The 224859-nt window shown below is 64.9% G+C and carries 204 protein-coding genes, 8 tRNA genes and 1 pseudogene (2 of these 213 only partly in view); 100 read left to right on the top strand and 113 right to left on the bottom strand.

The window, feature by feature from the left end:
• The 6 genes from ACZ1J6_RS11575 to ACZ1J6_RS11550 all read left to right on the top strand — a co-directional run.
• Window positions 1-273, top strand: partial view of an ABC transporter permease gene (locus ACZ1J6_RS11575; protein WP_431568562.1) — the 3' end only. Its footprint begins 873 nt before the window's first position; the window shows 273 of its 1146 coding nt (coding positions 874-1146); the start codon falls outside the window, past its left edge; its stop codon occupies window positions 271-273.
• Entirely contained in the window at window positions 270-1403 is a 1134-nt protein-coding gene (locus ACZ1J6_RS11570; protein WP_431568563.1) for an ABC transporter permease, read from the top strand. The genes ACZ1J6_RS11575 and ACZ1J6_RS11570 overlap by 4 nt, the downstream gene beginning before the upstream one ends.
• 116 nt (window positions 1404-1519) lie before the next feature.
• Entirely contained in the window at window positions 1520-3808 is a 2289-nt protein-coding gene (locus ACZ1J6_RS11565) for a TonB-dependent receptor (protein WP_431568564.1), read from the top strand.
• A 41-nt stretch (window positions 3809-3849) separates the two neighbouring features.
• Window positions 3850-5484, top strand: a complete 1635-nt coding sequence (locus tag ACZ1J6_RS11560; RefSeq protein ID WP_465128095.1) for an alkaline phosphatase D family protein — start codon at window positions 3850-3852, stop codon at window positions 5482-5484.
• Between the two features lie 212 nt (window positions 5485-5696).
• The gene (acpA, locus tag ACZ1J6_RS11555; protein ID WP_132262864.1) at window positions 5697-7379 is read left to right on the top strand and encodes an acid phosphatase; all 1683 of its coding nucleotides are present in this window, start codon (window positions 5697-5699) and stop codon (window positions 7377-7379) included.
• A 235-nt stretch (window positions 7380-7614) separates the two neighbouring features.
• Window positions 7615-9024, top strand: coding sequence for a M20/M25/M40 family metallo-hydrolase (locus ACZ1J6_RS11550; RefSeq protein ID WP_314465357.1), 1410 nt, complete (start codon window positions 7615-7617; stop codon window positions 9022-9024).
• 36 nt (window positions 9025-9060) lie between these two features.
• Here the strand turns inward: ACZ1J6_RS11550 and ACZ1J6_RS11545 are convergent, their stop codons facing one another.
• From ACZ1J6_RS11545 to ACZ1J6_RS11535, 3 genes are all read right to left on the bottom strand, one after another.
• Window positions 9061-10158 carry an acyltransferase family protein gene (locus tag ACZ1J6_RS11545; RefSeq protein WP_132262861.1) on the bottom strand — a complete coding sequence of 366 codons (1098 nt, stop codon included), beginning with the start codon at window positions 10156-10158 and terminating at the stop codon, window positions 9061-9063.
• Between the two features lie 175 nt (window positions 10159-10333).
• Window positions 10334-11965 carry a phytoene desaturase family protein gene (locus ACZ1J6_RS11540; RefSeq protein ID WP_431568566.1) on the bottom strand — a complete coding sequence of 544 codons (1632 nt, stop codon included), beginning with the start codon at window positions 11963-11965 and terminating at the stop codon, window positions 10334-10336.
• Window positions 11962-13128: an aromatic ring-hydroxylating oxygenase subunit alpha gene (locus ACZ1J6_RS11535; RefSeq protein WP_431568567.1), complete on the bottom strand. Its 1167-nt coding sequence runs from the start codon at window positions 13126-13128 to the stop codon at window positions 11962-11964. The genes ACZ1J6_RS11540 and ACZ1J6_RS11535 overlap by 4 nt, the downstream gene beginning before the upstream one ends.
• Before the next feature lie 36 nt (window positions 13129-13164).
• On the opposite strand from ACZ1J6_RS11535, the gene ACZ1J6_RS11530 reads away from it, so the two are divergent.
• Entirely contained in the window at window positions 13165-13761 is a 597-nt protein-coding gene (locus tag ACZ1J6_RS11530; RefSeq protein ID WP_314465349.1) for a TetR family transcriptional regulator C-terminal domain-containing protein, read from the top strand.
• Here the strand turns inward: ACZ1J6_RS11530 and ACZ1J6_RS11525 are convergent.
• Both ACZ1J6_RS11525 and ggt read right to left on the bottom strand, forming a co-directional pair.
• Window positions 13758-15068, bottom strand: coding sequence for an amino acid permease (locus ACZ1J6_RS11525; RefSeq protein WP_431568568.1), 1311 nt, complete (start codon window positions 15066-15068; stop codon window positions 13758-13760). The genes ACZ1J6_RS11530 and ACZ1J6_RS11525 overlap by 4 nt on opposite strands.
• 89 nt (window positions 15069-15157) lie before the next feature.
• On the bottom strand, window positions 15158-16906 hold the full coding sequence (ggt, locus tag ACZ1J6_RS11520; protein ID WP_431568569.1) for a gamma-glutamyltransferase: 1749 nt from the start codon (window positions 16904-16906) through the stop codon (window positions 15158-15160).
• 314 nt (window positions 16907-17220) lie between these two features.
• Here ggt and ACZ1J6_RS11515 point away from each other — a divergent pair, with 314 nt between their 5' ends.
• From ACZ1J6_RS11515 to ACZ1J6_RS11495, 5 genes are read left to right on the top strand one after another with little or no spacing between them, the layout of a single operon-like run.
• Entirely contained in the window at window positions 17221-17673 is a 453-nt protein-coding gene (locus ACZ1J6_RS11515; protein ID WP_132262851.1) for a MarR family winged helix-turn-helix transcriptional regulator, read from the top strand.
• Window positions 17670-19733: an FUSC family protein gene (locus tag ACZ1J6_RS11510; RefSeq protein ID WP_431568571.1), complete on the top strand. Its 2064-nt coding sequence runs from the start codon at window positions 17670-17672 to the stop codon at window positions 19731-19733. Before ACZ1J6_RS11515 ends, ACZ1J6_RS11510 begins: the two co-directional genes overlap by 4 nt.
• Window positions 19730-19945 carry a DUF1656 domain-containing protein gene (locus ACZ1J6_RS11505; protein WP_132262848.1) on the top strand — a complete coding sequence of 72 codons (216 nt, stop codon included), beginning with the start codon at window positions 19730-19732 and terminating at the stop codon, window positions 19943-19945. The genes ACZ1J6_RS11510 and ACZ1J6_RS11505 overlap by 4 nt, the downstream gene beginning before the upstream one ends.
• Window positions 19942-20898 (top strand): efflux RND transporter periplasmic adaptor subunit, encoded by a 957-nt coding sequence (locus ACZ1J6_RS11500; protein ID WP_465128094.1) that lies wholly within the window; start codon window positions 19942-19944, stop codon window positions 20896-20898. Before ACZ1J6_RS11505 ends, ACZ1J6_RS11500 begins: the two co-directional genes overlap by 4 nt.
• Window positions 20898-22349 (top strand): efflux transporter outer membrane subunit, encoded by a 1452-nt coding sequence (locus ACZ1J6_RS11495; protein ID WP_431568626.1) that lies wholly within the window; start codon window positions 20898-20900, stop codon window positions 22347-22349. The genes ACZ1J6_RS11500 and ACZ1J6_RS11495 overlap by 1 nt, the downstream gene beginning before the upstream one ends.
• Before the next feature lie 39 nt (window positions 22350-22388).
• On the opposite strand, the gene ACZ1J6_RS11490 is transcribed toward ACZ1J6_RS11495, so the two are convergent.
• The 5 genes from ACZ1J6_RS11490 to ACZ1J6_RS11470 form a co-directional block, all read right to left on the bottom strand.
• Window positions 22389-23540 carry a glycosyltransferase gene (locus ACZ1J6_RS11490; protein ID WP_431568573.1) on the bottom strand — a complete coding sequence of 384 codons (1152 nt, stop codon included), beginning with the start codon at window positions 23538-23540 and terminating at the stop codon, window positions 22389-22391.
• A 4-nt stretch (window positions 23541-23544) separates the two neighbouring features.
• Window positions 23545-24060 (bottom strand): DUF2141 domain-containing protein, encoded by a 516-nt coding sequence (locus ACZ1J6_RS11485; protein ID WP_431568574.1) that lies wholly within the window; start codon window positions 24058-24060, stop codon window positions 23545-23547.
• A complete protein-coding gene (locus ACZ1J6_RS11480) occupies window positions 24057-24983 on the bottom strand; it encodes a hypothetical protein (protein ID WP_132262841.1) in 927 nt (308 codons plus the stop codon). The genes ACZ1J6_RS11485 and ACZ1J6_RS11480 overlap by 4 nt, the downstream gene beginning before the upstream one ends.
• A 25-nt stretch (window positions 24984-25008) precedes the next feature.
• A complete protein-coding gene (locus ACZ1J6_RS11475; protein ID WP_431568575.1) occupies window positions 25009-26199 on the bottom strand; it encodes a glycosyltransferase in 1191 nt (396 codons plus the stop codon).
• 168 nt (window positions 26200-26367) lie between these two features.
• Window positions 26368-27135, bottom strand: a complete 768-nt coding sequence (locus tag ACZ1J6_RS11470; protein WP_431568576.1) for a DUF2334 domain-containing protein — start codon at window positions 27133-27135, stop codon at window positions 26368-26370.
• 253 nt (window positions 27136-27388) lie between these two features.
• Here ACZ1J6_RS11470 and ACZ1J6_RS11465 point away from each other — a divergent pair, with 253 nt between their 5' ends.
• Window positions 27389-29185 (top strand): DEAD/DEAH box helicase, encoded by a 1797-nt coding sequence (locus ACZ1J6_RS11465; protein WP_134092922.1) that lies wholly within the window; start codon window positions 27389-27391, stop codon window positions 29183-29185.
• Window positions 29186-29309: 124 nt separating this feature from the next.
• Here the strand turns inward: ACZ1J6_RS11465 and ACZ1J6_RS11460 are convergent, their stop codons facing one another.
• Both ACZ1J6_RS11460 and ACZ1J6_RS11455 read right to left on the bottom strand, forming a co-directional pair.
• A complete protein-coding gene (locus ACZ1J6_RS11460) occupies window positions 29310-29768 on the bottom strand; it encodes a GreA/GreB family elongation factor (protein WP_431568577.1) in 459 nt (152 codons plus the stop codon).
• A complete protein-coding gene (locus ACZ1J6_RS11455; RefSeq protein ID WP_314465325.1) occupies window positions 29765-31636 on the bottom strand; it encodes an ATP-binding cassette domain-containing protein in 1872 nt (623 codons plus the stop codon). Before ACZ1J6_RS11455 ends, ACZ1J6_RS11460 begins: the two co-directional genes overlap by 4 nt.
• Before the next feature lie 253 nt (window positions 31637-31889).
• On the opposite strand from ACZ1J6_RS11455, the gene ACZ1J6_RS11450 reads away from it, so the two are divergent.
• The 5 genes from ACZ1J6_RS11450 (at window position 31890) to ACZ1J6_RS11430 (ending at window position 36295) form a co-directional block, all read left to right on the top strand.
• On the top strand, window positions 31890-32216 hold the full coding sequence (locus tag ACZ1J6_RS11450) for an FtsB family cell division protein (RefSeq protein WP_132262830.1): 327 nt from the start codon (window positions 31890-31892) through the stop codon (window positions 32214-32216).
• 195 nt (window positions 32217-32411) lie between these two features.
• Window positions 32412-33497 carry a pyruvate dehydrogenase (acetyl-transferring) E1 component subunit alpha gene (gene pdhA / locus ACZ1J6_RS11445; protein WP_431568578.1) on the top strand — a complete coding sequence of 362 codons (1086 nt, stop codon included), beginning with the start codon at window positions 32412-32414 and terminating at the stop codon, window positions 33495-33497.
• Window positions 33497-34873: a pyruvate dehydrogenase complex E1 component subunit beta gene (locus ACZ1J6_RS11440; RefSeq protein ID WP_132262826.1), complete on the top strand. Its 1377-nt coding sequence runs from the start codon at window positions 33497-33499 to the stop codon at window positions 34871-34873. The genes pdhA and ACZ1J6_RS11440 overlap by 1 nt, the downstream gene beginning before the upstream one ends.
• 156 nt (window positions 34874-35029) lie before the next feature.
• Window positions 35030-35722 (top strand): hypothetical protein, encoded by a 693-nt coding sequence (locus tag ACZ1J6_RS11435; RefSeq protein WP_465128093.1) that lies wholly within the window; start codon window positions 35030-35032, stop codon window positions 35720-35722.
• Window positions 35723-35818: 96 nt separating this feature from the next.
• Complete coding sequence (locus tag ACZ1J6_RS11430) at window positions 35819-36295, top strand: EF-hand domain-containing protein (protein ID WP_314465320.1); 477 nt, start codon at window positions 35819-35821, stop codon at window positions 36293-36295.
• Between the two features lie 45 nt (window positions 36296-36340).
• On the opposite strand, the gene trmFO is transcribed toward ACZ1J6_RS11430, so the two are convergent.
• From trmFO to gyrA, 3 genes are all read right to left on the bottom strand, one after another.
• The gene (gene trmFO / locus ACZ1J6_RS11425) at window positions 36341-37687 is read right to left on the bottom strand and encodes a methylenetetrahydrofolate--tRNA-(uracil(54)-C(5))-methyltransferase (FADH(2)-oxidizing) TrmFO (protein WP_431568579.1); all 1347 of its coding nucleotides are present in this window, start codon (window positions 37685-37687) and stop codon (window positions 36341-36343) included.
• Window positions 37688-37796: 109 nt separating this feature from the next.
• Window positions 37797-38141: a DUF952 domain-containing protein gene (locus tag ACZ1J6_RS11420; protein ID WP_431568580.1), complete on the bottom strand. Its 345-nt coding sequence runs from the start codon at window positions 38139-38141 to the stop codon at window positions 37797-37799.
• The gene (gene gyrA / locus ACZ1J6_RS11415) at window positions 38138-40945 is read right to left on the bottom strand and encodes a DNA gyrase subunit A (protein WP_431568581.1); all 2808 of its coding nucleotides are present in this window, start codon (window positions 40943-40945) and stop codon (window positions 38138-38140) included. Before gyrA ends, ACZ1J6_RS11420 begins: the two co-directional genes overlap by 4 nt.
• A gap of 330 nt (window positions 40946-41275) precedes the next feature.
• Between gyrA and ACZ1J6_RS11410 the strand changes: the two genes are divergently transcribed.
• A complete protein-coding gene (locus tag ACZ1J6_RS11410) occupies window positions 41276-42631 on the top strand; it encodes a hypothetical protein (RefSeq protein ID WP_431568582.1) in 1356 nt (451 codons plus the stop codon).
• An 80-nt stretch (window positions 42632-42711) separates the two neighbouring features.
• On the opposite strand, the gene ACZ1J6_RS11405 is transcribed toward ACZ1J6_RS11410, so the two are convergent.
• Window positions 42712-43380, bottom strand: a complete 669-nt coding sequence (locus ACZ1J6_RS11405; RefSeq protein ID WP_132262812.1) for a carbonic anhydrase — start codon at window positions 43378-43380, stop codon at window positions 42712-42714.
• An 84-nt stretch (window positions 43381-43464) separates the two neighbouring features.
• Here ACZ1J6_RS11405 and lipA point away from each other — a divergent pair, with 84 nt between their 5' ends.
• Complete coding sequence (gene lipA, locus ACZ1J6_RS11400) at window positions 43465-44418, top strand: lipoyl synthase (protein ID WP_132262810.1); 954 nt, start codon at window positions 43465-43467, stop codon at window positions 44416-44418.
• A 16-nt stretch (window positions 44419-44434) separates the two neighbouring features.
• The gene (locus ACZ1J6_RS11395) at window positions 44435-44875 is read left to right on the top strand and encodes a type II toxin-antitoxin system RatA family toxin (RefSeq protein ID WP_132262808.1); all 441 of its coding nucleotides are present in this window, start codon (window positions 44435-44437) and stop codon (window positions 44873-44875) included.
• A gap of 45 nt (window positions 44876-44920) precedes the next feature.
• On the opposite strand, the gene ACZ1J6_RS11390 is transcribed toward ACZ1J6_RS11395, so the two are convergent.
• Genes ACZ1J6_RS11390 through ACZ1J6_RS11380 form a run of 3 tightly spaced genes read right to left on the bottom strand, consistent with a single transcriptional unit; the run spans window position 44921 to window position 47226 of the window.
• A complete protein-coding gene (locus ACZ1J6_RS11390) occupies window positions 44921-45448 on the bottom strand; it encodes a CinA family protein (RefSeq protein ID WP_132262806.1) in 528 nt (175 codons plus the stop codon).
• Between the two features lies 1 nt (window position 45449).
• The gene (locus ACZ1J6_RS11385; protein ID WP_165921326.1) at window positions 45450-46004 is read right to left on the bottom strand and encodes a hypothetical protein; all 555 of its coding nucleotides are present in this window, start codon (window positions 46002-46004) and stop codon (window positions 45450-45452) included.
• Between the two features lie 10 nt (window positions 46005-46014).
• Entirely contained in the window at window positions 46015-47226 is a 1212-nt protein-coding gene (locus tag ACZ1J6_RS11380) for a bifunctional 2-C-methyl-D-erythritol 4-phosphate cytidylyltransferase/2-C-methyl-D-erythritol 2,4-cyclodiphosphate synthase (protein ID WP_431568583.1), read from the bottom strand.
• A gap of 100 nt (window positions 47227-47326) precedes the next feature.
• Between ACZ1J6_RS11380 and dusB the strand changes: the two genes are divergently transcribed.
• The 7 genes from dusB to hflX all read left to right on the top strand — a co-directional run bounded on the left by dusB (window position 47327) and on the right by hflX (window position 56867).
• Window positions 47327-48400 (top strand): tRNA dihydrouridine synthase DusB, encoded by a 1074-nt coding sequence (dusB, locus tag ACZ1J6_RS11375; protein ID WP_431568584.1) that lies wholly within the window; start codon window positions 47327-47329, stop codon window positions 48398-48400.
• Entirely contained in the window at window positions 48397-49536 is a 1140-nt protein-coding gene (locus tag ACZ1J6_RS11370) for a two-component system sensor histidine kinase NtrB (RefSeq protein ID WP_132262800.1), read from the top strand. The genes dusB and ACZ1J6_RS11370 overlap by 4 nt, the downstream gene beginning before the upstream one ends.
• On the top strand, window positions 49533-50942 hold the full coding sequence (locus tag ACZ1J6_RS11365) for a sigma-54-dependent transcriptional regulator (RefSeq protein ID WP_431568585.1): 1410 nt from the start codon (window positions 49533-49535) through the stop codon (window positions 50940-50942). Before ACZ1J6_RS11370 ends, ACZ1J6_RS11365 begins: the two co-directional genes overlap by 4 nt.
• Before the next feature lie 111 nt (window positions 50943-51053).
• Window positions 51054-53243, top strand: a complete 2190-nt coding sequence (locus ACZ1J6_RS11360; protein ID WP_132264107.1) for a sensor histidine kinase — start codon at window positions 51054-51056, stop codon at window positions 53241-53243.
• Window positions 53244-53301: 58 nt separating this feature from the next.
• Complete coding sequence (ntrX, locus tag ACZ1J6_RS11355) at window positions 53302-54696, top strand: nitrogen assimilation response regulator NtrX (protein ID WP_132262796.1); 1395 nt, start codon at window positions 53302-53304, stop codon at window positions 54694-54696.
• A gap of 211 nt (window positions 54697-54907) precedes the next feature.
• Window positions 54908-55504, top strand: a complete 597-nt coding sequence (gene hfq, locus ACZ1J6_RS11350) for an RNA chaperone Hfq (RefSeq protein WP_134092910.1) — start codon at window positions 54908-54910, stop codon at window positions 55502-55504.
• 22 nt (window positions 55505-55526) lie between these two features.
• The gene (gene hflX, locus ACZ1J6_RS11345; RefSeq protein ID WP_431568586.1) at window positions 55527-56867 is read left to right on the top strand and encodes a GTPase HflX; all 1341 of its coding nucleotides are present in this window, start codon (window positions 55527-55529) and stop codon (window positions 56865-56867) included.
• Here hflX and mazG read toward each other — a convergent pair.
• The 10 genes from mazG to ACZ1J6_RS11295 form a co-directional block, all read right to left on the bottom strand.
• Window positions 56844-57632 (bottom strand): nucleoside triphosphate pyrophosphohydrolase, encoded by a 789-nt coding sequence (gene mazG, locus ACZ1J6_RS11340; protein ID WP_431568627.1) that lies wholly within the window; start codon window positions 57630-57632, stop codon window positions 56844-56846. The two genes, hflX and mazG, sit on opposite strands and share 24 nt — an antisense overlap.
• Window positions 57633-57709: 77 nt before the next feature.
• Window positions 57710-57895 (bottom strand): hypothetical protein, encoded by a 186-nt coding sequence (locus tag ACZ1J6_RS11335; RefSeq protein WP_132262790.1) that lies wholly within the window; start codon window positions 57893-57895, stop codon window positions 57710-57712.
• Entirely contained in the window at window positions 57892-58671 is a 780-nt protein-coding gene (locus ACZ1J6_RS11330; RefSeq protein WP_132262788.1) for an MBL fold metallo-hydrolase, read from the bottom strand. Before ACZ1J6_RS11330 ends, ACZ1J6_RS11335 begins: the two co-directional genes overlap by 4 nt.
• Window positions 58668-59444: a TatD family hydrolase gene (locus ACZ1J6_RS11325; RefSeq protein WP_431568587.1), complete on the bottom strand. Its 777-nt coding sequence runs from the start codon at window positions 59442-59444 to the stop codon at window positions 58668-58670. The genes ACZ1J6_RS11330 and ACZ1J6_RS11325 overlap by 4 nt, the downstream gene beginning before the upstream one ends.
• Entirely contained in the window at window positions 59444-61018 is a 1575-nt protein-coding gene (metG, locus tag ACZ1J6_RS11320) for a methionine--tRNA ligase (protein WP_431568588.1), read from the bottom strand. The genes ACZ1J6_RS11325 and metG overlap by 1 nt, the downstream gene beginning before the upstream one ends.
• 31 nt (window positions 61019-61049) lie before the next feature.
• Window positions 61050-62024, bottom strand: coding sequence for a DNA polymerase III subunit delta' (locus tag ACZ1J6_RS11315; protein ID WP_431568589.1), 975 nt, complete (start codon window positions 62022-62024; stop codon window positions 61050-61052).
• Entirely contained in the window at window positions 62021-62668 is a 648-nt protein-coding gene (tmk, locus tag ACZ1J6_RS11310) for a dTMP kinase (protein WP_431568590.1), read from the bottom strand. Before tmk ends, ACZ1J6_RS11315 begins: the two co-directional genes overlap by 4 nt.
• Window positions 62665-63837 carry a D-alanyl-D-alanine carboxypeptidase family protein gene (locus ACZ1J6_RS11305; RefSeq protein ID WP_132262780.1) on the bottom strand — a complete coding sequence of 391 codons (1173 nt, stop codon included), beginning with the start codon at window positions 63835-63837 and terminating at the stop codon, window positions 62665-62667. Before ACZ1J6_RS11305 ends, tmk begins: the two co-directional genes overlap by 4 nt.
• Before the next feature lie 61 nt (window positions 63838-63898).
• A complete protein-coding gene (locus ACZ1J6_RS11300) occupies window positions 63899-64927 on the bottom strand; it encodes an SPOR domain-containing protein (protein ID WP_431568591.1) in 1029 nt (342 codons plus the stop codon).
• Window positions 64911-65999 (bottom strand): lytic murein transglycosylase, encoded by a 1089-nt coding sequence (locus ACZ1J6_RS11295; protein WP_132262777.1) that lies wholly within the window; start codon window positions 65997-65999, stop codon window positions 64911-64913. Before ACZ1J6_RS11295 ends, ACZ1J6_RS11300 begins: the two co-directional genes overlap by 17 nt.
• Window positions 66000-66185: 186 nt before the next feature.
• On the opposite strand from ACZ1J6_RS11295, the gene ACZ1J6_RS11290 reads away from it, so the two are divergent.
• The 6 genes from ACZ1J6_RS11290 (at window position 66186) to ACZ1J6_RS11265 (ending at window position 71917) form a co-directional block, all read left to right on the top strand.
• Window positions 66186-66275, top strand: a tRNA-Ser gene (locus ACZ1J6_RS11290).
• 182 nt (window positions 66276-66457) lie between these two features.
• Complete coding sequence (locus ACZ1J6_RS11285; protein ID WP_465128092.1) at window positions 66458-67306, top strand: TIGR03620 family F420-dependent LLM class oxidoreductase; 849 nt, start codon at window positions 66458-66460, stop codon at window positions 67304-67306.
• Between the two features lie 101 nt (window positions 67307-67407).
• Window positions 67408-68334 carry a patatin-like phospholipase family protein gene (locus tag ACZ1J6_RS11280; RefSeq protein WP_165921325.1) on the top strand — a complete coding sequence of 309 codons (927 nt, stop codon included), beginning with the start codon at window positions 67408-67410 and terminating at the stop codon, window positions 68332-68334.
• 140 nt (window positions 68335-68474) lie between these two features.
• Complete coding sequence (locus tag ACZ1J6_RS11275; RefSeq protein ID WP_132264101.1) at window positions 68475-68603, top strand: entericidin A/B family lipoprotein; 129 nt, start codon at window positions 68475-68477, stop codon at window positions 68601-68603.
• A gap of 530 nt (window positions 68604-69133) precedes the next feature.
• Window positions 69134-70510 carry a metallophosphoesterase gene (locus ACZ1J6_RS11270; protein WP_465128243.1) on the top strand — a complete coding sequence of 459 codons (1377 nt, stop codon included), beginning with the start codon at window positions 69134-69136 and terminating at the stop codon, window positions 70508-70510.
• Window positions 70511-70765: 255 nt separating this feature from the next.
• Complete coding sequence (locus ACZ1J6_RS11265) at window positions 70766-71917, top strand: sulfotransferase family protein (RefSeq protein ID WP_431568595.1); 1152 nt, start codon at window positions 70766-70768, stop codon at window positions 71915-71917.
• 61 nt (window positions 71918-71978) lie between these two features.
• On the opposite strand, the gene ACZ1J6_RS11260 is transcribed toward ACZ1J6_RS11265, so the two are convergent.
• The 5 genes from ACZ1J6_RS11260 to acs all read right to left on the bottom strand — a co-directional run bounded on the left by ACZ1J6_RS11260 (window position 71979) and on the right by acs (window position 78417).
• Window positions 71979-73022: an AI-2E family transporter gene (locus tag ACZ1J6_RS11260; RefSeq protein ID WP_431568596.1), complete on the bottom strand. Its 1044-nt coding sequence runs from the start codon at window positions 73020-73022 to the stop codon at window positions 71979-71981.
• Window positions 73023-73223: 201 nt separating this feature from the next.
• Window positions 73224-73502, bottom strand: a complete 279-nt coding sequence (locus tag ACZ1J6_RS11255; RefSeq protein ID WP_431568597.1) for a hypothetical protein — start codon at window positions 73500-73502, stop codon at window positions 73224-73226.
• Window positions 73503-73634: 132 nt separating this feature from the next.
• Window positions 73635-74645 (bottom strand): transporter, encoded by a 1011-nt coding sequence (locus ACZ1J6_RS11250; RefSeq protein WP_243840832.1) that lies wholly within the window; start codon window positions 74643-74645, stop codon window positions 73635-73637.
• A gap of 33 nt (window positions 74646-74678) precedes the next feature.
• The gene (locus ACZ1J6_RS11245; RefSeq protein ID WP_431568598.1) at window positions 74679-76298 is read right to left on the bottom strand and encodes an inorganic phosphate transporter; all 1620 of its coding nucleotides are present in this window, start codon (window positions 76296-76298) and stop codon (window positions 74679-74681) included.
• A gap of 169 nt (window positions 76299-76467) precedes the next feature.
• On the bottom strand, window positions 76468-78417 hold the full coding sequence (acs, locus tag ACZ1J6_RS11240) for an acetate--CoA ligase (RefSeq protein WP_431568599.1): 1950 nt from the start codon (window positions 78415-78417) through the stop codon (window positions 76468-76470).
• A 270-nt stretch (window positions 78418-78687) separates the two neighbouring features.
• Between acs and ACZ1J6_RS11235 the strand changes: the two genes are divergently transcribed.
• Window positions 78688-79200, top strand: a complete 513-nt coding sequence (locus tag ACZ1J6_RS11235) for a GNAT family N-acetyltransferase (protein ID WP_132262763.1) — start codon at window positions 78688-78690, stop codon at window positions 79198-79200.
• Between the two features lie 343 nt (window positions 79201-79543).
• On the opposite strand, the gene lpdA is transcribed toward ACZ1J6_RS11235, so the two are convergent.
• From lpdA to ACZ1J6_RS11220, 3 genes are read right to left on the bottom strand one after another with little or no spacing between them, the layout of a single operon-like run.
• Window positions 79544-80959: a dihydrolipoyl dehydrogenase gene (gene lpdA, locus ACZ1J6_RS11230; RefSeq protein WP_431568600.1), complete on the bottom strand. Its 1416-nt coding sequence runs from the start codon at window positions 80957-80959 to the stop codon at window positions 79544-79546.
• Between the two features lie 4 nt (window positions 80960-80963).
• Complete coding sequence (locus tag ACZ1J6_RS11225; RefSeq protein ID WP_132264097.1) at window positions 80964-81302, bottom strand: acyl-CoA thioesterase; 339 nt, start codon at window positions 81300-81302, stop codon at window positions 80964-80966.
• A 42-nt stretch (window positions 81303-81344) separates the two neighbouring features.
• The gene (locus tag ACZ1J6_RS11220; RefSeq protein WP_431568601.1) at window positions 81345-82658 is read right to left on the bottom strand and encodes a pyruvate dehydrogenase complex dihydrolipoamide acetyltransferase; all 1314 of its coding nucleotides are present in this window, start codon (window positions 82656-82658) and stop codon (window positions 81345-81347) included.
• A 166-nt stretch (window positions 82659-82824) separates the two neighbouring features.
• On the opposite strand from ACZ1J6_RS11220, the gene ACZ1J6_RS11215 reads away from it, so the two are divergent.
• Window positions 82825-83280, top strand: a complete 456-nt coding sequence (locus ACZ1J6_RS11215) for a universal stress protein (protein ID WP_086490535.1) — start codon at window positions 82825-82827, stop codon at window positions 83278-83280.
• Window positions 83281-83354: 74 nt separating this feature from the next.
• On the opposite strand, the gene rnr is transcribed toward ACZ1J6_RS11215, so the two are convergent.
• The 10 genes from rnr to radA form a co-directional block, all read right to left on the bottom strand.
• Window positions 83355-85607 carry a ribonuclease R gene (gene rnr / locus ACZ1J6_RS11210; protein ID WP_431568602.1) on the bottom strand — a complete coding sequence of 751 codons (2253 nt, stop codon included), beginning with the start codon at window positions 85605-85607 and terminating at the stop codon, window positions 83355-83357.
• 88 nt (window positions 85608-85695) lie between these two features.
• The gene (locus ACZ1J6_RS11205; RefSeq protein WP_465128091.1) at window positions 85696-86571 is read right to left on the bottom strand and encodes a sulfite exporter TauE/SafE family protein; all 876 of its coding nucleotides are present in this window, start codon (window positions 86569-86571) and stop codon (window positions 85696-85698) included.
• 232 nt (window positions 86572-86803) lie between these two features.
• Entirely contained in the window at window positions 86804-88156 is a 1353-nt protein-coding gene (locus ACZ1J6_RS11200; protein WP_431568604.1) for a M20/M25/M40 family metallo-hydrolase, read from the bottom strand.
• A 41-nt stretch (window positions 88157-88197) separates the two neighbouring features.
• Entirely contained in the window at window positions 88198-88782 is a 585-nt protein-coding gene (locus ACZ1J6_RS11195; RefSeq protein WP_132262755.1) for a DUF805 domain-containing protein, read from the bottom strand.
• An 18-nt stretch (window positions 88783-88800) separates the two neighbouring features.
• On the bottom strand, window positions 88801-90339 hold the full coding sequence (gene proS, locus ACZ1J6_RS11190; protein ID WP_431568605.1) for a proline--tRNA ligase: 1539 nt from the start codon (window positions 90337-90339) through the stop codon (window positions 88801-88803).
• 101 nt (window positions 90340-90440) lie between these two features.
• Entirely contained in the window at window positions 90441-90998 is a 558-nt protein-coding gene (gene phaR / locus ACZ1J6_RS11185; RefSeq protein WP_132264093.1) for a polyhydroxyalkanoate synthesis repressor PhaR, read from the bottom strand.
• Window positions 90999-91173: 175 nt separating this feature from the next.
• Window positions 91174-92217, bottom strand: coding sequence for an alanine racemase (gene alr, locus ACZ1J6_RS11180; RefSeq protein ID WP_431568628.1), 1044 nt, complete (start codon window positions 92215-92217; stop codon window positions 91174-91176).
• 157 nt (window positions 92218-92374) lie between these two features.
• Complete coding sequence (locus ACZ1J6_RS11175) at window positions 92375-92797, bottom strand: iron-sulfur cluster assembly scaffold protein (protein ID WP_431568606.1); 423 nt, start codon at window positions 92795-92797, stop codon at window positions 92375-92377.
• Window positions 92797-93318 (bottom strand): CvpA family protein, encoded by a 522-nt coding sequence (locus ACZ1J6_RS11170; RefSeq protein ID WP_132262749.1) that lies wholly within the window; start codon window positions 93316-93318, stop codon window positions 92797-92799. Before ACZ1J6_RS11170 ends, ACZ1J6_RS11175 begins: the two co-directional genes overlap by 1 nt.
• An 11-nt stretch (window positions 93319-93329) precedes the next feature.
• Entirely contained in the window at window positions 93330-94706 is a 1377-nt protein-coding gene (gene radA, locus ACZ1J6_RS11165; protein ID WP_132262747.1) for a DNA repair protein RadA, read from the bottom strand.
• Window positions 94707-94776: 70 nt separating this feature from the next.
• On the opposite strand from radA, the gene ACZ1J6_RS11160 reads away from it, so the two are divergent.
• The gene (locus tag ACZ1J6_RS11160) at window positions 94777-97083 is read left to right on the top strand and encodes a patatin-like protein (protein ID WP_431568607.1); all 2307 of its coding nucleotides are present in this window, start codon (window positions 94777-94779) and stop codon (window positions 97081-97083) included.
• Window positions 97084-97188: 105 nt separating this feature from the next.
• On the opposite strand, the gene dnaJ is transcribed toward ACZ1J6_RS11160, so the two are convergent.
• Both dnaJ and dnaK read right to left on the bottom strand, forming a co-directional pair.
• Window positions 97189-98319, bottom strand: coding sequence for a molecular chaperone DnaJ (dnaJ, locus tag ACZ1J6_RS11155; protein ID WP_431568608.1), 1131 nt, complete (start codon window positions 98317-98319; stop codon window positions 97189-97191).
• An 81-nt stretch (window positions 98320-98400) separates the two neighbouring features.
• Window positions 98401-100314, bottom strand: coding sequence for a molecular chaperone DnaK (gene dnaK / locus ACZ1J6_RS11150; RefSeq protein WP_132262741.1), 1914 nt, complete (start codon window positions 100312-100314; stop codon window positions 98401-98403).
• 219 nt (window positions 100315-100533) lie between these two features.
• Here dnaK and ACZ1J6_RS11145 point away from each other — a divergent pair, with 219 nt between their 5' ends.
• Both ACZ1J6_RS11145 and ACZ1J6_RS11140 read left to right on the top strand, forming a co-directional pair.
• Window positions 100534-101058, top strand: a complete 525-nt coding sequence (locus ACZ1J6_RS11145) for a copper chaperone PCu(A)C (RefSeq protein WP_243840831.1) — start codon at window positions 100534-100536, stop codon at window positions 101056-101058.
• Window positions 101059-101081: 23 nt separating this feature from the next.
• A complete protein-coding gene (locus ACZ1J6_RS11140; protein WP_431568609.1) occupies window positions 101082-101588 on the top strand; it encodes a vgr related protein in 507 nt (168 codons plus the stop codon).
• Between the two features lie 81 nt (window positions 101589-101669).
• Here ACZ1J6_RS11140 and ACZ1J6_RS11135 read toward each other — a convergent pair whose 3' ends face one another.
• The 3 genes from ACZ1J6_RS11135 to hrcA form a co-directional block, all read right to left on the bottom strand.
• On the bottom strand, window positions 101670-101918 hold the full coding sequence (locus ACZ1J6_RS11135; RefSeq protein WP_243654057.1) for a YgdI/YgdR family lipoprotein: 249 nt from the start codon (window positions 101916-101918) through the stop codon (window positions 101670-101672).
• A 179-nt stretch (window positions 101919-102097) separates the two neighbouring features.
• On the bottom strand, window positions 102098-102673 hold the full coding sequence (gene grpE / locus ACZ1J6_RS11130) for a nucleotide exchange factor GrpE (protein WP_431568610.1): 576 nt from the start codon (window positions 102671-102673) through the stop codon (window positions 102098-102100).
• Window positions 102674-102689: 16 nt separating this feature from the next.
• Window positions 102690-103733, bottom strand: a complete 1044-nt coding sequence (gene hrcA, locus ACZ1J6_RS11125; protein WP_132262733.1) for a heat-inducible transcriptional repressor HrcA — start codon at window positions 103731-103733, stop codon at window positions 102690-102692.
• 180 nt (window positions 103734-103913) lie between these two features.
• On the opposite strand from hrcA, the gene rph reads away from it, so the two are divergent.
• Genes rph through ACZ1J6_RS11105 form a run of 4 tightly spaced genes read left to right on the top strand, consistent with a single transcriptional unit; the run spans window position 103914 to window position 107346 of the window.
• The gene (rph, locus tag ACZ1J6_RS11120; protein WP_132262731.1) at window positions 103914-104630 is read left to right on the top strand and encodes a ribonuclease PH; all 717 of its coding nucleotides are present in this window, start codon (window positions 103914-103916) and stop codon (window positions 104628-104630) included.
• Window positions 104627-105274 (top strand): RdgB/HAM1 family non-canonical purine NTP pyrophosphatase, encoded by a 648-nt coding sequence (gene rdgB, locus ACZ1J6_RS11115; protein WP_132262729.1) that lies wholly within the window; start codon window positions 104627-104629, stop codon window positions 105272-105274. The genes rph and rdgB overlap by 4 nt, the downstream gene beginning before the upstream one ends.
• 9 nt (window positions 105275-105283) lie before the next feature.
• On the top strand, window positions 105284-106435 hold the full coding sequence (gene hemW, locus ACZ1J6_RS11110) for a radical SAM family heme chaperone HemW (protein WP_465128090.1): 1152 nt from the start codon (window positions 105284-105286) through the stop codon (window positions 106433-106435).
• On the top strand, window positions 106432-107346 hold the full coding sequence (locus ACZ1J6_RS11105; RefSeq protein ID WP_431568612.1) for a tyrosine recombinase XerC: 915 nt from the start codon (window positions 106432-106434) through the stop codon (window positions 107344-107346). Before hemW ends, ACZ1J6_RS11105 begins: the two co-directional genes overlap by 4 nt.
• Window positions 107347-107420: 74 nt before the next feature.
• Here ACZ1J6_RS11105 and aqpZ read toward each other — a convergent pair whose 3' ends face one another.
• The 5 genes from aqpZ to rsmI form a co-directional block, all read right to left on the bottom strand.
• Window positions 107421-108119 (bottom strand): aquaporin Z, encoded by a 699-nt coding sequence (gene aqpZ, locus ACZ1J6_RS11100; protein ID WP_132262723.1) that lies wholly within the window; start codon window positions 108117-108119, stop codon window positions 107421-107423.
• 99 nt (window positions 108120-108218) lie between these two features.
• On the bottom strand, window positions 108219-108833 hold the full coding sequence (locus ACZ1J6_RS11095) for a DedA family protein (protein ID WP_431568613.1): 615 nt from the start codon (window positions 108831-108833) through the stop codon (window positions 108219-108221).
• 43 nt (window positions 108834-108876) lie between these two features.
• Entirely contained in the window at window positions 108877-109863 is a 987-nt protein-coding gene (gene gshB, locus ACZ1J6_RS11090) for a glutathione synthase (RefSeq protein WP_431568614.1), read from the bottom strand.
• Between the two features lie 136 nt (window positions 109864-109999).
• A complete protein-coding gene (locus tag ACZ1J6_RS11085) occupies window positions 110000-110374 on the bottom strand; it encodes a YraN family protein (RefSeq protein WP_431568615.1) in 375 nt (124 codons plus the stop codon).
• Entirely contained in the window at window positions 110371-111198 is an 828-nt protein-coding gene (rsmI, locus tag ACZ1J6_RS11080; protein WP_134092881.1) for a 16S rRNA (cytidine(1402)-2'-O)-methyltransferase, read from the bottom strand. Before rsmI ends, ACZ1J6_RS11085 begins: the two co-directional genes overlap by 4 nt.
• 41 nt (window positions 111199-111239) lie before the next feature.
• Here rsmI and ACZ1J6_RS11075 point away from each other — a divergent pair, with 41 nt between their 5' ends.
• Together ACZ1J6_RS11075 and parE are read left to right on the top strand one after the other, a co-directional pair.
• Window positions 111240-112397 (top strand): penicillin-binding protein activator, encoded by a 1158-nt coding sequence (locus tag ACZ1J6_RS11075; RefSeq protein ID WP_431568616.1) that lies wholly within the window; start codon window positions 111240-111242, stop codon window positions 112395-112397.
• Window positions 112398-112500: 103 nt separating this feature from the next.
• A complete protein-coding gene (gene parE, locus ACZ1J6_RS11070) occupies window positions 112501-114498 on the top strand; it encodes a DNA topoisomerase IV subunit B (protein ID WP_431568617.1) in 1998 nt (665 codons plus the stop codon).
• A 28-nt stretch (window positions 114499-114526) separates the two neighbouring features.
• On the opposite strand, the gene ACZ1J6_RS11065 is transcribed toward parE, so the two are convergent.
• The 3 genes from ACZ1J6_RS11065 to ACZ1J6_RS11055 all read right to left on the bottom strand — a co-directional run bounded on the left by ACZ1J6_RS11065 (window position 114527) and on the right by ACZ1J6_RS11055 (window position 117183).
• Window positions 114527-115063, bottom strand: coding sequence for a hypothetical protein (locus tag ACZ1J6_RS11065; RefSeq protein WP_465128089.1), 537 nt, complete (start codon window positions 115061-115063; stop codon window positions 114527-114529).
• A gap of 203 nt (window positions 115064-115266) precedes the next feature.
• Window positions 115267-115983 carry an NYN domain-containing protein gene (locus ACZ1J6_RS11060; protein ID WP_132262707.1) on the bottom strand — a complete coding sequence of 239 codons (717 nt, stop codon included), beginning with the start codon at window positions 115981-115983 and terminating at the stop codon, window positions 115267-115269.
• Window positions 115984-115998: 15 nt separating this feature from the next.
• Window positions 115999-117183: a glycosyltransferase family 87 protein gene (locus ACZ1J6_RS11055; protein WP_431568619.1), complete on the bottom strand. Its 1185-nt coding sequence runs from the start codon at window positions 117181-117183 to the stop codon at window positions 115999-116001.
• A gap of 168 nt (window positions 117184-117351) precedes the next feature.
• On the opposite strand from ACZ1J6_RS11055, the gene ACZ1J6_RS11050 reads away from it, so the two are divergent.
• The 4 genes from ACZ1J6_RS11050 to ACZ1J6_RS11035 are packed head-to-tail and all read left to right on the top strand — an operon-like array spanning window position 117352 to window position 120289.
• On the top strand, window positions 117352-118197 hold the full coding sequence (locus ACZ1J6_RS11050) for an AAA family ATPase (protein ID WP_314465214.1): 846 nt from the start codon (window positions 117352-117354) through the stop codon (window positions 118195-118197).
• A 6-nt stretch (window positions 118198-118203) separates the two neighbouring features.
• Entirely contained in the window at window positions 118204-118635 is a 432-nt protein-coding gene (locus ACZ1J6_RS11045; RefSeq protein WP_431568620.1) for a GFA family protein, read from the top strand.
• A gap of 58 nt (window positions 118636-118693) precedes the next feature.
• Window positions 118694-119875, top strand: coding sequence for a vWA domain-containing protein (locus ACZ1J6_RS11040; protein WP_314465210.1), 1182 nt, complete (start codon window positions 118694-118696; stop codon window positions 119873-119875).
• A gap of 6 nt (window positions 119876-119881) precedes the next feature.
• A complete protein-coding gene (locus ACZ1J6_RS11035) occupies window positions 119882-120289 on the top strand; it encodes a hypothetical protein (RefSeq protein WP_431568621.1) in 408 nt (135 codons plus the stop codon).
• On the opposite strand, the gene ACZ1J6_RS11030 is transcribed toward ACZ1J6_RS11035, so the two are convergent.
• Together ACZ1J6_RS11030 and ACZ1J6_RS11025 are read right to left on the bottom strand one after the other, a co-directional pair.
• Window positions 120283-121479, bottom strand: coding sequence for an exo-beta-N-acetylmuramidase NamZ family protein (locus tag ACZ1J6_RS11030; RefSeq protein ID WP_431568622.1), 1197 nt, complete (start codon window positions 121477-121479; stop codon window positions 120283-120285). The genes ACZ1J6_RS11035 and ACZ1J6_RS11030 overlap by 7 nt on opposite strands.
• Window positions 121476-122012, bottom strand: a complete 537-nt coding sequence (locus ACZ1J6_RS11025; RefSeq protein ID WP_132262693.1) for a DOMON-like domain-containing protein — start codon at window positions 122010-122012, stop codon at window positions 121476-121478. Before ACZ1J6_RS11025 ends, ACZ1J6_RS11030 begins: the two co-directional genes overlap by 4 nt.
• Window positions 122013-122160: 148 nt before the next feature.
• Between ACZ1J6_RS11025 and tyrS the strand changes: the two genes are divergently transcribed.
• From tyrS to ACZ1J6_RS10995, 6 genes are all read left to right on the top strand, one after another.
• Window positions 122161-123390 (top strand): tyrosine--tRNA ligase, encoded by a 1230-nt coding sequence (tyrS, locus tag ACZ1J6_RS11020; RefSeq protein ID WP_431568623.1) that lies wholly within the window; start codon window positions 122161-122163, stop codon window positions 123388-123390.
• A 179-nt stretch (window positions 123391-123569) separates the two neighbouring features.
• Window positions 123570-123908, top strand: a complete 339-nt coding sequence (locus ACZ1J6_RS11015) for a PilZ domain-containing protein (protein ID WP_132264087.1) — start codon at window positions 123570-123572, stop codon at window positions 123906-123908.
• Between the two features lie 190 nt (window positions 123909-124098).
• Complete coding sequence (locus tag ACZ1J6_RS11010) at window positions 124099-126144, top strand: TonB-dependent receptor (protein WP_465128088.1); 2046 nt, start codon at window positions 124099-124101, stop codon at window positions 126142-126144.
• A gap of 63 nt (window positions 126145-126207) precedes the next feature.
• Window positions 126208-127515, top strand: a complete 1308-nt coding sequence (locus ACZ1J6_RS11005; protein ID WP_132262687.1) for an MFS transporter — start codon at window positions 126208-126210, stop codon at window positions 127513-127515.
• A complete protein-coding gene (gene cysK / locus ACZ1J6_RS11000) occupies window positions 127512-128429 on the top strand; it encodes a cysteine synthase A (RefSeq protein ID WP_132262685.1) in 918 nt (305 codons plus the stop codon). Before ACZ1J6_RS11005 ends, cysK begins: the two co-directional genes overlap by 4 nt.
• A gap of 2 nt (window positions 128430-128431) precedes the next feature.
• Window positions 128432-129133 (top strand): dienelactone hydrolase family protein, encoded by a 702-nt coding sequence (locus ACZ1J6_RS10995; RefSeq protein WP_431568625.1) that lies wholly within the window; start codon window positions 128432-128434, stop codon window positions 129131-129133.
• 55 nt (window positions 129134-129188) lie between these two features.
• Here ACZ1J6_RS10995 and ACZ1J6_RS10990 read toward each other — a convergent pair whose 3' ends face one another.
• From ACZ1J6_RS10990 to ACZ1J6_RS10980, 3 genes are all read right to left on the bottom strand, one after another.
• Window positions 129189-129521, bottom strand: a complete 333-nt coding sequence (locus ACZ1J6_RS10990; protein ID WP_166675157.1) for a hypothetical protein — start codon at window positions 129519-129521, stop codon at window positions 129189-129191.
• Between the two features lie 457 nt (window positions 129522-129978).
• Window positions 129979-130356 (bottom strand): phosphoribosyl-AMP cyclohydrolase, encoded by a 378-nt coding sequence (gene hisI / locus ACZ1J6_RS10985; protein ID WP_132262681.1) that lies wholly within the window; start codon window positions 130354-130356, stop codon window positions 129979-129981.
• Window positions 130357-130729: 373 nt separating this feature from the next.
• Window positions 130730-131497, bottom strand: a complete 768-nt coding sequence (locus ACZ1J6_RS10980; RefSeq protein WP_431567977.1) for a ComF family protein — start codon at window positions 131495-131497, stop codon at window positions 130730-130732.
• A 122-nt stretch (window positions 131498-131619) separates the two neighbouring features.
• On the opposite strand from ACZ1J6_RS10980, the gene ACZ1J6_RS10975 reads away from it, so the two are divergent.
• The gene (locus ACZ1J6_RS10975; protein WP_431567976.1) at window positions 131620-132378 is read left to right on the top strand and encodes a methyltransferase domain-containing protein; all 759 of its coding nucleotides are present in this window, start codon (window positions 131620-131622) and stop codon (window positions 132376-132378) included.
• Window positions 132379-132452: 74 nt separating this feature from the next.
• Here ACZ1J6_RS10975 and glyS read toward each other — a convergent pair whose 3' ends face one another.
• Together glyS and ACZ1J6_RS10965 are read right to left on the bottom strand one after the other, a co-directional pair.
• Window positions 132453-134570: a glycine--tRNA ligase subunit beta gene (glyS, locus tag ACZ1J6_RS10970; protein ID WP_431567975.1), complete on the bottom strand. Its 2118-nt coding sequence runs from the start codon at window positions 134568-134570 to the stop codon at window positions 132453-132455.
• On the bottom strand, window positions 134567-135472 hold the full coding sequence (locus tag ACZ1J6_RS10965) for a glycine--tRNA ligase subunit alpha (protein ID WP_314465183.1): 906 nt from the start codon (window positions 135470-135472) through the stop codon (window positions 134567-134569). Before ACZ1J6_RS10965 ends, glyS begins: the two co-directional genes overlap by 4 nt.
• A 181-nt stretch (window positions 135473-135653) precedes the next feature.
• On the opposite strand from ACZ1J6_RS10965, the gene ACZ1J6_RS10960 reads away from it, so the two are divergent.
• The 5 genes from ACZ1J6_RS10960 to ACZ1J6_RS10940 all read left to right on the top strand — a co-directional run bounded on the left by ACZ1J6_RS10960 (window position 135654) and on the right by ACZ1J6_RS10940 (window position 139522).
• Window positions 135654-136583 carry a TraB/GumN family protein gene (locus tag ACZ1J6_RS10960; protein ID WP_431567974.1) on the top strand — a complete coding sequence of 310 codons (930 nt, stop codon included), beginning with the start codon at window positions 135654-135656 and terminating at the stop codon, window positions 136581-136583.
• Between the two features lie 3 nt (window positions 136584-136586).
• A complete protein-coding gene (locus ACZ1J6_RS10955) occupies window positions 136587-137438 on the top strand; it encodes a TraB/GumN family protein (RefSeq protein WP_431567973.1) in 852 nt (283 codons plus the stop codon).
• Between the two features lie 191 nt (window positions 137439-137629).
• Complete coding sequence (locus ACZ1J6_RS10950) at window positions 137630-138247, top strand: 50S ribosomal protein L25/general stress protein Ctc (RefSeq protein WP_132262667.1); 618 nt, start codon at window positions 137630-137632, stop codon at window positions 138245-138247.
• 131 nt (window positions 138248-138378) lie between these two features.
• Complete coding sequence (pth, locus tag ACZ1J6_RS10945) at window positions 138379-138948, top strand: aminoacyl-tRNA hydrolase (RefSeq protein ID WP_132262665.1); 570 nt, start codon at window positions 138379-138381, stop codon at window positions 138946-138948.
• A 160-nt stretch (window positions 138949-139108) separates the two neighbouring features.
• A complete protein-coding gene (locus tag ACZ1J6_RS10940) occupies window positions 139109-139522 on the top strand; it encodes a PEP-CTERM sorting domain-containing protein (protein ID WP_314465176.1) in 414 nt (137 codons plus the stop codon).
• A gap of 98 nt (window positions 139523-139620) precedes the next feature.
• Here the strand turns inward: ACZ1J6_RS10940 and ACZ1J6_RS10935 are convergent, their stop codons facing one another.
• Window positions 139621-141156: a tetratricopeptide repeat protein gene (locus tag ACZ1J6_RS10935; RefSeq protein WP_431566631.1), complete on the bottom strand. Its 1536-nt coding sequence runs from the start codon at window positions 141154-141156 to the stop codon at window positions 139621-139623.
• A gap of 142 nt (window positions 141157-141298) precedes the next feature.
• Between ACZ1J6_RS10935 and ychF the strand changes: the two genes are divergently transcribed.
• Complete coding sequence (gene ychF, locus ACZ1J6_RS10930) at window positions 141299-142399, top strand: redox-regulated ATPase YchF (RefSeq protein ID WP_132262659.1); 1101 nt, start codon at window positions 141299-141301, stop codon at window positions 142397-142399.
• A 62-nt stretch (window positions 142400-142461) separates the two neighbouring features.
• On the opposite strand, the gene ACZ1J6_RS10925 is transcribed toward ychF, so the two are convergent.
• Window positions 142462-142878, bottom strand: coding sequence for a MerR family transcriptional regulator (locus ACZ1J6_RS10925; protein WP_431566630.1), 417 nt, complete (start codon window positions 142876-142878; stop codon window positions 142462-142464).
• 41 nt (window positions 142879-142919) lie between these two features.
• Between ACZ1J6_RS10925 and ACZ1J6_RS10920 the strand changes: the two genes are divergently transcribed.
• Complete coding sequence (locus tag ACZ1J6_RS10920; protein WP_243840827.1) at window positions 142920-143699, top strand: glutaredoxin family protein; 780 nt, start codon at window positions 142920-142922, stop codon at window positions 143697-143699.
• 43 nt (window positions 143700-143742) lie between these two features.
• The gene (locus tag ACZ1J6_RS10915) at window positions 143743-145080 is read left to right on the top strand and encodes an alkaline phosphatase family protein (RefSeq protein WP_431566629.1); all 1338 of its coding nucleotides are present in this window, start codon (window positions 143743-143745) and stop codon (window positions 145078-145080) included.
• Here the strand turns inward: ACZ1J6_RS10915 and ACZ1J6_RS10910 are convergent.
• On the bottom strand, window positions 145064-145555 hold the full coding sequence (locus tag ACZ1J6_RS10910) for a hypothetical protein (RefSeq protein WP_243840826.1): 492 nt from the start codon (window positions 145553-145555) through the stop codon (window positions 145064-145066). The two genes, ACZ1J6_RS10915 and ACZ1J6_RS10910, sit on opposite strands and share 17 nt — an antisense overlap.
• A complete protein-coding gene (mutL, locus tag ACZ1J6_RS10905) occupies window positions 145555-147390 on the bottom strand; it encodes a DNA mismatch repair endonuclease MutL (protein WP_431566628.1) in 1836 nt (611 codons plus the stop codon). Before mutL ends, ACZ1J6_RS10910 begins: the two co-directional genes overlap by 1 nt.
• Window positions 147391-147697: 307 nt before the next feature.
• Between mutL and ACZ1J6_RS10900 the strand changes: the two genes are divergently transcribed.
• From ACZ1J6_RS10900 to ACZ1J6_RS10865, 8 genes are all read left to right on the top strand, one after another.
• Entirely contained in the window at window positions 147698-148744 is a 1047-nt protein-coding gene (locus tag ACZ1J6_RS10900) for a rod shape-determining protein (protein WP_132262650.1), read from the top strand.
• A 132-nt stretch (window positions 148745-148876) separates the two neighbouring features.
• Window positions 148877-149764, top strand: coding sequence for a rod shape-determining protein MreC (locus tag ACZ1J6_RS10895; RefSeq protein WP_431566627.1), 888 nt, complete (start codon window positions 148877-148879; stop codon window positions 149762-149764).
• Window positions 149764-150312 carry a rod shape-determining protein MreD gene (locus ACZ1J6_RS10890; protein WP_132262646.1) on the top strand — a complete coding sequence of 183 codons (549 nt, stop codon included), beginning with the start codon at window positions 149764-149766 and terminating at the stop codon, window positions 150310-150312. The genes ACZ1J6_RS10895 and ACZ1J6_RS10890 overlap by 1 nt, the downstream gene beginning before the upstream one ends.
• Window positions 150309-152417 (top strand): penicillin-binding protein 2, encoded by a 2109-nt coding sequence (gene mrdA, locus ACZ1J6_RS10885; RefSeq protein ID WP_431566626.1) that lies wholly within the window; start codon window positions 150309-150311, stop codon window positions 152415-152417. Before ACZ1J6_RS10890 ends, mrdA begins: the two co-directional genes overlap by 4 nt.
• Window positions 152417-153529: a rod shape-determining protein RodA gene (gene rodA, locus ACZ1J6_RS10880; RefSeq protein ID WP_132264083.1), complete on the top strand. Its 1113-nt coding sequence runs from the start codon at window positions 152417-152419 to the stop codon at window positions 153527-153529. The genes mrdA and rodA overlap by 1 nt, the downstream gene beginning before the upstream one ends.
• Window positions 153530-153642: 113 nt before the next feature.
• Window positions 153643-153718, top strand: a tRNA-Lys gene (locus tag ACZ1J6_RS10875).
• Between the two features lie 25 nt (window positions 153719-153743).
• A tRNA-Lys gene (locus ACZ1J6_RS10870) sits at window positions 153744-153819 on the top strand.
• Window positions 153820-153847: 28 nt separating this feature from the next.
• A tRNA-Lys gene (locus tag ACZ1J6_RS10865) sits at window positions 153848-153923 on the top strand.
• Window positions 153924-154005: 82 nt separating this feature from the next.
• Here the strand turns inward: ACZ1J6_RS10865 and ACZ1J6_RS10860 are convergent.
• The 4 genes from ACZ1J6_RS10860 to ACZ1J6_RS10845 form a co-directional block, all read right to left on the bottom strand.
• A complete protein-coding gene (locus ACZ1J6_RS10860) occupies window positions 154006-154347 on the bottom strand; it encodes a PilZ domain-containing protein (RefSeq protein ID WP_431566625.1) in 342 nt (113 codons plus the stop codon).
• Between the two features lie 75 nt (window positions 154348-154422).
• A complete protein-coding gene (locus ACZ1J6_RS10855; protein WP_314468913.1) occupies window positions 154423-154632 on the bottom strand; it encodes a hypothetical protein in 210 nt (69 codons plus the stop codon).
• The gene (locus tag ACZ1J6_RS10850; RefSeq protein WP_465128087.1) at window positions 154632-158900 is read right to left on the bottom strand and encodes a translocation/assembly module TamB domain-containing protein; all 4269 of its coding nucleotides are present in this window, start codon (window positions 158898-158900) and stop codon (window positions 154632-154634) included. Before ACZ1J6_RS10850 ends, ACZ1J6_RS10855 begins: the two co-directional genes overlap by 1 nt.
• Complete coding sequence (locus ACZ1J6_RS10845; protein WP_431566623.1) at window positions 158900-161251, bottom strand: autotransporter assembly complex protein TamA; 2352 nt, start codon at window positions 161249-161251, stop codon at window positions 158900-158902. Before ACZ1J6_RS10845 ends, ACZ1J6_RS10850 begins: the two co-directional genes overlap by 1 nt.
• A gap of 107 nt (window positions 161252-161358) precedes the next feature.
• Here ACZ1J6_RS10845 and ACZ1J6_RS10840 point away from each other — a divergent pair, with 107 nt between their 5' ends.
• From ACZ1J6_RS10840 to ribH, 5 genes are all read left to right on the top strand, one after another.
• Window positions 161359-162438 carry a YihY/virulence factor BrkB family protein gene (locus ACZ1J6_RS10840; protein ID WP_431566622.1) on the top strand — a complete coding sequence of 360 codons (1080 nt, stop codon included), beginning with the start codon at window positions 161359-161361 and terminating at the stop codon, window positions 162436-162438.
• A gap of 199 nt (window positions 162439-162637) precedes the next feature.
• A complete protein-coding gene (locus ACZ1J6_RS10835; RefSeq protein ID WP_132262634.1) occupies window positions 162638-163480 on the top strand; it encodes a coniferyl-alcohol dehydrogenase in 843 nt (280 codons plus the stop codon).
• Window positions 163481-163592: 112 nt separating this feature from the next.
• The gene (locus ACZ1J6_RS10830; RefSeq protein WP_132262632.1) at window positions 163593-164396 is read left to right on the top strand and encodes a crotonase/enoyl-CoA hydratase family protein; all 804 of its coding nucleotides are present in this window, start codon (window positions 163593-163595) and stop codon (window positions 164394-164396) included.
• A 57-nt stretch (window positions 164397-164453) separates the two neighbouring features.
• On the top strand, window positions 164454-165761 hold the full coding sequence (gene ribB / locus ACZ1J6_RS10825) for a 3,4-dihydroxy-2-butanone-4-phosphate synthase (RefSeq protein ID WP_132262630.1): 1308 nt from the start codon (window positions 164454-164456) through the stop codon (window positions 165759-165761).
• Window position 165762: 1 nt separating this feature from the next.
• Entirely contained in the window at window positions 165763-166182 is a 420-nt protein-coding gene (gene ribH / locus ACZ1J6_RS10820; RefSeq protein ID WP_132262629.1) for a 6,7-dimethyl-8-ribityllumazine synthase, read from the top strand.
• A 66-nt stretch (window positions 166183-166248) separates the two neighbouring features.
• Here ribH and ACZ1J6_RS10815 read toward each other — a convergent pair.
• From ACZ1J6_RS10815 to grxC, 4 genes are all read right to left on the bottom strand, one after another.
• Window positions 166249-166325, bottom strand: a tRNA-Arg gene (locus ACZ1J6_RS10815).
• Window positions 166326-166382: 57 nt separating this feature from the next.
• On the bottom strand, window positions 166383-166892 hold the full coding sequence (locus ACZ1J6_RS10810) for a DUF1178 family protein (protein WP_431566621.1): 510 nt from the start codon (window positions 166890-166892) through the stop codon (window positions 166383-166385).
• Between the two features lie 5 nt (window positions 166893-166897).
• Entirely contained in the window at window positions 166898-167725 is an 828-nt protein-coding gene (locus tag ACZ1J6_RS10805) for a carbon-nitrogen hydrolase family protein (RefSeq protein WP_431566620.1), read from the bottom strand.
• 5 nt (window positions 167726-167730) lie between these two features.
• Complete coding sequence (gene grxC, locus ACZ1J6_RS10800) at window positions 167731-167997, bottom strand: glutaredoxin 3 (RefSeq protein ID WP_431566619.1); 267 nt, start codon at window positions 167995-167997, stop codon at window positions 167731-167733.
• A gap of 210 nt (window positions 167998-168207) precedes the next feature.
• Here grxC and ACZ1J6_RS10795 point away from each other — a divergent pair, with 210 nt between their 5' ends.
• Both ACZ1J6_RS10795 and ACZ1J6_RS10790 read left to right on the top strand, forming a co-directional pair.
• The gene (locus ACZ1J6_RS10795; protein ID WP_132262622.1) at window positions 168208-168678 is read left to right on the top strand and encodes an Hsp20 family protein; all 471 of its coding nucleotides are present in this window, start codon (window positions 168208-168210) and stop codon (window positions 168676-168678) included.
• 162 nt (window positions 168679-168840) lie between these two features.
• Window positions 168841-169776 (top strand): AEC family transporter, encoded by a 936-nt coding sequence (locus tag ACZ1J6_RS10790; protein WP_431566618.1) that lies wholly within the window; start codon window positions 168841-168843, stop codon window positions 169774-169776.
• A 112-nt stretch (window positions 169777-169888) separates the two neighbouring features.
• Here the strand turns inward: ACZ1J6_RS10790 and ACZ1J6_RS10785 are convergent, their stop codons facing one another.
• From ACZ1J6_RS10785 to tpiA, 3 genes are all read right to left on the bottom strand, one after another.
• On the bottom strand, window positions 169889-171517 hold the full coding sequence (locus ACZ1J6_RS10785) for a CTP synthase (RefSeq protein WP_132262618.1): 1629 nt from the start codon (window positions 171515-171517) through the stop codon (window positions 169889-169891).
• Between the two features lie 151 nt (window positions 171518-171668).
• A complete protein-coding gene (secG, locus tag ACZ1J6_RS10780) occupies window positions 171669-172091 on the bottom strand; it encodes a preprotein translocase subunit SecG (RefSeq protein ID WP_132264079.1) in 423 nt (140 codons plus the stop codon).
• A 152-nt stretch (window positions 172092-172243) separates the two neighbouring features.
• A complete protein-coding gene (gene tpiA, locus ACZ1J6_RS10775) occupies window positions 172244-173002 on the bottom strand; it encodes a triose-phosphate isomerase (protein ID WP_132262616.1) in 759 nt (252 codons plus the stop codon).
• 303 nt (window positions 173003-173305) lie between these two features.
• Between tpiA and ACZ1J6_RS10770 the strand changes: the two genes are divergently transcribed.
• From ACZ1J6_RS10770 to lexA, 9 genes are all read left to right on the top strand, one after another.
• The gene (locus tag ACZ1J6_RS10770) at window positions 173306-175273 is read left to right on the top strand and encodes a peptidylprolyl isomerase (RefSeq protein ID WP_431566617.1); all 1968 of its coding nucleotides are present in this window, start codon (window positions 173306-173308) and stop codon (window positions 175271-175273) included.
• Between the two features lie 25 nt (window positions 175274-175298).
• On the top strand, window positions 175299-176810 hold the full coding sequence (gene trpE / locus ACZ1J6_RS10765; protein WP_431566633.1) for an anthranilate synthase component I: 1512 nt from the start codon (window positions 175299-175301) through the stop codon (window positions 176808-176810).
• 85 nt (window positions 176811-176895) lie between these two features.
• Window positions 176896-177684 (top strand): phosphodiester glycosidase family protein, encoded by a 789-nt coding sequence (locus tag ACZ1J6_RS10760; protein WP_132262612.1) that lies wholly within the window; start codon window positions 176896-176898, stop codon window positions 177682-177684.
• Entirely contained in the window at window positions 177681-178277 is a 597-nt protein-coding gene (locus tag ACZ1J6_RS10755) for an anthranilate synthase component II (RefSeq protein WP_431566616.1), read from the top strand. The genes ACZ1J6_RS10760 and ACZ1J6_RS10755 overlap by 4 nt, the downstream gene beginning before the upstream one ends.
• Window positions 178278-178285: 8 nt before the next feature.
• Entirely contained in the window at window positions 178286-179278 is a 993-nt protein-coding gene (gene trpD / locus ACZ1J6_RS10750; RefSeq protein WP_314468921.1) for an anthranilate phosphoribosyltransferase, read from the top strand.
• A gap of 27 nt (window positions 179279-179305) precedes the next feature.
• Window positions 179306-180097, top strand: coding sequence for an indole-3-glycerol phosphate synthase TrpC (gene trpC, locus ACZ1J6_RS10745; RefSeq protein WP_431566615.1), 792 nt, complete (start codon window positions 179306-179308; stop codon window positions 180095-180097).
• Between the two features lie 13 nt (window positions 180098-180110).
• Complete coding sequence (gene moaC / locus ACZ1J6_RS10740; protein ID WP_431566614.1) at window positions 180111-180596, top strand: cyclic pyranopterin monophosphate synthase MoaC; 486 nt, start codon at window positions 180111-180113, stop codon at window positions 180594-180596.
• Entirely contained in the window at window positions 180593-181807 is a 1215-nt protein-coding gene (locus ACZ1J6_RS10735; protein ID WP_431566613.1) for a molybdopterin molybdotransferase MoeA, read from the top strand. The genes moaC and ACZ1J6_RS10735 overlap by 4 nt, the downstream gene beginning before the upstream one ends.
• 133 nt (window positions 181808-181940) lie before the next feature.
• A complete protein-coding gene (gene lexA, locus ACZ1J6_RS10730; RefSeq protein WP_132262606.1) occupies window positions 181941-182639 on the top strand; it encodes a transcriptional repressor LexA in 699 nt (232 codons plus the stop codon).
• 47 nt (window positions 182640-182686) lie between these two features.
• On the opposite strand, the gene ACZ1J6_RS10725 is transcribed toward lexA, so the two are convergent.
• On the bottom strand, window positions 182687-184909 hold the full coding sequence (locus ACZ1J6_RS10725; protein ID WP_465128086.1) for a ComEC/Rec2 family competence protein: 2223 nt from the start codon (window positions 184907-184909) through the stop codon (window positions 182687-182689).
• A 20-nt stretch (window positions 184910-184929) separates the two neighbouring features.
• Here ACZ1J6_RS10725 and gltX point away from each other — a divergent pair, with 20 nt between their 5' ends.
• From gltX to ACZ1J6_RS10710, 3 genes are all read left to right on the top strand, one after another.
• The gene (gene gltX / locus ACZ1J6_RS10720; protein WP_132262603.1) at window positions 184930-186384 is read left to right on the top strand and encodes a glutamate--tRNA ligase; all 1455 of its coding nucleotides are present in this window, start codon (window positions 184930-184932) and stop codon (window positions 186382-186384) included.
• Window positions 186385-186397: 13 nt separating this feature from the next.
• A complete protein-coding gene (locus tag ACZ1J6_RS10715; protein ID WP_134092841.1) occupies window positions 186398-187681 on the top strand; it encodes a citrate synthase in 1284 nt (427 codons plus the stop codon).
• Between the two features lie 480 nt (window positions 187682-188161).
• A complete protein-coding gene (locus ACZ1J6_RS10710; protein WP_132262599.1) occupies window positions 188162-188383 on the top strand; it encodes a hypothetical protein in 222 nt (73 codons plus the stop codon).
• Window positions 188384-188427: 44 nt separating this feature from the next.
• Here the strand turns inward: ACZ1J6_RS10710 and ACZ1J6_RS10705 are convergent, their stop codons facing one another.
• The 4 genes from ACZ1J6_RS10705 to ACZ1J6_RS10690 all read right to left on the bottom strand — a co-directional run bounded on the left by ACZ1J6_RS10705 (window position 188428) and on the right by ACZ1J6_RS10690 (window position 192367).
• A complete protein-coding gene (locus ACZ1J6_RS10705; protein WP_431566611.1) occupies window positions 188428-189804 on the bottom strand; it encodes a sensor histidine kinase in 1377 nt (458 codons plus the stop codon).
• Window positions 189804-190757 carry a hypothetical protein gene (locus ACZ1J6_RS10700; protein ID WP_431566610.1) on the bottom strand — a complete coding sequence of 318 codons (954 nt, stop codon included), beginning with the start codon at window positions 190755-190757 and terminating at the stop codon, window positions 189804-189806. Before ACZ1J6_RS10700 ends, ACZ1J6_RS10705 begins: the two co-directional genes overlap by 1 nt.
• A gap of 35 nt (window positions 190758-190792) precedes the next feature.
• Window positions 190793-191959 carry a hypothetical protein gene (locus ACZ1J6_RS10695; protein ID WP_465128085.1) on the bottom strand — a complete coding sequence of 389 codons (1167 nt, stop codon included), beginning with the start codon at window positions 191957-191959 and terminating at the stop codon, window positions 190793-190795.
• Window positions 191960-192064: 105 nt separating this feature from the next.
• On the bottom strand, window positions 192065-192367 hold the full coding sequence (locus tag ACZ1J6_RS10690; RefSeq protein WP_134092837.1) for an Hpt domain-containing protein: 303 nt from the start codon (window positions 192365-192367) through the stop codon (window positions 192065-192067).
• Window positions 192368-192436: 69 nt separating this feature from the next.
• Between ACZ1J6_RS10690 and ACZ1J6_RS10685 the strand changes: the two genes are divergently transcribed.
• Complete coding sequence (locus ACZ1J6_RS10685) at window positions 192437-195109, top strand: coiled-coil domain-containing protein (protein WP_431566608.1); 2673 nt, start codon at window positions 192437-192439, stop codon at window positions 195107-195109.
• Window positions 195110-195168: 59 nt separating this feature from the next.
• Here ACZ1J6_RS10685 and ACZ1J6_RS10680 read toward each other — a convergent pair whose 3' ends face one another.
• Genes ACZ1J6_RS10680 through ACZ1J6_RS10585 form a run of 20 tightly spaced genes read right to left on the bottom strand, consistent with a single transcriptional unit; the run spans window position 195169 to window position 213635 of the window.
• Window positions 195169-195459 (bottom strand): DUF1467 family protein, encoded by a 291-nt coding sequence (locus ACZ1J6_RS10680; protein ID WP_431566607.1) that lies wholly within the window; start codon window positions 195457-195459, stop codon window positions 195169-195171.
• Between the two features lie 10 nt (window positions 195460-195469).
• Entirely contained in the window at window positions 195470-197095 is a 1626-nt protein-coding gene (locus ACZ1J6_RS10675) for a ribonuclease J (RefSeq protein WP_134092835.1), read from the bottom strand.
• Window positions 197092-197871: a type III pantothenate kinase gene (locus ACZ1J6_RS10670; protein WP_132262586.1), complete on the bottom strand. Its 780-nt coding sequence runs from the start codon at window positions 197869-197871 to the stop codon at window positions 197092-197094. Before ACZ1J6_RS10670 ends, ACZ1J6_RS10675 begins: the two co-directional genes overlap by 4 nt.
• 10 nt (window positions 197872-197881) lie before the next feature.
• Window positions 197882-198598, bottom strand: a complete 717-nt coding sequence (locus ACZ1J6_RS10665) for a biotin--[acetyl-CoA-carboxylase] ligase (RefSeq protein WP_431566606.1) — start codon at window positions 198596-198598, stop codon at window positions 197882-197884.
• Entirely contained in the window at window positions 198595-200058 is a 1464-nt protein-coding gene (gene nuoN, locus ACZ1J6_RS10660; protein ID WP_134092833.1) for an NADH-quinone oxidoreductase subunit NuoN, read from the bottom strand. Before nuoN ends, ACZ1J6_RS10665 begins: the two co-directional genes overlap by 4 nt.
• Entirely contained in the window at window positions 200058-201590 is a 1533-nt protein-coding gene (locus ACZ1J6_RS10655; RefSeq protein ID WP_132262580.1) for an NADH-quinone oxidoreductase subunit M, read from the bottom strand. Before ACZ1J6_RS10655 ends, nuoN begins: the two co-directional genes overlap by 1 nt.
• Before the next feature lie 4 nt (window positions 201591-201594).
• Window positions 201595-203727, bottom strand: coding sequence for an NADH-quinone oxidoreductase subunit L (gene nuoL, locus ACZ1J6_RS10650; RefSeq protein ID WP_431566605.1), 2133 nt, complete (start codon window positions 203725-203727; stop codon window positions 201595-201597).
• Between the two features lie 4 nt (window positions 203728-203731).
• Window positions 203732-204037, bottom strand: coding sequence for an NADH-quinone oxidoreductase subunit NuoK (gene nuoK / locus ACZ1J6_RS10645; protein WP_132262577.1), 306 nt, complete (start codon window positions 204035-204037; stop codon window positions 203732-203734).
• Window positions 204034-204651 carry an NADH-quinone oxidoreductase subunit J gene (locus ACZ1J6_RS10640; RefSeq protein ID WP_132262575.1) on the bottom strand — a complete coding sequence of 206 codons (618 nt, stop codon included), beginning with the start codon at window positions 204649-204651 and terminating at the stop codon, window positions 204034-204036. Before ACZ1J6_RS10640 ends, nuoK begins: the two co-directional genes overlap by 4 nt.
• A gap of 12 nt (window positions 204652-204663) precedes the next feature.
• Window positions 204664-205149, bottom strand: a complete 486-nt coding sequence (gene nuoI / locus ACZ1J6_RS10635) for an NADH-quinone oxidoreductase subunit NuoI (RefSeq protein ID WP_132262574.1) — start codon at window positions 205147-205149, stop codon at window positions 204664-204666.
• Entirely contained in the window at window positions 205146-206192 is a 1047-nt protein-coding gene (gene nuoH, locus ACZ1J6_RS10630; RefSeq protein WP_132262572.1) for an NADH-quinone oxidoreductase subunit NuoH, read from the bottom strand. Before nuoH ends, nuoI begins: the two co-directional genes overlap by 4 nt.
• Window positions 206189-208207: an NADH-quinone oxidoreductase subunit NuoG gene (nuoG, locus tag ACZ1J6_RS10625; protein WP_134092829.1), complete on the bottom strand. Its 2019-nt coding sequence runs from the start codon at window positions 208205-208207 to the stop codon at window positions 206189-206191. Before nuoG ends, nuoH begins: the two co-directional genes overlap by 4 nt.
• Complete coding sequence (gene nuoF, locus ACZ1J6_RS10620) at window positions 208207-209508, bottom strand: NADH-quinone oxidoreductase subunit NuoF (RefSeq protein WP_134092828.1); 1302 nt, start codon at window positions 209506-209508, stop codon at window positions 208207-208209. The genes nuoG and nuoF overlap by 1 nt, the downstream gene beginning before the upstream one ends.
• On the bottom strand, window positions 209508-210176 hold the full coding sequence (locus ACZ1J6_RS10615; protein WP_431566604.1) for a complex I 24 kDa subunit family protein: 669 nt from the start codon (window positions 210174-210176) through the stop codon (window positions 209508-209510). Before ACZ1J6_RS10615 ends, nuoF begins: the two co-directional genes overlap by 1 nt.
• Window positions 210169-210369, bottom strand: a complete 201-nt coding sequence (locus tag ACZ1J6_RS10610; RefSeq protein WP_132262565.1) for a hypothetical protein — start codon at window positions 210367-210369, stop codon at window positions 210169-210171. The genes ACZ1J6_RS10615 and ACZ1J6_RS10610 overlap by 8 nt, the downstream gene beginning before the upstream one ends.
• A 13-nt stretch (window positions 210370-210382) precedes the next feature.
• Entirely contained in the window at window positions 210383-210733 is a 351-nt protein-coding gene (locus tag ACZ1J6_RS10605) for a nuclear transport factor 2 family protein (protein ID WP_431566603.1), read from the bottom strand.
• Window positions 210730-211941, bottom strand: coding sequence for an NADH-quinone oxidoreductase subunit D (locus ACZ1J6_RS10600; RefSeq protein WP_132262562.1), 1212 nt, complete (start codon window positions 211939-211941; stop codon window positions 210730-210732). The genes ACZ1J6_RS10605 and ACZ1J6_RS10600 overlap by 4 nt, the downstream gene beginning before the upstream one ends.
• Window positions 211938-212687 carry an NADH-quinone oxidoreductase subunit C gene (locus ACZ1J6_RS10595; protein ID WP_431566602.1) on the bottom strand — a complete coding sequence of 250 codons (750 nt, stop codon included), beginning with the start codon at window positions 212685-212687 and terminating at the stop codon, window positions 211938-211940. The genes ACZ1J6_RS10600 and ACZ1J6_RS10595 overlap by 4 nt, the downstream gene beginning before the upstream one ends.
• 7 nt (window positions 212688-212694) lie before the next feature.
• A complete protein-coding gene (locus ACZ1J6_RS10590; RefSeq protein WP_132262559.1) occupies window positions 212695-213264 on the bottom strand; it encodes a NuoB/complex I 20 kDa subunit family protein in 570 nt (189 codons plus the stop codon).
• On the bottom strand, window positions 213261-213635 hold the full coding sequence (locus ACZ1J6_RS10585; RefSeq protein ID WP_132262557.1) for an NADH-quinone oxidoreductase subunit A: 375 nt from the start codon (window positions 213633-213635) through the stop codon (window positions 213261-213263). The genes ACZ1J6_RS10590 and ACZ1J6_RS10585 overlap by 4 nt, the downstream gene beginning before the upstream one ends.
• Window positions 213636-214071: 436 nt before the next feature.
• Between ACZ1J6_RS10585 and ACZ1J6_RS10580 the strand changes: the two genes are divergently transcribed.
• Window positions 214072-215265 (top strand): acetyl-CoA C-acyltransferase, encoded by a 1194-nt coding sequence (locus tag ACZ1J6_RS10580; protein ID WP_134092823.1) that lies wholly within the window; start codon window positions 214072-214074, stop codon window positions 215263-215265.
• Window positions 215266-215344: 79 nt separating this feature from the next.
• Here ACZ1J6_RS10580 and ACZ1J6_RS10575 read toward each other — a convergent pair whose 3' ends face one another.
• Complete coding sequence (locus ACZ1J6_RS10575) at window positions 215345-215848, bottom strand: SH3 domain-containing protein (protein ID WP_465128084.1); 504 nt, start codon at window positions 215846-215848, stop codon at window positions 215345-215347.
• Window positions 215849-216278: 430 nt separating this feature from the next.
• On the opposite strand from ACZ1J6_RS10575, the gene ACZ1J6_RS10570 reads away from it, so the two are divergent.
• Window positions 216279-217580: an ammonium transporter gene (locus ACZ1J6_RS10570; protein ID WP_431566600.1), complete on the top strand. Its 1302-nt coding sequence runs from the start codon at window positions 216279-216281 to the stop codon at window positions 217578-217580.
• A 95-nt stretch (window positions 217581-217675) separates the two neighbouring features.
• Window positions 217676-218047 carry a DUF805 domain-containing protein gene (locus ACZ1J6_RS10565; RefSeq protein ID WP_465128083.1) on the top strand — a complete coding sequence of 124 codons (372 nt, stop codon included), beginning with the start codon at window positions 217676-217678 and terminating at the stop codon, window positions 218045-218047.
• 16 nt (window positions 218048-218063) lie between these two features.
• Here ACZ1J6_RS10565 and ACZ1J6_RS10560 read toward each other — a convergent pair whose 3' ends face one another.
• Entirely contained in the window at window positions 218064-219263 is a 1200-nt protein-coding gene (locus tag ACZ1J6_RS10560; protein WP_431566598.1) for an FAS1-like dehydratase domain-containing protein, read from the bottom strand.
• A gap of 192 nt (window positions 219264-219455) precedes the next feature.
• On the opposite strand from ACZ1J6_RS10560, the gene ACZ1J6_RS10555 reads away from it, so the two are divergent.
• Window positions 219456-220406, top strand: a complete 951-nt coding sequence (locus ACZ1J6_RS10555) for an NAD(P)H-dependent flavin oxidoreductase (protein ID WP_431566597.1) — start codon at window positions 219456-219458, stop codon at window positions 220404-220406.
• A gap of 248 nt (window positions 220407-220654) precedes the next feature.
• On the opposite strand, the pseudogene ACZ1J6_RS10550 reads toward ACZ1J6_RS10555, so the two are convergent.
• The 3 genes and pseudogenes from ACZ1J6_RS10550 to ACZ1J6_RS10540 form a co-directional block, all read right to left on the bottom strand.
• Window positions 220655-220876: pseudogene (locus ACZ1J6_RS10550) on the bottom strand (AHH domain-containing protein); the annotation flags it as partial.
• Window positions 220877-220954: 78 nt separating this feature from the next.
• Window positions 220955-221788, bottom strand: a complete 834-nt coding sequence (locus ACZ1J6_RS10545; RefSeq protein WP_465128082.1) for a hypothetical protein — start codon at window positions 221786-221788, stop codon at window positions 220955-220957.
• Between the two features lie 100 nt (window positions 221789-221888).
• Window positions 221889-222362 (bottom strand): flavodoxin family protein, encoded by a 474-nt coding sequence (locus tag ACZ1J6_RS10540; protein ID WP_431566595.1) that lies wholly within the window; start codon window positions 222360-222362, stop codon window positions 221889-221891.
• A gap of 70 nt (window positions 222363-222432) precedes the next feature.
• Here ACZ1J6_RS10540 and recJ point away from each other — a divergent pair, with 70 nt between their 5' ends.
• From recJ to ACZ1J6_RS10520, 4 genes are all read left to right on the top strand, one after another.
• Window positions 222433-224238, top strand: coding sequence for a single-stranded-DNA-specific exonuclease RecJ (gene recJ, locus ACZ1J6_RS10535; protein ID WP_134092817.1), 1806 nt, complete (start codon window positions 222433-222435; stop codon window positions 224236-224238).
• A 139-nt stretch (window positions 224239-224377) separates the two neighbouring features.
• Window positions 224378-224452, top strand: a tRNA-Glu gene (locus ACZ1J6_RS10530).
• A gap of 37 nt (window positions 224453-224489) precedes the next feature.
• Window positions 224490-224564: transfer RNA gene (locus ACZ1J6_RS10525), tRNA-Glu, on the top strand.
• Between the two features lie 37 nt (window positions 224565-224601).
• A tRNA-Glu gene (locus ACZ1J6_RS10520) sits at window positions 224602-224676 on the top strand.
• 54 nt (window positions 224677-224730) lie between these two features.
• Here ACZ1J6_RS10520 and ACZ1J6_RS10515 read toward each other — a convergent pair.
• On the bottom strand, window positions 224731-224859 hold the end of the coding sequence (locus tag ACZ1J6_RS10515) for an extensin-like domain-containing protein (protein ID WP_431566594.1). The gene runs 591 nt beyond the window's last position; only the last 129 of its 720 coding nucleotides appear in the window; its start codon lies beyond the right edge, outside the window — the gene reads right to left on this strand; its stop codon occupies window positions 224731-224733.

Below are 224859 nucleotides of genomic sequence, written 5' to 3'. Positions count from 1 at the left end.
AAGCCCAGCTTCGCCTTTTCCGCGACGGCGCTCTATGCCGGATCGGCGCTGGCCTATTCGGGCGGGACGCTGCCGCTGGGCGGGGGATCCGTCTTCGCGCGGGGCTGGAGCCAGGCGCTGCCTTTCACCCATTACTTGCGCCTGCAGATGGACCAGTTCCTGGGCGCGCCGGTTTTGCTGGCGCTTCCGCAGATCGGCGTGCTGTCGCTCTATCTCGTCGTGCCGCTGGGCCTTTGCCTGCTGCTGCTGCGCAAGCCGGAGCAGGCGGCGTGACATTCGCGCAGGGCTTCGTCTCCGTCTTCCGCGCGGTGCTCTCGACGTTCGCTCTGGCCTCGATCGTGGTTCTCGCGGTGGTTCTATACGGTTTCTACTACCCCGCGCCTTACGCCCACCAGACCGCGCGCCAGCTTCCGGTGGTGGTCGTGGACGAGGAGCGCAGCACGCTGACCCGCGCCTTGGTGCGCAAGCTGTCCGACATGCGGGAAGTCCGCGTGGCGGGAGAGGCGCTTTCGATTCACGAGGCCGAGCAGCGCGTGCGCCGCCGCGAGGCGGACGGGATACTCCTGCTGCCGCGCGGCCTTACCCGCAGCCTGCTGACCGGCGCACCGGGCAGCGCCGGGGGCGGCGGCATCGGCATATGGGTCAACGGCACGTACCTGATCCGCGCGAAGGACATAGGCGGGGCTATCCAGGCCGCGGCGCTGGCCGTGGCTGCCGAGCGCCTTGGACCTCTGGCGCAAGGGCTGCACTTGCGCGCGCCGGTCGCCGTGGTCGAGCGGCCGCTGTTCAACACCCGCGAAGGCTATGCGGACTACGTCTTCCCGGCCGTGGCCGCGATCATCCTCCAGCAGACCCTGCTGTTCGGCACGGCCATGCTTGCAGCGGGCATGGCTGCCGAAATGCGCGAAGGCCGGGTGCCCCCGCTTTCGCCGCAAGGCTTTCTCGGCACCTGGTGCGCGCTGAGCCTGATCGGCTGCCTGGCGGCGCTGTTCTATTTCGGCTGGATATTCTGGTACCAGGACGTTCCGAGAGCGGGCAATCCGGCCGCTCTGCTCATGGCCGTACCGCTCTTCGCCGCGGCCGTTTCTGCCCTGGGCCTGCTGCTCGGCAGCCTGTTCGACAGCGCCGACCGCGCCTTGCAAGTGTTGATCCCCAGCTCGATCATCCTGTTCTTCCTGGCCGGCGCGGCCTGGCCGCTTTCCGCCATGCCCCGCTGGGTGGCGGGGCTGGCCCACCTCTCGCCCGCGACATCCGGTGCGCAAGCCTTCCTGCGCCTCAACGAGATGGGCGCCAGCCTTGGGCAGGTTCTGCCGCAGCTTGCGGGCCTCGTGGTGCTGAGCCTTGTCTACGGCGCCATGGCCGCCTGGCGGCTGACCGGCGCGGCCTGTCGCCGCCGTTCCTGACCGCAGGGACCGACCCGGCCGGACGGCATCAAACCGTCATCAGACCGCCATCCAACCTTCATCTGCCGCGCGTACCCCGCCGAGCCGTAAGGCAATTGATCTCAGGGGAAACGGCAATGAAATTCGGCACTTGCGTGGCAACTCTTCTCGCGGGCACGGCCCTGGCCGGCGTTCCTGCAACCGTTTACGCAGCCGAGGCCGACGTGGCCGCGGGCGAAGACCCCAATGCCATCATCGTCACTTCCCAGAAGATCGAGCAGCGCGCCGTCGATGTTCCCATCACGCTTTCCGTCCAGACCGGAGAGCGCATGCGCGAACTGGGCGTCACGGACATCGGCGAACTGTCGAACTACGTTCCCGGCCTCAATGTGCAGGTGCAGAGCGCCAACAACCCCGGCTTCGTGATCCGCGGCATCACCTCCGACAGCGGCTCGGCCCAGCAGGGGCCGCGCGTCACCCTGTACTACAACGGCATCGACATCTCGCGTTCGCGCGGCGCCTACCAGGGCATCTACGATCTCGACCGCGTCGAAGTCGTGAAGGGTCCGCAGGCGACCCTGTTCGGCACGGCCGCGACCATCGGCGCGATCAGCTTCGTTTCGGCCCAGCCGCAAGCTGGAACCTCGGCATCCCTGACGGGCGCCTACGGCAACCTGAATGCCTACCGCGTCGAAGGCTTCGTCAATGCCGGCAACGACGTCATCGCGGCGCGCATCGCCGGCCAGTGGAAGAAGCGCGACGGCTATATCGAGAACCTCGCGCCCGGCCAGGACGATCTCTATGCGCAGGACCAGCTCGGCCTGCGCGGTTCGCTTCGCTACACGCCCACCACCGACTTTACCGCGGACCTGACGTTCACTTACGACCGCCAGCGCAATTCGGGCACGCCGTTCCTGTCGAAGAACCTCGGCTCGACTTCGGTGAACGGCCTTTACGACGCGGCCTATCTCGGCGGCTCGCCGCTCTCCGGCGAAGTGCTGGGTGCCGACAAGCTCGGGCTGAACCGCGACGTCTATGACGGCAACCTCACCCTGAGCTGGGATTTCTCGGACGGCTGGAACTTCACCACGGTCAACGGCTACCGCCATTTCGATGCGCTGGAAGTCTTCGATGCCGACGGTTCGGCCGCCTGGTATCTCGAATTCGCGGAGCGCGCCAAGGGCTGGCAGGCGAGCCACGAGGGCCGCTTCACGTATAGCGACGACCAGTGGCGCGCCTCGTTCGGCTGGAACTACTTCATCGAGGACAGCTCGCAGTACGTCCCGCTGTCTTCGGAGCTGGGCACCTACCTTCAGTGCAGCGCCAACCTGATCCCGGGCCTGGGCTGCGTCGCTGCCGACAACACCGTCAATGCCGGGCGCGCCACTTCGTTGCTCACCGGCGGCGCCTTCACCGCCGTGCCCTATTCCAGCTGGTACAAGAACGAGGGCCGCAACCAGTCCTGGTCGATGTTCGGCGATGTCACCTGGAAGCCAGCGCCCGCACTGGAACTGACCGCCGGCGCGCGCGTGTTGATCGAGAAGCGCCGTTCGGGCTATTCCGCCAATCAGCCCGACGCCCCGGTCTATGGTCAGCCGCTGCTGCCGCTGGTGGATACCGACGGGCAGACCTTCTACGCCCGCAAGTCCTACGCCGCGATCCTTCCGCGCTTCAACGCGCTCTATCACCTGACCCCCGGCCTCAATCTCTACGCGACCATTTCGGAGGGACGCCGCTCGCCGGTGGTCCAGCTCTCGGCTGCGGCAGGTCCGGTGGCCGACCTGGACCTCATCAAGTCCGAGACGGTCTGGAACTACGAGGCGGGCATCAAGGGCACCGTGGGCATGTTCTCCGGCTCGCTGGGCGTCTATTACGACAAGTACAGCAATTTCCAGGTCTCGGTGCTCGACGCGACGACCGGCGTTGCCCGTACCGAGAGCGCGGGCTCCGCGTCCAACCTGGGCGTCGAGGCTGAACTCGAAGCGCGCTTCACCGACTGGCTGAGCGCCTTCGGCAATGTCGGCTTCATCAGCGGCGGCATCGACGACAAGGCAGCCAACGGCGTCTATGCCGGCGACCAGTTCCGTCTTCAGCCGAAGTGGCAGTGGGCTGCCGGGTTCAATCTCAACCTGCCGGTGACGCAGAGCGTGAACGTGTTCCTGATGCCGAGCGTGACCTACCGCAGCAAGATCTACTTCGAGATCCCCAACAGGGAAGCGATCAGCCAGGGGCCGGTCACGCTGGTGAATCTGCGCGGCGGCGTTTCGTTCATGGACGGCAAGTTCCAGGTCGCCGGCTATGCCCGCAACCTCACGGACAAGAAGTACCTGCTCGATGCGGGCAACACCGGCGGGTCGTTCGGCTACCCGACCTTCATCCCGGCCGAGCCGCGCACGTACGGCATCGAAATCACGGCGCGGTACTGACCGCTTTCCGCGCCGCTGCCTCGATAACCAAGGACAAGACCATGACACTTCAACTCGATCGGCGCCTGCTGCTTCAGGCAGGCGCCTTCGGGCTCGCCGCGCTCTCGACGCCCGGCGTCGCCCAGATCCTCACCGCGCGCGGGTTCACGCACGGCGTGGCGAGCGGCGAGCCGGCGGCCGGTTCGGTGCTGCTCTGGACCCGCTACGTCGGCAGCGGCGACACGAAGCTGCGCTGCGAACTTTCGGCGGACCAGAGCTTCCGCAAGGTGGCAGGCGGCGGCGAGACGATCGCCTCGCCCGCACATGACAACTGCGCCAAGCTGGTGGTGTCCGGCCTCGCGCCCGGCAAGTGGTACTACTACCGCTTCATCGCGCCGGACGGCACGAAGAGCGAAACCGGCCGCACGCGCACGCTGCCGGTGGGCGACGTCGACCGCTTCGGCATCGGCCTGTTCTCGTGCTCGAACATGCCGTTCGGCTGGTTCAACGCTTATGCCCATGCCGCCACGCGCGACGATCTCGACCTGGTCGTCCATGTCGGCGACTATTTCTACGAATACGAATATGGCCATTATCCCGAACAGCCGATGGCTGGCCGCCCGATCGAGCCGCAGAACGAGACGGTCTCGCTGGCCGACTACCGCCTTCGTTTCGCGAGCTACCGCCTCGACCCGGACTTGCGCCGCCTCCACCAGCGCTTCCCGATGATCGCGCAGTGGGACGATCACGAATTCGCCAACGATACCTGGAAGGGCGGGGCGGAGAACCACCAGCCCGACAAGGAAGGCGAATGGGCGGTCCGCCGCGCCGCGGCCGAGAAGGCTTACCGCGAGTGGATGCCGGTTTCCGACGCCCTCTACGACAGCTTCCAGATCGGCTCGCTGGCTACGCTGTTCCGCCCCGAAACCCGCGTGAGCGAGCGCATGCAGCAGCTCGACTTCGGCGCCGTGATCGCGGGCGCGGCCAAGGGCGGTCCAGCGGAGATCGGCCGGGCCCTGGCCCAGTTCCGCGACGGCCCGTGGATGTCCAAGGACCGCACGCTGATGGGCGCGCAGCAGGAGAGCTGGCTCTACAAGGGCCTGATCGATTCCGCGAAGTCCGGCACGCGCTGGCAGATCCTGGCGCAGCAGGTCGTCATGGGCTCGCTGAAGGCGCCGCCGCAGATGGCAGACCTCGTGCCCTCGGGCGGAGACCCCAAGGTCCGCCAGGCGCTCATGGCCATCGCCGCGGCCTCGCAGGCGGGCCTGCCGTTCAACATGGACTCTTGGGACGGCTATCCGGCTGCCCGCGACCGTCTGCTGCGCACGGCGCGCCAGGCCGATTGCAACCTCGTGGTTCTGGCGGGCGACAGCCACAATGCCTGGGGCAGCGAACTCTCGGTGGACGGATCGGCAGCGGGCGTCGAATATGCCGGCCACTCCGTCACCTCGCCGGGCTTCGAGGCTTACCTGCCGTCGGTGCCCGCGGCCGACCTCTCCAAGGCGCTGCGCGCGGCGAACCCGGGGCTGGCTTTCGCTGATACCAGCCGCCGCGGCTACGTCTCGCTCCAGATGACGCCGGAGCAGGTTCGCGGCGAATGGCACTTCATGGGCACGATCGCCCAGCACACCACCGCCGGCACGACCAGCGAAGGTCTGACGGTGAACTGGAACGAACGCCGCTTCGCCAAGGCCTGACGCGATCGGGCGGTTCGTCAGCCATGCCGAACCGCCCATCACGGCGCGAGGGGGCGCTCGTTCAATGCACCGACCCGCCCGCTGGCCGATCGAGCTCGCCCTGGTTTCAAGGTCGAGTTCAAAATCAGGTATGATACAAAATATCATATTGGTTGACGCGCCTTGATCGGGGTCGCAAACAGCCGGGAATTCCTCTCCCCCAAGGACTTTCCATGACCGATTCCGATCTTCCCGAACCGCAGGCCGATGCCTCCGTGGTGCGTCCGGACCGCCGCGACTTCCTGGGCGGACTGGCAGCAGCGCTGGGCGCCGCCGCCGTCGCCGGATCTCCGGGAGAAGCGGCCGCCGCAACGAAGCAGGCGCGCAAGAACAGCGCCGCTCCGGTCAGCGACGCCCGGCTGCGCGAAGCGATCGATACCGTCGTCGTGATCTATGCGGAGAACCGCAGCTTCAACAATCTCTTCGCCGATTTTCCCGGTCTCGAACAGCCGCTGGCCTCCGTCCCGGCCGAGCGCACGGCTCAGCGCGACCGTGACGGCAAGGTCATGGAAAAGCTGCCGAAGATTTGGGAAGGCCTCGTTCCCAGCAAGCAGGTGGTCGAGCATACCGAGTATCTGATCGGCCCGGATGACCTCGGCCCGATCGCCAACGGTCCCTTTGCGCTGAAGACGCCCGAGGGCGACCCCTTGCCGCATGGCCTGGTCACGCGTGACCTCGTTCACGCCTTCTACCAGAACCAGTGGCAGATCAACGGCGGCCGTAACGACGGTTTCGCGGCCTGGGGAGACAGCGGCGCGCTGGTCATGGGCCATTACGGCGACATGCGCGCGCAATTGCGTCTCTGGCAGATCGCGCGCGAATTCACGCTCTGCGATAATTTCTTCATGGGTGCGTTCGGGGGTTCTTTCCTCAACCACCAGTACCTGATCAGCGCCCAGCCGCCGTTCTATCCCGACGCTGACAAGAGCCCCGCGGCCAAGCGCATCGCGCAAGTCGAAGGCAGCGATCCCAAGGGCATCAAGCTCAAGCTCGATCCCAAGACCCCGGCCAGCGCCATGGACGGCCCGGCCATGTTCTCCGCCAGCACGCTCTCGCCCGACTTCTGGGCCGTGAACACGATGCTGCCGCCCTATGCGCCGACTTATGAACTCGATCCCGAGAAGCCGGGTTACGCCAATGCCGCCAGCGGACACACGCTCGTGCCCCAGCATCACAAGACCATCGGCGACATGCTCTCCGCGCGGAATGTGGACTGGGCCTGGTATGCGGGCGGGTGGAATGCCGCGCTCGAAGGCAAGATGAACGACGCCGCGTTCCCCTCGCGGCCGAACTTCCAGCCGCATCATCAGCCATTGAACTATTACGAGCGCTTCGCGCCCGGCTCGCCGGACCGCGCCAAGCACTTGCGCGACGGCGGAGAGGGCAGCACCGCGCGCACCAACCGCCTCCTGGCCGATGCCGAGGCCGGCAAGCTTCCCGCGGTCAGCTTCTACAAGCCGCAGGGCAACCTCAACATGCATGCCGGCTATTCCGACATCGACGCCGGCGATCGCCACATCGCGGCGGTTATCGATGGTCTGCGCGAGAGCCCGCAATGGGAACGCATGCTGGTGGTCATTACGTTCGACGAGAACGGTGGTTGGTGGGATCACGTCGCGCCGCCGAAGGGCGATCGCTGGGGGCCTGGCACGCGCATTCCGGCCGTCGTCGTCTCCCCTCATGCGAAGAAGGGCGCCGTGGACCATACGATCTACGATACGGGCTCGATCGCCCGCTTCCTGACACGCCGCTTCGGCCTGGAGAAACTGCCGGGCCTGACCATGCGTGAAGACGCCATGATCGCCGCGGGCGGCGTGGCGCCGGGAGACCTTACCGGCGCGCTCGATCTGGCCTGAGCACCTGACGATCAGCGGGCGGCGGCCGTGCCGAAGCCCGCAGCCATTCCTGAAAGCCGCGAAGGGGGGGCGGAAGCGGGAGGACGCGCAAAAGAGGTGCGTCCTCTCCTGGAATGCGACAGAGTATTGACGTTCGGCCCGATTCTCCATCGGGCATGCTCAATCACTTCGGATCGCAACGTCACTTCCGATCGCAATGCCACTTGCGATCGCAGTACCAGGGGGCAAAATATCCATGCGGGCTATCGCATCCACCGTCTTCACGCTCGGTGCCGTTCTGGCGGGCGCCACTGTCGCCCAGGCCGCACCCAAGGCCTATCCCGAGGCCGAGAAGCAGGTTCTCGAAATATCGAAGCAGGCCATCGCCCTGCGCTCCGTCGAAGGCGAGGGTAACAAGACCCGCGAAGTCGCCGAACTGTTCCGCAAGGAACTGCTCGCGAACGGCTGGACCGCCAAGGACATCGAGATCGTCCCTCACAAGGACACCGCCTACCTGATCGCAACCTGGCCCGGCAGCGATCCTTCGCTGCGGCCCCTGGTCGTCTCCGCGCACATGGACGTGGTGGAAGCCAAGCCCGCCGATTGGGAGCGCGATCCCTTCACCCCCGTGGTCGAGAACGGCTACCTCTACGGACGCGGTGCCAGCGACACCAAGTTCGAAGCGGTGCTGGCGATGGAATCGATGATCGCCTTGCGCCAGCAGGGCTTCAAGCCCAGGCGCACTCTCGTCATCGCCTACTCGGGCGACGAGGAAACCTCGATGGCGACATCGAAGCTGATCGCGGAGCGGCTGAAGAACGCCGAACTCGTGCTCAACGTCGACGGCGCCTCGGGCACGCTTTCGGAGAAGACCGGCAAGCCCTCGTTCTGGTCATGGCAGGGTGCCGAGAAGACTTACGTCGACTACCAGATCGAGGTTACCAACCCCGGCGGGCACAGTTCGGCGCCCCGCACGGAGAACGCGATCGTCCAGCTGTCGCAGGCACTGGAACGGATCGGCAGCTATCACTTCAAGCCCGAGCTGAACGACATCACCCGCGCTTACTGGGTCGAGGCTGCCAAGCTGGAGCCCGATGCCACCCTGGCCGGCGCCATGCGCGCCTTTGCCGCCAATCCCGGCGATGAAGCCGCGCTCAAGGTGCTGCGCGCCAATCCCTCCATGGTCGGCCGCACGGGCACGACTTGCGTTGCGACGATGATCTCGGGCGGCCATGCCCAGAACGCCTTGCCCCAGCGCGCCACGGCCAACATCAACTGCCGCATCTTCCCCGGGCACACGCGCGAGGAGATCATGACGGAACTGGAAAAGGTGGCGAACATGCCCGCGGCCAAGTTCTCCGACGCGACCGGGGATGCCTCGACAATGTCGCCGGCCTCGCCGATGCGGCCGGACTTCGTGGCCGCGACGCGCAAGGCGGTGACTGCGGCCTGGGGACCGATCCCGATCATCCCCTCGCAGGCTTCGGGCGCCTCGGATTCGATGTGGTATCGTGCGCTGGGCGTGCCAAGCTACGGCGCCAGCGCTTCGATGATGAAGGACTCCGATGAGTTCGCCCACGGCCTCAACGAGCGCCTGCCGCTGCTCAATGTGCGGCCCGGCATCACGTACTACATCAGCCTCTACACCGATCTCGCGGGAAAGTGAGCGCGGCCTGAAACGGGGGAAGCAGGGACTGGCGGCTCAGGTGGCCGCCAGCTTCCTCCTGCTCAGCCTGCCGCCGCTGAGGATGCGGGCAGGCCCCGGAGCAGCGCGGCTGAGCAGGGTGCCCAGAAGCACCACCGCCAGCAGGACGATCAGCGGCTGGGCCACCAGGTAGACCGGGTATAGCGGCGAGCCGAGCGTGCCGAACAGGCGGCCCAGAAGCGGCCCGCCCAGCCAGATCAGGATGAGGTGCGAGCAGAACAGGAAGAACGCGAAAGGCTCGATCTTCAGCAGCGGCGTTCGCACCACGGTTCCCGCCAGACCCCAGGATATGCGCCAGTAGGCAAGGGCGGCCGAGATCCGCACCGCAAGGTCCAGCGTGGCGGCGGGCAGGCTGATCGGGGACCAGTCTACGACGAGCGTGAAATAGAGCTGCACCGCAGTCAGCACGGCGAAAGGCGTGAGGGCAGCGGAGAGCGGCCAGGCCGCGATCCGGTCGGCCAGGTTCTCGCGCCGGGCGATGATGCCCAGGGTGAAGAAGAACGGGATCGAAGCGCGCATGAACACCGGCGGACCGTAGCCGCCGATCTGGCACAGCGCTGCCACCAGCGCGATGGCGAAGAGCGTACGCTTGCCGCAGCGAACCAGCAGCGGCGCCAGCAGCATGCAGAGGAACAGGTCGCGCAGGAACGGCATCTGGACATTGATGTCCGGGTTGCGGCTGGCGATGAAGATTTCCTGGAAGATCCAGTCCATCGATTGCGGCGTAGGCGCCGCCAGCTTGGTCGCCACCGCCGCTCCGGACACGAGGAGGATCGCGAGCGCGTTCCAGAGCACCATCGGCAGGAGAATGGTCTTGGCCTTGCGGCCGACATGGCTGGCCCAGTCGAAGGTCCGGCTCGATCCCGCGACCAGCCAGCCGGAAATGAGGCCGAGCAGAGGCACGGCGCTGCGTCCGAACACGTCCATCAGCACCCACCGCAGATTTTCCTGCGGCGTGCCATGGGCAAGCTGGAGGTCATATCCGGTCAGCCCGGTCCAGGCGTGGACATAGACGACCCCGAGTATACAGATCACGCGTGCAACGGATATTGCATCGGACCTGCGCCGTACGTCGGTATTGAGTATTCCGGACAAATGATTTTCCTGGCTTTTTGGCAACCCGCCGAACTGCTTTCACATGCCCGCCAGGAAGCGGGCGAGTAAAAACGGTTCGTCTACTTGCCTCAAACCAATTACGGCCATTCGGGTCTGTCTCTATTCGGCCAGATGACCGAGAGAAGGGATGAAGCGGCGCCGACTTGCAAATAAGTCATGAAACGAAGCGCGCGAAGCCATTCCCGAAGCGTCTGGTGTCCGCAATCACCTCATGGGCGCAGTTGTGGCCGGGCGCACCCGTCACTCCGCCGCCGGGGTGGCTGCCCGATCCGCACATGTAGAGGCCCTTGATCGGCCCTCGATAGGCGCCGTGGCCCAGCACCGGCCGCGCCGACCACATCTGGTCGAGCGTCAGGTTGCCGTGCATGATGTCGCCGCCGACAAGCCCGAACTCGCGCTCCAGACCCTTGGGGCTGAGCACCTGGCGGCCGAGGATCGAGGCACGGAAGCCCGGCGCATATTGCTCCACCGTATCGATGATGGTGTCGGCCGCCTTGTCTTCCTCGGCGTCCCAGTCGCGGGGCGTTCCATCGTCACTGGCCGGCAGTTCCGGTGCGAACTGCTGGCAGAACAGGCTGGCGACATGCCGGCCTTCGGGCGCGAGGCTGTCGTCCACGGTGGAGGGGATCAGCATCTCCACGATCGGCTTCTTCGACCAGCCATGCGTCTTGGCGTCAAGGAACGCGCGGTCCATGTAGTCCAGCGTCGGCGCGATGATGATGCCCGACCGATGATGCTCTCCCGGTTCGGGCAGGCAGGTGAACCTCGGCAATTCGGACAGCGCCACGTTCATGCGGAACGTGCCGCTGCCTGTCTTGAAGCCCTTCATCCGGCGCTGGAAGTCGGGGGTGAGGTCGCTCCCGGCGATCATCGTGCCATAAAGCAGCTTGGGCCCGACATTGGCGATCACGCGGGTTGCCGCGATCTCCTCGCCGCTTTCCAGCCGCACGCCGGCGACCTTGCCGCCGTCGATGAGCACTTGCTCCACGGGGCTCTCCAGGCTGATCTCCACGCCCAGCTTGCGGCAGACTTCGCCCATGATACGGGTGATCTGGCCCATGCCGCCGACCGAGTGGCCCCAGGCGCCCTTCTTGCCGTTCACTTCGCCGAAGACGTGGTGCAGCAGGACATAGGCGCTGCCCGGCGTATCGGGTGAGGCATAGTTGCCGACCACCGCGTCGAAACCGAAGGCGGCCTTCACCGCCTCGCTCTCGAACCAGCCGTCCAGCAGGGAGCGGGCGGACTTGGTGAACAGGTCCAGCACGTCGCGCTGCGCTTCGATGGAGAGGCCCGCCAGCTTGCGACCCTGCAAGGCCGCATCGATCAGCCCCCGCCAACCGTCGCCAGCATTGGGCGGCGATTTCAGGGCAAGATCGCGCAGCACTTCGGCCACGACTTCCAGCGCATCGTAATAGGCCGGCAGCACTTCGGCATCGTGCGCGGAGAACCGGCGGAACTCCGCCTGCGTGCGCGCCAGCCCGCCGCCGAGCTTCAGGTAGCCGCCGTCTTCCTGCGGCAACAGGTTCGAGATCGGGCGCTCGATCACGCGGTAGCCGTGCTCGGCCAGGCGCATGTCGGCGATGACCTTGGGCTGGAGCAGGCTGACCGTGTAGCTGGCGACGGAATTGCGGAAGCCGGGATGGAATTCCTCCGTCACCGCCGCTCCGCCGACCACGTCGCGGCGCTCCAGAATGCGAACCTTCAGTCCCGCGCGGGCAAGGTAGAACGCGCAGACAAGGCCGTTGTGGCCGCCGCCGATGATGACGGCATCGTACTTCCGGGTCATGCCTGGCTCCAGCCGGATGAAGGCCGCTCGTTGTGGCGGGCTTCGGGAATCAGTTCGCGGATGCGCCTGCAGAAGCGGCGCAGGCAGACTTCCTTGTCGGAAAGCGGCCCGACCGAAAAGCTGCGCGAGGCCATGCCTGCCTGCACGCGGGTGATGAGGGCGGTATCCTCGGCATTGACCTGCCGGTTGATGCGCCAGTTGAGATAGCGCGCGGCGCGCATCTCCCGCCGGTCATCGTCCAGGACGTAGCTGATCTCGCGGATCGTGCAGGTTTCCGGACCGGTCGGCAGCCACTGCATGAAATCGACCTGATCGGGATAGATATCGAAGGCGACGTTCGGCCAGAGCTTGAAATAGAGCCAGTGGCGCTGGCGATCCTCCGGCAAGTGCGGAACCGGCGGCAGCAGGCGCTGGTACATGCGTTCGGACCAGTTGGCCGAGGGCCGGTCCATCAGATCGCCCCACATGCGATCGACATGCGGCTCCGCCTCGACCCCGTAGCTGCGGCCGAACAGGCGCGTCAGGCCGGGATGGGCGACGGGGATATGCAGTCCGTCCGAATAGTTGTCGCCCACGTTCTTCCAGTTCACCCCGCGCGGGCGCGTGGTGACACGGCCGAGGGTCTTCAGTTCCTCGAAACGGTAGGGAGCGACCATGGCTTCGTAAGGAGCCATCATCTGGCCGACCGTGGGGCCGCCGTCATCGACCAGCCGCACGAAGATGAACCCGCGCCAGACTTCGATGCCCACGGGAGAAAGGCCGTGCCGGGCCTTGTCGAACTCGGGATAGCTCTGGCTGTCGGGCACACCGGTCAGGCGGCCGTCGAGGTCGTAGACCCAGGCGTGATAGGGGCAGACCAGCTTCCTGGCGCAGCCGCTCGGTCCATCGACCAAGCGCGATCCGCGATGACGGCAGACATTGGTGAAGGCGCGCAGTCGCCGGTCATGGCCGCGCACGACGATCACGCTTTCGCCGATATATTCCAGCGTGTGCCAATCGCCCGCTTCGGCCAAGTCGCTCTCATGGCAGACCACTTGCCAGCTTGGCGCGAAGACGCGTTCTCTTTCGGCGGCGAAGAATTCGGGATCTGAATACGTCCAGGCCGGCAGGCTCCAGCCATCGAGCGGGTCGGTCTCCGCGATGTCGCGGGGCTGCGTTGCCATGGGTCTCTCCTTATTGTACGATCGTATAACAAGGTGATGGGCAAGCAGCAATCCTACACGCGGGAACATCCCGACGAGCGGCGGCAAAGCCTGGTAGAGGCAACCGCGCGCTGCCTGGCCGCGCAAGGCGCCGGCGGCACTTCGGTGCGATCGATCTGCGCGGCGGCCGGCGTTTCGCCGGGGCTGCTCCGCCACTATTTTTCAGGCGTCGGGGAAGCGATTGCCGAAGCCTATCGCTGGACGGGCAACCGCGTGGCGCTGGCGCTGGAAGAGGCCGTGGCGGAAGCAGGCGCCGATCCGAGAGCGCGGCTTCTCGCCTATCTCTCCGCCAGCTTCCGGGCGCCGATCGCCGACCCCGAACTGCTCGCGACATGGCTGGCGTTCTGGAGCATGACGCCGACCGACCCTGCGATCGCCCGGCTTCACGAGGAGATCTACGGGGAGTTTCGCAGCGGGATGGACGACCTGATCCGCGCGCTGCGACCGGACCTTGCCGATACGCGCCTGCCCGCGGTGGCGCTGACGGCGCTGATCGACGGGCTCTGGCTGGAACTGAGCCTTGGCAAGCCGCCCTTCACGCCGGTCGAGGCCGAAGGGCTCGTCGAAAAGTGGCTCGACTGCCTGCTGGCCTAGTCGATTTCGTTGCGCTTCAACCAGAGCCAGATCGGCAGGCCCAGGACCATCAGCACGAAGCTCAACCCGCTGGCGCCGATACCCGCACCCCATAACGTCCAGAGCGCATAGAGCGCGCCGATCAGCGCCGGTATGCGGGCAATGCCCAGCTTGAGCGCAGCAAGCGCGCAAGCGAGGTAAAGCCACAGCGTGGCGGAAGTGGAGAGCAGCAGCAGATACTCGAACAGGGCCTGCATCGTCCGGCTGGCGTTCATCGCGGCGAAGAAGCTGGCGATCACGGCCGAGATCAGCAGGGCCCGGCGCGCAGTGCCGCGCGCGTCGGTCTCTGCGAACCAGCGCGGGAGCAGGCGGCGGGCGGCCATGTCGCGCACCATTTCGGCTTCGAGCAGGGTCCAGCCGTTAAGCGCGCCGATGCAGCTGATGACCGCGAATACGGCAACCAGCGTGGCGACGTCTCCATCGAGGAAGCGGGCGACGAAAGTGGCAAAGGGGGCTGCGGAATGGGCCGCGACATCGCTCGGCAGCAAAAGGGCGATGGCGGAACAGACCATGAGATAGAGCACCCCCGTCAGCGCCGTGCCCCAGAGCGTCGCGCGCGCGACGTTCACTTCGGGATTGCGGACCCGCGCGGCGGCGACGCTGGCAGATTCGAAGCCGAGCAGCGCCCAGAGCGTCAGGGTGGCGGCGCCGTTGATGGCGCCGAGATGGACCTGCCCGGCATCGAAGGCCGGAAGCTGCGCCTTGCCGCTCGACAGGATGTAGATCGCCAGCAGGATCACGACCAGCAGCGGAATGACCTTGAGCGCGAGCGTGACGATCTGGAAATTCCCGGCGGCCCGTGTTCCGCGCAGGTTCACCAGCGTCATCAGCCAGAGCAGGGCGATAGCGGCCAGGGCAGGGACGTGCTCTCCATAGCCCAGGAAGGGCACCATGCTCGACAGGTAGCTGACGGCGGCCACGGCAATAGTCACGACCGAGGTCCAGAGCGAGACGAGATAGATCCAGCTGATGAAGAACCCCGCCGGACGCCCGAAAGCGTCAGTGACGAAGCCGGCCGGGCCGCCCGCAGCCGGACGCGCGCGGGTGAGCCGGCTGAGCACATAGGCCAGGATCAGCGCGCCGCTGATGGTGGTCGCCCAGCCGATCACGCCGTTCCATCCGAAAGGCGCCAGGCTGGCCGGCAGCAGGAATACGCCCGAGCCGATCATGTTGCCCATGACCAGCGCGATGGCGGCGGTCAGCCCGAGGCTTCCTGCGGAGGACCTGATGCCGGGACCTTCGCTCTGTCCGTCCTGATCGCCTGCCATGTCGTCTCCCTTGGGGGCGGTGGGATTGAAGGCAGCGGCCCCTAGGCGAACATTATGCTATTTTCAACGCGATGGAAGGCGAACTGCGTTCAGAACCCGCGCGCCACGCCTTCGCGCCGGGGATCGGCGCCGCCGACATAGCCCTTCGGCGTCGCGACGATAGCCTGGAGCCCGGACTCTTCCCCGCGCGAGGTGGACAGGGTCATGCCCCGCGCGGCCAGGCCCTGCATGATCGGCTGGGGGAACATGTCGGCGCTGTAGCTGTCTCCCTTGGCGACGAGATTGGGCAGCGAGACGGCGTCCTGCGGCGTCATCTTCCAGTCGAGCAGGGCCACCAGCACTTTCAGGTTGTAGGCCTGGATTGCGGAACCGCCCGGCGATCCCGCGGCGGCCACGAACTTCTTCTGCGGCGTCAGCACGATGGCGGGCGCCATGCTGGAGCGCGGACGCTTGCCGGGCCCGGGGGCGTTGGCCGCTTTCGCGCCGTCGTCAACGGTGGGGCTGAACGAGAAGTCGGTGAGCTGGTTGTTGAGGAAGAAGCCGCCCACCATGCGGCCGGAGCCGAAGATGCTCTCGACCGTGGTGGTCATGGACACGACGTTGCCTTGTGCGTCGATCACGACGATGTGGCTGGTTCCGCCCGGCTCGTCGGTGGCGTCGATCCCGACTTTGGGGGCGCCCCGGGGCATGCCGAACGTCACCGGCCCGGCCCGGTCGCCGATCTCGGCCGCGCGGCCCTTGAGATAGTGCGGATCGAGCAGGCCATCGAGCGGCACCTGCACGAAGGCCGGGTCGCCGACGTAGCGGTCGCGGTCGGCGTAAGCCAGGCGGCTGGCCTGGGCGAATTCGAACCAGGCTTTCTCGTCAGTGGCACCGCGCTTGTCGATGTCGGTGTGTTCGAGCACGCCGAGCGCGATCTGCAATCCGGGGCCGCCCGAGGGCGCCTGGGGCGTGCAGACGAGGTAGATGCGGTAAGGATTGCAGAGCGCGGGGCCGGAGTGCGGGCGATAGCTCGCCAGGTCCGACAGGGTGAGCGTGCTCGGGTACGGCCCCTGGTGCACGCGCTCGACGATCTGCTGCGCAATCGGCCCGGTCAGCAGGCCGGAAGCACCGTACCGTGCAATGCGTTCCAGCGAGCGAGCATAGTCGGGATTCTTCAGCCGGTCGCCGGCCAGATAGGGCGTGCCGTCGGCCTTGGTGAAGTAGCGCCTGGCGTCGGGCGCGGAAGCCTGGGGTGCCTTGCTTGCGATCATGCGGGCCAGGCGCGGGCTGACGGCGAAGCCGTCCTGCGCGAGGACATGGGCTTGATCGAAGAGCTTGCCCCAGGCGAGCTTGCCGTGATCGCGGTGGGCCATGTCGAGCATGGCGATGGCGCCGGGCACGCCGGTCGAGATGCCGCCCAGCACGGCGGTGACGAAAGGCAGCCGCTTGCCGTTCTCGTCGAAGAACAGATGATCGCCGGCACCGGCGGGTGCGACTTCGCGGCCGTCATAGGCTGTCGCCTGCCGGGTCTTCGCATCGTAGTAGACCATGAAGGCGCCGCCCCCCAGGCCCGAACTCTGCGGCTCGACAAGGCCGAGCACGGCCTGGATGGCCACGGCTGCGTCGATCGCCGAGCCGCCGGCCTTGAGAACGTCCACCCCCGCTTTCACCGCCAGCGGATTGGCAGCGGCGACCATGGCGTGGGGGGCGGTGGCGGACTGCTCCTCCCGGGCCGGAGCAGTAACCGGCGCGGCCTCTGCCACCTTTTCCGCAGCCTCGGTCTGGCGGGCGAGGGCGGGCTGCGTGGCAGCCAGCACAAGGGCAGACAGGCCGAGGGCGAGGATCGATCGGCGCAAAGTTATTCTCCGGGCGGTAATGGGCATTTGCAGCGACTTAGCGCCCTCGTTTCACAGGCGCCACCCCTGCGAGCTTTTGCAAAGTCGCTCTGGCCGGTCAGCAATAGCAAGACGGGCGCCCGGATTGCGGCAGGAAAATTCGGCGCGGCGCCAGCATATCGGCCCGAAACCTGAGCCTGCGGATCGGATGGAATTGCATCCCGGCCATGCCGCCGAGGCCGACGGGCTCATTTGCAATAAACTCAACTCCGATGCCGCAATATCGACGCCAAAATATCTTGCGAAGATTAGTTAGCACTCTAATTACCCAGGCCATGCAGGATCGACAATCGAGCGAGAAGGCTCTGGCCGCAAGGTTGGGGCCGGTTTCGCGTTCATGGCAGCAACTGGCCGATTCGGCGCTGTCCTCGCTGGGAGTTTCCAACTCCTCGGGGTGGGCGCTGGTCCACCTGCTGCGCCTCGGCAACGAGGTGCGGCAGGGCGACCTTGCGCGCGCCATCAACGTGACGGAACCTTCGCTCGTGCGAACCCTGCACTTGCTGGAAGATGCCGGTCTCGTCGAGCGCATCGCCGACGACAGCGACCGCCGTGCCAAGCACTTGCGCCTCACCGACGAGGGCGCCGCCGCTGCCCGCCGCATCGACAAGCGATTGATCGAGTTGCGCGCGACGCTTCTGGATGGCATTCCAGGCGAAGACGTCGAGACTGTCGTGCGGGTGCTTGACCGCATCGCTGCGCGCATAGCGGAAAGCGCCGCCCGGCAATGACGAAGCGTTTCGGACTGGACGCCGCGCTGTTCTCCGTGAAGGCCTACCTGGCCTCGATGCTGGCTATCTATGTCGCGCTTTCGATCGGGCTGGAGCGACCCTACTGGGCGTTCCTGACATCCTACATCGTGGCGCAGCCCCTGGCCGGCGCCGTCGTGTCCAAGGCGATGTTCCGCGTGATCGGCACTTTCGTCGGCGCGGGAATGGCCGTCATCATCGTGCCGAACCTCGTCAACTCCCCCGAACTGCTGACCATCGGCATCGGCGGCTGGCTGGCGCTGTGCGTCTTCGTCTCGCTTTTGGACCGCACGCCGCGGTCCTATGCTTTCGTGCTGGCGGGCTATACCGCCGTGCTCATCGTGCTGCCCAGTGTCGACGTGCCGGACACGATCTTCACCGTGGCGACCCTGCGCGTGCAGGAGATCACCATCGGTATCCTCTGCGGCAGCTTCGTCCATGCGCTGGTCCTGCCGCAATCGGTTTCGGCCTTCATGCTGCAGCGCGTGTCCAACATTCTGGCCGACGCCGAGCGCTGGTCGCGCGATTCGCTCCAGCTTGAAACCGATCCGGCGATCGACAAGGAACGCCAGCGGCTCGCGCTGGACGTCACCGAGTTGCACCAGCTCTCGATCCACCTGCCTTACGAAAGCACGCGCATCGCGCCGCGCATCCGCACCGTGCGTGCGCTTCAGGATCAACTCTCGCTGATCATGCCGCTGGGCGCCGCCGTGTCCGACCGGATCGCGCAGCTTCACGCGGTGGACGCGGTTCCTGCCGCAGTTCAGGCCCTGCTGACGGATGCGCGTGACTGGTTCGGCGGCCTTGGCGCCATGTCGCTGCCGGAACGCGAGGAGGCGGCCATAGCGCTGCAGCAGCGGAGCCGTGCGCTGGAGCCTCGGATCGGCCCCGATGCCTCGTGGAATGCGCTGATCCTGCTCAGCCTGCTCTCGCGCCTTTCCTCGCTGATCGGGGCGCACCGCGATTGCCGCATCCTGGCCGAGCAGCTTGGCACCAACACCACCCGGCCGGTCAGCCCGCGCGCTGCCGAACTCGTGGAAGGCCGCCGCGGACGCGAGCTGCATGTCGATGTCGGCGGCGCCACGCGCGGTGCCATCGGGGCATTCCTGACGATCGCCATCGGCTGTGCGCTGTGGATCGGCAGCGGCTGGCACGAAGGCGCGACGGCGGTCATGCTGGCAGGCGTGTTCACCGCGCTGTTCGCGGCCGCACCGGACCCGCTCGCGCCCTTGCGCACGTTCTTTGCCGGAACCCTCATCGCGACGCTGATCGGGCTGCTCTATGGCTTCGTCCTCATGCCGCGGCTCGATGGTTTCCTGGAATATGCCGCAGCCATGGCGCCGATGCTGCTGATGCTGGGCGCGCTGATGCAGTCTCCGCGCTGGAGCGGCATCGCGCTGCCGATGCTGCTGGGCCTGGGGTCGCCGGTGCTCGTTTCCGACCGCTATGTGGGCGGCTTCGCGGGCTTCGTGAACGGAGCGCTCGCGCAGCTGGTGGGCATCATCTTCGCCATCATCGTCATCCGCCTGCTCAGCTCCACCGGCACTCATGCCGCGATCCGTCGCACCGTTCGGGCGGGCTGGGCCGACATCGCCGAGCGCGCCAACATGATGAGCCCGCCGGACGTGCGCGCCTGGATCAACCGCATGCTCGACCGGATCGCCCTTCTGGCGCCGCGTCTGGCCATGTCCGGCCGCTCGCCCGGCGCGCCGCTCTACGACGCCTTGCGCGATCTGCGGACCGGCGTGGCCATCGGCGAACTGCGCGAACTGCGCCTGGCCATGCCCACGTCCCGCCGTGGTCCGCTCACCGAAGTGCTTCGGAAAGTGGGCGAATATTACCGGGGTCTCGATCCCGACCGCCCCGCGCCCGCCGACCCCATCCTGCTTGAGGATATCGACATTGCCATGACCGCCGTGCTGAACGACGAAGACCCGCAGCTCAGCCGTGCGGGGGCGCTGGGGCTGGTCAGCCTGCGCCGCAATCTGTTCCCCTCCGCCGGTCCTTCGCCGGCGGCGCCGCTCTCGGAGATGCCGGCATGAGGGGCGAAGTCTCCATCGACGGGGTGTTCCTACCCACGCTTCTGGTTCTTGCGGTCATCGCCTCGATCATCACCCTGGTGCTGATGCGCATTGCCAATCTTATCGGTTTCTACCGCCTCTTCGCTTATCGTGCAGCGGTGGACCTGTGCCTCTACATCCTCGTGCTCGGGCTTCTCGTCTGGGCCTCTCCCTTGATCGGTTTCCGCCAATGAAGCGCTTTCTTGCCCGGCTCGCTCCCAGCCTCGCCACCACCATCCTCGTGATCCTGGCCGCAGTGATCGCGGTCTCGCTCTGGCGCCATTACGAGGACAGCCCCTGGACACGCGACGGCCGCGTTCGTGCGGACGTCGTGCGCGTCACCCCCGATATCGGCGGGCTGGTCACATCGGTGGAAGTCAGGGACAACCAGGAGGTCAAGGCCGGCGATCTGCTCTTCGTGATCGACCGACCGCGCTATTCGCTGGCGGTGGAGCAGGCGCAGGCTGCCGTGGCGAGCGCGCAGGCCAGGCTGGGCCAGGCCCAGCGTGAAGCCAAGCGCGACCTTGCGCTCGGCGATCTCGTGGCCACCGAGACTCACGAACAGAACGTCGCCGCCGTCGCCACCGCGCGCGCGGCCCTGGACCAGGCGCTGAGCGCGCTCGACAAGGCCAAGCTCGACCTGGCGCGCACCAATGTGAAGGCTTCGGTGAATGGCACCGTCACTAACCTCGACCTGCATCCGGGCGACTACGTGGCGCCGGGCAACCAGGCGATGGCGCTGATCGACCGCGATTCCATCCGCATCGAGGGTTATTTCGAGGAAACCAAGCTCGCCAATATCCATGTCGGTTCGCCGGTCACGGTCGTGCTCATGGGTGAGGCGCGTCCGCTGAAGGGCGTGGTCGAGAGCATCGCCGCGGGCATCAACGACACGACCCGCAGCGACTCCCGCAATCTTCTTCCGAGCGTCGATCCGACGTTCACCTGGGTCCGTCTCGCCCAGCGCATTCCGGTGCGCGTGCGGCTGACCGAGGTGCCCAGGGACGTGAGCCTGATCGCCGGACGCACGGCCACGGTGACGATCGAGCAACCGGGCGATGCCGGCCGCAGGAATGCCAGGCCGGTCCAGCCCGCCCAGAAGGCACAGCCGGTTCAGCCAGCGCCCTCCGGGGAGCCCACGACGTGATCCGCAGCGGCGTTTCGCTTCTGGCGCTCGCACTTCTGGCCGGCTGCGCCACGGCCGGACCGGACTACGCGCCGCCCGCCGATTCCGCGGCGACGACGCCGGCCGCGAACGGTCCCTTCGTCTCGGGGCAGGGGCCGCAGTTCTCGCAGGCCGAACTGCCTGATCGCTGGTGGAAGCTCTACGACGATCCGCAGCTGGACGGCCTCGTCGAGCAGGCGCTTGAGGCCAATGCGAACATTCGCGTGGCCGATGCGAACTTGCGCAAGGCCGATGCCGTGCTTCGGGAAACTGCGGGCCAGAAGACCCTTGCCACCACCATCGGCGCCGACGCCGACCTGGAGCGTGACTACTCGACCGCTTCGGCCGGTACCAATCTGCCGGGCGTGCTGACGTACGATCTCGGCCTGACCCTGTCCTACCCGCTAGACCTCAATGGCAAGATCAAGCGCGCCATCGAGAGCAGCCTGGCCGACCGCGAGGCGGTGGAGGCCGCGCGCGATGCCGTGCGGATCAGCGTTGCGGCCGCCACTACCAAGGCTTATGCCGACGTCTGCGCCGCGAACTACCAGATCGCCACGGTCCAGAAAGTGATCACGCTGCAGCAGCAGACGCTGAACGCCACCGGAAGGCTCCAGCGCGGTGGGCGCGGAACGGCTTTCGATGTCAGCCGCGCGCGCACGGCCGTGGAAAGCAGCAAGGCCAACCTGCCTTCGTTCTATGCCAAGCGGCAGTCCTCGCTCTATCTGCTGGCAACCCTGCTCGGCAAGGCGCCGGCGGAGTATCCCCGGGAAGTGGAGAGCTGCGCGACCCTGCCGCGCCTGTCGCAGCCGATGCCAGTCGGCGACGGCGCCGCGCTGATCCGCCGCCGCCCGGACATTCGCCAGGCCGAGCGCACCATTGCCGGCGATACCGCCCGCATCGGCGTCGCCACGGCAGACCTCTACCCCACGGTCAGCATCGGCGGGGGCATCATCAACGACGGCAAGCTGGAGAACTTCGGCAAGACCCATAGCTTCGGCTTCAGCCTGGGGCCGCTGCTCAGTTGGTCCTTCCCCAATCGCCCGATCATCCGCGCCCGCATCGAAGCGGCGAATGCCCAGGTAGAGGCGGACATCGCCAGGTTCGACCAGACCGTACTCGAGGCCCTGCGCGGCACCGAGACGGCGCTGGAATCCTATGCACGCGATACCGACCGTGCCGCGGCCCTCGGCCGTGCCAGCGACAGCGCGGGCCTTTCCGCGCAGCAGGCCGGCAAGCTGTTCCGGTTCGGGCGCAGCGATTTCCTGAATCTGCTCAGCGCCCAGGGTGCCTTGGCGACGGCCCAGGTCAATCATGCCGCGGCGGAAACCGCGCTTGTCGACGATCAGATCGCGGTCTTCCTCGCGCTTGGCGGAGGTTGGCAAAGGACTGAAGCGCAGGCGGGGCAGCCGGCAGGACAACAGGCCCGGTAGGAAACGGAAGGGCAGGTTGCCCGGCGAAGGCCAGGCTTCTCAGGCAGCCCTGCGCTGCCGGACGAGGCACTGGGCGTAAGCGGCGAAGAGTTCGCGGAAGTGCTCTTCCATGGTCCGCGCCGTCACGGCGGGGCGGGGGCGTGTACGCACCACGTCCAGGATCGCCGCCGCCGCCGCATTGCAATCGGCCGCCGCGTAAGTCCGTCCGGCGCCGCCTGCCGCATGGTCGGCCGCCCCGCCGGCATCGGGCACGATGACGGGGATGCCGCTGGCCCGCGCTTCGGCAGCCGTCATGCAGAACGTCTCCGCCTCGCAGCCATGGACCAGAGCATCCGCGCTCGCCATGATTCGCGCGAAGGCGGCCCGGTTGCGTTCCGGCGCGAAGAGGCGGACATGGGGATTTCCGGCGATGTGCCTCAGGATCGCGCGCTGTTCGCGGCCTTCGCCCAGCATGACGAGACCGATGGGGCTCTGCTGGCTGGCCATGCTCACCGCGTCGATCACCAGCGGCCAGCGCTTCTCCGGCGCCAGGCGTCCCACTGCCAGCAGCAGCGCGGCGCTTTCGGGCAGGCCGCAGTCTGCCAGCAGGTGTGCCCGCAAGGCCGGGTCGCGATGAGCGGGCGAGAAGCAGTCCGCTTCCACGCCCATCGGGATGGTGACGGTGTGAGAGACCCCGCCTTCGTCGAGCCGGCGCGAAAGATCGCTGTTGGCGCAGACCACATGATCGAACTTGCGGCTGTGGCGGCGCAAGTGCTCCCAGAATACGGAGAACTGCCGGTCGATCGTCTGGCGCGAGAAGATGTTGCCAAGCCAGCGATAGGCATAGGCGGAAAGCGGGTCGGCATGCATGACAAGGCTGCGCGGAGCCGCGCCCGGCCAGTCCGCCACCAGCCCGGCACTCCGCCAGGGTGAGGTCGCCTCCACGAAATCCGGGGCCAGTGCATCCAGCGCCGCGTGGAGCCGTTCGGCCTCGGCGAAGTAGCCATATTTCCGGTCGAGCGGGAAGCGCGGGCTTTTCACGGTCACGATGCGCGCACCGGCTCCGCGTTCGATCACGGCGTCCTCGTCTCCGGGGGCGAGGATGACGATCTCGTGGCCCAGCATCGGGCCGATCCGCAGTTTCTGCTCCACATAGGTGCGTACACCGCCGCCCTGGGGCGAATAGAACGCGCAGACATCGACGATCTTCATGCCGTCAGGTTCCTTGCCTGAGCGGGGCGACTCCCAGCCCGCTGCGATAATTGAGGACGATGCGGAGCGCGGTGAGCCCGCTTCCCGCCGTGGCGCTCGCCTTGCGGACGCTTGGTTTGCCCCAGCCCAGCTTCGGATTTCCGGCGAAACCGATGCCGTCGATCTTCCAGTTGAACTTGCGGTCGTTGTCGCGGTCGTGAAGCAGGCTGACGGCATAAGTGCCGGGGCCGGGCAGGCGGATGCAGAGGCTCGGCGTGCCGCTGACAGGCAGGGGTACCTCCACCCGGCGGAAGACCTTGCCCGTGCTTACCAGCAGGTTGTCGTCGGCCAGGAAGTCCTTCTCGTTCGCGGGATAGACCTCCAGCTTCAGCTTGCCCGTGCGATCCTTGAGGCCCACCGGCTCGACGACGAAGGCCGGCCCGCTCTCGTTCGCGCGGCAGAGACCTTCGGCCTTGCCGAGGTCCGGCGTGGAAGGAACCAGCGCGGCAGCGAGGAGAGGGGTGATCGCCAGCGGGCTCATGCCGGCTGTTCCGGCGCTGTCAGGTCCTTGATCGCCAGCATGCCGCCCAGCAGCAGGTGCGCGGCCAGGATCAGTCCGGCCATCAGCGTCATCAGCGCGCCGATGTCCTGCTCGCGGCCGAGAGCGAGGACGGCGACCCCCGCGAAAAGCAGGTCCTTGTTCGGGATCAGCGGCAGGCGCGATACCAGCAGGCGCAGCGTTGCCAGGAACAGCCACCAGGACAGTTGCACCTCGGGCAGGACGAGATGCCAGAGCATGGCGTTGAACAGGGTGGTCAGGGCGATGCGGCCGAGGTGGATCTGGGTGATCATGGCCAGTTCGGCGCGGGGCAGGGTGAACACTCGCCGGCGGAAGACCATGGCGATGGCGGAGACCACCACCAGCACGCCGAGCGAGAGGGTAACCATACTGGCGTCGAGACCGAGGCGGGTGGTGCCCACGATCGGCACCATCACGGCCAGCAAGGCGATCGTCACGCCGTTTCCGGCCATGGCCGAGAGAATCGCCACGTCCTTCACCGCGCCGAAGGGCGCCGCGTCCAGCGATACCCGCCGCCGTGCCCAGGTGTAGAAATAGGCTTCGCCGAGATAGCCCAGCAGCAGCTCGTTGTAGACCTTCTTGCGCAGCAGCGCGAGCATCCCGGCGCCGGGAATGCCCCAGAGCCGGCGGAAGATCAGCCACTCGCTGGCAGGCGTCACGAGGTAGCTCGCCGCGAAGACGGCCCAGAACACCGGGCTTTCGGGCACCATGGCCAGGAGGCGGCGCATGTCGAGCCCGCCCATCTCGTGGAATACCGCCGCGATCACGGCAAGGGACAGGGCGATCGAGAACAGGGCATTGCGCCCGAGGCGCGGGTTGCGATCCTGCGGGGTGAGCTGGATGGCGGGCGTATCGGGCGCCAGGACGGCTGCGGTTTCTGTCACGAAGTTCTCCGCGAAGGGTTCTGGGTCAAAGCGACCGCTGCCAGGGTGAGTGCGTCGCCCAGGCACTCAGCCCCAGCCGGTGTCGCCGCTGGTTTTCGCGTTCGCGGCGCACTTGCGCCATCATGTCGAGATAGCGGCGCGCCGCCTCCTCGACTTCGTATCGCGCGGCGATGTCGCGTGCCCGCTGGGGGTCTCCTGCAAAGTCGCGGATGCGGGCGAGGCCATCGGCAAAGGCTTGTTCGTCGCCGCGCGGCACCAGCAAGCCGGTGCGGCCGCCTTCGACCAGGCAATCCATGCTGACGCAGCAGTCGGTCGACAGCACCGGCAGTCCGGCGGCAAGCGCCTCGACGATGACGCCGGGAAGCCCTTCGTAATCGGAACTGAGAACGAAGGCGTCGGCCTCGGCCATCAGCGGGTCGATGCTGGCAAGGTGACCGGCCAGGCGCACCCGGTCGGCAATGCCCAGTTCCGCGGCGAGCCGCTCGATGGCGCCGCGCTCGGGGCCTTCACCGGCGATCGTCAGGCTGTCCGAAGGCCGCGCGGCATGGGCGAAGGCGCGCAGCAGCATGGCGTGGTTCTTCTGCGGCACGAGGCGGCCAGCCGTCAGGTAGCGCGTGCCCCAGACCGAACCGGGACGCCTTTCGCTGCGCGCCAGCGCACGCAGGCGGGCGCGGGTCAGGATGGGATTGGCGATGACATCGACCCGCGCGGCCTCGGCGCCCGTCGTCTCGCGAATTTCCCGCGCCATCGGTTCCGACAGTCCGACCAGGCGATCGAACAGGCGGCCCTGGGCGCGCAGCCAGATCCCGTAGCCTCGCCGCACGAAAGCGGGCATGTCGGGACGATGCAGCGCATTGCTGACCTTGAGCGTCATGGGCGGCGCGTGATCGCCCAGCAGCAGCTTCATCGCCGCGCCGACCACGGCATATGTATTGCCCGGTAGGAAGACGACGTCTGCGCGGTGCGCGATCAGGTAGCTGTAAAGGCAGTGGACCATCCAGGGCGTTTCCCAGGAGGCCGTGGGAACCCGCGAGGGGATCTGCCAGTAATCGAGGGCCGGTGCGCTTGCGAGGTGGCTACAGCCGGAGCGTCCGAGGACGATCGTCACCGCGTGCCCGGCCTGCTGCCACTGCGCTGCGAGCCCCAGGGCCACGCGCTCGACTCCACCGGGATCGAGGCTGTGGATGGGCACGACAATCCTGAGCGCGTCCTTCATGCGAATCCCTAAGCGACCTTGATGCCTGGCGTGTGTGCCTTTGGGCAGCAACCGGCGGTGACCCCGCCGAACTTATCCTTGCGGGGAGGCTCCTATGGGGACCAGATGTCGGGTTTGTGACGCGGGGAAGCATGGTCATAGGCGAGACGTGAAACTGCTTTGAAAGCGTCACTGCGGTGCCATGAATCTGCCTAAATCCCGGTACCTTGAGGGAGTATGCGTAGCCGTGAAGCGCCGCAGCGTGGCGTCGATGCTGGCCAGGAGTGCGGGCTTGGTGACGTCTCCGGGATGGGCGGCGATCCGCACGGTTCGCGTCAGCGGCAAGGCGGTCCGCGCGAGGGCGGCAAAGGCCAGGGACGAGGCCGTGCGTGCCGCCGATCGGCTGGCCCAGGTTACCACGGGACCGCGCGCCAGCACGTTGCCGTCGCCCGCGGCCCAGACCCGCCAGTGATCCTCGACGATGGGCAGGCCTGCCTGGCGCAGCGCGGCCCGGGCGCCCTCGCCATAGAGCCAGGCCGGGGCGATGAAGCCCGCCGTCGGGCGGCCGATCACGTCCTCGATCAGCGCCTTGCCATCGAGCATGCGGGAGAGGGCCGTGGCTTCGTCGAGGCCGAGGAATTCGCCTTCCCCGGCGGTCATGTGGCGGGCCTTGAACTGCGCGGCGCCGCGATGGCGCGCCTCGTCCTTGTGATACCAGCCGTGGACGAACATCTCGATCCCGGCTTCCGCCCAGCCGCGCAGCCTGCGTTGAAAGGCCCGGTCTTCCGACAGCGGGTGGCGGCCCCAATGGTTGGGCACCACCAGCATCGCGAAGCTGGGTCCGCCCAGGCGGCGCTGGAACAAGTCGGCAAGCTGGAGGACGGCCCGTTCCGATGCCGGCCCGACATCATGAATCGAAGCCAGGAGGCGCTTCTGGCGGGTATTTTCGGTCATCATCGGCTCCGTTCACCCCGCGCGGCGCCTAGACCCGCTCCGTGAAAATCCCGTGACGCTCGGGGGTTTTCCGGGGGGCTGCGATCGATTATTCTGCGCTAGCGCAAGGCCATTGTTGCCTTTTGTGAAATTGGTGCGCGCCAAACCCGACTTTTTTGTCTATGGAGCGCCTCAACCAGGGCCCGTTGGGTCGCACACTCCACACCAGGCTCACTCATACAGACCGCGCCGGCGGCACAGGACAGATTCAAAACGCATGACATTTTCCCAGCTCCCCCAGCCTCTTGCCGACGCGCTTACCGCGCATGGCTACGAGAACCTGACCCCGGTCCAGGCCGCCGTCGCCGAAGCCGAGGCGCGTGGGCGCGACCTGGTGGTGTCGGCGCAGACCGGCTCGGGCAAGACCGTCGCCTTCGGCATCGCCATGAGCGACGAACTGCTGGCGGACGGCTCGATTCCTTATGCGGAGGCCCCGCTGGCGCTCGCCATCGCGCCGACGCGCGAACTGGCCCAGCAGGTCAGCCGCGAGCTTGAGTGGCTCTATGCCTCGACCGGCGCCCGCATCGTTACGTGCGTCGGCGGCATGGACCCCGTGCGCGAACGCAAGCAGCTCGAACGCGGCGCCACCATCGTCGTCGGCACCCCGGGCCGTCTGCGCGATCACCTGGAACGCGGCAAGCTCGACCTCTCGGCTCTGCGCGTCGTCGTGCTCGACGAAGCGGACGAAATGCTCGACATGGGCTTCCGCGAAGACCTCGAGGAACTGCTCGACGCCGCGCCGGCCAGCCGCCGCACGCTGCTGTTCTCGGCCACCATGCCGCGTCCGATCGAAGCCCTGGCCCGCCGTTACCAGACCGACGCGCTGCGCATCTCCACCGTGACGGAGAACCGCGGCCATGGCGACATCGCCTATCAGGCCGTCACCGTTGCCCCGGCCGACGTCGAGAACGTGGTGGTCAACCTGCTGCGTCTTCACGATGCCGAAACCGCGATCCTGTTCTGCGCCACGCGCGACAACGTGAAGCACCTGCACTCGACCCTGACCGAGCGCGGCTTCTCGGCCGTGGCGCTTTCGGGCGAGCACTCGCAGAACGAGCGCAACAATGCGCTTCAGGCCCTGCGCGACAAGCGTGCCCGCGTCTGCGTCGCGACTGACGTTGCCGCGCGTGGTATCGATCTGCCCTCGCTGACGCTGGTGATCCACGTCGAGATTCCGCGCGACGCCGAAACGCTGCAGCACCGTTCGGGCCGTACCGGCCGTGCGGGCAAGAAGGGCACCGCAGTCATCGTCGTGCCGTTCCCGCGCCGCCGCCGCGTTGAAGGCATGCTGCGCGGTGCGCGCATCGAGGCGGAGTGGATTGCCGCGCCGACCCCCGAAGTCATCCGCGCTTCCGATCGCGGCCGTCTGATGGAAAAGCTGCTCGCCCCGGTCGAGGCTGACGAGGAAGATCGCGAGATCGCCCGCGAAGTCCTGGAGAAGGTGAGCGCCGAGGATCTGGCCGCCGCACTGGTTCGCGCGCACCGCGCCGCCATGCCGCAGCCCGAGGAACTCATCGGCAACAGCCCCGAAGCGCGCGAGGCGCGTCAGCGTCCGGGCTTCGACGACGTGGTGTGGTTCACCATGGACGTGGGCCGTCAGCAGAATGCCGATCCGCGCTGGATCCTGCCGCTGCTCTGCCGCCGTGGTCACGTTACCCGCAATGCCGTCGGCCAGATCCGCATCGGCGCGGACCAGACGCACTTCCAAATCCCGAAGGCGATGGCGGACCAGTTCATCCGTTCGGTCGAACGCACCTCGCATGACGAGAGCGGCGACGTGGAGAACACCATTCGCATCGAAGTGGCCACGGACACGCCGCGCGACGTCGCGCGCGACCGTCGCCGCGAAGGTCCGCAGGGACGCGCTCGCAAGCCCTATGCGCGTGACGAAGGACGCGGCGGTTTCGATGGTCCCCGGCACAAGCCCCGTCCGACCGGCGGCCCGCGCAACGATCGCGGTGGCCCGGGCGGCGGCGGCAAGCCGTTCCACAAGAAGCCGAAGAAGTCCTACTGAGGACGCCTTCAGCCTGCTGAACAACGAACACGGGGCCCGCAAAGGCCCCGTGTTTCGTTTCAGGTTCCGTGGTTCGTGCCGGCGCTGTCCTGCCGGTCCCGCGCCGCCGGGCGCGATAAGCGGGTCAGGCCATGAGTTCGAGAATCTCGATCGCTTCTTCCCGCCCGTTGAAGTCGACGAATTCTCCCGCCTCGGCACCCAGCAGGGCGCGGGCGAGCGGCGCCGTGAAAGCGAGGTCGCCCTTGGCGGGCTCGGCTTCGTCATGCCCGACGATGCGGACCTCGCGCGGCTTGCCGTTCAGCGCGAAGCGCACGCGATGGCCGAACATCGCCCTTTCTCCGCTGGGCGCAGGCTGGACTGCCGCTGTCGACAGCCGCTTCTTCCAATAGCGCAGATCGCGTTTCGCGGTGTTGAGGGCGGTTTCCTCCGCCAGCGTCGGGATCTGCGCCTCGAGCCCGGCGATCCGGGCATGGATCAGGTCCATGCCCTCACGCGTCACGAGATTGGGGCCGGGCGGGATCGGCACCTCGAACTTGGGCTCCAGGTGCTCCTCGTCGCCGTCGCGCCGGAAAGCGACGCTCACGCGTTGCCGCCCATGTATTCGTCCATGGCCTCGCTGGCTTCGAACCATCCGGCCTCCGCCACTTCCAGATCCTCTGCCGCCTGGGTGCGGCGCTTGCCGAGTTCGCCGATGTTGAACTTGGCCAGGTCGCCCTTGATCGAGGACGGATCGGCCAGGGCGGAGTCGAGCGCTTCAAGCTGCTGCTGGATGCGCTTCATGCGGGTTTCGGTCTCGGAGACCTTCTTGCGCAGCGCCTTCAGTTCCTCGCGGGCGATGGCCCCCGATTTGCGGGCGGGCTTGCCGTCGCCGCCATTCGACTTGGGCTGGTTACGGCCCAGCACGAAGTCGATGTAGTCCTCCATCGACCCGTCGTAGTTCTCCGCCGTGCCCTGGTCGACCAGCACCAGCCGGTCCGCCGCGAGTTCGACCATGTGACGGTCGTGGCTGACCAGGATGACCGCGCCTTCGAAGGCGTTCAGCGCCTGGACCAGCGCCTCGCGCGCGTCGACGTCGAGGTGGTTCGTCGGTTCGTCGAGGATGAGCATATGCGGCGCCTCGCGGGTGACCAGCGCCAGCGCGAGGCGGGCACGCTCGCCGCCCGACAGCGTGGCGATCTCGGCCGTCGCGCGGTTGCCCGAGAAGCCGAACCGGCCAAGCTGGCCGCGCACCGCTACCGGCGGCTTGTCCACCATGGCGCGGGTCATCAGTTCGAGCGGTGTCGAGCCGGAGGGCAGCTCTTCCACCTGATACTGCGTGAAATAGCCGATGCGGATCTTGGGCGAGAAACTGAGCGAGCCTTCCATCGGCTCCAGCTGACGGGCGAGCAGGCGCGCCAGCGTGGTCTTGCCGTTGCCGTTGCGGCCGAGCAGGGCGATGCGGTCCTCGGGATCGATGCGTAAGTTCAGGCGGCGCAAGATCGGCTTGTCCGCCTCGTAGCCTACGGATGCGAGATCGAGCGTCACCAGCGGCGGGCGCAGTTCGTCCGGGCTGGGGAAGTCGAAGCTGAGCGACGAATCCTCGGCCATGGCCGCGATCGGCTGCATGCGCGCCAGCATCTTGGCGCGGGACTGCGCCTGCTTCGCCGTGGAGGCGCGAGCGGAATTGCGCGCGACGTAATCGGCCAGCTTCTTGCGCTGGGCGTCCTGGTTGGCGCGGGCGGCGGCGGCCTGTGCGGCCCGCTCGGCGCGAATGCGCTCGAAGCTGTCGTACGTGCCCGGATAGAGCGTCAGCTTGCCCTGCTGCAGGTGCAGGATGTGATCGACCACGTTGTTGAGCAGGTCGCGCTCGTGGCTGATGACGATCAGGGTGCGCGGATAAGTCTGGAGGAAGTTCTCCAGCCAGAGCGTGGCTTCGAGGTCGAGGTGGTTGGACGGTTCGTCGAGCAGCAGCACGTCGGGCTGCGAGAACAGCAGCCCGGCAAGGGCGACGCGCATCTTCCAGCCGCCCGAGAAGCTGTCGAGCGGGCGGCCCTGCATTTCCTCGTCGAAGCCGAGGCCGACCAGGATGCGCGCGGCGCGGGCTTCCGCGGTATAGGCGTCGATCGCGATCAGGCGGTCGTGGAGGTCGCCAAGGCGGTTCGGGTCGGCGCAGGTTTCGGCTTCGGCCAGCAGGTCGGTACGCTCGACATCGGCGTCGAGCACGGCCTGAAGCGCGGTCCGGTTACCGGCAGGGGCTTCCTGGGCGATGTAGCCGAGGCGTGCCCGGCGCGGCATCTCCACGGCGCCGCCATCGGGCTCCAGTTCGCCGATGATGGCCTTTACCAGCGTGGACTTGCCCGCGCCGTTGCGGCCGATGAGGCCCACCTTGCCATCCTTGGGGATGGTGGCAGCGGCCTGGTCGAGGATGGTGCGCCCGCCAAGGCGGACGGTAATGTCGCGGATCGTCAGCATGGGGCAGCGCCTAGAGGATTTTGAGCGCGGTTGGAAACATCTTCCGGACTCGCGCTATTAGCTCGCGTTCGAAGCGCGTTTTCGAGGGGGCTGTGTTCACCCGTGAACGCGCCGAAAGCCTGTCCCAGAGTTATCAACACCAATATGCCCAGTATTGCGACAGCCGGCGATGAAGCGGCCTGTTCGAAAACCGGGCGAATCGGTTATCAATTTAACTTGCAACGCGGAATCACTTATGATTCTATCGCTTTTCATGAGGTCCAGCTCTCCCATCATGCGTCAGGACGCCAGCCTTGCCAAGGAACGCCTGGTCCAGGGCATTGCGCTTGCGCTGCTCCTGCTGATGGGGGCTTTCGTGATCGCGGGTCCCAGCGGCCTGATCGCCTGGACAGAGAATCAGCATCTGCTGGAAGAGCGCAACGCCAAGCTGGCCGATTTGCGCCTCACGCGCGATCACCTCAAGAACCGTGTGGGACTGCTCGACCAGAACCATGTCGACCCCGATCTTGCCGGTGAGTTGCTGCGCAGCAATCTGAACGTTGCCCGGCCCGACGAAATGGTCATGCTCATCAACAAGTGATTCCGTTCCGCGCCGGGCCAAGACCCGGTTCGCGGTGATGGAAAGCGGACGGAACCGTCCAATTGTGGCCGTTCTGTTGCGGATGGCCATAATTTTTGTGCCACTTACGGCAAATTTCCTTCATCGCGCTTTCGATTTCCGCAGGGGGTCCTATAAGCGGCCCGAAATCAATCGCACCAACGATGGGGAGCCCCGTTGCCCAAAGCCAAGACTGACGCCGGGTCCGGCGCCGAGCCAGCCGTAGTATCGGCACAGGACGAAGACTTCGCGCTGCACAGCCTCCAGGAGGCACTCGCGGCCGATCGGCGCTACACGCCGAACAAAGAAGAGCTTCTCAACCTCTACGAGCAGATGGTACTCATCCGCCGCTTCGAGGAACGCGCAGGCCAGCTTTACGGCCTGGGCCTCATCGGCGGTTTCTGTCACCTTTATATCGGCCAGGAAGCCGTAGCCGTGGGCCTTCAGTCCGCGCTCGATTCCAACCGCGACTCGGTCATCACCGGCTATCGCGATCATGGCCACATGCTTGCCTACGGTATCGACCCGAAGGTGATCATGGCCGAACTGACCGGCCGTGCTGCGGGCATTTCCCGCGGCAAGGGCGGCTCGATGCACATGTTCAGCGTGGAGCATAAGTTCTACGGCGGACACGGCATCGTCGGCGCCCAGGTCTCGCTGGGTGCAGGTCTCGCCTTCGCGCACAAGTACCGCGAAGACGGCGGCGTCGCGATGGCCTACTTCGGCGACGGCGCGGCCAACCAGGGCCAGGTCTACGAGAGCTTCAACATGGCGGCTCTCTGGAAACTGCCGATCATCTTCGTGATCGAGAACAACGGCTATGCCATGGGCACCGCCGTGAAGCGCGGCTCGGCCGAGACGCATTTCCACCGCCGCGGCACCGCGTTCCGGATTCCGGGCATGCAGGTGGACGGCATGGACGTTCTCGAAGTTCGCAAGGCTGCGGAAGTGGCGCTCGAATACGTGCGTGCCGGCAATGGTCCGGTGCTCATGGAGCTGAACACCTACCGCTATCGCGGCCACTCGATGTCCGACCCTGCCAAGTATCGTAGCCGCGAGGAAGTGCAGGACGTGCGCGAGAAGCGCGATCCGATCGAGCATGTGAAGCAGGATCTCACCGCGCTTGGCGTGGACGAAGCCGCGCTCAAGGAAATCGACAAGCGCGTCCGCGCGCAAGTCGCCGAGTCGGCGGACTTCGCGGAGAATTCTCCCGAGCCCGAACTCTCTGAACTCTATACTGACGTCCTGGTGGAGCGCTACTGATGGCGATCGAACTGAAGATGCCGGCGCTCTCTCCGACGATGGAAGAGGGCAAGCTTGCCCGCTGGCTGGTGAAGGAAGGCGACGAAGTCAAATCGGGTGACATCCTCGCCGAAATCGAGACCGACAAGGCGACGATGGAATTCGAAGCCGTCGACGAAGGTACCGTTGGCAAGATCCTCGTGGCCGAAGGCACCGAGGGCGTGAAGGTCGGCACGGTCATCGCCGTGCTGGCCGGTGAAGGCGAAGACGCATCGAGCGTCCAGGCTTCGGCTCCGCAAGCAGAAGCGGCTCCCGCCGCCGAAGCCGCTCCGGCTGCCGAATCCGGCGCGGCCAAGGCCGAGGCGCCGGCCCGTGCACCGGCCAAGCGGGATCCCGAGATCCCCCACGGCACCAACATGAAGACCTCGACCGTTCGCGAAGCGCTCCGCGACGCGATGGCTGAGGAAATGCGCCGCGATCCGCGCGTCTTCGTGATGGGCGAGGAAGTGGCCGAATACCAGGGCGCCTACAAGGTGACCCAGGGCCTGCTCGAGGAATTCGGTCCGCAGCGCGTGATCGACACCCCGATCACCGAATATGGTTTCGCCGGCATCGGTACGGGCGCCGCCATGGGCGGCCTGCGTCCGGTCATCGAGTTCATGACGTTCAACTTCGCCATGCAGGCGATCGACCACATCATCAACTCGGCCGCCAAGACCAACTACATGTCCGGTGGCCAGATGCGCTGCCCGATCGTGTTCCGTGGCCCGAACGGCGCCGCGGCCCGCGTCGGCGCGCAGCACTCGCAGAACTACGGTCCGTGGTACGCCAACGTGCCGGGTCTCGTCGTGATCGCGCCTTATGACGCCTACGACGCCAAGGGTCTGCTCAAGGCAGCGATCCGCAGCGACGATCCGGTGGTGTTCCTCGAAAACGAGCTGATCTACGGCCGCACTTTCGAGCTTCCCGAGCTTGACGAGCATGTCCTGCCGATCGGCAAGGCCCGCATCATGCGCGAAGGCAAGGACGTGACGATCGTGTCCTACTCGATCGGCGTCGGGCTCGCGCTCGAAGCTGCCGAGCAGCTGGCCGGCGAAGGCATCGATGCGGAAGTCATCGACTTGCGCACGCTGCGTCCGCTGGACAAGGAAACCGTGCTGGAAAGTCTCGCCAAGACGAACCGTATCGTCGTGGCCGAAGAAGGCTTCCCGGTCTGCTCGATCGCTTCGGAAATCTCCGCGATCTGCATGGAAGAAGGCTTCGATGACCTGGACGCCCCGGTGGTCCGCGTCTGCAACGAAGACGTTCCGCTGCCTTATGCGGCCAACCTCGAGAAGGCGGCGTTGATCGACACGCCGCGTATCGTCGAGGCGGTCCGCAAGGTCTGCTACCGCTGACAAAGATGAGGCGGCGGAGGAAACTCCGCCGCCTTTTTCCTGGATCGGTTCCTGGGCGAACCTCTTTACAAGAAATGCGCGCAGCACGCGCGCAGGCATGCAGGCTCTGCACGAAGCGGGACTTGCACCTGCCGACTGGCCGACTAGAGAGGCTCCGTGCCTGACAATTCCGCCTCACCGGCTTCCGCCAGCCAGGGTCCCGAAGACCTTCTTCTCCCCACCATCACGCAAAGCGCCCGGCTTGCGCTGTCCTACGCGACGGCGTCCTCGCGCTTGCCGACACTCGCGCTGTTCGCGCTCGACCAGCGACTGGCCGGCCTGCTGCGCCATTCGCGCGAGCCGATGCTGGCGCTCATTCGTCTGGCATGGTGGCGGGAGACCCTGGGTCGCGACGCTTCCGAGTGGCCGGAGGGCGAACCGCTGCTCAATGCCTTGAGGAGCTGGAACGGCGCGCACAAGCCGCTTGTAGCCCTTGTCGATGGCTGGGAGGCGCTGACCGGCCCGGCGCCCCTGCCGCCGGAATCGCTGCAAGCCATGGCCGAAGGGCGCGGCGCGGCGTTCGCGGCGCTGGCCGAAGCGCTCGGACGGCCCGAAGAGGCCGAGGCGGCCGGTCGGATCGGACGGCGCTGGGCGCTCGCCGATCTGGCATCGCACTTGCGCAATCCCGAAGAAAGCGTCGTGGCGCAGACCCTCGCGCGGGAAACCTCGCCCGGATCGCCGCGCCTGTCGCGCAGCCTGCGTCCGCTGCTGGTCCTGCAAGGACTGGCGCAGCATCGTCTGGCCACGGGCAGCGAGACATCGCCGGGCGCGGTCGTCAAGGCCATGCGTCTGGGCTTGTTGGGTTTCTAGGACCGCAGACCGGTCTGCTCAGGTGCCGGTGAAGATTATGTAATTTCGCGCGGCCCGGGTGCCGCGGCTAAGTGGCCGCCTCGCAAGGGGGCCGAGATGAACCGTTTTGTTCTGGGTGCTTTGGCGGCGCTGGTCATGGTGTCGGTGGGGCTGTTCTGGTGGCAGGGCCGTGCCGCCGTGGAAAGAGGCGCGCCATTGCCGCAGGCGCCTGTCAGTTCGATCGCTCCGCAGGAAATGCCGAGCGCGGACTTGTCCGAAATCGACGGGCCGGAATTGCCCGAGGCGACGGAGCAAACGCGCGAACAGCGCCGTTTCGGCCGTTACGACCGGAACCGCGACGGCAGGATCACCCGCAACGAGATGCTGTCGACACGGGTGGACGGGTTTCGCAAGCTCGACCAGGACGGCAACAACCTGCTGACGTTCGAGGAATGGGCCGTGGCGACGGTCACCAAGTTCGATGGCGCCGATGCGAATCAGGATCAGGCGCTGACACCGGAGGAATTCCGCAAGACGGCGCCGCCTCCGGCCAAGGCGAAGCCCGGGCCGAAGTGCAGCTGCAAGCCGAAATGACGCCGTAGAGAGGGATCTGCGACGAGTAGGCTGGACCCGCGAGGATCAGGCGGGGGCCAGCGCGTCCAGCCAGGGGGCGATTTCCAGCTTTGCGCGCTCGGTATAGGCTTCCTTGCGCTGCTTTTTCTTCACGTCGTGAAGCGGCGGGAACAGCCCGAAATTGACGTTCATCGGCTGATAGCTCTCCGCTTCGGCGTCGCCGGTGATGTGCGAGAGCAATGCACCCAGCGCGGTGGTGCGCGGCGGGGCCTGCCACTCGCGACCGGCGAGCTGCGTCGCCGTCATGAGGCCAGCCATCAGGCCAACGGCCGCACTTTCGACATAGCCCTCGCAACCGGTGATCTGCCCGGCAAAGCGGACATGCGGCGCGGTCTTGAGCCGAAGCTGGCGGTCAAGAAGGATCGGCGAATTGATGAAAGTGTTGCGGTGCAAGCCGCCCAGACGCGCGAACTCTGCGTTTTCGAGGCCGGGAATGGTGCGGAACAGGCGCACCTGCTCGGCGTGCTTGAGCTTGGTCTGGAAGCCGACCATGTTCCAGATCGTACCCAGCTTGTTGTCCTGGCGAAGCTGGACGACGGCATAGGGCCAGCGGCCGTTGGGGTACTCAGGCGTCGCCCAGTGCGGGTTGTCGAGACCGACCGGCTTCATCGGCCCGAAGCGCAGCGTCTCCACACCGCGTTCGGCCATGACCTCGATCGGCATGCAGCCGTCGAAATAGGGCGTGTCCGCTTCCCATTCCTTGAAAGCGGTCTTTTCGCCTTCGACCAGTCCCCGGTGGAAAGCCAGGTACTGGTCCTTGTCCATCGGGCAGTTGATGTAGTCCTTGGTCTCACCCTTGTCCCAGCGCGAGGCCATCCAGCACACGTCCATGTCGATGCTTTCGCGGTAGACGATGGGGGCGATGGCGTCGAAAAACGCGAGACTGTCGGCACCGGTCGCGCGGCCGATGCTGCCTGCGAGCGATTCGGCCGTCAACGGGCCGGTGGCGACGATGGTCGTGCCGGTATCGGGCAGGGTATCGACGCGCTCGCGGACGATCTCGACATTGGGCAGCGCCGCAAGACGCGCCTCCACTTCGGCCGAGAACAAGTCGCGGTCCACCGCGAGCGCGGTGCCGGCGGGAACTTGCGCCTTGGCCGCTGCCGACATGATCAGCGAATCGCAGCGGCGCATTTCGTGGTGCAGCAGGCCGACCGCGTTCTTTTCGTCGTCGTCCGAGCGGAAGGAGTTGGAGCAGACCAGTTCGGCAAGACCGTCGCCCTGGTGGGCCGGGCTGCGCTCGCCGGTGCCGCGCATTTCGGAAAGGCGCACGCGAAAACCGCGGCGCCCGAGCTGCCAGGCGGCTTCGCTTCCGGCGAGGCCGCCGCCGATGATGTGGACGTCTTGTGTCATGGCGCCAGCGCCTAGACCTTTGCGCGGCATCAGGGAAGGGCGCAAGGACAGGGTATGGCAATCAACCGGCGTGCCGGTGCAGCCCCGCTGGTTCAGCGGTGCCGAAAGCTCAGCCGCCCGGAAGGATCAGCTTGCCGGCGGCATCCCGTTCGGCGGGACCATGGGCGATCACGGCGGAAAGCGGCAGGTCGGCGTAGATGTGCGGGAACAGCGCGCCGCCGCGCGAAACTTCCCACTTCACCGCATCGCCCAAGACGGTGAGATCAACCGCGGCGATGCCGAGTCCGGACTGTCCGGCGAAGTGCTTGTCCAGCGTTTCTTGCGCCTGCTCGGCCGTGGACATGTGGATATAGCCGTCGGCAAGATCGATCGGGGCGCCGGTGAAGGTGCCGTCGGAGAGCAGCCGATCGAGCTGCTCTCCGGTCAGGATCTTGTAGGCGACCGTCTCCGTCACGCTTCCGTGTCCGGGGTGTCGGTATCGGGCAGGTCGCCTTCCGGCGATCCGGTTTCAGGCGCCTGGCCCGTGACGGGTGCATCACCCTCGATGGCCGCATCGACAGTGCTTTCGACGATGTCTTCCTCGGCCGGTTCGTCAAGGCGCACGGCGCTGACGACGTGCTCGTTGTTCGACACGTTGAACAGGCGCACGCCTGCCGAACCGCGGCCAATCACTCGCAGCGATTCGAGCGGCAGGCGGATCAGCTTGGCCTGGTCAGTGACGAGCATGAGCTGGTCGGCGCGGCTAGCCGGGAAGCTGGCGACGACCGGGCCGTTGCGCTCGATATTGTCGATATTGGTGATGCCCTGGCCGCCGCGGCCGGTGCGGCGATACTCGTAGGCCGAAGACATCTTGCCGTAACCGTTGGCGCAGACGGTCAGGATGAACTGCTCCTTTTCGACCAGATAGGCCAGGCGTTCGCCGTCGAGCGTGCTCTCACCGTCGCGCTCGCCCTTCCAGGGCGCGAAGCGGAGATAGGCCTCGCGCTCGTCCTGGTCCTGCACGCCGACGCGGTGCAGGATCGACAGCGAGATGACTTCGTCGCCTTCCTTCAGCGTCATGGCCTTGACGCCGGTGGAGGTGCGGCTCGCGAATTCGCGGACCAGATCGCCGGCGAAGCGGATGGCCTTGCCCTGGCGGCTCGCCAGCAGGACGTCGTCCGAATGGTTGAGCAGAGCCACGCCGATCAGGCGATCGTCGCTGTCGTCGTCGAACTTCATCGCGAACTTGCCGTTCGACGGGATGTTCGCGAAAGAGTCCATGGCGTTGCGGCGCACGTTGCCCTTGGCGGTCGCGAAGACCACCGAGAGCTTGCTCCACTCCTTCTCGTCCTCCGGCAGGGGGAGCACGGTCTGGATCGTCTCGTCCTTGTCCAGCGAGGGCAGGAGGTTGACGATGGGGCGGCCGCGCGTGGTCGGGCCGCCTTCCGGCAGCTTGTAGACCTTGAGGCGATAGACCTTGCCGGCGGTGGAGAAGAACAGCACCGGGTTGTGCGTGGACGTGACGAACATCGTGGTCACGACGTCCTCGTCCTTCGTCGCCATGCCGGCGCGGCCCTTGCCGCCGCGCGCCTGGGCGCGGAAGGTCGAGAGCGGGGTACGCTTGATGTAACCGTCCATGGTGACGGTCACGACCATTTCCTCGCGCTCGATCAGGTCCTCGTCCTCGATGCCGTCAGCGGCACCGGTGATCTGGGATACGCGCGGGGTGGCGTAAAGCTCGCGCACGGCGACCAGCTCTTCGCGCATGACGGCGTAGAGCTTGACCCGGTCGGCCAGGATCGAGAGATATTCCTCGATCGCGGCGGCCAGTTCCTTCAGTTCGTCGCCGATCTCGTCGCGGCCCAGCGCCGTCAGGCGGTGCAGGCGCAGATCGAGGATCGCTTTCACCTGAACCTCGGAGAGGCGATACGATCCGCCGTCCTGCTCGGCATTCGGCTCGATAGCCTCGACCAGACGGATATACGGCGCAATGTCCCCGATCGGCCATTCCTTGGCCATCAGGCGCGCGCGTGCCGTTGCCGGGTTCGGGGCGCTGCGGATCATGACCACGACTTCGTCGAGGTTGGACACCGCAACGACCAGGCCGAGCAAGATGTGCGCCCGGTCGCGCGCCTTGTTCAGTTCGAACTTGGTGCGGCGGGTGATGACTTCTTCGCGGAACTGGATGAAGGCCTGGAGGAAGCCGCGAAGGTTGAAGACTTCGGGGCGGCCGCCGTGGATCGCCAGCATGTTGGCGGCGAAGTTCGACTGGGCCGGGGTATTGCGCCAGATCTGGTTGAGCACGACCTCAGGCGTGGCATCGCGCTTCAAATCGACGACGACGCGCACGCCTTCGCGGTTGGATTCGTCGCGGATGTCCGAGATGCCCTCGATCCGCTTTTCCTTGGCGGCTTCGGCGATCTTCTCGACGAGGTTCGACTTGCCGACCTGGTAGGGGATCGAGGTGAGGACGATCGAACGGCGGTCGCCGCGGCCTTCCTCGATCTCGTGGCGGCAGCGCATGATGATCGAGCCGCGGCCCGTCAGATAGGCGTTGCGCGCGCCGCCCTGGCCAAGGATCAGCGGGCCGGTGGGGAAGTCGGGCGCCGGGATGATCTGGATCAGGTCCTCGACCGTGATCGCCGGATTTTCGATCATCGCCAGGCAGCCGTCGATCACTTCGCCCAGATTATGCGGCGGAATGTTCGTGGCCATGCCGACGGCGATACCGCCGGCGCCATTGACGAGGAGGTTCGGGAAGCGCGCCGGAAGCACGGTCGGCTCGCTTTCGGAGCCGTCATAGTTGTCGGCGAAATCGACGGTGTTCTTGTCGATGTCCGACAGAAGCTCGTTCGCCACTTTGTCCAGGCGCGCTTCGGTGTAACGCATGGCGGCCGGCGGATCGGGATCCATCGAGCCGAAGTTGCCCTGGCCGTCGATCAGCGGCAGGCGCATCGACCACGGCTGCGTCAGACGGGCCAGTGCATCGTAGATCGCGCTGTCGCCATGGGGGTGATACTTACCCATGACGTCGCCGACGATACGACTGGACTTGCGGTAGGGACGACCGGCAACGTAGCCCGCTTCCTGGCAGGCATAGAGAATACGGCGGTGAACCGGCTTCAGGCCGTCGCGCACGTCGGGCAGGGCGCGGCTCACGATCACGCTCATCGCGTAATCGAGATAGCTCGTCTTCATCTCATCGACGATGTCGATGCGGGTATATTCGCCTTCGGGACCGAGGTGTTCGGGGCCGTTGATGTCGGTGTCGTCGCTCACGCGCTGGATCGTTCGTTGCTGCGGGACAAAGGGTGATGGATCGCCCTAGGGCATGCGCTGGGCGAAAGCCACATGAACAGGAGGGGGCGTTCCATCCTCCGTGCTTTTTTCCACACTTATGGGCCGAAGGGAGTGGCGAGCCCGGACCGACGTCCGGCGGGAACCCCCGAGGCTGCGGCGAATTGCATTCAAACAGCGTTAAGTGGCGGCGTTCTAATTGCGCCTCTAGGTTGCCAAGCGGTCAATTCGCCGCCACACCGGCACCACCGATTTCAGGAGATTTCGCCGTCCGGCGTGTCTTCGATTTGTCTTGATGAGGAGTTGGCCTGAATGGCTCGCAAGTTCCTGATTTCCCGTATTGCCCTGGCCGTAGCCATGACCGGCGGAATGGCCATCGCGGCAGCACCGACAACGGTTGCCGCCAAGGAGAAGGAGAAGGCGCCCGCCAAGGCTACTTTCTCCAAGGAATATGCGGCGGTTGCCGCACCGGTCGACAAGGCGATCGCGGATTCCAAGGCGAATGCCGCGGTGACGGCCGCCTCGCAGAAGGCCCAGGCCGCCAAGACCGATGCTGAAAAGGCTGCGGCCCGCGCCGAAGTCGACGCCGCCATGGGCGGCGTTCTGGCCCAGCTCCAGACGGCCGAGGCACAGGCCACGCAGCCGTTCGACAAGCTGAAGCAGGGCGAAATGACCCGCAACGTCGGCGTTCTGATGAACGACCCGGCGATGCAGAACAAGGGCCTCGTCATGATGCTCGACAGCGGCCAGACCAGCCCTGAATCGCTGGGTCAGGTCCAGTATCTGGCCGGCGTCACCGCTTATCAGAGCGGTCAGTACGATGTGGCTGCACGTTATCTGCAGCAGTCGTTCGACGGCGGCTACCGCGATACGCAGAACATGATCCAGCCGCTGCTGGCGGACTCCTACAAGCGTTCGAACAACCCGCAGGCGGCGCTGGCGATGGTCCAGAAGGAGCTGGAAGCGGCCAAGGCGAACGGCACCAAGCCGAGCGAAACCTCGATCCGCAGCGCGCTTCAGGCCTCCTACGATGCCAAGCAGCTTGCACCGTCGACCGAATATGCGGCGATGCTGGCACAGTATTACCCGAGCCCGGCTTCGTGGAACATCGCGATTTCGATCGTGCGCCAGCTGGCCTCGCTCCAGAACGCCGAGAACCTCGATCTCATGCGCCTGATGAACGTCACCGGCGCGATGAAGGACAAGCGCGACTATCTGGAATATCTCCAGAATGTCGATCCGCGCGCCTTCCCGGGTGAAGCCGTCAAGATCATGGATCAGGGTCTGGCCAAGAGCCTGCTGACCCAGGCCGAAGTCGGCCAGGACCGCGCCAACAGCGCTGGCCGTGTCGCTGCGGACAAGGCCTCGCTGCCTGCCACCGAGCGTGACGCCATGAAGCCGGGCGCAACCGCAGCCCAAGTGACGGGCGCTGCCGACGTGTTCCTCAGCTATGACGAATACGCGAAGGCCGAGACGCTCTACAAGGCGGCCCTGGGCAAGTCCGGCGTCGATGCCAACAAGGCCAATCTGCGCCTTGGCATGGCGCAGGCCATGCAGGGCAAGGCGGCCGACGCGCAGGCTACCCTGGCCAAGGTCAGCGGCACGCGCGGCCCAGTGGCCAAGCTGTGGTCGGCCTACGCCGCTTCGAAGGGCACGCCGGCTTCGTAAGCCGCTGCCTCAGGCACAAAAAAGGAAAGGGCGGCGGGGAAACCCGTCGCCCTTTCCTTTTTGGCTTTGCGATTTCGCGTTTACGTGACCGGCGCGAAGTCTCCGCTCGCGTCGTCCATCATGTGCAGCTCTCCGTCCGAAATCGCGAAGAAAGCGCCGCGCAGCTTGAGTTCCCCGGCCTTCACCTTGTGGCGGACGCAAGGGAAGGTCATCAGGTTTTCGAGGCTGACCCGGACGGCCGCCTGCTCCATCTGACGCTCCGCGGGACGGCCGCTGGTGCCGAATTCGGCTGCGACCGGGCCGCGCGCCTCGTCCAGCATCGAGATCCAGTCGGCGATGAAGCCGCCCTGGCCGGGCTCGGTGCCGTGAAGTTCCTGAGTCAGCGCCGCCTTGCAGCCGCCGCACATGCCGTGGCCCATGACCACGATTTCCTTCACCTTCAGGACCTGTACCGCGAATTCCAGCGCGGCAGAAACGCCGTGGTGACCGGGCGTGGTCTCGAAGGGCGGAACGAGCGCGGCGACATTGCGGACGACGAAGATCTCGCCGGGATCGACGTCGAAGATCTGCGAGGGATCGACGCGGCTGTCCGAGCAGGCGACGATCATGACTTCGGGCTGTTGCCCTTCGCTCAGGCGTGCCCATCGCTCGCGATTGGGGCTCCACCCGCTACTGCGAAAGCGGTGGTACCCTTCTAGCAGGGTATCGAGGACGCGTTGTTGGTCGTTCGGGGCGCTGGAATCGGTCATGGGATGCCTCCATTGAAACGCACGCAATCCATAGAGCGGATATTCGCACTGGCAAGCTGGCAAGCTTGCGACTATCTGGACGGCATGAACGATCTTTCCTCCGTGCCAAGCCCTGAGCAGAAGCCCGAACGTCAACGCAAGCCCGACTGGATCCGCGTGAAAGCGCCGACCAGCAAGGGATATGGCGAGACGCGCCAGTTGATGCGGGATCTCAAGCTCAATACGGTCTGCGAGGAAGCGGCCTGCCCGAACATTGGCGAATGCTGGACCAAGAAGCACGCCACGGTGATGATTCTGGGCGACACCTGCACGCGCGCCTGTGCCTTCTGCAACGTGAAGACCGGCATGCCCGGCCGCGTCGATCCTTCCGAGCCCGAGCATGTCGCCGAACTGGCGCTGAAGACGGGCCTCGAACACATCGTCATCACCTCGGTTGACCGCGACGACCTGCCGGACGGCGGCGCGAACCAGTTCGTCAAGGTGATCCAGGCGCTGCGCGCTGCAACGCCTTCCACCACGATCGAGATCCTGACCCCGGACTTCCGCGGCAAGATGCGCCGCGCGATCGAGGCGATCGTCGCCGCCGGTCCCGACGTCTACAATCACAACCTCGAAACGGTGCCCCGGCTCTATCCGACGATCCGTCCCGGCGCGCGCTACTACGCTTCGCTGCGCCTGCTGGAGGAAGTGAAGGCCCACGATCCGAAGATCTTCACCAAGTCCGGCGTCATGCTCGGCCTGGGTGAGGAACGCCTGGAAGTGCACCAGGTCATGGACGACATGCGCTGCGCCGATATCGACTTCCTGACGATGGGCCAGTACCTGCGGCCGACGCCGAAGCATGCCGAAGTGAAGGAATTCGTCACGCCCAAGGCCTTCGACGCCTATGGCGCCATCGCCCGTGCGAAGGGCTTCCTGCAAGTGGCGTCCTCGCCGCTGACGCGATCGAGCTACCATGCCGGCAAGGACTTCGCCGAGATGCGTGCTACCCGCGAGGCGCAGCTTGCCAAGGCCGCGCTGGCAAAGACCCCGCGCTGAGCCGGAAGACGTAGCAGTGCCCGGAATTCACGAGACGCAGCGCCTTCCCTATAGCGCAGAGCAGATGTTCGACCTTGTGGCCGATGTCGGTCGCTATCAGGAGTTCCTTCCCTGGGTGGTCGCCACCCGGGTGAAGTCCGACGATGGCACGGAAATGGTCGCAGACATGCTCGTCGGCTTCAAGGCCCTGCGCGAGAAGTTCACCTCGCGCGTCGAGAAAGTCCATCCGCGCGAGATCAAGGTCCATTACGTCGACGGTCCGATGAAGGACCTTCACAACCACTGGATCTTCCATCCGGTGGATTCGCATAGCTGCGACATCGAATTCGACGTGCGCTTCAGCTTCCGCAACGCCCTGTTCGAAAAGCTGGCCGGCCAGTATTTCGACAAGGCCTTCCGCAAGATGGTGGCCGCCTTCGAAACCCGCGCGCACGAGCTATACGGCGAGCCGGTCTGACTTGAAAACGCCGTCCCGGATCCAGTCCGGGACGATGTGCCTGGCTCAGTCCGCGTAAGCCGGCAGCTCGGTACCCGGCAGCAGCAATTCCAGCGCGACTACCGCCGCGTGATGGCGGATTTCCGCGCGGTTGGCGCCTTCGATCAGCTTCTGCTCGGCATGAACTTCCTCTTCGCCGCGATGGGCGCGGGCGAAGACCACGGTGCCGACCGGCTTGAGTTCGCTGCCGCCATCCGGACCGGCAATGCCGCTGATCGCCACGGCCACATCGGCATGGCTATGCGTAATCGCGCCTTGCGCCATCGCCCATGCCGTCGCCGGCGATACGGCGCCGAGCGTATCGATGATGTCCGAGGGAACCCCCAGCATCTCCTGCTTCGATTCGTTCGAATATGTCACGAAGCCGCGATCGAGCACGGCCGAAGAGCCGGCCACTTCGGTCAGGGCGGCGCAAACGAGGCCGCCGGTGCAGCTCTCGGCCACGGACACCTTGCGTCCGATCGCCTTGTTTTCGGCAATGACGCGCTCCGCCAGGTCGTAAAGATCCTGCGGGAATAGGATGTTGCGAGACATGTCAGTCCTTGCAGAGAGTGAAGCCGCCGAGCTTCGCCTTCCCGGGCGCGACTTCATCGGCCTTGGAAGTGACTTCGATCAGCAGGGCGATCAGGCTGGCGGTATTCTCGGGCGGGAGAGGGGAAAGCAGGTCCAGCGCAAGGTCGACCTTGTCACAGGATTTCAGCGGAAGTTCCTGGGAAACAAGGCCTTCCACCGTGATGTCGACAAGCGGCCGCAGCGATTCGTCGGGCAGATTGCGCGCGAACTGGCCGACTTGCGCGTCCTTGCCTTCGCCCAGCTTGAGGAAGGCCGCCTTGGCTTCCGGCCAGTAGCGGGCCTTCTGCGCCGCGTAACGGGTGACGAGTTCGGCGCCGTGGCTGCGCAGGAAGGAATCGCTCGGAAGCACCTGGGCGCAACGCTTGCTGGTGCCGGAAATGACCTGGGGCAGGGCATAGCCGAACAGCGAGCGCGCCTCGGCCTTGGTCAGGCACGACTGCTGAGCGCTGGCCACACCGGGCGCGATCGCCAGCGCGGAGAGCAAGGCGAGCGTGCAGGTCTTGCGAAGAGTGGACATCGTCGGCTCCTTAAATCCGTACCAGGCTGACGACGGCCTGGCAGGCGATTCCTTCTGCCCTACCCGTAAAACCCAGCTTTTCGGTGGTTGTTGCCTTCACGCTGATCAACCCGGGGTGAACGACGAGAATTTCCGCGAGCCGCGCGCGCATGGCTTCGCGGTGAGGGCCTATCTTCGGCGCCTCGCAGATGATGGTGACGTCGGCATTGCCCAGCGCATAACCGGCTTCGGCGATGAGCTTTCCAGCGTGGGCAAGGAAGCGATCCGAAGCCGCGCCTTTCCACTGCGGATCGCTGGGCGGGAAGTGCTGGCCGATGTCGCCCTTGCCCACGGCGCCGAGCATGGCGTCGACCAGGGCATGGATGGCCACGTCGGCGTCGGAATGACCGGACAGGCCATGGGTATGAGCGATCTTCACGCCGCAGAGCCAGAGTTCCTCACCTTCCTCCAGGCGGTGAACGTCATAACCCGTGCCCACGCGGATAGGCGGGGCGGCTGCGGCGAAGTCCGAGGAATAAGTCAGCTTGTGCAAGGCTTCGTCTCCTTCGACGAGCGCGATTTCCATGCCGGAAGCCTGGGCGACCTGGGCATCGTCTCCGGCATTGGTAGGGCCGTCCCAGGCGCGGTGCGCACCGAGAATTCGGTCGAAACGGAAGGCCTGCGGGGTCTGGACCCGGCGCAAGTCTTCCCGCCGCGCCGGAGCGCCCATGACTTCGCCGTCTCCGGACGTTTCGGCATGGGCGAGGCTGTCGGCCACCGGCAGCACCGGAATAGCGCCCTCGTGATCGTCCAGGGCAGCCAGCAACCGGCCGATCACGGCGGCGGGAAGCAGGGGCCTTGCGGCATCATGTATGAGGACGAAATCGGGATCGCCGCCCACGAGCACTTCGAGCCCCAGCCTCACTGACTCCTGGCGTGTTTCGCCGCCGTTGGTGAACAGTATGCCCTCGATCCCCGAGAGCGCTTCCGCCGCCAGGGTTTCCGCGCCTTGCGGGATCACCACGAGAATCGGTTTCACGCCGGCGCTGGCGAGGGCTTCCACCGAATGACGGATCACCGGCTTGCCGCGCCAGGGCGCGAATTGCTTGGGGAGCGGCTGCCCGGCGCGCAGTCCCTGGCCCGCCGCCACGACGACGGCGGCAACGGTCGAGACAGGCACCGGCGTGGCGGTGCTGGGATGTTCGGCGGGACGCTGGGGCGTTTCTGACAGGTCTTGCGACATTGTCGTTGCCGGTAATCGCTTGCCGAGGCGAGGGCAATCCACTATGCGCTGCCTGTTTTTTAGGCACATCTCGTTTTTCAGGCAATTACCGGTTCACGCAATGAAGACTCTGCCCACTCCTCCGGCTGTCACGCCGATCCAGGTCGGTCCCGTCACGGTCGACTGCCCGGTCGTGCTCGCGCCGATGACCGGCGTGTCCGACCTGCCGTTCCGCAAGATGGTGCGCAAGTTCGGCTCGGGCCTGAACGTCACGGAGATGATCGCCAGCCCCGCCGCCATCCGCGAGACCCGCGTTTCGCTGCAGAAGGCGATGTGGGACCAGATCGAGGATCCGGTGTCCATGCAGCTCGTCGGCTGCGAACCGGAGCAGATGGCGGAGGCGGCCAAGCTGGTCGAGGATCGCGGCGCCGCGATCATCGACATCAACATGGGCTGTCCGGTCCGCAAGGTCGTCAACGGTGACGCCGGTTCGGCGCTGATGCGCGACGTTCCCTTGGCGACGCGCCTGATCGAAGCGACCGTCAAGGCCGTGAAGGTGCCCGTCACCGTGAAGATGCGCATGGGCTGGTGCCATGACAGTCTCAACGCGCCGGAACTCGCCCGAATCGCCGAGGACCTCGGCGCGAAGATGATCACCGTCCACGGCCGCACCCGGAACCAGATGTACAAGGGCTCGGCCGACTGGCGCTTCGTGCGCGGCGTGAAGGAGGCTGTCTCCATTCCCGTGATCGTCAACGGCGACATCTGCGGCATCGACGATGCCGCCGCTGCGCTGGAGCAGTCCGGTGCCGATGGCCTGATGATCGGCCGCGGCGCTTACGGAAAGCCCTGGATCCTCGCGCAGGTCATGCAGTGGTGGCGCGGCAACGGCCTGATGCAGGAACCCGATTTCGGCCAGCAGTACGAGATCATCCGCGAACACTATGAGGACATGCTCTCGCACTACGGCCGCGAAACCGGCGTGAAGATGGCGCGCAAGCATCTGGGCTGGTACGTCAAGGGCATCAAGGGTTCGGCCGAGTTCCGCAATCGCGTCAACTTCGTCGATGATCCTGACGAAGTCCTGCGTTCGCTCGCCGAGTTCTACGCGCCGTTCCGCGGGATGTCGGGCTGTGAAGCAGCCAGCCCTGATGGCGAGACCGGCACCGCATCGGCAGACCGTCAGGCTGCATGAACTTTACGCCGCACACGGCCCTGCATACGACTTTGCCCGCGGCGTCCCGGCTCGTTGCCAGCCTGCCGCAAGCGGTTGTCCTGCTGGAGCCGGGGCTGCGGATCGCGTCCCTCAATCCGGCTGCTGAGCAGTTCTTCGGCCAGTCCCTGCGGCTGCTGGTGGGTACGCCGCTGCAGGAAATGCTGACGTTTTCCGACCAGCTTCTGCTGGAGCGCCTGGACGATTACGAAACCCCGGTTTCGGCGCGCGAAGTGGTGGTCACGCTCAAGGGCAAGGGCGCGCGCCGCATCGACGTGAACGTCGCGCCGATCGCGGACACGCCGGGCTGGCAGGTGCTGACCATCCACGACAACACGGCAACCGAGGCGCTGGGAGACGATTCCGGCGGCCCCGACAATGCGGTGCTGCGCGGGCCGGAGATCATGGCCCACGAGATCAAGAACCCGCTGGCCGGCATTCGCGGCGCCGCGCAGCTTCTCGCCCGCAAGGTCGAGGACAAGGACCGCGCGCTGACCGATCTCATCACTCTTGAGGTCGACCGGATCGCCAACCTGATCGACCGGATGCAGAAGCTCAGCCGCCGCACCGCGCCGCCGGTAGAGCCGTGCAACCTGCACGAATCGGCGCGCCGCGCGCTCGACGTGCTGTCCGCGGCCAATGGTGCGGCGCCCGAGCGGGTCAAGCTGGTGGAAGAGTTCGATCCTTCGCTGCCCGCCGTGCTCGGCAGCCCGGACGCCCTGGTGCAGGTGATCATCAACTTGCTCGCCAATGCTTCGGAAGCCTGCGGGAACGAGGAAAACCCCCGCGTCACGATCCGCACCCGCTTCGCCAGCGGTCTCCAGCTCCATACCAGCGACTCTGGGGAGCCCGTGCGCCTTCCGGTGGAACTGCGTGTCACGGACAATGGCCCGGGTGTCGATCCGGCCATGCGCGATCATATTTTCGAGCCGTTCGTCACCACCAAGAAGTCCGGGCAGGGCCTTGGCCTGCCGCTCGTGCGCAAGCTGGTGCGCGACATGAACGGCCGCATCACGCACGAGCGCGACGAGGAGGGCGGCCTCACGCACTTCCGCGTGCATCTGCCGCTGGCGCGCGAAACTCGCAGCCGATCAAACAGAAGGAGACCGGCAGCGTGAGCGTGCTGCTCGTCGAGGACGACCTTTCGATCGCCATCGTCATCACCGCAGCGCTGGAGGCGGAAGGCTTCTGCGTGGTCCATTGCCAGTCGATCGCCGAGCGTGACCGGCTGCTGGAGGAGGGGCCTTATCAGGCGCTCGTCACGGACGTGATGCTGCCCGACGGCGACGGCATCGAGACGATCGACCGGGTTCGCGCCCTGCATCCGGCGCTGCCGATCGTCATCGTCTCGGCGCAGAACACCCTCGATACGGCCGTGCGCGCCACCGATACCGGGGCCTTCGAGTACTTCCCCAAGCCTTTCGACATCGACGAACTCGCCCGCACCGTCCGCCAGGCGGCGGGAGCGGGGCAGGGAACCGCGGTGGAAGGCGAGGAACCGCTGGGCGACGGCCTGCCGCTGGTGGGCCGCAGCACGGCGATGCAGACGGTCTTCCGCATGATTACGCGCGTGCTGCGCAACGATCTGACCGTGCTGATCCTCGGCGAATCCGGGACCGGCAAGGAGCTTGTCGCCGAAGCGGTGCACAACCTCGGGCATCGCCAGGCCGGCCCCTTCATTGCCGTGAACACAGCCGCGATTCCCGCCGAACTCATCGAGAGCGAACTGTTCGGCCACGAGAAGGGCGCCTTCACCGGCGCCGTCGCCCGGCACGTCGGCAAGTTCGAGCAGGCCGCCGGGGGCACGCTGTTCCTTGACGAAATCGGCGACATGCCGATGCAGGCCCAGACGCGGCTGTTGCGGGCGCTCCAGTCCGGCACGGTGCGCCGGGTGGGCGGACGGGAAGAAATCCGGCTCGATGTCCGCATTATCGCCGCGACCAACAAGGACCTCGAACCGGAGATCGCGGCAGGGCGATTCCGCGAGGATCTCTATTACCGCCTCAACGTGGTCCCCATCCTCATGCCGCCGCTGCGCGACCGCCGCGACGACATCGACGTTCTGGCTCGCCATTTCCTCCAGCATGCCGCGAACGAGGGACTGCCTCGCCGCCAGTTGACGAGCGAGGCGGCGGAATTGCTCAGCCGTCAGCCCTGGCGGGGCAACGTGCGTGAGCTGAAGAACTTCATCTACCGCCTGGCCCTGCTGGCGCGCGAGGATGCCATCGATCCGGAAAGCATCCAGTCCCTGCTGGCCGCGGAGACTCCGGCCGTGCCCGAGGAGGACAGCGGCGACATCGCGCAGGCCGTCACCCGCTGGCTGGCTCTGGAGAAACCCGCCAACGGCACGATCTACCAGGCCGCCGCCGCAGCCTTCGAAAGGCCTCTGTTTGCCGAAGTGCTCAAGGAAACCGGGGGAAACCAGCTGCGCGCGGCGCAGGCCCTCGGGATCAATCGCAACACTTTGCGTAAGCGCCTCAGTGAGTTGGCTCTCGATCCCGAGGAATTCGTTCGTCGCTCATGATACGACCTTGATGGATTTGCCCTTGCAAAGCAGCAACACCGGCGTTGTAACGGTGCAACGATGAACGAGACCCTGGTCCACAAACGCGCCTGGCCGCGCTGGTGGCGGCGCATGCAGGTTGCTGCCCGCCGCGCGAATTTCTTCGCGATCATGGAAGTGCTCTCGATCGCCTCCTTCCTGATCATGACCGCGACAACCTGGATCGCGCTCAATTTTCGGGACAAGGGGCAACTGCTGCCCTCCAACCTCACGGCCACTCTGCTGGTGGGGACGCTCGTCCCGGCCATGGCGATCCTCGTGCTGCTGGGGCGCCGCATTGCGCTGCGCCGCGCTGCCGAGAGCATCGGCGGAACCGGGCAGATGCACGTCCGCCTGGTGTTCATCTTCTCGCTGATCGCCGCCGTACCCACGCTGCTGGTCGTGATCTTCGCCTCCTGGCAGTTCCAGTCCGGCGTCGAGTTCTGGTTTTCCGATTCCTCGCGCGGCTTGCTGGAGAACGCCAACAAGCTGGCGCGCGGCTATTACGAGCAGACCCAGCGCGACGTCGGGAACGAGACGGCGGCGATGGCCTACGATTCCCGGAAGGTCCTGAGCGAATACCCGGTCGTCAGCGACTTTTTCCAGCGCTTCTTCGCTGGTCAGGTTTACAAGCGCAATCTCTCGGTTGCCGCGATCATCCAGGTTGCCGAAGACGGCAGCCAGCGCACCCCGATCATCGTCGATCCCGAAGGAAAGACCGAGGACAAACGGATCACGCCGGAAACGCAGGAACGGTTGAGCCGCGGCGAGCAACTCGTCGTCGCCTCGAACAACGACCGCGTCGTGGCGGTGGTGCCGATCGACAGGGAAGCGGGGGTCTATCTCTACGCGGCGCGAAGCTCGGAACTGCTGGCGCTCAGCCAGGGGCAGCGGGCCGAGAATGCCGAGAACATCGTGCGCGCCTACGAAGTTCTGACCAACCGTGCGCGGGTGCTGCAGCTGCGCTTCAACGTCGCCCTTTTCGTGGTGTCACTGGCGCTTGTCGGCCTGGCGGTCTGGTTCGCGCTGCGTTTCGCGGATCGGCAGGTCAAGCCGCTCTACGAGCTGGTCGATGCGGCGAGACGGGTGGGCAGCGGCAACTTCGCGCTCCGCATCGAGGGACGCACCGGCGCCGATGAGATCGGCCTGCTCAACCGCGCCTTCAATCGGATGACGGCGCAGATCGAAAAGCAGACCCAGGCGCTGCTTGGCGCCAACCGCCAGCTTCACGAGCGCCGCGTCTTCATCGAGGCCGTGCTGGAATCGGTGACCTCCGGCATCATCTCGCTCGATCCCGATGGACGGATCCTGCTGATGAACAGCACGGCCCAGAAGCTGCTGACCGCAAGGGCGGAACTGCCCGAGGACATGCCGCTGGCCGAACTGGCGCCGCAGATAGCAGCCCTGATCGAGCAGGGCAGCTCCGGCGGGATCGTCCAGTACAACCGCAACGGCGACCTACTGACGTTCGCCGTGAAGGTCAGTCGCGACGCCACCGGCTATGTCATCACGTTCGAGGACATTACCCGCCAGCTCTTGGACCAGCGCACGGCGGCCTGGTCCGACGTCGCCCGTCGCATCGCGCACGAGATCAAGAACCCGCTCACTCCGATCCAGCTCGCCACCGAACGCCTGAGCCGTCGCTATCGCAAGCAGATCGTCGACAATCCGGAACTGTTCGAGGACCTGACCCGCACGATCATTCGCCAGGTCGGCGAACTGCGCAAGATGGTGGACGAGTTCTCCTCCTTCGCGCGGCTGCCCAAGCCCGTGTTCCGCTCGGAAGATCCGGTGGCACTGACCCGGCAGGCCCTGTTCCTTCAGGAAGTGGCCCGGCCGGACATCGATTTCAGCTTCACCAGCGATCCCGGCGTCGGGGCCATCGATTGCGACCGGCACCAGTTCGGCCAGGCCATGACCAATGTCTTGAAGAACGCGGTCGAGGCGATCGAGGCCAAGGCCAAGGAGGCTGACGGCGACTACCGCGGTGCGATCGGCGTGGCCGTGGAAGCCCTGCCGGAGGCCATCATGGTGCGCATTGCCGACAACGGCATCGGCCTTTCGCAGGACCGCGAACGCATCATCGAACCTTACGTGACCACGCGCGAGAAGGGCACTGGCCTCGGCCTCGCCATCGTCAACAAGATCATCGAGGAACACGGCGGCGAAATGCTGTTCCTGCCCACACCGGGCGGCGGCACCACCGTCACCATGCGCTTCGCCGTCGATCCTATCGCCACAGATCCGCTCCCGGGGCACCGCAAGCAGGAGGCCGCCGAATGATGCCGGCCTGTCGCAACCTGCTTTCCCCCATCATCCCCCTCACCAAGAAGACAATGCCATGGCTCTCGAAATCCTGATCGTCGACGACGAACGCGACATCCGTGAACTGGTCGCAGGCGTCCTGAGCGACGAAGGCTACGAATGCCGCACTGCTGGAGACAGCGAGGCGGCGCTTGCCGCCATCGATGCGCGGCGCCCTTCGCTGGTGCTGCTTGACGTGTGGCTCCACGGCAGTCCGATGGACGGTCTGGAAGTGCTGGACGCCATCAAGGCGCGCGAGCCGGAACTGCCGGTGATCATCTTCTCCGGCCATGGCAATATCGATACCGCGGTTGCCGCGATCAGCCGCGGCGCGGTGGACTTCATCGAAAAGCCCTTCGAAGCGGAGAAGCTGCTCCATCTGGTCGGCCGCGCGACGGAAACCGAGCGTCTGCGCCGCGAGAATGCCCAGCTTCGCCACGACTTTTCGATCGGAGAGGAATTCACCGGTTCCAGCGGCGCGATCAATCAGGTCCGCGCGACGCTCAAGCGTGTTGCCAACACCGGAAGCCGCCTGCTCATCACCGGCGCCGCCGGATCGGGCAAGGAAGTCGCAGCGCGGCTTCTCCACGCCTGGAGCCCGCGCGCCGGCAATGCCTTCGTCAGCGTCAATTCCGCCAGGATCACCCCCGAACGCTTCGAGCAGGAACTGTTCGGCGAGGAAGCCGACGGCGCCCTGATCCGTCCGGGCCTGCTGGAGACGGCCGACAGCGGCACGCTCTATTTCGACGAAGTGGCCGATATGCCGCTTTCGACCCAGGCCCGGATCCTGCGCGTCTTGACCGACCAGGCTTTCGTGCGCGTCGGCGGAACCCGGCAGATCCGCGTCGATGTGCGCGTGGTTTCCTCCACGTCGCGCGATCTCGAAAAGGAAATTGCCGAGCGGCGTTTCCGGGAAGACCTGTTCTACCGGCTCAACGTCGTCCCGGTGTCGATTCCGGCCCTGCGCGAACGGCGGGACGATATCCCGGCGCTGGTGGACCATTTCTTCGCACGCTACGCCAACGAGCAGGGCGTCTCGCCGCCCCAGGTCAGTGCCGAGGCCATGACCGCGCTCCAGGCCTACGAGTGGCCGGGCAATGTGCGCCAGCTTCGCAACGTCGTGGAGCGCACGGTGATCATGGCACCGCGTGAGAAGCTCGCCCGGATCGAGGCGGATATGCTGCCGCCGGAAATCTTCAACAGCCGCGGAAATGGCGATGCCGGCGTCTCGGTGATGATGAGCGCGCCCTTGCGCGAAGCGCGCGAGAGCTTCGAGCGGGAGTATCTGCGCGTCCAGATCCGCCGTTTCTCGGGCAACATCTCCAAGACGGCCTCCTTCATCGGCATGGAGCGCTCGGCCCTTCACCGAAAGCTCAAGCTGCTGGGCATGGCGGACCGGCGCGAAGGCGAGCATGATGGCGACGAGCTTTAGGAACGGCGGTTATCCGGGGTTTTCGCGAGGATAGCCTCGGGATTTTCCCGGATGCCTCAAGCCCTTTTTGCGAACCTGTCACAAGAGTGCTACATTTTCGGCGTTTACTGCACTGCAGCAACTGAGTAGATTCCGATTCGAGAACGGCTTCGGGAGTTCCGAAGCCAGATCGCGGACCGCAAAGCGGCCGCCAAAAAAAAGGAGAAATGATATGGCCGGCCGTACGCTGACCGCTCGTCCGCGACCCACGCCGCCCCCCGCGGCCGAAACCGAAGCCGACCCCGCCACGGAAACCGTGGCACCGCCTCCCGTTTCCGCTGGGACTTCGGCAGGGAAGGGGCAGAACCTTCAGGACCAGTTCCTCAACCTCCTGCGCAAGAACAAGACCCCCGTGACCATGTTCCTGGTCAAGGGCGTGAAGCTGCAGGGCATTGTTACCTGGTTCGACAATTTCTCCATTCTTCTGCGCCGCGACGGCCAGTCGCAGCTCGTCTACAAGCACGCGATCTCGACGATCATGCCGTCGACCCCGGTCGATGCGCGCCAGTTCTCCAGCGGCGCGGACAATGGCAAGAAGACGCGTGTCCTTCAGGACGTGTTTCTTTCCAGCATCCGCAACGCCGGCGTTCAGGTCACGATGTTCCTGATCAACGGCGTCATGCTGCAGGGCCGCGTGGCTGCCTATGACCTGTTCTGCATGCTGCTGGAGCGTGAAGGTTACGTCCAGCTTGCGTACAAGCATGCCGTTTCGACGATTCAGCCCGTGACTCCGGTCGACCTTCAGGCGCATGAAGAAGCCGAAGACTGACAACACCGGAAGCTGAACTGATTTGAACGACGAACTCAAGGGCGAGGTCACGCGCGGCGCGCGTGCCCTCGTCGTTTATCCGCAGATGCGTGGACGAGGGGATCTCGATCCCGAAGCGCGTCTCGAAGAGGCCAGGGGCCTTGCTGCAGCGATCGGCCTTGTCGTGGCGGAAGCCATGGCCATCCCGATCCGCGAACCGCGCGCCGGAACGCTTTTCGGCGAAGGGCAGATCCAGAACATCTCCGTCGCCTGCGAGCTGAACGAGGCTGAGCTGATCATCGTCGACGGTTCGCTGTCGGCCATCCAGCAGCGCAATCTCGAAGAAAAGCTCAAGCGCAAGGTCATCGACCGCACCGGCCTGATCCTCGAAATCTTCGGCGAGCGCGCGGCAACGGCTGAGGGACGGCTTCAGGTCGAGCTCGCGCACCTGGACTACCAGGCCGGCCGCCTCGTACGCAGCTGGACTCACCTGGAACGCCAGCGCGGTGGCTTCGGCTTCCTCGGCGGTCCCGGCGAAACGCAGATCGAGGCGGATCGCCGCATGATCCGCGATCGCATGGCCAAGATCCGGCGTGAGCTGGAGCAGGTTCGCCGCACCCGAGGGTTGCACCGCGATCGCCGCGAAAAGGCCCCTTGGCCCATCGTCGCGCTCGTGGGTTATACCAATGCCGGGAAGTCTACGCTTTTCAACTACCTGACCGGCGCCGACGTGATGGCCGAAGACCTCCTCTTCGCCACGCTCGATCCCACCATGCGGGCCATCCGTTTACCGGCCGTGGAAAAGGCGATCCTGTCCGACACGGTGGGCTTCATCTCCGACCTTCCGACGCAGCTGGTCGCGGCTTTTCGCGCGACACTTGAGGAAGTGAACGCCGCAGACATCATTCTGCACGTCCGCGATATCGCCAACCCCGATACGGATTCGCAGAAAAGGCAGGTCCTCGAAGTTCTCGCCGATCTCGGCGTGATCGGCGGGGAAGGGGAGCCCGATGACGAGGAGGCCCTTGCCAGTTCCATCCCGATCATCGAGGTCTGGAACAAGTGGGACCTGCTCACCGCGACGCAGGCAGGCGAAATGCGCGAAGCCATGGCGCAGCGGCCGGAAGAGATCATCGTTCCGACTTCCGCGCGCACTGGAATGGGCTGCGACTTCCTGCTGGAAACCGTCGGTGCGGCGCTGACGGCTGACGCGAAAGTCTATTCTTTCGTCATTCCGGCGGCCGATGGCCAGCGTCTGGCTTTCCTTCACGCACGCGGCGAAGTGTTGGCGGAAGAGGATGCGGGCGAGGGGCCGGATGGTCCCCAGCTTCGCCTGCAAGTCCGCCTTGCGGAACGCGAACTAGGTCGTTTCAGCGCGCTCTGAGGCTTTCACGGCCTGCCAATAGGCCTCCTGCTCATCGAGCGGGAGGCCTTCGAAGGCCTGGCCGTCGCGCTGGGCGAAGGCTTCCATGGCGCGGAAGCGGCGCTCGAACTTGGCATTGGCAGCGCGCAGTGCGTCCTCGGGAGCGATCCCGTGGAGGCGAACCAGGTTGACGGCGGCGAACAGCAGATCGCCGGCTTCTTCCAGTTTCTCGGCGTCGCTGGCTTGCTCCAGCTCTTCCATCTCCTCATGGACCTTCGCGGCTGCGCCGCTGGGATCGGGCCAGTCGAAGCCCACGCGTGCGGCACGCTTTTGGAGCTTCTCGGCGCGCATCAGCGCTGGCAGGGAAATCGCGACGCCGTCGACGGCGCTGGTTTCACCTTTGGCGCTGCGCTCACTGGCTTTGACCTTTTCCCATCGCTCGGTCTGGGCGTCTCCGGTGCGATCGTCACCGAAGATGTGGGGGTGCCGGGCTTCCAGTTTGTTCGATATGGCGTCCGCCACGTCGCCGAAGACGAAATGTCCGTCTTCTTCGGCCATGCGCGCGTGGAATACGACCTGGAGCAGAAGGTCACCGAGTTCGTCGCGCAAAGCGGGAATATCCTGGCGCTCGATGGCATCGGCAACTTCGTAGGCTTCCTCGATCGTATAAGGCGCGATTGTAGCGAAGGTCTGCGCGAGATCCCATTCGCAACCGGAAACGGGATCGCGGAGACGCGCCATGATCGAAAGAAGACGGTCAAGCTGCTGGTGACGCTGCGGCGTCATCGAGGGGGTCATCGAAGCGTCGGTCATAGAGATCGATAATACATCTTATGTTAAATCATGGGACAAGGCAGGACGGATCATTGCCGGATCTGGAACCCGCTGACCTGGATGATTGCCACCAGACCGATGATGATCGCGGCCCAGATCAGAGCCATCTTGAGCATGGTTCCCATCGGCATTGCACGAAACCGGGAATTGCTGGTGACGAGAATGAGCGCACCGATCACGGAGATGACGGCTACGATCAATCCGGTCTGGCTCATGGTTCGATCACCATTCCATCAAATGCGACCCGGACGTTCTCGGGCACTTCGCCGCTGAGTGTCGCATAATCCATGCTCTTGTCGAGGTGTGTCAGCACGGCCTGGCCAACGCGGCAGACTTCGGTGATTTCCAGCGCCATGCCCAGATGCGCATGGGTCGGATGCGGTTCGCGGCGAAGGCAGTCCACCACGAGCAGATCGGCGCCGTAGCACAAGTCGACCATCCCGCGCGTGATCTCACTGAAGTCAGTTAGGTAACATACTGATTTTCCGTCACAATCGAATCGGAATCCGGTGGATTCCGTCGGACCATGCGGCATCTGGGTGTGATCCACCCGGTATCCTTCGCAAAGTCGCACCGTATCGAGATTATCCAACGAAATCAGTGTGGGATAACCATACTGGCCGGCGAAGACATAACCGAAGCGCTGGCGCAGTCGGCGGACGGTTTCCGAGTGAGCGAAACCGGGGATCGGTCCCGCGCGGCCGTAGCGCAAGGGGCGCAAGTCGTCGATGCCGTGGCAATGATCGGCGTGATCATGGGTCCAGAAAACGGCGTCGATCCGGTGAACTTCGTTAGCGAGTAGCTGTGCCCGCAAGTCGGTGGGCGTATCGACCAGGATGCGACTTCCGGCGTCGCTCTCCAGGATGATCGATACTCGCGTGCGCCGGTTCTTCGGCTCCTCCGGATCGCAGAGGCCCCAGTCTGCTCCGAATTCGCCGCCAAGGCGGGGAACCCCGGTGGAGGTGCCGCAGCCAAGGATCGTCACTTTCACGCAGCAGCTTTCTTGAACAGATTGAAGAAGTTGCGGGTCGTTGCTGAGCCTAGTTCTTCTATCGAAATACCGCGAAGGTCGGCAACGAACCGCGCCGTGTCGGCCGTATAGGCCGGCTCGCAGCGCTTCCCGCGATGGGGGACGGGCGCAAGAAACGGAGAATCCGTTTCGACCAGAAGCCGATCTTCCGGAATGGTCGCGACGACGCCCTGCAAGTCCTGCGCGTTCTTGAACGTGACGATCCCGGATATCGAGATCGAGAGGCCGAGGTCGAGCACTTTGCTTCCGAAATCGGCGCTTGCGGTGAAGCAGTGGATCAGGGCGGGAAAGGCGCCCTTCCCCATCTCGTCTTCGAGTATCCGGAAAGTATCGTCCTCAGCGTCGCGGGTGTGAATGATCAGCGGCAGGCCGGTCTTGCGCGAAACGGTGATGTGCGTGCGAAACAGGGCCTGCTGAACCTCGCGATCCGACTTGTCGTAATAGTAATCGAGACCGGTTTCCCCGATACCGACGACCTTGGCGTGCTGCGTCGCTTCGAGCAAGGCTGCCTCGCCGAGGTCGGCATGCTGGTCCGCCTCATGCGGGTGGATGCCCACCGATGCCCAGACATCCGGATAGCGCGCTGCGGTGCCGACCACCCTCTCCCACTCGCTGCAGCGCGTGGAAATGTTCAGGAATCCGCGAATGCCGGCCGATCGAGCCCGGTCGAGCACACCGTCCTGGTCTTCGACGAGGCCTTCGTATTCGAGGTGGCAGTGCGAATCGATCAGCATCACGCCTCCGCATCCTCCGGAAGTTCCAGACGCGGGAAGACGCCCACCGGCTTCTCGACCTTGAAGCCGCTGGCGGCCAAGGTCTCGAACCATTGCTGATCGGTCAGCGCCGCGAAATCTCGTGCGCCGGCGTTCTGGCCCATCTGGTCGAGCAGCTTGTCGATGGAGCCCGGAACGACCGGGCGAACGGCAATGGCGAGGTCACGGACGACGCGGAAGAGCATCATCAGCACCGCTTCCATACGCTCGGGGTCGGATTTGCGCAGAGCCCAGGGCGCCTGATCGTCGACATACTGGTTGCAGGCGAATACCGCCCGCATCCAGGCTTCGAGGCCTTCGCTGAACGAGAGTTCGTCGAAGCTCTTGCGCAGGCCCGCCACGCCTTCCGCGACGGCTGCGAGCAGTTGCGCATCGGCATCGGTTTGCGAATGTCCAGTCTTAAGTTCGCCATCCATGTTCTTGAATATCATGGAAAGACTGCGCTGTGCCAGGTTGCCGAAGCTGTTGGCCAGTTCGGCATTGGTACGCGTGACGATGGCTTCCGGAGACCAGGAACCGTCCTGTCCGAATGCCACTTCGCGCATCAGGAAGTAGCGGACCATGTCCACGCCGAAGGTTTCGGCCAGACCGATCGGATCGGTCACATTGCCGAGGGACTTCGATTCCTTCTGCCCGCGGTTGAGCAAAAAGCCATGGCCGAACACCTGTTTGGGCAGTTCGAGGCCGGCGCTCATCAGGAAGGCGGGCCAGTAGACCGTGTGGAAGCGGACGATGTCCTTGCCGATCAGGTGCAGGTCGGCGGGCCAGAACTTCGCGAACTCCGCGGTCTCGTCCGGGAAACCGAGGCCGGTGATGTAGTTCGTGAGGGCATCGACCCAGACGTACATCACGTGCTGCGCGCCGTCCGAACCCTCGGCGGTGGGCACCTTGATGCCCCAGTCGAAGCTGGTGCGGGAGACCGAAAGGTCCCGCAGACCGCCTTCCACGAAGCGCAGGATTTCGTTCTTGCGCGTTTCGGGGCGGATGAAATCGGTCGAATTATAAAGCTCGATCAGCTTGTCCTGATAGCGGGACAGGCGGAAGAACCACGATTCCTCGACCGTCCACTCTACAGGCGTGCCTTGCGGAGAAAGCTTCTCACCGCCCTCGCCCGCGATCAGTTCGCCTTCGTCATAATAGGCTTCGTCGCGGATCGAGTACCAGCCCTCGTAGCGGTCGAGATAGAGATCGCCATTGGCTTCCATCCGGCGCCACAATTCCTGCGTCGCGGCGTGATGGCGCGGTTCGGTGGTGCGGATGAAGACATCGTAATCGATATCAAGACCGTCACACATCTCCTTGAAGTAAGAAGACATTTCCGTCGCAAGCTCTGCCGGCGTCGTGCCAAGGTCGCGGGCTTTCTGGGCCATTTTCAGGCCGTGCTCGTCGGTTCCGGTCTGGAACCGGACATCGAAGCCCTCCGCCTTCTTGAAGCGCGCGATGACGTCGGCGGCGATCGCTTCGTAGGCGTGGCCGATGTGCGGCTTGCCGTTGGGATAGCTGATCGCGGTGGTGATGTAATAGGGCTCGCCCATGCGGCGTCGGGCTTTCTTTTGCAGGAGTTTCTTAGCGAGCCGTCTCTCTAGGCATCGCCGTCGATGCCAGCAACCCGCCAATTTCCATTATCAGGAGACCGGCATCGAAATTGTAGGTCGGGGCCTGGTTCGACAGGACGGTCAAGACACTGTGGGCTTCGATCAGGCGGCGCTGCCTGGCCGTAGAGGCTTGCGGCAACTCGTGAGCGAGCACCGTGCGGGCAAGCTCCAGCGTGGCCAGTTGCCGGTCGCGCGCGGGCCTGCCGCCCATTTCCTCGGCCAGACTGCCGCGCAGATCGTATTCGGCGTCGCCTTCGCGCAGGATCTGCATCATCAGACGGTGAATGCTTCCAAGATCGTGCTCGACGAAGCTCAGGGCGATCCCCGGCGAACCCTGTGCGGCATCGATGGCGGCGCGGCGTGTGTCCGCATCCGCTTCAGGGATGTCGCGCCGGATCACTGCATCGAGTTCGTGCTCGTCCAGGGCCGCAAAGCGCAGGATGCGGCAGCGTGAACGAATGGTTGGAAGCAAGCGCCCAGGCTGGTGGGCCAGGAGCAGGAAATACGTACCGGCGGGCGGCTCTTCCAGGGCCTTGAGCAGCGCATTGACCGCGCCCTTTTCCATGTCATCCGCCGGATCGATGATGATCGCGCGGCGGTCGCCCATGGTCGGCTTGGTGGCGAGACGACGGATCATCTCGCGCACCTGATCGACGGAGATGTTGCGCTTGGTCTGGTAGGGCTTGCCCTCGGCCTTCTTCTTGGCCTCGTCATCGTTGGCGGGAAGATGCTCGAGGATGTAGATGTCCGGGTGCATCCTCGGGTCTGGCCGAGGCTCGCCGGGAGCACGCACGAGTTCTGCTGCCGCGGTGCGCGCGAAGGCGGCTTTGCCGAGCCCCTTCCCGCCGGCCAGCAGCCAGGCGTGATGCATCCGCTCGGACCCGATTGCGGCGAGCCACTCCTCCCATGCCGCCTTCTGCCCGATGAACGGCAGGTCTTCGTTCATCGCAGGTCGCCGAGTGCGGCAATTATGGCGGCGCAGGTCTGCTCGGGCGTGCCGTCGCCGTCGATGCGGACGAAACGCTTCGGCTCGGCATCGGCGAAGCTGGCAAAGGCCTGGGCGACACGGGCATGGTAAGCCGCGTCGCGGCCGCCGATGCGGTCCGTGCCGTCAATGTCGCGCAAGGCCAGTCGCCCTGCGGCGACTTCGGGCGAGACTTCGATCAGCACGGTGACGTCCGGCAGCATGTCCTCGCTGCCAATGGCGTGGAGCGTACGCAAGTCGTTATCGGACAAGCCGCCACCGCCGCCTTGATAGGCCCGGCTCGAGTCCAGGAAACGGTCGCAGATCACCCAGGCGCCGCGCTCCAATGCCGGGCGGATCAGCTTCTCGACATGGTCCGATCGTGCGGCCGCGAACAGCAGGGCTTCGGCGCGGGGACCCCAGCCACCTGCGTCACTGCCATTCTCGTCTCCGACGCCATGGAGCAGGAGCGCGCGGATCGCTTCGGCCCCGACCGTGCCGCCAGGCTCGCGGGTGGTCACGACGTCAATGCCGCGGCTGCGCAGGTCTTCTGCCAGAAGGCGCGACTGGGTGGACTTTCCTGCCCCCTCGCCGCCTTCCAGCGCAATGAATCGTCCTCGGGTCATGAGAAGAAGCTGATAAGCCCGTTCATCAGTCTGTCCAGCGGTCCAGCGACGCCAACGTCTTTACCCGCGTAAAGCGGGACGTGCCCCGGGGCGAGACCTTCGACCCTGATTTCCAGTTCTCCCACCTGATCGCCCTTGCGGATCGGCGCGACCAGCGGTCCCTTGTAATGGACCGCGAGCGAAACCTTCTCGTGCCCGCCCTTGGGCAGCGTGGCATGAACTTCCCGATTGGCCACCAGCGGAACCGAGCGGGCGTCTCCGCCCTGCACCCGGGCCTGACTTACGGGCTGACCCTGGTCAAAGAGATGCCGTGCATCCCAGGCGGAGAAGCCCCATTCCAGCAGGGCCTTGGCAGCGTCATCGCGGACCTTGGGCTTGGGCGATGCCGCAAGCATCATCACGAGCCGGCGCCCGCCGCGTTCGGCCGTGCCGAGGAAGTTATAGCCCGCCTCGCGGGTGTAGCCGGTCTTGATGCCGTCGGCGCCGGGGACCACGCCCACCGTCGGATCGTGGCTGCGCATGGCGACATCGCGCCACATGTAATGCTTCACGCCCGAGAACTCGTGGTAGAGCTGCGGGTGGCGGGTGATCATGGCGTCGGCCAGCTTCACCATGTCGCTGGCGGTGATGTAGGTATGGCCGTCGTCCATCCAGCCGTTGGGCGTGTTGTAATGGCTGCCGGTCATGCCGATGCGGCGCGCTGCTGCGTTCATCATCGCCGCCCAGGCGGGAACGCTGCCGGCGTAGCCCTGTGCAAGCACGATGGCGCCGTCGTTCGACGATGCCGTCATGACGCCATGAAGCAAGTCGCGAACGGTGGGATGATCCTTTTCCGTCAGGTACATGGACGTACCTTTGGCGAACCATTCCTTGGCCGTTTCGGGGCGCACCGACATCTGCCGGTCCAGGCTGAGACGGCCGGCATCGATCTCTTCGAAGGCGACGAAGGCGGTCATGACCTTGGTGACCGATGCCGGCAGGAACGGCACGTCCGGACGGCGCTGGACGAGCACCTGGCCCGAACCGATATCGACCAGGATGCTGACCGGGATCGGCGCCAGCTCGGCCGGCGGCGTGGGGATCGCGGCATTCGCTGCCGTAGCGACGGGACCGGAAACAAGGCTCGCCGAAGTGGCAAGCAGGAGGGCAGACTTCAGGAAGGATTTCAAGGCGCGACTTCTCCCCGCGCGCCCAGGACGGGCGCGGTGGCGTGCGCGAAACGACCCTTTATCAATCCGCGCGCTGGATTCGTGCGTCGCTATACCCTGCTGCCTTGGCCTTCTCCAGCGCTGCGGCAGCTTGTGCACGGTTTGCGAAGGGCCCCATCTGGACGCGCCAGAACTTGCCGCCCTTGGTCACGCTGGCGCCAAGTTGGCTGGCGGACTTGCGGGCATTCGCCTCGACGGAGAAAGCCCCCACCTGGACCACTTCGCTGCCCTTTCGAGCCGGCTTGTCGGTTGTGGTCACGGCTTTTGCAGGAGGTGCGGAAACGGCAGGTGTTGGGCGCGAAGCTGGTGCGCTTGGCCGGGGCTTCGGGGCAGGCACGGGGGCCACAAAAGGCGCAGGAAACGCCGGAGCGGCTTTGCGCGGCGGCAGCTTCGATTCCGCGCCAGCCACCTGCGGGGCGGCGGGAGCAGCCTGCTCCGCTGGGGTCAGCGCTTTTGGATTTGGTGCTTTCGGCATCGTCGGCGGCGATGAAGGCGGCGGCAGCAGCGGCGATTGCTCCGCCAGCTTGCGGCGGAGAACCTTGAGCAGGCCTTCCGGGGTCTCCATGCGTGCGGGAACCGGGGTACCGCTACGCAGGGCGGCCCGCTCGACTTCCGGCGGATTGACCCTGCGGACGCGGACGGCAGAACGCGCGCCGGACGCCAGCCCGAGTTGCGCGGCCGCCTCGGGCGCCAGTTCCAGCAGCGCGTCGTTGGTCATGGGACCGCGGCGTTCGAGCCGGACGAGGATGGTCCGGCCGCTGCCCAGCGCGGTCACTTCCACATAGCTGGGCAGAGGCAGCGTCTTGTGCGCCGCGGTAACCCCCGTGCCGTCGCCGGCTTGTGCATAGCCTACCGCGTCGTAATTCAGCTGGTCGACGGGCGTCCAGGTGACGGCGCCGATGGTGAACGGCTCGCCCACGACGACGGGGTAATCCGCAGCGGGTCCGGTTATCCCCGCCGGTGCGCTGCCACTGCCCTGCGCCGGTGCGGCCAGGGAAGCGGTCAGAAACAGCGCGGCGAGCGGCAGGGCATGGTTAACGGGCAATCTCATCTGCAAGCAACCCCACGGACAGTGCGTAGTAGTTCGAGCAGTTGTACTGGAGGATCACCCGATAATTACCGGTTAACAGATAGGCCGGCGTACCGGGACCGTCGGGCTGGAACAGCGAGGTCAGCACCGAATCTCCGATCGGTCGCTGCGCAGTTACGCCCAGGGCGCGCCATTCGGAAACGGTCTTCCATTGGCCGTGACGGGCATGGACCCGGTCGCACGTCGGCGCGGCGAGCTTGCTGGCGTAGGCGTTGGCGTTGAAGCCCGAAGGCAGGGAGGCCGGAACGCCCCAAGGCTGCCCGGGACGCCAGCCGGAATCGCGGAAATAGTTGGCAATCGAGGCGATCGTATCGGCCGGGCTGGTGAAGATGTCGCGCGTGCCGTTGCCGTCACCGTCCACGGCCAGGCGCAAGTAGACGCTTGGGAGGAACTGGGGATAGCCGAAGGCCCCTGCCCAGCTTCCCTTGAGGCGATACGGGGGCACGCCCTGGTCCACCATCTTCAGCAGCGCGACCAGTTCGCCTTCGAACAGCCCGCGGCGGCGGCCTTCCCAGGCAAGTGTCGCCAGCGATCTTGCCAGGTCGAAGTCACCGACATAGCTGCCGTAATTGGTTTCATGCCCCCAGATCGCGAAGAGCACCGGTGCCGGTACGCCGTAACGCCGCTCTATGCTGGGGAGGATGCCGGAAAGCTCCGCATAGCGGGAACGCCCGCGGGCAATGATGCTGGAGCCGACATGTTGCGCGATATAGGGCGCGACAGGAGGCGGCGTGGTGGAGCGGCTCGGCTGCGCCGAATCGAGTTCGATAACCCGTTGATTCGGAACCAGTCCGGTAAGAACCCTCGAAATCGTCGCATCGCTGACACCCTCGCGGCGAGCCCGCGCGCCAACCGTTTGCAGGTAGGCCTGGAAGGTCTGGCCCGCCACGGTCTGCGGCGCGGCGCTTTGATAGGCGCTTTGGCCGATGTCCTGCACGACGGGCTGCGCATCCACCGAAGCGGTCGGCAACATGGCCAGAGCGACGACAAGAAGAGGATGGCGCAAGGGACGTAGCTTCAGGGAGACAGTCATCCCCGCAAATCTTGCACAATGCGGCGGCGTTGCAAATGGCTGGCGTGCATCCCCCGTGGACAGTCACCGCAAGCGAGCAGCCTTCCGTCTTGATCGCGTGCCTTGTCGCACCGGAAACGGATTGGCCGGACCGCTGCAGTCGACACTTGCAAGCCGCTCCGATTGCTCTATGCGCTCTCGCGGTAAGGACAGGTGGCCGAGTGGTTTAAGGCAGCGGTCTTGAAAACCGCCGTGGGTGCAAGCTCACCGTGGGTTCGAATCCCACCCTGTCCGCCATCACCCCCCAAGACTGCCGCCCACCAGGCGCCGCGCCAGCGTGACGCGGGTATCCCTCGTTCCCGAACGACGCTGATACCGCTCGGGCGTTGAAGACCCTCCTCGAACCTGGCGCGATCTCCCTTATGAGGAAGGCAAAGGCGCAATGCAGTGTTCCGCGCCGGCAGCTTGGGAGAACGCCAATGCCTTCGCTTGGACGGATCGGCGTATGGTCCATGGAATTGCGGTTCGGCGACGCTGGCCAGGCCGCCCACGCGGCGGCGGAACTCGACGAAATGGGCTATGGAACCTTGTGGATCCCGGGCGGCATCGGCGGGGATGTCACGGGCGATATCGAACGGCTGCTCGATGCCACGCGGCATGCGACGATAGCCACCGGCATTCTCAATATCTGGAAGCACGATCCCGAGGAGATCGCTGCCTGGTGGAACGGGCTGGCGGATGGGCGGAAAGAGCGGGTGTTTCTCGGGCTCGGCGTAAGCCATTCGCATATCGTGGGCGAGGCCTACGCACGGCCGCTGACGGTGATGTCCTCCTATCTAGACCGTCTGGATGACGCGGGCCTGCCTGAAGAAGTGCGCTGTCTGGCAGCGCTGGGTCCGAAGATGCAGGCCCTGGCACGCGATCGATCCGCGGGCAGCCACCCTTACCTCGTCTCGCCAGAGCATACCCGTTCGGCCCGGGAAGCGCTCGGTCCGGGGCGCATTCTGGCGCCTGAACAAGGTGTGGTTCTGGACGAGGATCCGGCAAGCGCCCGCGAAAAGGCGCGTGGCGCGCTTTCGCAATATGTGCAGTACCCCAATTATCGCAACAGCTGGCAGAGGCTCGGGTTCAGCGTGGCGGAGATCGATGCGCTGGACGATCGTCTGGTGGACAGTCTGTTCGCATGGGGCGACGTGGCCACGATCAAGGCGCGGCTCGATGACCATTGGGCCGCGGGTGCGGACCATGTCTGCATTCAGGCCGTGACTGGAAAAGGTCTCGATATCGAAGCGTCGATGGAAGTCTGGAGGGCTGTCGCAGCCGGGTGACGTGCCATCTTTCCTGATGCGCCCCGCGGCCAGTCATAATATCATGGCAGCCTTCCTCGCGGATCAGGAGAGACGCGGTGCCATCCAGACTTGCGATAGTATTGAGCGGCGGCGGCGCGAAGGGAGCGTTTCAGGTCGGCGTTCTCGATGCCTTGATGACGAAGCATGGCGTTAAACCTGCCATCGTGGTGGGCACCTCCACCGGCGCAATTCAGGCCCTTGCCGCTGCGCAGGACGATATTCCGGGGCTGCTCGACGTATGGCTCGGGCTGCGCGGCGATCAGGATATCTTCAGGAAGCGCGGCGGCGTGGCGGGCGCGGTCCTGTTCGGAGAGAAGGCAATCTACGACGCGGCGCCTCTCCGGCGCCTTCTCAAGCAGTTCGCCGATCCTGCGAAGCTTGCCGCGTCCGGTGTCGACCTGCGGCTCGGGGTGGTGAACCTTCAGAGCGGGGAGTTCAGGACGATCGACAAGACCGTCCCGAACATCGAAAACTGGGTCTATGCCAGTTGCGCGATGCCGGTGTTTTTCGATCCGCTCCAGACCAGCGACAAACAACAATGGGTCGACGGGGGCGTAAGAGACGTCACCCCGCTGGGAGCGGCGCTCGAACTCAACCCCACGGGCGTCATCGTCATTCGGGCCTCGCCTGCCAGCGGCTCCCCTTCGACAAGGAAATACGGCGGCCTGATCGACATCGGGCTGCGCGCCGTGAACCTCTTGCAGTCCGAGGTCTCCCGGAACGACCTCATGAACACGTCGCTGATCAACGATATCCTCGCGGCGCGTGACCAGATGTTCACCGCGCTGGAGGCCAGCGGAACGCCTGCCAACGAAGCGGCCCGGTTGCTGCTTCCGTTGGACAACCAGATATCCCGATACCGCTTCGCACAAGTGCGGGTGATCGAGCCCCGCGAAGAGTTCTCCGACACGCTGGAGTTCGATCCCGCCAAGATCCGCCGCGCGATCGAGGCGGGCCGTGCCGCCGTCGAGGAGCAATGGCCGGCCATTCAGGCTCTGGTCAGTTGAAGTTGCCCTGTTTCAAGCCGGCGGAAGGTACTGTCCGATCAAAATTTCACATTCGATCGAAAGTGCCGGAACCCGGGGGATTTTAGAGGTTTGATCCTTCTCGCAGTCACGAAGGCTGCCTGAGAACCGGAAACACGAAGATGAAGAAAATAATCATTGCCATTATCGCGGGAAGCGTCGTGATGTCTGTGGCTGCCTGCAATACCGTCAAAGGCGCTGGCCGCGATGTGCAGTCCGTGGGTCAGGCTGGTGAAGACGCTATCAAGTAAAAATTGGGATGAAATAAGGATGGGCATGACAATGCGCCGATGTCCTGATTTCATCTCGAATTACAAGTCTGATTCATGCGTCGTGAACGATCAGGGGCAACAACGCTCCTGATCGTTAACCGCGGAATAGACTGGCCTCTTGAAGTAAAGACCGTGCCGCGTTGTTTCCAGGAACGTTCAGCCTGTAGACTGGTCCGAGGCCTGCGCTGCGTATCTCCGGCCACCGGTTTCGCGCGCGCGTTCGCCCGGTTATCCGAGAAGGATGGCAGGAAACTGGCGCAAGTGTCATGCAACCGTCATTTCCTTGGCCAACTAGCCCCGTGAGAGCCGGCGTCGTCGGCAAACAGCCTCATGAGCGGACCGTGATCCTCTGGAGATGGGCCGAGGTCGGCCCTGCTGCCGCCCTGCCCCATGCCTGACGTCACACGGCCGGGCCGCTGCGCCGCTATTTCCGGAGCCATCGAACCATGCCATCCATGCCCCGCCCCTGCCTTGCTACCGCACTGGCGCTTTGTATCGCACAGCCCGTCATGGGCCAATCTCCGGCGGTACAGTCTGGATCTCCATCCGCGCAGCAGGCGGTTCCGCGCTCGGCAGGCACGCCCTATGCCTCGCGCAATCTGCCCGATCGGATCATGTTGACCCCCGCAGCCGACCCCAGCACCGGCATGGCCGTGGCCTGGCGCACTGACGTCGCGCAGACCGCCAGCGAGGCGCAGATCGCTATCGCCGTGGACGGGCCGACGCTGGGAGAGAAAGCGGTTCTTGTGATCGGCACGCCGGGTGTGGCCAAGGACAGCGCTAATGGTCCGGCGCTCTACCACCAACTCCGCTTCGAGAAACTGACGCCCGACACCGTCTATGCCTACCGCCTCAAAGGCAGCGCCGGCTGGACGGAATGGATGCAGTTCCGCACCGCCTCCGCAGAGGCGAAGCCGTTCCGGTTCCTCTATCTCGGCGATATCCAGAACGGCATCCTGACGTACGCCAGCCGGGTGATCCGCCAGGCGTTCCATGCCAATGGCGGGATCGAACTGGTGCTCCACGCAGGAGACCTCGCCGCCCAACGCGACGATCTCGATCATGACGATGAGTGGGGCGAATTCAATCAGGCCGGCGGCTACAACTGGAGCATCGTTCCCCAGTTGCCCGCCACCGGCAACCACGAATATGTCGACGTGGCACTGCCCAACGGGGCGGAGAGCCGCAAGCTCGGCCCTTATTGGCCGCTGCAGTTCGCGCTGCCTGCGAATGGCGCGCCTGGCGTGAAGGCCACGACCTACTTCGTCGATTATCAGGGTGTGCGCTTCATCGTGCTGGACGGCACGTCCGCGATCGATCTGGGCACCATGGCGCAGCAGACCCGCTGGCTGGACGAGACCCTCGCCTCCAGCAAGGCGAAGTGGAATGTCGTACTGTTTCACCAGCCGGTCTTCACTTGCGCTCGCCCGCAGGACACCTCGGAGATCAAGCAGGCCTGGAAGCCGGTATTCGACAGCCGCAAGGTCGACCTCGTCCTGCAGGGCCACGACCATTGCTACAGCCGCCTGACCTCAGCAGCAGGGCGAGAGGCGTCCGCAGCCATGCGCAAGGACGGCAAAGTCCAGGGGCCGGTCTATCTGGTGTCGGTAACGGGCGCCAAGATGCACGGCCTGAACGATCGCGCCCGCACGCAGCCCGACAAGACGGCCGAAGCGACCGAACTCTATCAGGTCGTGGATGTTTCAGGCGACACCTTGAAGTTCCGCACCTTCACGGCTTCGGGCAAGCTCTATGACGGATTCGACCTTCAACGCCGGACGGACGGCAATCACCTGATCGACATCGCAGAGCCCACGATCGCCGTGCGGACTTGCCTGGGCAACGTCGGCCCCGACGGCGGCAAGTGCGTGGCACGCGGCAAGTAAGTGCCAGTGAAGCCGGGACATCGGTTCACTTCGATGTTCCGGCTGACCGAGCCACCCTCTCGACGCACAGGCATCCCGCAAGAGCGGCGCAATATGGCCTGATCTCCATAACGCGGCCAGATCGCGATGTAGCGGCCGATTGCCGTCGGCGCCGCGCCGCAACAGACTTCCCGGCAAGAGAAGTGGCGCAAAACGCCATGGTCCGGTCGATGCGACTATCCGGCGACCGGTGCCCGAAGCAATGGGAGAGCTTGGATGACACTGGCCGAAACGATCGTCTCCGGCGCGCGCGAGCGCTCGGGGAACACCACTTGGGACGACGCCGAAATCCGCGAGGCGCTGCGGATCCTGACCGAAGCGATCGAGGGCGAGGCGAACCTGACGGACATGGGCCTTGCCGTGTTCACCCGCAATGCCACCGAATACCTCGCCAATCGCATGCGGGTGGAGGACTGGCTGGCCCGCCATCCCGAGATCCTGGACGCCCCGGTTGAAAAGCCCACGTTCGTATTCGGCCTGCCCCGCACCGGGACGACCCTGACGATCAACCTGCTCAACGAAGACTCGGCGCGCCGCTGTTTCCTGCGGTGGGAGGCCTTCGCCTCGACCCCGCCGCCAAGGCCGGAGGAGTTCCACGCTGGGCCGCGCTATGAGGCGGCGCAGGCGCAGATCGACCATTCGCTGAAAGTCATGCCGCACATTTCGGCGATTCATCACGAGGATGGCGACAGTCCGTGCGAGTGCCAGTTCTCAATGGCGCCGAGCTTCGTCTCGCAAGTCTTTGATTCCCAGTATAACATTCCCAGCTATCATCGTTGGTTTCTGGATGAGGCGGACTACCTGCCCGCCTTCCGCCACCAGAAGCGCCTGCTGCAACTTCTCCAATCCCAGGCGCCCGGCCGCTGGACACTGAAGAACCCGTGGCATCCGCTCTATCTGGACGCGCTGACCGAAGTCTATCCAGACGCCCGTCTGGTGATGACGCACCGGGACCCGGTGGAAGTGGTGGGCTCCGCCTGCAGCCTGGTGTGGAACGTGCGGCGCATGTTCAGCGAGAGCGTGGACCGCGCGGCGATCGGCCGCGACATGGTGGAGACGTTCGTGGTCATGATCGCCCGGCAGAACGATTTCCGCAGGCGCCATGGCCGCAACGCGATCCATGACGTGCTCTACACCGAACAGCTTCGCGACCCGCTGGGCACGATGCGCCGCCTCTACGCGCATTTCGGCGAGGAACTGAGCGGCGAAGCGGCCGCAAACATGCAGCGCTACCTGGACGACAAGCCCAAGGACCGCTTCGGCAAGCACAGTTACGATCTGGCCGACTACGGCCTCACCGCTGGAGAAATCCGGGAGCGCTTCGCCGACTACTGCGCCGATTTCGACGTGGCGATGAGCCCCGCCTGAAAGGCAGCCCTGCGCCTCCGGCCTGGCTTCGCCGGCGGCGCAGGGCGGCCTTCAGCGGCGCCTAGCCCGGTTGCGGCTCGACCCACTGCCGCCAGACGAGCAGCAGCGCGGCCATGATGACGGGGCCGATGAAGAGCCCGACCAGCCCAAGTTCGGCCAGTCCACCGAAAGCGCCGATCATGGCGAGCAGGAAAGGCAGCTTTACCGCGCTGCCGATCACGGCCGGTTGCACGACGTTGTCGCCAACGGTCATCACCGTCACTCCGAAGCCGAACAGCAGGCACCCGGCCAGAACATGGCTGGTGCCGATCAATATGAGACTGGCCAGACCGAAAGCGGCCCAGGCGCCGAAAGGCACCAGCGCCAGCGCAATCGTGAAAGTCCCGAACAGCAGCGGCTGCGGCACGCCGGCCACGGCGTAGGCGATCCCCAGGATGCCGCCTTCCAGCACCGAGACGAGGACCGTGCCGTTCACGGTCGCCCGAACGGCTCCGACCATCCGCTCCAGGAAGTCGCCCCCGAAAACGCCGAACATCCGTATCGACACCTCGCGGGCCTGTCGGCCGATCAGCATGCCGCGGGAAAGCAGGGAGACCAGGGCGAACAAGGTGACCAGGAACAACGCGGATTCCCGGGCCACTTCGCTGCCGATCGACCGCGTCCAGGTGAGGATCGAGCTTGCGCTGAAAGAGCCGAGCAAGGCGTTTGCAGCCTGGGGATTGCCGATATGCTGCTGCCAGTAGAGCGCGGCACGGTTTCCGATCAACGGCAACGATGGCAGCCACGCCGGCATCGGAATGCCGGTTTGCTGGACCTCTTGGAGCCAGTGCATCGCCGCCTGGCTTTCCTGCATCAGCGTGACCGCAGCCAGCGAAAGCGGCCCTATGACGACCAGTGCGGTTACGACCGCAAAGCCTGTCGCAAGCCACCCAGGGTGATTCGGGAACCGCTGAAGCGCGCGCCGGTAAAGTGGCCATTCGGCCATGGCGATAACCGCCGCCCAGGCAAGAGGCGTCAGGAATTCACGCGCCATCCAGATCGCCAGCACGGCGATCAGGGCCGTCAGGCAAAGCTGCCGCGTCCTGACGCCGGCAGGTTCTGTCATGGAAGCGGGCGCGTCCTGAGCAGGCGGATGTTCGGATAGTGCCTCGCTCATGACATCGCCTTATCCTCGCAGGCACCCCGGACCATTGTCTCTCCCGGCGCAGCGACAGCCGAACCGTGAGGCCTGCCGGTCGATCTGGACAATCAGGCCAGATACGACCCGGCCCTTCCGATATCCGCCATCGGCGGCCTGGCGAGAGGCCTAGCCGTTTTCAGCGGGCTTCATGCTGCCGATAGCGGCATCGATCATGACCTGCCACGCGTCATGCGCGTCGCTGTTCCCTACCGAGTGCCCGCGCTCGTGTTCCAGCAGCTTGTGGCCAGCCTCGCACATCACGGGGGTGGGGACGCGAAGCGCCCGAATGACGGTGCGGACGTTCTCTCTCAATTGTTCCTGTGCATCCGGCGTGAGACGGTGGAATTCGTCACCGTCATGCTGCGCCTTGGCCAGCGCTTGTGCGGCTCGTTCGATCAGCGGCATCCAGCTCTCCCTTTCTTGCAATTTCGAGACAGGCTATCACGGCCCGCGGTTCGCACAACAGGGTTTGCGACGGGCGCCACGATGAAATTTCGCGCAAGGGAAAGCCTGGCAAGCAAGGCGGGGGCGCCCTGCTCAGCGGCGCATGAAACCCATCCAGCGCAGCAGCAGATAAGTGGCGATGGCCGCTCCGCCGGCGATGAGCGTGGCGTGGATGGTGCCATAAGGGCCGTTCGCGAAGGGAAGGCCGCCGGTGTTCATGCCGAAGATCCCGGTCACAAGCGTCGCCGGAAGCATCAGCGCGGTGATGATCGAGAGAATATAAAGGTTCTGGTTGGTCCGCTGCGATTCCTGGATGTCGAGTTCCTCGCGCAGCAGGCGCAGCTGCGACTGGACGCCGAGCACATCCCCGTCGAGCGACTGGATGCGCTGGGCGATCTTCTCGACGGTCGGTAGCAGCACCTCGGGAAGGTCTTCGTCCTTTTCGAGACGCTGGAACACGCCGCGCATGCCCGAGATGATCCGCTGGATCTGTGCCAGGCGGCGGCGGATGCCGATGAGGTCGCGCGCCTTGGGCGGATCGCGGGCGTCGAGAAACATATCCTCGACATGCTGCACTTCGGCGCTGAGCGCGCGGCAGATGTCGGCGATGTTCTCGCTGATGGCGCCCACCAGCATTTCCAGCGCCTGGGATTCTCCGAAGCCCCCCACCCAGCGCGACAGGCGATTGCGCACGATGTCTGCCGAGCGGATTGGATGGAGCCGGGCCGTAATCATCAGCCCGGGCATCAGCGCCATGCGCAGCCCGCCGACGCGCGCCGTGTCTGCCACGTCGAAGTCCCGCTCGAAATCATGCAGTACGCAGGCCACGGTTTCGCCCTCGACTAGGGCGCGCTGGTGCGTGTCAGCGGAAAGGAGCAGCTCCCGGGCGGCCGGCGCCAGGGTGTCGAACTGCTCGATCCAACGCCGCGTGCGCTGATGCGCGAGATTGAGGTGAAGCCAGCGAAACCGCCCCTCTGGCGGGACCTCGCAGTCGGTAATGGCAAAAGCGCCGTCGGGGGTGGCATCCATGCCCCAGATCAGGCCGGGCCCCATGCCACCATGCGCCGGTTCCACCGGGATCAGTCCCGGCGCCTCTTTCGCCATGCAGTCTCTCCGTCTTTACGGATCGGAAGACTATCAGAATATCTGCGCAAAGATCATGTAGAGAACGCCGGCCATCACGATCGAGACCGGAAGCGTGAGAACCCAGGCCATGAGCAGGTTGCGGATCGTGCTCATCTGCAAGCCCGAGCGGTTCGCCGCCATCGTGCCCGCGACGCCCGATGACAGGACGTGCGTGGTGGAGACCGGCAGGCCGAGGTGGTCCGCGCCGAGAATGGTGCCCATGGCGACCAGTTCGGCGGCCGCGCCCTGCGCGTAAGTCAGGTGCGTCTTGCCGATCTTCTCGCCCACGGTGACGACGATGCGGCGCCAGCCCACCATCGTTCCCAGGCCCAGCGCAAAGGCGACGGCAATCTTCACCCAGGTCGGGATGAAGCGGGTGCCCGCGTCCAGCGAGGTCTTGTAGGTGGCGAGCGTCTTCTGCGCGCCTTCCGAAAGCGCCTCGGGCTTCTGCTTGCCCAGCCCCTTGATGGCTTCGGAAGCGAGATACATGTCATTGCGGATGTTGCTGACCGCGGCCGCCGGAACCTTGGCCAGCGAGCCGTACTGGCCGACTTGCGCATCCACGTCGTGGACCAGGACCGAAAGTGCGGGAAGCGTGGCCGGCGTGAACGTCTTTTCGGCGATGTAAGTCGTCACCTGACGGCGCGCCTCGGCCGGATTGACGCCCTGCGCCTCGACGCTGCCGTTGCTGCTGCCGACCAGGGCGGTTTCGGCGGCGATCGACTGGGAGTGGAACTCCGCCATGTAGCGTTCCGGCACCGCGCGGTTCAGGGCATAGGCAGTGGGAACCGTGCCGATCAGGATCAGCATGATCAGGCCCATGCCCTTCTGGCCGTCGTTCGAGCCATGCGCGAAGCTGACGCCCGTGCAGGTGAAGATCAGCAATGCCCGGATCCAGAGCGGCGGCGGCAGGCCGTCCTTGGGTTCTTCATAGAGTTCGCGCTTGCGGATGAGCACGCGCATGGCGAGGAACAGCAGCGCTGCCACGCCGAAGCCGATCAGCGGCGAGAACAGCAGCGCCTGGCCGATTTCGGCCGCCTTGCTCCAGTCCACGCCGGCCGTTCCGCTCTTGCCGTGCATCATGGCATTGGCCACACCGACACCGATGATCGAGCCGATCAGCGTGTGCGAACTGGACGAAGGAATGCCGAGCCACCAAGTCGCGAGGTTCCACAGGATCGCCGCCAGCAGCAGCGCGAAGACCATGGCGAAACCCGCGCTGGAGCCCACTTGCAGGATCAGTTCGACCGGCAGCAGCGATACGATGCCGAAGGCGACGGCGCCCGTGGAAACGAGCACGCCCAGGAAGTTGAAGAAGCCCGACCATACCACCGCGACATTGGCAGGCATGGCATTGGTGTAGATCACCGTGGCCACGGCATTGGCGGTATCGTGGAAGCCGTTCACGAACTCGAAGCCGAGGGCGATCAGCAGGGCGATGAACAGCAGCACGAACGGCAGATAAGTGGTCGGCTCCACGCCGACGGCCGCCGCATCCGTGTAGACGCTGTAGGCGACATAGCCGATGGCGGCGACGATGGCGGCACCGAAGCCGATCTTTCCTGCGGCGCCCAGTCCTTTCTCGAGATCGGGTCGGGTACTGGCCGGGGTTGCCGCTAGGGTCGCGTTCATGGATTCGCCTCAGTTACGTGAGGAAACCTTACGTACCTTCCATGACACAAATGCTGCGCGCCGCTTCGACGCGGCCAGGATTTCCCCGCGTGCCTGCCGATTGTCCAGTTGCGGCGCTGTCAGGGCCGCATGTTGGGTCCTGACAGCGCCTAGGAGCAGCACTTGCCCGTCAGGCCGTCGCGGGTTGCGGGCGGTTGGCGATCAGATTGTCGACGACGGAGGGATCCGCCAGGGTCGAGGTATCGCCCAGGTTCGAGAAATCGTTCTCGCCGATCTTGCGCAGGATACGGCGCATGATCTTGCCGGAACGGGTCTTGGGCAATCCGGGCGCGAACTGGATCACGTCGGGCGTGGCGATCGGACCGATCTCGTGGCGAACCCATTTGATCAGTTCGCGGCGGAGATCCTCGTCGGGCTCGATTTCGGCATTGCACGTGACGAACGCGTAGATGCCCTGCCCCTTGATCTCATGGGGCATGCCGACGACCGCGGCTTCGGCCACGGCCGGATGGGCGACGAGCGCGGATTCGACTTCCGCCGTGCCCATGCGGTGCCCCGATACGTTGATGACGTCATCGATCCGGCCGGTGATCCAGTAGTAGCCGTCCTCGTCCCGGCGGCAGCCGTCGCCGGTGAAATAAGTGCCGGGGAACGTAGAGAAATAAGTCTGGAAGAAGCGTTCATGATCGCCCCAGACGGTGCGCATCTGGCCGGGCCAGCTATCGGCGATGACGAGGCAGCCATCAGCCGCCCCTTCCAGAACGCCGCCCTCGTTGTCGAGCAGGACCGGCTTGACCCCGAACAGCGGCTTGCTGGCCGAACCCGGCTTGAGCGCGGTTGCGCCCGGCAGCGGGGTGATCATGGCGCCGCCGGTTTCCGTCTGCCACCAGGTGTCGACGATGGGGCAGCGCCCCTCACCCACGACGTCGTGATACCAGGACCAGGCCTCGGGATTGATCGGTTCGCCGACGGAGCCGAGCAGTCTCAGGCTCTGGCGCGAGGTTTGCTTCACCCAGTCGTCACCCTCGCGCATCAGAGCCCGCAGTGCGGTGGGCGCGCCGTAGAATATCTCGACCTGGAACTTGTCGACCACCTGCCAGAAGCGGCTCGGATCGGGGAAGTTGGGCACGCCCTCGAACATCACCGTGGTCGCGCCGTTCATCAGCGGCCCATAGACGACGTAGGAGTGGCCGGTGACCCAGCCGATGTCCGCCGCGCACCAGTAGATCTGGCCGGGTCGATAGTCGAAGACGTATTCGTGCGTCATCGAAGCCCAGACCGAATAGCCACCGGTCGTGTGCAGCACGCCCTTGGGCTTGCCGGTGGAACCGGACGTGTAGAGGATGAACAGCGGATCCTCGGCATTCATCTCTTCAGGCGGGCAATCGGCCGACTGCTCCGCCACGGCCGAGGCCCAGTCGATGTCGCGTCCCTCGACCATCGGCACGTCGGCGCCGGTGTGGCTGAGGACGATGACCGTCTCCACGCCCGGGCAGGCCTTGAGCGCCTCGTCGACATTGGCCTTGAGTGCGATCTTCTTGCCGCCGCGCAGCCCCTCGTCGGATGTGAGGACGATGCGGCTGTCGCAGTCCTGGATACGGCCGCCCAGCGCGTCGGGCGAGAAGCCGGCGAAGACGATGGAATGGATCGCGCCGATCCGCGCACAGGCCAGCATGGCGACCGCGGCCTCGGGCACCATCGGCAGGTAGATGGTCACGCGGTCTCCGCGCTCGACTCCGCGGGCCTTCAGCAGGTTGGCGAAGCGGCAGACGGACTCGTGAAGTTCACGGTAGGTGATGCGGCGTTCCGGGTTCTTCGGATCGTCCGGTTCCCAGAGGATAGCCACGGCGTCGCCGCGCTCGGCAAGGTGACGGTCTAGGCAGTTCGCGGAGAGATTGAGCGTACCGTCGGTGAACCACGAGATGCCGAAGTCCGCTTCGTGGAAGCTGGTCTGCTTGACCACGCTGAACGGCTTGATCCAGTCGATCCGCTGCGCTTCCTCCCGCCAGAAGCCTTCGGGATCTTCCAGCGAACGGGCGTACATGTCCTGGTAGCGCGCCTCGTCGATCAGGGCGTTCTTGGCCCACTCGGTGGGCACGGGATAGATGGCCTCGGCCATGATGTCCTTCTCCTCTTGCCGGTATCCTCTCCGGCAGACTTCGTTCCCGGCGGGCCTGGAAGCCGCCGTTTCCCCGCCACATTAACCGATGTTCGCCGGAGCGCCACTGTCTTCCGGCCACTTGTCTCGGCAGCGGGACATAAGGGGCACGCTGTGTTAGCCTTGGCGCGTCTACCGGGCGGCGCGATGATCTCGATCAAGGCCGTGCGTGCTAGAAAGACTTAGAAATCCGACACGAACCACCCCCGATGCAGCCGGAGTTCTCGATCCATGTCCCTCAATGACGCCATCACCCTGCCCACCCGATCCGGGATCGCCCTCGACGTTCGCCCGGCGCGGGAAAGCGATGCCGAGGCACTGGCACAGTTCTTCGAGCAGGTGACCGAAGACGATCGCCGCTTCCGGTTCTTCGCGGCCGCGGACCGGGTGAGCCCGCAGCAGATCGCGCCGATCGTCAAGGCGGATCACTACCAGACCGAATCGTGGCTGGGCTTCTCCGACCAGGGGCAGATCGTGGCTTCGGGCGTGCTGGCTTATGACGACCAGGGCGACACCGGCGAAGTGGCGATCTCGGTGCGCGGCGACCACAAGGGCAAGGGCGTGGGCTGGGCGATGCTCGATTTCCTGGGCAACCAGGCGGAGAAGCGCGGGTGCAAGCGGGTGATCGCCATCGAAAGCCGCGAGAACAGCGCCGCGATCGAAGTGGAACGCGACAAGGGCTTTCTTCCGGAACCGTTTTTCGGCGATCCGACGCTGGTGCTGCTGTCGAAGTCTTACGATTGAGGGAGGCGCAGCTTTTCGCTGCGGCTTATCGCCAAGTTCCCGCTCGCATTGAAATCTCGTGATGCCCGCGAAGGCGGCGACCGCGCTTTTCTTTAGAGCACGCAAAGACGTGGAGGCGTAGAGAAGTGGAGGCGTAGAGAAGTGGCGCCCCGTCCCCCTTCGTCATTGCGAGCGTAGCGAAGCAATCCAGAGCGGCTCTGCGCGACTCTGGATTGCTTCGCTACGCTTGCAATGACGAAAATGGTTTGAAAGTGTGAATCTCCCTGCGTTTGAACTGGAAGCACGCACAAAAAAGGGCGGGCCCGCAAGGACCCGCCCTTCTCTTTTCACATGAGCCGAAGGCTCAGATGTGGATGGCGCGTCCGTAAGCGGCCAGTACCGACTCGTGCATCGCTTCCGAGATCGTCGGATGCGGGAACACGGTCTGCATGAGTTCCGCCTCGGTGGTCTCCAGCGTCTTGCCGACGACGTAGCCCTGGATCATCTCGGTCACTTCCGCGCCGATCATGTGGGCGCCGAGCAGTTCGCCGGTCTTGGCGTCGAACACGGTCTTCACGAAGCCTTCCGGCTCGCCCAGCGCGATCGCCTTGCCGTTGCCGATGAACGGGAACGTGCCGGCCTTCACGGTGTAGCCCGCTTCCTTGGCCTTCTCCTCGGTCATGCCTACCGACGCGATCTGCGGGTGGCAGTAGGTGCAGCCCGGGATGTTGTTCCGGTCGAGGCCGTGCGGGTGCACGTCCTTGTTGCCGAGTTCCTTGGCGATCGATTCGGCAGCGGTCACGCCTTCATGGCTGGCCTTGTGGGCGAGCCAGGGTCCGGGCGTGCAGTCGCCGATGGCCCAGATGCCGGCGGCATTGGTGCGGCCGTAGTCGTCGATCTGGATGAAGCCGCGGTCGGCCTTGATGCCGAGCGCTTCCAGACCGATTTCCTCGGTGTTGGGCACGATGCCCACGGCCGAGATGACATGGCTGAAGTCGTGCTCGGCGACTTTGCCGTCCTTGCCCTTGATCTTGGCCTTCACGCCCTTGTCGGTGGCGGTGATCGCCTCGACGCCGGCGCCGGTCAGGATCTTCATGCCCTGCTTGGTGAGGGCCTTTTCGAGGAACGCGGAGACGTCCTTGTCCTCTACAGGCACGATCCGGTCGAGCATCTCCACGACGGTGACGTCAACGCCCATGTCGTTGTAGAAGCTCGCGAATTCGATGCCGATGGCGCCCGAACCCATGACCAGCAGCTTGGTCGGCATCTCGGACGGGGTCATCGCGTGGCGATAGGTCCAGATGCGCTTGCCGTCGGCCTTGGCGAAGGGCAGTTCGCGGGCACGCGCGCCGGTGGCGACGATGATGTGCTTGGCGGAGACTTCGGCAGTCTTGCCATCCTTGTCGGTTACCGCCAGCTTGCCCTTGGCCACCAGCTTGCCGGTGCCCATGTGGACGGTGATCTTGTTCTTCTTCATCAGGTGCGTGACACCGGCGTTGAGCTGGGCTGCAACGCCGCGCGAACGCTTGACGATGGCGGCGAGGTCGGCGGTGATGTTGTCCGCGGCCAGGCCGTAGTTCTTGGCATGCTGCATCTGGTGGAACACCTCGGCCGAGCGCAGCAGCGCCTTGGTCGGGATGCAGCCCCAGTTGAGGCAGATGCCGCCGAGCAGCTCGCGCTCGACGATGGCGGTCTTCAGGCCCAGCTGGGCGGCGCGGATGGCCGCGACATAGCCGCCGGGGCCCGAACCGAGGACGATGACGTCGTAGGTATCAGCCACTGTCTTACTTCTCCTGATCGATGGCGCGCGGTTGACCGAATTCGTTCACCGCGACGAAAGTGAACACGGCCTGCGTCACTTTCACTTCTTCCTCTTCGTGCCGATGCCGGCGCCAGGCTTCGATGGCGATGGTCAACGAAGTCCGGCCCACGCGCTGGATCTCGCCGTAGACCGAGACTTCGTCACCTACCTTTACGGGCAGGTGGAACTGCATCCCGTCCATCGCCACCGTCACCGCGCGTCCGCGCGAGCGACGGGCGGCGACGAGGCCGGCACCCATGTCCATCTGGCTCATCAGCCAGCCGCCGAAGATGTCTCCGTAGGCATTGGCGTCGGCCGGCATGGCAGTGACCCGGATCACCGGGTCACGTCGTGTCTCGGTCACTTAGGCGACCATGCCCAGCGGCGTTTCGATGTATTCGCGGAATGCGGCCATCAGGCGGGCGCCGTCGGCACCGTCCACCGCGCGGTGGTCGAAGCTGCCGGTCGCGCTCATGACGGTGGCGACGCCCAGCGAATCGTCGGGCATGACCCACGGACGCTTCTCGCCCGCGCCCACGGCGATGATCGTCGCCTGCGGCGGGTTGATCACGGCGGTGAACTGCTTGATGCCCATCATGCCCATGTTCGAGATCGAGGCGGTGCCGCCCTGATACTCGCCCGGCTGCAGCTTGCCTTCCTTGGCGCGCTTGCCGAGATCCTTGGTCGCCTTGGCGATTTCGGAGAACGACTTGCCGTTGGCGTTCTGGACGATCGGGGTGATCAGGCCGCCCGGGATCGAGACGGCGACCGAAACGTCGGCGCGCGCATACTTGATCAGCTCGTTTCCGGCGAAGGTCACGTTGCATTCCGGCACGTCGATCAGAGCGCGGCCGAGCGCCTTGATCAGCATGTCGTTGACCGAGACCTTCACGCCCTGCTTTTCGAGCATGGAGTTGATCTCGGCGCGCAGGGCCATGAGCTTGTCGAGGCGCACGTCCACGGTGAGGTAGATGTGCGGCGCTTCCTGCATCGACTGCGTCAGGCGGCGCGCGATGACCTTGCGCATGCCCGAAAGCTTCTCGACCGAGTGCGGGATGCGGTCGTCGAGCAAGGCGCGGGTTTCCGCCGCCATCTCGACAGCCGGGGCCTTGGCTTCGGCCGAACCGGCGGCAGGAGCAGGTGCTGCGGCGGCAGGCTTGGCCGGCGCGGACTTGGCGCCTTCCACGTCGGCGCGCACGATACGACCGTTGGGGCCGGAGCCCTTCACGGCAGCGAGGTCGACGCCCTTGTCTGCGGCGATCCGCTTGGCGAGCGGCGAGGCGGCGATACGGCCTTCCTTCGAAGCGGCAGGCGCAGGAGCGGAGGCGGCAGGCGCCGGTGCGGCAGCCTTCGGCGCTTCGGCCTTGGCTTCCGTGGGCGCCTTGGCAGGAGCGGAAGCAGCAGCTGGTGCAGCCGAAACGGCGCTGGCGTCTTCGCCGTCACCGGCGAGAATGGCGATCACGGTTCCGACCTTCACGCCGTCGGTACCTTCGGCAATCAGGATCTTGCCGATCGTGCCTTCGTCGACGGCTTCGAACTCCATCGTGGCCTTGTCGGTCTCGATCTCGGCCATGATATCGCCGGAGCTGACGGTGTCGCCTTCCTTAACCAGCCATTTTGCCAGTTTTCCCTCTTCCATAGTGGGGGACAGGGCGGGCATCTTGATGTCGATTGGCATGGAAGCTTGTGTGTCCCTTGTTTTCCTTGGGGAGGTATGCGGGGTCCGCCTTTCCTTGGACAAGTTGGCGCGCGCGCACAAGCGCCTTCACGATCCTTTTTTCGCATTCGTGATGGCTTGCACCATGACCTGAATAGCCCGATAAGCCCGCATCGAGAGGAAACCCATGCGCATCTACCTGGTCATCGTGGACGAAACGGAAGAGGCGCTGGTGGCCTTGCAATTCGCCGCGCGCCGCGCCGCGAAGACCGACGGTGCGCTGCATCTTCTCGCCGTGGTCCCCCCCCAGCCCTTCAATGCTTTCGGAGGGGTCCAGGCAACCATTGAGGAAGAGGCCCGCGCCCGCGCCGAGACGCTGGTGACGGCCGCTGCCGGAAACCTTTTATCACAAGGCGCTAAGATGCCGGTCATCTCCGTTCGCATGGGAGAAGACATCAAGATCGTGCGCGAATACCTGAAAGAGCACGGAGAGGTTTCGGCCCTCGTGCTCGGCGCTGCCAAGGAGGGCGGACCGGGGCCGCTCGTCACGCACTTCACCGGCGCCGGACTGGGGCAGATGCCCTGCCCGGTCTTCGTGATCCCCGGTACCCTCGACGCCGAAGCGATCGAGCGCCTGAGCTGATACCGCGAAGCCTATCGTTCGCCTGAGAAGGCCGCCGTCCCGGATCGGGTCCGGGACGATCAAGCCTTGAATCGCTACTTCTTCTTGCGCCCCTGATGCCGGATATTCCCTGGTCGGCCGCGGGGCGAGACGAAGTGCTTGCCCTTCTTCTTCAGGGGCTGCGGCCGGCCGCGCGGTTCGATGCGGCCGCCGCCTTCTTCCAGTTCGAACTTGAGCGCACCGGTCAGCGGATTGGCTTCCGCCAGTCGCAGCCGCAGGATCTGGCCCATGGCATAGGCGGTGCCGCTGCTCTCGCCTTCCAGGACTTGCGCCTTTTCGTCATAGCCGAAGCGCTCGTCGCCCAGGGTCGAAACCGGCACGAGGCCGTCGCCGCCCAGGCCGATGATCGTGGCGAAGAAGCCAAACTTCCGCACGCCGGTGATGCGCGTGTCGAACACTTGGCCCACGCGGCCCGAGAGCCAGGCCGCGACATAGCGGTCGATGGTTTCGCGCTCGGCTTCCATCGCCCGGCGTTCGGCCTGGCTGATGGCATCGCTGACCCGGCCCAGATCGTCACGGTCGCGTTCGGAAAGGCCCGAGGTGGCCGGGATGTCGCCCTGCGGTCGGGGCTGCTCCAGCCCATAGGCATCGACCAGCGCGCGGTGCACGAGAAGGTCGGCATAGCGGCGGATCGGCGAGGTGAAATGCGCGTAGGAAGCGAGCGCGAGGCCGAAGTGCCCTTCGTTGCGCGGACCGTAATAGGCCTGGGTCTGGCTGCGCAGCACGGCTTCCATGATGAGCGCCTTTTCGCTCTCGTCCACGATGTCCTTGAGCATGCGGTTGAACAGGCCCGGCGTGATTACCTGCCCCAGCGAGAGATTGCGGCCGAAGGTTGCCAGATAGTCCTTGAGCGCGGTCAGCTTTTCGCGGCTCGGGGTCTCGTGGACGCGGTACACGACCGGGGCCACCTTGGCCTCCAGCGCCTTGGCCGCGGCCACGTTGGCGGCGATCATGAAGTCTTCGACAACGCGGTGGGCATCGAGCCGCTCGCGGATGGCGATTTCGGTGATGCGGCCCTGCTCGTCCAGCTTCACCCGGCGTTCAGGCAGTTCGAGTTCCAGCGGGTCGCGCGCCTGGCGGGCTTCGGCCAACAGCTTCCAGCAGGCCCAGAGGTCCTGGAGATGGTGCTCCGCCCTGCCCTCGTCGATGCGGGCCTGGGCTTCCTCATAGGCGATGACTTCGTCGATCCGCACCAGCGCGCGGGTAAAGCGCCATTCGGTGACTTTGCCCTGCCCGTCCACCTTGAGATGGCAGGCCATGGCCGCGCGGTCCTCGCCCGAGCGCAGCGAGCAGACGTCGGCACTGAGCACTTCGGGCAGCATCGGCACGACGCGGTCGGGGAAATAGACCGAGTTGCCGCGGCGCCGTGCCTCGCGGTCGATCTCGCCGCCCGGACGGACGTAGAAGGACACGTCCGCAATGGCGACGAGCGCGTCGAAACCGCCCTCCGCGTTAGGCTTGGCCCAGATCGCATCGTCATGATCGCGCGCGTCGGATGGGTCGATGGCGACGATGGGCAGGTGCCGCAAGTCTTCGCGCTGTTCATGGCTGAGCGGCATCTTGGCCGAAGCTTCGGCCTCGGCAATCGTCTCGCTCTCGAAATGGTTCGGAATGCCGTGCTTGTGAATGGCGATCAGGCTGAAGGCCTTGGGCGCCAATGGCTCGCCAAGCACTTCGGTGATCTTGACCGAGGGACGCGCGGAACGGCCGATCGGCTCGGCCAGCACCAGCTCGCCCTTTTCCGCACCGCCCAGGTCGGAAATCGGCGAGGAGTTACGGATGCGCTTGTCGACCGGAGCCAGCCAGGGCTTGCCCGCACCATCGATCTCGACAACGCCGAGAAGCTGCTCGGAACGCAGCATCAGCTTCTTCATCGGATAAGCACGCCATCCGGTCTGCGTTTCCTCCGTGCGCGCCAGCACCCGGTCGCCCTTCTTGAGCGCCGAACGGCCCTTCTCGATCAGGCGGATGCGCGGCGGGGGCGTGGCATCGTCGGGCGCCCAGGTGTCCGGCACGGCGATGGGCTCGCCCTCGCTCACGTCCACGACGCGCAGTACGGTGACCTTGGGCAACCCGCCCATGCGGTGAAACGCGGTCCGCTTGCCGTCGATCAGGCCTTCCTCGGCCATGTCCTTCAGCAGCGCCTTGAGCTGGATCTTTTCGTTACCCTTCAGCCCGAACGTGCGTGCGATCTCTCGCTTGCCGACGGGTTCGGCCGAGTTCTGGATGAAGTCGAGGATTTGCTCGCGCGTCGGGAGGCCAGGCTCGGGCCGGTTCTTGGGAGGCATGGTTTCCGCCATGCGCCGGAATGGCCTTCATTGCAATGGCGGCGGCATGCCGATGGGGCGATGCCGCCGCCCGGTACGCGAGAATGGTTCAGGGCTGCTTGGCCGCCGCCTCACCCGCGATCGTCACGGCCGGCGCGGTGACGGGCACGGCATGAGGCTTCTCGCCGGCATTGGCCTTGAGGAACAACTGCCAGGAAGAAACGGCCAGAACGCAGGCCAGCAAGGGCTGGAGAATTCGGTCCGAGGCGTGGGAAGACAAGTAGCTGCCGATCACGACACCCGGGATCGAGCCGATCAGCAACACCCCCAGAAGCGGGAAGTCCACGTCGCCGATCATCCAGTGACCGAAGCCGGCGATGAGGGCCAGCGGCACCGCATGGGCAATGTCGGAACCGACGATGCGGGCCACGGGGAGCTTGGGATAGAGTACCAGCAGCACGGTCATGCCGATGGCGCCAGCGCCGACCGAGGAAATCGAGACTGCAATGCCGATGGCGGCGCCCAGCAGCACGGTTCCCGTCAGCACCCGCGAACGGGGCTGGATCGGATCGATGTCATGGGCCAGCCTCAGCAGCCACTTGCGGTATATGACCGCAAGCGCCGTGACGCCCAGCAGCACGGCCAGCGAAACCATGATGAGGCGCTCGGTCGAATTGCCGACCTTGCCGAACCAGGAAAGCGTCGCGAGCGTCAGGATTGCTGCGGGAACGCTGCCGCAGGCCATGCGGCGCACGATGCGCCAGTCCACCGTCTCGCGCTTGCCGTGGACGGCAGAACCCGCGATCTTGGTCATGGCGGCAAAAAGAAGGTCGGTACCGACTGCCGTCTGCGGATTTACGCCGAACAGCAGCACGAGCAGCGGCGTCATCAGCGAACCGCCGCCCACGCCCGTCAGCCCCACGAGCACGCCGACGAGCATGCCCGCAATGACGTGCAGAAAATCGAAATGCTGCGTCAGTGCCATATGTGCCCACCGTTACCCGAAATCGCCCGTTCTCCAAACTGGTGGGCTTGTGCTTTTCCCGATTGGCGACTGTCACGCCAACCCGCTGCCCGACAACAAAGATTTACTTCGCCCCGTGCCAGCAAGCCTCGCGGCGATGGCCCTTGCCCGCAGAGCGGCAGTCTTCCGGATATCTGCAAAAAGATGTCCCCCATCCCTCTATCCCACCGGTAAAATTCAACCAAGGAAGGGATCAAGGCAATTGGGCAAGCGGAGTAAACCCTCCGCCCGGTACGGCTGCCGCGATCGGGCTGACGCTGCCATCGGCCGCGATGGAGCGAACGCCGAGAATCCAGTCGTCTCCGCGCAGGCCGTCCAGCTTGACGCTCGTCTCCGTGGTACGCGCCACCAGCGGCTGCGCTTCCCAGGAGGGGGCATCGGTGCGCCGCCGCCAGACGGAGTACGCCGCGGCGCCGGCAACCGGCTTCCAGGTGACGTCGGTCCAGGTCTTCACCGCCGCATCGGCCGTGGGGGCCGGCGGCATCGGCGCGGCGGCAAGCGCTGCCAGCGCGGCAATGTTGAGGCGCGTCACTTTGGCGAGATAGGCGAAGTCCATCTCGTCGATGGTATCGCCGTAGGTCACGCCGTTCTCGGTGCGCAGGTCCTGGTGCTGGTGGTCATAGTCCTCGATGGCCACCGAGAAGCGAACGGCCGGATTGCCCTGTTCAAGGAAGGGCAACTGGTCTCCGCCGCGGCCCAGGCGATCGGCGCGCCAGACCTGCCTCACCGCGAAGTCGTCCTGCACGTGGCCCGCCAGTTCGGCGATGAAGCGCGAGATATTGCGTCCCGGGCTGTCGTTTTCGCCGCCGAAGCGCCGGGCGTCCGCGCGGGTCTTGTCCGTGGCATCGGCGCGCGGGCCTTCGGAAAACAGCCTTACGTTCTTGTCGTCGACCAGCCCATCGGAGCCATGCGTGCCGCCGACGATGTCGTTGTTGAGCACGGCCTTGACCGTCCAGCCCTGCTTCTTAGCGTAGTCCGCCAGAAGCTTGCCGCCGTAGAGCCCCTGCTCCTCGCCGGAAAGTGCTGCGTAGACGATGGTGCCGGCGAATTTGCGTTTGGAAAGGACACGGGCGGCTTCAAGGACGAGCGCCGTGCCGGAACCGTCGTCATTGGCGCCTGGAGCATCGCTCTTGGCATCCATCACATCGGTTACGCGGCTGTCGATATGGGCCTCGACGATCACCACTTCGTTCGGCCGCTCGGTGCCGCGCTGGATGGCGACCACATCGACCATCTTGACCGGCGCCGGAATGCGCGTGCCGCTGACCATCGCTTCTGGAATGACCACTTCGAGGCAGCCGCCGCAGGCTTTCGACGTCTTGCGGAATTCATCCGCAGCCCAGCGGCGCGCGGCGCCGATGCCGCGCTTGGGATCGGTGTCCGACGACAGCGTGTGACGGGTGCCGAAGGAGACCAGCTTGGCGACATCCGTGCGCATGCGGGCTTCGGAGACGGATGCCGTGAGCCCAGTTTCGTCCGAAGCGCTTGCCGGAAGACTGGAAAGGATCGTGGCGGAAAGAGCTGCGGCGACCAGAATCTTGTTCATGCAGGCGCTTGTCACGCCGGATAGCCGGCTTGGCAAGAGGGTCAGAAGCGAACCGGTGCCTCGCCGTAGCGGTTCGGGCCGGGATTGGATGGCCAGACGCCGAAGATTATCACGATCAGGATGGCGAGATATCCCAGCAGACTCGCGGTGACCATCCGCGACTGCATGGCGAAGGCCGTCTCCAGATTGTCCGCGGAAACCTTCTCCATGGTGGAGACGATTTCATCCATTCTGGACCAGACTATCGCCTTGGACGTGACCGAAAGCAGGAACGTCAGGAGCGAGATCCAGGCAGGCTTGCCGGAATCGTGCAACCTGCGGGCGAACGAGGCGATCAGCAGCAGGCCTGCCGTGAGCGACACGATGGTCGAGACCGTCATCGACGTGCGCATGTAGCCCGCCATCTGGGTCATGACGCGGGCATTCATGTCGTCGCCGGAGACGCCCTGCTGGGCGGCGATGAAGGCGCCCTTCATGATCCCGCCCATCATGGGCATGGCGATCACCATGCCCACGGCGTACTGGATCACGACGAGGAAGAGAACGTAGAACCAGAAGGTCTGCCGGGCATCCCGGCCCTTGAAGTTCATCAGGTTCGTCAGGTTGTACTTGATCGATCCCAACACGTCCTCTTCCCCTTCCGATCAGTAGGACCTTGCGACGTAGATGCGCTCAAGTGCCGGACCGCCGGTGAACACACAATTGCCGGACACCGGCGCAGCATCGAGCGGGGTGTTGCGGATGGTGAGCTTCAGCGTTTTCAGCTTCTGGACGACGGCCTCAAGCGCTTCGCCGGTCGGGCGCGACCATTCGACTTCCACCCAGCCCGGGTAGCGGTTTTCTTCCGAGAAGAAGGCGGCAAGTTCGTCAAAGCTGTCCGCGCGCGAGATGTTCGCGTCCAGCTTGGCCTTGGCTTCGGTGAAGAGCGCGGTCTGGATATCCTCGACCTCGGCAGCGGCGCGCGAAACGAACGCATCCTTGGCCATGCCCACGAAGTTTGCCTTCGCAGCCTCGTTCCAGAGCTTGTCACGGCGCAGCATCGAGACTTGTCCGCCCGCGGCATCACGGCCGCCGATCTCGAGGATCAGCGGAACGCCCTTCTTGACCCAGGCCCAGCGCTTCTGCGTGGCCTTGCCGGGACGCTTGTCGAGCAGGACGCGCAGCGGTTCGCCCAGGGCGAACTGGGTGACCAGCGATTTGCGCAAGTCTTCGCAATAAGCGAGCAGCGCCTCGTCCTCGTCGTTGTCGCGCAGCATCGGCAGGATCACGATCTGCTGCGGCGCGATCATCGGCGGAACGCGCAGGCCGTCATCGTCGCCATGCGTCATGATGACGCCGCCGACCATGCGGGTGGAAGTGCCCCAGCTGGTCGTGTGGGCGTATTGCTGCGTGCCTTCCTTGTCCTGATATTGGATGCCGGCCGCTTCTGCGAAGCCCGTGCCGAGGTAGTGCGAAGTGCCCGCCTGGAGCGCCTTGCCGTCCTGCATCATGGCTTCGATCGAATAAGTCGCCACGGCGCCGGGGAAGCGTTCGTTCTCGGGCTTTTCGCCGGCGATCACCGGCATGGCCAGCTCGGTCTCGGCAAAGTCGCGGTACATTTCGAGCGCGCGCAGCGTCTCGGTCATGGCATCGTCGCGGTCGGCGTGAGCGGTGTGGCCCTCCTGCCAGAGGAACTCGCTGGTGCGCAGGAACATGCGAGTGCGCATTTCCCAGCGCACGACATTGGCCCACTGGTTGACCATGAGCGGCAGGTCGCGCCAGGACTGCACCCAGCGTGCCATGGCCGCGCCGATCACCGTTTCCGAAGTCGGGCGGACGATCAGCGGTTCTTCGAGCTTCGCTTCGGGATCGGGAACGAGGCCGCCCTTGCCGTCGCCGACAAGGCGATGGTGCGTGACTACCGCCATTTCCTTGGCGAAGCCTTCGACGTGCTCGGCTTCCTTGGCGAAATAGGAAAGCGGAATGAACAGCGGGAAGTAGCAGTTGGTGACGCCAGCGGCCTTGATCCGGTCATCCATGAGGCGCTGGATGCGCTCCCAGATGCCATAGCCCCACGGCTTGATGACCATGCACCCGCGAACACCCGATTCCTCGGCCATTTCGGCTTCGGAAATGACTTCCTGGTACCACTGGGCGAAGTCGTCCTCGCGCTTGGTGGAGAGGGCGTGACGAATGGCGGACACGGGTGCTTCTTCCTGAACTGAGCGATGCGACGGACCATCCGTTGCATTCTGGGCAAGTCGCGGCGCCGATGACGCGCCGCGAAAGCACCCCGCGCAGACCCTTATTTGCCCAGCGCGTCAAGCCTCTTCTGGATTTCCGCCATCTGATCGCGCAGCGCGGAAAGGTCTCCGGTGTCTTCGGCAGCGGGTGCCTTGGGCTCCGGCTTTTCGGCACCGGGCATGAAGGCCGCGGCGGCAGCCTTGAACATGGCCATGTTCTGTTCGGCCAGCTTCGCCAGCGGATTATTGCCCAGGCTGTCTTCGAACGCCTTGTGCAGCTTCGACTGATTGGCCCGGAAATTGTCCATCGACGCTTCGAGATAATGCGGAACCAGCGACTGCATCGAATTGCCGTACATGCTGATGAGTTCGCGCAGGAAGTTGACCGGGAGCATCTGCTCACCGTTCGATTCTTCTTCCATGATGATCTGCGTCAGGATCGTATGCGTGATGTCCGTGCCGCTTTTGGCATCGAGCACTTTGTAATCGACCCCTTCGCGGGTCATCTTGGCAAGATGATCGAGCGTAATGTAGCTCGACGAGCGCGTATTGTAGAGACGACGGTTAGCGTATTTTTTTATGATTACCGTGTTGTCGTCCTGAGACGCCGTTTCAGCCATTTGCCAATCCCCAGTCTGCCTAATTCCCGGCCAGTATGACAAGAGGTTACCACCCACCCTTGTCGCAACGCAACACAAATTGCTGCGCAGCAAAACCGGACCGTGCCTTGCTTATTTTGCCCCAGGTGGGCTCTGCCGCCGACGAAAGGCCAGGGCCTTGTCGCGGCAGATCCGTTCAGCGCCCAAAACGCCGGCCCAGCAGGGTCAGCAATTCATATTGCGAAAGCCCAGATGCCGCCGCGGCTTGCGGAAGCGCGTAATCTGCCGTGATCCAGTCGCCCTCGCCTACGTCCGGCGCGTGAGTCAGGTCGACGACGGTGAGGTCCATGCTGACACGGCCGAGCACCGGCAATTCATGTCCCTTGGCGCGGAACAGGCCTTTGCCCGACCAGCAGCGCAGATAGCCGTCGGCATAGCCGAGCGCGATGGCGCCGACCCGCAAGGGCGCACTTGCGGTATATGTGGCGTTGTAGCCGATCGTCTCTCCGGCAGGCACGTCGCGAACCTGGAGGATCGCCGCCTCGGGACGGACGACCTGCTGCAAATCCTGCTCCATACCGGCCCGCGGAATGCCGCCATAGAGGGCGATGCCCGGTCGCGTCAGGTCGCCATGATAGTCGCTGCCCAGCGCAATGCCGGCGCTGTTGGCCAGACTGGCGCGAATGTGGGGCACTTGCTGTCGCGCTTCCTGCCACTGGGCGCACTGCGCGGCGTTGAGATCGGTTTCTTCCTCGGCCGAGGCCAGGTGCGAAAGCAACAGGTCGATATCGAGCGCGGCTATCGCTTCGTCACCCAGTTCTTCCATGCGAATGCCGAGACGGTTCATGCCGGTATCGACCATGAGATGGCAGCGGCCGCCGCCCGCCTCGGTCCAGCGCCTGGCCTGGGCGAGCGAATTGATCACCGGCGTAATACCGCTTTCGCGCGCAAACGCGGCATCCTGCGGTGTCAAGGGACCGTGCAGCACGGAAAGTGCCGAGGGGCTCACGCAATCGAGCAGGTCCAATGCCTCCCCCCAATGCGCGACGAAGAAGTCATGGCAGCCTGCCGCGTGCAGCACCGGCACCACCTGCTTTGCGCCAAGGCCATAGCCGTTGGCCTTGACCGCGGCACCCGCTCGCGCGGATCCGGACAGGCGGTCCAGCGCCAGCCAGTTGGAGCGCAAGGCATCACGGTCGAAAGCGAGACGGAGGGCGGAGGCAGGAAACTCGGAAAACATCTTCACCACATTGCGCGGACGGCCGTTTCGGAAGGAGACGGCGTTGCTAGCGCCCTCATGTAGACGGAATTGAAGCGAAGAAAACTGCCAAAGTACCCGGTAGCCTTGCAACGATTGCATCTTCATCATGCGGGAAAGCGGGGCGCCCCGCCGCCAGTCAGCCGTCTTTCGAGAATGCCTGAATGGCGGCGCGCCAGGGAAGCACGACGGCGCCGTGCCGACCGGGATAGTCCCGTGCGGCCGCAATCTTCGCCAGGCCGGGCCATTCGGGCATGGGGCCTTCGCCGGATAGCCAGCGCGCCATCGTTTCGCCCGTCACGCAGACTTCTTCGGGACCGCGACCGATGACGGCATCGGCGAAGATAGCCGCGGCGGCCTGGCCGATGGCGCAGGCCTGGCTGCGGATGCCGATGCTCTCCACGGTTCCCTGTTCGCCGAGCGACAGGCCAAGCGCGATCGTGCTGCCGCAGCTCTGGGACCGTGCCTCGCCCTGCAGCGGCAGCGCCTCGCTCCAGGGATAATGCGCCAGCCTGATGGTCAGGCCCAGGACTTCCGGGGTATAGAGAACGGTTGCCGACATCAGGTTCCCGCCGCCTCGGCCCGCAGCGCCTCCCGGCGGCGCTCGGAAATCATCTTCACCAGTGCCTCGCTGCTGGCGTTGACGAAGGGATAAGTCCGCGCTTCCTTCATCCAGGCCGGTCGGCCGCCGATGCCCCAGACCGTGTCATAGCCCAGCACCAGGACGGAGAATCCCAGGATCACGACGATAACGCCCTTCACCGCGCCAAAGCCAAACCCGAGCACACGATCGATCGGACCCAGTACCGAGGCGCGGCTTCGCTTGCCCGCCCAGCTCGCGATCAGCCTTACGACGATGAAAGGCACCAACAGCAGCACCGCAAAAGCGATCACCGGCGTGGCCGTTCCGTCGCCGCTATAAGGAACCAGCCAGGCCGACAGCGGCGTATGCAGCGCCCGGATGGCGAACACCGCGAAGATCCACGCTCCCAAAGCGAGAATCTCCTGCACGAAACCTCTCAGAAATCCGGTGGCGGCACCCACGCCCACAAACACCAGAACAGCAATATCGAAACCGGTCATAAGGCCCCGAACTAGGCATCCGTCAGGATACGGTCAACGAGATTGGGCAACATGGCCAGGCCGGTAAAGTCGATGCCCTTTGCCGTACCTTCGGCATTGGCCCCGCCTGCCGGCCCGATCGCGCGCCCAAAGCCGAGTTTCGCCGATTCCCGCTGACGGATCGATGAATGCGAAACCGGGCGGATCTCCCCTGCGAGCGAGACTTCCCCGAACCAGACCGCATTCTTCGGAAGCGGCCTGTCTCCCAGCGCCGAAATCAGCGCGGCGGCCACGGCAAGGTCCGCTGCCGGATCTGCCAGGCGGTAGCCGCCTGCGACGTTCAGGTAGACTTCCGCGCTGGAGAAATTGAGCCCGCAGCGTGCCTCGAGAACCGCCAGCAGCATGGCCATGCGCCCCGAATCCCAACCAACCACGGCACGGCGCGGCGTTGCCCCGCTCTGGAGCCGGACGATCAGCGCCTGGATTTCCACGAGCACGGGCCGGGTCCCCTCCATGGCGGCGAACACGGCGCTTCCGGCCATTTCCTGATCGCGGCCGGACAGGAACAGCATCGAGGGATTGCCGACTTCGGCCAATCCTGCCCCTTCCATGGCGAAGACGCCGATTTCGTCCACCGGCCCGAAGCGGTTCTTCAGGCTGCGCAGGATACGGTACTGGTGGCTGCGCTCGCCTTCGAACGCCATGACCACGTCGACCATATGTTCCAATACGCGCGGACCGGCGATCGTGCCGTCCTTGGTGACGTGGCCGACGAGCACGAGAGTGACATCGTTCTCCTTGGCATAGCGGATCAGCTCGAAGGCGCAGCCGCGGACCTGGCTGACCGTGCCCGGCGCACCCTCGATCGTGTCGGAATGCATGGTCTGGATCGAATCGATGACCAGCAGGGTCGGCGCGTCCATCATGCCAAGCGTGGTCAGGATGTCCCGCACGGATGTGGCGGAGGCCAGCAGGATCGGCGCCTTCGACAGCCCCAGTCGCTCCGCGCGCAGCCGCACTTGCCCGGCGGCTTCCTCGCCGCTGACATAGACCACGCTGCCGCCGGCCAGGGCGATATGCGCCGAAGCCTGAAGCAGGAGCGTCGATTTGCCGATGCCCGGATCGCCGCCCATCAGGATCGCGGAGCCGGGGACCAGTCCTCCGCCCAGCGCACGGTCGAACTCCGCAAATCCGCTCGCGCGCCGCTTCGGCAATTCGCCTGGCGCATCGAGAGGCGTGAACAGGATCGGCCGCCCCCCGGACGAGAGATCGTGCTTGGAGGAAAACACCGTCTGCGGCGCATCTTCCGCCAGCGTGTTCCACTCCCCGCAATCGGGACATTGACCTTGCCAGCGGGAGGAGACTCCTCCGCAGGCCTGACAGACATATCGACGCTTGGGCTTTGCCATGTCGCCCGATTATCGGGAACGGAATGAGAACGCAATTGCCTTTCCCGAACGATAGCGCCAACATGGAGCAATGCGGCAAAAGGAATTGCGGATCGCGCTGGTCTGCTACGGCGGCATCAGCCTTGCCGTTTACATGCACGGGGTCACCAAGGAACTCTGGAAGGCGCTTCAGGCCAGCCAGGCGTTCTGGGCGGAGGGCGATGCGGAACCGCCGCCGGGGACGGCGCGAGTCTATCACAAGCTGCTCAAGCGACTGGAGGCCGGCAGCAACCTGCGGCTGCGCATACTGACCGACATTGTCGCCGGTGCCAGCGCGGGCGGGATAAACAGCGTATTCCTCTCGCAGGCGATCCATTCGGGACACTCGCTGGAGCCGCTGACCGAGCTTTGGCTGGAAAACGCCGACGTCGACGTCCTGCTCGATCCGGAAGCAAGAGCGCGCAGCCAGGTCACCAAGTTCTGGGCCCGGCCGCTCGTCTCCTACCTGCTGCATCGGCCCGGCAATGCCGTGACGACCAGCGTGGCGCCGGAAACTCGCGAGGAAGTGCGGCAGAAACTCTCGCGGCTGATCCGCTCGCGCTGGTTCGAACCGCCTTTCAGCGGGGTCGGTCTCTCGCGCCTGCTGGCCGGAGCCTTCACGGCGATGGCCGAGACCGAGGCCGGGCCGCCGCTCCTTCCCCATGGCCATCCGATAAATCTCTTCGTGACGGCAACGGACTTCAAGGGACACCTTGAAACCTTGCGCCTGCATTCGCCGGAACTCGTACTGGAAAGCGAGCATCGCCTCAGCATCGGCTTCGAGTCGCGGTCCGGCACCCCTTCCCTTGCCGCCATGCCGGAACTCCTGCTGGCCGCCCGCGCCACGGCGAGTTTCCCGGGTGCCTTCCCGCCGCTCCAGATCGAGGAAATCGGCGGCGTGATTGCGGAACTAGGGCTCGCCTGGCCGGAGCGCGAGGCGTTCTTCCGCCGTGTCATGCCCGAGCACAGCCAGCGCGGAGACCTCGACAATGTTGCGCTCATCGACGGCTCGGTGCTCAACAACGCGCCCTTCGCCGATGCCATGGGCGTGCTGCGCGACCGGCCGGCGACGCGCGAAGTCGATCGCCGTTTCGTCTACATCGACCCCACGCCGGATCGTATCGGCGCCTCGATGCGCCAGGAACGCCGGGCGCCGGGCTTCTTTTCGACGATATTCGGCTCACTGTCCTCGATCCCGCGCGAGCAGCCGATTCGCGACAACCTGGAGGCGCTGGAGCGCGATTCGCAGGAAGTGGCGACGCTGCGGGCCATCGTGCTGGCATTGCGGCCGGAGATCGAGGAGACGGTGGACCGCCTGTTCGGCAATACCTTCTTCCTCGACCGACCAACCCCCAAGCGCCTCTCCGCCTGGCGCGACAAGGCACAGCGCGCGGCGCTGGAACAGGCGGGTTTCGCCTATCACGGATACGTCCAGGTCAAGTTTTCCGGGATCGTCGCCAAGCTGGCCCGGCTCATCTACGAAGGCGCGCCGGAGCTGGGCCTCTCCTCCAGCGAGCCGATCGCGCTGCGGCTTCACGATCATTTCGCCAGCGTCGGGCTGGACCGGATCAAGGGCCTGAAAGGCGACGGTTCGCCGGGGATGATCGGCTTTTTCCGCACGCATGACCTGGCGTTCCGAATTCGGCGGCTTCGCCTGCTGGCACGGCGCGTCACGCAGGAGTGGCAGCAGGAAGAAAGCGTCACGGAAGTAGAGCGGGACAAGGCACGGGAGGCGATCTACGCCGCGCTTGCGCTTTATCTCGACCGCGAGCCGGTCGCTGCGATGGGGGAGACTTTCGCCGCGCTCGCCGCAGCGGTGTTCACCGATCCTGGCGCGGTGATCGATCACATCGAAAAGGTTCGCGACCTGGTGGCGATCGATGCCCGGGTCGATGCCCTCCTGGCGGAAGCCCTGGCCGAAATGCCGCAGGCGCTGCGGCGCCGGGTGCTGCTCGCCTACCTCGGCTTCCCTTTCTACGACACGGTGACCCTGCCGCTGCTGCGCGGCGAGGGCCTGACGGAGTTCGATCCGATTCGCGTCGACCGCATTTCGCCTGAGGATTGCCACATGATCCGGCAAGGTCCGGTGCTTCGCGGCACCGAGTTCTTCAACTTCGGTGCCTTCTTCAGCCGCGCCTATCGCGAGAACGACTACCTCTGGGGCCGATTGCACGGCGCCGAGCGGATGATCGACCTGATTTCCTCAACCGCCGAGGGCGAACATGCCCTGCTGGAAGGCGAACTCTGGACCTTCAAGCGGGAGGCTTTCCTGGCCGTGCTCGAAGAGGAAAAGGATCGCCTCACGGCCGATCCCACTCTGGTGCGGAACGTGCGGGAAGAAGTGCTGAGAGGCGGCTGACGTTCGGCCAAAAAACGTCGGCCAAAAACGTCGGCCCAAAAAACAACGTCGCCCCGGATCAGGTCCGGGACGACGTTTTTGTTCGGTCATTCGGCCTAATGGGGGTTATTCCGTCAGGTCGTTCCAGGCTTCCTTGATGCGGTCGAAGAAGCCTTTGGACTGCGGGCATTCGTCGCCGGTTTCGGTCGACTGCAGCTCGCGCAGGATTTCCTTCTGGCGGGCGGAAAGCTTGGTCGGCGTTTCCACGCTGATCTCGATGACGAGATCGCCGCGGCCGCGCCCCTGCAGGACAGGCATGCCCGCGCCGCGCTTGCGCAGCTGCTTGCCCGACTGGATGCCCGCCGGAATGTCGACCGAAAGGCCCTCGCCATCCATGCCGGGAATCTCGATCGAGCCGCCCAGTGCCGCCGTGGTAAAAGTGATCGGAACGCGCGTGATCAGCGTCGTGCCGTCACGTTCGAACACCCGGTGCCGTTTGACATGCAGGAAGATATAGAGATCTCCCGGAGGCGCGCCGAAGGGACCGGCCTCGCCCTTGCCGGAAAGGCGGATGCGGGTGCCGGAATCGACGCCCGGCGGGATGTCCACCTGCAAGGTCTGGGGCTTGTCGACCCGGCCCTCGCCGCCGCAGGAGCGGCATGGCTTCTCGATCACTTCGCCCCGACCGTGGCAGGTGGGGCAAGTGCGTTCCACCACGAAGAAGCCCTGCTGCGCCCGGACCTTGCCATTGCCGCCGCACATGTTGCAGCCGCGCTTGCCGGTTCCCGGCTCGGCGCCCGAACCGCCGCAAGGCTCGCAGCCCTGCGAGACTTCGATGGTGATCTCGGTCTGCTTGCCGTGGAAGGCTTCGTCCAGACTGACTTCCATGTCGTAACGCAAGTCGGCACCGCGACGCGCCTGCTGACGCCCGCCTCCACCGAAGGCGCTGCCGAAGATGGATTCGAAGATGTCCCCGATATCGCCGAACTCGGCGCCGCCGGGATGACCGCCGCCGCCCATTCCCTGCTGGAATGCGGCATGGCCGTAACGATCGTAGGCCGCCCGCTTCTGGGGGTCCTTGAGGCAGTCGTAAGCCTCGCTGATCTGCTTGAAACGCGCTTCGGAATCGCCGCAGCCCGGGTTCTTGTCCGGATGATGCCGCATGGCGAGGCGGCGGTAGGACGACTTGATGGTCTTGTCGTCGGCGCTGCGCTCTACTTCCAGCAGTTCGTAATAATCGATTTCAGTCGCTGACACGTCTTATACTTCCCCGCGTACGACCCGGTCGCCACCGGCACGTCGTGCACCGGTGGCGATCGCGGTTTTCATGAGGACTCGTCAGCCCTTGTTGTTTTCGTCGACTTCCGAGAACTCGGCGTCGACGACATCGTCATCGGCACCGGCCGGAGCGGCTTCCGGCGAAGCGCCCGAGGCCTGTTCCTTCTCGTAGATGGCCTGGCCCATCTTCATCGCGACTTCGGTCAGCGCCTGCGACTTGGCGGTGATCTCGGCGGGTTCGCCGCCTTCGATCGCCGTCTTGGTCTCGGCAATGGCCGCTTCGACTTCGGACTTCAGCCCGGCGTCGATCTTGTCGCCATGTTCGGCGATCTGCTGCTCGGTCGCGTGGACGAGGCTGTCGGCGTTGTTCTTGGCCTCTGCGGCCTCACGACGCTTCTTGTCCTCTTCGGCGAACTTCTCGGCATCCTTGACCATCTGGTCGATGTCGTTGTCCGACAGACCGCCCGAAGCCTGGATGCGGATCTGCTGCTCCTTGCCGGTGCCCTTGTCCTTGGCGGAGACGTTGACGATGCCGTTGGCGTCGATGTCGAACGTGACTTCGATCTGCGGCACGCCCCGGCGCGCGGCCGGAATGCCGACCAGGTCGAACTGGCCGAGCATCTTGTTGTCCTGCGCCATCTCGCGCTCGCCCTGGAACACGCGGATGGTCACCGCCTGCTGGTTATCCTCGGCGGTCGAGTAGACCTGGCTCTTCTTGGTCGGGATCGTCGTATTGCGGTCGATCATCTTGGTCATGATGCCGCCCAGCGTCTCGATACCCAGCGACAGCGGGGTGACGTCGAGCAGGAGCACGTCCTTGACGTCGCCCTGAAGCACGCCGGCCTGGATCGCGGCGCCCATGGCAACCACTTCGTCAGGGTTCACGCCGGTGTGCGGGTCCTTGCCGAAGAAGTCCTTCACGACTTCGCGCACCTTGGGCATGCGGGTCATGCCGCCCACGAGCACGACGTCGTCGATGTCCTTGGCCGAAAGACCGGCATCGGCGATCGCCTTGCGGCAGGGTTCCAGCGTGCGCTGGATCAGGTCCGCAACCATCTTTTCGAGGTCGGCGCGGGTGACGGTTTCGACGAGGTGCAGCGGAGTGGTGGCGCCGCCTTCCATGCGTGCGGTGATGAAGGGCAGGTTGACCTCGGTCGTCGCGGTGGACGAGAGTTCGATCTTCGCCTTCTCGGCCGCTTCCTTCAGACGCTGCAGAGCGAGCTTGTCGCTGCGCAGGTCCATGCCTTCCTTGGCCTTGAACTTGTCGGCCAGCCATTCGACCAGCTTGGTGTCGAAGTCTTCACCGCCCAGGAACGTGTCGCCGTTGGTCGACTTCACTTCGAACACGCCGTCGCCGATTTCGAGGATCGAAACGTCGAAGGTGCCGCCGCCAAGGTCGTAGACGGCGATGGTCTTGCCGTCCTGCTTGTCGAGGCCATAGGCCAGTGCGGCCGCGGTCGGCTCGTTGATGATGCGCAGCACTTCAAGACCGGCGATCTGGCCGGCGTCCTTGGTCGCCTGGCGCTGCGCGTCGTTGAAGTAGGCGGGCACGGTGATGACGGCCTGCGTCACGGTCTCGCCGAGGTACGATTCGGCGGTTTCCTTCATCTTCTGCAGAGTGAAGGCCGAGATCTGCGAGGGGCTGTACTCTTCGCCGCCGGCCTGGACCCAAGCGTCGCCGTTCTTGCCCTTGACGATGTGGTACGGAACCAGCTCGGTGTCCTTCTTGGTCACCGGGTCGTCGAAGCGGCGGCCGATCAGGCGCTTCACCGCGAAAATCGTGTTGTCGCCGTTGGTCACGGCCTGGCGCTTTGCGGGCTGCCCGATCAGGCGTTCACCATCCTTGGTGAAAGCGACGATCGAGGGCGTGGTGCGCGCGCCTTCGGAGTTCTCGATAACCTTGGGCTTGCCGCCGTCCATCACGGCGACGCAGCTGTTGGTGGTGCCGAGGTCGATACCAATTACTTTTGCCATTATCCCCATTCCTCACGTCAGTGGATGACACCATGCGGATCGCCTCCCTCCATAAGGCAAGGCGGCTTGCACAGCTCGATGACGTTCAAAGTCGTCGGAGCCGCATATAGGTGTGGTTTCGCTTGGAACAAGTCTGTCGCGATGGCATTACGCGGGGGAAATTTTCAGCGCCCCGAAACTCTTCGCGATCAGGGGCCTGCCCGAGAGGATCCATCCGCCGTGAAGCCCTTTTCCCTGCTTGCCTTTACCAGTGCCTCCGCCCTGCTCGTCTCGCTTGCCGCCTGCAAGCAGAGCGAGGCGCCGGCGCCGCAGGAAAGCGCCTCGCTTGACGCCGGGCCAACCGCGAAGCCCGGCATCAGCGCCAGCGACGGCCACCTCATTCTTCCGGTCGTGGCCGGCCGCCCCGGCGCGGTCTACTTCACCGTGCGCAATGACGGTTCGGTGCCGGTGAAGCTCGTCGGCGTCCATGTCGGCGGCGCCGGTAGCGCCCAGATGCACAAGACGGAGGGCGGCAGCATGGCCGCCGTCGATTCGCTCGATCTCGCGCCCGGCGCCCAGGTCGATTTCAAGCAGGGCGGCATGCACGTCATGGTGTTCGACATCGGCGAGACGGTAAAGGCCAGCGAGACGGCTGAATTGACCCTGACCTTCTCCGACGGCGACAAGCTCTCGATGCCGCTTCGGGTCGAAACCATGGGCGGGGATATGGGCGGCGGCAGCGACATGCCCGGAATGGACCACTGACCACCCATTTGTCTGGGGAACCCTTGCCAGAAGCAATCGCGCCCCCGCCCTGCCTGCCGGGGGCCGAGCGCCCGCTGACACCGGGTGAGATCGCGCTGGTCCAATCGGTTTTCGGCGACGCGTTGGACTGCGCGCCCGTTCGCATCCGGCGGCGCAAATGGTTTCCCTTCCAGCCTGCCAATGTCGTCATGGCGCCTTGCGGGCACCTTCATTTCCACCGCGGCTCCGCGCTTTATCAGGACGATTTCGCCGGAGCGCCGATCGGGCTCCAGGGGTTGTTCATCCATGAAATGACGCATGTCTGGCAGACCCAGCGCAAAGGCCGCTGGTATCTTCCGCTCATGCGCCATCCGCTCTGCCGCTACGATTATGCCTTGCGGCCGGGATGGACGCTCGGTCGCTACGGGATCGAGCAGCAGGCCGAAATCGTGCGCCACGCGTTCCTGCTCGATCGGGGATGGCGAGTTCCAGGTGCACCGCCGCTCGCCAGCTATGACGGCATCCTGCCGTTCGGCCGGATTTCAGACTAGGCTCCCAGCGCATTAAGAAAGGGGCGCGAGTTTCCCCGCGCCCCTTTCTTATGTGTAAGCAGACCGGTCAGGCCGGCGCGATCAGCAGTCGCGGTCCCAGTAGCGGTCGCCGCGGCGATCGTAACGATAGCAGCCATTGTGCTTCTTCTGGGTCGAGCCGACAGCCGCACCGGCAGCAGCGCCGACGGCGGCACCGGCGCCGACGTCACCCGCCAGCGCGCCAACGCCCGCGCCCAGCGCGCCGCCGGCCAGGGCGCCTTCGCCGCCGTAGTTGCTTGCACAGCCAGCCACGCCCAGGGCGCCGGCGGCCAAGATAGGAAGAATGAGCATTCGCATGGGATCTCTCCGCTGAAAATCAGTTGCCTGACTGATCAACGGCCCCGATGCGGAGGGGTTCCATAAGGCCCTGCAAACGAACGACACCGTGCCCCCGTTCGTCTCTCAAGGCCTTGACGAACCTTGAAGACCAACAGCAGGCACGGCGGGTAACAGGGATCAGGAAAGCCGGATCAGTCCGGCTTCTTTGCCACGGCCACCATGGCAGGACGCAGCAGGCGGTCCTTGATCATATAACCGGCCTGGAGTTCCTGGACGACCGTGCCGGGCTCGACATCGGCCGAGGGAACCTCGATCATCGCCTGGTGCTGGTTCGGGTCGAGCGGCATGCCCATCGCGGCGATGCGGCTGATGCCGTGGTTGGTGAACACCTTCTCGATCTCGCGGCCAGTCGCCTCGATGCCGGCGACGATGCCCTTCAGCTTCTCGTCCTCGCGCAGTTCGCTCGGGATCGACGAAAGCGCGCGGGACAGGTTGTCCGCCACCGAGAGAATGTCGCGGGCAAAGCCGGTCGCGGCATAGGCGCGGGTGTCGGCCACGTCCTTTTCAAGGCGGCGGCGCACGTTCTGGGTCTCGGCACGGGCGTAAAGCACGTCCTGCTTGGCGATTTCCAGTTCCTCGCGGAGCTTGGCGATTTCACCGCCGTCCTTATCGCTGTCGATCATGTCTTCGGGCACGCCCTTCAGTTCTTCCGCGATGGCGGGATCTACAGTCTGACCCTCTGGCGGCTGGGTCTTGTCGTCAGTCATTATTGTAAGGTTCCAACTATCCGATGAGCTTGCCCAGGCTCTGGGCAGTGAAGTCCACCATGGGGACGACGCGCGCATAATTCAACCGAGTCGGGCCGATTACCCCCACTACGCCGACGACCCTGCCCTCGCGATCCCGATAGGGCGAAGCGATGACCGAGGAGCCGGAAAGCGCGAAAAGCCGGTTTTCCGATCCGATGAATATCCTGGTCGAATCCGCCTCGCGCGCCGTCTCCAGCAACTCGGCGACGGACTGCTTGTTTTCCAGGTCGTCAAGCAGCGAGCGGACGCGTTCGAGATCAGAAAGCGCCGATTCGTCGAGGAGATTGGCCTGCCCACGCACGATCAGCACCGGCCGTGCGGTCGCATCCTCGCTCCACACGGCAAGGCCGCGCTCCACGAGGTCGCGGCTGGCCGTATCGAGCGCCGACTTGCCGGTGGCGATGTCGGACCGCATCGCCCGGGCCGCCTCGCCCAGGGTGCGGCCGGCGAGATGGGCAGTGATGTAGTTCGAGGCTTCCTCCAGCGCGCCGGGCGGCAGACTGGCGGGCAGTTCGATGATCCGGTTCTCCACCGCGCCTTCTTCGCCCACGAGCACCGCCAGCGCCCGGCCGGGGCCGAGCGGAACGATCTGCAAGTGCATCAGACGCGGCTCGCGGCGCGGCACCATGACTACGCCGGCGCCCGACGTGAGGTTCGACAGCAAGGCGCTGGTCGCCTCGAGCGCGGCCTCGATCGGCCCCGGCGCGGCAATCCGGCTCTCGATGGCGAGCCGTTCCTCGGCGGTCGGTTCCGCCACTTGCATGATGCCGTCCACGAACAGGCGCAGCCCGGCCTCGGTCGGCAGGCGTGCCGCGCTTATGTGGGGGGCGGCCAGCAGTCCCAGCGATTCGAGGTCGGCCAGGACCGAGCGGATCGATGCCGAGGACAATTTCACGCCGCCCGGCCCGGCCAGGACCTTCGAGCCGACCGGGCTTCCGGTGGCGATATAGCCCTCCACGACGAGGCGGAAAATCTCGCGCGCGCGGTCGGTCAGTTCCAGGATGGGTGGTGTCGGCATTCGTCCTCAACTTAGGGATTGCCGCCAAGGCCTCAAGTCCCATGGCGCGATGTCGGAGCGACTATCGCGCTTTTTCCCTTGGACACACTCGATTGTCGCATTTTCCACGCGCTCAGGTGTTTCCACCGGGGCGGAAAATGCTCTAGGGGGCGCAGGCAATTTTAGACCAAAGGAACCTCCATGCGACCTTCCGGCCGTACGCCCGACGAGATGCGCGCTATCGACATCCAGACCGGTTTCACCAAGCACGCCGAAGGCTCGGTGTTGATTTCCTTCGGTGATACTCGTGTGCTCGTCACCGCTTCGGTCGAGGAAAAGGTTCCGCCGTTCCTTCGCGGCAAGGGCGAAGGCTGGGTCACGGCCGAATACTCGATGCTGCCCCGCGCCACTCACACCCGTGGCAGCCGCGAAGCCGCCAAGGGCAAGCAGTCGGGCCGCACCCAGGAAATCCAGCGCCTGATCGGCCGCAGCTTGCGCGCCGTGGTCGACATGAAGAAGCTCGGCGAGCGCCAGATCGTGCTCGACTGTGACGTGCTCCAGGCCGATGGCGGCACTCGCACCGCCTCCATCTCGGGCGCCTGGGTCGCGCTGCGCCTGGCCGTCGACAAGCTGATGGCCGAAGGCAAGATCAAGGAAGATCCGATCAACGCCCGCGTTGCCGCGATCTCCTGCGGCATCTGCGAGGGTACGCCGGTGCTCGACCTCGACTATATCGAAGACAGCTCGGCCGATGCCGATGCCAACTTCGTGCTGATCGAAGGCGGCATGATCGCCGAGGCCCAGGCAACCGCCGAAGGCGCGACTTATGACGAGGAAGGCCTGCTGCGCCTCCTGCGCCTGGCCCGCATCGGCTGCGACCGGATCTTCGCCGCCCAGGCCAAGGCCGTCGGCCGGTGAGCAATCGCCGCCTCCAGGGCGAACGTCTCGTTATTGCCACGCACAATGCGGGCAAGCTTCGGGAAATCGGCGCCCTGCTCGCGCCGTTCGGGATCGAGTGCGTTTCCGCCGGCGAACTCGGCCTGCCCGAGCCGGAAGAGACGGGCACGACGTTCGTGGAGAACGCGCTGCTCAAGGCCCATGCGGCCGCCAAGGCAGCGCAGCTTCCCGCGCTGGCGGACGATAGCGGCATGTCGGTGACGGCGCTGGGCGGAAGGCCCGGCGTCTACACCGCCGACTGGGCCGAGCGGCAGTGGTTCGAGGGCGAGCCGGGCAAGGCCTGGGAAGGCCGCGACTGGTTCATGGCGATGGGCAAGGTCGAGGGTCTGCTCTGCGAGCAAGGCCAGGATGTCGACCGTTCTTGCTGGTTTTCCTGCGTGCTCGCGATCGCCTGGCCCGATGGGGCAGAGGCCGTTTACGAAGGTCGCTCCAACGGCACCTTCACCTGGCCGCCGCGCGGCAAGCTGGGCTTCGGCTACGATCCCTGCTTCGTGCCCGACGGCCTCGACCAGACTTTCGCCGAGATCGCGCCAGAAAAGAAGCACGAGATCAGCCACCGCGCCGATGCTTTCGCCAAGCTGGTCGCGGAGCAGTTCCCGGGCTAATCTGTCACGATGGCCCGCGCGCTCTATATTCACTGGCCGTTCTGCCTCGCAAAGTGCCCCTATTGCGACTTCAACAGCCATGTCCGCGAGCGGGTGGAGATCGAACGCTGGGAAGCGGGCCTGCTCGCCGACATGCGCCACGAACACGCGGTTGCGGGCGGCGAGCGGCTCGATTCCATCTTCTTCGGCGGCGGCACGCCTTCGTTGATGCCCCCTGCCCTCGTCGCGCGGCTGCTGGACGAGGCCGAGAAGCTCTGGGGCTTTTCGCAAGGGATCGAGATCACTCTGGAGGGCAACCCCTCCTCGGTGGAAGCCGGCAATTATGCGGCTCTCGCGGCGGTGGGGGTCAACCGTGTCTCGCTGGGGCTCCAGGCGCTCGATAACCAGACCTTGCGGTTTTTGGGCCGCCTGCACGATGCGCAGGAAGGGCTGAAGGCGCTTGAAGTGGCGCAGCAGAACTTCTCGCGCGTCAGCTTCGACCTGATCTACGCGCGGCCGGGCCAGAGCCTCGACCAGTGGCAGGCAGAACTCGCCCACGCCCTCTCTTACGGCACGGGCCACCTCTCGCTCTACCAGCTCACCATCGAACCCGGCACGAAGTTCGCCACGATGGTGCGCCAGCAGGAATTCGCTCCGCTGGACGAAGACGCCTGTGCCGACATGTTCGCGCTGACGCGCGAGATGACGGCCGCGGCAGGACTGCCCGCCTACGAAATCAGCAATCATGCCCGGCCCGGCGAGGAAAGCCGCCATAACCTGACTTATTGGCGCTATCAGGACTATTGCGGCATCGGCCCCGGCGCTCACGGGCGGCGCGGCGGCGTGGCCACGACGCGCCACCGCAAGCCCGAAAACTGGCTCGAAGCCATCGATCTGCACGCGCAGGGGATCAACGAAGTCCGCGATCTCGGACGCCGCGAACAGGCGAGCGAAGCCATGCTCATGGGCCTGCGCCTGCGCGAAGGCGTGGACCTCGATGCGCTTGCGGCCCGATTCGGACTGGATGCCGCGCAGCTCTGCGATCCCGGCAAGGCCGCTTTCTACGAGAAGCAGGGCCTGGTCCACCGCGCGGGCACGCACCTCCACGTCACCGAGGACGGCATGCCGCTGCTCGATGGCTTGCTGGGTGAGATTGTGCCCGTGGACCTCGTCGAGCCGTGAACCCGCCATCGGGCACGACCAAAGCGGACCTGCTCGAAGCCTGGGGCAACCACCTCGGCAATGGACGCCGCCGCAGCCCTCACACGGTTCGCGCCTATATCGCCACGGCCGCCCGGTTGATCGACGGTGCCAGGGCCTGCGACTGGACCTCGCTGGCCCGCCTTGAGGCGGCCGACTTGCGCGTTCACCTCGCCACCCGGCGTGAGGACGGAATCGGCAACAGTTCGGCCGCTCGCGAACTCTCGGCGCTCAAGAGCTTCCTGTCCTTTGCGCGCGAGCAGGCCGGCGTTGCCCATGCCGCCGCGCCGCGCCTTCGCGGACCGCGCGTCAAGAAGGGACTGCCACGCCCGGTCACGCCGGACGAAGCGGTCAACCTGGCCACCCTGGTCGAGGAAGATGCCCGCGAGCCGTGGATCGGCGCGCGCGATCGTGCCGTTCTGCTCCTTCTCTACGGCGCCGGCATGCGCATCGCGGAAGCCCTGTCTATCGCCGGAGCCGCGCTGCCGCTGGGCGAGACGCTGGTGGTTACCGGCAAGGGCGGCAAGCAGCGCATGGTTCCGCTCCTGCCCATCGTGCGCGAGGGCGTGGCCGATTATCTCGACAAATGCCCTTGGCCGATGAAGGCGGACGAGCCGATCTTTCGGGGCGCCAAAGGCGGAGCCCTGTCGCAAGGCATGGTGCAGAAGGCGGTCGCGCGCGCCCGGATCGTGCTCGGGCTGCCGGACAGCGCCACGCCGCACGCCTTGCGCCACAGCTTCGCCACGCATTTGCTGGGCGCGGGCGCCGACCTGAGGAGCCTGCAGGAACTGCTGGGCCATGTAAGCCTGGGTTCGACGCAGATATATACCAAGGTCGATGCCGCGACGCTGCTGGACGTCTATCGTAACGCCCATCCGCGCGAACAGGGCTGAAACGCTGCGGGGGACGGGGCGTGTTCAGCCCCGCCCCCCGCCGATGTCAGGAGCATGCCTGGCCGAAGCGCGTGCTAGAGCGCGCCCTCATGCGGCGCCAGCAGACCGCGCCAGATCAGGGCGCCGATCGCCGCGCCGACCAGCGGCGCCACCCAGAACACCCACAGCTGCCCGAGGGCGGCCGTTTCTGCAAAGAGCGCCACGCCGGTCGACCGCGCCGGATTGACCGATGTGTTGGTGACCGGGATCGAGATCAGGTGGATCAGCGTCAGGCACAGGCCGATCGCCAGCGGTCCGAAACCGGCAGGGGCGATCTTCGAGGTCGAGCCGAGGATGACGATGATGAAACCGGCCGTCAGGATCGTTTCGATCATCAGTGCCGAAGACAGCGCATAGCCGCCGGGCGAAAGTGCACCGTAGCCGTTGGTGGCGAAGCCTCCCGGAGTCCAGTCGGCCTTGCCCGAGGCGATGGCGTAGAGCGCCGCCGCGGCCAGGATTGCGCCCAGCACTTGGGCGATCCAGTAGGGAACGAGGTCCTTCCAGTCGAGCCGGCCGCCAACGGCCATGCCCAGCGAGACCGCCGGGTTGAAATGCCCGCCGGAAATGGAGCCGACCGCATAAGCCATGGTCAGCACCGTCAGGCCGAATGCCAGGGCTACGCCCGCGAAGCCGATCCCGAGTTCGGGAAAGGCCGCTGCCAGCACTGCCGAACCGCAGCCGCCGAAGACGAGCCAGAATGTACCGAAGAACTCCGCTGCCAATCGCTTGGACATAACCCCTGCTCCCAAATGGTTGCGAGCAGAGACTACGGTATAACACCTAGGTGCGATACTCTGGCTCTTGTACAAAACTGACTAATAGTTAGCCCTGATCTACTTGGATCGGCGCTCGGCAGAAGGCTTCCAGGAGAGGATCCGCCACAAGTACCAGACGGCGCCACCTGCGGCGAGAACCAGTGTAGCCCAACCGATCCAGGCCTCTGCCTGGGCAAAACGCTGGCCCAGCCACCGGCCCGCCAGGATCAGCAACGTGTTCCAGATCGCCACGCCGGCAGCGGTATAGAGCAGGAAGGTGCCATGCCGCATATGCGCGAGGCCCGCGGGGACCGATACCATCGTCCGGAACATCGGCATGAAGCGCAGGAGGAAGACCACCCAGTGCCCATGCTTGCGGAAGAAGGTGCCGGCGCGCTCCACTTCATGCCATTCCAGGGTCAGCCAGCGGCCCCAGCGCTCGATGAAGGGTTTCAGGCGCTCGTAGCCCAGGCGGTCGGCGCCGAGGAACAGCACGTAGTTGCCCAAGGTCGAGCCGACGGTGCCGGCCAGCAGCACGGACAGGAAATCCATGCGCCCATGTGCAATGGCGATCCCCGCGACGCCCATGATAAGCTCCGAGGGGATCGGCGGCACGATGTTCTCGAGCATCATCAGCAGGAGGATACCCCAGTACCCTCCTGCTTCGATCAGCGCGATAACCCATTCATTCATGTTCGCCTGCATTCATCATTGCGGACGACCCGCGAAATCAGGCTTACATCGCCGCGTGGCGGGCCTCGATCGCATCCCAGATCTTTGCCCCGGTGTCGGTACCGTTGAAGCGATCGATGGCGACGATTCCCGTCGGCGAGGTCACATTGATTTCGGTCAGCCATTTTCCGCCAATCACGTCGATACCCACGAAAACAAGGCCTCGTGCCTTGAGTTCCGAACCGAGCGCTGCGCAGATTTCCTCTTCCGCCGAAGTGAGGCCGGCGGCCTCCGCCGATCCGCCCACCGCGAGGTTGGAGCGAAACTCGCCGGCTCCGGGCTTGCGGTTGATGGCGCCCGCGAATTCGCCGTCGACCAGGACGATCCGCTTGTCGCCCTCCGCCACGTCGGGGAGGAAAGGCTGGACCATGAACGGCTCGACCCAGGCATTTTCGAACATCTCGATCAGCGCGCCAAGATTGCTGCCATCGGCGGGCACGCGGAACACCGCCTTGCCGCCATTGCCGTGAAGCGGCTTGATCACGAGGTCACCGCCGAAGCCCGCCTCGACATTGCGCTGCTGGAACAGGCGCACATCCTCGATGCGGCGCGCAATGAAGGTCGGCGGCATGAAGCGCGCATAGTCGAGCACGAAGACCTTCTCGGGCGCATTGCGAACCGAGAGGGGGTCGTTGACCACAAGGGTCTGCCCGGCAAGCCGTTCCAGCAGATGGGTGGCAGTGATGTAACCAAGGTCGAAAGGCGGATCCTGCCGCATCAGCACCACATCGATATCGGCGACGAGGTCGATCAGGCGATACTCGCCGCGCGTGAAATGGGCGCCTTCCACGCGCTGCACCGTGATCGGCGCGCCCCAGCAGGTCAGCCGCCCGGCGGCACCCGAGGAGGCGTCATAAGCCAGCGTGCGCACATCGTAATGGAACAGTTCGTGCCCGCGCGCCTGCGCCGAGAGCATGAGCGCGAACGAGGAATCGCCCGCGATCTTGATCGATTCCAGCGGGTCCATCTGAACGGCGATGCGTAAGGTCATGAAAAGTCTGGTCCTCGCGGATATGTACCGAGCGGTATCTTTCGGAAAGGCGGCTTAATCAAATTCGGCGGCGGGTGCGAATGGTTTCGAGCCAGTCCTGCATCTTTGCCGACGGACCGAAACCCTGCGGCGGAATTCAGGCGCCCGGCTGCCACGCATTGACGATGCGGCGCGGCCAGCAGCGCGGTGCCAGCAGCAATACGTCGATCCGCAAGCTGTCGCCCGGCTTCTGGTATCGATGCGCGACGGACTCGGCGGCGGCCGCCACGCGGCGCAGCCGGTAATGATCGATGGCAGTGTCGAGATCGGCGCGCCGCGCACGCCATTTCACTTCGACGAAACAGAGCGTCCGTCCGCGGCGGGCCACGATATCCACTTCGCCGCGCGCGGTCTTCACGCGCCTCGCCCGGATGCTCCAGCCCGTCATCCGCAAGTACCATGCGGCCAGCGCCTCTCCCCGGCGCCCTTGCCGCTCCGCCTCTGCGCGCGACTTGCCGCGGCCCTGGCTCACTTGAGTTCCATGGCCCGGGCGTAAAGCGTCTTGCGGTCGAGCCCGGTGGCTTTGGACACGCTGGCCGCCGCCTGCGACGGCTTGGCGATGGCCAGCTCCGCACGCAGCATCGCGTCCACGTCGACTTCACCGATCGGCTCGTCGCCCGGCGGCGCCACCAGAAGCACGATCTCGCCCTTCGGAGGATGGGCCGCATAATGGGCGATGAGTTCGTCGGGCGTGCCGCTGCGGCATTCCTCGAACTTCTTGGTCAGTTCGCGCGCTACCGCCACTTCGCGTCCGGGAAGCACCGCGCCGATCGCTGCCAGCGCATCGTCCAGGCGCGGCGCCGTCTCGTAGAAGATCAGCGTGGCCGGGACTTTCGCAAGGTCGGACAGCACCGTCTCGCGCGCCTTGGCCTTGTTGGGCAGGAACCCGGCGAAGAGGAAACGGTCGTTCGGCAAGCCCGAGAGCGTCATCGCCATGACCGCGGCATTGGCCCCCGGCAGGCTGGTGACGGGGATGCCCCGCTCCCGCGCGATCTTGACGAGCCGATAGCCCGGATCGGAGATCAGCGGCGTACCGGCGTCGCTGACGAGCGCGACCGGCTCGCTTTCCATCAGTGCCAGCAGACGCTCGCGGTCGCCCTCGCCTGCGTGGTCGTCGTAGCGGATCATCTTCTGCTTGATGCCCAGGTGGTGCAGCAGCTTTCCGGTGATGCGGGTATCCTCGCAGGCAACCGCGCTCACGCCCTTGAGAATCTCCACGGCGCGGAAGGTAATGTCCCCAAGGTTGCCAATCGGGGTTGCCACTATGTAGAGGCCTGAGGTGAGAATGTGTTCCATCGCAGGGACTCATGGCCCAAGCACTATGGGAGCGGCAAGCAATGTTCTATGATCGCCTGAACCGGCGCACTCTTTTCGCGGCGGCAGCGATGGCAGCTCTGGCGGGCTGTGCCGTGGTACCCAAGGCCCCTGCGCCGGCCCCCGCGCCCGCTCCGACGCCTTCCGAAAGCGAAATTCCCACCGATACCGAGCGTCACCGCGTTGCCCTGCTGGTGCCGACCACCGGCCCGAATGCCGGCGTCGGCCAGTCGCTGGCCAATGCGGCGAACATGGCGCTGCTCGACACGGGCGCCAAGAACCTGCGCATCACGACTTACGACACCGGCACCAATCCCGGCGAGGCCGCGCGCCGCGCCATAGCCGACGGCAACAAGCTGATTCTCGGCCCGCTGCTTTCCGACGACATCGCCTCGGTCGCGGCTGTCGCCAAGCCCGCCAAGGTGCCGCTGATCTCGTTCTCCAACGACGAGAAAGCCGCCACCAGGGACGTCTTCATCATCGGCAACCTGCCCGGCCAGTCGATCGCCCGCACCGTGACGTATGCCCGCGGCAAAGGCATCTCCACTTTCGCCGCGCTCGTTCCCAAGGGTGACTATGGCGAACGCGTGAGCAGTTCCCTGCTTGCATCGGTGCGCGATGGCGGCGGCTCCGTCGTCGCCATGGAGACTTACGATCGCTCGGCAGCCTCGATCAGCGCTGCGGCGGGACGGATCAAGGCTAAGGCCGGCTATGGCGCGCTGCTCATCGCCGACAGCGGCAGCCTTTCGGCCAAGGCCGCCGTGTCCTACCGCGCGGCCGGTGGCGGCGCCGGTGTGCGCCTGCTCGGCACAGAACTCTGGGGCGGCGAACGCGAACTGGCGACCAGTCCTGCTCTCAACGGAGCATGGTTCTCCACCGTGTCCGACGTCCGCTTCGCGCAGTTCGCCAAGAGCTATCGCAGCCGCTTCGGTGCCGCACCGTTCCGCATCGCGACACTGGGATACGATTCCGTGCTGCTGACCCTGCGGGTTGCGCGCGACTGGGTGCCGGGCAAGGCCTTCCCGACGACCGAAATGCTCGATCCCGGCGGCTTCCTGGGTGTGGACGGACCGTTCCGCTTCGGCCGCACCGGCCTGATCGAACGCGCACTGGAAGTGCGGGCGGTCGAAGGCGGCGCCGTCAAGGTCATCAGCGCCGCGCCCAGCGGTTTCGCCAAGTAATTCCGCCCCTTTCCGGTGGAAAGGATCAGACAGCGAACATCTCTTTGCGGATAAGCCTAAACCCGTGCTTGATCGCGGGTTTAGGCGCCCTATAGTCCCGCTCATGTCCGATGACCTGTTCGACAAGCTCCCGTCTTCGGGCGGGGAATCCTACGATGGTTCCGCGATCGAAGTGCTGGAGGGGCTGGAGCCTGTCCGGCGCCGTCCCGGCATGTACATCGGCGGCACCGATGAGCGCGCGCTTCACCATCTCGCGGCCGAAGTGCTCGACAATGCGATGGACGAAGCCGTCGCCGGACACGCCAACCGCATCGAGGTGACGCTGGACGAAGGCAACAGCCTGACCATCACCGACAACGGCCGCGGCATCCCGGTGGACGAGCATCCCAAGTTCCCCGGCAAATCGGCGCTGGAGGTCATTCTTTCCACCCTGCACTCGGGCGGCAAGTTCTCGGGCAAGGCCTATGCCACTTCGGGCGGCTTGCACGGCGTGGGCATTTCGGTGGTCAACGCCCTTTCCAGCCTCACGCGCGTCGAAGTGGCCCGTAACAAGGAGCTTTTCGCGCAGGAGTTCTCGCGCGGACAGACGCTTGGCCCGCTCCAGAAGGTCGGCGCGGCGCCCAATCGCCGCGGCACCGCCGTCAGCTTCACGCCGGACACCGAGATTTTCGGCGACCAGCAGTTCAAGCCGGCGCGCCTGTTCAAGCTGGTTCGCTCCAAGGCCTACCTCTTTGCCGGCGTGGAAATCCGCTGGAAATGCGCGCCCTCGCTGGCTTCGGACGACGTTCCTGCAGAAGCGACGTTCCAGTTCCCCGGCGGCCTGGCCGATCACCTGGCCGAGCAGATCGGCGCGCGCGAATGCGTGACCACGCAGGCCTTCTCAGGCACGCAGGATTTCCCGCGCGGCGATGACGGCTCCGAACAGGGCCGCGTCGAATGGGCGATCGCCTGGCCGCTCTATTCCGACGGTTCCTATTCCTGGTACTGCAACACCATCCCGACGCCCGATGGCGGCACGCACGAACAGGGTCTGCGCGCCGCGCTGACCAAGGGCATTCGCGCCTTCGCGGACCTGGTGGGCCAGGCCAAGAAGGCCAAGGACATCACGCCGGACGACGTGGTGACCGGCAGCGAAGTCATGCTCTCGGTCTTCATCCGCGACCCCCAGTTCCAGAGCCAGACCAAGGACCGCCTGACCAGCCCCGAGGCCGCGCGCCTCGTGGAAGCGGCGATCCGCGATCACTTCGACCATTTCCTCACCGACAATCTCGAACGCGGCAAGGCCCTGCTCGGCGCGGTGATGGAGCGTATGGACGATCGCCTGCGCCGCAAGGCGGAGCGCGAGGTCAAGCGCAAGACGGCTACCAATGCCCGTAAGCTGCGCCTGCCCGGCAAGTTGACGGACTGTTCGGGCGAAGGCCCGGGCGAAACCGAACTCTTCATCGTCGAAGGCGATTCGGCAGGCGGCTCGGCCAAGCAGGCGCGCAATCGCAAGACCCAGGCGATCCTGCCGATCCGCGGCAAGATCCTCAACGTCGCATCCGCCACGGCCGACAAGATCCGCGGCAATTCGGAAATCGCCGATCTCGGCCTCGCGCTCGGTTGCGGCACCCGCAAGGACTGCAACGCCGACAACTTGCGCTACGACCGCGTGATCATCATGACCGACGCCGACGTGGACGGCGCACATATCGCCACGCTGCTGATGACCTTCTTCTTCCAGGAGATGCCGGACATCGTGAAGCGCGGCCACCTCTACCTCGCGCAGCCGCCGCTTTACCGCCTGACTGCCGGTTCGACTTCGGCCTATGCCCGCGACGATGCCCACCGCGCCGAACTGGAAGCGACCGTTTTCAAGAACAAGAAAGTGGAAGTCGGCCGGTTCAAGGGCCTTGGCGAGATGAACCCCGGTCAGCTGCGTGAAACCACCATGGCGCCGGAAAGTCGCTCGCTGATCCGCATTACCTTGCCGCCCGAATACGAGGGCCGCGCCGCGGTGAAGGACCTGGTCGACCGCCTGATGGGCCGCAATCCCGAACACCGCTTCATGTTCATCCAGAACCGTGCGGGCGAAATCGATCCGGAACTGATCGACGCCTGAGGCGCCGATCAGTCCGATCCATCGCGACCTACTTGGCCGCTACCGGCGTCGCCGCCAACAGGGCCGGTTCGGCGGGAACCGCAACCGCAACCGGCTCGATCACCTTCGCCACGGTCGCATAAGCGACGTCTTCGTCAAGGAAGCCTTTGACCGCCGATCCCGAGGCGATGAAGGCGCTGGTCCCGGTGGTCAGGAATCCGGCGATCGGCACGAGGGCGACAGCAGCGACTACGCCCCCGGTCCCGGTAACGCCTTTATCGTCGAAAGTGCCGGACAGCCTGATGTTTCGGTCATTGAGCCGGAGCGAAAGAACCCGGGCACCGATGTATCCGGACTTGCCCCACATGCCCTTGTTGCGCACTTCGGTGATCTCGGCGACGGCGGGGGTTCCCGCCGGTATCACGACAACGCCGTTCCGCTCGATATTCGCGGCCACTTCCATCTGCACGCGCTGCCCCACGCGAAGAGCCTTTTTCTTGGTCGTCAGTTCCTCGCGCGTGATCAGCGGCACTTCCATCCCCGCACGAAGAACATTGTCCGATACCGGCGCGAGTGCGATCGCCACGTGCTGCGGCGCTGCGAGAGGCGCGGCGTCCGTGGACGGCGTGGATTGTGCATGACTTGCGCACGCGGCCCCCATCAGCAGGCAAAAGCCTGCCAAATACTTCGATTTCATCGATAGTCCCCCTGAGAGGCAAAAATGCCCTCAAGCGGAGCCTAAATTCGTGGCCGCGAGGAAGTCAATTTGAGAAAGATCCACGATCCCCCTCACCGCACGCGCTTGAGGAACAATCCGCTCTCGCGTTTTTCCGTGGCGAAGTTGGGAAGTGTCTGCACCAGTTCGGACAATCGGGAAAAACCGTAGCTGCGGGCATCGAAGCTGGAGCGATTGGCCACGCGCTGGCCGACTTCGGAGAGGCTGGCGAAGCCCTGCTCGTCTCGTTTGCTCGCCTTCCAGGCCTCACCGAGCAATTTGACCAGTTCTTCGTCTATCGCGGGCTTGGCGGTTTCGTTTGCCGTTTCCACGGCGTCGCTGTCCGGCAAGGCGTCGAGATCGATGAAGCGGGTGCAAGCCTCGCGAAAGGCTTCGGGCGTGCGGGAAGAACCAAAACCATAGACCGGCGTGCCGTTCTGGCGGATGCGGATCGAAAGCGGCATGAAATCGCTGTCGCTCGACATGATGCCGAACCCGTCCACTTGCCCGCCATAGAGCAGGTCCATGGCGTCGATCGTCATTTTCATGTCGGTGGCATTCTTGCCCTTGGTCAGGTCGAATTGTTGCTGCGGTTCCAGCGCATGGCGATGGACCAATTTCGACCAGCCCTTGAGCGCAGGCTTGCTCCAGTTGCCGTAGATCCGCCGGACATTGACGGTGCCGAGATCGCCCAGGATGGTCAGCGCCGCGTCGAGGTTGGCGGGGGAGGCGTTATCGGCGTCGATCAGCAAAGCGATATTACGGCCGATGCGGGGCTTTGGCTCTGGCAAAGGGCAGTTCCTTCCTCAGGACGTGACAGCCGCGCGCTCCTGGTAAGCGGGCGCGGCTCGGCGCCAGATTATGACGAAGAAGAATGCCAGGACCAGCGGCATGATCGGAAAATGGAGATTGAGCGCCAGCGGCCGGGCCAGTGCCGGGCCGGCGAAGGCCAGGAACAGGGCGCAGCGTTCCCAGTCGCGAAAACCGCGGCGGAGGCCCTCTCCTGCAAGCCAGAGCATGGGGAACGCCAGGATCACCATATCGTAATCGAGGACATAGGGCGTCGCGAGGGGCGCGCCCGCCAGCATCAACGCCGCCAGTCCCGCGGACCATTGCCGGCGCCAGGACGCCTGGAGCACGAGCACCGCTGCAGCCAGCGTCACGGCGCCCTGCACCGTATAGCTCAGCGCCATGGGGGCACCGAGCAGCCGCAGCGCCGCAAAGGGGCTCATCATCTTGCCATAGCCGATCTGGCCATAGGCCATGGCCGTTTGGGCCCTCTCGCTCGCACCCACCCAGTCCGCCCAGGCATGCGGGCCGAACGCGCCGGCGGACAGCAGCGCCAGCGCGATCGCCGTCGCGCCGGCCGCGGCGATGACCCGCCATTGCCCGGTCGCCAGCAGGACAAGAGGCAGCAGCAACCCGAATTGCGGCTTGATCGTCGCCAGACCGAACAGCGCACCGGCCAGCAGCGGCCGGGTCGGAACCAGCCATGCGCCAAGGCCGAGCAGTCCTGCCACGAGGAAAGCCGTCTGTCCGTGAGTGACGACGATGGGCACGGCGGGAAAGGCCGCAAACAGCAGCCAGAGCGGGAGACCCGTCCCGGCTCCGGCCCACCAGCGACGGACGGCAGAAAGGTAGAAGGCGCCGGTCGCGGCCACCCAGAGAGCCAGCGCGGGGAAATAGGCAAGCCAGCCGAGCGGCCAGCAGAACGGCAGGAACGACGGGGGATAGTAGAATGCGGTATAAGCGCCTTCCGCCGAGAAATAGGTGCGCTGCGCCGCGATATGCGCCGCGCCGTCGTAGGGATTGCCATGCGCGACCAGCATGTGCCCGGTCGTCCAGAAGCTGATGAAATCGCTGCCGAGCAAGTAGCCGTTGGCATCCACCCCGTTGTGCGAAGTGGCCACCAGCCAGACGATCATGACCAGGTTGATCACGGCAAACAGCCGCAGATAGGCGCCGACGCGCGGCGCGTTCAACCAATCCATACGTTTCAGGAATTCAGCCCCCATCGCGCCTGTCTGCAACGCCCCGGCGGCTAAGTCCATGGCGCGGTGGGGGTAGGCGCCTCGGTGCTTGCCATGTTGCGCCGCAAAACTTAGAGATTAACCGGGCGGTTAAGGAATTGCCCCGGGATTTCGCCGAAGGGACAGGACATGCAGCGTTTCGAAGGCACCAGCAGCTACGTCGCCACGGACGATCTCAAAGTCGCCGTGAACGCCGCCGTCCTGTTGCGCCGCCCGCTTCTGGTGAAGGGAGAGCCCGGCACCGGCAAGACCGTGCTGGCCGAGCAGATCGCCGCCTCGATGAATGCGCCGCTGATCACCTGGAACGTGAAGTCCACCACCAAGGCGCACCAGGGCCTTTACGAATACGACGCGGTCGGCCGCCTGCGCGACGGGCAGCTGGGCGATGCGCGGGTCCACGATATCAACAACTACATCCGCAAGGGCAAGCTCTGGGAGGCGTTCACTTCGCCTCGCCTGCCCGTGCTGCTGATCGATGAGATCGACAAGGCCGACATCGAATTTCCCAACGACCTCCTGGCCGAACTCGACCGCATGGCGTTCGACGTTTATGAAACCGGCGAGCATGTCGCCGCCGCCGAGCGGCCGGTCGTCGTCATCACCTCGAACAACGAGAAGGATCTGCCGGACGCCTTCCTGCGCCGCTGCTTCTTCCACTACATCAAGTTCCCCGATCGCGAGACGATGCAGGCCATCGTCGACGTGCATTTCCCCGGGATCCAGAAGACCCTGGTGACCAGGGCGATGGAGGTGTTCTACGAGCTGCGCGAAGTGCCCGGCCTCAAGAAGAAGCCCTCCACCAGCGAGCTGCTCGACTGGCTCAAGCTCCTCTTGAGCGAGGACATGCCGCTGGAAATATTGCAGAACCAGGACGCGACCAAGGCGATCCCACCGCTGCATGGGGCCTTGCTGAAGAACGAACAGGACGTCATGCTGTTCGAAAGGCTCGCCTTCATGGCGCGCCGCGGGAACTGACAGGCCATGAGCGCTCCCTATCTCGGCAGTTGTGCCTGCGATGCCGTCTCGCTGACGGTTTCGGGCGAGCCCATCGCCACGCGCCAGTGCTGGTGCCGCCAGTGCCAGCAGCTTGCGGCAGGCGGTCCGACCAACAACGCGATCTTCAAGGTGGAGGACGTGTCGCTGGATGGAGAACTCGGATCCTCCGTCTGGACTGCGGCAAGCGGCAATACACTCACGTTCCACTTCTGCCCGAAATGCGGCACCCAGATCTACGCGCAGAGCTCGGCGCGTCCGCATCTGATGACCATACGCCTCGGCGCGCTTGCTGCCGGTCACGGCTTGCGGCCGGAAGCGGTGATATGGACCGAAGACGCGCCGGAATGGGCCATTTTCGATGAGACTCTCGAAACCTGGTCGCGCCAACCGCCCCCGCCCCCGCCCCCCTCCACGTGAGTAAGCGCCACCGCCTGGCAGCCCCCGGGCGCGATCGGCCTCTTCGGGAGCGTTGCACATGCTGCTGAACTTCATCGAGGAACTGCGCGCGGCGGGCATTCCGGCCTCGCTCAAAGAGCACCTCGTGCTGCTGGAAGCGCTTGAAAGGGATGTCATCGAACGCACCCCGGAGGCGTTCTACTTTCTCAGCCGCGCTACTTTCGTGAAGGACGAAGGCCTGCTCGACCGCTTCGACCAGGTGTTCCAAAAGGTCTTCAAAGGTGCCCTCAGCGACTATGGCCAAGCACCTGTCGCCATCCCGGAAGATTGGCTGCGCAAAGTGGCCGAGCGCTACTTCTCCGACGAGGAGATGGAGCAGATCAAGGCGCTCGGTTCCTGGGACGAGATCATGGAGACGCTCAAGAAGCGTCTGGAGGAACAGGAAAAACGCCACTCCGGCGGCAACAAGTGGATCGGTACCAACGGCACTTCGCCATTCGGCCATTCGGGCTACAATCCCGAGGGTATCCGCATCGGCGGCGAAGCCAGGCATGGCCGGGCCATAAAGGTCTGGGAAAAGCGCGAATTCGCCAATCTCGACAACACGCGTGAACTCGGCACCCGCAACATCAAGGTCGCCCTTCGCCGTCTCCGCCGCTTCGCGCGCGAAGGCGCTGCCGAGGAACTGGACCTTGAGGAAACGATCCACGGAACCGCGAAGCAGGGTTGGCTGGACATCCGCATGCGGCCCGAGCGGCACAATGCCGTCAAGGTCCTGCTCTTCCTGGACGTCGGCGGATCGATGGATCCCTATATCGAACTGATGGAAGAGCTGTTCAGCGCCGCCAGTGCCGAATTCAAGAACATGGAGTTCTTCTATTTCCACAACTGCCTCTACGAAGGGGTGTGGAAGGACAATCGCCGCCGCTGGTCGCAGCGCACGCCGACCTGGGACCTGCTTCACAAGTTCGGCCACGACTACAAGGTGATCTTCGTCGGCGACGCCGCGATGAGCCCCTACGAGATCAGCCATCCCGGCGGTTCGGTGGAGCACATGAACGAGGAAGCGGGCGCCGTCTGGCTCGGCCGCGTCGCGCAGACTTATCCTGCAACGGTGTGGCTCAATCCGGCGCCGGAGCATCAGTGGAACTATTCGAGTTCGACCCGCATGATCCGCGACCTGATGGGCGGCGCGATGTTCCCCCTGACGCTGGACGGGCTGGACGCGGCGATGAAGCAGCTCACCCGCAAGAAGGGCTGAAAGCGCTTGCCTGTCTGCCGCGCCGGGCAGATCATCGTGTCGAAGCGGCGGACACCGCCGGTGGGCTCACGGACGAAGGACTTCGTGACTATGCACAAGCTGGTTCTGATCACGACGATCGCTGCGATGACGGTGGCCGCCAGCCCGGCCAAGGTTCCTGTAACGGCCGATGCGGCGCAGGCCGCCTGCAATAGGACGATCCAGCAAGCCAACGCCGCAGCAGGACACCGGCCGCCGCATCCTGCTGCGCCCGGAAAATCAGCCTTGATCCAGCCGGACATGATCCAGCCTGAAGTGATCCGGGCCCTCGACAAGCGAGTGGCGGGCTGCCCCGTACTCGTCAGCCTGGACGGCAGGATGACCCCGCCGCCCGCTTATTCCGACGCGCCCGCCCGCCTCGCGCCTGCTCAGTAAAGCAGGAGATCGGCGATTTCGGCCTTCCAGGCGGCTTCGTCCCGGCCGGCGATCAGGTCGAGATCGCCAGGCAGCGCGGCAGGGTCGTCAACCCATTCGCGCAGCGCCGGACCGCCGTTGATCACATCGATGGCAAGGCGCTGGAATTCGTATTCGTAGGGGAAGTCCCGCCAGATCGGATAGTCGGGATAGAGTTGGCGAATGGCCTTGAATGCCAGCGCCTGGAGGCGCCAGGGCCGGAAGGCATGATGATCGTAGAACTTGCCCTCGGCATGGATCATCAGCCCGCTGCACAGCGTTCCGGCATGCTTGTGGAACGTCGGTTCGAACCAGCATTCCCGAACCGCGCAGCCGGCCAGCCATTCCGGCGCGATCCGCTGCATCGCTGACAGGACGGCCTTGGCGTCGATATCGGGCGCTCCGAACAGTACTTCCAGCGGCCGGGTGGTGCCGCGTCCTTCCGAAAGCGTCGCGCCTTCCAGCATGACGGTGCCCGCATAGGCACGCGCCATGTTGAGGTTGGCGGCATTGGGGCTGGGATTGATCCAGATGCGGCTCTCCGGCCATCCGAACCCGGGGCCGTCCGGCTCCCATCCGCTCATCTCGATCACGCGATATTCCACATCGAGTTCGAAGCGACGCACGAACCAGAGCCCCATCTCGCCCAGGGTCAGCCCGTGCCGCATCGGCATCGGTCCCGCACCGACGAAGCTTTCCTGCCCCGGCAGCAGGGTCGTTCCTTCCACGGGGCGGCCCGCCGGGTTGGGACGGTCCAGCACCCATACGGCTTTGCCCTGCTCGGCCGCAGCTTCGAGCAGGTAGAGCAGCGTAGTCACGAACGTGTAGATGCGGCAGCCAAGGTCCTGAAGGTCGAAGAGGAAGACATCGGCGCCCGCCATCATCTCCGGGCTGGGGCGGCGCACTTCGCCGTAGAGGCTGTAGACGGGAATGCCGTAGACTGGGTCCAGCTCATTGGCCGTCTCGACCATGTTGTCCTGCTTGTCGCCCTTCAGTCCGTGCTGCGGGCCGAAAGCGCAAGCCACGTTGATACCCGCCGCGATCAGCGCATCAAGCGAATGGACGAGGTCCTCGGTGACGGAGGCGGGATGCGCGACAAGCGCGACGCGCTTGCCTTCAAGGGGCGCGCGCAGTTCTGGGTCTGCCAGGAGGCGATCGATACCGAATTTCATGAGGCGGTGGGTGCCGCAAGCTCGAGCGTGAAGCAAGCCGGATCGTGGAAGTCCGGCGCATCGGCGCTGTGGGTAAGCGACCAGTAGCTTTTCACTCCCCCCTCCTCTTCGATCACCGCCGTGAAGCCGCAGCGAAGCGGGGCTTGCGGGAGGCCCGCTGCCGGAATGGCCGCATCGAAAACCGCGATGTCCGAGCCCTTGCGCATCGCGCATTCCGGCTCGCGCGGGAGGGGGCGCTCGATCATGCCCTCGCGTCGGCCGGAGAAATCGTAGGCGTTCCAGCGCTCGGAAGGCGAAAGGTTGAACTCGGTATAGCCGCGGCTTTCCGGCTGGCGCAGGAACAGTTCGAAGCAGGTCGTCTGCCAGAGGTCGTCCGCCCTGCCTTTGCCCGCAAATGGCGGAACCACGACTTTGCCCGCGCCCAGAATGCGCCAGCGGACACGCAGCCAGCTGGCGTCGAACCCGATCACGCGGGTTTCGATGGAGCGGACGAGAAGCGAGGGATGTGCCGGGTGGCAGGTCAGTTCGGCCATGCGCGCATGCCTAGAGGGCGCGCGCGCCTGCTGGCAATGCGGATTCGGCCGGAACGCGCCGCAAGGCGACCAACCGCTTCATCTTGCGCCTCGCGCGTGCTAGGCGCGCGGGCTCCGATCCATCCAAGCCAAGAAGCACTGGGCCATCATGACCTACAATTCCTCCCTGCTCCGCACGCTCGAAGAGCGCGGCTACATCCACCAGATGACGGACGCCGAGGGTCTCGACGCCCTTGCCGCCAAGCAGGTCGTGCCTGGATATATCGGCTTCGACGCCACGGCGGCGTCGCTTCACATCGGCAGCCTGGTGCAGATCATGATGCTGCGCCGCCTGCAGCAGACCGGCCACAAGCCGATGGTGCTCATGGGCGGCGGCACCACCCGCATCGGCGATCCCACCGGCCGCGACGAGAGCCGCAAGATGCTTTCGGACGAGACGATCGCCACCAATATCGAGGGCATCTTCTCGATCTTCTCGCGCCTGCTGAAGTTCGGCGACGGGCCGACCGATGCCGTCATGGTCAACAACCACGACTGGCTGGGGCAGCTCGGCTACATCCAGCTGCTTCAGGAAGTGGGCACGCATTTCACGGTCAATCGCATGCTGTCCTTCGACTCGGTGCGCCTGCGCCTGGAGCGCGAGCAGCCGATGACCTTCCTCGAATTCAACTACATGATCCTGCAAGGCTACGACTTCCGCCATCTTTCCCGGAACGAAGGCGTTCGTCTGCAGATGGGCGGCTCCGACCAGTGGGGCAATATCGTCAACGGGATCGAGCTGTCCCGCCGCATGGACGGTCAGGAAGTCTTCGGCCTCACTACGCCCCTGCTCACCACGGCCGACGGCGCGAAGATGGGCAAGTCCGCTTCCGGCGCGGTCTGGCTGAACGAGGACATGCTGCCGTCCTACGACTTCTGGCAATACTGGCGTAACTGCGACGACCGCGATGTTGGCAAGTTCCTGCGCCTGTTCACTGACCTGCCGCTGGACGAGATCGCGCGCCTGGAAACCCTCGAAGGCGCGGCGATCAACGATGCCAAGGTCGTGCTGGCCAACGAAGTGACCCGGCTCTGCCGCGGCGAGGATGCCGCAGTGGCGGCGGAAGCGACGGCGAAGACCACTTTCGCGGGCGGCGGGCTTGGAGACGACCTGCCGACGCTGGCCGTAACCGGCGAAGGCATCCGCCTGGGCGCGGCGCTGACCGAACTCGGCTTCACGGCTTCCAATGGCGAAGCCAAGCGCAAGATCGCAGAAGGCGCCGTCAAGATCGACGATGCGCTGATGGACGATCCGGCGTTCCTGATCGAAGTCGGTCCCGGTGAAACGCGTAAGCTTAGTCTAGGCAAGAAGAAGCACGCAATTCTCAGGGGTGCATAACTACGTAATGGTTTGCTAACATGATTGAACTAAGGCGCTCCGGTTCCCGTAACCGGGGCGCTTTAACGCAAGAGCGGCACATTTTGCCGCCTATGACTGGCAAAAAGCGAACGAATTTACCGTTTCTTTGCCATTTTGATGCACTGTCCTTGCTCACGGTCACAACAGGGGCAATAGAGATGACTGCAGGAGCGCAGCTCACTGTAACCGACAAACGTCGCGCGGCGCGGCACCCCGTCGATTACCCGGTGATTGCGGAGCACCGCCAATTGGGCGACCTGCATCTGCACATCGTCAATCTCTCGGCCCAGGGTTTCATGTCCCAGGGCGACCTTCCGCTCGAGCGCGGGGAACGCCTGGTGATGCGCCTGCCGGTGATCGGCCGGATCGAGGCTCATCTGATATGGGCGCATGAAGGACGCGCGGGCTTCCAGTTCGAACGGATCATCCGCATCGACGACTTCCTGAAGCTGGTGGACACCGTTCAGCCGAACCCTCGCTTGCGCCCCCGGCGCTGAGGCGGAAGACCGACCGCCTGCTTTCGGCCGAACATTCGCTTCATCGCATTCATGGCTCGCTTCGTCGGCTGGCAACATTTCAGAATTGATATGTTATAACCTCGCAATTAGCCGGTTGGCCATGACGCTCCCAACCGCCCGAATCGCACTGCTGGTCACCGCCGGCGCCCTTTCCACGATATTGGCGGCAATGCCTGCTTCCGCGCAGGCTGTCGGGGCGCAAGCGACCGCACCTGTCGACGGCGATGGCCATCCCCAGGAAGCCGGTCCGGAAATCATCGTCACCGGCCGCCTGATCTCCGGCAATGCCGATCCCATCGCCGCGCCGGTCGTTCTCTCAGGCGAAGCGCTGACCCGCGACCTCAAGCCGCAGATCGGCGAAATGCTTGCCAGCCTGCCGGGCGTGTCCAGCAGCGGTTTCGCGCCGGGTGTGTCAAGGCCGGTCCTGCGCGGGTTCGACGGTCCGCGCGTCCAGGTCCTGCTCGACGGCATCGGTTCGCTCGATGCCTCGTCGGTCTCGGCCGACCACGCCGTCTCGCTCGATACCCTCAATGTCGAGCGCATCGAAGTGCTCCACGGCCCGCGCGTCCTGCTCTATGCCAGCGACCCTTCGGGCGGCGCGGTCAATGCCGTGGACAAGCGCATTCCGCGCAAGGTGCCGGACAAGGCCTTCACCCTGGACGCGCTGGGATCCTTCGGCACGGCCGCCAATATGGTCAACGGCGGCATCACCACCGACGTCCGGCTGGCAAGCCGCCTCGTCGCCCATTTCGATGCATCCTACTATCACAGCGACGACCTCCACGTCGGCGGCTATGTCCTGTCGCCCGAACTGCGCGCGGAGACCCTGGCGCAGGCAAGCACCCTGTCCGATGCCGGGGACCTGACCGGCGCGGCCACGCTGACCCAGCAGGCCAATCGCCGCGGCAAGATCGCCAACAGCGGCACCGAAGGCTGGACCCTCGGCGGCGGCCTCGCCTTCATCGACGACGGCGGCGACATCGGCGTTTCCGTCCAGCGCCTGGCCAACGACTATGGCATCCCGCCGCGCCCCTCCACCGATCCAAGCGCGACCAGCATCTCGCTGCGCCAGACCCGCGTCGACTTGCGCGCCGGCCTCAATCTCGAAGGCTTCCTCAAGCGGCTGGAAGTGCGCGGCGCTTATGGCGACTATGAGCATGCCGAAATCGAGGGTGGCGACATCGGCACCCAGTTCCACAACAAGGCCGTCGAAGTTCGTCTTCAGGCAGACCAGGCCAAGCGCGGGATCTGGAGCGGTTCGACCGGCGTGCAATACTCTTCGGCCCAACTCGACATCGCCGGTGACGAGAAGCTGCTGCCGAACAACAACACCGACCGCCTTGCCCTCTTCACCCTGCAGCGTCTCGAAGTGGGCCAATTCGACATCGAAGGCGCACTGCGTTACGAAAATACCCGGATCGACACGGTTCCGGCCGACCAGCATCGCAATTTCGACCAGTATTCCGGCGTGGCCGGCCTCGCCTGGCATCCCATCGATACCGTGACGCTCTCGGTGAACTATTCGCACGGCGAGCGTGCTCCGTCCGCTGAAGAGCTGTTCGTCGACGGACTGCACGATGCCACCCAGTCCTACGAGCGCGGCAATCCGAACTTCACGGTGGAGCGGAGCGACGGCATCGAGGCTGGCGTGCGCTACAACGGCGGGGATATCGCCGGTTCGGTCACGGTGTTCGGCACGAACTTCTCGAACTTCATCACCGCCGTGCCGACCGGCGAAGTGATCGAGGATTTCCCGGTCTATCAGTACCTCCAGGCCCCTGCCCGCTTCCGCGGCATCGAGGCCGAGGGCGGCGTGACATTCGCCCGCTGGGGCGGCGACAAGGCGATCAAGGCCGATGGCGGCGTGGACTATACCCATGCCCGTCTCGTCGACATGGGCCCTGTTCCGCGGATTCCGCCCCTGCGCGCCCGCGGCGGCGTGGAATTCGATTCGTCCGCCTTCACCTTGCGCGGCGAAGTGGAATGGAATGCCAGGCAGACCCGCGTGACCGAGAATGAAAACCCCACGAGCGCGTTCACGCTCGTCAACGCCAGCGCCACCTGGCGGCCCTTCGGCGAGCAGGGCCCGCTCTCGCTCATCCTCGCGGCGGACAACCTTCTGGACGTGACCGGACGCCTGGCCGCTTCGGAAACGCGCGACTTCGTACCCATCGCCGGGCGTGACGTGCGGATCACCGCGCGGTTTACTTATTGATCCCAAACATAAGCTATCGCTGCGCATGAGCGGCATGTCTTGGCAATGCTTTGACATGCTGCCATGCAGCAAGCCGTGAGTACCATCGACACTTCCAGCCCTTCCGTGCTGCCAGAGCCCACCTCCCCGCTGCGCATTGCGGATTACCGCAAGTTCTGGCTAGCCCGCTTCGCCGTGGTGTTCGCCTCCACCGGCATGGTCGTCATCATCGGCTACCAGCTCTACGACGTGGCCCGCAGCGTTTACGGCATGTCGATTGCCGAGGCTTCGTTCCAGCTCGGCCTGCTTGGCTTCGCGCAGTTCCTGCCGATCTTCCTGCTGACCCCGGTAGCCGGCGTCATCGCCGACCGGTTCGACCGGCGCAAAGTGGCGGGAATAGCCATGTCGGTGGACATCCTGGTCGCCATCGGCCTGGCCCTGATCACCGAACTCGATCTGCGCAGCCTGCCGGTGCTCTATCTGTTCGCCGCGCTCCACGGCATCGCCCGCGTCTTCGTGAGCCCGTCGATGACGGCGATCGCGCCGAACATCGTGCCCACTTCGCTGATCCCGCGCGCCATCGCTTTCAACTCGATCGCCATCGAGGCCGGAACCATCATCGGCCCGGCAGCCTTCGGCTTCCTCTTCGCGCGCCATCACGCGATGCCCTACTGGATCGCGGCCGTGCTCATGGCCGTGGCCGCCTTCAGCATCACCAGCATCCGCAACCTGCCGCCCGTCCCCAAGGACGCGCGCCGCGACCATCCGGTCCGCCAGATCGTCGACGGTTTCCATTTCATCTGGCGCGAGCGCTTCCTGCTTGGCTGCATCACGCTGGACCTCTTCGCCGTTCTGCTCGGCGGCGCGACCGCGCTCATGCCGGTATTCGCGCGCGACATCCTCCATGTCGGACCCGAGGGCCTGGGTCAGATGCGCGCCGCGACGGCGGCCGGTGCCGCTATCGTCGCCGTCTGGCTCTCGTTCCGCCCCCTCGCCAAGAACGTGGGCGTGAAGATGCTGCTCTCGGTCGCGGCCTACGGCGCCATGACCGTGGGCTTCGGCCTCTCGCGCAGTTTCGCTGTGTCGCTGGGCTTCTTGGCGCTGCTCGGTGCGGCGGACATGATCTCGGTCTTCATCCGCAGTTCCCTGGTCCAGCTTCGCACCCCGGACGACAAGCGCGGAAGGGTCTCGGCCATTTCCGGCCTCGCCATATCCGCCTCGAACGAGCTGGGCGAGATGCAGTCCGGCGTGGCCGCGGCCCTGCTGGGCGCGACCGGGGCTGTTGTTTTCGGTGGCGGCGCTGCCATAGTCATTACCGCAATCTGGGCCTGGAGCTTTCCCGAGATCCGCCGTGCCCGCACCTTCGCACCACGATGGGAGCATGAACAATGAAGGCCGACAGCATTCTCGCCACGATCGGGAATACGCCGCATATTCGCCTCTCGCGCCTGTTCCCGGACCATGAAGTCTGGGTAAAGGCAGAGCGCACGAACCCCGGCGGTTCGATCAAGGACCGCATCGCGCTCGCCATGGTCGAAGCCGCCGAAGCCGATGGCACGCTGAAGCCGGGCGGCACCATCATCGAGCCGACTTCGGGCAATACCGGGATCGGCCTGGCCATGGTCGCGGCGGTCAAGGGCTACAAGCTCGTGCTCGTCATGCCCGAATCGATGTCGATCGAGCGTCGCCGCCTGATGCTGGCCTATGGCGCCAGCTTCGACCTCACCCCGCGCGAAAAGGGCATGAAGGGCTCGATCGAGCGCGCCAAGGAGCTGCTCGACACGATCCCCGGCTCGTGGATGCCGCAGCAGTTCGAAAATCCGGCCAATGTCGCGGTCCATGTCGCGACCACCGCGAAGGAAATCCTGGCCGATTTCGCGGACAGCCCGATCGACGTGCTGATTACCGGCGTCGGCACCGGCGGCCACCTCACCGGCTGCGCGGAAACCCTCAAGCAGAGCTGGCCTTCGCTCAAGGCCTATGCCGTCGAACCCACGCTCTCCCCGGTGATTTCCGGCGGGCAGCCCGGCCCCCATCCGATCCAGGGCATCGGCGCCGGCTTCGTCCCTGCCAATCTCCATACCCAGTCCATCGACGGCGCGCTCCAGGTAGACCCGGCCGATGCCAAGGATTGGGCGCGCCGCTGCGCTACCGAGGAAGGCATGCTGGTAGGTATCAGCTCGGGCGCGACGCTGGCCGCCATCGCCCAGAAGCTGAAGGAGCTGCCCGCAGGCAGCCGCGTGCTCGGCTTCAACTACGACACCGGCGAGCGCTATCTCTCGGTGCCGGACTTCCTTCCGGAGTAATCATGCTCGAAACGATTGCCTACAGCCACGCCGGTCAGGATCTGACCGGCCATTTGGCGCGTCCCGAAGCCACGCCTCGCGCGGCCGTGATCCTGTTCCCGACGATCGCCAACTTCAACGCGGCGATGGAACGGCGCGCGAAGATGCTCGCGGACCTCGGCTACCTCACCCTGGTTTCGGACTTCTACGGGGAGCCTGTCGCCAGCTTCGAAGCGTCCTTCCCGATGGCGGAGAAGCTGCGTTCGGACAATGCACATTACCGCGGCCGTATCGACGCTGCCATCACGGCCCTGCGCAGCCTCCCCGAAACGGCGGGGCTGCCGATGCTCGGCATCGGGTACTGCATGGGCGGACAGGCCGTTCTGGAAGCGGCGCGCGGCGGACAGGACCTGGTCGCGGCCGTGAGCTTCCACGGCACCCTTGCGACCGCGGCGCCCGCAGAACCGGGCGCGGTCAAAGCGCGTATCCTGGTCTGCCACGGAGACGCCGATCCCCTCGTCCCGCGCGAGCAGGTCGTCGGTTTCTGGGATGAGATGGATCGTGCCGAAGCGAACTGGCATTTCCATGCCTATTCCGGCGTTCGCCATGGCTTCACCGATCCGGGAAGCGACGAACGGGGCATGGCCGCCATCGGCTACGATGCCAGCGCCGACCGTCAGAGCTGGGCCGCGATGCTCAGTCTTTTCGACGAAGTTCTAGGATAACTACTTTAAAGCCGTGGCCGCCCCGAAGGGCGGCCACGGTGGTCAAATCACCGGCTCAGCAGCCGTGCGACTTGCCGCCATCGTCATCGCCCCAGCCACCATGGCCATGACCGTTGTCATGTCCGTGGCCGTGACCGTTGTCGTGGCCCCAGCCCCAGCCGGGCTTGCCCCAACCCCAGTTGGGCTTGCCCCAACCGGAACCAGGCTTACCCCAACCCCAACCGGGCTTGTTCGAACCCCAGCTGGGCTTGCCCCAACGGTCGTTGCCGCGATCGTTACCGCGACCCCAGTTGTCACCCCGGCCCCAGCCGGAGTTCTTGCTGGAACTCTTGGACGAGTCCGAGGTGTGGAAGTTGCTGGAGGACGAGCTCGGCCTCTGATCTGCCATTGCGGCGGTTGGTGCTGCTACGAGCCCCACCACCATGGCAGCAATCAACGCTTTATGCTTCATTGATGCTTCCCTTCCATTCATGCGCCCCAGGCGCCTGACAAGGCCACCCATCTCCGCCCGGTTCGCCTCCGAAAGTCGGCGACCCGGAAGCCGGCAGGGCCACGACCCGGTGCATGGGGCACGGAGCACCGACCAAAGTCCCTGCCAATCAACGATTTTTCTCGTAGGACGGGCACGACCGAAGACGGTCCTTGCACCCTGTCGTCCGGGATAGTTCATTGGCGAGAGACGTCTTGCGAGCCGATTGCGATGATCCGTCCGCTCCGTCCGCTCAATGGTGACCTGTAGAACATGCTGATTCTTTGGTTAATTTTGAAATCGGCCGATAAGTGCATGTTCTTAAGGGAAGAGGTGCTTTTCCTATACTGTAATTACTCAATCGATTGCTAACTGCTTAGTCGGAAACGCGAATCAAAGAATCGCCCGACAACTTCCTATAAAAGCAGCTTCGCGCCCCCGTATGGCAGGCCGGTCCTTCAGGCCGAACCCGCAGTTCCAGCGCATCCTGGTCGCAATCCACCCGGATGTCCTCGACACGCAGGAAATGGCCCGAGGTCTCTCCCTTCAGCCACAAGGTCCCGCGCGAGCGCGAGTGGAAATGGGCGAGCCCCGTTTCGAGCGTCTTTTCGAGCGCTTCCTGGTTCATGTAGGCCACCATCAGGATGTCCCGCGTCTGCGAGTCGACGGCTATGGCGATGAGCAGACCCTGCGCATCGAATCGCGGGAGGAAAGTAGTGCCCAGTTCGCGTTCGGCCTTGCTTGCTTCGGACATGACGGAAATTTCTCCGATTTGAATTCATTGGACGCGGTTGTTGCACGATAACCACAGCCGTTGACCAAAATCCTCGTAGCTTCGCCGTGCCTCTTTTCAACCCCGGGATTTCGTAGGAATGTCTGTCTGCAGCTGGGGGCTGCTGCTGACCCACAGGTCGCTGATACAAGCGCCACGGTTCAGGGAACAAGGCCGGAAAACTTTCGGGTGGTCTGGTTTCAGGTAATGAGGGATCGGGCCAGGCGGCCGACAGGGGGACCGCCGAACTGCTTTGCAGGGCTCAACAGTTTCGTCACGAGGACGCCCGGAGCCCAAAGTTCCGGGCGTTTTCGTTTGTGGCGACCCGGTAATTGCCGCCCTCTCCGGCGAAATCTCAAACCTCGGGCGGATTCGGTGATCGGCGCACAGGCTCCAACGCTTCGTCCAGCACCCGTGCAAAGCAGGCGATTACGACTTTTGCCGCTCCGGCCCGCTTGAGGCTGGATACGCAGGCCTCGCTCGTCGCGCCGCTCGTCAGCACGTCGTCGACCAGAATTACTTTCGCTCCCTTCAACATGGCTCTCCGGGACGGCCGCGCCGCTATGGCGCCGGACAGGACCTTGCGCCGCGCAGCCTTGCCCAGTCCGCCCAACGAAGGCGTCGCCTTGCGGCGATCCAGCAGATCGACGGCAAGGACGCCCCCGGTGATCCTTGCGATCTCGCGGGCCAGCTCGGCGGCCTGGTTATAGCCACGCCGCCAGATCCGCCAGCGATGGAGCGGTACGGGCACGATCAGCCATGTCTCGTCCACGAAAGCCAGCTTGGCGCTGACCAGCCTCGCCATCAGCCGGGCGTGCGAAATCCGATTGCCGTGCTTCAGAGCGAGCACGAGTTTGCGCGAGGCATCGTTGTAGAGCGTCCCCGCGGCGATGCCGTCGTGCCGCGGGGGCTCGCCCAGGCAAGGCGCACAAAGCGCGCCTTCGGGTATGCCGGCGCCGAACGGCCGGGAGCAGGCGATGCATGAGGGTTCTCCGGGTATTGCCAGTTCGCCCCAGCATGAAGCGCAAAGCCCCCCATGCGCGCTCAGCCCTGCTCCGCACAGCGGACATCGCGGCGGAAAGATCAGGTCGACAAGCGGATCGAAGGCACGAAAGAGAGACATCGGCGGCGAAGCTAGCCGCCGCATTTCGCTCTGCAAGCTACAAGGCGTTAACCCGCCATCTCGAACTGTAATTGCACGAAGTGCGATTGCACCGGACGGCGCAAAGCGGCAGGGGAGCGACCATGGCCAGCAAAGCTCCCCCCCGCATCTTCTCGTCCGCCCGCCGCCTCGCCGCCCGCCGCCGCGCGCTCACGCTCCAAAAGCAGCACGACGCACCGCAGTACCTTCACGACGACATGGTGGAAGACGTCCTCGAGCGCCTTTCCTTCCTACGCTTCGAGCCCGCCCGTGCGCTGGTCATCGGCGATTGGACCGGCGCACTGGCCGAGGCCCTGAACGCGCAGGGCGTCGCCGTGACGCAAGTGGAACCGGCGGAAGGCTTCGACGAGGAAGCCCCTTACCCATTCGAAGGTTTCGACCTCATCGCCAGTCTCGGCACGCTGGACACGGTCAACGACCTGCCGGGCGCCCTGGTCCACATCCGCAAGGCCCTGGCGCCGGGCGGGATGATGATCTCCAGCTTCCTTTCAGCGGGCAGCCTGCCGACCTTGCGCGATGTCATGCTGGCCGCCGACGGCGAACGTCCGGCCGCTCGGGTCCATCCCATGGTCGACGTGCGCGCGGGCGGACAACTGCTCCAGCGCACGCTTTTCGCGGACCCGGTGATTGACCAGCGCTCCTTGCAGGTCGGTTTCCGCAGCCTGGAGCGGCTCGTTGGCGACATCCGTGCCCAGGGTATCGGCGGCGTCCTGGCCGATGCGCCGCCACCCTTGGGAAAGGAAGCGCTGGCGCGCGCCCGTGAGGCCTTCGCTGCCGCCGGAGACGATGGCAGGACCGTGGAGCGGTTTGAAATTCTCACTCTATCTGGCTGGAAAAAGTAAGAAAAAGGCCGGGGAATACCCCGGCCTTTTCGTTTTCAGGGGCGAATGACGCTCCCCGCAGATTGATCCGGCGATCAGCCCTCGATGCGAGAGAAATCCGCGACCTTGTGAACCGCGGCGCGGAAGCGGTCCAGCAGGGCCAGGCGGGCCTGGCGCTTCAGCGGGTCGGCATCGTTGACGGTGACGTGCTCGAAGAACGCATCGATCGGTGCGCGAAGCGACGCCAGCGCGGTCATGGCCGCAGCGAAGTCCTCGGAGGAAACCGCACGCGAGACTTCCGTTTCCGCCGCGGCAACGGCATCGATCAGGGTCTGCTCGGCAGGCTCGGCCGCATAGGCCGGGGCCTGCTCGCTGGCGTGACGGTGCGCCATCTTGGCGGCAATCACTTCGGCCAGATCGGGATCCTCGACGCCGGCCAGCGGATCTTCCTCGCCCGTGCGCGCGATCTCGCCCTCGACGCCGTGCCAGTCTTCCTTCTTGAGGATGTTGGCAGCGCGCTTGTAGCCCGCCAGCAGGTTCGCACCGTCATCGGTCGAGACGAAGCCCTGCAGGGCATGCACCCGGGCGAGCAGGCGAACGAGGTCGTCCTCGCCGCCAAGAGCGAAGACCGCGTCGATCAGGTCGTGACGAACGCCGGCTTCCTTCTGCTGGACCTTGAGGCGGTCTGCGAAGAAGTCGAGCAGGTCACCCTCGGCAACCCCGAAGCGCAGGGCATTGTCAGTGATGAGACGGATGATGCCCAGAGCGGCACGGCGCAGCGCGAACGGATCCTTCGACCCGGTCGGCTTTTCGTCGATCGCAAAGAAGCTGCGAAGCGTATCGAGTTTGTCCGCCAGCGCCACGGCCACGGTGACGGGCGCCGTCGGCACTTCATCCCCTTGCCCGACGGGCTTGTAGTGATCGCGGATGGCATCCGCGACCGCATCGGGCAGACCTTCGGCGCGGGCATAATATCCGCCCATAAGCCCTTGAAGTTCTGGAAATTCTCCGACCATCTCGGTGACGAGATCCGCCTTGGACAATTCCGCAGCCTGACGCGCGAGCGCCGGATCGCAGTTCGGCACGATGCCTTCGCTTGCCAGCCATTCGGCCAGCCTGGCGACGCGATCGACCTTGTCGGCAACGGAGCCCAGCTTTTCGTGGAAGGTGATGCGGGCAAGCTTTGCAGCCTGGGCCGATAGCGAGGTCTTGCGATCCTGCTGCCAGAAGAAGCGCGCATCCGAGAGACGCGCTGCCAGCACCTTGCGATTGCCGTCGACGATAGCCGCCCCGCCATCGTTGGCGACAATATTTGCCGTACAAATGAAGGCGTTGGCAAGCGAACCTGCAGTGTCTTCGCAGACGAAGTACTTCTGGTTGACGCGGGCCGTCAGCTGGATCGTCTCGGGCGGAACTTCAAGGAAGTCCTCTTCGAACCGGCCGAGCAGCGGCACCGGCCATTCCGTGAGACCCGCATTCTCGATCACCAGCCCCTCGTCCTCGACCAGCACAAGCCCGGCCGCGGTGGCGGCCTCACGCGCCTTGGTGCGAACGATATCCTGCCGTTCCTCGTGGTTCACGAGCACATGGGCAAGGTGCAGCTTGTCGGCATAGTCGTGCGCGCCGCCGATGGTGATTTCTCCGGGGGCATGGAAGCGGTGACCCAGCGTCACATATCCCGAAGCGATGCCGCCCACTTCGCAGGCGACAAGATCCTCGCCCAGGATCGCGACGATGCCGGAGAGCGGCCGCACCCAGCGGAGCGATTCCGTGGAGATCGAGGCGGCGCCCCAGCGCTGCGACTTGGGCCAGGGGAAGCTGCGGATGATGGCCGGGACGACCTCCGCAAGCACCTCGGCCACGGCGCGGCCCGGCTTTTCGACGACGGCGAAGTAGGTGTCCTTGCCCTTGAGGTCGCGCACCTCGAGCTGGTCCCTGGTCAGGCCGGTCTTGCGCAGGAAGCCTTCGAGCGCCTGGTCCGGGGCGCTGGTTGCAGGGCCCTTGGTTTCCTCGTGAACGGCCTCGGTCGCCAGCGGAAGGCCGCGTGCGATCAGGGCGAGCCGGCGCGGCGTGGACCAGACGGTGACTTCGCCCACGGCAACGCCGGCAGCGGCCATTTCCTTGCGGAACAGCTTTTCCAGATCGGCGCGCGCGCCGGCCTGCATGCGGGCAGGAATTTCCTGCGAACGCAGTTCGAGAAGGAAGTCGGTCATACGGTCCATCCCGGGAACTTGGCTTCCCATTCGCTCTTGTTCTTGTCGATCCAGGCCTCGCACGATCCCTTGGCGAGATCGCGCACACGGCCGATGTAGCTGGCCCGCTCCTGGACGGAGATCACCCCGCGCGCCTGAAGCAGGTTGAAGAGATGGCTGGCCTCGATCGCCTGGTCGTAGGCGGCAAGCGGAATTTCCGCCTCGATGCAGCGCATGCATTCGGCTTCGGCGGCCTTGAAGCCGGCGAAAAGCGCCTCGGTATCGGCGATCTCGAAGTTGTACTTCGACATCTGCTGCTCATTGGCGAGGAACACGTCGCCATAGCTGACGCCCTCGTTATTGAAGCGCAGGTCGTAGACGCGGTCGACGCCCTGGATATACATCGCCAGACGCTCCAGACCGTAAGTCAGCTCGCCCGCGACCGGCTTGCAGTCGAACCCGCCGACCTGCTGGAAGTACGTGAACTGCGTCACTTCCATGCCGTCACACCAGACTTCCCAGCCCAGGCCCCAGGCGCCCAGGGTCGGGCTTTCCCAGTCGTCCTCGACGAAGCGGATATCGTGCGCGAGCGGATCGACGCCGATGGCGGCGAGGCTGGCGAGATAGAGTTCCTGCAGGTTGTCCGGGTTCGGCTTCAGGATCACCTGATACTGATAGTAATGCTGGAGCCGGTTAGGGTTTTCGCCATAGCGGCCATCGGTCGGACGGCGCGAAGGCTGGACATAGGCCGCCTTCCAGGGTTCCGGGCCGAGCGCGCGAAGCGTCGTGGCCGGATGGAAGGTACCTGCCCCCATGCGCATGTCATAGGGCTGGAGGATGAGGCAGCCCTGCGCGCTCCAGAAGTTGTGGAGCGTCAGGATCATGTCCTGGAAGCTGAGCGGCTGTCTGTCAGCGGTCGACATCGAAATCCCGTCAAATCTCTTGGTTGCGCGGCCTTTGGCGGATCGAACCGGCCAAATCAACCGCACAAGCCGCGCGTGAACAACAGTTATGGCTACCGCGCCCGGCGCCGCGAGGCTATCCCCCGCGCTACGGAACCTCCGTCAAGCGCCCGTTTCTTTCGTACTCCCTCGGAAAACTGTCATGATACCGTCCCGCAAGATCCGCCTGCTCGCGGCGGCTTCCGCCTTGTTGATGTTCCTGGCCGCGCCGCCGGTCACGGCGCGGGAGGCGCAGTCGGAGAGGGCAAGGGCTTCGGGGGCCCCTGCTGCCGAGGCCAGACCTGCGCTTTGGAAGATCTCCGACCGGGACACGACGATCTACCTGTTCGGCACGATCCACATTCTCCCCGAAGAACTGGGCTGGTTCCGTGGGCCGGTGAAGCGCGCTTTCCAGTCGGCCGATCAGGTCGTCACCGAAACGATGACCGATTCGCCAGAGACCCTGCAGGCGATCTTCGCGGAGAAGGGGATCCGCCGGGACGGCCGGACATTGCGCGAAAGCCTGGACGAGACGCAGCGCGGCAGGCTGGAGAAAAGTCTTTCCGATCTTGGTCTTGCCGTCAATTCATTTGATCAGTTCGAGCCTTGGTACGCCGGGCTGCTGCTCTCTCTGATCCCGCTGAAAGCCGCCGGGTACGATCAGGCCAAGGGCGTCGAGAACCAGATCGATGCGATGGCCAAGGCCAGCGGCGTGGCGCGGCATCCGCTGGAAACTGCCGAATACCAGATCGGTCTCTTCGCCGCCTTGCCGGAAGCGAGCCAGCGGGCCTACCTTTCCGAAGTGCTGGAGCAGCTGCCTACCCTCAAGGAAGACGTGGCCAAGCTGGTCAAGGCCTGGAGACGGGGCCGGGCCGAGGAACTCGCCGAACTGCTCAATGACGACGAATCGGACGAGACCATGCGCAAGGTGCTCATCACCGACCGCAACCAAGCCTGGGCGAAATGGCTTGAAGGTCGGCTCGCTCAGCCGGGCGTGGTCTTCGTGGCCGTCGGCGCGGGGCATCTGGCCGGGGCGGGCAGTGTTCAGGAGCAGCTGTCACGCGACGGCATTCGCACAGTGCGGGTGCAGTAGCCGATGCGCAAGACCATCGTCCTGCTGGCGGCCCTGGCGCTCTTTGCTTGCGGACCGAAACCCCAGCCCGCCGATCCCGCACTCTGGCGTGTCGAGGGACCGAACGGCCAGACCGCCTGGCTCTTCGGAACCATTCATAGTGCCAAGTCTCCGCTGCAATGGCAGACCGCGAAAGTTCGGACCGCTCTGGAAGGTTCGGACTCGGTGATGGTCGAAGTCGCCAATCTCGCCGACGAGAAGGAAGTCGCCGCCACGTTCGCCCGCCTCGCCAGGAACGAGGGACAGCCGCCGTTGTCCCAACGGATCGATCCACGCAGGCGCCCTGCCCTTTCGGCCTTGCTGGCGAAAGGCGGCTATGCCGACGGCGATTTCGCGGCGATGGACACTTGGGCCGCGGCCCTCACGCTGGCCCAGGCCGGGGCCAGGGAGGACGAGGCGCGCAACGGCGTGGACCGGGCCGTCATCGCGGCGGCAGGAAACAAGCCCGTCGTCGAACTGGAGGGTGCGGCAAAGCAACTCGGCCTGTTCGACAGCCTGCCGGAGCGCGAGCAGCGCGATCTCCTGGGCGCGGTCGTGACCGAGGCCGCCGCCACGGATGGCGATCTTGCCGAGCGCTGGCGTCAGGGAGACATGGCCGCGATCGAACGCGAAACGCGCAAGGGCCTGCTGGCCGACCCGGAACTGCGCGCGGTGCTCTTCGTGGGGCGCAACCGGGACTGGGCCGGAAGGATCGACTCTGCCATGCGAGAGGGCAAACGTCCGTTCGTTGCCGTCGGAGCGGCACACATGGCCGGGCCGGAGGGCATTCCGGCGATGCTGGCAGCGAAGGGCTACCGCGTCATCCGGGTCGAATAGCTGGAACGCGGTCGATCCGGGTTGATCGGGATTGGACCACTGGCGGTCCCGACAGTGCTTGCAAATCTGCGATAATCGCATTAAGGGCGCCCGCTTCCCGTCATGGTCATCCCTGGAGGCGTGGCGGGACGGAGCGGGCCGATACGCGGCCTGTATCCGACATATATCCAGTTTTCGAAAGGCAAGTCCTCATGAGCGATACGCTTAACCTGCCGGCCGAGACGCGTGATCGGGCTGGCAAGGGAGCCTCCCGTGCTCTGCGTCGCGATGGCCGCGTCCCCGCCGTTATCTATGGTGGTAACGAAGAACCCCTCGCAATCCACGTCGAGGAAAAGGAGCTGGCCCGCCAGCTTGGAACCGGTCACTTCTTCAACTCGATCATCGAAGTTGAAGTCGGCGGCAAGAAGTTCCGGACGCAGCCCAAGGACGTTGCCTTCCACCCCGTTTCGGATCGTCCGCTTCACGCCGACTTCCTGCGCGTCGTCAAGGGCGCGACCGTGCACGTCAACGTGCCGGTCGTCTTCGCCAACGAAGAAGCTTCGCCGGGCCTGAAGCGCGGCGGCGTGCTGAACGTCGTTCGCCACGACCTGGAACTGGTCTGCGACGCCGAGAAGATCCCGCATGAGATCGTCATCGACGTGACCGGCTTCGACGTGGGCGAATCGATCCACTCCAGCCACGTCAAGCTCCCCAAGGGCGTCGAGAACGCGATCACCGACCGCGATTTCACCATCGCGACGATCGCTGCCCCTTCGGCTCTCAAGAGCTCCGAAGGCGACACGGCCAAGGAAGAAGCTGAAGGCGAGTAATCGCAGCCGAGTAAATTCGGTTCCGGGTCCTTTCGGGCCCGGCCATCTTCGGATAGGGAACGGCCCCTCCAGCCCCGGTTCGTCCGGCGCGCGGAGGGGCCGTTTCGCGTTTCAGTACAGGATTTCTCGTCATGCAGCTCTGGGTCGGCCTCGGTAACCCCGGTCCCCAATATTCGCTGAACCGGCACAACGTCGGCTTCATGGCGATCGATGCGATTGCCGAAGTCCACAACTTCGGTCCGAGCCAGAAGAAATTCCAGGGCTGGCTCCAGGAAGGGCGGATCGGCTCCGAGAAAGTGCTGCTGCTGAAGCCGGCGACCTTCATGAACGAGAGCGGCCGCGCCGTGGGCGAAGCCATGCGCTTCTACAAGCTGGCGCTGGCGGACCTCACCGTATTTCACGACGAGCTGGATCTGGCGCCTTTCAAGGTCAAGGTGAAACAAGGCGGCGGTCATGCCGGCCACAACGGCCTGCGCTCCATCGACCAGCACCTCGGCGCGGAATTCCGCCGCGTGCGGTTGGGTATCGGCCATCCCGGCCACAAGGACCGCGTGACCGGCTATGTCCTGGGCAATTACGCCAAGGCCGACATGGATCCGCTGGCCGACATGCTGGGCGCCGTTGCAGGGGAAGCCGATCGCCTTTCGGCCGGCGACGATACCAGGTTCATGAACGACGTCGCTCTCCGCCAGCAGGATTGACCCTGGAGTTAGCCGTCTTTCGCCGTAATTAGCGTCGGGTTAGCTTACACAAGCAACGCTTCAAGGCATGCGTTAACCAACGTTGTCCGCAGAAACCCTCATCTGGCACGACGCTTGCTTTTCCTCTTGGCAACCCATTCGGGCAACAAGGGGAATACGAATGATCCGCAAGACCATGCTCGCCCTGGCGCTCACCGCCGGCAGCACCATCGCATTCACGTCGCCTGCGCAGGCGACCTGGGGCTGGGGCGGCAGCGGCGGCCACAAGCACACTTGCAACTGCGGCCATTCGGCCGGCAAGAAGCAGTGCGGGTCCAGCAGCTCCTCTGGCGGCACCACGACCACTTCGGGCGGCACCACCTCGACTTCGGGCGGGACGACGTCCACTTCCGGCGGCACGACCACCTCGGGCGGCACCACGACCACTTCGGGCGGCACCACGACTTCCGGTGGCACCTCCGGCGGTTCGAGCAGCGGCGGCAGCACCGACGTGCCGGAACCGGGCATGCTCGGCATGATGGGACTCGGCCTGCTCGGCCTGGCCTATGCCCGCCGCCGCAAGAAGCGCGACTGACAGTAGCTTCCAAGGCGCCACCTCCCGCGCCCATCGCGGGAGGTGGCGCCTCTCGGCCGGGTTGCTTCCGTTTCCGGCCGGGCAGGCCGCCGCTGGCTCTAGCTGGCGGCGGCCTTCGCTTTTCCAAGATCGCGCGCGATGTCGGGATCGCGCGGATCGGCGATGGCCGCAGCCTCAAGCAGGCGCCGGGCACCGGACAGGTCGCGACCGAGTTCCAGGCGGACGAGGCCGGCCACGTGAAGATAGTCGGGATTGTCCGGCACCAGCCTGCGCGCCCGGTCGGCATAAGCCAGGGCGTCACTTCCCTGCCCCAGCCCCGCCGCTGCCAGCGCCATGCGCTTGAGAACCTCGGGATCGTCGCCCCGCTGAAGCAGTTCGCGATAGGTCGCCAGCGCCAGCTTCCAGTCCTGCGCGGACAGGGCGGCCTGCCCCTTGTCGGCCAGCGCCATCGTCGCTTTCAGACGCACGGGATCGAGCCGTGCTTTCAGCACATCCGCCTCGGGAGCGCCGGCCGCGCGGGCCGCGCGTTCGGCTGAAACGAGAATTTCCGGCTGGGCCAGCGTGCCGGAAGCCAGGGGCCTCAGCGTTTCCCACGCGCCCCTCGCATCCCCGCTCGCCAGTTGCGCTTCTCCGAGCATCATGCGCGCGAACGGATTGCCCGGCAGCAGCAGCGAGGCGCGGCTGAACAGCACGCGGGCCTGCTCGGCGTGACCAAGACGCAGCAGGGCCTCGCCATACGTCAGCCCCAGGCTCGATGCCGGATCGATGCGCCCCTCTCGCCCCTGCAGGGCCAGGCGGATCGTTTTCCATTCGCCTTTCTCAGCCAGAAGCTGGATCCGCATCTCTTCGAGGGCCGGGTCGCCGGACGAGAGCTTCGCCGCCTTCTCGACTACGCGCATGGCCGCATCGACCTCGCCTTTTTCGTCGAGAGCATTGGCAAGCGCCAGCATGGGCGGGACTTTGCCGGGATAGGCGCTTGTCGCCCTGCCATAGGCGGCTATCGCGCCATCCGTCTCGCCGCGTGCAGCGGCGATGTCGCCGGCGAGAACGAGCGTGTTGTAGGCGCCCGGCGCAAAGCGGTTCATTCGCGTCAGGATCTGCCCGGCGCGGGCAAGGTCGCCGGTTTCCAGCGCGAACCGCGCATAGGCTACGCTCAGTGGCAGGTCGTCACCCGCGGCCATCCCCTTTTCGAAGGATGCCAAGGCGTCCGTCTGTTTGCCCAGCGCCAGTTGGGCCTGAGCGCGCAGCCGCCAGGCATCGGTGTCGAAATCGTTTACAATCAGCGCCAGAGCCGCAGCCGGCTTGCCGCGCAGCAGGCTGACACCCGCTTCTAGTCGGCGAAGTTCCGCGCCCTTCCCGCCAGCCTTCTTCAATCGGGCAAGGACGCGATCGGCCGCATCGGCATCGCCCAATGCGATCTGCGTCCTGCCCAGAAGCGCCAGGACCTGGAGGTTGTCAGGTTCCTTCTCAAGCATGGCGAAGAGCGTGGTGCGGGCCGAAGGGTAGCTTTGCGAGGCGAAATCGGCGCGGGCCTTTTCCAGTCCTCCCCCGCCGCTGCCGGTTCCAATGGCGCCGCAAGCAGCAAGCGACGCGGACACGAGGGCGACAAGGGAGAGGCGAACGATGGATTTCATCCCGCCCGTCTAGGAACAAGCCCTGAAATTTCCGTGAAGCCCACCTCTCCACCGGCTCCGGTCATAAAGAACCGTCGCGCAACTGGTAATGCGCGCAGACTGGCGCTAAGGCGCGGCCCATACATTTCTTCCGGAGTTACACATGGGTTTCCGTTGCGGAATCGTGGGCCTGCCCAATGTTGGCAAGTCGACCTTGTTCAATGCGCTCACCGAGACGCAGGCGGCGCAGGCGGCCAACTATCCCTTCTGCACGATCGAGCCCAATGTCGGCCAGGTCGGCGTTCCCGATCCGCGCCTGGACAAGCTGGCCGAAATCGCCGGTTCGGCCAAGATCATCCCGACGCAGTTGTCCTTCGTGGACATCGCCGGGCTCGTGCGCGGCGCCTCGAAGGGTGAAGGCCTGGGCAACCAGTTCCTTGGCAACATTCGCGAAGTGGACGCGATCGTTCACGTCCTGCGCTGCTTCGAGAACGACGACATCCAGCACGTCGACGAGCGCGTCGACCCCATTGCCGATGCCGAGACGGTCGAGACCGAGCTGCTTCTTTCCGACCTGGAGAGCCTGGAAAAGCGCGTTCCCGCCGCTCAGAAGAAAGCTACCCAGGGCGACAAGGAATCGAAGATCGTCGCCTCGGTGCTCGGCCAGGCGCTGGAACTGCTGCGCGAAGGCAAGCCCGCGCGCCTCACCCAGCCCAAGGACGAAGACGAGGAACGCGTGTTCCGCCAGGCCCAGCTCCTGACGGCCAAGCCGGTCCTCTATGTCTGCAACGTCGAGGAAGAAGCCGCCGCGGAAGGCAATGCCTTCTCCGCCCGCGTCTTCGAGAAGGCCAAGGCCGAGGGCGCCACTGCGGTGATCGTCTCGGCGGCCATCGAATCGGAGCTGGTCGGCATGGATATCGAGGAGCGCATGGTCTTCCTCGAGGAGATGGGCCTGCACGAAACCGGCCTCGCCCGCATCATCCGCGCTGGCTACGAACTGCTTTCCCTGCTGACCTTCTTCACCGTCGGCCCCAAGGAAGCCCGCGCCTGGACCGTGCACAAGGGCGCCAAGGCCCCTGACGCCGCCGGCGAGATCCACTCGGACATGCAGCGCGGCTTCATCCGCGCCGAGACCATCGCTTACGACGACTATGTCGCCCTGAACGGTGAAGCCGGCGCCAAGGAAGGCGGCAAGCTGCGTCAGGAAGGCAAGGAATACGTCGTGCACGACGGCGACGTCATGCACTTCAAGTTCAACGTCTGATCCGGAGATACCGGCGGTCACCGGCTCGATCCGGGACCGCCGGCAGTTCCTGCTCTCCCGGTTCAGGTCCGGGAAGACGCCGGTTCCTCGAACGCTTCGAGGATCGGGCAAGGGCCATCGTCCGAGCCGGCGCATTCGCGGGCCAATCGCCGCAACGACTGCCGCGCGGCTTCCAGTTGCGCGATCTCCCGATCCAGTTCCGCCAATCGCATTTCCGCCATTTTCCGCGCGCGCGGCCGGTCTCCGGTATGGTCGAGGCTGATCAGCTCGGCGATCTCATCGAGAATGAAGCCGGCCGCCTTGGCCGAACGAATGAAGCGCAGGCGCTTCACATCTGGCTCACCATAATGTCGCTGCCCCCTGGCGCCTCCGGTCGCAGCCGGGCGCGGGTCGAAGAGCAGGCCCTTGCGCTGGTAGAAACGAACCGTCTCCACGCCGACGCCGCTCGAACGGGCCAGTTCCGAAATCGTCAATGCCATGCTTGACTCCGTACCATGGTACGGAAGGTATAAGCCTCGGCATGACGCAAGACCAGACCCTCGAAAGCCCCGCATCCCGCCAGTCAGACAAGAGCGCCGCGCTCTACCGCATGGTCATGGACAAGCACACTTGTCCCTGGGGTCTCAAATCGAAATACCTGCTGGAGAAGCTCGGCTATGAGGTCGAGGATCACTGGCTGACCACGCGCGAGCAGGTCGATGCCTTCAAGGCGCGGCACGGTGTTGCCACCACGCCGCAGACCTTCATCGGGGGCGCCCGGATCGGCGGCTACACCGATTTGCGCGCCCATTTCGGCCTGAAGGTTCACGATCCGAAAGCGAAGAGCTACCGCCCCGTGCTGGCCGTTTTCGCCACTGGCCTCGGCCTCGCCCTGGCGGCGAGTTGGGCTTCGTTCGGCACGCCTTTCACCATGCGCGGCGCCGAATGGTTCGTTTCGATGACGATGATGCTGCTGGCGATGCTCAAGCTTCAGGATGTCGAGCAGTTTTCGACGATGTTCCTGGGTTATGACCTGTTGGCCAAGCGCTTCGTGCCTTACGCTTACGCCTATCCCGTGCTGGAATGGACCGCAGGCGCGCTGATGACGGCGCATGCCCTGCCCTGGCTCTCGATCCCGATCGGCCTCGTGATCGGCGGCATCGGCGCCGCATCGGTTTTCTACGCGGTCTATATTCAGAAGCGTGCGTTGAAGTGCGCCTGCGTCGGCGGCTCGGGTGCCGTGCCGCTGGGCTTCGTCTCGCTCACGGAGAACCTGTTCATGGTGGCCATGGCGTTGTGGATGCTGGCTGGGATGGCGTGAGCCGACATCGACCTGTCATGGTCCCGGCGCTAGTGGCGCCGTCATGAAAAGACTCGTCCCCCTGTTCGGTGCGCTGGCCCTGCTGGCCGGCCCCGTTCTCGCCGATCCTGCCCTCACCCGACCTGCCAGCACCCGGCCTGCCAGCACTTGGCCTGCCGACAAACCCGCCGCGGAAGTCCGTGAGCCGGTGGTGATCCTCATCTCGATCGACGGTTTCAGGGCCGATTATCTCGACCGCGGGATTACGCCGCACCTCTCGGCGCTGGCGGCCAGCGGCATCAGCGCGGCCATGCGCCCCTCGTTCCCAAGCAAGACCTTCCCCAATCACTGGGCCATCGCCACGGGAAAAGTGCCCGACCGCAACGGCATCATCGCCAACGGCTTCGAGGATCCCGCTCATCCCGGCGAGAAGTTCACGATGTCGAGCGACGAACCGTACTGGTGGGATGAGGCGGAACCGATCTGGGTGACGGCCGAGAAGTCCGGCATCCGAACCGCAACGATGTTCTGGCCGGGATCGAACGTCGCCTGGGGCGGCACTTTGGTGACCGAGCCGCACAAGACGATCAGCGGCGGAACCCGGCCGAGCGACTGGCAGCAATTCAACGGCGCGGTATCGCCGGTCCAGCGCGTCGATTCCGTGATCGACTGGTTGCGCCGCCCGGCAGCGAAACGCCCGAAGCTGGTGACCCTCTACTTCGACCAGGTCGATACGGCAGGCCATCGCTACGGACCCGGCGACAGCCAGACCGACGCGGCCATCGCCGATGTCGACGGCGATATCGGCCTCCTTCTTGCGGGGCTTCGGGAGCTTGGGCAGCCCGCCAACCTGATCGTCGTGGCCGATCACGGCATGGCTGCCATTTCCAGCGAACGGACGATCGCCCTCGATTCGGTTGCCGACCCTTCGCTCTACAAGCTGGGCGATACCGGCCCTTTCGCGGGCATCACATCGACCGAAGGCAACGAACGGAAGCTGGCCGCCGCGCTGCTGAAGCCCCACGAACACATGTCATGCTGGCGCAAGCAGGACATCCCGGCGCGCTTCCATTACGGCAGCAACCCCCGCATCGCGCCGTATTTCTGCCTGGCGGAGATCGGCTGGCAGATCGCAGCCAAGCCGCCGGAAAAGGCGTCGACCGGCGGAACCCATGGCTATGACAATGCCGCGCCCGAGATGGCCGCGCTCTTCATCGCCGCCGGACCGGCCTTCAGGCCGAAGGGCAAGTTGGCCCCGTTCGACAATGTCGACATCGCGCCGCTCCTGCGCGACCTCCTGAAGCTGCCCCCGGCAGCCGACGGCGACGGCAACGACGCGCCATTCCGCGGCACTCTGGCGAAGCCGGGCAGAGACCAAGCTCCCGTCAGCGGTGGCAAGTAACCACGCCTTCCGACATGAAGGCGACCCGTTCCTGGGCATCGTGCAGGATCAGCTTCGCCGGCCAATGGGTGGTATCCGAGCCGCCGCTCTTGTCGGGCAGGCTCACCAGATCGACCCAACTGGCCAGCCCGACATAAGTGGAGCGCGCGTTGCCCGGCAACTGCGCGCTTTCCACTTTGGCGGCATAGCGCTTGAGGTCCCCGGCGACGCGCAGGAATCCCTCGTCGGCATTGGCGATGAAGATCGGGTCCTTTTCGCCCGGCTTGCGGAAGGAGCATCCCGGCTTGTCCAGCCCATAACGCGCGACGTCGATCTCGGTGATGGCATGGGGAATGATCGGCTTGAACGGCTCCTTGCTCATCCGCTCGACCATGGCCACGTCGTGCGCGTTCTCTACCGCCTCGCGCTGCGGATCTTCCTGTCCGCAAGCTGAGAGCAGAACGAAAGGAGCCAGCGCAAGGATCGGTTTTCGCATCATTTTCGCCCGAACAGTTTTTCGATATCCTGATGAGCCAGTTTAACCCACGTCGGGCGTCCATGGTTGCATTGGCCCGAGCGCGGCGTGCGCTCCATTTCCCGCAGCAGGGCATTCATTTCCGCGACCGAGAGCGAGCGACCGGCCCGGACCGAGCCGTGGCAGGCCATTGTCGCCAGCACCAGTTCCAGCTTCTCACCCAGAAGCAGGGCGTCTCCGTTTTTCGCAAGATCGTCGGCCACATCGCGCACGAGCGCGTGGACATCGGATTTGCCCAGGACGGACGGCACCGCGCGCACCAGCATGGCACCCGGACCGAACCTTTCGAGCGCGAGGCCGAATTGCGCCAGGTCGGCGATCTTTTCTTCCAGCGCATCGCAGGCGGCCTCTTCCAGCTCTACGACTTCGGGAAGCAGCAGCGCCTGGGAGCGAGACATCGCATCTTCCGCGCCGGCCGCCTTGAGCCGCTCCAGCACGAGCCGCTCATGCGCGGCATGCTGATCGACGATGACCAGGCCATCGGCCGCCTCCGCCACGATGTAAGTCTCCGCGACCTGGCCGCGGGCCACGCCGAGCGGATACTTCAAAGCCTCATCGGCAGCCTCGTACGCAGGCTCGGCGCGCCCGGAAGGCTGCGCCATGACCTGCTCCTCGTAAGAGCGCCATGCGGCCCCGGTTTCGGAAACCCGGTCCGCTGCCGGTCGAAACTCCGAACGGGAGGGCGACGACGAGGAAGAGGGAGCGTACTCCCGGGCAAACAGCGAACCGAGCGAAGGTGCAGGAGCGGCAACCGGCTCCACCTGCCACATGCCCATGGCCGCCGCGGAGGCCGGTTGCGCGCTCCGCTGACCGGACGATTCGAGAGCATGGCGCAAGGCGCCGACCAGAAAACCGCGGATGAACGCAGGATCGCGAAACCGCACTTCCGTCTTGGCCGGATGGACGTTGACGTCCACTTCCTCTGGCGGAATGTCGAGGAACAGCGCCAGCACGGCATGGCGATCCCGCGCCAGCATGTCGGAATAGGCGCCGCGCACGGCTCCCACCAGCAGGCGATCCTTCACTGGCCGGCCATTGACGAACAGGTATTGATGATCGGCGACACCGCGATTGTAGGTGGGAAGACCGGCGACGCCGGTGAGCCGAGCCGACCCGCGTTCGGCATCGATCAGCACGCCGTCGTCCGCCAGTTCGCGTGCCACGAGCCGGGCCACGCGAGAAGCCAGCTCTTCGCGCGGCTGCACGGCAATCGCCCGGCGGCCGTCATGCTCCAGGACGAAGCCGATGTCCGGCCGGGCCATGGCCAGACGGCGCACCACATCCTGGCAAGCCGCATATTCCGAGCGCGCCGAACGCAGGAACTTGCGCCGCGCCGGGACTTTGCCGAAGAGATCCTCCACCCGTATCCGCGTTCCCGGCGGCAGCGCGGCGGGGCTGTCCACCGTCACGATCCCGTGATCGACGACGCGCTTCCAGCCCTCTTCCGATTCGTGCGGGCGGCTTTCTATGGTCAGCCGCGCGACGGATCCGATCGACGGCAGCGCCTCTCCGCGAAAGCCCAGCGTCGCCACCAGCTCGATATGCTCGTCCGGCAGCTTGGAAGTGGCGTGGCGTTCCAGCGCCAGGGCGATCTGGTCCGGCACCATGCCGCAGCCGTCGTCGGTCACTTCGATGAGGTCCAGGCCGCCGGCGGACAAGCGCACGGTGATCTGGGTGGAGCCGGCGTCGATCGCGTTCTCCACCAGCTCCTTCAGCGCGGAAGCGGGCCTTTCCACCACTTCGCCGGCCGCGATGCGGTTGACGAGATGTTCGGGAAGACGGCGGATCGTGGGCATCGGGCACTCTTTCGCAAGCGGCCTTGCTCAGGCCTTGGGCTCCGCGTCATCCAGGTACGAGCCCGGGCCACCGATGGGCCGGCCCGGACGCGGGGCGTCCATGGCACCGCGATCTCGAAGCGATCCAAACACTAGCGGTGAACCGCATGGAATTCGAGACGGGCTTCTGACGATTCCCCCATGAAATCGACACAAATTTTTGGCGTTTCGCGAATCGATGGGCTAAGGGGTCCCCTTCCATGCCAACCTGCCCTTCGCTCCATGGGGATTCCCTGTGACAAGCGCCGGGAAAGACAACGGATTACTGATGGCCTCGCCCTTCTCGCGATTCTTCAAACTCGGCTCACAGAACATGGCGATCGACCTTGGGACCGCCAACACGCTCGTCTACGTTCAGGACCGCGGAATCGTGCTGAACGAGCCCTCGGTGGTGGCCATCGAGACGCTCAACGGCGTGAAGAAGGTCAAGGCCGTCGGTGACGACGCCAAGATGATGATGGGCAAGACGCCCGACAACATCGAAGCCATTCGCCCGCTTCGCGACGGCGTCATCGCCGACATCGAGATCGCGGAAGAGATGATCAAGCACTTCATCCGCAAGGTGCACGGCAAGAAGAACCTGTTCCGCTATCCGGAAATCGTGATCTGCGTGCCCTCGGGCTCGACTTCGGTGGAACGCCGCGCGATTCGCGATGCTGCTTCGAACGCCGGCGCCAGCCAGGTCTACCTGATCCTCGAACCGATGGCCGCCGCAATCGGCGCCGACATGCCCGTCACCGAGCCGGTTGGCTCGATGGTCGTCGACATCGGCGGTGGCACCACCGAAGTCGCCGTGCTCTCGCTGCGCGGTCTTGCCTACACCACTTCGGTGCGCGTCGGCGGTGACAAGATGGACGAATCGATCGTTTCCTACGTGCGTCGCCATCACAATCTCCTGATTGGAGATGCCACGGCAGAGCGCATCAAGAAGGACTACGGCATCGCCGTCATGCCCGCAGACGGCATCGGCGAAACGATCCACATCAAGGGCCGCGACCTCGTGAACGGCGTGCCGAAGGAGATCACCATCTCCCAGGCGAACGTTGCCGAAGCGCTGGCAGAACCGATCGGCGCCATCGTCGAGGGCGTTCGCATAGCGCTTGAGAATACCGCGCCCGAACTGGCGGCCGATATCGTCGACCAGGGCATCGTGCTCACCGGCGGCGGCGCTCTGATCCAGGGCCTGGACGATTACTTGCGCGAGGAAACCGGCCTTCCGGTCAGCGTCGCTGAAGACCCGCTTTCCTGCGTCGCGCTCGGCACCGGCCGCGCGATGGAAGATCCGGTCTATCGCGGCGTGCTGATGTCCGCCTGAATTTCGCGCGGAGCGGCCGGTGCCCATGGCACCGCCGCTCCGTCCGATTCCCGGCGGCCTCGTCGTCGGCATTATTGACGGCCGCGCGGCAGTCCAAGGACGGCGCCGCCCCTACGAAGGAGTGCATGGCGCATGGCGCCGCCCGTAAACAGGCGCTCCAGCTATTCGCGTCGGGCGCAATACACCACGTTCCTCAGTTACACCGCAGGCGTGCTTGGCGCCGTGGTCGGACTGGCGCTCGTCGTGATCTCGCTCGTCAATCCGGAATTCTTCTCCACCCTCCGCGGATTGGCGGACGACGCGACCGAACCGGCCGCGCAAGTCTCCGCCGGTGGACGCGATCTCGGACGCGATGCCTGGGCCAACCTCTCCGGATTCTTCCATTCCGGAAGCGAACACGCGCGCATCGAGCGTGAACTTGGTGAAGCCAAAGTGCGCCTTGTGGAAGCAAAGGCGGCGATGGCGGAGAACAAGCGGCTGAAGGACCTGATGGCGCTGTCCGAGCAGGATGGCGGCGCGGTCACTTATGCCCGGCTGACGGCCTCCACCAGCGCCAGTTCGCGCCGCTACGCCACGCTCGGCGCGGGGCGCGACCGCAATGTAACCTCCGGCATGCCGGTGCGCTCGCAGATGGGCCTCGTCGGCCGCGTGCTGGAAGTCGGCTCGTCGAGCGCGCGAGTCCTGTTGGTTACCGACAGTGAAAGCGTTGTACCGGTCCGCCGCGCGGCCGACGGCGTACCCGCCTTCGCGCAAGGCAACGGCGACGGCACCTTGCGCATCCGCCTCATCAACCTGGGCATCAACCCGCTCAAGAAGGGCGATGTGCTTGTAACCTCGGGCTCGGGCGGCCTTTACCGCCCCGGCACACCCATGGCGATCGTGACCGACCTGATCCGCGACGGCGCCATCGCCCGCGTCTTGAGCAATCCCTCGGACACCGATTACGTGATGGTCGAAAAGAGCTGGGCGCCCCCCGCGCCCCCTCCCCCGGCAAACGACGGTACGGTCAAGAAACGCTGATGTTCCAGCGCAGCGCCTCCCGCTCCACCTCCCGGCAGCGCATCAACCATGCGCCTTCGCGGATTCTCGCCAGGGGATTCCCCTGGCTGACGATCATGCTGGGTTCGGTGGTGCCGGGCTGGTTCCTGATCGCCTCGGCGCCGGTCATGCCGCCGCTCGGCTTCCTGATCTACCTCGGCTGGCGGCAATTGCGCCCCGGCCTTCTGCCGATCTGGGCCGGCCTGCCGCTGGGCCTGTTCGACGATCTGTTCTCCGGCCAGCCCTTCGGCTGCGCGGTCCTGCTCTGGTCGGTCACCGCGATCGTTCTCGAGATCGTGGAACTGCGCCTTCCCTGGCGCAATTTCGTGACCGAATGGCTCATGGCCATGGGCCTGATCGTCGCCTATATATTCCTCTGCCTCGCCTTCGCGAACATCGCGGGCGCGTCGTCTCCCATTCGTGTCATCGTGCCGCAGGTCGTTATCTCCGTGCTTTCCTATCCGCTCGTCGGTCGAGTCGTTGCCATGTTCGATCGGATCCGGCTCGCGCCGATCGTGCTCCTGCGATGAAGATCAGCTTCAAGCGCTTCTTTCCGCAACGCCACGTCAGCGCGGGCACGCTTCGAAACAGTTTCGACCGGCGCAGCATCGTTCTGGGATCGATCCAGGGCGGCGTTGGTGTGCTGCTGGCGGCTCGCCTAGGCTATCTGGCGATCGCCCAGAACGCGAAATACGAGCTTCAGGCCGAGAGTAACCGCGTCAACCTCTCGCTGATACCGCCTCGCCGCGGCTGGATTCTCGATCGCCACGGCACGCCGCTGGCCTCGAACCGTGCGGACTTCCGTGTCGACCTCATTCCGGAACGCGTTCAGGACGCGCCGCACACGATCCAGACCCTGGGCAAACTGCTCAACCTGACGCCGATCGCGATGCAGGACCTGGAGGACAAGCTGGAACGCGCCCGGCGATTCGCGCCGGTCGAAGTCGCCAGCGGTCTCGACTGGGATACGTTCGCCGCTGTCAGCGTGCGCTTGCCCGACCTTCCGGGCGTCGTCACCCAGCGCGGTTTCTCGCGTTTCTACCCGCAGGGCCCTTCGGTTGGGCACCTGATCGGCTATGTCGGCCCCGCCTCGGCGGAAGAATATGAAAAGGACCGTGACCCGGTTCTGATCACGCCGGGCTACAAAGTGGGCAAGGACGCGCTCGAGAAGTTCTACGAGAAGGACTTGCGCGGCAAACCCGGCGCCCGCCGCGTCGAAGTCACCGCTTCGGGCCGGATCGTGCGCGATCTCGACACGCGCGAGGACGTTCCCGGCAAGACGCTGAAGCTCACCATCGACGCCGACATTCAGGACTACGCCTCCCGGCGAATCGGCCCCGAATCGGCGGCCGTCGTGGTGATGGACTGCCAGACCGGCGACATCCTCGCGATGTGCTCGATGCCCAGCTTCGACCCCAACAGCTTTTCCGATGGTATCGGCCGTCTCGAATGGAAGATGCTGTCGGACGACGACCATGTGCCGCTGCGCAACAAAGTGCTGCGCGGGCTCTATCCGCCGGGCTCGACCGTCAAACCGATGGTTGCGCTGTCCTTCATGGAAGCCGGGCTGGACCCTAACGAATCGGTGTTCTGCGGCGGCGGTCTGCGCGTGGGCAACCGCGTGTTCCACTGCTGGAACCACCGCGGTCACGGCCAGGTCAACATGGCCAAGGGCATCTACCAGAGCTGCGACGTCTACTTCTATCACTTCGCCCAGCGAATCGGCATGGATCCGATCGCGGCGATGGCCGGCCGGCTTGGCCTTGGCCATGACTTCCCGCTGCCGGTCTCTGGCCAGTCCTACGGCACCGTGCCGAACCCGGCCTGGAAGCTGAAGAAATACGGCAAGGAATGGCAGACCTTCGATACGGTCAACGCCACGATCGGTCAGGGCTACTTCCTGGTCAATCCGCTGCAACAGGCCGTTCAGGCTTCCCGTCTGGCCAGCGGCAGGATCATCATGCCGCGCCTGGTTCATGGGCATGAGCAGGAAGTCGCGCCTTCCTTGGGCATTCCCGCCGATCACTTGGCCTATATCCATCAAGCGATGTCGGATGTTGCCAATGGTCCGGGATCGGCGCGTCACGCAGCGTTGCCTTTTCCTGACATCAAGCTCGCCGGTAAAACGGGTACCGCCCAGGTCGTTGGCCTGAATATCGGTAACGGCAAGGGCGGCCTCTGGAAGCATCGCGATCACGGCCACTTCATTTGTTTCGCGCCGACGGAGAACCCACGTTACGCCTGCTCGGTTGTTTGCGAGCACGGCGGCGGCTCGCCCTCGGCCTATCCCATCGCCCGCGACGTTCTGACGTACATCTTCGACAAGCAGAAGGGCATGGATGTCCTGACCGAGCTGGAGAAGAAGTGGGGCGGCACGCCCAAGGAGCGGCTCGAGGCGCGCTATCGCACTTACTCCGCGCAATATGGCGTCGGTGCTCCCGCCGTTTCGGCCGAGGAGGAAAACCGCAAGCTCCAGGGCGATGACGCTCCGCAGGATCCGGCACAGCCGATCGTGCGCGATGCCGCTTCTCCGGCGCCTGAGCCCGATGCGGCCGATCAGCCCGCGGCCCCGGCGCCTGCGGCCACGCCTTCGCCAACCCCTGCCCCGGGCAATTCCGGAGGGAATCCGCAATGATCACGCGATCGATCGTTCCCGACGCCATCGCCCGGCAGCCGTGGCACATGCTGATCCCCCTGGCCGGGCTGGTCTCGCTGGGGGCGGCAGTTCTCTATTCGGCGGCGGGCGGCAGCCTGCAGCCTTATGCGCTCAGCCATGTCATGCGATTCGTGATCTTCCTGGGCATGGCGATCGTCATCTCCCGGTTCAGCCGCGATTTCTTCCGCATGGCGGCCTATCCGGTCTACGGCGCAATCGTCGTGCTGCTCGTGCTTGTCGAGGCCATCGGCGCCGTTGGTGGCGGTAGCCAGCGTTGGCTCAACCTGGGGTTCATGACGCTTCAGCCGTCCGAACTGATGAAGCCGGCCATCGTCCTCGTCCTGGCGCGCTTCTACGAGACTTTGCCCCATGCCATGACCGCCAGTTGGCGCGGTCTCGTACCGGCAGGCGTCTTGATCGGCATTCCCGCGCTCTTCGTGATGATCCAACCCGATCTCGGCACGGCGCTGGCGATCTGCTTCGGCGGCGCGGTGACGATGTTCCTGGCCGGCCTGCCGCTGTCCTGGTTCATCGGCGCGGGCATGACCGGCGCCATCGCCGCGCCGATCGCCTTCTTCACCCTGCTGCACGACTATCAGCGCAACCGGGTACTGGTGTTCCTCGACCCCGAGAGCGATCCGCTGGGAACGGGCTATCACATCACCCAGTCCAAGATCGCGATCGGATCCGGCGGGTTCTTCGGCAAGGGATTCGGCAACGGATCGCAAAGCCACCTGCAATACCTGCCCGAATCGCATACCGACTTCGTCTTCGCGACGATGGCCGAGGAATGGGGCATGCTCGGCGGTCTCTTCGTGCTCTTCGTCTTTGCAGTCGTGCTGTCGTGGGGCCTGCGTGTCGCCAGGCGCGCGCCTGATCGGTTCTCCAGCCTGCTGGCAGCCGGCATGGCGGCAACGATCTTCTTCTACGTCGCCATCAACCTGATGATGGTCATGGGCCTGGCCCCGGTGGTGGGGATTCCCCTGCCCTTCATGAGCCATGGCGGCACTTCGATGCTCACCAACATGATCTGCCTCGGCACGTTGATGGCTGTAAACCGGTGGAATCGGCGTCCCGGATCAATCTCGTAAAATAAGTCGAATTTTCCGCTTCCCATCCTCAAAACAGACGCTATAGGAGCCTCTCCGCCGCCGGGGAGGTCCACCAAGACTTCCCGCAAAGGCAGCCCAGGTCAGGGCAGTGTGGACGCATAGCTCAGTTGGTAGAGCAGCTGACTCTTAATCAGCGGGTCCTTGGTTCGAGCCCAAGTGCGTCCACCATTCCTGTCCTTACGCGGAAACGCGTGGACGCATAGCTCAGTTGGTAGAGCAGCTGACTCTTAATCAGCGGGTCCTTGGTTCGAGCCCAAGTGCGTCCACCATTTCCGTACCTTACGCGGCAACGCGTGTGGACGCATAGCTCAGTTGGTAGAGCAGCTGACTCTTAATCAGCGGGTCCTTGGTTCGAGCCCAAGTGCGTCCACCACCGCCTCCTCCCACCTTTCAAAGCGATAGCCCGGTTGTAGCGGATATTCCCTACAGCAGCGTCACACACCGGCGTGTTGTCGTCACGCCTGGGTTGTCGATGCCGCCCGGCGCGTTACCGGGATGCTGTAAAGCCGCGCGAGATCCTCGATGGATTGCCGGCGAACCGGCGCCAGGAACTCCAGGCCCACCCGGCCATCGCGCACCCAGCGCACTTCCGCCTCGATCGCCTTGAGATTGGCCATGCGCAGTGCGACGCGCTGGGTGACGACGAAATCGCCGTCATTCCCCACGATGCAGCAGCCGCCTTCTGAGATGTCGGCCAGCTCCACGCCGAAGACGTGCCAGCTGGACTTGCGGCAACGTGCCTCAAGCAGGACATGATGGCGCGGATTGAGCCTCCCGCAATCGTCCCTTACCTGCATTGTCACTCCTGTTGGCAGCCAAGTGAGGACCCCTAGCAGCCACAGGTAAACCGCAGGTTGCCTCCCGAGCGGTTTCTAGCGGGCCTCTGGATTGCCTGACGCTTGCGTGCCTGCCTGAAGACCGCCGGCCTGCGACGTTGCCGAGGCGGAGATCTGGGCATCGATCTCCTTGGCACGCTGGCTGACTTTCTCGCTGGCAGCGTCGTAGCGTTCCTCGAAGCTCGGCTCCTTGTGGCAGGCAGCAAGCATCGCCAGACCTGCCACTGCGATCACACCTCGCCGCATCAGTAATCCTTCTTAATGCGGATATTGAGGCTGTTGACGCCCGAACCGCCGGCCTGGCTCAGGACAGACAACCACTTCGTCACGCTGACCTCGAGCTGGGTGGCGGTGAAGCCGCGCGCGTCGGTAATCAGCTCGACGTAGATATCGTCGGTCAGATACTGGCCTGCCGCAAGCGCAGTACCGCGTCCACTGGCCTCATCGGGGCTCAGGATGCGCAGGCGGTCGATGCCTGCGGCCGAACGCAGCTTGCCGAGCGGGTTGATGCCGCCGCCGGTGGCCCGCAGCGAGTTGAGCGACGATGCCAGTTGCACCGCCTGGATCGCCGACAGGTTCTCGATGGAACTGCCGAAGAGGATGCGCGAGAGCACTTCGTCCTGCGGCAGCGCCGGAACCGAGCTGAACTCGATCTGCGGATTGTAGGCCCGGCCGCTGACGGTGACCGTGACTTCCACATCCTCGATCGATTCAGTGGCCGTGATGGCCACGGTGGGATCGATCGTCTGGCCGCCGTTGAACGAGATCAGGCCGTCGGACAGTTCGAAGGACTTGCCGGCGAAGCCCAGGGTGCCTCGCACCAGCTTGACCTCACCGGCCATGCTGGGCGCGGAACTCGTGCCACTCAGGCGGAAATCGGCGCTCCATTCGGATTCCAGGCCCATTCCCGAGACATAAAGCTTTTCCGGAGCCCGCAGACGCAAGTCCAGCCTGACGGAGGAGAAGGCGCTGCTGATCTGCGCCGCCTGCTCGTCGCCCGAGACGCGGGTCGGTCCGGAGCGAGGCTTGAAGCGCACGCCGGTGAGATGCGGCACGTCGACCGCGCCCTGGCGGACGATCTCGTAGCGCGTTTCCGGCAGGCGCAAGTCGCCCGTCAGCAGTGCCGTTTCGCCTGCCCGCTTGGTCAGGTTGAGAGTGCCGGTGGCGCTGGCCGAAAGCGAATCGCTGCGGGCTAGCCGCGCGCCGTTCAGCTTCACGTTGAGATCCATCGGATAGCCCGCGTCCGAGGCGAGGCTGAGGCGGCCGTTGGCGCTCACCGTGCCGCTGCCGGCATTGGCGTTCAGCGAGGTCAGTTCGAACGAGTTGCCGCTGAATTTGCCGTCCAGCGTCATGTTGGTGAGGCGGGTGCCGAAGGCCTGATATTCATAGGTCAGGTCCTTGCCCTTGACGAGACCGGTGATGCACGGGTCCGAGACGCGGCAGGAAAAGTCCGCCGCCAGCCCGACCGATCCGGTGAGGGTCTGCCCCGGCTGTCCGGCGAAGGAAAACAGCGTGTCGGCCGGTCCGTTATAGCGGATGCCGCCGCCCAGTGGCGCCTGCAGCAGACGCGTGGTCCAGGCGCCCTCGCCCGGAGGCAGCGGGCGCAAGCTGGCGACCAGGCGGCCGATCACGCTGCCCTGCTTCCGGAACACCGCGCGGGCCTCGCCGCCATCGGGCAGCAGCTTGCCGACGAAATTGATGTCGACCGGCTGGCTCACCGTGCTGGAACTGGTGCGGGTGAAGTTCACCAGGCTCATGCGGGCATCGGCGCGCGGGAAGGCCGTGGAACTGGCCTGCTCGAAATCGAAACTGCCGCTGGCCTTGCCGCCCAAGCCGTAGCCGGGAACGAAGGCGTTCACGAGGGCGACGTCGACATTTTCGAGCCGGCTCTGGATCTTCATGCCGGCGCCGTAAGTGCCGGCGATCTTGGCCGTACCCGATCCGAAGGCAATGGTGGTGGGCAGAAGCTCGTAGCCGCCGTCCTTGGGCACGATCCGCGCCGGGGACTGCGTGTTGAGCTGGAGCCCGCGCACACGCCCCTGCAAGGCCACACGCCAGAGTTCCGGCGTGAGATCGGCATTGAGGGCGACACGGAACGGCACGCCGCTCACGCCTTCGACCAGGCCCTTGGCCTTGCCGCGTCCATCGCGGTAATCGACCAGGACGCGCGCGGCGGCGATGTCCACGGCGCCGAACGAAGTACCTGCCAATTGTGCGTCCGCGACGACGCTGGGCTTGTCGTAGAGCACCGCGCGGCCGTCGACGATGGCCGAACCGATCGTGAGGTTTGCCGGTCCGGGGAAGACCGCGTCCTTGGCGCGCAAGTTGAAATCGACGGCCTGGTACTTGCCCTCGGCATCGAGCTGCAAGGCACCGCCAATGCCGTTGCCGGTCGCGGTCAACTGGCCTGCGAAGGGCCCGGCCTTGGTCTGGACCATCCGGCCGGCGAAGGCGACACCGGACAGATCTGCGCTGTTGATGTCTACCGACAGCTGCGAGCCCATGCCGAGCGATACGTCCGCCTTGAGCGGGCCGTAATCGGTATCGCCGGTCATGTCGAAGCGGTAGCCGCCGCGAATGCCGGTGATGCGGGCATCGAGGTTCGCCAGACCGATGCCGAGGCCCGGCCGCTCGGCCGTGACATGAGCGTCGGGGTTGGCGATGGTGCCGGTCACGCGCACGCCGATGGCGCCGTAGCGACTGGAACTGCCGCGCGCTGCAAGGGAAATACGGCCATTGGGCGACCAGCTCCCCTGCCCGCCGCTGACCTTCAACTCAGGGGCATTCAACTGCAGCGAGGAGAAGCGCACGACGCCGTCCGGTCCATAGTGGACCCGCGACGAGGCCGCGAAATTGCCGCCCAGATACGTCTGCAGACTGTCGTTCAGCAATTTGGTGGACCGGGCACGCACGGTGCCATCGAGCGCGAAGCCGCTGCCCTCGCTCTTGAGGTCCATATTGGTGCGAATGTTGAAGATGCCGACGCTATCGAGCCGGTAATTGTCGATCTTTCCGTCGATCGCGCCGGTATAGAAGCCCTTGCTGACATCCGCGACGAGGATCAGACCCGCATCGATGCGATCCGAGCGCAGCCGCATATTGTCGGAAAGGACACGGGCGCCGTCGATGGCGAGGTCTCCGTCCAACCTGACATTGGCAAGCTGCCCGCCGGCCACGGTGTCGAGGCCGGTGATCCGCTGCACGCGCGCGGAGACGGGAATGAGGATCTTGTCCGCATCGACCCGCGCCGCGCCGCTGGCGGTAAGGCGTTCGAGGCCCATGTCGTTCATCACCACGCGCGCGGCATTGATGCGATAGGCGACCTTGGGCGTCGTGAAGGCACCGTCCAGTGCCAGCGAAGCGGTCAGGCCCGCACCGCTGAGATTGGGCGCGATGGCCGCCGGCTTCAACAGGGCGAAATCGAGCTTGAGGTCTTCGAAACTGTTGGACGAAAGATCGACGATGCCGTTCGGCGCCAGCGTGAACGCATCGCTCCAGACGCGCCCGGTCACTTTCGCCCGTCGCTGGTCGAGCGCGGCGGTTATGTCGAGATTGGTGATCGGGCCCAACAGGCTGGCGGTCGGTCCGGTTACGAGCCGGGCCACGCGGGTCGGGCCCTTGATCGTGAAGGTGCCGCCGCGCGCGGTGAGGTCGAGATTGGCCAGGTCGCCGCCGCCGAGATCGGCGTCCAGCTTGCCGTTCCAGGCTTTCCAGTCGCCCTTGCCGCCCAGCTTCAGGCGAAGCGGCTGCTTGAGGCCGCCCAGCGCGGCGATGACACCGCCGGTCGGCGCATCCAGATCGACATCGATGGCCAACCGGTTTTTCGCCGGTACCGCGTCGAGCATCAGGTTGAAGCGGTCTCCGCCCTGCTTGCCCTCGATGGCGATCGTGCCGCCTTTCGCCGTGACTTGCGCGCGGCCGTCGGAAATGTGGGCCTTGCCGTCGATGGTGACGATGCGGCGATTGCCGGAAACGGGCGGTTCGGCAATGAACCGGTCGATGCGCAGCTGCCCGATATCGATGTCGATATCAGGCAAGAGCGGCGCGTTGCTTGGCGGGGTGGGTTTGAATTTCGGCGCCCGGCGCAGGACCATGCGCTGCGCGGTGGCGCTGCGCACGTCGACGTGATTGCTGAGATAGGCGAAGGGCCGCCAATCGACGTCGATTTCCGGCGAGAACAGGAACTCGCCTTGCGGGTCGCTCACCGAAAGGTCATGCAAAGTCATTCGCCGGTATAGCGAACCCTCGATGCGGCCGACCTTGATCCGCATGCCGTTCTCGAACTGCAGTCCGGCGATCTGCTCGGCCACGAAGCGGTGGCCCGGGCCGGTGTCGATACCGAAGATGACGGCCGCGACCAGCACGACCGTGCCGAGGACGAGGCCGACGACCGTCTTCAGGGCGCGAATACGCACCCGCCGCCATAGCGAAGGCCTGGGAGAAGCCTCTGGCGTGCCGGTCTCTGCCGTGTTTTCCGGTTCGTCGGCCGGGATCATGGTGTCATTGTCCGACATCAGAATGCCTGTCCGATCGAAACATAGAGATTGAAGCGAGACTCACCGGGCTGGCGGTTGATCGGCGTGGCGACGTCGAGACGCACCGGACCGAAATTGGTGTAGAAGCGTCCGCCGATGCCCACGCCGTAGCGCAAGTTGTTGAATTGCGGCATCGTCTCGCGATAGGCCTGGCCGGCGTCCACGAATGCGACGACGCCGTAATTGCCGAAGCGATAGCGCGCCTCGACCGAGCCTTCGTTAAGGCTGCGGCCGCCCACGGCCGTACCGTCCGGCGCCTGTTCGCCCAGCGCCTGATAGGCATAGCCGCGCACCGAACCACCGCCGCCCGCATAAAGACGGCGGGACGGCGCGATGTCGAACAGGCCGGCCCCTTGGATGGTGCCGAAGCGTACGCGCCCGGCCAGCACGAGGCTGTCCATCACCGGATAATAGGCCGAAGCATCGACACGCGCGCGAACGTAAGGATCGAAGCCGTTGCGAACGGTGGCTTCGGGCTGGATCAGCGTGGTCAGGCGATAGCCCTTGGTCGGATCGAGCAGGCTGTCGGTCTGATCGAGGCCGATCTGGCCATTGACGCCCGCCACATAATACAGCTTGCGGTCGCGGTCGCCCGTGGCGGGGTTGTAGTCGGTTTCCGCCGTGGCCAGGAACTCGACACCGAAGGCATAAGTATACTTCTTTTGCCAGATCGGCGTCGAATCCCGCGCGACACGGGCGGCAATGCGGCCGGTGTAGGCGCTGTAGGCGTCGTAATCGTTATGAAACGCCTCGGCCACGAGTTCGAAGGTCCGGTCGCGCTTGCCCGCGTTGGAACGGCGGAAGGTGACGCCGGCGCCCTGCTGCCGCGTACCGGCGATGACCTTGCCGATCAGCGCGCCTTCCGGGGGGAACATGTTGCGGTGAGTCCAGGTCGCCTGGGCAGTGACGCCCTCGCCCGTGGCATAGCCTACCGAGCCTGCAATCGTGCGCGGCGGCCCGGCCGTCTGCTGGACGTGGAGCGTGACATATTCAGTATCGTCAGGCGCGGCGTCGCCGGTCTTGCGCGGCTCCACCGAGACGGTCGAGAACAGGCTCGTCGCCACCAGGGCCTTGCGCAAGTCGTCCACCTTGCGGCTGTCGTAAAGTTCGCCGCGCTTGAAGCGGGCGAGCACGCCAATGTGCTGGGCATCGAAAGCCTGCTTTCCGGCCGTCGTGAAACCGCCGAAGCGGCCCCGCGGCCCGACATCCACCGGCAGGGTATAGACACCCTCGGCGGTATCCTGGTCGAGCAGGATGTCGCGATCGCCCACTTTGGCGAAGGCATAGCCGTTCTCAGGCAAGGCCAGTGCGACTTGCGCCTCGGCGCCCTGCACCCGCTCGGCGACGATCGGTTCGCCCACCTTGAGCGACAAGTTCTTGGCGATGAGATCGCTGGGCACGGTGGGATCGGCCTTCACGACGATGTCCGAGAAGGAATAGCGCTTGCCGGGCACCACTTTGAGCACGGCGACCAGCGGCGGACCGTCCGTGCCGTCCGGCGTCCGTTCGACACGGGTGGTGACGATCGGGGAGTACCAGCCCTCGGAGGAGAGCACCGTCTGCATCAGCGTGGCGTCTTCGGTCAGGCGCGCATTGACCATGGCCAGGTTCGCAGCCTTGCCATCGCCCTTCTTGAGCGCCGAATGCGAGCGGAATTCGCTGCGCATGTCGGTCTCGGTATCGCCGTCCGCATCGTCCAGACCGTCGATCCGGGTCTGGTAGGCAACCTCGACTTCCTTGTTGTCGTCCTTCTTCTCGGCGAATTGGACCGGCGTCACTTCGAACTGGTCGATCGGCGGCAGCGGTGCGTTCAGTTCCGCATCGCGGACCGGAGCATCGCCGATTTCCTCGTTGACATCGCCATCCGAAAGCGCGGGGTCACCCAAAGGCGCGGCCTGGCCTTCCTGCGGCTTGGCATCGGTCTGGTCGGACGCCATGCGACGCTCGAAGGCTTCGATCGATTCAAGCGGCTTGTCGAGTTCGGGATCGTCCTGCGAATCGAGCTTCGGGATCGCCTGGTTGAATTCGTCATCGGGGATGACCGGCTTCACCTCGGGCAAGGCGACATTGGCCGGCGGAGGCGGGATGACGAGCTTGCCGGCCTGCACCTGATCGTCGTCCGGCACCGAGGCCGTCTCGGCAGAGGCCCCTTTCTCGGCAGAGGACTGGGCCTCCGTACGCGACGTGGTCTGGGCGGATGGGCGCCCCCCCTCGTCCTGCGCGCGTGCCGGAGCGACCGACAGCGCCAGAAGAACGGAAATCGTGGCAAGTCCCGCACCGTCGCGCAGCGAAAGGGAACAAGCCGGCTTTTGATCGTTTAGCCAAGGCATGAGCAGCGCGATGTAACACCCCCTGTCGAGAATGGGCAACAGGCCCCCTCGTGGAATACCCTATCGCATTGCAACAGCGAAAGTTCCCTGCCGCAAGTGGGTAAGCAATGAAATCTGACGAAGGAACATCGACGTCAACCGTCAAGGACGAGATGTCGACACAGTCCGCGCCGAAACCGCTCGGAACCGACGCAAATGCCCCCTGGCAGATTCCGGGCAGGGCCTGGTGGAAGATCCTCAAGCGCGTCTACGTGATGAGCGGCTTCCATGAGCTTGGCCTGCTTTCCGCCGGGCTGGCATTCTACTGCTTCCTGGCATTGACGCCCCTGATCGGTGCGACGGTGATGATCTACGGCCTGTTCGGCAACGTGGAGACAGTGCATGCCCAGATGCAGAGCATCGTCGAGGTGGTCCCGCCGGAAGTGGCGCGCATGCTGGAGCAGCAGCTCGTGCAGATCGTCACCACCAGTCGCGGGGTGACCGGGTTTGCGCTGCTGATCGCGCTCTTCTTCGCGATATTCGGCGGCATGCGTGCGGCCAACGGGATGATCAGCGCGCTTAACATCATCAATGAGGAGCGCGAGACCCGTGGCACCGTCTCGCTGACACTGCGGGCCGTGGGCCTCACGGTTTCCGCCGTGCTCATCGCCTTGACCGGCGTGCTGTCGGGCGGTGTGTTTGCCTGGCTGCAGACCCAGACCAGCGTTTTCCTGGGCGACGCCACGGCCATCCTGTTCAAGTGGCTGACGTGGATCGCTGCCGTGGCGCTGGGCAGCGGCGGCTTTGCGCTGATCATGCGCTATGGTCCGGACCGCAGCCCGGCGAAGTGGCGCTGGCTGGCGCCCGGCTCGCTGCTGGCAACTCTGCTATGGATCGCCGTCTCGTTCGGGTTCTCCCTCTATGTGGCCTATATCAGCGACTACAACGCGACGTATGGTTCGCTGTCGGCCATCGTCGTCTTCCTCATGTGGCTCTATCTGTCCGCTTACGGCGTATTGCTTGGCGCACTCGTGAATGCCGAGATCGAGCGGCAGACCTACTGCGATACCACCACGGGGCCCTCCCTGCCCGCCGGCGAGCGCGGGGCTGTGCTGGCAGACGTAATCGACAACCGCGTCCCTTCTGCCTCCGAACTCGATCGTCACAAGCGCCGCAAGGCCGAGCAGGTTCGCGGCCAGGTCGACTAGTCGAGGCACCTTCCCCTCCGGCCGCCCATCATGGCCCATCGCCGGTGCGTCATCGTGCCGGCGATCAGCCCTTCAGGCAGTTGATGACGGCGCCTTTCTCGGACTAGCTACAGCCCGATATCGCGCGGCAAGAAGCGCAAGGCTTCGTCACCCGGACTCCGTCCGCAGCAGTGGCCCGCAGGAGAGGAAGGACAGCGAGATGACCAAGGTTCAAGGGCAAGACGTTCTCGGATACCAGGGCAAGCGCGTGATCGTCAGCGGCTGCTTCTCGGGCATGGGCGAAGCGACGGCACGGATGCTGGTGGATCTCGGCGCCGAAGTGCACGGGTTCGACTTCAAGGAAAGCGCCGTTCCCATGGCCTCGTTCACCCAGATCGACTTGCGCGATCCCGCGACGATCGAAGCGGCGGTGAACGGCGTCGGCGGCAAAGTCGACGCCTTGTTCAACTGCGCCGGCCTTCCGGGCGGCGGCGGCTTTCCCGCACTCGACGTGATGAAGGTCAATTTCCTCGGCACCCGCCATCTTACCGATAAAGTCGTGCCGCTGATGGGCGAAGGCGGGGCCATCGTCTCGATCGCGTCGACCGGTGGCCTCGGCTGGAGCCGCCGCATCCCCGTGCACATGCAGCTTCTGGCAACGCAGGGCTTCGATGCGGGTCTCGCCTGGTGCGACGCCAATCTCGACCAGGTGGCCGAAGGTTACGCCTTCTCGAAGGAAGCGGTGATTGTCTGGACCCAGTTCATGGGCGCCCAGCTCATCAAGAAGGGCATCCGCATCAACTGCTCGCTTCCCTCGCCCACGCAGACGCCGATGATGGCGACCTTCCATGCCACCTCGGGCAAGGATGTGGTGGACGCGGCCGCAGAGCCGCTGGGCCGCTACACCACGCCCGAAGAACAGGCCGGTCCCCTCGTGCTGGTCAATTCGAAGCTGGCGGGCGTCGTCAACGGCATCGTCATGCCCGTGGACGGCGGGTTCATGGGCGGCCTGGTCACCGGTCAGGTGGACATCTCCAGGATGATGAGCAAGCAGCCCGCCTGACGCGGACCTATTTGGGCATTACCGAAAAAGGGGCGGGACGTCGCGGCGTCCGGCCCCTTTTCCCTATGCGTCAACCTGCTAAGGCATGCGCAGACGGAGAAGGATAGAGCGCATGGAAGAAGCGGTACTGTACGACATCGACGGCGAAGGCATCGTCACGCTCACGCTGAACCGGCCGGACATGCGCAATCCCATTTCGGATCCCGAAGTGATCGAAGGTCTGCTCGCGGCGCTCGAAAGGCTGGACAGCGATCCGGCCGCCCGGGTGGCGATCCTGACCGGCGCCGGGAAGGGCTTTTCCTCAGGGGGCAACATCAATGAGATGAAGCCGGGCGGCAACGTCAACGGCGGCATGCCGATCCGCACCCGCCTCAACTACAAGCGCGGAATTCAGCGCCTACCCCTCGCCTTTTCCAAGCTGGAAGTGCCGGTGATCGCCGCCGTCAACGGCGCAGCGGCCGGCGCGGGCTGCGATCTCACCTGCATGTGCGACCTTCGCATCGCCGGGGAGAGCGCGCGCTTTGCCGAAAGTTTCGTAAAAATCGGCTTGATCGCAGGCGATGGTGGTTCCTGGCTGCTTCCCCGCGTGGTCGGATGGTCGAAAGCCGCAGAAATGGCGCTCACCGGCGACATGATCGACGCTGCCGAGGCCCTCGCCTGCGGGCTGGTCTCCAAAGTGGTGCCCGACCATCTCCTCATGGACGAAGCGCGCGCCCTCGCCCGGCGTATCGCCGCCAATCCGCCTCACGCGGTGCGCATGACCAAGCGCCTGCTGTGGGAAGGCCGTCGCAGCGATCTGGCGACGCTGCTGGAAATGGCTGCCGCCATGCAGTCCGCCGCCCATGCGACGGACGATCACATCGAAGCGGTCGAAGCGTTCCTGGAAAAGCGCAAGCCGGTGTTCAAAGGGTCTTGAATTTCGATGTGATCGGTTCATATGGAAATCACATTGAAATGTGAGAATGGATTTCCAATGGCTGGTAATGTGATCGAACAGGTCCGCAGGCTCGTGAACGAGGGCGGCATGAGCAGGGCCGGCCTCGCCCGCGCCGCCGGGCTTCACGCCAATACCCTGCGTGATTGCACCGAGCCTGACTGGAATCCCACCGCCGACACGCTGACGAAGCTCGAACGCTTCCTCCTTTCGAACGACGACCGTCCGGTCCTCGTGCCGATCGAGGAAATCATCGACGAAGCGCGCAATGGCCGCATGTTCATCCTGGTCGACGACGAGGACCGCGAAAACGAGGGTGACCTCGTGATCCCGGCGCAGATGGCGACACCGCAGGCGATCAACTTCATGGCGACCCATGGCCGCGGATTGATCTGCCTGACGCTCACCAGCCAGCGCGTCGAGGAACTCGGCCTAGACCTGATGAGCCAGCACAACGGCACGCGTCACGAGACGGCATTCACGATCTCCATCGAAGCGCGCGAAGGCGTGACCACGGGCATTTCGGCAGGCGACCGCGCGCGCACCATTTCAGTCGCGATCGACGGCACCAAGACCAAGGCCGATATCGTCACCCCCGGCCACGTCTTCCCGCTGCGTGCCCGTGACGGCGGCGTGCTCGTCCGCACCGGCCACACCGAGGCCGCAGTCGACATCTCCCGCCTTGCCGGCCTCAATCCTTCGGGCGTGATCTGCGAGATCATGAAGGATGACGGCACCATGGCGCGCATGGACGACCTCATCGGTTTCGCGCGCATTCATGACCTGAAGATCGGCACGATCCGCGATCTCATCGCCTATCGCCGCAAGCACGATCGCATGGTCGAGAAGAAGAACGAGATCACGTTCCAAAGCCGCTATGGCGGCCAGTGGCTGGCTCGCAGCTACTTCAACAAGGCCACCGGCGAAGAGACCATGGCGCTGATCAAGGGGCGTATCGACCCCGCCAAGCCTACGCTCGTGCGGATGCACACGCTGTCGATGTTCGTGGACGTGCTGGGCGAGGATTCCAGCGACCGCGGCGCCCTGCTGCACCGCTCGATGGAAATGATCGCCGAAGAGGGCTCCGGGGTGATCGTCGTCATCAATCGCCAGATGACCGGTGCGATCTCGCGCGTCATGGATATCAAGCATCAGTTCCGCGCCGGCGAAAACCCGGACCTTGAGGAACTGCGCGATTATGGAGTAGGCGCCCAGATCCTGGCCGAACTCGGCATCCACGATATGATCCTGCTGACCAATACCCATCACTCGCTCGTCGCATTGGAAGGCTATGGCCTGAACATCGCCGGCGAACGCCCCATCCCCGCCTCCGAAGGAGCGAACTGACATGGCCCGCTTTCTCATCGTCGAAGCCCGCTTCTACGACCACCTGAACGACAAGCTGATCGCCGGCGCCAAGGCCGCCCTGAAGGCCGCCGGCCACCAGGCCGAAGTCATCACCGTGCCCGGCGCGCTGGAAATCCCGGCCGCCATCTCGCTGGCAGATGCCACCGGCGACTATGACGGCTATGTCGCGATCGGCGTCGTCATTCGCGGCGAGACGTATCACTTCGAAATCGTCGCCGGCGAATCCGCACGCGGTATCATGGCGCTGACGATGGACGGCATTCCGATCGGCAACGGCATCCTGACCGTCGAGAATGAGGAACAGGCACTCGTCCGCGCCGAACCGGGCCAGAAGGACAAGGGCGGCGAAGCGGCCAAGGCTGCCGTGGCGCTCTACGACCTCAAGGAAAAGTTCGCCTGATCTTTCGGATGTGACATTCCGTCAGCCGAAATAAAAATGCCCGCGATAAACGCGGGCATTTTTTGTTGGTGCGCCCGACGGGATTCGAACCCATGGCCCCCAGATTAGGAATCTGGTGCTCTATCCGGCTGAGCTACGGGCGCACTCGAGCGCGTCCTAGCTTGCAGTGCCGAACTTGGCAATCTGTTGAATGGGACGATTCAATTGGCCTGTTCGGGCGGCAACACCGGGAACGGCAGGGCGGCAACGGCGATGCCTTCCTCCATGAGTTCCTTGGCCTGCTCCACGCTCGCACGGCCATGGATCGATTCGCTGTCGCGCTCGCCATAATGCATGGCGCGGGCGTCCTCGACGAAGCTGTCACCGACGAAACGGCTCGATTTCAAGGCCTCGGCCTGCATGATCGCCAGCTTGTGCAAGGCCTCGACGGCCTGAGGTGGCAATTCCAGCGCCTGAGGCACCGGGGCTCCGCCCGCAGGTGGCGCCGGCACGGCCACGGTCGAAGCAGGCGCCCGCGCCGGCTCGGCCCGCTGATTGCCCTTCCGGCCAAGGTGCGGCGCCTGGACGGCCTTGCCCACTTCGGCCGAGCCGCAATGAGGACAGGCGACCAGCCCATGCTCCTGCTGGCGCGCAAAATCTTCCGAGGATTTGAACCAGCCCTCGAAACGGTGGTGCGCGGAACGGCATTCGAGATCAAAGACGATGGGCATGCGGCCTATTTGGCGATCTCGCGGCGGTTGGCAAGGCTCGGCAGCTGTCCGCGGACTTCCGCGATCCGCGCGGGATCGATATCGACGAAACCCAGGCCGGCCATGTCACCGCCAAGGTCCAGCAGAACGTCTCCCCAGGGATCCACCGCCAGCGAATGGCCATAAGTTTCGCGGTCGTCCTCATGATGGCCGACTTGCGCGGCGCTCAGCACGAAAGCGCTGGCTTCCACGGCGCGGGCGCGCTGCATGAGATGCCAGTGGGCGCGGCCCGTTGGCACCGTGAAGGCCGCAGGAATCGCCACGAGGTCGCAGCGTTCGCGGCCAAGCGCTTCGAACAGCGCGGGAAAGCGCACATCGTAGCAGATCGCCAGACCAAGCCGGCCAAGCGGCGTTTCCACCGTCACTACCCGCTCGCCGGGCGCATAGGCGTTTGATTCGCGCCAGGATTCGCCGGTCGCAAGATCCACGTCGAACATGTGGATCTTGTCGTACCGCGCGCGGACTTCGCCGCTGTCGTCGATCACGAAAGCGCGATTGGCATAACGCCGTTCCGGTGCATCGCGGTCAGGACGCACGGCCAGGGAGCCGAGATGAACCCAGATCCCTTCGCGCGCAGCCGCCTCGCGCGCCGCGGCCAGAACGAGATCATCGGCCTCGCCGACGATGTTCGCCGCCGCCCTCTCCCGCTTGCGATCGAGCAGGCCGGACATCTCGGGCGTGAACAGCATCGCCGCACCCCCCGCCTTCGCCTCGCGAATGGCGGAAACGATGGCGGCAGCGTTGGCCTCGGGATCGATCCCCGAAGTCATCTGGAACAGCGCAGCGCGGCCCATGGCGGTCAGCAGAGACCAAGGACGGGGTCGAGCTTACCCGCCCGGTTCAAGGCGTCGATATCGTCGAACCCGCCATAAGGCTTGCCGTCCACCAGCACTTGCGGAACGGTTCGGGCACCCGGCGCGCGTTCGAGCATTTCGTCGCGCTTGGGCCCGCCCATCGTAATATCGTATTCCTCATAGGGAACGCCCTTATCGTCCAGCAGCGACTTGGCCATGACGCAGTAGGGGCAGCCCCACTTGGTATAGATTTCCACCTTCGGCTGGCTCATCGAATTCTTCCTTTTCGTCTCTTGGCGACCGGGCCGCTGCACCTGGGCAAGCCCACGTTCCGAAGGCCGCCGGACGGGGCCTTGAAACAGGGGGCGGCTACCATATCTAGGAATTCAAGTCATGGCCCGCCAAGGGCATGGCTTGAAAACGGGGCGCCGGGAGGTCCGGGCCCCGACGAAACGAAGATTGCTCATTGGAGGATTTTTGTCATGAACCGTATCGATTTCTCGCCCTATCGCCGTACCATGGTCGGCTTCGACCGCCTGTTCGACATGATCGAAAACCAGGGCCGCGCGAACCCGGGCGACAAGTACCCCCCCTTCAACATCGAACGCCGCGGCCCGGATGCCTATCGCATCACCCTGGCCGTCGCAGGTTTCAAGCCGGCGGACATCGATATCACCGCACAGGCCAACCTGCTGGTCGTCAAGGGCCACAAGCCCGATGAGGCGGCGGACAGCGAAATGCTGCATGTCGGCATCGCCCAGCGCGGTTTTGAGCGCCGGTTCGAGCTGGCCGACTACGTTCGCGTCGACGGCGCGGACCTTGCCGACGGTCTGCTGGTCATCGACCTCCTGCGCGAAGTGCCGGAAGCGATGAAGCCCAAGAAGATCGCCATCGGCGGCCATACGCTGACCGTGGTGGACGGCAGTGCGGGCGACGATTCCGCCGCCGCCTGAACAGTTCGATAATTCGCAGATCGGGGCGGCCTGGGATATCCGGGCCGCCCTTTTTGATGGCCGATTGCAACCCTCGCATCGCTCCCGGGAAAAAGAGCGATGGACAGCACCGACCCAGCACCTAAGCCGCAGACTTTGCTGAGTTGAAGGCTGCCGCGCTCCATGATCTCTATCCTGTTGATCGTCCTGCCGATCTTCGCGCTGACTTTCGTGGGCTGGCTGGCGCGGCGGGTGGGCATCTTCAGCCCCCAGTCGACGACCGAACTGAACCGTTTCGTCGTCTATCTCGCGCTCCCGGCGCTCCTGTTCGACATTGTCGCCAAGGCGCAAGTGGCGGACATCTGGCAGCCGGGCTTCCTTGCCGTTTTCGGGCTGAGCACGTTTTTCTTCTTCGCCGCGACGGTGGCCGTCAGCCGGGTGACCGGAGCGCCGATCGGCAACGCCGCGATCCACGGCCTGAATGGCGCCTACTCGAACACGGCCTTCCTCGGCTTCCCCCTTCTGTTGGCGACCCTTGGCCCCGGTTCGCAGGCGCTGACCCTGATCGCCACGATCAACACCGTCTGCGTACTGTTCGCCGTCGCCATCGTGCTGATCGAGTTCGGCAACCAGTCGGGCGGCCGCCCTCTGACGATCCTCCTGCGCGTCCTCCAGGCCCTGTTTCGCAACCCCCTGGTCCTGGCCCCGCTGCTGGGTGCGGCGGTAATGGCCAGCGGCATCGGCGTCGCAGCGCCCCTCGACGCCTTCCTCAAACTGCTGGGATCGGCCGCCAGCCCATGCGCGCTCGTGTGCCTCGGCATGTTCCTGGCGGAACCGCGCGAAACGGAAGCCGGGGGAAGCGGAAACACCGCCCTGCTCGTGGCGCTCAAGCTTTTCCTCTATCCGGCCCTGACGCTGGTTCTGGCTCTCTGGGTGTTCCCGCTCACCAAGCCGCTTCGCGACGCCGCCGTGCTCCTGGCCGCCCTGCCGACCGGCACGGGGCCGTTCATGCTCGCGGAGTTCCATCGCCGCGAAGGCGCGCTGACGGCCAAGGTCATTCTCGTTTCCACCGTGCTGTCGGTCGGCACGATCACCGTGCTGCTCTCGGTGCTCGCCTGACGCAGGAGGCAGGAGGCCGGAGCAGCCACCGCCGTTCCGCGCGAGAACCCGCGCAAACGAAAAGAGGCGGCCTCCTGCGAGACCGCCTCTTAATTTCAACCCTGCCCGAAGATCAGACCAGTCGCGCCTGGCGCAAGGCCGCGGCGATGAAGCCTGCGAACAGCGGATGCGGCTCGAACGGCCGGGACTTGTATTCCGGATGGAACTGCACGCCCACGAAGAACGGGTGGTCCGGCCGCTCGACGATCTCGGGCAGCAGGCCGTCGGGCGACATGCCGGAGAAGATCAGGCCATCGCCTTCCAGCGTCTCGCGATACTGGGCATTGACCTCGTAACGGTGACGATGGCGCTCCGAAATCTCGGTGGCGTTGTAGATCGAGGCAACGTGGCTGTTCGGCGAAAGCTCGGCCTTGTAGGCGCCAAGGCGCATCGTGCCGCCAAGGTCGCCGCCTTCTGCGCGCTTTTCCAGGCCGTCTTTGCCCATCCACTCAGTGATGATGCCGACGACGGGATCTTCGGTCGGTCCGAACTCGGTCGAGTTGGCCTTCTCGACACCCGCGGAACGGGCGCCTTCGATACAGGCCATCTGCATGCCGAGGCAGATGCCGAAGAAGGGAACTTCGCGCTCGCGGGCGAAGCGCACCGATGCGATCTTGCCCTCGGTGCCGCGCTCGCCGAAGCCGCCCGGTACCAGGATGCCGTGCATCGGTTCGAGCGCTGCGGCGATCTCCGAATCTTCCTTCTCGAAGATTTCCGCATCGATCCAGTTGACGTTGACCTTCACGCGGTTGGCCATGCCGCCGTGAACGAGCGCTTCGTTCAGCGACTTGTAGGCGTCCTGCAGACCGACGTACTTGCCAACGACGCCGATGGTCACTTCACCCTCGGGGTGCTCGAAGCGGTCGGTGATGTCGTTCCAGCGCGACAGATCCGGCGCTTCCGACGCCATGCCGAAGTGATGGAGCACTTCGGCGTCGAGACCCTCGTGGTGGTACTGGAGCGGGACCGCGTAGATGTTCGGCGCGTCGAGCGCGGGGATCACCGCCTGCGGACGGACGTTGCAGAACAGCGCGATCTTGCGGCGCTCGCTCTCGGGCAGCTCCCGGTCGCAGCGGCACAGCAGGATGTCGGGCTGGATGCCGAGACCGGTCAGTTCGCGCACGGAGTGCTGCGTCGGCTTGGTCTTCAACTCGCCGGCGGCCGCGATGTAGGGCACCAGCGTGACGTGGACGAAGCAGGTCTGCTCGCGGCCCAGTTCGTTGCGCAGCTGGCGCAGCGCCTCGACGAAGGGCAGGCCCTCGATATCGCCGACCGTGCCGCCGATCTCGCAGAGAACGAAGTCGAGATCCTCGGTCTCCGTCATCGCGAAGTCCTTGATCGCGTCCGTGACGTGCGGGATCACCTGGACGGTGGCGCCAAGATAGTCGCCGCGGCGCTCCTTGGCGATGATGTCCTGGTAGATACGACCCGAGGTGATGTTGTCAGCCTGGCGCGCCGAAACGCCGGTGTAGCGTTCGTAGTGGCCCAGATCGAGGTCCGTCTCCGCACCATCGTCGGTTACGTAGACTTCGCCGTGCTGATACGGGCTCATCGTGCCCGGATCGACGTTCAGATAGGGATCGAACTTGCGGATGCGGACGCGATAACCGCGTGCCTGCAAGAGAGCCGCGAGGCTCGCCGCCATGAGACCTTTGCCGAGCGAGGAGACCACGCCGCCGGTGATAAAAATATGCCGCGCCATGGGAGTCGGCCCTTAAATTGCATGGGGGCACGAGCGCAAGAGCGCTGTGCCTGAATCCACAGTTCAAAACGAATGAAATGCCGCCTGCCAGAGCCAGACGGCATTCCTGTTACGATGATGCGCCGGGGTGAACCCTGCTGATCGGACCGTTTTACTGGCCGGCAGCACCCGAAAGCGGATCATTGGCCGGTGCGGTTCCAGCAGGCGCAGTCCCGGCAGGAGCAGGGCTGGCGCCGTTTGCCGGAGCGGCAGCCGGGGCAGCTGCGCCGGCGAGCGGATCGGCCGGCTGCGCGGGCGCGGCCGGAGCCGTCTCGCGCTGAAGCGAAGTATCGATGTCACGGCCAGTGGTCTCGTTGACCGCCAGTGCCGCCAGCACGATCGAAAGGATCACGAAGATCGCCGCAAGAATGCCGGTTGCACGGGTCATGAAGTTGGCCGCACCGCGCGCCGACATGATGCCCGAAGGGCTACCGCCGCCGACACCGAGACCGCCGCCTTCCGACTTCTGCATCAGGATGATCCCGACGAGCAGGAGCGCGACAATCGCCTGGACAACGGTCAGGAAGGTGAACAGCATCTTGCGTTTTTCTCAGTCTTCTGTGGGGACGCTTCCAGCGGAAGCCGTGCCCTCGTCTCAAGCCGCGCAGATAGGCGCTCGCGGCCTTCTGTGCAAGTCATCAGCCGAACCGTCGCCACAAAGCGCGCGATCCGGCCGAAATCGGAAAGTCAGTCGTTGCCCAGCGAGGCTGCGGCACCGACGATCGCCAGGAAGCTCTCGGCGCTCAGGCTGGCACCGCCGACCAGCGCTCCGCCCACGTCGGGCACGGAGAGCAGTTCGCCGGCGTTCTCCGCCTTTACCGAGCCGCCGTAGAGAATGCGCACGTCCGCCCCGCCCTCGCCGTAGATGGCAACGAGCTTGGCGCGGATCGCCGCGTGCATGGCGGCCACGTCCTCGATCGAGGGCACGCGTCCGGTGCCGATCGCCCAGACCGGCTCGTAGGCCAGCGAGAGCTTCTCGGGCAGGCCGTCAATGGCCGGAGCCGAGCCCTCGATCTGCGCGGCGACCACGGATTCGGCATCGCCTGCATCGCGCTGGGCTTCGGTTTCGCCCACGCAGAGAATCACCGCGAGGCCCGCGGCGAGCGCCGCCTCGGCCTTGGCCTTCACGTCGCCATCGCGCTCACCGTGAAGCGTGCGGCGCTCCGAGTGACCGACGATCGTGAAGTCCGCGCCTGCATCCTTGAGCATGGGGGCCGAGATATCGCCGGTGAAGGCACCGCTGTCTTCCGCGCGGCAATCCTGCCCGCCGACACCGATCAGTTCGACGGCATCGCGGACGCGGTAGAGCAACGTCGCCGGCGGTGCGACCGCCACCTGCACCTTCGGAAAGCGTGCGGCAGCCCGGTCGATCGCGCGCGCCTCATTGAGCATCGCACGCGTGCCGTTCATTTTCCAGTTACCGACGATGTAAGGCAGACCAGCCATGTTATTGGGAAACCTTGATTTCAGAGCGCGCAGAGTGCCCGGAAGGCCCGCTGGGAGCGGGAATCACAAGCCGCGCTTTCGGGGCGCTGCTAGTGCACGGAGGGCTCACTTGTCAAAATCCGCGCATTCCCGGTTCAGTCGCAACCGCAGATGGAAGCCACGATTTCCCGAGTCGCGAGCGCCTTATCGAACGTCGCCATTGCAGGATGACACAAGCCACCCTAAAGCCTGCCCCGTTTCGCGCAGTGGCAAGGCCATCGCGCTCCGATTGAACCCAAATTTACACGCTGATCGGCACGGTACATGCTCTCACTCTTCCGAAACCTCCTGAAGTCCAAGATCGGTGCCGGCATTGCCCTGGCGGTGCTGGTGCTCATCACGCTGGCCTTCGTCGGCGGCGACCTGACCGGCCTGGGCGATTCCACCGGGATCACCGCGGGCAAGTCCGTCGCCACTGTCGGCAAGGACGAGGTCGAGGAGAACGAACTGGGCCTGGCCGCCAAGTCCGCGCTTTCGCGGGTGCAGGCCCAGGATCCGACGATGACCATGAAGGTCCTCATCGCCCAGGGCGGCCTGGAGCAGGTTCTCGACGAACTGATCGATCGCACCGCGACCGCGTTCTTCGGCAAGAAGATCGGCGTCGTCGCCGGTGACCGCCTGATCGACAGCGAGATCGCCCGCATTCCCGCGTTCCAGGGCGTGGACGGCAAGTTCGACCAGGCAACCTTCCGCCAGCTTCTCGGCCAGCAGGGTCTTTCGGAAAAGTCGCTTCGCGAAGACATCGCACAGGGCCTGATCGCGCAGCAGCTCATGCTCCCCGCCCAGTTCGGCACCTCGATGTCGACGTTCGCGGCCAAGCGCTATGCGGCCCTGCTCGACGAGAACCGCGCCGGTTCGGTCGTCGCCCTTCCCTCGCAGCTGTTCTTCCCTGCGAAAGAGCCGAACGACGCCGATCTCCAGGCCTTCTACAAGAGCCACACCAACGCCTTCATCCGTCCCGAACGCCGCGTGATCCGCTATGCCACCTTCGGCGAGGACGCGGTCAAGGCGATCCCCGCTCCCACGGACGCGGATATCGCCAAGCGGTACCAGGCGGACAAGTCGATCTACGCCGCGCAGGACAATCGCAAGATCACCCAGTTGATCGTTCCGACCGAAGCCGCGGCCAAGGCCGTCGCCGCCGAAGTCGCGAGCGGCAAGACGCTCGAAGCCGCTGCCCAGGAAAAGGGCCTTTCCGCCGCCAAGCTCGAATTCTTCAGCAAGGACCAGCTCTCCAGCCAGTTCTCGCCGGCCGTTGCCGACGCCGTGTTTGCAGCCCCTGTCGGCAAGCTCACGGCGCCGCAGAAGAGCGCTCTCGGCTGGCACCTGATCCGCGTCGAGGACGAGCAGAAGAAGCCTGAGCGCCCCCTCGCCGCCGTCAAGGACGAGATCGCCGCCAAGCTGAGCGCCGAAAAGAAGCAGGCTGCTTTCACTGACCTGCTCGCCAAGATCGAGGACGAATTCGCCAATGGCGCCAGCCTCGTCGAAGTCGCCAAGTCGCTTGGCGCCACTGTCGAGACGACGGCACCGGTCACCGCAAACGGCCAGATCTACGGCAAGCCCGGTGAAACCGCGCCTGCCCTGCTGCAGCCGGTGCTGAAGACCGCCTTCGGCATGGACCAGGAAAAGCCGCAGACCGCGCAAGTTGGCAAGGACGGCAACCAGGTCGCGGCCGAGCGCAACTTCATCGTCTACGACGTCACCGACATCACGCCTTCCGCGCCGGCTCCCTACAAGGAGATCGTCGGCGACGTGAAGGCCGCCTGGGCGCTCGACAAGGGCGGGGCTGCTGCCAAGGCCGCCGCGCTCCAGATCCAGACGCAGATCCGCCAGGGCAAGACCGTCGAACAGGCCGTTGCCGCTGCAGGCAAGCAGTTGCCCGTCGAGCAGGTCTCGATGTCGCGCGCCACGCTGACTGCAGCGCTGCGCTCGGGCCGCCAGGTGCCGCCGCCGGTCTCGCTGATGTTCCACATGGCCAAGGGCACCGTGAAGGTGCAGTCGGCCGGACAGGATCGCGGCTGGTTCGTCGTCGTCCTCAAGGACGTCGTGCCCGGCAAGGTCGAATCGCCCCAGCTCGTCGAAGGCACCCAGCGCGAGCTGGGCGGCCAGATGGGCCAGGCCTATACCGACGCGCTCGGCAAGGCGATCCGCAAGGAAGTGGGCGTGACCAAGCACGACAAGGCCATCAAGGCCGTGCGCGACCAGCTCGCCGGCACCGCCAGCGCCGAATAAGGCCAATCAGATGAAGACCGGGGTCATGGAACGCGAATCGGATCGCCTTGCGGCATTGGCGCAGCTCTCCAAGGGCAAGCCGGCACTGCTCTGGCGCAAGCTCGTGGCCGATACCGAAACCCCGGTCGCCGTCGCGCTCAAGCTCTTCGAGGAAGGCCGCGGCGACTTTCTGCTCGAATCGGTCGAAGGCGGCGAGACGCGCGGGCGCTACAGCCTGATCGGCCTCGATCCCGACTTGGTGTTCCGCGCCGAAGGCCAGGGCTGCGAGATCAACCGCGACTGGCAGGACGACCGCGAAGCTTTCGCGCCGCTGGCCGGCGAGACGCTGGTGGAGCTGCGTGCGCTGGTCGAAAGCTGCCGCTTCGACGTTCCTGCCGCGCTTCCGCCCGCCCTCGCCTGCCTTGTCGGCTATTTCGGCTACGAGACCATCGGCCTTGTCGAAAAGCTGCCGCGCGCGCCGCAAAGCGCGCTCGCCTTACCCGACATGCTGTTCGTGCGCCCTTCGCTGATACTGGTGTTCGACCGCCTGAGCGACGAACTCTTCTGCGTCGCCCCGCTCTGGCCGGAAGCCGGCACGCCGGAGCGCCTGGTCGAACTGGCCGCCGAGCGCATCGACGAAGCCTTGCGCAAACTGGCCGCACCCGCCCCGGTCCTCCCCAGCGCGAGCGATCTTCCCGAGCCCGTCCAGACCCCGGTCATGTCCGCGTCCGACTACGAAGCCATGGTTCTCAAGGCCAAGGACTACATCGAGGCGGGCGACATCTTCCAGGTCGTGCTGGCGCAGCGTTTCACCTGCGAATTCACCCTGCCTCCGCTGGCGCTCTACCGCTCGCTGCGCCGCGTGAACCCGTCGCCCTTCCTCTATTTCCTCGACATGCCCGGCTTCGCGCTGATCGGCTCGAGCCCGGAAATCCTCGTCCGCGTCCGCGAGGGCGAAGTGACGATCCGTCCCATCGCCGGCACCCGTCCGCGCGGCAAGACGGCCTCGGAAGACAAGGCCAACGAAGTCAGCCTGCTTGCCGATCCCAAGGAAAGGGCCGAGCACCTTATGCTGCTCGACCTCGGCCGCAACGATGTCGGCCGCGTGGCGGCTGCCGGCACCGTCGAAGTGACCGACAGCTACACGATCGAACGCTACAGCCACGTCATGCACATCGTCTCGAACGTGGTGGGCAAGCTCGACACGGCCAGGCACGATGCCATCGACGCCGTCTTCGCAGGCTTCCCGGCAGGCACCGTTTCCGGGGCGCCCAAGGTTCGCGCCTGCGAGGTCATCGCCGAGCTGGAGCCGGAAACGCGCGGCGCCTATGCCGGCGGCGTCGGCTATTTTGCCCCGGACGGTTCGGTCGATTCCTGCATCGTGCTGCGCACCGGCGTGCTGAAAGACGGCATCCTTCACGTTCAGGCCGGCGCCGGCATCGTTGCCGACAGCGTCCCCGCCTACGAGCAGCGCGAGTGCGAGGCCAAGTCCGGCGCGCTCTTTGCCGCGGCCCGCGAAGCGGTTCGCGTCGCCGGTGAACCGGGCTTCGGGCAGTGAGCGGCGTAGAGGCCTTCCCGATCCCGGGGTTTCGGAACCTGGGTCTCCGGAACTTCGGCCTCAAGTCCGGGGCAGCAGCCTGCCGATGGTGACGCGCGCCGGCAGCATTGCCGCCTTCGCGCTCCTCGTCGCCGCCTGCTCATCCGACGCCGCCCCCGAGCGCAAGGTTTCCCCACCGCCTCCGTCCTGTGAAGGCGCGACGTTCGAAGGCGCGAGCTTCACGCATTGCCTGGCCGATCCTGCGCGCCATTCGATCCACATGGTGCTCGGCCCCAAGGGCGCTGCGCCCTATCGCAGCCTGTCGGAACTGGCGGCTAGCCGCCCCTCCGGCCGGCACGCGGTGGCCTTCGCGATGAACGGCGGCATGTTCGACGACAAGGGACAGCCCATCGGTTATTACGTCGAAGAGGGCGAGCGGGGCCACAAGCTCAACACCAACGCGGGCTGGGGCAATTTCCACCTCCAGCCCAACGGCGTGTTTTACGGCGACGCGAAAGGACAATGGGCGATCCGGGCCACGGACGATTTCGCCAGGAGCGTCTCCAACCGGCCCGACTTCGGCACGCAGTCGGGACCGATGCTGGTGATCGGCGGCAAGCTTCACCCCAAGATCGACGCGGACGGCGAATCGAGGAAGCTGCGCAATGCCGTGGGCGTCGACCGGAAAGGCCGCGCGCATTTCGTGATTTCGGATGAACCGGTGTCCTTCGGCAAGCTCGCCCGGCTGTTCCGCGACAAACTCGATTGCCCCAATGCGCTGTTTCTCGACGGCAGCGTATCCTCGCTCTGGGACCCCGAGCACGGGCGCGTGGACGGCGGACCTCCGCTCGGCCCCTTGATCGTCGTCGAGAAAGCGACGAAAGGCGTTAAATGATCCTCGTCATCGACAACTACGACAGCTTCACCTGGAACCTCGTCCATTACGTGATGGAACTTGGCGCCGAAGTCGAAGTCGTCCGTAACGACGCGCTCTCCGCCGCGCAGGCCATCGACAGCGGCGCTCAGGGTTTCTTGCTGTCGCCTGGCCCCTGCACGCCCAACGAGGCAGGCATCAGCCTCGACCTCGTCGGCGCGGCTGCCGATGCCGGAAAGCCCTTGCTCGGCGTCTGTCTGGGCCACCAGTCAATCGGCCAGTACTTCGGCGGCAAAGTGGTTCGCGGCGGGCTGATGCATGGCAAGACCTCGCCGGTGACTCATGACGATACCGGCATTTTCGCAGGCATTACCTCACCTTTCACGGCGACCCGCTATCACTCGCTGATCGTCGAGGACATTCCCGAGGCGCTCAAGGTCAACGCCCGCTCGGACGATGGCCATGTCATGGGCTTCCGCCATGCCGATCTGCCCATCCATGGCGTGCAGTTCCATCCGGAAAGCATCGCCACCGAGCATGGCCATGCGATGCTGGCCAATTACCTGAGGCTCTGCGGCATCGACGCCCGGCTGCCCGCACGGATCGCGGCGTGACCTTGCAGATGACGTTGCCCGACCCGCTCCATCCCATCGAGGAAGCCGAAGCCGAGCACGCTTTCGGGCTGATCCTCGACGGCAAGGTCGATGACGATTCGATCGTCCGCTTCCTCATCGCCCTCACCGAACGGGGCGAGACTTCAGGCGAAATCGCCGGTGCTGCCCGGGCGATGCGCGCGCGCATGATCCCGATCTCGGCGCCCGGCAACGCCATCGACGTCTGCGGCACGGGCGGTGACGGCCATCACACGCTCAATGTCTCGACCGCGGTATCGCTGGTGGTCGCCGCCTGCGGCGTGCCCGTCGCCAAGCACGGCAACCGCGCCGCCAGTTCCAAGGCCGGCGCAGCCGATACGCTCGAAGCGCTGGGGCTCAACCTCGACCGCGCCGCGGAAACGGCTGAGGAAACGCTCGGCGACCTCGGCATCTGCTTCCTCTTCGCTGCCCGGCATCATCCGGCGATGGGGCGGATCATGCCGATCCGCAAGGCCATCGGCCGCCGTACGATCTTCAACCTGATGGGGCCGCTGGCAAACCCTGCAAACGTCACGCGCCAGCTCGTCGGCATTGCGCGACCAGCCTATGTGCCGATCTATGCCGAGGCATTGATGCACCTGGGCAGCACGCATTCTTTCGTCATTTCCGGCGACGAGGGGCTGGACGAACTCAGCCTCGCCGGCGGCAACGAAGTCGCCGAGATCAAGGACGGCGAGCTTTCGATGCGCCGCGTCTCGCCTGAGGATGTAGGGCTGCCCATCTCTCCAGTCGGGGCGATACGCGGCGGCGATGCGGCCCATAATGCCGATGCCCTGCGGCGACTGCTGCTGGGCGAGCATGGCGCCTATCGCGATGCCGTCCTGCTCAATGCCGCGGGCGCCCTCATCGTTGCCGGTGAGGTCGAAACCTGGCGGGAAGGCGTGGAAGAGGCTGCCGAGGCTATCGACAAGGGCTTGGCCAATGCTCTGCTCAATTGCTGGATTTCCGCGCTTCGGGCTTGAGGCGCTGCGTGTTTTCGAGGGTTACCGATGTCCGACAAGCTTACCGAGATCTGCGACACCAAGCGCATCGAAGTGCAGACGCGCAAGGGTTTCGCGACGCTGGATGACCTGGACGCCCGGTCCCGCGAACAGAGCGCACCTCGCGGCTTCGAGGCGGCCCTGCGCCGGAAGGCGAAGACCGAATTCGCCTTGATCGCGGAGATCAAGAAAGCTTCGCCTTCCAAGGGTTTGATCCGGCCTGATTTTCGCCCCACCGAACATGCCATCGCTTATGAGCGCGGCGGTGCGGCCTGCCTCTCGGTGCTGACCGACTCGCCTTACTTCCAGGGCCATGAAGATTTCCTCGTCGAGGCCCGGGCCGCTTGCTCGCTTCCGGTGATCCGCAAGGATTTCATGATCGATCCCTGGCAGGTCGCCGAGGCGCGCTCGATCGGCGCCGACGCGATCCTGATCATCATCGCCGCGCTGGACGACGTGCTTATGGCTGAAATCGAGGCTGCGGCGCGTGAGCGCGGGATGGACTGCCTGGTCGAAGTCCACAACGAAGACGAGATGGAGCGGGCGAGCCGCCTCAAGTCGCGTCTCATTGGCGTGAACAACCGTGATCTCAAGCGGTTCGCGACCGATATTTCGACGACGGAACGCCTTGCCCCGCTGGCACCCGCCGGCACCCTGCTCGTGAGCGAAAGCGGCATCAACACTCACGCCGATCTGCAACGGCTGTCGGCTTGCGGCGCCCGTACTTTCCTCGTTGGCGAGAGCCTGATGCGTCAGGCGGATATCCAAGCGGCAACCCGCCAGCTCCTCTTCGCAGATTGAGGATAGCCCGCGCTTGAGCAAGTCCCTTACTCACATCGATGCGGAAGGCTCGGCCCGCATGGTCGACGTTGGTGCCAAGGCCGCGACCCGCAGGGTCGCCGTGGCGTCCGGGCGGATCACGATGAGCGCCTCGGCCCTGGAAGCGATCCGCGCCGGCAATGCACCGAAAGGCGACGTGCTGGGAACGGCACGCATCGCGGGGATCATGGCCGCCAAGAAGACGGCGGACCTCATCCCGATGTGCCACCCGCTGACGCTGGACGCCGTGAACCTGGATTTCACGTTCGAGGACAGCGCCGTTCTGGCAATGGGCACTGCATCGCTGAGCGGCAAGACCGGGGTGGAAATGGAAGCCATTACAGCGGTTTCCGTGGCTCTGCTGACAATTTACGACATGGCCAAGGCGCTCGACAAGGGCATGGTCATCGGTGACATTCGCCTGATCGAAAAGCGTGGCGGCAAATCGGGCGACTGGAAGATCGAGACATCGTCGCGATGATCCCGCCGATCGCTCTGGAAGAGGCACAGGCCCGACTGCTTGCGCTGGTCGAGCCGCGGCCCGTCGAGCACGTCGACATCGACGGTGCGCTGGGTCGCTATCTCGCGGCTCCGTTGCTGGCACGCCGGGTCCAGCCTGCCGCCGATATCTCCGCCATGGACGGTTATGCCGTCAGCGAAGGGGACTTGTCCGGACCCTGGCAGGTGATCGGTGAAAGCGCGGCAGGGCGGCCTTTCGGTGCAGCCGTCGATCCGGGTCAAGCCGTGCGGATCTCCACCGGCGCCCTGTTGCCCGAAAATGCGCGGGCCGTGATCCTGCAGGAGGATGTCGACCGGGACGGCGATCACCTCGCCCTCACGGGAGAGGCGCCCTCACCAGGCCACAAGCACGTCCGCTTCCGCGGCATGGATTTCGCCGATGGAGCGCCGCTGCTCGCCCCCGGGGCATTGATCGGACCGGCGCAAGCCGGTCTTGCCATTTCGGCGGGCCACCGGCATCTCGCCGTCCGCCGCCGCCCCCGGCTAACCGTGATCGATAGCGGCGATGAATTGTCCGGCGATCCCGAATGCTGCGCAGCCCATCAGATACCCGCCAGCAACGGCGCCATGCTGACCGCTCTTGCGCGTAGCGTTCCCGTCGATGCAAATCGAAATGGACCAATCCCCGACGATCTGGACGCTCTGGTCGCCGCCTTCGATGCGGCCGCCGATGCCGACGTGATCGTGACGAGCGGGGGAGCGTCAGTGGGCGATCACGACCTTCTCCGGCCGGCACTGGAAAAATGGGGCGCCGAAATCGACTTCTGGCGCGTCGCGATCAAACCCGGCAAGCCGCTCATGGTCGCGACACGGCAAACGGCAGGGCGTCGTCAACTGGTGATCGGGCTTCCCGGCAATCCCGTGTCCAGCCTGGTAACCGCATATTTCTTCGTTCTTCCCGTACTGCGCGCATTTCTGGGCGCGGCGCAGCCCTTACCCCGCGCGATTGCCACCCGGCTTTCGGCACCTTTGAGGACGGGAGGGGCGCGCCGCGAATTCCTGCGGGGATCCTGGGATGGTGAGGCGGTCCATGCCCTCTCACTACAGGATAGCGGCGCCTTGTCCTCGCTTGCCGCCAGCAATGTCCTGATCGACCGGTCGGCGCATGCCCTCGCCGCTGATCGCGGTGATCCCGTTCAGGTGTTCTTGCTCCAAAATGGCGGTATTGCTTGACGATACCCTATTCGTTGCATAATTGTTCCCTCATTGTTCGCAGACAAGTTCCCTGAACGACACATCAAGTCAGCCGGGGCCGGTTCGTCGGGCGATTCAGGCCAAGTGCCACAGAACACATGAGGCTAAGCAGATGTTGACGCGCAAGCAGCACGAATTGCTCCGGTTCATTCAGGTCCGGCTTGAAGAGAGCGGCATTTCCCCCAGCTTCGAGGAAATGAAGGAAGCGCTCGATCTCAAGTCGAAGTCGGGCGTCCATCGGTTGATTTCCGCGCTGGAGGAACGTGGCTTCATCCGCCGCCTTCCCAACCGTGCCCGCGCTCTCGAAGTGCTCCGCCAGCCCGAAGACGCCACGAGCAAGCCGGCCAAGGCCGCGGCTGCGGTATCGGCGGCGCGTGGCGGCAACGCCGCACCTTCCCGTCCGGCGGCGGTCGCCAGGCCCGCCAACGACGTGATCGAAATCCCCCTTCATGGTCGTATTGCCGCGGGCGTGCCGATCGAGGCCCTGGAAGGCCAGTCTTCGCTCCCGGTGCCTGCGGCCCTGCTCGGTGCAGGCGATCACTATGCACTGGAAGTCTCAGGCGACTCGATGGTCGATGCCGGCATTCTCGACGGGGATTTCGCACTCGTAAAGCGGACCACCACGGCCAGGGATGGCGAGATCGTCGTCGCCCTTGTCCGGGGTGAGGAAGCGACGCTCAAGTATCTGCGCCGGGAAGATGGCATGGTGCGCCTCGATCCCGCGAACGCCGCTTACGAACCGCAGATCTACGGACCTGACGAAGTAGAAGTCCAGGGCAAGCTGGCAGGCCTGCTGCGCCGCTATCATTGATCCGTCTCAGGAGGGCGCCCTGTTCGCCCTCCTCAGGCCAGCGGTCGCTAATACCATCCCTTGCGTTCGATCATGGTCGGCGCAGCGGGCTTCCACCAGCCATGATTTCCTTGCCCCTCCGCCACGGTCGTCACACTGCGGCTTGCAAGATCGATAGTCAGCCCGCCCGTTCGATCCAGCATCTGGCGATCAACTTTGAGCCACTTCGGCAGGCAGGTCCTCGGCAAGCGGCGTTCGGCGATCACCACGTCGGCCCACCTGCACGCCTCGGCCAGTTGCATCTCGGGGACGATGGCCCTCCCCCGCGCGATCAACACATGCCGAGCCTCTTCGCCGTGACGTAGCTCGACGGCGCAGAAGTCCGCGTTGCATCGCGTTCCGGGCGCCGTCTGCGCATTGACCGGGACCTCTCGCGTCCCGGCAACTTCCATGAGGTTGTCCAGGGCGTAGTCGCCGGAACCGGTGCGAAGCATCACGAGCCGATGGCTCTCGGGATCGATCCAGCCCACATGGCGGCCATCGCCCGAAACCATGATGTCCGGAACCGGAATGAGCATCAAGCCGAAGAAACCGGCAGCTATAGGCAAAATCCCCCATAGCCGGATGCGACCGTCCCAAAGGCCCAGCCAGAGGCCTCCAACGACAAACAACGAAAAATGCCACCCACTCATCGTGGGCATCACCCGAACGGCTCCCGGTTCCGCGGCTATGAAGCGGGCGATGGCCAACAGGGCGTCGATAGCGTGGTTCGCCAGCCACCACACCGGACCTCCAAGCCCAACCACATCGAGCAGCAGCGCCAGGGCGACGAAAGGCATGATGACCAGCGTCGTCAAAGGGATCGCGATCACATTGGCGACAGAACCGTAGAGGCCGGCACGATGGAAATGGAACAGGGCGATGGGCATCAACGCCAATTCGATCGCTATGCCGGTGATCAGGATCATCGTGAGGTTGCGCATGGCCTTGAACGGCCAGGCCTCTTCCCGGGGTGCCAACCAGCGCTTCAGCGGCTCTGCATTGCCGAGTGCCACCAAAACCATCACCGCCGCGAAGCTCATCTGGAAGCTGGGACCAACGACCGACTCGGGCCAGATGACCAGCACGATGACAGCCGCCACCGCCAGCAAGCGCATGGACAGCGCTTCACGGCCCCATGCCATGGCAGCGAGAACGAGCAGAGCGCCCAGGAAAGCCCGCATGGTAGGCACCTGCGAGCCGCTTAGCAGCGTGTAACCCAGCCCCGCGGCCGCACCGCATGTTGCGGCCAATATCGGCAGGCGGACCCTCAGGGCCAGTGCCGGGAAAAGGGCCAGAAGGCGCAATACGACGAAATAGACGCAGCCGATCACGGCACTCACGTGAAGTCCGCTGATCGACAGAAGGTGAGCCAGGCCCGCATCGCGCATGGCCTGGGCATCACCCTGGCCGATCGCGCCCATGTCTCCGGTCGTCAGCGCTGCCGCGATACCGCCCGGCGACCCCGCGAGATGCGTCGTTATATGACGGGACAACGCGGCACGCTGGTCGGCGAGCCAATCGCCTCCACGCCCGAGCGATATCACTTCGACCGGCGATGTAATCGAGCCCGTGGCCGACAGGCCTGAAAACCAGGCCGCGCGCGCAAAATCGTATCCTCCAGGGAACATGGGTGATGCCGGAGGGGTAAGTCGGCCGCGGAACCGAATGACCGCACCGGTGCTCAGCGGCTGTTCCCGCAGTGCGGCCGGCAGATTGACCCGGACCTTGATGGACCGCCCGCTTCGTGGCTCTTGCAACGCCAGTGTCAGCCGATCCCGCTGCAGCGCCGGCTGCTCTTCGAGCGACAGGACCCGGGCCGTGAAGATGCCCGACATGTTTCGCTCTATGGCCGGTTGCCCGACGATTTCCGACCGGGTCCAGATCGATAGGCACCCCGCCAGGACGACCAGCGATAGCGAAAGGATCGCCTGTCTGATATAAGGAAACCGAGCCGATCCGACGTGCCAGTTCAATGCGAATAATGCAATCGAGACGCATACTACGCAAAGGGCTACCCATGTCGCTGCAGACGACAGGAAAAACCAAGCAATTGCGCCAGTTCCAAAGGCCACGGCCAGCCACGGCGCTCTGGTGAAACTGCAGTTCGAAAGAAAACACTCGACACCCGCCAAACCGCTCGACAAGTGGCTCTTGCTGATCCATGGGCGATGCTGCAATGCAGCGCCTCCGGCTAAAACCGGACGCTCGAAATCAACCGTCGTGGCGGCGTGGCTGGCCATGGCGAGCATAGGACAGGAAGGTTATTAGAATGGCAAGCGGCAGTGCATCGAGCGGAGCGGCGGCAAGCAAGGCCGTCGTCACGCGCTTTGCCCCCTCGCCCACGGGTTATCTCCATATCGGAGGCGCTCGTACCGCTCTCTTCAACTGGCTCTTCGCCCGTCACCACGGCGGCAAGTATCTGCTTCGCATCGAGGACACCGACCGCGCGCGCTCGACCGAGCCGGCGATCGAGGCGATCTTCGACGGACTGACCTGGCTCGGCCTCGATGGCGACGAACCGGCGGTGTTCCAGTTCGCCCGTTCGGACCGCCATGCTGAAGTGGCCGCCGATCTGTTGGCTAACGGCCACGCCTATCGCTGCTACCTCACGACCGAGGAACTCGCCGAACGCCGCCAGAAGGCGCAGGAAGAACGCCGCCCATTCCGCATCGACAGCGAATGGCGCGATGCCGATCCCTCGACCTGGCCCGCCGACAAGTCCTACGTCGTGCGCGTCAAGGCGCCGCGTGACGGCGAGACGACGATCACCGATCTGGTCCAGGGCGAAGTCACCGTTCGGAACGAGGAAATCGACGATTTCGTCATCCTGCGCTCCGACGGTACGCCGACCTACATGCTGGCCGTCGTCGTGGACGACAACGACATGGGCGTTACCCATGTTCTGCGCGGTGACGACCACCTCAACAACGCCTTCCGCCAGCTCGTGATCATCCACGGCATGGGCTGGGAAGTGCCGGTCTACGGCCATGTGCCGCTGATCCACGGTTCGGACGGCGCCAAGCTTTCCAAGCGTCACGGCGCTCTTGGCGTCGATGCCTACCGCGACGAGATGGGCGTCCTGCCGGAAGCGCTGTTCAACTATCTGCTGCGCCTTGGCTGGGGCCACGGCGATGAAGAATTCATCAGCCGCGAACAGGCCGTGAAGTGGTTCGACATGGCCGACGTCGGCAAGTCGCCCTCGCGCTTCGATCTCGCGAAGCTGCAGAATCTCAATGGCCACTACCTGCGCGAGGCGAATGACGCCCGCCTGGCGGAACTGGTCCTGCCGCGCCTGGTCCAGGCCGGCTACGAACATACCGACCTTGCCCTGCTTGCGCAGGCGATGCCGGTACTGAAGGTCCGTGCAAAGGACCTCAACGAACTTGCAGAAGGCGCGGCCTTCCTGTTTGCCAAGCGTCCGCTCGCGTTCAGCGAGAAGGCGCAGGCGCTGTTGACGGACGAGGCGCGGGGGCGCCTTGCCGCCATTCACGAGCGTCTTTCCAGCGAGCCCGAATGGCTCCTGGAGGCACTGGAAGCCAACCTGAAGGCAATGGCCGAGGATCTGGGATTGGGCCTCGGCAAGCTCGCGCAACCCTTGCGGGCGGCCCTGACTGGTCAAACGACCTCTCCGGGTATTTTCGACGTATTGGTTCTGCTCGGCCGGGACGAAAGCCTCGCACGCATTGGCGCGCAGGCGGACGCCGCGACCGGGTCGCACATATAAGGAGTAAGAACTGGTGGGTGATCAGGTCAAACTGAATGCTGGTGGCACGGAATTCGACTACCCCGTACTGAAGGGCAGTGTCGGCCCGGATGTCATCGATATCCGCAAGCTCTACGCCCAGACGGGCAAGTTCACGTACGATCCCGGCTTCACGTCGACGGCCAGCTGCGAAAGCGCGCTGACCTATATCGACGGCGACGAAGGCGTGCTGCTCCATCGCGGCTACCCGATCGGCCAGCTGGCTGAAAATTCGTCGTTCATGGAAACCAGCTACTTGCTGCTCAATGGCGAACTGCCGAGCGCCGACGAACTGGCAACCTTCGAAAACACCATCACGCGCCACACGATGCTCCACGAGCAGCTGGCGAACTTCTACCGCGGCTTCCGCCGTGACGCCCACCCGATGGCGATCATGTGCGGCGTCGTCGGCGCGCTCTCGGCGTTCTATCACGACTCGACCGACATCTCGGACCCCGAGCACCGCAAGATCAGCTCGCACCGCCTGATCGCCAAGATGCCGACGATTGCGGCAGCGGCCTACAAGTACTCGGTCGGCCAGCCCTTCGTCTATCCTGACAACAAGCTGAGCTACACCGGCAACTTCCTGCGCATGACCTTCGGCGTGCCTGCGGAAGAGTATGAAGTGATCCCGGCCGTCGAAAAGGCCATGGACCGCATCTTCATCCTGCACGCCGACCACGAGCAGAACGCCTCGACCTCGACCGTACGCCTTGCCGGTTCGTCGGGCGCCAACCCGTTCGCATGCATCGCGGCCGGTATCGCCTGCCTCTGGGGTCCTGCGCATGGCGGCGCCAACGAAGCCGCGCTCAACATGCTCAAGGAAATCGGCACGCCGGACAAGATCCCGCACTACATCGAGCGTGCGAAGGACAAGAACGATCCGTTCCGCCTGATGGGCTTCGGTCACCGCGTCTACAAGAACTACGATCCCCGCGCCACGGTCATGCAGAAGACCGTTCGCGAGGTGTTCGACGCGCTGAAGGTTACCGACCCGCTCTTCGAGACTGCCCTGCGCCTCGAGGAAATCGCGCTCAACGATCCGTACTTCGTCGAGAAGAAGCTGTTCCCGAACGTCGACTTCTACTCGGGCATCATTCTCTCGGCCATCGGCTTCCCGACCACGATGTTCACGGCGCTCTTCGCCCTCGCCCGCACCGTGGGCTGGGTGGCGCAATGGAACGAAATGATCTCCGATCCCGGCCAGAAGATCGGCCGCCCGCGTCAGCTCTACACCGGCCCGACGCAACGCGATTTCGTGCCGATCGGCCAGCGCTGAGCCCGTTGCTCGCAAGAGCGACCAAGGCAATGCACCGATAACAGGAGGGCCCTCGCGCAAGCGGGGGCCTTTCTTTTTGTGCGCGCGCATTCAGGCAGCCCGCCGGCGCGGCACCTGGTTAAGGCCGCTATGTACAAGTGCTTGATATGAGAGAGGCCAAGCGATAGCTTTCAGGGCAGCAACAAAGCATTGGCTACGGGGGCGTTAGCAGATGATCCTCAGTGCTTTCCGGCCGGATTCCATGTTTTTCCTGAGCTTGGCGGGGGTTTTCCCGGCTCGAGATCCACGAGCCGGGGCTGTAGAAGCCGAAGACATGGGTCAAACGCGTGCTCGCCCCCGGCCGAAGCTCGGATCGATGCCGGTCCACCGCCTTGCCGGGCACCAAGAACGTGACCGCGGTTACCGGAGCTTTCCCGTGTCACGTCCTAAGATAGCCGCGCAAACCCGGCCTTTTCACAAGATAAAACAGGAGGAATTGTAATGTCATTCCTCAGGCTTCTTGCCTTTGTCATAGGACTGTTCGGCATCGTCGTGGGCCTGCTCTGGGTCGGCCAAGGCACGGGGATCATCTCGTGGCCGAGCGACAGCATGATGCTGGATGACCGCTCCTGGGCCGTGCGCGGCGCGGTCATGGCGGCGGTGGGCGTCATCCTGCTGTGGCTGGCGCGTCGCGGCAAGGATGCCAACGATCACCGCTTGTGAAGGGAGCGCCTGTGAAGGAGACGCCTGTGAACAGGCGCCGCTGATCAGCCCGGAAGGTCGGCGGGCACTTCGAGAATGAAGCGCGCGCCCTGCCCCGGTGCGCTGTCCACCAGCAGATCGCCGCCCATGGCCCGCGCCAGACTGCGCGAAATGTAGAGGCCGAGGCCGGAACCGCCGTCTCCGCTGCGACCGAGCCGTTCGAACTTGTCGAAGATCTTGCCCTGCTGCTCTTGCGACAGCCCCGGTCCCTGGTCCGCCACGATGATCCGGGCGCGATCGCCCAGCGTTTCGAGGCGGATCCAGATGTGCGAGCGCTCCGGCGAGTAGCGAATGGCATTGCCGATGAGGTTCAACAGAACCTGCAGGACGCGGCGATATTCCGCCACTGCCGGCAGGACTTCCGAGCCATGCGGCGCCTCTATGGCGATGCCCTTTTCCTGAGCGCGGACATTCAGGATGCCGGCGGCCTGCCGGGCCAGCTCCGATAGGTCCACCCGGTCCGGCGCCGTGCTGAAGCCTTCCGTCTCGACCACTTCGAGATCGGCGAGATCTTCCAGCAATCCCAGAAGCAGTTTGCCAGCGCCGGCGATTTCGCCCGCATACTCCGCGTAGGCGTCCGGCAGCGGTCCGGCGAGCCGCGTGCGGATCGTCTCGGCATTGGCGATGATCCGCGAGATCGGCTGACGCAGCACCGGCGCCAGATCATGTCCGACGAGGCTGCGGCGAAGCATAGGCTCCATCGGTTCGCGAACGGCCGCGGCCGAAGTGCCGGGCGTGTCCGACACCAGCAGAAGCTCGAAGCCCGCCGGATCGAAACCGGGCCGCATGTGCGGAACGAGCGAAACGCGCCACGACCGGCGCGATCCCGAAACGACCACGCGCGATCCGTCGAGCAGGCGCCAGTGCAGCGGCTGCTTGTGAGTGACTTTCTCGGGCGGCAGGAAGTCGGTCCAGTGGCCGCCGAAACCGGCCTCCATCGCCGCCGCGACCCCGGCCAGTTCCGGGCTGTCCGACAGGACCGTGAGTACCCGCTGATCGGCATCGAGCTGGGCGCTCAACTCGGCAAGGTGCCGGTCGATCATCGTGCGCCGCCGCTCCACCGAAGCCGCATCCTCGACGGGCGCGGGAGCGGCCTGCCAGTTGCGGACGACGATCTGGCATCCTTCGCCCAGACCCTGCGGTTCCACTTCGACCCAGGCCGTGATCACGTCCCCGCCATCATGGGCGGTGACGGCGCGCGCAAGGCGGAAGCCGTAACGCCGAGCCTTGCGGACCAGTTCGAGCAATTCAGGAATGGCGATGGTGCCGGGCAGTTCGCCGCCGCAGCGCTCCTGAAGTCCAGCCAGGGGCTCGTCCGCTTCGAGCAGCCTGTCCTGCGCGTCGCTGACTGCGCGGGCAAGAATGGTACCTTCCATCAGCATCAGCCGCCCTGCCGTCCGCTGGCCAGGATCGAAGCCGCCACGCCCGCGCCCAGCCTCTCGAAGCCTTCGGGCAGCATCGCTTCGGGATGAATGGCAAGGAACTGCTTTTCGATGTCCGCCGCCTTCAGTCCGGCCGCCCGCAGGGCCAACGCCAGCCTGGCCAGTTGCGCCTCATGGGTTGCGAGCACCGCCGCCTCACGCCGCAGGCCGGAGCCCGCCGCAAGCGCCGTGAAGAACAGCGCCGCGCCCGCGTGACTCACGGAAAGGGCGATATGGAAGGCGCCGCCAAGCCCGGTCAGCAAACGCGAGGCCAGGCCCAGGCGAGTGGCACCTTCGTCATAGCTTTGGCGGATAGCGGCTTCCACCAGCACGAGGCGTTCGCCCATGATGGGCCGCGCCGCCATCGCGCTGCGCACGGCGAGGATCAGGCGGTGGAGCAGATCTCCCGGCAGTTCGGACAAGGGCAGGCTCATGCGCCGCTGCGCCTGGCACCAACGCGCCTGCGACGCGAGCCAGGTCACGGCCAAGGCGTGCGTGGCACCTTCGGCCGAGGCCAGCATTGCCTGGACGAGCGGGGGAACGACAGGATCCAGCGCCAGGCGCGTCTGCAACCGCTCGGTCATCTGCCATTCCAGGGCCATGGCATGGACGTGGGACAGAAGCAGCGGATCCGCCATGAAGAGGCGTGCCATGTCTTCGATGTCTTCGACAAGCGAGCCGGAATCCGCACCGCCCAGGTGAAGCGGCTCAACGATCTGGCGCGCCAGATCCGCCAGCACGCCGCGCACGCGCGCAAGAATTTCGTCGCTGAAAAGCGCACTGTCCTCGGCCGCGAGCAAGTACTGCAGTATCGGCAGCACGCTGTCGGCCATGGCATCGCCGCGCGCCAGGTCCGCACGGAGCAAAGCCTCCGCGGTCTGGTCGTCGGCCGGATGAACAGCGTTGTCGATCATCCGTCCCGTATACCCTGTATCTGGTTAAGCCCCGGTTAGTCCTTCCGACGTAGCGGAAGAGCCATGCCGACCACAACGAGCGTGATCGCCAGAACTTCCACCAACGGCTCAACTTGCCCGAATCCTGCGGCAAAAGCCAGCACAAGTCCCAATGTGGCACGGTCTGTCGCCAGCGACGCCACCTTGCCGGTCACGAACCGGGGAATCAGGGCCAGAAGCATCATCAGCATGGCCGGTGGGAACATCCACGAAATGAGCGATTCGCCCCCGAGCCGGGGAATGGCGGCCAGCAGCGACAGCCCGAAAAGCGTGTCGACCAGCCAGCGCAGCACATCGGCGCGCGGGATCGCGGGCGGCAATTGCCCCAGCGCCTGCCGCTCTACCGAGCGCAGCAGCCGGCTCGCCTCGACCAGCAACGCGGCTGCCACCAGCGAGAGGAAGGCGATCGTCACGAAACCGAACCAGGCAAGGCCGCCTGCCAGCGCCACCGCCACGAGCACGCCGAGGCTCAACATGTTGCTGGCATTGCCCGCATGGAGCAGCGAGGATCCGAACGTCAGCACGCCGTAACGGGCAACGGCCCGGCCCGGCGAGACGCTGTCGCCATCGGCGAAACGCCCGCGCAACCATTCCAGCTCTACCGCGTGAGCTTCGGCTTCGTCGCGAATCAGCCGCCAATCGACGCCGCTGCGCACGGCCACGGGAACTTCGCGCATCGGTACGCCCGCTTGCAGCGCGATCCGTGTCAGTGCGGAGTGCACATCGCAATCGCCTGGAAGCTCCTGAAGGTTTTCCACCAGGTGCCCCGGGATTCGCATCAATCCAGCGCTCGCCCGGTTGATGTCGATGCGCTCGAACCCGGCGGCCAGCCCGCCTTCGACCGGCTGGACAAGCACGGCCGGCGCCCTGCCCTCAAGCAGCGGCACGACGCCGGCGGGCTCGACGAAGAGCCCTTCCCCTATCACGACCAGTTCGTCATTCGCCGTCACCAGCCCAGCAAGCGGTCTCGCGCCGGTGGCGATATGGAATTGCAGGCCGGCGTTCTCCGCCATGTGCTGAAGGGCGATCATCTCCGCCGAGGGCCCCTTCGCGAGGCAGATCACCCGCTGGCAATCGAGCGCAAGGGCGAGCCCGAGCTGATGCTGCGCCAGGGTCGCGCCGCCCACGCGCAGGAAGGCGCGCGGCAGGGACTGACCCGCCACGGCAGGCTCCATCATGGCGAGCAATGCGATACGCAGTGTGTTAACCTCCAGCGACCCTTAGCCACTTAGGCAAAGGGCAGCCCGGTGCCAAGCGCGACGCTTGCATCAGCTGGCGGAAAACTCGGCAAGATAGGCATCGAGGCGCCGTATAACTCCGGGTTCGCCGGGAGCGCCGTCCAGCGCCTGCTCCGCCAGGGCCAGGAGCTGGGCCGAATGGAAGCTGGCCGCCAGCCCCTTCAGCCGCATGGCCGCAAGGTGCCAATTGCCATCGCAACGGGAGCGGGACAGCAGATCGGCCTGCCGCGCCACGCTTTCCAGATAGGACGCGCGCAACTCCGCGAAAAGCGCGGGATCCCCGCCCGCTGCCGCGGCGAGGGTCGCTTCGAGGGCACCTGCTTCATAAGCCATTTCCCCAGCTTAATGCCCAAAGGGTTAAAGTGGGCTTTATAGGTGCCTCCCGCGTGGTATCCTGATCCCATGGCTGGGGAAAACAGGATCGTCGCGCTCGGCGCGAATGGCAGCGAAGACAATTCGGCCCGCACTGCGGACGGAAACTCGGAAGACCGCATGAACGAAACCTTGGCAGTGGGCGTTTCGCCGCCGGAACCCGCAGAAGCGATTTCGGAAGATGCCTGGCGCAATGCCTGGGTCGCCACCGAGGAACCGGCCCTTGCCGCCCCCTCGCGCGATTGGCTGGCCCCTTCGCTGGCCGGCGCCGCGGCCTTGGGCTGGACGGCGTTCTTTCTCTACGCCCTCTCTCCCCATTTCGAGACCCTGAGCCTCGACACAGTCCCCGCCCTTGTCGTGCAGTGGGCCGTGCCGCTCTTGCTGGTCGGCATGGTCTGGCTGCTGGTCCTGCGCCACAGCTCGCGCGAAAGCAGGCGTTTCGGCAATGTCGCTCGGGCGCTGTCGAACGAGTCCGCCCAGCTTGAAACGCGCCTGACCACCGTCAACCGCGAACTCAGCCTGGCGCGGGAATTCATCGCCGCCCAGTCGCGCGATCTGGAATCGCTGGGGCGCATTGCCACAGAGCGGCTTTCCGCAAACGCTGAGCGCTTGCAGGGCCTGATCCGCGAGAACGGCTCGCGCGTGGAATCGATCAGCGGAGTCAGCCAGGCCGCTCTCGATAACATGGAGAAACTGCGCAACCAGCTCCCCGTCATCGCCAGTTCCGCCAAGGACGTCACTAACAATATCGGCAACGCCGGCCGCGCCGCCCATGTCCAGCTGGAAGACATGATCAACGGCTTCAATCGCCTGAACGAGTTCGGCTCCGCCAGCGAACGGCAGGTTGCCCGGCTGCGGGAATCCGTGGAAGCGGCGCTGACCGAAATCCATGCACGCGGCGAACAGGTCGCTGCCCTGGCCGACCGGCGCTTCGACCTGCTTTCCGAACGCGGGACGGCCTTCCGCAGCGAGCTTGACGGTCACGAAGTCGCTGCACTCGAATCCATTCGAACCCGGGCCGAAGCGCTCGAGGAAGAAATCGCGCAGACCCGCGGACAGCTCGACCGTCATGAGGAAGAAAGCCTCACTTCGCTTCGCGCCCGGCTCGTGGCCTTGCGTGAGGAAAGCGACGTCGTCTCGCGCGCCTTGCGCGATGGCGAAGGCCGCGCCGCAGAAGCCTGGCGGCAGGCGCTCGACGACCTGCACGAGGAACAGGGCGAAGTGGCGCGCGGCATCACCCGCGCTCAGGACACGGCTCTGTCCGCGCTGCGTGGCAGCCTGGAGGCGATCGGCAACGATGCCGAAAACCTCGACCGCGAGATTTCGGCCCGCCGCGAACGGCTTGCGGGCGAACTCGGTGAGCGTCAGGCCCGCCAGGCCGAACAGGAACGCCACGCCATTGCGCGCATCGACCAGATGCTTGGCAATCTCGACCATGCCATCGCCGAACGCCTTGAAAATCAGCGCCTGCAGGCATCGGCTCTGAGCGAACGCGCCGTGGCCGTAAGCGGCGAACTTGGCGAATATGAAGCCCGTTTCGGCGCCATCGTCGGCAGCAGCGAAGCCCTGGAAACCCGTCTGCGCGGCAGCCTGGCACAATTGACCGAGCGCCTCACGGCCGCCCGTGCAACGCTCTCGGCGACCGATGGCGAAGTCGAAAAGCTCACCGAGACGAGCGTACGGCTGCTGGAGTTGATCCAGGGCAGCGCACGCTTTGCCCATAACGATCTTCCCGAGGCGCTGGTCGTCTCCGAGGAGCGCCTCAACCGCCTTCATGCCGGTATTGCCAGCGTTCTGGAGGCTCTGCGCCAATCGGCCAGGAGCGGCGAGGAACTCGCAGGCGGCGTCGAGCAGTCCGGCACCAACCTCAAGGATTTCGCGGACGAGCTTTCCGCGATGCATTCGGACCTCTCGGAGCACGGCGCCGCACACGCCGACCTGCTGCGCGTCCTGCACACGTCCATCACCGATATCGACACGGCAACGCAAACCGCTGCCGGCCGGGCCCAGACCGAACTGCAGGCCGCCCTTGCAGCGCTTGGCAAGTCGATCGAGGACTCCGTCGGCGCGATCGAGACCGACAGCGCCGCGCGCATCGCCCAGGTGGCGGAAAACCTCGGGACGGAAAGCGCCCAGGCCATCGATCGCTCCATGCGCACGCGCGTCGCGGAAGTAACCGGCCAGCTCGATCAGGCCGTAGCCCATGCTTCCGGCGCCGCCCGCGAAGCGACCATCCAGCTTCGCGAACAGCTCTCCAAGGTCGAAGACCTCGTCGGCAATCTCGAAAGCCGCGTCACCCAGGCGCGCGAGCAGGCCGAGGAGCAGGTCGACAACGATTTCGCCCGCCGCGTGGCGCTGATCACCGAGTCCCTGAATTCCAACGCCATCGACATTGCCTCGGCACTATCGAGCGATGTTTCCGACACCGCCTGGGCCTCCTATCTCCGCGGCGATCGCGGGATCTTCACGCGCCGGGCTGTTTCGCTGCTCGATGCCGGGGAAATCAAATCGATCCAGCAGCTGTTCGAACGCGAAGATGCCTTCCGCGAGCACGTCAGCCGCTACATCCACGACTTCGAATCGATCCTGCGACAGGTCCTCTCAACCCGCGACGGCAATGCGCTGGGCGTCACCCTGCTCTCGTCGGACATGGGCAAGCTCTATGTCGCACTGGCTCAGGGAATCGAACGTCTGCGCAGTTGATCGCTCGGCAATGCGACATGAAAAAGCCCGCCTTCATCAGGCGGGCTTTTTTGTGACCCTCAGTATCCGAGGTCCTGAACCGGCGGCTTCCCGAAGAAGTTGAGATCGCCAACCGTGATCCACTGCTGGGCATAATTCACGTAGTAGAGCCCGAAAAGCACGACCGCCAGCAGCGTGGCGCGCCTCGCGATCAGGCGCGGCTGGAAATTGACCGGGGCGCTGTCCGCATGGCCCTTTTCGACGCGAAAACCTTCCACTTCGTTGGGCGTACGAAGACCGAAAGGCATGACGAGAAAGGCGCTCAGGACCCAGAACAGGCCGTAGATCGCCACCATCGAAGTCCATTGCATCGCCATCGCCTCAATCCTCCAGCAGCATGACCTGCACTTGCGGCTTCTTGCCCGACCAGCGCGTAGCCGCGCGGCGGGCGGCCAGGCGGGCCGCCTCGACCCGAACTTCGCGGTCCGATTTCTTCGCCTTGCCCAGGGCATTGGCGACATCGCGCTGCGCCTCGTCAATGAACTTGGCGTAGTCCTCGTCGAGCGGGAGCCCAATCGCCGCGACCTGGACGTTGCCGCGGCGATCCGCGGCGACCGAAACCACACCGTTAAAGGCGATCCGGCGCCGCATGACCATAGCGTCGCCATCGGCGGGCGCGATGATATCGCCATCAAGGATCAGCCGCCCGGAATGGACCTCGCCGAACTTGCCCGGACGACCGGGCGCCAGGCGCACGAGATCGCCGTTCTTCTGGAACACCGCGTGCGGAATGCCGCTTTCCACGCCGAGCCTCGCCTGTTCGCGCATGTGGCGGATTTCGCCATGGACCGGGAGCAGGATCTCGGGCTTGAGCCAACCATATAGCGCCACCAGTTCGGGCCGCCCGGGATGGCCCGAAACGTGGATCATGCTCTGACGGTCCGTGACGATGACGATGCCAGCGTCCGAGAGCCGGTTCTGGATACGTCCGATCGGGATCTCGTTTCCAGGAATCTGGCGGCTGGAGAACAGGACGACATCGCCCTTCTCCAGCTTGATCGGATGATTGCCCTCGGAAATCCGTGAAAGCGCCGCGCGCGGCTCGCCCTGTCCGCCCGTTGCGACGATCAGCACTTCGCCGCGTGGCAGATCCATCGCGGTTTCGACATCGACCAGTTCGGGCAGCTTCTTGAGATAGCCGCTGGCCTGCCCGGTCTCGATGATCCGGTCCAGCGAGCGACCCGCAACGCAGAGCTTGCGGTTGGTCTTGCGGGCCACCTCGCCCAGCGTCTGAAGACGGGCCACGTTCGAAGCAAAGGTGGTCACCAGAACCCGGCGGCCGCGGTGCCGCTTCACTTCCTCCAGCAGGCCGCGATAGACCTCGCCTTCGGAACCGGACGCCTCGGGGTTGAAGACGTTGGTCGAATCGCAGACGAGCGCCAGCACGCCGTTGTCGCCGATTTCGGTCAGTTCGGCCTGGGTCGCGGGCGTGCCCACCTGGGGCTCGTCGTCCAGCTTCCAGTCACCGGTATGGAAGATGCGGCCGAACGGCGTGTCGATCAGTAGGGCGTTGCCCTCGGCAATCGAGTGCGCAAGCGGCACGTAGCGAATACCGAATGGTCCGAGCTGGAACTGGTCGAGGTGATCGATGACGATCAGTTCGACCCGGTCAAGAATGCCCGCTTCCTCCAGCTTCGCCGCCACCAGGCGCGCGGTGAAGGGCGTGGCGTAGATCGGAACGTTCAGTTCCTCGGCAAAATACGGAACCGCGCCGATGTGATCCTCATGCGCGTGAGTGAGGACGATCCCCAGCAGGTTTTCGCGCTCACCCTCGATGAAATCGAGGTCCGCGAAAACCAGGTCCACGCCGGGATATTCGTTCATGCCGAAGGTCATGCCCAGGTCGACCATAAGCCATTTGCCCTGGCAGCCGTAGAGATTGACGTTCATGCCAATCTCGCCCGAGCCACCGAGCGCGCAAAACAGCAGTTCGTTACCTGGAATCACTTCTTGGATGCCCTTTCGGCAAGAATGGCGAGGCCTTCGAGCGTCAGGTCGGGATCGACCGCGTCGAAAATATCGGAAGCCTCGTCGAACAGTACGGCCAGCCCGCCGGTCGCGATGACCTTGGCGGGGCGACCTATCTCGTTGCGCATGCGGGCGATCAGGCCCTCCATCATCGCCACATAGCCCCAGAACACGCCGATCAGCATCTGGTCCTCGGTATTACGACCGATCACGCTCTTCGTCGTGGGTACGGCAATGGCGATGCGCGGCAGCTTGGCCGTATTGCCCACCAGCGCGTCCAGCGACAGGTTGATGCCCGGCGAAATGATGCCGCCCTTGTAGGCGCCGTTGTAGTCTACCACGTCGAAGGTGGTGGCAGTGCCGAAATCGACGACGATGAGATCGCCCCCGTGTCGTTCATGCGCGGCAATGGCGTTGACCGCACGGTCGGCGCCGAGCGACTTGGGCTGATCGACGTCGATGTCGATCGCGTAGTCCGCCTTGCCGACGCCCGCCACCAGCGGTTCGACATCGAAATAGTGTCGGCAAAGTATCTCGAGATTGTGTAGCGCGCGCGGGACCACGGTCGAGATGATGATGCTCTTGATCTCTTCCGCCGCTACGCCGCGGATCGAGAGTAGCTGCATGAGCCATACCGCATATTCATCACCCGTGCGGCGGGGGTCCGTGGCAATGCGCCAGCGCCCGCGCAAAGTGCGTCCCTCGAACAGAGCGAAGACGACATTGGTGTTGCCGGCGTCGATGGCAAGCAGCATGGAATTTCCTTCAGGCGAGCGAAACGTCACCGGCGTGAACGACACGTAGGGACCCGTCGGCCAGACGCAAGCGCAATGCTCCGTCCGGGTCAAGCCCAGCAAAGGCACCTGGCAGCAGCCCTTCCTCGTCCAGCGTCACCAAGAGCGGCGTTCCCGGAGGATGAGCATGACGCGTCCAGTCGGCCAGCGTCGAGGCCAGTCCTTCCATGCGCCACTGCGCAAGACGCGCCGCGAAGCGGTCTGCCAGATCGCCGAGAACGGTATGTGCGTCGCTGCGATTTTCAGGGTTTGCCTTGCGGACCGACGTTGTCGCGCGGTCAGCAAGTTCCGGCGCCGTGACGACGTTGACGCCGATCCCGACGATCACATGATCGCCCCTGCGCTCCAGCAGGATGCCGCAGATCTTGGCGCCGCCGACCAGCACGTCGTTCGGCCACTTGAGCTGGCAATCCGCGCCAGCCCCAAGCTGCGAAAGCATGAGGTCGTGCACGGAAAGCGCGGCGACGAAAGCCAGGGTGTGAACCCAGGGGTCATCGGCTCTCAGCGCGACGACGGTGCTGGCGTAGAGATTGCCTTCGGGCGAGGACCATTCCCGGCCGCGGCGGCCGCGTCCGGCGCTCTGTCGCACCGCACGCAGCCAGTAACCTTCCGCCAGCCCCTCGCCGGCGCCCAGGCGCCGAACGAGGTCCGCGTTGGTCGATGCGGTCTCTTCTACGACCTCTATCAAAGGCCGGAGAACAGGGCCGCTGCGGCCGTGTCAGCCAGCCCGCCCAGCCACTTGCTGGCCAGATAGCCCAGCGGCGAGATGAAGATGCAGGCCAGCACGAGGATCAGCTTGTGCCAGACATCGCTCTCGCCCTTCACCACATCGGCCGGTTCGTCGAAATAGACGACCTTGACGACCTTCAGATAGTAGAAGGCGCCAATGACGGAAGCCGCAAAGCCGATGGCCGCAAGAGCGATCATGCCACCGTCGACAGCGGCCTTGAAGACCAGGAACTTGCCCCAGAAGCCGAACATCGGCGGAATACCGGCAAGGCTGAACATGACCATCGCCAGCGCCAGGGCCAGGCCCGGACGGGTGCGCGACAGACCGGCCATCTTGCCGAGATCCTCAACGGGGTTGCCGTCGGCATCCTTGAGCATCAGGATCACAACGAAGCCGCCGACCGACATCGCGACGTAGATCGCGAGGTAGAACAGCATGGCCGAAACGCCCTGCTGGGTTGCCACGGCAAGGCCAACCAGCATGAAGCCGACGTTGTTGATCGAGGAATAGGCCATCAGTCGCTTGATGTTCGACTGGCCGATGGCGCCAAGAGCACCGACGACGATCGAGGCAAGCGCCGCGAAGACCACGATCTGCTGCCAGGCGGCTGCCTGGTCGCCGAAGGCTTCGATGGCAACGCGCATGGTCAGGCCCATTGCGGCGACCTTCGGGGCCGTGGCGAAGAGCGTGGTCACCGGAGTCGGTGCGCCTTCATAGACGTCGGGCGTCCACATGTGGAACGGCACGGCGCTGATCTTGAAGGCAAGACCTGCAAAGACGAACACGATGCCGAACAGCGCGCCGTTCGAGAGGCCCTGCGCCATCGAGGCGCTGATACCGGCGAACGAGGTGGTTCCGGCGAAACCGTAGGTCAGGCTCATGCCGAAGAGCATGATGCCCGAAGCCAGCGCGCCCAGCACGAAGTACTTGAGGCCCGCTTCAGCCGAACGGCCGTCGGTGCGCAGGAAGGCCGCCAGCACATAGGCCGCGAGCGAGTTCATCTCGAGGCCGATGTAGAGCGTCAGCAGGTCGGTGGCCGAAACCATCATGCCCATGCCCAGCGAGGCGAGCAGGACCAGCACCGGATACTCCGCGCGCATCGCCTTGAAGCGGTCGAAGTAGGCCGGGGCTACTACCAATGACACGGCGGCCGAGAGGTAGATCAGGATCTTGGCGTAAGATGCGAAAGCGTCGGCACGGAATTGGCCGAAGAAGGCCGAAGTGTCAGCGCCCATGTGACCGCCGCAAAGCGCGGGGGCAACGAGGACACCGGCGGCGACGAGCGCCGCCACGGCGAGAACGGAGATCAGCTTTGCGGCCTTGTCACCGCCCCAGGCGGCCATCAGGAGCAAGACGAGGCTTGCGATGCTCAGCGTTTCTTCCGGCGCGATCAGGCGCAGCGACTGTGACCAGTCCATCAGTGTGCCCCCTCATGCGCGGCTTCTTCGTGCGCAGGCTTTTCCTTGCCCATGGCCAACTTGGCGTCTCCTTCCGGCTTTGCGCGAGCGAGCCGGGCGTCGAGCGCGGCAATGTCTGCGCGCATCGGAGCGATGAAGCTCTCGGGGTAGACGCCCATCCACAGCACCGCGAGACCGAGCGGGATCACCATCAGGTATTCACGCAAGTCGAGGTCGGCCATGGCGGCGGCATCGGCATTCTTCTGGTCGCCAAAGACGACACGGCGATAGAGGTAGAGCATGTAGGCAGCGCCCAGGATGATACCGGTGGTGCAGATCAGCGCCGTCCAGCTCGAAACCTGGTAGATACCGCCGAGGCTCAGGAATTCGCCGACGAAACCGCTGGTGCCCGGAAGGCCGATCGAGGCCATCGTGAAGAGCAGGAAGAACAGCGCGTAACGCGGCATGTTGATGGCAAGGCCGCCGTAACGGGCGATCTCACGGGTGTGCAGACGGTCGTAGATGATGCCGACGCAGAGGAACAAGGCGCCCGAAACGAGGCCGTGGCTGAGCATGACCAGCATCGAGCCTTCGAGACCCTGCGGATTGAAGGCGAAGAGACCGATGGTCACGATCGCCATATGCGCGACCGACGAATAGGCGATCAGCTTCTTCATGTCGTCCTGCACCAGCGCGATGAGCGAGGTGATGACGACGGCGGCCATCGACAGGCCCCAGACCAGCGGCGCGAAGTAGGCCGAGGCTTCAGGGAACATCGGCAGCGAGAAGCGGATGAAGCCGTAGCCACCCATCTTCAGCAACACGCCCGCCAGGATCACCGAGCCTGCGGTCGGCGCCTGAACGTGCGCCGCCGGAAGCCAGGTGTGGACCGGCCACATCGGCATCTTCACCGCGAAGCTGGCGAAGAAGGCGAGCCAGAGCCAGGTCTGGGCTTGCGGATCGAAGTCGTAAGTCATCAACGTCGGGACGAACGTCGTGCCGGCGGTGTGGACCATCCACAACATCGCCACGAGCATCAGCACCGAGCCGAGCAGCGTATAGAGGAAGAACTTGTACGAGGCGTAGATGCGATCCGCGCCGCCCCAGATGCCGATGATCAGGTACATCGGGATGAGGCCGGCTTCGAAGAACATGTAGAACAGGAAGATATCCTGGGCCGTGAACACGCCGATCATCAGCGTTTCGACGAGCAGGAAGGCCGCCATGTATTCGCCCACGCGCTTCTCGATCGAATTCCAGCTCGCGCCGATGCAGATCGGCATGAGGAAGACGGAAAGCTCGATCAGGAGCAACGCGATACCATCGATGCCAAGGGCGTAGGAGAAGCCGGAGAACAGCTCGTGCCGTTCCTGGAACTGCCACTGCGCGCCGCCGACGTCGAAGTTCATCCAGAGGACGACGCCAAGGGCAAGGTTCGCAAGGGTGGCGAGAAGCGCCACCATGCGTGCCGATTTGGCATCAAGGTAAAGACACGCCAGTGCCGCCGCGAGCGGCACCAGCAACATCAGACTGAGGATCGGAAAACCACTCATCATCTTATCCCGCGATCACCCAGCTGATGGCGCCGACAAGGCCCAGCAGCATGACAAGTGCGTAGCTGTACAGATAGCCCGACTGGACCTTCTGCGCGTAAGTCGAACCCCTGGCGACGACCCAGGCCGCACCGTCGGGACCGAACTTGTCGATCACGCCGATATCCAGGACCTTCCAGAACACCTTGCCGAGCCAGAAAGCCGGACGGACGAAGATGGCGTTGTAAAGCTCGTCGAACATCCACTTGCGGTACACGAAGGTGTAGACCGGCCCGAGCTGTTCGGCGACTGCCTTGGGGAACGAGAGGTTCTTGATGTAGCCGTACCATGCCGTCAGCAGGCCCAGCGCCATCACCGTGAACGGTGCCCACTTCACCCAGGTCGGCACGCCGTGCATGGCGTGGATCAGGTGCTCGTGGAAGACCAGGGCGCCCTTCCAGAATTCGCCGGTCCCCTCGGAGACGAAGGCGTGCTGGAAGACGAAGCCCGCAGCCACGGCGCCGATCGCAAGGACGATCAGCGGCACAAGCATTACCAGCGGGCTCTCGTGCGGATGGTAGCCACCCGTACCGTCGCCATGCGTGTCATAGTTCGGTCCGCTCACGCCCAGCGCAGGTGCGGCATGGGCATGGGCATCATGGTGATCCGTGCTCTCGCCCGCATCTTCTTCAGCGGCAGAACCGTGACCGTGTGCGTCATGCGCATGATCGTCGTGACCATGGCCGTGGGCATCGTGAACGGCGTGCTGGATGTGCTCCGACTGGATCCAGCGCGGCTTGCCGAAGAAGGTCAGGAAGACCAGGCGCCACGAATAGAAGCTCGTCATGAGCGCGGCTGCGATACCCATCCAGAAGGCGAAACCGCCCACTGCCGTGCCCGAACCGAAGGCCGCCTCGAGGATTGCATCCTTCGAATAGAAGCCTGCGAAGCCCACGAAGCCCGCGATACCGACGCCGGTGATGGCCAGCGTACCCGCGGTCATCGTCCAGAAGGTGATCGGGATGTGCTTACGCAGCGCGCCGTAGAAACGCATGTCCTGTTCGTGGTGCATCGAGTGGATGACCGACCCTGCCCCCAGGAACAGCAGCGCCTTGAAGAACGCGTGCGTGAACAGGTGGAACATGGCCGCGCCATAAGCGCCGACACCGGTTGCGAAGAACATGTAGCCGAGCTGCGAGCAGGTCGAATAGGCGATGACGCGCTTGATGTCCCACTGCGTGCAGCCGACGGTGGCCGCGAAGAAGCAGGTGCAGGCACCGATGAATGCGATGAAGTGCATCGCCGTCTCGCTGGTTTCGAACAGCGGCGACAGGCGGCAGACCATGAAGACACCGGCGGTGACCATCGTGGCCGCGTGGATCAGCGCCGACACGGGGGTCGGGCCTTCCATCGCGTCCGGAAGCCAGGTGTGCAGGCCGAGCTGCGCCGACTTTCCCATCGCACCGATGAACAGCAGGATGCAGATCACCGTCATCGTGTCGAAGCGGTAGCCGAGGAAGCCGATCGTCGATGCGGCCATGCTGGGCGCGGCGTTCAGGATCTCGGGGATCGAAACGGTGCCGAACACCAGGTAGCAGCCGAAGATGCCGAGCATGAAGCCAAGGTCGCCGACGCGGTTGACCACGAAGGCCTTGATCGCGGCGGCGCCGGCCGAAGGCTTGCGGAACCAGAAGCCGATCAGGAGGTACGAGGCCAGGCCGACGCCTTCCCAACCGAAGAACATCTGCACCAGGTTGTTCGCGGTCACCAGCATGAGCATGGCGAACGTGAACAGCGACAGATAGGCGAAGAAGCGCGGCTGATCCGGCTCCTCGCTCATGTAGCCCCAGGAATAGAGGTGCACGAGCGCAGATACCGAAGTGACGACCACGAGCATGACTGCAGTGAGCGAGTCCACGCGCAGCGACCAGTCCCAGCTCATGGCGCCCGACTGGACCCACTTGAGCACCGGAATGACGCTGGCTTCGGCGCTACCGGTGAGAAAGCCGATGAAAATCGGCCAGCTGAGCGCGCAGGCAATGAACAGCGCGCCGGTCGTCAGGACCTTTGCGGGAACATTGCCCAGCTGTTTGTTGCCCAGCCCGGCGATGATCGCTGCCAGTAACGGCAGGAAGACGATGAATAGGATCGGGTGCAAGGCCTTATCCCTTCATCCGGTTGACGTCGTCGACAGCGATGCTGCCGCGGCCGCGGAAATAGATCACGAGGATTGCGAGCCCCACTGCGGCCTCGCCGGCAGCGACCGTCAGCACGAACATCGCGAAGATCTGACCCGTGAGGTCGTGCAGGGCTGCGCTGAACGCGACGAGGTTGATGTTGACCGCAAGCAGGATCAGTTCGATCGCCATGAGCAGAACGATGACGTTCTTGCGGTTGAGGAAAATGCCGAGGACGCCGAGCACGAAGAGGATCGAGCTCACGACCACGTAATGTTCGACGCCGATCACAGCGAAACCCCCTTGCCGACTTCGGGCTTGACGTTGACGGTCGCCTCATCGGGACGACGCGCGATCTGCTTGCTGACCTTCTGGCCGCGCGTATCGCCGCGCTGACGGTGAGTCAGGACGATGGCACCAACCATCGCGACGAGCAGGATCAGGCCGGCCGCCTCGAACAGGAACAAGTAGCGGCTGTAGAGCAGTCCGCCGATCGCCTCGATATTGGAAGCGCCTGCCGGCGTTACCGCCGTGCCGTCCGGCGTACCGAGGTTCAGCGCGCCGGCCTTGTAGGCGCCAAGGCCCAGCACCATCTCGGCCAGGAGCACGATGGCGACCAGCATGCCCAACGGGAAGTTCTTGACGAAGCCCGCGCGCAGCTCGGCGAAGTCGATGTCGAGCATCATGACGACGAAGAGGAACAGCACCGCGACCGCGCCGACGTAGACGATGATCAGCAGCATGGCGATGAACTCGGCGCCGGTGAGCATCATGAGCCCGGCGGCGTTGAAGAACGCCAGGATCAGGAACAGCACCGAATGCACCGGGTTACGGGACAGGATGGTCGCGGCCGCCGAAGCGATCGTGAGTACTGCGAAGAGGTAGAAGGCTAAAGTCTGGATCATGTCCGCGGCCCCCTATCGGTACGGTGCGTCGGCTTCAAGGTTCGCGGCGATAGCACGCTCCCACTTGTCCCCGTTCGCCAGTAGCTTGGCCTTGTCGTAGAGCAGTTCTTCGCGCGTTTCGGTCGCATATTCGAAGTTCGGCCCCTCGACGATGGCATCGACCGGGCAGGCTTCCTGGCAGAAACCGCAGTAGATGCACTTCGTCATGTCGATGTCATAGCGCGTGGTGCGGCGCGAACCGTCGACACGCGGTGCGGCCTCGATCGTGATCGCCTGCGCCGGGCAGATCGCTTCGCAAAGCTTGCAGGCGATGCAGCGTTCCTCGCCGTTGGGATAACGACGAAGGGCGTGCTCGCCGCGGAAGCGGGGCGAAAGCGGGTTCTTCTCGAAGGGGTAGTTGATCGTCGCCTTGGGCTTGAAGAAGTACTTCAAGGTCAGCCAATGCGCCTTCACGAACTCCCAGAGCGTGAAGCTCTTTATGAGTTGTCCGACGGTCATGCGAAGTGTCCGGTAGCCATGAGGTAGCCGCTGACGATTACGACGAACAGCAGCGATACGGGCAGGAAGACCTTCCAGCCCAGACGCATCAACTGGTCATAGCGGTACCGGGGAACGGTGGCCTTGATCCAGCTGAACACGAAGAAGAAGAAGAAGACCTTGAGCAGGAACCAAACGAAGCCCGGCACGAGGTACAGAACGGGAATGTCGAGCGGCGGCAGCCATCCGCCCCAGAACAGCGTCGCGTTGAGCGCGCACATCAGGAGCACGTTGGCATATTCGCCCAGCCAGTAGGCAGCGAAAGCCATCGACGAATATTCGGTCTGGTAGCCGGCAACGAGTTCCGATTCCGCTTCGGCAAGGTCGAAGGGGGCGCGCTGGGTTTCCGCAAGGCTCGAGATAAGGAACATCACCCACATCGGGAACAGCAGCGGGTTCGCGACGAAGCCGTTGATGATGCCGAAGACGTGGCCCTTCTGCGCCCAGACGATGTCGTTCATGTTGAACGTGCCCGCCCAGAGAACGACGCAGATCAGGATGAAGCCGATCGAGACTTCATAGGAAATCATCTGCGCCGAAGCGCGCATGGCCGAGAAGAACGGGTACTTCGAGTTCGAAGCCCAGCCCGCCATGATCGTACCGTAGACACCCAGCGAGCTGATCGCGAGGATGTAGAGCAGGCCGATGTTGATGTTGGCCAGGATCGCGCCCGAGTTGAACGGGATCACCGCCCAGGAGAGCAGCGCCAGCGTGAAAGTCACGATCGGCGCGATCAGGAACAGGCCCTTGTTCGCAGCCGAAGGAACGATGGTTTCCTGAAGGAAGACCTTCAAACCGTCCGCGAAGGACTGGAGCAGACCGAACGGGCCGACCACGTTGGGACCGCGGCGCAGCGCCATGGCAGCCCAGATCTTGCGGTCGACATAGATGATCATGGCGACGGCCAGCATCAGCGGCAGCGCGATGAGCAGGATGCCGCAGACGGTGGACACGAACCATGCCCACTCGAAGCTCATCCCGAGATTCTGGAAGAATGCGGTCATTCCGCGGCCTCCGCCAGGTCTTCACCGTGGAGCAGTTCGGCCGAGCAACGCTGCATGACCGCGCTCGCGCGGGCGATCGGGTTGGTCATGTAGAAGTCCTTGATCGGATAGGCGATCTGGCCGGCAGCGGAACCGCCACCGTTCGGCAGAACGCTCCCGTAGTCAGCAAGACCCTCGCTGCCAAGTGCAGGAACTTCCGCGATCATTGCGTTGCGCAGTTGATCGAAGCTGTCGAACCCGACCGAGACGCCGAAAGCGTCGGCAAGGGCGCGCAGGATGGTCCAGTCTTCCCGGGCGTCGCCCGGCGCGAACACGCCCTTGTCGGCCCACTGCACCCGGCCCTCGGTATTGACGTAAGTGCCTGCCTTCTCGGTGTAGGCCGAGGCCGGCAGGATCACGTCGGCCGCGTGGGCGCCCTTGTCGCCGTGGTGACCGATATAGACGATCATCGAACCGGCGAACTGGGTGAAGTCCACTTCATCGGCGCCGAGCGCGATCAGGACCTTGGGCTTGGCGGCGACGAGGTCGGCGATGCCGCCCTTCTGCGCGTAGCCGAGCATCAGGCCGCCCATGCGCGAGGCCGCCATGTGGAGGACGTTGAAGCCGTTCCACTTGGTGCCGTCTTCGAGATCACGAACGAGGTTGAACTGGCCTGCCAGCGCAAGACCGGCTTCCAGACCGCCGCGGCCGAGCGCCGCACCGCCGAGGATGACTGCCGGACGCTTGGCGTTCGACAGGGCATCGACGACGTTCTGCGGCAGATTGCCGAGAACCGAGAGGTCTTCGCCCAGGAACTGGCCACCGAACGTGGTTTCCCACTCGGGACCGACCAGGAACACCTTGGCGCCGCGCTTCACCGCCTTGCGCAGGCGAACGTTGAGCAGCGGGGCTTCCCAACGCACGTTGCTGCCGGCGATCAGGATCGCGTCCGCCGTCTCGATGCCCGAGAAGGTGGAGTTGAAATTGACGGCGGCCAGGCTGCCCGTCGCATAGTCCATCCCGGTCTGGCGACCTTCGATGAGCGTCGAACCGAGCGCGCCGACCAGCTTCTTGGCGGCGAACATCGTTTCGCAATCGACCATGTCGCCAGCGACGGCGGCGATCGAGTTGCCCGGGTTCAACGTGGCGATGGCGGCAAACGCCTCGTTCCAGCTGACCGCGACGAGCTTGCCGTCACGGCGCAGGAACGGCTTGTCGAGACGGCGCTTTGTAAGCCCGTCGACCATGTAGCGCGCCTTGTCGCTGATCCATTCCTCGTTGACGTCGTCGTTGTTACGAGGAAGCACACGCAGCACTTCGCGGCCGCGCGCATCGATACGGATGTTGGCGCCAGTGGCGTCAGACACGTCGATGCCCAGCGTCTTCTTGAGCTCCCAGGGACGAGCTTCGAAAGCGTAGGGACGCGAGGTGAGCGCACCGACCGGGCAGAGGTCGATCACATTGGCCGACATCTCGTGCTTTGCAGCATGTTCGAGATAAGTGGTGATCTGCATGTTCTCGCCGCGATAGAGCGCGCCGATCTCGTCCACGCCGGCGATCTCTTCCGAGAAACGCACGCAGCGGGTGCAGTGAATGCAGCGCGTCATCTGGGTCTTGATGAGCGGGCCCATGTACTTTTCGGTGACGGCGCGCTTGTTCTCGTCATAGCGCGAAGCCCCGCGACCGTAGGCCACCGACTGGTCCTGAAGGTCGCACTCGCCACCCTGATCGCAGATCGGGCAGTCGAGCGGGTGGTTGATGAGGAGGAACTCCATCACCCCTTCCCGCGCCTTCTTGACCATTTCGGAGTCCGTGCGGATCTCCTGGCCTTCGGTGGCCGGAAGCGCGCACGAAGCCTGGGGCTTGGGCGGTCCGGGCTTCACTTCGACCAGGCACATGCGGCAATTGCCGGCGATGCTCAGGCGTTCGTGATAGCAGAAGCGCGGGATTTCCTTGCCGGCAAGCTCGCAGGCCTGCAGCACGGTTGCGCCGTTGGGGACGTCGATCTCGACGCCATCGACTTTGACCTTGGGCATTACTCGGCAGCCTCGCGGACGTTATCGGCGATCCGGCGCTCAAGCTCCGGACGGAAGTGCTTGATCAGGCCCTGGATCGGCCATGCGGCCGCATCGCCCAGGGCGCAGATGGTGTGGCCTTCGACCTGCTTGGTCACCTGCTGCAGCATGTCGATCTCCTCGACTTCAGCATCACCGGTGCGCAGGCGCTCCATCACGCGCCACATCCAGCCCGTGCCTTCGCGGCAAGGGGTGCACTGGCCGCAGGACTCGTGCTTGTAGAAGTACGAGATGCGGCTGATGGCGCGGACGATGTCGGTGGACTTGTCCATGACGATGACGGCCGCGGTGCCGAGGCCCGAGCCGACCGCCTTCAGACCGTCGAAGTCCATCGGCGCGTCCCAGATGTCGGCAGCCGGAACCAGCGGAACCGACGAACCGCCGGGGATCACCGCCAGCAGGTTGTCCTTGCCGCCGCGAATGCCGCCGCAGTGACGTTCGATCAGCTCGCTGAACGGGATCGACATCTCTTCCTCGACCACGCAGGGACGGTTCACGTGCCCGCTGATCTGGAAGAGCTTGGTGCCCTTGTTGTTCTCACGGCCGAAGCTGGAGAACCACGCCGCACCGCGACGCAGGATGGTCGGGGCGACGGCGATGGATTCGACGTTGTTGACCGTGGTCGGGCAGCCATAGAGACCTGCACCTGCCGGGAACGGCGGCTTCAGGCGAGGCTGGCCCTTCTTGCCTTCGAGGCTCTCGATCATCGCGGTTTCTTCGCCGCAGATGTAGGCGCCGGCGCCGCGATGGACGAAGACGTCGAAATCGTAGCCCGAACCGCAGGCGTTTTTACCCAGCAGACCGGCCGCGTAAGCCTCTTCACGCGCCGCGAACAGGGTCTCTGCTTCGCGGATATATTCGCCGCGAATGTAGATGTAGGCCGCGCGCGCACCCATGGCGAAGCCCGCGACGAGCGCGCCTTCGAACAGCAGGTGCGGATCGTGCCGCATGATCTCGCGATCCTTGCACGAACCCGGTTCGGATTCGTCTGCGTTGATCACGAGGAAGCTGGGCTTCGGGTTGCCGGCCTGGTCGAGCGGCGGCTGCTTGGGCATGAAGGACCACTTCATGCCAGTCGGGAAGCCAGCACCGCCGCGACCGCGCAGGCCCGAAGCCTTCATCTCGTCGATGATAGCATCACGGCCGCGTTCGATCAGCGCCTTGGTGTTGTCCCAGGCGCCGCGCGCCTGCGCTTCCTTCAGGTTCCACGGCTGATAGCCATAGAGGTTGGTGAAGATGCGGTCCTTGTCGGCGAGAGCCATTACCACTCACTCCGATAGTCATGATTGGACGTAGTCATCGCGGCCAGATTGGTCGGCTCGCCCACCGGTTCCACCGTGTGACGGGCGGGATCCTGGGTGCCGGCCTTTGGCGTTTCACCACGCACCAGAGCATCGAGAACCGCGTTCAGGCGGTCCGACGTCAGGTCTTCGTAGTTGTCGTCGTTGATCTGGACCATCGGTGCCGAGGCGCAGTTGCCCATGCACTCGACCTCGGTGAACGACCACATGCCGTCCTCCGAAATGTGGCCCTTCTTCATCCCGCGCGACTTGCAGGTGGCCAGCAGATCGTCCGACCCGCGCAGCATGCAAGGCGTGGTGCCGCAGACCTGGACGTGGAAACGGCCGATCGGCGCGATGTTGTACATGGTGTAGAACGACGCGACCTCGACCACGCGGATGACCGGCATGTCGAGATAGGCGGCGATATATTCCATCACCGGGATCGGCAACCAGCCCTGCGTGTTCAGCTCGGCGCCGACCTGGCGCTGGGCGAGGTCGAGCAACGGCATCACCGCCGAGCGCTGGCGCCCTTCGGGATAGCGGGACACGACATCCTTCGCCTTTTCGGCGTTCTCGGCGGTCCAGGTGAAATTGCCCCAACGGGCCCGAAGTTCGGGCGAGTCGGGTTCGATATAGCGGTCAGCCATGCTTACCCCTGCGCTTCAGCCACTGGTCCTGGCCGAAAAGAAACAATTCGAAACCGCCGATCGCGGTCACCAGCATCGGCAGCAGCGCCGTAGGCTGGAGGTCGAGATAGACGGCGGCAAAGTACCACAGCGCCAGCGAAACGCCGGTCACCGCGGCCCAGATGCGGGTCAATTCGAGCGTGTTGAACTTCATCGAACGAGCTCCCTCACCGGATGAATTCTACGCGCGAGCACTTGTCGCCCTCGAAGCTGTAGACAGCGAGGACATCGAAAGGCTCGACGAGATCGGAACCGTCCGTGGCCGGCCCGCGCGTGACGTGCTCGCGAAGGACGACGTAGTTGTCGGTCTCTTCGCGCGAAACGATCTCGGCCCGGTTTTCCGGCCACTTGGCGAAAGCCGTCTTGAGACCCGAGCGCGTACCTTCCCTGCCCTCACGAACGACTGCGCCGCGATAGTTCGCTTCGCAGGCTTCGTCGGTCATGTAGGTCACGTAGAGATCGGCGTCCTGCGCATTGTAGGCGGCGATCATGGCCTCTGCGATGGCGAGACGGCTCAACGGTCGCACTCCCCGAACACGACGTCGATGGCGCCGAGAATGGCGGTCGCGTCAGGCAGCATGTGACCCTTCGACATGAAGTCCATCGCCTGGAGGTGCGAGAAGGCGGTGGGGCGGATCTTGCAGCGGTACGGCTTGTTGGAGCCGTCCGACACGAGATAGACGCCGAATTCACCCTTCGGGCTTTCCGTGGCGACATAGACTTCACCGGCAGGCACATGGAAGCCTTCGGTGTAGAGCTTGAAGTGATGGATCAGCGATTCCATCGACTGCTTCATCTCGCCGCGCTTGGGCGGAACGACCTTGCGGTCATCGGAAGCGATCGGGCCTTCCGGCATCTCTGCCAGGCACTGCTTCATGATGCGAGCCGACTGGCGCACTTCCTCGACGCGGACCATGAAGCGGTCGTAGCAGTCCGAGTTGGTGCCGACAGGGATCTCGAAGTCCATGCGGTCATAGACATCGTAAGGCTGCGCCTTGCGGATATCCCAGGGAATGCCCGCGCCGCGGATCATCGGGCCGGAGAAGCCCCAGGCCAGCGCGTCTTCCTTGCTCACCAGCGCGATGTCGACATTGCGTTGCTTGAAGATGCGGTTGTCGACCACGAGGCTCATCGCGTCCTCGAACAGCGTCGGCAGGCGCGTGTCGAGCCAGTCGGCGATGTCGGTCAGCAGCTTGAGCGGCACGTCCTGGTGGACGCCGCCGGGGCGGAACCAGGCCGAGTGCATGCGGGCGCCCGATGCGCGTTCGAAGAAGTTGAGGCAGTCCTCGCGAATTTCGAACAGCCACAGGTTCGGGGTCATCGCACCCACGTCCATGACGTGCGAGCCGATGTTGAGCATGTGGTTGCAGATGCGGGTCAGCTCGGCGAACAGCACGCGCAGATACTGCGCGCGGATCGGCACTTCGAGGTTGAGCATCTTCTCGATCGCCAGGACATAGGAATGTTCCATGGCCAGCGGCGAGCAATAGTCCAGGCGGTCGAAATACGGCAGCGCCTGGAGGTAGGTCTTGTGCTCGATCAGCTTCTCGGTGCCGCGGTGCAGCAGGCCGACGTGCGGATCGATGCGCTCGATGATCTCGCCATCGAGTTCCATGACCATGCGCAGAACGCCGTGGGCCGCAGGGTGCTGCGGACCGAAGTTGATCGTGTAGTTGGTGATGACTTCATCGCCGGTGGTCGGCGACTGCTCGAGCTGGATGCTCACTTGTCGTCTCCCTTTTCGGACTTGTCGCCGGACGGCTGAGCGGCCTTGTCGTTCGCCTTGTCACCGGCGCCGGTATCGGCCTTCTTCTCGGTCGTCTTCGGTTCGGCCACGGGCGGCGGAGCCGGCTGCTGGGCAACCTTCTCGTCGCCGGGAAGCACGTATTCCGCGCCTTCCCAGGGGCTCATGAAGTCGAACTGGCGCAAGTCCTGGGCCAGCTTGACGGGCTCATAGACGACGCGCTTGTCCTCTTCGGAATAGCGCAGTTCGACATAGCCGGTCAGCGGGAAGTCCTTGCGGAACGGGTGGCCTTCGAAACCGTAGTCGGTCAGGATGCGGCGCAGGTCCGGGTTGCCGGCGAAGATCACACCGTACATGTCGAACACTTCGCGCTCGAGCCAGCCCGCGTTGGGCCACAGCGTGGTCACGGTCGGCACTGGCGTGTTCTCGGCAGCCGAAACCTTCACCATGATGCGATGGTTCTTCGTCACCGAAAGCAGCATGTAGACGACTTCGAAACGCTCGGCCCGCGACGGATAGTCGACGCCGGCCATTTCCATCAGCTGCTGGTATTCGTGATGGTCACGCAGCAGGCGAAGAACGTTCTCGATCTGGTCGCGTGCAACGGTGAGCACGACTTCGCCGTGCTCTTCCTTGGCAGCAACGACCACGTCACCGAGCGCGGCCGAAAGAGCCTCGATCACGCCGTCGTTCGAGGCGAACTTGGGGGCGGAATGCAGAACGGTCATCGTGCCCTTACCTCTCGAGCGTGCCGGCGCGGCGGATCTTGCGCTGCAACTGCATCACGCCGTAGAGCAGCGCCTCCGCGGTCGGAGGGCAGCCCGGCACGTAGATGTCGACCGGAACGATGCGGTCGCAGCCGCGCACGACGCTGTAGCTATAGTGATAGTAGCCGCCGCCGTTGGCGCACGAGCCCATCGAGATGACGTACTTCGGGTCCGACATCTGGTCGTAGACCTTGCGGAGTGCCGGGGCCATCTTGTTGCACAGCGTGCCGGCCACGATCATCACGTCCGACTGGCGCGGGGAAGCGCGCGGCGCGGCGCCGAAGCGCTCCATGTCGTAGCGGGGCATGTTGACGTGGATCATCTCGACCGCGCAGCAGGCGAGGCCGAAGGTCATCCACCACAGCGAGCCGGTACGGGCCCACTGGAAGAGTTCCTCGGTCGAAGTGACGAGGAAGCCCTTGTCGGACACTTCCTGGTTGAGGTCCTTAAAAAAGGACTGATCGGGCGGCGTGATCGCGCCACCCTGGCTAGCGGCCGGAGCGAGAGGCTGACCGGCGGAATTGACGAGCGTGCTCATTCCCAGTCCAGAGCTCCCTTCTTCCATGCGTAGGCGAGGCCGATGGCCAGTTCGCCGAGGAACACCATCATCGTCAGCCATCCAGCCCAACCGGTCATCTTCAGCGAGACGGCCCAGGGGAACAGGAAAGCGGCTTCAAGGTCGAAGACGATGAAAAGGATCGCCACGAGATAGAAGCGGACGTCGAACTGGCTGCGCGGATCTTCGAAAGCGGGGAAGCCGCATTCGTACTCGCTGTTCTTGTCGGCGCTCGGGTTGTGGGTGCCGGTCAGACGGGCGACACCCATCGGCAGCAGCACGATCACCGACGAAAGCGCGAGTGCAATCGCGAGAAAGATCAGGATCGGCAGGTATTGTGACAGATCAGTCAATGGTTCTGGCCTCATACCGGATACGGCAGCCGGACTCATGCCAAAAGCAGTGCCCGGTCGTTGCGGGCGCTCTTAGGCCAGCCCCTCCCCCTCTGCAAGGTGTCCGAAGGGAATAAATGGCTGAACTCTGCGGTGTTGCAAGTCGTTCGCAACAAGCACTGGAGGCGACATGCTTCGTTACCGTGCCGCATCACGGCGAAACCCGCAGAAGCCGCGAGATTGGCCAATTTCAATGGCAAAGCCCCCCTTGGAGGCACCCATGCAAGTTTCTGCATCGGACTTGCGAAAATCGGCGCAATGGATGACCCCGAACCGCCACAGGGATGAAGCATGATCGTGCTTGTTCGGGCGGACTCGCCAATTGCAATTGGTGCAGTGCAACACTACGTCGTCTTCAAGGATACCTGATTTTCAACGCGTGAAAGGCATCATAATAATGGCCCAGATCTCGGCTTCGGACCCGATTGTCATTCTTTCCTACGCCCGCACCCCGATGGGTGGACTCCAGGGCGCTCTCGCCGAAGTTTCGGCGACCGATCTCGGCGCAACCGCCGTCAAGGCTGCGGTGGAACGCGCAGGCGTTGCGGGTGAGGACATCGAACGCATCTACATGGGCTGCGTGCTGCCGGCCGGTCTCGGCCAGGCCCCTGCCCGCCAGGCCGCATTGAAGGCCGGCCTGCCGAAGTCGGTCCAGGCCACCACCGTGAACAAGGTCTGCGGCTCGGGCATGCAGACGGTCATCATGGGCGCGGAAGCGCTTGCCTCCGGTTCGCTCGACCTGCTGATTGCCGGCGGCATGGAATCGATGACCAATGCGCCGTATCTCTCGAAGAAGCACCGTTCGGGTGCCCGCGCCGGCCACGACACGCTTTACGACCACATGTTCCTCGACGGCCTGGAAGATGCCTACGAAGGCGGATCGATGGGCTCGTTCGCCCAGGTGACGGCCGACGAATACCAGCTCACGCGTGAGAACCAGGACGATTACTCCATCGAATCGCTGCGCCGCGCGCAGGAGGCGATCAACAACGGATCGTTCAAGGACGAAGTCGTTCCGGTCACCGTGAAGACCCGCAAGGGCGACATCGTGATCGACAGCGACGAGCAGCCGCCCAAGGGCAATCCCGACAAGATCCGCACCTTGCGCGCTGCCTTCGCCAAGGACGGTACGATCACCGCCGCCAGCTCCAGCTCCATCTCGGACGGTGCGGCCGCGGTCGTCATGACCCGCGCCAGCGTTGCCGCGGAAAAGGGCCTGACGCCCGTCGCCACCGTCGTCGGCGTCGCTGCTCATGCGCAGGAGCCTGCGAAGTTCACCACGGCACCGGTGGGCGCCATCACCAAGCTGATGGAAAAGGTGGGCTGGCAGCTCTCGGACGTCGATCTGTTCGAAGTCAACGAGGCCTTCGCCTGCGTGGCCATGTTCGCGATGCACGACCTGGGCATCCCGCATGACAAGGTCAACATCCACGGCGGCGCCACCGCACTCGGCCACCCGATCGGCGCGTCGGGAACCCGCATCATCGTCACGCTCATCAACGCCCTCAAGGACAAGGGCCTGAAGAAGGGCGTTGCGTCGCTCTGCATCGGCGGCGGCGAGGCGACGGCCGTGGCGATCGAACTGGCCTGACCGTTCTTACAGCATAAAAGAAACCCCCGTCCTTGCGGCGGGGGTTTTCTTTTATTCCCAGCCGTTTACCGGCCTCAGTTCAGGGCGCGCCCGCGCCCCAGAGCATCTCCTGCTCCACGAAACCCTTGTGCCCCTGAACATCGAAGGGGCACCATCCCTCCTTGCAGTCACCCAGCACGCCGACCACGCCCGATTCCATGCGCCAGAGCATGGGCGAAGCGGAACTGGGCGCCGCATGCATTTCGACCAGAGCCTTGCGCCCAGGACCTTTCACCAGCGCAGAGCGCTGGCGGGAGAGCAGGAGATCGCGCATCCAGCCTTTGGCGCCGTCAGGGTCTTCCACGAGTCTCCACGGCCCTTCCCGTCGCAGCACTTTCACGGGCAAGTGGAGACGGCGATAGACCCAATCGATCTTGTAGGATTCACCCGGCCCCACGCGCAAATTCGCGAGATCGGTATCCACCGATGCCCAATAGGGCACTTTGTCGTCATCTGCCGCATGGGCAGCGCCGGCCAGGGTGCAGAGAGCGACTGCACAAGCGGCCAAAGCCGACTGTCGAACTTTTCGAGGAAACATGGTCATTTCATACCCTCTAGCCGCACAGGTCTTCAAGGTTTCTTACCCCAGCCCTGTGGACGGCCGGAAAGTGCGGAAGGCTTAAACTGTCGGATCGAAAACAGGTTGCCCGAGTTTGGATCACAAATGTGATCGGGCGCTTTCAGCGGCACATGACGATGGCTTTTTATTTCGTTATTTCAATGATTAGCCGAGCCAATCTCAGCGGATTTGCAAGATACCGCGGACATCCAATGCGCAATGAAACCAAGGCTTTCGGGACATTGCCCTGCCGGTGATACCTCCGATCTTTCGCGAACGATCGAGACCCATCCGAACAAGCCCGAGTCGGCTTTGCGGGAAATCCCTCAGGTACAACCCCTTGTGTGCAGCCAATTTGCTGCTTTAGACCGATTTCCGGCGCGCGACGATCCAGGCACGCCGATGGGGACAATCGATGACGAAGCGCGGGCTCTTGCCCTTTCTCGCTCTGCCGGCAGCCATGCCGGTGGCCGCCATGGCGCAGGATGGCCGTACCGACTTCGCCGACAGCGGCGATACGGCCTGGATGATCGCAGCAGCCTGTCTGGTGCTTTTCGCCGGGCTCGGCCTTGCCCTCCACAATTCCGGCAGCGTGCGGGCGCGCAATGGGCTTTCGGTGCTCATCCAGACCGCCGCGGTCTCGGCGGTGGTGACGCTGCTCTGGGGCCTGGTGGGATATACGCTTGCATTCGGCGACATTACCGGCGGATGGATCGGTGGCGGCAATGCCTGGATGCTGATCGAGCTTGGCAACTTGCGGGGCGGAACCCGAACTGCCGAAAGCGCCTTCGCCCTGTTCCAGATCGCCGTGGCCGCGCTGGGGCCGGCCCTCATGATCGGAGCTTGGGCCGAACGTGCCCGCTTCGGCTGGGTAGTCACTTTCAGCGCGCTCTGGACCCTGGTTGTCCAAGCCCCGATTGCCCACTGGATCTGGGGCGGTGGCTGGCTCTCGCGAAATCTGGGTGTGCTGGACTGGGCCGGCGGTCTCGTGACCTTTACCAGCGCGGGTGTCTCTGCACTCGTCGTCGCCCTCCTCATGGGGCGCAGGCTGGGTTTTCCGGGTCAGTCGGGCAGACCACAAAACCCGGCGCTCGCGCTCTCCGGCAGCGCGATCGTCTGGATCGGCGCTCTGGGTCTATGCGGAGGCTGGGCTGTTGCCGCCAATGACGATGCGGCGGCGGCGATGATCGCGGCCCACCTCGCCATCGCGGCCGCGGCCCTGACCTGGGCCGGCCTCGAGCGACTGTCCATCGGTCGGGTCACGGCCATTGGCCTGGGTAAAGGCGTCATAGCCGGCATGGCCGTCAGTGCACCCGCGGCAGGCTACATCTCACCTGGCGCCGCCATGCTTTTCGGCGTCCTCGGGGCGCTGACGGGGTTTCCGACGCGCCGCCTGATCCGCGAGGCCCTCAACGTCGACGACACTCTGGATGTTTTCGCAGTGTCCGGAGCCTGCGGTATTCTGGGCTCCCTGCTGCTCGGCTTGTTTCTTTCCCCGAGCCTCGGAGGCATCGGATATTTCGGCGACATGTCCATGAAAACGCAGCTTATTGCACAATTATATGCACTCGCCATCGTGATTTTCTGGTCGGGAATGGCGACAGCGATCGTTGCCCTCATGGCCTCCCTCCTCTTCCCGATGCGCGTGTCCGAAGACGCCGAACTGGCCGGCCTCGACCTTGCCAGCCACGGTCACGGCGGAGAGCCGTTGCCCTGATGAAGGACCATCCCCTTCACGCCATCGGGCGAACGCTTCGGCTGAGCCTTACGCCGTCGGGACGCTCGCGGCGAAGCGAGGTATGGATCTACCTGATGTCCGCCGCGCTCATCGCGGCGCTCCTTTCCGGCCTCGTGTCCTGGGTCATGGAAGGCCCCCTCACCTCGTGGATCGGCCTCGCACTGGTCCTTGTCTGCGTCCTGCCGGCGCCGGCGCTTGCGGTACGGCGCTTCCACGATATCGGCCTCAGCGGTTGGTGGACACTGGCTCTCATGATCGGCGCGCTGCGCCTGCTGCTGCTGGAGATCCTCCAGCGCAGCCTCGGATGGGACGCCAGGGCAATGGCCGAAAGCATCTTCCACTGGGTGGATTGGGCGATTCTGCCCGCTTTCGGCCTTGCTTACCTCGCGCTGCTGACTTGGCCGGGAACCCGCGGCGACAATCGTTTCGGGCCGCGAGTGACATAGCTCAACGGAAGCGTAATCAGCCGGGCCGTTTCGGCAAGGCAATCTCCGCCAGGCCCGCGCACATGAGCGTGCCCTTCTGATTGGTCATCTTGTGCTTGACCTGCACCAGATGGCGACCCTCGTCATCGATCATCGTATCGACCACTTCGGCGGTCTGAATGGTCACATCTCCCGAAAGTGCCGGGCCCCGGTAATTGGCTGTGGAGTGCACCACCATGCCCCATTCCCCGGCCCAGCCCGCCAGATAGTCGGTAACCCACGCCCCCATCGAGGCGCCATATCCGTATGCCCGCGGCATGCCGATCTTGCGCGCATATTTCGGGAAGAGATGCCCACGCGACGGGCCGAAATAGGCACCATCCGTCAGTTCGGGATTGATCCGCTCCATGTGGGGATCGTTTTCATGCCCGGCCATCTCCGGTGTGAAGCCCAAGGCCGCAAGATCGAGTTCGCGCCGGTCGAGCGTCCCCCAGGTGGTGAACAGGAAGGAACGCCATTCGGTCGTGAAGCTCGCGACCGTATGCGGACCGAAGACGCGTTCGGGCAGATGGTCGCCCACTTTCACATCATCCCACCAGCGCTCCTTGTGGCCAAGCTCGTGCAACATCTGAATCCATGCGAACTTGCGGGCTTCGAGCTTCTCCAGTTCGTCATCCGACCATTCCGGTTCCTCGAACTCCGCCGTGTTGACGGTGTCGCCGCCGGCATGGGCGAGGTAGCGGATGGCGGTCGAGCGCTGCTTGGCGATCAGTTCGCCGTTCTGATTGCGGTAGAAGTTGTCTCCGCGCTGGAAGCAGGTCGGCCCGAAACCGGTGCTCTTGACGACGTAATCAAAGGGAATGCGTTCATTGGTCACGACATCGCCGCCGAAGATGCGCGGGCCATAATGCCAGAACTCATCGCCGCCGAAGAGCAGGTGCGAATTCGGTATGCAGCCGACACAGGAAGGTGCCGTGCCGTGGCCGTCGTCCATGACGATAGGAAAGCTTTGCGGCGCGACCAACTTTCCGTAGCGGCTTTCGGCGGCATAGGCCGGGTCGAAGTGAACGAGATTGGGATAATGCATGGCCTGGGCCCAGCGGCGGATGTCGTTGTTTCCCAAGGGCTCGCGGATGGGCGACGAATCGATCACTTTGCCGAGATACTGGTCGATGTCCGAGCAATCGAATTCTGCCACGACCTGATCCGATCCCTGGCCTGACGCTTGGTTAGACATAAGCGGTTCCCTCTCCTGGTGGCCGCCTCCGCAGCCTTCCTGATCGACACTGCTGTCTATTACGTTCAAAAGCCACCGTCCGCGATCTCATATCCTCCCGGCGTTGCAGCGCTTGAACGGCATGACACGCCTCTCGACAGAGCATCGGCGCGGCACTATGCCGGTTTAATCGATCGCTTAAACGGACTGAACATGACCTTGCCCGCGTCCTTCGACAGCTTGCGCCTTCCCGTGATTGCCGCTCCCATGTTCATCGTTTCGACGCCCGAACTGGTCGTGGCGCAAGTTCGTTCGGGCATCGTCGGCAGCTTTCCGGCGCTCAATGCCCGTCCCGCCAGCCAGCTCGACGATTGGCTTTATCAAATCAGTGAAGAAACAGAGGGTTATGACGCACCCTTTGCGGTCAACCTCATCGTCCACAAGAGCAACAACCGGCTCGAAGAGGACCTCAAAGTGCTGGAACGGCACAAGGTGCCGTTGGTCATCACCTCGCTTGGCGCCATTCCCGAGGTCAATGCGGCTGTCCATGGCTGGGGCGGCATGGTCATGCATGACGTCATCGATAACCGTTTCGCCCGCAAGGCCGTGGAAAAGGGTGCGGACGGGCTGATCGCGGTAGCGACCGGCGCAGGAGGGCATGCCGGCCCGCAGTCTCCTTTTGCCCTGATGCAGGAAATCCGCGCCTGGTTCGATGGCCCCCTGGCGCTGTCCGGTGCGATCGCTTGCGGCCGCTCCATTCTCGCGGCGCAGGCGATGGGCGCCGACTTCGCCTATATCGGCACGCCCTTCATCGCGACCCGCGAAGCCAACGCCGCTGAGGCGTACAAGCAGGCCATCGTCGACGGCAACGCGGGCGATATCGTCTATTCCAGCCTCTTCACCGGAGTCCACGGCAACTACCTTCGCGCATCCATCAAGGCTGCCGGGCTCGATCCGGACAACTTGCCGGAAGGCGACAAGAGCCAGATGGACTTCGGCTCCGGAGGAAACACGGCAGCGAAGGCCTGGAAGGATATCTGGGGGTCCGGCCAGGGCATCGGTGCCATCTCCAATGTCGAATCGGTAGCGGAACGGGTCGCCGAGTTCGAATCGCAGTACCGGGCTGCCGGCGAGGAATTGCGCAGCCGCTCCGGCATGGGCTGAACGATCAAAGGAATCGCAGCGGGCTGAAGTGCCTGTTCGGTTCCCGACCAAAGCGCTTCCACCAAGCTATCCAGCTCAAGGAAATCGGATTCCGCCCTGAGCGGATCGTTGCGATTGAGCAGCGGCCTAAGCGTCGATTGCCCAAGCAACAGTCGCCGCAAGGCGCGTTGCAGCAGTTCGATCCGCCAGCGCGCCACTTCCGTCGCGCGATCCGACTCCCGCGTCCGATCGCGCGACCATCGAGCCTCGATCTGGCCCAGACGCTCGCAGACAAGCTGTGTGTAACGGCGATGAGGTCCCCGATGAAGGGGCAGCCCCAGTCGAATTCCAGCCAGTTCAGAACAGGGAAGCAAAAGTCCGTTACGGCGGAAGTCCTCGAAGTAGGTCCGCACCCCGCCGAGCGCCATGAAAAAGGGCTGAAAGTCCGGTCTGCGGGCTAGTTGCAGCGGGAGGAGGTGATGCCGTTGCAGCCCTTCGTCATGATCGGGCAGGCCCCGCCGGTTGACGGAGCGAAACGAAAGATGCCGCCTCAGGGGTGCGGCTGAAAATCAAGCTTGCCGCCAGACCCAAAGCTGCCGTCCCGCCCGGGAAGGCTCCAGAAGCAACCGCCCTTTCGGCGTATCGATCTCGCGCGGTTCGGTGATCGAGCCCTGGCGAACGAGGTAATCCACGATCCGGATCGCCAGCTTCAGCGTTTCCGAGGGCGGCTCGCCCGCAGCCCCCTCCAATTGCATCTCGCAGCCCGAAAAGCGCGACAACCCACGCGTTGCGATGCTGCCGTCCTCCCCTCGCAGCAGCGCCGTCAGCCCGAGGGCGGGAAACGTACCGCCCGCAAGCCAATTCACCACGATCTGCGCGAAATAACGTGGCTCCATCACGGTTTGCGCCGATTGCCAGCCCACCGCAGCGACCGGCAGCTTCAGAGCGAGACTGGCAGCCAGTCCGGCCTGGGTCCGGATAACGGGCGGCAAGCCCGCACCGCCGGCGATATGTCGCCCGGGGAGAAGATGAATCGCCTCCAGTTCCGTCATAAGCGGCGCGCGGTCGAAGCCATGGATCTGCACCGTGTCGCCGCCGGCCGCAGCGTCTGCGGGTTCAAGGCCGGTCAGCTCGAAAGTCAGCCCGCTGGCGAGCAGTTCCAGCCACCCCTCGTCATCGGCAGGCCGATGGGTGACCCTGGCCATGATTTCCCCGTTCGAGGCATCCAGCAGAGCCGCGATCGCGGCTGCGGTCGGACGCTCCCCGGGTCGGAAAAAGAGCGAGACACCGTTGCCCGGCGCGGCGGGCGCCAACTCCATGTCCCCGGGTGCCGGATCGGCCGCATGCGGATCGTGGTTCACACCATCATCCGGCGCGGTCAGACAAGTCGTGTTCTGTTCCAAGATGCTCAGCTCGTTCGTTTTCAACGTGAACGATAAGGACGCAGTTCAGAGCGAACGTCGAGTCTGTTTACTAACTGATGCAACCAAAACGGTTTCATCTTCAGAAGATACCGAGGTCCAATCCTTCCGCAAATGCGGATCCAAGGTTTCGACAGGCATCGAGGTCCACCTCCGAAACGGTCTTTTCCGCGCGGATCTCCTCCATCGTCTGGGCACCGAGATTGACGATCAGCGACTCCGCCACGCGCTTGAGCCTCCAACCGGTCAGGATCCTGTCCATTTGCGAGAGCGCGCCGGCCCCGTCCGATCCGGCCGATATTGCCGTGGCGTAAGGGCGGCCTTCGACCCTGCCGAGCATGGGATAATAGCAGCGGTCGAACATTTCCTTCATCTGCCCCGTCATGCTTCCCAGGTTTTCCGGACAGACGAAAACGTAGCCCTTGGCGCCCAGCAGAATGGCCGGCATGGCCTCAGCCGCGGTGAGCAGCACGCCCTGTTCGCCCGCGCCCTGCGCGACGGCGGCCGCCATCGCACGCGACGCACCGGTGCGGCTGTGCCAGATTATCGCCAGCATCGATCCCTCTCCTCTTCCAATCGCCTCGCTGCCCTTTTCCCCGCTCGCCGCATAGTCTAGTCGGATCGCCATGGCTTCGCGACCTGTTACTTCCGTACTCGGCATCGATCGTTCGCTCACCGGCAAGGCCTGGCGCTGGCGAGGCGGCAACATGGACTTGTCCGAAGGCACTTCCGGCTATTCCGGCGGCGGGCTGGAGGACGACATCGTCACCCAGATCCTGCTGTCGCGCGGCGTCCCGCGCGAGGATCTCGATCGACATCGGTCGCCTTCGCTGCGCTCTTTCCTGCCCGATCCCTCCGAATTCCGTGACATGGATGCCGCTGCCGAACGGCTGGCGCAGGCGGTGATGACGGGCGAGACCATGACCGTCTACGGCGACTACGACGTGGACGGCGCCACCAGCGCGGCGCTGCTGATTCTCCTGCTGCGCGGGCTGGGTCACGACGCCCGCTACTACATTCCCGATCGCCTGCTCGAAGGCTATGGCCCCAGCGGCGAGGCGCTCGTCCGCATTGCCGGTGAAGGTTCCAGCCTGATCGTCACGGTCGATTGCGGCGCCATGGCTCATGAGGCGCTGGAAATGGCGCATCAGGCCGGCGTCGACGTGATCGTGGTCGATCACCACAAGTGTGCGCCCGAGCTTCCCCGGGCAACCGCGCTGGTCAATCCCAACCGCCTCGACGAGAGCGAACTCGCGGCGGGACACGGGCATCTCGCCGCCGTTGGAGTCGCCTTCCTGCTTGCCGTGGCCACGGTTCGCACCTTGCGCCGCCGCGGCTTCTTCGAGAAGCGCAGCGAGCCGGATCTCTTCGCCCTGCTCGACCTGGTGGCGCTCGGTACGGTGGCCGACGTGGCAGCCCTCCACGGGCTCAACCGCGCCCTTGTGGCCCAGGGCCTCAAGGTCATGGCCCGGCGCGACAACATCGGCATGGCCGCTCTGATCGACGCAAGCCGCCTGAGCCGGGCGCCGACGTGCTCCGACCTGGGTTTTGCACTGGGCCCGCGCATCAATGCCGGCGGCCGCGTCGGCGAATCCACGCTGGGCGTACGCCTGCTGACGACGACCGATCCCGACGAGGCGCAGGACATCGCCGCCCAGCTCTCGCGCCTCAACGACGAGCGACGCGGCATCGAGCAAGTGGTTCAGGAAGCCGCAGAGGCACAGATCGAGCGCCAGCATAACCGCGCCGTCATGGTTCTCTCCGGCGCCGGATGGCACCCGGGCGTCATCGGCATCGTCGCCGGGCGCATCAAGGAGAAGACGGGCAAGCCCACGCTCGTCATCGCCATGGATGCCGACGAGGCGGGAAATGGCAAAGGCTCCGGCCGCTCCATTCCCGGCGTCGACCTGGGCGCAGCCATCATCGCGGCCCGCCAGGCCGGTCTTCTGGTGGCGGGCGGAGGCCATGCCATGGCCGCGGGCCTCACCGTCGCTCCCGACAAGCTCGAGGCGCTCTCCGAGTGGCTCGACGCTCTGCTGGCGGCCGATGTGTCACGAGCGAGCGCCAACCAGTCGATGTTGCTGGATCTGGCGCTGGCGCCGCGTGGATTGACGCCTGAACTCGTGGAGAAACTGGAAAGCGCCGGCCCCTTCGGCATGGGCTGGCCGGGGCCGAGAGTGGCCGTAGGGCCCGTGCACGTCATCAAGGCCGACACGGTCGGTGCCGACCACGTTCGCCTGATCGTCGGTGGGCAGGACGGCGGCCGGTTCAAGGCCATGGCCTTCCGCTCGGCGGAAACCGAGATGGGGCAGGCCCTCCTCCACGCGTCACAAGGGCGCCGCCTCTGGCTGGCGGGACGCGCCAAGATCGACGACTGGGGCAGCCGTCCGCAGGCCGAACTGCACATCGACGACGCGGCCTTCGCCGGCTGAATTGTGCAGCGCCCTTCCCCCGCAAAGCCGCCGCTTCGCCGGCTTGTCATAGAGAGTTCAAATTATTCGCGATGAGGGGGTTGACCCCCCTCCGGACCCCCGCTAGAGGGCCGGTCCTGCCTCCGGCGCAACACCGATTGGCCCCTTCGTCTAGCGGTTAGGACGCGGCCCTTTCACGGCTGAAACACGGGTTCGATTCCCGTAGGGGTCACCATCTCGTTGGTGCGTCAAGGTGGATAAAATGGCTTCACGGCCCCTTCGTCTAGCGGTTAGGACGCGGCCCTTTCACGGCTGAAACACGGGTTCGATTCCCGTAGGGGTCACCATTTACATCCGCCTTCCAGCGGCACATGCTGGCCATATGGCCCCTTCGTCTAGCGGTTAGGACGCGGCCCTCTCACGGCTGAAACACGGGTTCGATTCCCGTAGGGGTCACCAGCAGATTTCGGGCCAGCGCCCACTTCCCCCTTCTTCTCCGACATTGCCGATATATCAGCGACATGCGCGCCAACCAGCGGTCCTGTTGGCCTGATCGAGATGAAGATGATCCGCGTGGGCGGCGTTGTAGTCCGGCGAAAGCACCGTCGAAAACGCATTGCAGGCCGAATCGCGCACGGCGTG

The sequence above is a fragment of the Novosphingobium sp. BL-S-21 genome (assembly GCF_055521655.1).
This window is presented reverse-complemented; position numbering and strand designations above follow the sequence as displayed.

Excerpts from the sequence above, each read along its gene's own strand:
- ACZ1J6_RS11565 (WP_431568564.1), top strand. The coding sequence starts at position 1,520 with ATGAAATTCGGCACTTGCGTGGCAACTCTTCTCGCGGGCACGGCCCTG.
- ACZ1J6_RS11560 (WP_465128095.1), top strand. The coding sequence starts at position 3,850 with ATGACACTTCAACTCGATCGGCGCCTGCTGCTTCAGGCAGGCGCCTTC.
- acpA (WP_132262864.1), top strand. The coding sequence starts at position 5,697 with ATGACCGATTCCGATCTTCCCGAACCGCAGGCCGATGCCTCCGTGGTG.
- ACZ1J6_RS11550 (WP_314465357.1), top strand. The coding sequence starts at position 7,615 with ATGCGGGCTATCGCATCCACCGTCTTCACGCTCGGTGCCGTTCTGGCG.
- ACZ1J6_RS11540 (WP_431568566.1), bottom strand. The coding sequence starts at position 11,965 with ATGACCCGGAAGTACGATGCCGTCATCATCGGCGGCGGCCACAACGGC.
- ACZ1J6_RS11535 (WP_431568567.1), bottom strand. The coding sequence starts at position 13,128 with ATGGCAACGCAGCCCCGCGACATCGCGGAGACCGACCCGCTCGATGGC.
- ACZ1J6_RS11530 (WP_314465349.1), top strand. The coding sequence starts at position 13,165 with ATGGGCAAGCAGCAATCCTACACGCGGGAACATCCCGACGAGCGGCGG.
- ACZ1J6_RS11525 (WP_431568568.1), bottom strand. The coding sequence starts at position 15,068 with ATGGCAGGCGATCAGGACGGACAGAGCGAAGGTCCCGGCATCAGGTCC.
- ACZ1J6_RS11515 (WP_132262851.1), top strand. The coding sequence starts at position 17,221 with ATGCAGGATCGACAATCGAGCGAGAAGGCTCTGGCCGCAAGGTTGGGG.
- ACZ1J6_RS11510 (WP_431568571.1), top strand. The coding sequence starts at position 17,670 with ATGACGAAGCGTTTCGGACTGGACGCCGCGCTGTTCTCCGTGAAGGCC.
- ACZ1J6_RS11505 (WP_132262848.1), top strand. The coding sequence starts at position 19,730 with ATGAGGGGCGAAGTCTCCATCGACGGGGTGTTCCTACCCACGCTTCTG.
- ACZ1J6_RS11500 (WP_465128094.1), top strand. The coding sequence starts at position 19,942 with ATGAAGCGCTTTCTTGCCCGGCTCGCTCCCAGCCTCGCCACCACCATC.
- ACZ1J6_RS11490 (WP_431568573.1), bottom strand. The coding sequence starts at position 23,540 with ATGAAGATCGTCGATGTCTGCGCGTTCTATTCGCCCCAGGGCGGCGGT.
- ACZ1J6_RS11485 (WP_431568574.1), bottom strand. The coding sequence starts at position 24,060 with ATGAGCCCGCTGGCGATCACCCCTCTCCTCGCTGCCGCGCTGGTTCCT.
- ACZ1J6_RS11475 (WP_431568575.1), bottom strand. The coding sequence starts at position 26,199 with ATGAAGGACGCGCTCAGGATTGTCGTGCCCATCCACAGCCTCGATCCC.
- ACZ1J6_RS11470 (WP_431568576.1), bottom strand. The coding sequence starts at position 27,135 with ATGATGACCGAAAATACCCGCCAGAAGCGCCTCCTGGCTTCGATTCAT.
- ACZ1J6_RS11465 (WP_134092922.1), top strand. The coding sequence starts at position 27,389 with ATGACATTTTCCCAGCTCCCCCAGCCTCTTGCCGACGCGCTTACCGCG.
- ACZ1J6_RS11455 (WP_314465325.1), bottom strand. The coding sequence starts at position 31,636 with ATGCTGACGATCCGCGACATTACCGTCCGCCTTGGCGGGCGCACCATC.
- ACZ1J6_RS11450 (WP_132262830.1), top strand. The coding sequence starts at position 31,890 with ATGAGGTCCAGCTCTCCCATCATGCGTCAGGACGCCAGCCTTGCCAAG.
- ACZ1J6_RS11440 (WP_132262826.1), top strand. The coding sequence starts at position 33,497 with ATGGCGATCGAACTGAAGATGCCGGCGCTCTCTCCGACGATGGAAGAG.
- ACZ1J6_RS11430 (WP_314465320.1), top strand. The coding sequence starts at position 35,819 with ATGAACCGTTTTGTTCTGGGTGCTTTGGCGGCGCTGGTCATGGTGTCG.
- trmFO (WP_431568579.1), bottom strand. The coding sequence starts at position 37,687 with ATGACACAAGACGTCCACATCATCGGCGGCGGCCTCGCCGGAAGCGAA.
- ACZ1J6_RS11410 (WP_431568582.1), top strand. The coding sequence starts at position 41,276 with ATGGCTCGCAAGTTCCTGATTTCCCGTATTGCCCTGGCCGTAGCCATG.
- ACZ1J6_RS11405 (WP_132262812.1), bottom strand. The coding sequence starts at position 43,380 with ATGACCGATTCCAGCGCCCCGAACGACCAACAACGCGTCCTCGATACC.
- lipA (WP_132262810.1), top strand. The coding sequence starts at position 43,465 with ATGAACGATCTTTCCTCCGTGCCAAGCCCTGAGCAGAAGCCCGAACGT.
- ACZ1J6_RS11390 (WP_132262806.1), bottom strand. The coding sequence starts at position 45,448 with ATGTCTCGCAACATCCTATTCCCGCAGGATCTTTACGACCTGGCGGAG.
- ACZ1J6_RS11385 (WP_165921326.1), bottom strand. The coding sequence starts at position 46,004 with ATGTCCACTCTTCGCAAGACCTGCACGCTCGCCTTGCTCTCCGCGCTG.
- ACZ1J6_RS11380 (WP_431568583.1), bottom strand. The coding sequence starts at position 47,226 with ATGTCGCAAGACCTGTCAGAAACGCCCCAGCGTCCCGCCGAACATCCC.
- dusB (WP_431568584.1), top strand. The coding sequence starts at position 47,327 with ATGAAGACTCTGCCCACTCCTCCGGCTGTCACGCCGATCCAGGTCGGT.
- ACZ1J6_RS11370 (WP_132262800.1), top strand. The coding sequence starts at position 48,397 with ATGAACTTTACGCCGCACACGGCCCTGCATACGACTTTGCCCGCGGCG.
- ACZ1J6_RS11360 (WP_132264107.1), top strand. The coding sequence starts at position 51,054 with ATGCAGGTTGCTGCCCGCCGCGCGAATTTCTTCGCGATCATGGAAGTG.
- ntrX (WP_132262796.1), top strand. The coding sequence starts at position 53,302 with ATGGCTCTCGAAATCCTGATCGTCGACGACGAACGCGACATCCGTGAA.
- hfq (WP_134092910.1), top strand. The coding sequence starts at position 54,908 with ATGGCCGGCCGTACGCTGACCGCTCGTCCGCGACCCACGCCGCCCCCC.
- mazG (WP_431568627.1), bottom strand. The coding sequence starts at position 57,632 with ATGACGCCGCAGCGTCACCAGCAGCTTGACCGTCTTCTTTCGATCATG.
- ACZ1J6_RS11335 (WP_132262790.1), bottom strand. The coding sequence starts at position 57,895 with ATGAGCCAGACCGGATTGATCGTAGCCGTCATCTCCGTGATCGGTGCG.
- ACZ1J6_RS11325 (WP_431568587.1), bottom strand. The coding sequence starts at position 59,444 with ATGCTGATCGATTCGCACTGCCACCTCGAATACGAAGGCCTCGTCGAA.
- metG (WP_431568588.1), bottom strand. The coding sequence starts at position 61,018 with ATGGGCGAGCCCTATTACATCACCACCGCGATCAGCTATCCCAACGGC.
- ACZ1J6_RS11315 (WP_431568589.1), bottom strand. The coding sequence starts at position 62,024 with ATGAACGAAGACCTGCCGTTCATCGGGCAGAAGGCGGCATGGGAGGAG.
- tmk (WP_431568590.1), bottom strand. The coding sequence starts at position 62,668 with ATGACCCGAGGACGATTCATTGCGCTGGAAGGCGGCGAGGGGGCAGGA.
- ACZ1J6_RS11300 (WP_431568591.1), bottom strand. The coding sequence starts at position 64,927 with ATGAGATTGCCCGTTAACCATGCCCTGCCGCTCGCCGCGCTGTTTCTG.
- ACZ1J6_RS11295 (WP_132262777.1), bottom strand. The coding sequence starts at position 65,999 with ATGACTGTCTCCCTGAAGCTACGTCCCTTGCGCCATCCTCTTCTTGTC.
- ACZ1J6_RS11285 (WP_465128092.1), top strand. The coding sequence starts at position 66,458 with ATGCCTTCGCTTGGACGGATCGGCGTATGGTCCATGGAATTGCGGTTC.
- ACZ1J6_RS11275 (WP_132264101.1), top strand. The coding sequence starts at position 68,475 with ATGAAGAAAATAATCATTGCCATTATCGCGGGAAGCGTCGTGATGTCT.
- ACZ1J6_RS11270 (WP_465128243.1), top strand. The coding sequence starts at position 69,134 with ATGGGCCAATCTCCGGCGGTACAGTCTGGATCTCCATCCGCGCAGCAG.
- ACZ1J6_RS11265 (WP_431568595.1), top strand. The coding sequence starts at position 70,766 with ATGACACTGGCCGAAACGATCGTCTCCGGCGCGCGCGAGCGCTCGGGG.
- ACZ1J6_RS11260 (WP_431568596.1), bottom strand. The coding sequence starts at position 73,022 with ATGACAGAACCTGCCGGCGTCAGGACGCGGCAGCTTTGCCTGACGGCC.
- ACZ1J6_RS11255 (WP_431568597.1), bottom strand. The coding sequence starts at position 73,502 with ATGCCGCTGATCGAACGAGCCGCACAAGCGCTGGCCAAGGCGCAGCAT.
- ACZ1J6_RS11250 (WP_243840832.1), bottom strand. The coding sequence starts at position 74,645 with ATGGCGAAAGAGGCGCCGGGACTGATCCCGGTGGAACCGGCGCATGGT.
- ACZ1J6_RS11245 (WP_431568598.1), bottom strand. The coding sequence starts at position 76,298 with ATGAACGCGACCCTAGCGGCAACCCCGGCCAGTACCCGACCCGATCTC.
- acs (WP_431568599.1), bottom strand. The coding sequence starts at position 78,417 with ATGGCCGAGGCCATCTATCCCGTGCCCACCGAGTGGGCCAAGAACGCC.
- ACZ1J6_RS11235 (WP_132262763.1), top strand. The coding sequence starts at position 78,688 with ATGTCCCTCAATGACGCCATCACCCTGCCCACCCGATCCGGGATCGCC.
- ACZ1J6_RS11225 (WP_132264097.1), bottom strand. The coding sequence starts at position 81,302 with ATGCCGGCCGACGCCAATGCCTACGGAGACATCTTCGGCGGCTGGCTG.
- ACZ1J6_RS11220 (WP_431568601.1), bottom strand. The coding sequence starts at position 82,658 with ATGCCAATCGACATCAAGATGCCCGCCCTGTCCCCCACTATGGAAGAG.
- ACZ1J6_RS11215 (WP_086490535.1), top strand. The coding sequence starts at position 82,825 with ATGCGCATCTACCTGGTCATCGTGGACGAAACGGAAGAGGCGCTGGTG.
- rnr (WP_431568602.1), bottom strand. The coding sequence starts at position 85,607 with ATGCCTCCCAAGAACCGGCCCGAGCCTGGCCTCCCGACGCGCGAGCAA.
- ACZ1J6_RS11205 (WP_465128091.1), bottom strand. The coding sequence starts at position 86,571 with ATGGCACTGACGCAGCATTTCGATTTTCTGCACGTCATTGCGGGCATG.
- ACZ1J6_RS11200 (WP_431568604.1), bottom strand. The coding sequence starts at position 88,156 with ATGAACAAGATTCTGGTCGCCGCAGCTCTTTCCGCCACGATCCTTTCC.
- phaR (WP_132264093.1), bottom strand. The coding sequence starts at position 90,998 with ATGGCTGAAACGGCGTCTCAGGACGACAACACGGTAATCATAAAAAAA.
- alr (WP_431568628.1), bottom strand. The coding sequence starts at position 92,217 with ATGTTTTCCGAGTTTCCTGCCTCCGCCCTCCGTCTCGCTTTCGACCGT.
- ACZ1J6_RS11175 (WP_431568606.1), bottom strand. The coding sequence starts at position 92,797 with ATGTCGGCAACCGTTCTCTATACCCCGGAAGTCCTGGGCCTGACCATC.
- ACZ1J6_RS11170 (WP_132262749.1), bottom strand. The coding sequence starts at position 93,318 with ATGACCGGTTTCGATATTGCTGTTCTGGTGTTTGTGGGCGTGGGTGCC.
- radA (WP_132262747.1), bottom strand. The coding sequence starts at position 94,706 with ATGGCAAAGCCCAAGCGTCGATATGTCTGTCAGGCCTGCGGAGGAGTC.
- ACZ1J6_RS11160 (WP_431568607.1), top strand. The coding sequence starts at position 94,777 with ATGCGGCAAAAGGAATTGCGGATCGCGCTGGTCTGCTACGGCGGCATC.
- dnaK (WP_132262741.1), bottom strand. The coding sequence starts at position 100,314 with ATGGCAAAAGTAATTGGTATCGACCTCGGCACCACCAACAGCTGCGTC.
- ACZ1J6_RS11135 (WP_243654057.1), bottom strand. The coding sequence starts at position 101,918 with ATGCTCATTCTTCCTATCTTGGCCGCCGGCGCCCTGGGCGTGGCTGGC.
- grpE (WP_431568610.1), bottom strand. The coding sequence starts at position 102,673 with ATGACTGACGACAAGACCCAGCCGCCAGAGGGTCAGACTGTAGATCCC.
- hrcA (WP_132262733.1), bottom strand. The coding sequence starts at position 103,733 with ATGCCGACACCACCCATCCTGGAACTGACCGACCGCGCGCGCGAGATT.
- rph (WP_132262731.1), top strand. The coding sequence starts at position 103,914 with ATGCGACCTTCCGGCCGTACGCCCGACGAGATGCGCGCTATCGACATC.
- hemW (WP_465128090.1), top strand. The coding sequence starts at position 105,284 with ATGGCCCGCGCGCTCTATATTCACTGGCCGTTCTGCCTCGCAAAGTGC.
- aqpZ (WP_132262723.1), bottom strand. The coding sequence starts at position 108,119 with ATGTCCAAGCGATTGGCAGCGGAGTTCTTCGGTACATTCTGGCTCGTC.
- ACZ1J6_RS11095 (WP_431568613.1), bottom strand. The coding sequence starts at position 108,833 with ATGAATGAATGGGTTATCGCGCTGATCGAAGCAGGAGGGTACTGGGGT.
- gshB (WP_431568614.1), bottom strand. The coding sequence starts at position 109,863 with ATGACCTTACGCATCGCCGTTCAGATGGACCCGCTGGAATCGATCAAG.
- rsmI (WP_134092881.1), bottom strand. The coding sequence starts at position 111,198 with ATGGAACACATTCTCACCTCAGGCCTCTACATAGTGGCAACCCCGATT.
- ACZ1J6_RS11075 (WP_431568616.1), top strand. The coding sequence starts at position 111,240 with ATGTTCTATGATCGCCTGAACCGGCGCACTCTTTTCGCGGCGGCAGCG.
- parE (WP_431568617.1), top strand. The coding sequence starts at position 112,501 with ATGTCCGATGACCTGTTCGACAAGCTCCCGTCTTCGGGCGGGGAATCC.
- ACZ1J6_RS11055 (WP_431568619.1), bottom strand. The coding sequence starts at position 117,183 with ATGGATTGGTTGAACGCGCCGCGCGTCGGCGCCTATCTGCGGCTGTTT.
- ACZ1J6_RS11050 (WP_314465214.1), top strand. The coding sequence starts at position 117,352 with ATGCAGCGTTTCGAAGGCACCAGCAGCTACGTCGCCACGGACGATCTC.
- ACZ1J6_RS11045 (WP_431568620.1), top strand. The coding sequence starts at position 118,204 with ATGAGCGCTCCCTATCTCGGCAGTTGTGCCTGCGATGCCGTCTCGCTG.
- ACZ1J6_RS11040 (WP_314465210.1), top strand. The coding sequence starts at position 118,694 with ATGCTGCTGAACTTCATCGAGGAACTGCGCGCGGCGGGCATTCCGGCC.
- ACZ1J6_RS11030 (WP_431568622.1), bottom strand. The coding sequence starts at position 121,479 with ATGAAATTCGGTATCGATCGCCTCCTGGCAGACCCAGAACTGCGCGCG.
- ACZ1J6_RS11025 (WP_132262693.1), bottom strand. The coding sequence starts at position 122,012 with ATGGCCGAACTGACCTGCCACCCGGCACATCCCTCGCTTCTCGTCCGC.
- tyrS (WP_431568623.1), top strand. The coding sequence starts at position 122,161 with ATGACCTACAATTCCTCCCTGCTCCGCACGCTCGAAGAGCGCGGCTAC.
- ACZ1J6_RS11015 (WP_132264087.1), top strand. The coding sequence starts at position 123,570 with ATGACTGCAGGAGCGCAGCTCACTGTAACCGACAAACGTCGCGCGGCG.
- ACZ1J6_RS11010 (WP_465128088.1), top strand. The coding sequence starts at position 124,099 with ATGCCTGCTTCCGCGCAGGCTGTCGGGGCGCAAGCGACCGCACCTGTC.
- ACZ1J6_RS11005 (WP_132262687.1), top strand. The coding sequence starts at position 126,208 with ATGCAGCAAGCCGTGAGTACCATCGACACTTCCAGCCCTTCCGTGCTG.
- cysK (WP_132262685.1), top strand. The coding sequence starts at position 127,512 with ATGAAGGCCGACAGCATTCTCGCCACGATCGGGAATACGCCGCATATT.
- ACZ1J6_RS10995 (WP_431568625.1), top strand. The coding sequence starts at position 128,432 with ATGCTCGAAACGATTGCCTACAGCCACGCCGGTCAGGATCTGACCGGC.
- ACZ1J6_RS10990 (WP_166675157.1), bottom strand. The coding sequence starts at position 129,521 with ATGGCAGATCAGAGGCCGAGCTCGTCCTCCAGCAACTTCCACACCTCG.
- hisI (WP_132262681.1), bottom strand. The coding sequence starts at position 130,356 with ATGTCCGAAGCAAGCAAGGCCGAACGCGAACTGGGCACTACTTTCCTC.
- ACZ1J6_RS10980 (WP_431567977.1), bottom strand. The coding sequence starts at position 131,497 with ATGTCTCTCTTTCGTGCCTTCGATCCGCTTGTCGACCTGATCTTTCCG.
- ACZ1J6_RS10975 (WP_431567976.1), top strand. The coding sequence starts at position 131,620 with ATGGCCAGCAAAGCTCCCCCCCGCATCTTCTCGTCCGCCCGCCGCCTC.
- glyS (WP_431567975.1), bottom strand. The coding sequence starts at position 134,570 with ATGACCGACTTCCTTCTCGAACTGCGTTCGCAGGAAATTCCTGCCCGC.
- ACZ1J6_RS10965 (WP_314465183.1), bottom strand. The coding sequence starts at position 135,472 with ATGTCGACCGCTGACAGACAGCCGCTCAGCTTCCAGGACATGATCCTG.
- ACZ1J6_RS10960 (WP_431567974.1), top strand. The coding sequence starts at position 135,654 with ATGATACCGTCCCGCAAGATCCGCCTGCTCGCGGCGGCTTCCGCCTTG.
- ACZ1J6_RS10955 (WP_431567973.1), top strand. The coding sequence starts at position 136,587 with ATGCGCAAGACCATCGTCCTGCTGGCGGCCCTGGCGCTCTTTGCTTGC.
- ACZ1J6_RS10950 (WP_132262667.1), top strand. The coding sequence starts at position 137,630 with ATGAGCGATACGCTTAACCTGCCGGCCGAGACGCGTGATCGGGCTGGC.
- pth (WP_132262665.1), top strand. The coding sequence starts at position 138,379 with ATGCAGCTCTGGGTCGGCCTCGGTAACCCCGGTCCCCAATATTCGCTG.
- ACZ1J6_RS10940 (WP_314465176.1), top strand. The coding sequence starts at position 139,109 with ATGATCCGCAAGACCATGCTCGCCCTGGCGCTCACCGCCGGCAGCACC.
- ACZ1J6_RS10935 (WP_431566631.1), bottom strand. The coding sequence starts at position 141,156 with ATGAAATCCATCGTTCGCCTCTCCCTTGTCGCCCTCGTGTCCGCGTCG.
- ychF (WP_132262659.1), top strand. The coding sequence starts at position 141,299 with ATGGGTTTCCGTTGCGGAATCGTGGGCCTGCCCAATGTTGGCAAGTCG.
- ACZ1J6_RS10925 (WP_431566630.1), bottom strand. The coding sequence starts at position 142,878 with ATGGCATTGACGATTTCGGAACTGGCCCGTTCGAGCGGCGTCGGCGTG.
- ACZ1J6_RS10920 (WP_243840827.1), top strand. The coding sequence starts at position 142,920 with ATGACGCAAGACCAGACCCTCGAAAGCCCCGCATCCCGCCAGTCAGAC.
- ACZ1J6_RS10915 (WP_431566629.1), top strand. The coding sequence starts at position 143,743 with ATGAAAAGACTCGTCCCCCTGTTCGGTGCGCTGGCCCTGCTGGCCGGC.
- ACZ1J6_RS10910 (WP_243840826.1), bottom strand. The coding sequence starts at position 145,555 with ATGCGAAAACCGATCCTTGCGCTGGCTCCTTTCGTTCTGCTCTCAGCT.
- mutL (WP_431566628.1), bottom strand. The coding sequence starts at position 147,390 with ATGCCCACGATCCGCCGTCTTCCCGAACATCTCGTCAACCGCATCGCG.
- ACZ1J6_RS10900 (WP_132262650.1), top strand. The coding sequence starts at position 147,698 with ATGGCCTCGCCCTTCTCGCGATTCTTCAAACTCGGCTCACAGAACATG.
- ACZ1J6_RS10895 (WP_431566627.1), top strand. The coding sequence starts at position 148,877 with ATGGCGCCGCCCGTAAACAGGCGCTCCAGCTATTCGCGTCGGGCGCAA.
- ACZ1J6_RS10890 (WP_132262646.1), top strand. The coding sequence starts at position 149,764 with ATGTTCCAGCGCAGCGCCTCCCGCTCCACCTCCCGGCAGCGCATCAAC.
- mrdA (WP_431566626.1), top strand. The coding sequence starts at position 150,309 with ATGAAGATCAGCTTCAAGCGCTTCTTTCCGCAACGCCACGTCAGCGCG.
- ACZ1J6_RS10860 (WP_431566625.1), bottom strand. The coding sequence starts at position 154,347 with ATGCAGGTAAGGGACGATTGCGGGAGGCTCAATCCGCGCCATCATGTC.
- ACZ1J6_RS10855 (WP_314468913.1), bottom strand. The coding sequence starts at position 154,632 with ATGCGGCGAGGTGTGATCGCAGTGGCAGGTCTGGCGATGCTTGCTGCC.
- ACZ1J6_RS10850 (WP_465128087.1), bottom strand. The coding sequence starts at position 158,900 with ATGTCGGACAATGACACCATGATCCCGGCCGACGAACCGGAAAACACG.
- ACZ1J6_RS10845 (WP_431566623.1), bottom strand. The coding sequence starts at position 161,251 with ATGCCTTGGCTAAACGATCAAAAGCCGGCTTGTTCCCTTTCGCTGCGC.
- ACZ1J6_RS10840 (WP_431566622.1), top strand. The coding sequence starts at position 161,359 with ATGAAATCTGACGAAGGAACATCGACGTCAACCGTCAAGGACGAGATG.
- ACZ1J6_RS10835 (WP_132262634.1), top strand. The coding sequence starts at position 162,638 with ATGACCAAGGTTCAAGGGCAAGACGTTCTCGGATACCAGGGCAAGCGC.
- ACZ1J6_RS10830 (WP_132262632.1), top strand. The coding sequence starts at position 163,593 with ATGGAAGAAGCGGTACTGTACGACATCGACGGCGAAGGCATCGTCACG.
- ribB (WP_132262630.1), top strand. The coding sequence starts at position 164,454 with ATGGCTGGTAATGTGATCGAACAGGTCCGCAGGCTCGTGAACGAGGGC.
- ribH (WP_132262629.1), top strand. The coding sequence starts at position 165,763 with ATGGCCCGCTTTCTCATCGTCGAAGCCCGCTTCTACGACCACCTGAAC.
- ACZ1J6_RS10810 (WP_431566621.1), bottom strand. The coding sequence starts at position 166,892 with ATGCCCATCGTCTTTGATCTCGAATGCCGTTCCGCGCACCACCGTTTC.
- ACZ1J6_RS10805 (WP_431566620.1), bottom strand. The coding sequence starts at position 167,725 with ATGGGCCGCGCTGCGCTGTTCCAGATGACTTCGGGGATCGATCCCGAG.
- grxC (WP_431566619.1), bottom strand. The coding sequence starts at position 167,997 with ATGAGCCAGCCGAAGGTGGAAATCTATACCAAGTGGGGCTGCCCCTAC.
- ACZ1J6_RS10795 (WP_132262622.1), top strand. The coding sequence starts at position 168,208 with ATGAACCGTATCGATTTCTCGCCCTATCGCCGTACCATGGTCGGCTTC.
- ACZ1J6_RS10790 (WP_431566618.1), top strand. The coding sequence starts at position 168,841 with ATGATCTCTATCCTGTTGATCGTCCTGCCGATCTTCGCGCTGACTTTC.
- ACZ1J6_RS10785 (WP_132262618.1), bottom strand. The coding sequence starts at position 171,517 with ATGGCGCGGCATATTTTTATCACCGGCGGCGTGGTCTCCTCGCTCGGC.
- tpiA (WP_132262616.1), bottom strand. The coding sequence starts at position 173,002 with ATGGCTGGTCTGCCTTACATCGTCGGTAACTGGAAAATGAACGGCACG.
- ACZ1J6_RS10770 (WP_431566617.1), top strand. The coding sequence starts at position 173,306 with ATGCTCTCACTCTTCCGAAACCTCCTGAAGTCCAAGATCGGTGCCGGC.
- trpE (WP_431566633.1), top strand. The coding sequence starts at position 175,299 with ATGGAACGCGAATCGGATCGCCTTGCGGCATTGGCGCAGCTCTCCAAG.
- ACZ1J6_RS10760 (WP_132262612.1), top strand. The coding sequence starts at position 176,896 with ATGGTGACGCGCGCCGGCAGCATTGCCGCCTTCGCGCTCCTCGTCGCC.
- ACZ1J6_RS10755 (WP_431566616.1), top strand. The coding sequence starts at position 177,681 with ATGATCCTCGTCATCGACAACTACGACAGCTTCACCTGGAACCTCGTC.
- trpD (WP_314468921.1), top strand. The coding sequence starts at position 178,286 with ATGACGTTGCCCGACCCGCTCCATCCCATCGAGGAAGCCGAAGCCGAG.
- trpC (WP_431566615.1), top strand. The coding sequence starts at position 179,306 with ATGTCCGACAAGCTTACCGAGATCTGCGACACCAAGCGCATCGAAGTG.
- ACZ1J6_RS10735 (WP_431566613.1), top strand. The coding sequence starts at position 180,593 with ATGATCCCGCCGATCGCTCTGGAAGAGGCACAGGCCCGACTGCTTGCG.
- lexA (WP_132262606.1), top strand. The coding sequence starts at position 181,941 with ATGTTGACGCGCAAGCAGCACGAATTGCTCCGGTTCATTCAGGTCCGG.
- ACZ1J6_RS10725 (WP_465128086.1), bottom strand. The coding sequence starts at position 184,909 with ATGCTCGCCATGGCCAGCCACGCCGCCACGACGGTTGATTTCGAGCGT.
- gltX (WP_132262603.1), top strand. The coding sequence starts at position 184,930 with ATGGCAAGCGGCAGTGCATCGAGCGGAGCGGCGGCAAGCAAGGCCGTC.
- ACZ1J6_RS10710 (WP_132262599.1), top strand. The coding sequence starts at position 188,162 with ATGTCATTCCTCAGGCTTCTTGCCTTTGTCATAGGACTGTTCGGCATC.
- ACZ1J6_RS10705 (WP_431566611.1), bottom strand. The coding sequence starts at position 189,804 with ATGCTGATGGAAGGTACCATTCTTGCCCGCGCAGTCAGCGACGCGCAG.
- ACZ1J6_RS10700 (WP_431566610.1), bottom strand. The coding sequence starts at position 190,757 with ATGATCGACAACGCTGTTCATCCGGCCGACGACCAGACCGCGGAGGCT.
- ACZ1J6_RS10690 (WP_134092837.1), bottom strand. The coding sequence starts at position 192,367 with ATGGCTTATGAAGCAGGTGCCCTCGAAGCGACCCTCGCCGCGGCAGCG.
- ACZ1J6_RS10685 (WP_431566608.1), top strand. The coding sequence starts at position 192,437 with ATGGCTGGGGAAAACAGGATCGTCGCGCTCGGCGCGAATGGCAGCGAA.
- ACZ1J6_RS10680 (WP_431566607.1), bottom strand. The coding sequence starts at position 195,459 with ATGCAATGGACTTCGATGGTGGCGATCTACGGCCTGTTCTGGGTCCTG.
- ACZ1J6_RS10670 (WP_132262586.1), bottom strand. The coding sequence starts at position 197,871 with ATGCTGCTTGCCATCGACGCCGGCAACACCAATGTCGTCTTCGCTCTG.
- nuoN (WP_134092833.1), bottom strand. The coding sequence starts at position 200,058 with ATGGACTGGTCACAGTCGCTGCGCCTGATCGCGCCGGAAGAAACGCTG.
- ACZ1J6_RS10655 (WP_132262580.1), bottom strand. The coding sequence starts at position 201,590 with ATGAGTGGTTTTCCGATCCTCAGTCTGATGTTGCTGGTGCCGCTCGCG.
- ACZ1J6_RS10640 (WP_132262575.1), bottom strand. The coding sequence starts at position 204,651 with ATGATCCAGACTTTAGCCTTCTACCTCTTCGCAGTACTCACGATCGCT.
- nuoI (WP_132262574.1), bottom strand. The coding sequence starts at position 205,149 with ATGACCGTCGGACAACTCATAAAGAGCTTCACGCTCTGGGAGTTCGTG.
- nuoH (WP_132262572.1), bottom strand. The coding sequence starts at position 206,192 with ATGACCGCATTCTTCCAGAATCTCGGGATGAGCTTCGAGTGGGCATGG.
- nuoG (WP_134092829.1), bottom strand. The coding sequence starts at position 208,207 with ATGCCCAAGGTCAAAGTCGATGGCGTCGAGATCGACGTCCCCAACGGC.
- nuoF (WP_134092828.1), bottom strand. The coding sequence starts at position 209,508 with ATGGCTCTCGCCGACAAGGACCGCATCTTCACCAACCTCTATGGCTAT.
- ACZ1J6_RS10615 (WP_431566604.1), bottom strand. The coding sequence starts at position 210,176 with ATGGCTGACCGCTATATCGAACCCGACTCGCCCGAACTTCGGGCCCGT.
- ACZ1J6_RS10610 (WP_132262565.1), bottom strand. The coding sequence starts at position 210,369 with ATGAAGTTCAACACGCTCGAATTGACCCGCATCTGGGCCGCGGTGACC.
- ACZ1J6_RS10595 (WP_431566602.1), bottom strand. The coding sequence starts at position 212,687 with ATGACCGTTCTGCATTCCGCCCCCAAGTTCGCCTCGAACGACGGCGTG.
- ACZ1J6_RS10590 (WP_132262559.1), bottom strand. The coding sequence starts at position 213,264 with ATGAGCACGCTCGTCAATTCCGCCGGTCAGCCTCTCGCTCCGGCCGCT.
- ACZ1J6_RS10580 (WP_134092823.1), top strand. The coding sequence starts at position 214,072 with ATGGCCCAGATCTCGGCTTCGGACCCGATTGTCATTCTTTCCTACGCC.
- ACZ1J6_RS10575 (WP_465128084.1), bottom strand. The coding sequence starts at position 215,848 with ATGACCATGTTTCCTCGAAAAGTTCGACAGTCGGCTTTGGCCGCTTGT.
- ACZ1J6_RS10570 (WP_431566600.1), top strand. The coding sequence starts at position 216,279 with ATGACGAAGCGCGGGCTCTTGCCCTTTCTCGCTCTGCCGGCAGCCATG.
- ACZ1J6_RS10565 (WP_465128083.1), top strand. The coding sequence starts at position 217,676 with ATGTCCGCCGCGCTCATCGCGGCGCTCCTTTCCGGCCTCGTGTCCTGG.
- ACZ1J6_RS10560 (WP_431566598.1), bottom strand. The coding sequence starts at position 219,263 with ATGTCTAACCAAGCGTCAGGCCAGGGATCGGATCAGGTCGTGGCAGAA.
- ACZ1J6_RS10555 (WP_431566597.1), top strand. The coding sequence starts at position 219,456 with ATGACCTTGCCCGCGTCCTTCGACAGCTTGCGCCTTCCCGTGATTGCC.
- ACZ1J6_RS10540 (WP_431566595.1), bottom strand. The coding sequence starts at position 222,362 with ATGCTGGCGATAATCTGGCACAGCCGCACCGGTGCGTCGCGTGCGATG.
- recJ (WP_134092817.1), top strand. The coding sequence starts at position 222,433 with ATGGCTTCGCGACCTGTTACTTCCGTACTCGGCATCGATCGTTCGCTC.